Source organism: Ralstonia sp. 1138, from assembly GCF_040544795.1.
In the GTDB taxonomy this organism is placed as follows: Bacteria; Pseudomonadota; Gammaproteobacteria; order Burkholderiales; family Burkholderiaceae; genus Ralstonia; species Ralstonia flatus.
Genome location: NZ_JBEPKQ010000002.1, coordinates 783,659 through 1,010,610, shown reverse-complemented (window position 1 = coordinate 1,010,610; position 226,952 = coordinate 783,659). Strand labels below are relative to the sequence as shown.

The following is a 226,952-nucleotide window of genomic DNA, read 5'->3' as shown; positions in this document are numbered from 1 at the left end:
GCGGATACTCCAACATGGAATGCACACCCATTACCGCGGCAATGGAAAGCAGAAATGCCAACTCCGGCGTCATCCGGCGCTTTCGCAAACTCCACAGGAAACCAAGCATGGGCAGTGCAATGGCAAGCAGGCCGAGCAGACCCACCTTGGCGAGTTGATCCAGCACGATGTTGTGCGCATTCAGCGACATCGTGACGGGGCCCAGAACGTCGGTCTGTACAAACTGATTCCAAGCGTAATCACCCCAGCCACCACCCAGCCACGGATGCACGACGAACATATGCCACGCATGCAGCCACAACTGCGCCCGCCCCGTGCCTTCTCCCAATCGGTCCACCGTCGATGCGGACAACTCCAGATGCCAGAGCGCGTTGGCGTATTCGACCATCCAATTGCAAAGTTGGTAGGTCACGACCAGCAAAACAACCGGCAGGCACGCTCGCATCCAGCGATGTCCGCCGCACTGATCCGCAGTCCAGGCCATCCCCATCAGCCCGCCCACCGCGATGATGTGCAACCACGACATCCGGGAGAACGTCAGCGATATCCCGATCAGAAGGAGCACCGCGACCACCGCAAGCGGCCATCGCGCGCGGCGATAACGCAGAGCCAGGAATATGCTCGCAGCTAAACCGAACGCAAGATACGAGGCAAGATGGTTGGGCTGATTCAAGTTGCCCCACAGGCGCCGGCGAGGGGGTTCGGGAGGCGCGGCAATTAACACTGGCGACAAATCCGGCACGCGAAGTAGCTGCACAAACTCAATTGCCACCGTTGCAAGGCCGCCGACAATCAAGCCGATGGCCAACGCCTCCAGAACACCGGGCAGTTCCCGGCTGCGGGCGCCAAGACCACACGCGGCAGCAGCGGCCAACAGGAACACCGTTGCAGCGAGTGAGAAGAACGGGTTGAGCGGTGGCGCGAGCAGCAGCTGCGCGAACAAGGCTGCAATCAACCCGAGTGGCGCCAGCGCGATGCGCGGCAGGCCGGCCTCGCTTCTCCATGTCACCGCCAGTACGGCGATCACGAAGATTATCCAGCAGATGGCGGTGACATATTCCGCATAGAACGTCGGCATCGGCAGCGTATGCGGTGCGAACAGGAAGGGAACCGCGCCACAAATGGCCAGAGCAAACCAGAGCGGGATGTACTGAAGACGAGATCGAAGCATGCGCAAATCAGCGAGAGAACGGGAGTCGGGCGACGCAACCGAGGCGCCGCTTGCAACGTCCGCGAGTGTAGTCGAACAAACGGTAAGTTAAGCTTGATGGCTTTCCCACGTGCCACGCGCTCCGAGCACCCGCTCCGAGCACCCGCGCAAAGCAAAGGGCGCCCAGAGGCGCCCTTGCATTTGTTCATAGTAGACCAGCCGTTACACGCAACTGGCCTAACAAAACTATGACGATCAGTTTTGGCAAGCAGCCGGCAGGAACGGATACATGGCCGTTTGCGATGCAGCCGTCAGCGCACCAGAAGTCGCCGTACCGCATTGCCACGCAACCGTACCGTCAGTTTGGCCAATACCGAACATACCCAGATATTTGCCGTCGATGGCTGCAGCCCCCGTGCTGTTCAGCTGCAGGACCACGCTCACCTGAGAGCCCGAGGTTTTGTAGGCAACGGCTGCGATGTATTTCGTATTCGCCGGCACGGACGTGCTGATCGGAGCAGTGGCCGGGAACGAACCGGTCCCAAGGTTTGCATATGCCTCGGCAATCGCGGAGCGGTCAGCATCCAGCAGCGTCGTCGCTTCTGTCAGCTTCGACTTGACCATGTAGTTGTTGTAAGCCGGCAGCGCGATGGCAGCCAGAATACCGACGATCGCAACCACGATCATCAGTTCGATCAGCGTGAAACCCTTCTGGACACGCTTGTTCAGACGCAGCGACTTCATAAATTCCCCCGGATGTTTGGTTAAAGGTGAAGCGGTGGATGTAGAGCAGGGATCGTGCCAAGTCCAAACCTACGTTCTAGCCCTTAAAACGCGCCCACGATGGACAACTGTGGGCAATATCGAATGACAATTATTGACACTTCGTGACAGAAGTCGTTAGTTTTGTGATTTTCTATGCACAAAATTATCCGCGTCCTGATACGTTTCTAAACGGGGCTTCCGGTGGTGGGGTCGCGATGTTTTTCGACTCAAAAAGCGATACGGGCAACGAGTCACACACCCGTTGCCCGCTTCAACACATGTGAGCCCGTGCGGGCCTTCGTTCTCTCATGTCGTCAGTTCTGGCACGCCGCCGGCAAATATGGATACATGGATTGCACGGCGGCTCCCGAAGCAGAGTCATTCGCTGTTTGCGCGGTCGCGCAAGTCCAGGCCACCGTCCCATCAGCCTTGCCAGTACCGAACATCCCCAGGTAGTGACCATCGATTTGAGGGTTACCCGTGTTGCCAAGCGTCACGACGACGCCGACGCCGGACGTCGTTCCAGGGTTGTTGTACTTGATTCCGGTCACATACTGGGCGTTGCTCGCCACAGCCTGCGTAATGATGGGCGGCGAACTTGCACTCGGAAAGATGCCACTGTTGGACGAATACGCCTCATTGACTGCAACCCGTGCCGCGTCCAACGTCGTTGTTGCCTCGGTCAACTTCGACTTGATCATGTAGTTGTTGTAGGCCGGCAGTGCAATCGCCGCCAGAATCCCCACGATCGCCACCACAATCATCAGCTCGATCAGCGTAAAACCGCCCGCCCGACGCCTTGTTCCCTTGCTGTGCTTGAAGCCCATGACCTCTCCCCAAAAGGCATTTTGTTGTTGGGAGGGCACCGTGCACGGACTATGCCAAGGCACACACCATATTTCGGGGAAAAAACTGGCGCGCTTTGTCGAAATTTCTGGCGCGAATCTGACCGTTCTTGACAGAATTCCGGACAGAACCCGTCATCACCTACTTTCGAGGGGATTCGTTCGGACTAGGCCTGGCGCAAGGTTCGTCGGCTGAGCCAGCGGCCCACGCCCACCACCAGCAGCGCGCCAACGCACCCCACCACCACATCCGCATACGGCACGGCGCGCTCGAACCACGCCGCATCGATCGGATCGGTGACGAGCATGTCGCCGGCCAGATAGCCGAGCAGTGCCGCGCCGAGCGTGATGATGACAGGGAAGCGCGCCATGACGCCCACCAGCAGCGTGCTGCCGAACACGATCAGCGGTACCGACAATCCAAGCCCCAGCACCAGCAGCAGAAACGTCGTGCCTGGCGGCCCCTTCTCAGCGGCGGCGGCCACGGCGACGACGTTATCGAGCGACATCACAAAGTCGGCGATGAGGATAGTTTGGATGGCCGCCCATAGGCCGACACGCTGATGGCGGTCGGCGGCCTCCTCGTCGGCTTCCGTCAGCAGCTTCACGCCGATGTAGACCAGCAGCACCGCACCAATCGTTTTCAGGTATGGCAACGCAAGCAGCTTGACGGCCAGCACGGTCAACACCACGCGCAGCACAATGGCGCCGGCGCTGCCCCAGAAAATGGCCTGCTTCTGCTGACGCTTGGGCAGGTTGCGCGCGGCCAGCGCGATGACCACCGCGTTGTCGCCCGACAGCACGATGTTGGTCAGGATGATGGAGCCAAGTGCGAACCAGAATGCGCTGGAGGTGAGCGCCATAGTGTTCTCGAAGATGTCCTTGCGGGTTGGCGGGGAAATCGGTTTGCAGCGTCTTGTGTGCTTATACACATGTCGTGCCTGGATCGCATGCTGCATCGCGATCAAACAAAAACGGGAGCCGAAGCCCCCGTTCTCGCACAACCTCAAACCTTGCCGATTACAGCATCGCCTTGAGCAGACGCGCCATTTCCGACGGGTTCTTGGTGGTCTTGATGCCGCACTCTTCCATGATGTCGAGCTTGGCTTGCGCGGTGTCGGCACCGCCCGAGATCAGCGCGCCGGCGTGGCCCATGCGCTTGCCCGGAGGCGCGGTCACGCCAGCGATGAAGCCCACCACCGGCTTCTTCATGTTGTCCTTGATCCAATAAGCCGCGTTGGCTTCGTCCGGACCACCGATCTCACCGATCATGACCACGGCGTCCGTTTCCGGATCATCGTTGAACATCTTCATCACGTCGATGTGCTTCAGACCGTTGATCGGGTCGCCGCCGATACCGACTGCCGACGATTGGCCCAGGCCCAGCGCGGTCAGCTGGCCCACGGCTTCGTACGTCAGCGTGCCCGAGCGCGACACCACGCCGATGCGGCCCTTGCGGTGGATGTGACCCGGCATGATGCCGATCTTGATTTCGTCCGGCGTGATCAGGCCCGGGCAGTTCGGACCCAGCAGCAGCGTCTTGCTGCCGGCCTTACGCATCTTGTCCTTGACCATCATCATGTCGCGCACGGGGATGCCTTCGGTGATGCAAACCACCAGGTCCAGCTCGGCTTCGACAGCTTCCCAGATGGCGTCAGCGGCGCCTGCGGGCGGCACGTAGATCACCGACACGGTTGCGCCGGTCTGTGCCTTGGCGTCCTTGACGGTTGCGTAGATGGGAATGCCTTCGAAGTCTTCGCCGGCCTTCTTCGGGTTCACGCCGGCGACGAAGCAGTTCTTGCCGTTGGCGTAGTCGCGGCAGCCGCGGGTGTGGAACTGGCCGGTCTTGCCGGTGATCCCCTGGGTGATGACCTTGGTGTCTTTGTTGATCAGAATCGACATGCTGTAATCCTTTTATGCAGCGAGCCGCGCCGTCGTACGGTTGCGTACTTCGAGGCGCCGCCCGCGTTCGCGTATGGTTGGGTCAGCGGGCGGCTTACTTGCCGGCGGCTGCGGCCACGACCTTCTCGGCGGCCTCTGCCATCGTGTCTGCGGCGATGATGGGCAGGCCCGACTCGGCCAGCATCTTCTTGCCGAGGTCTTCGTTGGTACCCTTCATGCGCACGACCAGCGGCACCGACAGCGACACAGCCTTCGACGCAGCGATCACACCTTCGGCGATCACGTCGCAACGCATGATGCCGCCGAAGATGTTGACCAGAATGGCCTGCACGTTCGGGTTCTTCAGCATCAGCTTGAAGGCTTCGGTCACCTTCTCGGTGGTGGCACCGCCGCCCACGTCGAGGAAGTTGGCCGGCTCGCCGCCGAACAGCTTGATGGTGTCCATCGTGGCCATGGCCAGACCGGCGCCGTTCACCAGGCAGCCGATGTTGCCGTCGAGCGAGATGTAGGCCAGGTCGAACTTCGAGGCTTCGATTTCGTTGGCGTCTTCTTCATCCAGATCGCGGTAGGCGACGATTTCCGGGTGACGGAACAGCGCGTTCGAGTCGAAGTTGAACTTGGCGTCCAGTGCGATGACCTTGCCGTCGCCGGTCAGGATCAGCGGGTTGATTTCAGCTTGCGAAGCGTCGGTTTCCCAGAACGCCTTGTACAGGCCTTGCAGGGCTTGGCGAGCTTGTGCGATCGAAGCATCCGGTACACCGATCTTGCGGGCGATGTCGTCAGCCTGCGCGTCTTGCAGACCGGCTTGCGGATCGATCAGCAGCGTGTGGATCTTTTCCGGGTGCGATTCGGCGACTTCTTCGATGTCCATGCCGCCTTCGCTCGAGGCCATCAGGGCCACTTGCTGCGACACACGGTCCACCACCAGCGAAACGTACAGTTCCTTCTTGATGTCCGCGCCTTCTTCGATCAGCAGGCGGTTGACCTTCTTGCCTTCCGGACCGGTCTGGTGCGTCACCAGCGTCATGCCCAGGATGCTGCTGGCGTATTCCTTGACCTGCTCCATGCTCTTGGCAACCTTCACGCCGCCGCCCTTGCCACGGCCACCCGCATGAATCTGTGCCTTCACGACCCACACCGGGCCGCCCAGGGTTTCAGCAGCCTTGATGGCCTCGTCGACCGAGAAGGCCGGAATGCCGCGCGGAACCGGCACATTGTATTTGCGCAGGATTTCCTTGCCTTGGTACTCATGGATATTCATGCGTGTTTCCTTTGCTAGGCAGAGTGAGTGTGATGAGTATTGAAAACGCGAACGGCGCGGTGCCCTTCAGGACGAGGGCTCAGGCGCGAGTTCGGTGGGTGGCGGTTGGATCTTGGCTTCGGGCTGGTATGCAAACCAGCGCGGGTAATGCTTGCGGACCACCTCGCCCTCAAGATGCAGGGCATGGCAGCCATGGAGTTGGTAAGGCGGCTTTTCGCCGGGCTCGATCGGACGCAGGTCGTTGGAGTTATCGCGCACCGGAAAGACATCGCCGGCGAAGGCCTGGATGGCGGCAGTCGGCAGCACGCCACACAGCTCGGTCAGGTGCGTACAGCCCGCGACGCCGCCGAGTCTCTCACGCGAGGCCTTTCGAAAACCCTTCATCAGGTTCAGGCCGATGAGTTTGCGGTAGGCCGGGCCGATCGTGTCGCAATGTGTGGGGTACGGCACCCAGTCGGAACACGCTTCGGCATCCACGACGTTCATGCGGGTATCGATGGTCACGCGCAGCCACAGGTCATGCAGCGGCTGGCCTTCGGGACGCACGCCGCCGCTGGCCAGGGGGATATCGCGAGGCTTGGTGTCGGTCAAGCGCGCTTCAATGTCCCACAGGCCGTCTTCCCGCAAATAGGCCTCCACCGTGATGGCACGGCGGTGGCGCATGACGCGCGGGACGGGGGCAGACAGAGGCATGGACCAGACAGACCGATAGGACCGATGGAGGCGGCACACGCGGATCGCGCGCATCGCCTACGGGACGTATGCGACAGCGCATCAGCCGCCACACACGAACATACCGCCCTGCAACCAGAATTGAGGTTAGGGGCGGTATCAAAGACCGGTATTTTAACACGTCGTCACGACCAAGCCGGTCACCTGCTGCAATGCAGTGTGAAAGCGGTTGCAACAACCGCGTGAGGTGCAACCAACGCGATTCATGCGCAGCCGAATTGTCCGCGCGAATTGTTGGGAGATCGACGGCATTCAGGCCGACTCGTCACCATCTTCCAACAGTTCATCGGCCCCAGCGATGATGCGCGACACGACAGAACGGGAGAAACCGCGGGCCATCATGTAGCGCACCTGCTTGGCGCGTTCGGCCAGGTCGGCCGGCGGGCGGCCGAAGCGCTTTTCCCACAGGGCTCTCGCGCGGGCGGCTTCCGTGCTTTGCAGTTGCGCCTTGACCTCGCCCAGCGTCTCTGCGCCAAGCTGATGGGTTTTCAGCTCCTGCATCAGGCGAGCCGTACCGTAGCGGCCAGCCCGGCGGTGCACCATGCTCTCGGCAAAGCGCGTGTTGGAGAGCCAATTCTCGCCTTCCAGCCAATCCAGCAGCGCGTCGACCTCTTCGACAGACTCGGCGTGCGGCACCAACTTACGGCGCAATTCGACGCGACTGTGCTCGCGCCGAGACAGATAGCCCAGCGCACGAGCCTTCAGCGATAACGGTGGGCGCGGCAACGGCATACGATTTCAGGCTCAAAAAGAAAACGCCCGCCGTTGGGGGACGGCAGGCGTATGAAGCTCGATAGAGCCGTCGATCTGCGCCGACGGCCAACCCAATTACTCTTCTCCGATTTCCTCGGCCACTGCGACGGCGCCCATCGGCGTCACGCCCAGTGCTTCGCGGACCTTGTTCTCGATGTCACGGGCGAGGTCTGGGTTCTCGCGCAGGTATTCACGGCAGTTGTCGCGGCCTTGGCCGATGCGCTCGCCGCCGTAGCTGTACCAGGCGCCGGACTTTTCAACGATCTTGGCTTCCACACCGAGGTCGATGATTTCGCCTTCGCGCGACACACCCTGGCCATAGAGGATGTCGAAAATGGCTTCGCGGAACGGCGGCGCCACCTTGTTCTTGACGACCTTGACCTTGGTTTCGTTGCCGACCACGTCGTCGCCCTTCTTGATCGAGCCGATACGGCGGATGTCCAGACGCACCGAAGCGTAGAACTTCAGTGCGTTACCACCCGTGGTCGTTTCCGGCGAGCCGAACATCACACCGATCTTCATGCGGATCTGGTTGATGAAGATGACCATGCAATTGGTCTTCTTGATGGTGCCGGTCAGCTTGCGCAGCGCTTGGCTCATCAGACGGGCCTGCAGGCCGGGCAACGCGTCGCCCATTTCGCCTTCAATTTCAGCCTTCGGCACCAGCGCGGCCACCGAGTCGATGACGATCAGGTCAACCGAGCCCGAGCGCACCAGCGCGTCGGCAATTTCCAGAGCCTGCTCACCCGTGTCCGGCTGGGAGATCAGCAGGTCCGGCACGCTGACACCAATCTTGTCGGCATAAGTGACGTCAAGCGCATGTTCTGCGTCGATGAAGGCACACGTGCCGCCCAGCTTCTGCATCTCGGCAACCACTTGCAGTGTCAGCGTGGTCTTACCCGACGATTCCGGACCGTAGATTTCAATGACGCGGCCGCGCGGCAGACCGCCAACGCCCAGCGCCACGTCCAACCCGAGCGAACCCGTCGACACGACCTGGACCGGCTCGACCTCGGCGTCGCCCATCTTCATGATGGAGCCCTTGCCGAACTGCTTTTCGATCTGCGCGAGCGCGGCAGCCAGCGCCTTCTGCTTTTCTGCGCTCATCGCGGCTGCCTTCTTACCGTCTTCCATGGTCGTCCTTCGTGCAAATTGGTGTATAAATGGGCCGCAAGGGCTTGCGATTCCAGCGGTTGCCTGCAACAACGGGCCGCTGGCTGATTGCCCCGACGCGACCCATTCCATGACTTTAGCGCCGCCAAGACTACAGCACCGCGAATTCGGAGTACTGTATAAAAAACCAGTGGTTTTGACAAGTCTCCAGATCAGTTGTCGCGCGAAAACAATGTAGCGGGCGGGATGGGCAAGACATCTTGCCCGGCATCGCGGGGAGACACGCATGCGCATCCTGATTGCCGAAGACGACGCCACGCTGGCTGACGGGCTTACACGCTCGCTGCGCCAGGCGGGCTATGCCGTCGACCAAGCCTCCGACGGGGCGACTGCCGACGCGGCGCTGTCCGCGCAGACGGCGCAGACCTATGACCTGCTGATTCTTGATGTGGGCCTGCCCCGTATGTCGGGGCTGGAGGTCCTCAAGCGCCTGCGTTCGCGGGGGGCCATGCTGCCGGTGCTGATCCTGACCGCCGCCGACAGCGTGGAAGAACGCGTCAAGGGCCTGGACCTGGGCGCCGACGATTACATGGCCAAACCGTTCGCGCTGTCCGAGCTGGAAGCCCGCGTGCGTGCGCTGGTGCGGCGCGGCACAGGCGGAGGCGCCACGCTCGTGCGCCATGGGCCCTTGGCATTCGACCAGGTCGGGCGCATTGCCTATATCCATGACCAGGTGGTGGAACTCTCGGCGCGCGAGATCGGGCTGCTGGAGATTCTGCTGGCGCGCGTCGGCCGCCTTGTGTCGAAAGAGCAGTTGGTCGACCACCTCTGCGGCTGGGGCGAAGAGGTCAGCAACAACGCCATCGAGGTCTACATCCACCGGCTGCGCAAGAAGATCGAAGTGGAAGGCATCCGCATCGCGACCGTGCGCGGGCTGGGCTATTGCCTGGAACGCATGGCCACCCCAGCCACCACCACCGCAACCGCCGCCCATGGGTGATCGGCTGGCCTGGCCGTGGCGTCGGCATCGCGCATCGCTGCGCGAGCGTGCCGGCACGGCGCCAGCGCCAGACGGCAACGATGACGGAGGCGATGGCGACGGCAGCCTCACCGACACCCTCCCCCACCTCGAAGACGACGCCACGCGGCCCGTCGCCCGATCGCTCTTCGGCGAAATTCTCGACTGGATGCTCGCGCCGCTGCTGTTGCTGTGGCCGATGAGCATTGCGGTGACGTACCTGGTGGCCAAGTCGATTGCGAATGCGCCATACGACCGCGCGCTGGAATCGAGCGCGATCGTGCTCAGCCAGCAACTGCGCGAGGTGAATGGACGCGTGACGCTGCAGCTGCCGATCTCCGCGCGTGAGATTTTGCGTGCGGACGAAACCGACAATATCTACTACCAAGTGCTCGGCACCAACGGCGAGTTTGTCTCCGGGGACCGCGACCTCCCGCTGCCGCCGGAAGAAGACGCCAACGCGGGCGGCCTCGTGCAACTGCGCGACGACCACATCCACGGCACAGAGATCCGGGTCGCGTATACCTTCGTGCAGCGGCCGGGCTCCGGCGACAAGCCCGCGCTGGTGCAAGTGGCGGAGACGCTCGACAAGCGCGCGCAACTGGCCAACGAAATCATCAAGGGCGTGATCCTGCCGCAGTTCGTGATCCTGCCGTTGGCGGTGATCCTGGTGTGGTTTGGGCTCACGCGCGGGCTGGCGCCGCTCAACGCGATTCAGGAACGCATTCGCGCGCGCAACCCGGGCGACACCAGTCCCATCGACGAAGGTGCCGCGCCGCAGGAACTGACGCCGCTGGTAGCGTCGTTTAATGACCTGCTCGGGCGGCTGGAGCAATCGGTGCATACGCAGAAGCGTTTCATTGCCGATGCCGCGCATCAGATGAAGACGCCGCTGGCCGGTCTGCGCATGCAGGCCGAACTGGCGCAGCGCGAACAGTCGCCCGACGAACTGCGCCGCACGCTCGCGCACATCGCCGACAGTTCGGATCGCACCGCGCACCTCGTCAAGCAGCTGCTTTCGCTCGCGCGCATGGAAAACATGGGCACCACCGACGGTATGGTGCCGCTGGATATCTGCGCGCTGTCGCGCCAGGTGGTGGCCGACTGGCTGCCCAAGGCGTGGGCCAAGCAGATCGACCTCGGCTTCGAGGAGCCGGGGCCGCCCGTTACGATTTCCGGCAATGCGACGATGCTCGCCGAGATGCTCAACAACCTGCTCGACAACGCGATCCGCTACACGCCGGACGGCGGACATGTCACCGTGCGCGTGACCACCGCGCCGTTCGAGCCGTTCGTCTTCATCGACGTGGATGACACCGGCCCCGGCATCCCCGTGGCCGAGCGCGAACGGGTGATGCAGCGTTTCTATCGCATCCTCGGCACGCAGGCCGAAGGCAGTGGGCTGGGCCTGGCCATCGTGCGCGAAATCGTGCAGCAGCACGGCGGCGACATCGAAGTGCTCGACAACGTGTATCAGGCATCGCCGCGGCTGGCGGGGGCGCGCTTTCGCATCACGCTGCATCGCGCCTCGTCCGGCGAGGAGGCCACCGCATGAGCATCACGCCCGGAACGCCGGCGCGCCGCCGGTGGATTGCCAACATGCGCTGGATCGCGGCGCTGCTCGCGGTGTGGTTTGCGGTGACGTTCGTGATCGCGTTTTTTGCACGCGACCTATCGATGCACGTCTTCAACTCGGACTGGACCTTCGCGTACTGGGTCGGCGCGCAAGGTGCGCCCATCGTCTATGTGCTGATTACCGTGCTGTATGCATGGCGCACCAACCGCGCTGCAGATGCGGCCGCCGAACACGACGAAGCGGTGCAGCGCAACGCGTCGGAACCCGCCCAGCCGCCGTCCATCTGACACCGCGCGTTACGCTGCTCCCAGATGGCGCAGCTTCACAAAGGCCAACCCGGCCATTACCGCGTCGTTCAGCGCGTCGTGTGCGTCCCAGGTCGGTAAGTCCAGTTCCTTCATCACGGTGGCGAAGCGCAGGTCGAGATCGGGGTCGCCCTGCTGCCGATACGGGGGCAACTGCTGGAATTGATGGTCGTAATAGAGGGCAGAGACTTCGATCTTGGGCTGCGGCAGGCCGATGCCCAGCATGGGCACCACCACCCGATTGAGCATCGCCACATCGAACTCGAGGTAGTAGCCCACCAAAGGTCTGCTGCCGATGAAATGCAGCAGTGTGTGGACGGCCTGCTCGATCGACACACCGCTGTCCAGGTCGCGATTGCGCAGACGATGCACGCAGATGCTGTCGGCACGCATCTCCCCTTGCGGCCGGATCAGCAACTCCAGGCTTTCGCTCGTCAGAATGCGATTGCCGATGATGCGGACGGCCCCGATGGAGATGATCTCGTCGGTGCGCACGTTCAGGCCGGTGGTCTCGCAATCGAGCGCCACCCATTCGTCGGTGGGCGGCGCCTCGAGCAGGAATTGGAACGCCGGATCGCGCAACCTGCGCAACAGGCGGCGCCTTTGCAGTGCCTGCAGCCAGTCGGAGAGCCGTCCGCTCATGACTGCACGCTCATGATCACATCCACTCGGTCCGCCAGCGTTGCTGTAGCAGCGCCTTGAACCGCTTGACCGCGCCGAGCGTGTCCTTGAGCAGGTCACGCTCCAGCGACGACAGGCGCGCCAGATGCACGTCGCACGACAGCGGTTGACGCGCATCGACCTCCGCCAGCCCGGCCTTGAGCCGCAGCGACATCAGGAAGTGCAAGCTGTCGCTCAACTCGGCGGCCATGTGGGCATCGACCGCTTCGGCGCGCACCAGCGCATCCAGGCGCGGCACGGTGCCGGTTTCGTCGAGTATCTGGTGGGCGAGCGCAAGACTGCGCACCCCATGGACGATCGGGAAGATGCCCTCCTTCTTTACGTCGATGACCGGATCGGCATCGGCAAACGCGAGCAAACGATCGCGCCAGCCCGGCGCGGCACTGAAGGCTTCAACGGCAGCGGCAAATCGGCTCAGCACGGCGTCATTGTCGATCATGAGTTCCAGCAAGGTCCGCCGCAATTGTTTCAGCAAGGCGGCATCGCCGGACACCGCATGGGCGTCGAAGAAGATGGCCAGATGCATCAACCCTTCGGGGCTCGGCAGGATCAGCCATTCGCGAATGTGCCGCGCGAAGTCGCTTGCGGACATGCACCACTCCGGACGGCTCAGCATGATGCCGCCGGGGCAAGGCGGGTAGCCGAACGCGGCCAACGCATCGGAGAAGCGCGTGACGATGCACTGCAGATCTGCCGGAGGCACGTAGCCATCGCGCAGCACCAGCGCGTTGTCCTGATCGGTCTTGAGCAGTTGCTCGCCACGCCCCTCACTGCCCATGACGAAGAGGCAACTGTTTTCCACCAGCTCCGGTGGCGCGATCATCTGCCAGGCACGCTCAAACAGGCGCGCGTTGATTTCGCGTACGAGGCTGGCAACGTGGTCAATGCGCGAGCCGCCACGCGTGAGCAGCGCGACCATCCGCGTGATCTGCGCCGCTACTTGCGCGAGCGCGTCCAGATCTTCGGCCAGGTTGATCTGCACGGTCAGCAGATAGGAGTGATTAGCCAGGAAGCTGAACACATCCAGGGATTCGAGCAGCCCGAGAATCTCATCTCCGTGCGTGACGACCAGCCGGTGAACGCGATGGCGCAGCATCAGCGTCAGGGCGTCGCCGATCTGCGCGGAGGCCGGCACGGTGATGAGCGAGAACTGGCTCATCTGCCCCACCGGCAGACGATCCAGCGGTGTGCCCTGCAGGACGGCGCGCTGCAAGGAACTGCGCGTGAAGATGCCCACGCGCGGCGGGCTGCGGCCATCACGCACGAGCACGTTCGACGTGTTGTGAGCCTGGAACAGCTTGACGACGGAGACGACGTCCGTGTCGGCATCCACAAAATGGGCGGGCCGGATGAAGGCATCGCTCACGTGCGAGACGGCCAGCGACTGCATCGTCTCCATGTTTTGCCGCTGCGCAATGGCGCTGAGCTTGCTGCCCAGGTCGGAAAACAGCAGCGCACCAAAGGTTGTGTTGGCGGCAATGAGGTCGCGCACAGCTTGGCGCGCGATCTGATAGACAACGACTTCTTCAGCCGCGACGAAGCGACTGCTCGCCTTGCCGGCCACCAGCGCTCGGCCATCAAAGCAATCCTCGGGGCCATAGGTGGCGACCAATTCGTCGCCGTCGTACTGGGCGACGTGGCCCTTGATGATCAGGAACAGATGCAGCGGTGCGGCACCTGCATCGAGGAGGTTCTGCCCTTCCGGGTAGTAGCCGATGTCGACGGCTTCGCGCACCAGGCGCTGCTCGTCCTGGTTGAGGCAGTCGAACGGCCAGACGTTGAAGTTGAAAGCGCTGGGCATGGTTGCCTTGGAGGCGGGCGATGCAACGCGTCACCCGCCTCCGATCAGCGTGGCCAGTGGCCGATCAGTGACCCGATGCGCCAGCCGCACCGAGGCCGGTTTCCGAGCGAACCTGCTGCGCAGCAAACGACGCCTTCTCGTTCTTGGCGCGAACGCTGCTGTCCAGCACCGAGAACAGCCACACGCCCACGAAGCCGATCGTCATCGAGAACAGCGCGGGCGACGTGTACGGGAACCATGCCGAGCCCTTCGGATAACCGAGTGTGGCTTCCCACACCGACGGCGAAACGATCGTCAGACCCACCGACGAGATCAAGCCAAGGAACCCGCCAATGACGGCGCCACGCGTGGTGCAGCCCTTCCACAGCATCGAGAGGAACAGCACCGGGAAGTTGGCCGATGCCGCCACCGCAAACGCCAGCGACACCATGAACGCGATGTTCTGCTTCTCGAAGGCAATGCCCAGCAGCACGGCAATCACGCCCAGCACCAGCGTGGTGACGCGCGACACCTTGAGTTCGTCGGCGCTGTTGGCCTTGCCGTTCTTGAAGACCGTGGCGTAGAGATCGTGCGACACGGCCGACGCACCCGACAGCGTGAGCCCCGCCACCACCGCCAGAATCGTGGCAAACGCCACGGCCGAGATGAAGCCGTAGAACACATCACCGCCCACCGTCTTGGCCACCAGCACCGCAGCCATATTGGCCGTGCCCGCACCGCCCTTGATGACGCCCTTGGCCACGTCGGACAGTTCCGGGTTGGTCAGCACCAGCGTGATCGCACCAAAGCCGATGATGAAGATCAGGATGTAGAAGTAGCCGATCCAGGTAGTCGCCCAGAAGACCGATTTGCGCGCCTCCTTGGCATCGGGCACCGTGAAGAAACGCATCAGGATGTGCGGCAGCCCGGCGGTGCCGAACATCAGCGCCATGCCGAACGAGATGGCCGAGATCGGGTCCTTGATGAAGCCGCCCGGCGCCATCACGGACAGACCGATCTTGGCGGCCTCATCGGGCGATTTGCCGGCGTTGGCCGCAATGGCGGTCTTGACCTGCACAGCCTTGGCGAACAGCGCCTCCAGGCTGAAACCGTACTGCGCCAGCACCATGATGGCCATGAACGTCACGCCCGCAAGCAGCAGGCACGCCTTGATGATCTGCACCCAGGTGGTTGCGGTCATCCCGCCGAACAGCACGTAGACCATCATCAATGCACCGACGATGACCACCGCGATCCAGTAATCCAGCCCGAACAGCAGCTTGATGAGCTGGCCTGCACCCACCATCTGCGCGATCAGGTAGAACGCCACCACCACCAGCGTGCCGATGGCGGCAAAGCTGCGGATCGGGCCTTGCTCGAAGCGATAGCCCGCCACGTCTGCAAAGGTGAACTTGCCGAGATTGCGCAGCCGCTCGGCCATCAGGAACGTAATGATCGGCCAGCCGACCAGGAAGCCGATCGAGTAGATCAGGCCGTCGTAGCCGGAGGTCATCACGGCGGCGGAAATGCCCAGGAAGGACGCCGCCGACATGTAGTCGCCCGAGATCGCCAGGCCATTCTGGAAACCGGTGATGCCGCCGCCCGCCGTATAGAAATCTGCCGCGGAGCGCGTACGCTTGGCCGCCCACTTCGTGATCCACAGTGTGCCGGCCACAAAGAGTGCAAAGAGCACGATGGCCGTGGTGTTGGTTTCCTGCTTGGCGGTCTGCCCGACATCGCCGCCGGCAGCAAAGGCCGCTCCGCAGGCACCTGCGGCCAATAACGCCGCCAGCAGGATCGAAAGCATCTTCTTCATTTGGCGACGTCCTTCAGGATGTCCTGCGTCAGTTGATCGTATTCGCTGTTGGCCCGGCGCACATAGATGCCGGTGATGACGACGGTGAAAATGATGACCGCCATACCGACGGGCACGCCCACGCTCATCACGCCGGCGCCCACGGGCTTGGCGAGAAACGGCTTATCGAATGCGATCAGCGCGATGTAGCCGTAATACACGGCCAGCATCAGCACTGTCAGAACCAGGCCGAGCCTGTTGCGCCGCTGTTTGAGCTGCGCATATTTCGGATGCGCCTCGATTTTTCCTACCAATCCATCCTGCATCGCCTGTCTCCTGGTTTGCTCTTGGAATGTGTGCGGCGATTCTGGATAGTGAAACTGACTGAACTCTTACTCACGCTCTCAGGGGCGCTTTTACTGCGATAGTGGTTTTCCCTAGCGCAGCAAAACAACGTCAGGCACATGGGCGAGCTGCAGTGGCGAAGGAGAGCGAGGCAACGCCCGTCCCTTGACACCACGTTGGCAAACGTCGGCAACTTGTGCGTTTGCACATTCGCTGCAGGTACGCATACCGTTTGGCACGGCACGCTCCCAGCGGCTGTCGGATGATGCAGCGCACGCAGCCGGGCGACAGGGCAGATCGGTGCACCATTCCTCCACTCCGACAACCAAGTGCTTGATTTCTTTGGGATCTCGACGGCCGATCCGGTGCATCGACAGGCACATGCTTGTCAGAACGCCGTAAGTTTCGGCTCCCACAATCCTTGACACTTCCGCGGGCGAAAAGCGTTTGCGTTGTCATGTCAGTGCCCAGCGGGACGACCTACGAAAAGAACAGGAGACAACATGGCAACCGTGCAAAGTGCACCGAACGCGCCCGCCGGGCGTGTGCAGCCCGCGCCCATGACGAAGGAGGAGAAGAAGGTCATCTTCGCCTCGTCGCTGGGGACGGTGTTCGAGTGGTACGACTTTTATCTCTACGGCTCGTTGGCGGCCATCATCGCCAAGCAGTTCTTCTCGGGGCTGGACCCCACGGCGGGCTTCATCTTTGCGCTGCTGGCGTTTGCCGCCGGCTTCCTGGTGCGTCCGTTCGGCGCGCTGGTATTCGGCCGGCTGGGCGACATGATCGGGCGCAAGTACACGTTCCTGGTCACCATCGTCATCATGGGTACGTCGACGTTCATCGTCGGCCTGCTTCCGTCATACGGCACGATTGGCGTCACCGCGCCGATCATCCTGATCGCGCTGCGCATGCTGCAAGGCCTGGCGCTGGGCGGCGAGTACGGCGGCGCTGCCACGTATGTCGCCGAGCATGCCCCGCACGGCCGCCGCGGTGCCTACACATCGTGGATCCAGACGACGGCCACGCTGGGCCTGTTCCTTTCGCTGGTCGTTATCCTGGCGGTGCGCGAGCTGACCGGCAAGGCGTTCGATGACTGGGGCTGGCGCATCCCGTTCCTGGTCTCGATCCTGCTGCTCGCCACGTCGGTGTACATCCGCCTGTCGATGAGCGAATCGCCGGCATTCCAGAAGATGAAGGCCGAGGGCAAGACCTCCAAGGCCCCGCTGACGGAAGCGTTCGGCCAATGGCGCAACCTGAAGATCGTGATCCTGGCGCTGATCGGCCTGACCGCCGGCCAGGCTGTGGTCTGGTACACGGGCCAGTTCTACGCGCTGTTCTTCCTCACGCAGGTGCTGAAAGTCGACGCCTTCACGGCCAACGTGCTGATTGCCGTGGCGCTTGCCATCGGCACGCCGTTCTTCGTGTTCTTCGGGTCGCTGTCGGATCGCATCGGTCGCAAGAAGATCATCATGGCCGGCTGCCTGCTGGCAGTGCTGACCTACTTCCCGCTGTTCAAGGCGCTCACGCACTACGCCAACCCGGCGCTGGAGCGTGCCCAGCAGACCGCGCAGATCACCATCACGGTCGATCCGAAGGAGTGCTCGTTCCAGGGCAGCCCGATCGCCCGCGAGGTGGACTTCCGCTCGTCGTGCGACATCGCCAAGCGTACGCTGGCGCAGGCGTCGGCCAGCTACGAGACGGTCGAAGGCCCGGCCGGCACGGTGGCCTCGGTGTCGATCGCGGGTAAGCAGATCAGCTCGCTCAACGCTACGCGCACGGCAGACGGTCAGAGTTTCGACGCCGACAGCAAGACGAAGATCGCCGACTTCAAGAAGCAGGTGAGCGAGTCGCTCAAGGCGGCCAATTACCCCGCCAAGGCCGATCCCGCGCAGATGAACACGGTCATGGTGCTGGTGATCCTGGTGATCCTGGTGATCTACGTGACCATGGTCTACGGCCCGATCGCGGCAATGCTGGTGGAGATGTTCCCGACGCGCATCCGGTACTCGTCGATGTCGCTGCCGTATCACATCGGCAACGGCTGGTTCGGGGGCCTGCTGCCGACCATCTCGTTCGCCCTGGTGGCCCAGAACGGCAATATCTATCACGGTCTGTGGTACCCGATCTGGATCGCGGCCATCACCTTCGTGATCGGGGTGCTGTTCGTGCGCGAGACCAAGGATGTGGATATTTATCGCAACGACTGACGCAGGGGGTTGACATATTCGCCGAAGACGGTAGAATCCCGCTTCTTCGGCGAATTAGCTCAGTCGGTTAGAGCGACGGAATCATAATCCGCAGGTCCGGGGTTCGAGTCCCTGATTCGCCACCAAATACCAAAAAGCCCTGCTTCGGCAGGGCTTTTTGCTTTCTGCTGCATCCCCGGCGCCACCGCCAGGGCCATCACATTACGCAAGCGCCTCGGCTTGCGCAGGCGTCTCGGCAGCCACCGCCAACACCCAATCCGTCGTCAACGCCGGCTGCGTCACGGGCAGCATATGGCCGCCGTCGATGATGCGCAGGTTCACACGATCCAGCTTCTGCTTGAGCGCTTCGCCCTGGCGTTTGACGTTCAGGATGCGGTCCCCGCGACCGTACAGCACGTCAACCGGCACCGTCATCGAGGCATAGCGGCGCTCCATGTCGGGCAGATCTTCCGGGGCAGCGACCAGATCCGACGATGCCGCATAGAACACGTGCGGACGCAGCCCCAGCAAGCCACCGCCCTTGAACGGGAAATCCTTCGGCATGGTCTCAGGCGCGAACACTGCGGCAATGGCCTTGCGGGAGTTGATGATCGACAGCGGAATCGCAAGCGTCCATGACACCAGCCTGCGCACCAACGGCGACGGCAACACCAGGCCCCCGAACGCACCCGGAGGCGCGCTCTCTGCATGCGTGAGCGGCGCGATCAACGCGAGCCGGCGAATGACCTGCGGATGGTTCAGCCCCACCGCCAGTGAAATCGCCCCGCCAAGCGAATGCCCCACCAGCACCGGCTTGTCGAGCCCGAGCTTCTCGATGCACTGGGCGACCATGCGCGCTTGCGCGTAGATATTGGCCGGTGAATCCGCACCGCGCACCGATCGCCCTGCTCCCGGCCGGTCGATCACGATCACGCGGTGCGAGCGCGCCAGCCGTTCCATATCCAGGTAGGCAAAGTTGCGCAGATTCCCGCACAGGCCATGCACGAACACGATGGCCGGCCCCTTGCCCCGATCGGTGTAATGCACGCGATCGGCCCCGACATCAAGGAACTTGCCTTCGGGCGGAAACCCCTTGGTGACGCGGCGAGCGATGAAAAACGTGAACGCAACAGGCGCCAGGATGGCAAGCGCGATGACGCCAAGAACGATGCTGGTCATAGTGTCCCCAAAGCGGGAGGCGGTTAGGCGGGCTGTGCCGCGCCGATCGGCTGAGCGCGACGCTCGAACTGCATGGCGCTGTCGGCCAGTGTGCCGAACTTCAGCATCATCAGATCGCGCGCGTAGTTCTGATACGACTTCCACGGCTGCTTGTCACCCTGTTTGGGCAGGATGGCGGCCGCGCGCTGGATGTAGCCGGACGTCAGATCGACGGCGGGCTCGCGGCTCATGGCTTCGTCATCAAGACGCGGCACGCAGGTATCGAAACCGTTGGCTTGCATGTGGTTGAGCAGCCGGCAGACGTACTGCGCGATCAACTCGGCCTTCAACGTCCACGACGCATTCGTATAGCCGAACGACGACGCCAGGTTCGGCACGCCGCTGTACATCATGCCCTTGTACGACACCGTCTCGGCCAGATCCACAGCACGCCCGTCGACGGTGATGGCCGCGCCGCCCAGCACCTTCAGCTTGAGCCCCGTGGCCGTGACGATCACGTCGGCGTCGAGATGTTCACCGCTCTTGAGCTGCAGGCCCGTCGGCGTAAAGCGTGCGATTTCGTCCGTCGCAATCGAGGCCTTGCCCGCGCGGATCGTCTTGAACAGATCGCCATCCGGCACGAGGCACAGGCGCTGGTCCCACGGGTTGTAGCGCGGGGTCAGGTGTTTGCGCACGTCGAAGCCGGGGCCGATCTGCTTGCCGGCCATGCGGATGATGAAGTCTTTGAATGCCTTGGGCTTGCGACGCGCGAGGCTATAGAAGTACATCGTCAGCAGCACGTTCTTCGTGCGCACCAGCCGGTGAGCGAGGCCCGACGGCAACCAGCGGCGCAACGTGTTTGCGACGGCATCCTGCTCGGGCCGCGACACGATGTACGTGGGCGAGCGCTGCAGCATCGTCACGTGCTGCGCGGTGCCGGCCATCGCGGGCACCAGCGTGACGGCCGTGGCGCCGCTGCCGATCACCACCACGCGCTTGCCGGCGTACGACAGATCGTTCGGCCAGTGCTGCGGATGGACGATGCGGCCCTGGAACTGATCCATCTCGGGCCACGTCGGCGCGTGGCCCTCTTCGTAATCGTAGTAGCCGCTGCACATGTAGAGGAACTTGCAGGTGAACTGCACCGGTTCCTCGCGCGTGCCATCGCCGCGCAGCGCCTGCACGGTCCAGCGCGCGGCGGAGGAATCCCAACTCGCGCCCGTCACCTTGTGGCGGAAGCGGATCGACTTGTCGATGCCGAACACGCGCGCGGTGTCGCGGATGTAATCGAGGATCGTCTGGCCGTCAGAGATGGCCTTGTTGCTGTGCCACGGCCGGAAGCTGTAGCCGAGCGTGAACATGTCGGAGTCCGAGCGGATGCCCGGATAGCGGAACAAGTCCCATGTGCCGCCGATGGTTTCGCGCCCTTCGAGGATGGTGAAACGCGCCGACGGGCTGCGCTCGCGGAGGTGATACGCCGCGCCAATACCCGAAAGGCCCGCGCCGACGATGAGCACGTCGAGGTCGGTATCCGGCGCGGCTGCCCGGTTGCGGGGCGCGGCCCGGCTGGCGCTGTGCTCCATCGTGGTGTCCATGCGGTCTCCTGTTCGCGGCCCGGCTGCGGGCGTGGCAAAGTTCGCCTTAAATGTGGTGTGATTCGTCACCACTTTAATTTTCGGGCGTCCTGACGTCAAATAGCGAAATGGAGAAAACACTTGAAACAGCCGACGCACCCGTCAGGAAAGGCCGCCCGTATGGCGGTGTGGCGCCGGAAGCACGCGCAGCAGAGCGCCGCGATGCGTTGATCCGCGCTGGCACGCGCGTGTTCGGCACGGTGGGCTTTCGCAAGGCCACCGTGCGCGCGATCTGCCAGGAAGCGAAGCTCAATGACCGGTACTTTTACGCCGCGTTCGACAGCACCGAAGCCCTGCTGCGTGCGACCTACCAGCAACATGCCGAAGACTTGCGCACACGGGTGTCGGACGCCACCGCCGCTGTCAGCAACACGCTGGAAGCGCGCGTCGACGCTGGCCTGCACGCGTTTTTCGCGTTCTTGCGTGACCCGTGCGCGGCGCGCGTACTGCTGCTCGAAGTGATGGGCGTGAGCCCCGAAACGGATGCGACCTACCAGCGCAACCTGCTGGAGTTTGGCAGGCAGATCATGGCGAATGCCCAACTGCCTGTCGTCCACAATGACGACGACGCCGAGCTGCGCGCCGACCAACGCATCATCGGCCTGGCGCTGGTGGGCGCCCTGACCAACGTCGGTGCAGCGTGGCTTCTGACCGGCTATCGAGACCCCGAAGAGAAGATGGTGCGCAACTGCCGCCAGGTCGTGCTCGGCACGTTGCGCGCCATGCTCGACGCTTAAGCCCCGCCTTCCGGTTTGCCCAGCCGGACCACGGTCACGCCGGGCCCCAGGTGCCGTAGCGACGGCTGCAGCAGCACGCAGTTGTCATATGGCGTGACGATGTTCGATTCACCATCGGTGGCGATGACGGTGCCGGCGCGCGCGATGGTTTCCATGCCGCGATAGTCGTCCACAAAGCGGAACGCCGTGGAGTTGGCGACGACCGGATCGGTCACGCGAATGCAGCGCACGTCCAGCGCAGGCGCCACGCCCAGCCATTCCGATACCGCAGATGCATCGACGGTGCCCAGCGCCACCAGGAAGCGCGCGCACGCATCCAGCGCCACATCGCGGCTCACGCGCTCGAAGTGCTGACCGCATTCGATCAGCAACGCGTTCTTGGGACTGGCGGCATCGCCAAAGCCGCCGTAGTCGCGCAGGCGGCGGCCGGCAGCATGGCCGGCATCGATCATCAGATGCGAAGGCGCACCGACCTGGCGGCCCAATGCGACACCTTTCGGATGCGGACCGGTCAGCATCAGCGGCTCGGCCTTCTCATGCATCGAGTGGATATCGAGCAGGTAATCCACCGTGTCGATCACCGGGCGCAACTCGCGCGCGCGGCGCAGTTCCAGCGTGTTGCCCGGGCCATCCAGCTTGTCCGCAGACCACACGCGATTCAGGTCTTCGTCGATGAAGCGCGTGGCATCCGGGTCGTTGATATCGAAGCGCTCATACGCCTCGACGTTGGCGAATGACAGCGTGAGCATGCCATGTGCCGGACGCACGCCGGCAGCCAGCAGCGCATCCACCGCAATCGCGCCGCACAGCTCGTTGCCATGCGTGAGCGCGTTGATCATGACGTGCGGACCGGGCATTCCGCTGTCGAACGTATGGACGTAATCGATGCCGTGCGTGCCGGTTTTCCAACGGCGGATATCAGGCTTGTGCAACTCGATCGGGTAGACCGGCAGCGTGGCGCGCAGCGCCTCCAGGGTCATCATGCGAAATCCTTCGGTGTGACGAGAAGTCTGTTCAGTTGCGAGCCGCACGAACGCGCCCGCGCAGCATCCACAGCGAAGCCAGGCTGATCAGCGTGGTCGCAAACACATAGAAACTTGGCGACGTCTTGATGTGCGTGACACCGATCAGCCACGTGACGATCAGCGGCGAGAACCCGCCGAAGATCGTTACCGACAGGTTGTAGCTGAGCGCCAGACCCGTGCCGCGTGTACGCGTCGGGAAAATGTCGGCGAGCAACGCAGGCAGCGGCGCCAGGATGGCCGCGAGCAATACACCAACGATGGCCTGCATGACCAGCAGCGTCCAGAACGTCGGCTGTGCGACCAGCGTGGCAAACATCGGATACGTCGACAGCGCAATCACCACCATCGCAATCGACACCACGCGGATGCTGCCGAAACGATCTGCCAGAAGGCCGAACGCCGGTGCCATGATCATCAGCATCGCGCCCGTGATCATCGTGCAGACCAGCGATGCACTGGTCGCGATGTGGAGTTGATTGATGGCATAGGTCGGCATGTAGACCTTCTGCACGTAGTTGAATGCAGTGACGGCGACGACCACGCCCGCGCCCAGCAGAAGCCCCGGCAAACCCTGCGTGAGCGTGTCGCGCAGCGGCGAGCGCGCTTGCAGCGCGGCCGGCGCTTCCGCCTGCATGGCGACGAACTCCGGCGTTTCCGGCGTATGGCGGCGGATATAGACGCCGATCGGCCCGATCAGCAAACCGAACAGGAACGCCACGCGCCAACCCCATGACTCCACCTGTGCCGGGGTCAGCGCGTAGGTGATCCACGCGCTCAGGCCTGCCGCCAGCAAGGTGGCCAGACCCTGCGTGGCGGCCTGCCAGCTCGCGTTGTAGCCCATGCGCTTGCCGTTGGCGTGCTCGATCATGAACGCCGTGGCCGAGCCGAATTCACCGCCGGCCGAAAAGCCCTGCAGCAGTCGCGCCACGATCACGATGGCCGGCGACCACAGACCGATCGATGCGTATGTCGGTGCAAACGCGATCATCGCCGTGCCCAGCATCATCAGCAGGATCGACCAGGTCAGCGCGGCCTTGCGGCCCACGCGGTCGGCATAGCTGCCGAGCACCATCGAACCGAGCGGGCGCATGATGAACGACACGCCAAACGTGCCGACAGAGAGCATCAGCGAACTCCACGCATCGCCCGTCGGGAAGAACAGCTTGCCGATGGTGATGGCGAAATAGCCGTAGATCAGCAGATCGTAGTATTCGAGCGCGTTGCCGACGCTGGCAGCCAGAACGGCACGCCAGGGCGCGGGGTGTCGATGGGTGTCGGCGGCGCGTGCTGCTGCGCCGCTCGCGTTGAGGGTGTGGGCTGGCATGGTTGTCTCCCCGTGGTCTGTGCCGATCCGCCTGTTTTGCCGAACAGCGCTGGCGGGCGAAGGTTGCGGAGGAGTCTAGGTGCCGCGCCGCCGCGGCTTGTGCCGTTTCGGCACAAGGTTGGGCTTTTTTGCGATGCGCGTCAGGCGAGATCGGCGCGGACGTTGGCATTGGCGTTATCGACGGCCCGTTGCCACACCTCGTCGAGCAGCGCGCTCTGGTTGCTGCGCACGCGCATCATGCGGATGTTGACGTGGATGTGCCAGGCGTCGTCGCTGGCGGGGCGCAGTTCACCCGCATTCAGGTGCGGCTTGGCCAGGCGATACGGCAGCCACGCCATGCCGAATCCACGTAAGGCCATCTCTTCCACCGCTTCGTAAAAATCGGCTTGGAACACGGGTTGCAGATGCACTTTGCGATCGGCGGCGGCCAGATGGCTGTCGAGCATCTGCCGCAACGTCAGCCCCCGCGCAAAGGCCAGCCACGGCAGCGGTGCGGCGGCCGAACCCGGCAGCGTGAAGCGCGGGCGGCCGCGCTTGTCGGGGGCGCTCACCGGCACGAGCGTCTCGCTGCCCAGCAGGCAGTGGTCGTATTTGCGCGGATCGAGCAGCGCATCGGCCTGCGGGCTGGCGTAGGCGATCAGCAAATCGACGGTGCCGTCCGCAAGTGCCAACACGCCTTCCTGCGTGCCGCCCGTCGTCACGCTGAGCGGAAACACCCCGCGCTGGCGCGCCAGCGTCTCATACCACCCGGGGACGAACGTGCGCGCCAGCGTGCGTCCCGTGCCGATCTTGAGCGCCACGGGCAGTTGCGCCTCCCGCAGCAGCAGGCGCGCATCGTTCAGGCCGTCGACGGCATTGGCCGCTGCATCCAGAAACAGGCGCCCCGCCGCCGTGAGCGTGACCGGATGCTCGTTGCGCTCGACCAGCGCGGTGCCCACCCATTCTTCCAGCGCCCTGATCCGGCGGCCGAATGCGGGGTGCGTGACGTTGCGGTTTTCGGCGGCGCGGCTGAAGCTGCGCGTCTTGGCCAGTTCCTTGAAGTCTTCCAGCCATTTGATCTGCATGGCGCGTCCGGTTTTGTGGGGTGGGCGGGAGGTCTGCGCATTATCTCCGCAGCCTGCGCGAACAGCCTTAACGTGCGTGCCGTATCGTTATCATCTTGAGCAAACGATCCACCACGCCTCATGTCCGCACCCCGCCCGCTGTCCATCGGCATTGCCGGCGCCGGTAACGCCGGCCTCGCCGCCGCCATCGCGTTTGCCCGCCAGGGGCACGATGTGCACGTCTTCGAAAAGCACCCGCAGCTGACCGCCATGGGCGCGGGCCTGCTGATCCAGCCGCAGGGCATCCGCGCGCTGGAGGCGCTCGGTGTGGGCCGCGAGCTTGAGGGCATCGGCGCGCCGATCGACCGGCTGATCGGCCTGAGCCATCGCGGCTGGCGTCTGCTCGACATCGACTACGCCGAGACGCCCGGCCGCGCCGTCACGCGGCACGCGCTGTCGTCCATGCTGTACGACGCCGCCTTGCACGCGGGCGCAGTATTCCACTTTGGTTGCGCGATCCAGCAATTGCTGGGGGATGGCCCGCGCGCGCGGGTCGCGCACGCGCAGGGAGAATCCATCTTCGACCTGTTTGTGATTGCCGATGGCGCGGCCTCTGCGCTGCGTGAGCCCGCAGGCCTGGCCGGCCCGTCAAGCACGTACCGATGGGGCACGCTGTGGTTCCAAGGATGGGTGGATGGCTGGAACCCGCGTGTGCTGCAGCAGCGCTTTCGCGGCACGCGCGAGATGATGGGCCTGCTGCCCACCGACGTGGATGGCAGCCGCACACGCCTGTCGATGTTCTGGAGCCTGCCCAGCGATGCCGTCGACGCCTGGCGCCAGACCGACATCAAACAGTGGAAGGCGCATGTGCTCAGCCTGTGGCCGCAAGCCGCGCCCATGGTCGAGCAGATCGGCTCGCACGACGATATGCCTTTTGCCGTCTATCGCCACACGTGGCCACGCGCGTTGGCCAAACCGCCCTACTGCGTCATCGGCGATGCCGCGCATGCCATGAGCCCGCAACTCGGCCTGGGGACCACGCTGGCCGCGCAGGATGCGCTCGCACTGGCGGCCTGCGTGCAAGTCCATGGTGCCGCCGATGGCGCGCTCGCCTACCACGCCCGTCGTCTGCGCACCGTGCAGGCCTACCAGACGCTGAGCCGCGCGCTCACGCCATGCTTCCAGGCGCAATACGGCGGTTGGATGCGTGACGTGGTGTTTGCCACCGGCTTGCGCGTGCCCGGTGTCGCATGGCTGATGAAACGCAGCCTGGCAGAACCGCCTGCTCGCGATGCTGCATTCGCCCCGGCTGCGGCTTCCACGGCTGCGAGCGAAAAACCCCAGGCGTGACATCACGCCCTCCATCAGCATGAGCCTGTTGCACACCTTCCTTCCCGAACATCAATTCAGCGAGCAGCACCACATACGGGTCAATGCATCGCCGGCGCGCGTGCTCGACATGGCCTCGCAACTTGACGTCACGGATTTCCCGGTAGCCAGGCTGTTCCTGCATCTGCGTGCCATCCCGGCGCGCATCGCCGCCGCGCTCGGCAAGCCCAGTGCGCGACGGATCGACGCCGGATTCGGCCTGCACGATTTCACAATCCTTGGCAGAAATGGAGATCAGGAATTCGCGCTCGGCTTGGTCGGCCGCTTCTGGGAACCGGCCGGCGGGCTCATCCACGTTGAAGCCGGCGCATTTTGCACGTTCGCCGCACCCGATATCGCCAAGCTGGTCATGACGTTCGTCGCTCAGCCCGAGGGCGCCGGCACGTTGCTGACCACGCGCACGTGCGTGCATTGCTCCAGCACCACGGCGCGCCGCCGCTTCACGCCTTACTGGATACTGATCCGCGTGCCAAGCGGTCTGATCCGCCGGATGATGCTGCAGCGGATCAAGCAGCTCGCGGAGTCAGCCGACGCTCCGCTTAGACGTCCAGAATGACCAGCGTGCCGGCGCTGCCTGCGTCCACGCTGTGCGGCACGCCGGCAGGCACCACGTACAGCTCCCCGCGCGAGACCGTCACTGCTTCGTCGCGGATGCGCAACCGCAGCTGCCCATCGATGACCAGCAGCCCTTCGGCATAGTCGTGCACCTCGTTGGGATACGACGTGCCATCCATGCGCAGCACCTTGAAGTTACCGCCACCAAACCGCTCCAGCACGCGAGACGACCAGGCGCGCGGCAGCGCTTCGGCCTCTGCATTGAGATTGACAAGCGGCACACCAGCCTCGCCCAAAGATTGAGAAGCGTTGAGCATACCAGCCGATGATCCCAAAAAAAGAGCGCTCCCGCGTTCCTGCGGTAGCGCTCTTTCTGCACGCGGGTCAGTGCGTGTTTATAGGTCGTACGACGCGATTTCCATCTCGTACAGACTTCCCATGTCGTCCGCAGGCTTCAGGTGGTCCACCCGATAGCCGTGCTTGTACACCGCCACCAGGCGCACCTCGTTCTCCGGTTCGACATTCAGCTTCATGCGGATGCGCGATACGTGACTGTCGATCGTGCGGGTGTACTCCGACGAGTTTCGGCCCCACACCTGCCCAAAGATGTGGTCGCGCGACAGCGTGCGGCCCACATTCGAAAACAACAGCAGCGCCAATTGGAACTCGATACCCGTCAGCGTCACTGGCTCGCCGTGCAGGGTGACCTGCTGGCGCTGGGGATTGAAGTGATAAGGCCCGACCGCGAATGGCAGGCGTCCATACGGGATGGGATATGCACGGCGCAGCAGCGCGTCGACGCGCGCCCGCAGCTCGGCAATGCGGAACGGCTTGGCGATGTAGTCGTCGGCGCCGTGCGTGAGCGCGCGCACGAGGCTTTTCTCGCCCTCTTCGGCCGTGACGAACAGCACCGGCAGCACTTCCTTATGGCGGCTGCGCACGACGCTCAGCACGTCGATACCGAGCATGCCAGGCGTATGCCAGTCGAGGATCAGCATGTCGTACGACGATCGACCCAGCATGCGCAGCAAGGTGGCACCGTCGGTGTAGGTCACCACGTCGTGGCCGGACTGAGACAGGATCTGGACGATGACTTCGCTTTGGAAGGGATCGTCTTCAAGCAAGGCGATACGCATGTTCGGCTCCATGAAAATTCGCACATGCGTCGCGGGCGGGTGCCGGAATTGATGGCGCTTATTCAGGCGCGTTCAGCGCGTTCCGTTGCATGTGTTACGTGGCGGCAATTTTCATGGCGAGGTGTGCTACGGACCATGAGAAGAGTCCTAATTTGTGAAGGCCGTTGAAGCACGGATGCGACGCGCATTGGTCAAACGGGCAAAAAAAAAGCCCGGACAACGAGGTCCGGGCGGCGGTGCTTCCCACAACAGTGTGACGGGATCAGAAACACCCAAGGGTCGCATGTGCCAGACACATCGCAGCGCACCGGGGGGAAGCACTGCAACGCTTACGGGGTAACGTCATGGAGGGTCAGACGTACTGGTCCGGCACACGTGGAGCGCATGATGCCGTGCGATACGTGCACCGGGCGCAGTCGTGACAATATTTAACGTTGCCAGCGTCCGGGCGCGACCTTCAGGTGGGATCGGCGTTTTCCAGCTCTTGCCGAATCGACTCGGTCAGCATGTCGATCAGCAGGCGAACGCGTTTGGGAACGAACCGAGCGGACGGTGTGACGAGGTTGATCGGCTCTCCGCTGGTCGCATAGTCGGGCAGCACGCGCACCAAGCGCGGCAGCGGCGCGTTGGCGCGTGCCACGGCACTCGCATACAGCGGCAGCGGACCGATGCCGGCGCCCGACGCGATCAACGTTTCGAGGTAGATGAGGCTGTCGGCATTCAGCCGAGCGCGCACGGCCACGGTTTTCAGGCCATCGGGGCCGACGAGGCGCCATTGTGTTTCGCCTCGGCCCGTGCCGCGAAAATCGAGGCAGCAATGGTCGGCCAGCCCTTGCACGGTGTCGGGCGCGCCGCGGCGCTGCAGGTAATCGGGCGACGCGAACAGGCCGATGCGCAACACGCCCAGCGACCGCGCCACCAGCGAACTGTCAGCCAGGCGTCCGACGCGGACAGCAAGGTCAAACCCTTCCTGCACGAGATCGACGTTGCGCGGGGTCAGCACGACGTCCAGATCGATCTCCGGATACTGCTGCATGAAGCGCGCCGCCACCGGGGCTACCAACAGACGGCCGACGTCTTCCGAAGACGTGATCCGGACCTTGCCGCGCGGCAGGTCCTGGAGTTCCCCAGCGCAGGTCGTGGCGCGTTCAATGTCTTCCAGTGCATGCGACGCCACCTGGTACAGGCTCTGGCCCGCGTCAGTCAGATGGAGCGTGCGCGTGGTGCGCTGTAACAGTCGCACGTTCAAATCCTGTTCAAGTGCGGCAATGCCGCGGCTGACGGACGATTTCGGCAAATCGAGCCGCGTTGCCGCTGCCGTGAAGCTCCCCGCTTCGACCACGCGCACGAACAGCGCCAATTGATTCAGATCCATGGTTTCCTCGTCTTATCGTGATGCGCGCCGGCCGGTTATTGTTATTGTCTCGCCTGAAGCAACATTTTTTCCCACAATAACCGACTAGTGCAAACGAGGCAACTACCCTACATTCGGCGTATGACAAATGCCGAATTTCAGGAGAACAACATGGAAACCCTCGTGCAACCGCAAGTGCAGCTCGTGCAACGTGGCCGCCGCGTGGAACGCATCATCACCGGCCGTCCCACCTCGGACGGCGCGGGCGTGAAGCTCACTCGCGTGCTGACGAACAATCTGCAGCGCCGGCTCGATCCGTTCCTGATGCTGGACGCTTTCCGCAGTGACGACCCGAACGACTATCTGGCCGGTTTTCCCGACCATCCGCACCGCGGCTTTGAAACGGTGACGTACATGATCGCGGGCCGCATGCGCCACCGCGACAGCGCCGGCCACGAAGGCTTGCTGCAACACGGCGGCGTGCAATGGATGACGGCCGGTAGCGGCGTCGTGCACTCGGAAATGCCGGAACAGGAAGACGGTGTGATGGAAGGCTTCCAGCTGTGGCTGAACCTGCCTGCCCGCGACAAGATGACGACGCCGTGGTACCGCGACATTCCGTCGAACGAGATCCCCGAGTTCACGACGGAAGACGGCGTGGCCGTGCGCGTGATCGCCGGTGAATCGCACGGTGTGCAAGGCGCGATGACGCGCGAAGCGACACAGCCGCTGTACCTCGACATCACGCTGCCGGCGGGCGCGTCGTTTGCGCAGGCGCTGCCGGCCGGACACAACGCGTTCGTCTATGTGTTCCGTGGCAGTGCGCTGGTGGGCGACGCCGAAGCAGCCGGCAACGCCGGGCTGCAGCGCGTGGAAGACAAGCAGATGGCCATCCTCGCCAACACGGAGGGCAGCGACGGTGTGGTCATCCGTGCAGGCGATGCCGAGGCGCGCGTGCTGCTGGTGGCCGGCAAGCCGCTGAACGAGTCGATCGCGCAATACGGCCCGTTCGTGATGAACACGCAGGAAGAAATCTTCCAGGCCGTGCGTGACTTCCAGGCCGGCAAGTTCGCCTAAGCCCTAGCCTCAAAGAAAAACCGCCGCTCGGTGTCACCAGAGCGGCGGTTCGTCCAACAGCGCGATCTGCTCGCGCAATTCCAACACCCGGTCCTGCCAGTAGCGTTGCGTGTTGAACCACGGAAACGCGGCAGGAAACGCCGGATCATTCCACCGGCGCGCCAACCACGCGCTGTAGTGCAGCAAGCGCAGCGTGCGCAGCGCTTCCACCAGATACAGCTCGCGCGTGTCGAATTCGCAGAAGTCCTCATAGCCGGCCAGCAGGCTGGCGAGCTGCGATTGCATTGATGCGCGATCCCCCGAGAGCAGCATCCACAGGTCCTGCACAGCGGGGCCGGTACGGCTGTCGTCAAAATCGACGAAATGCGGGCCGGCGCTGCGCAGCGGATCACCCTGCTTGGCGTCGGCCTCTTCAATCCACAGCACGTTCGAGGCGTGGCAATCGCCGTGCAGGCGCAGCAGCGAAACGTCGCCCGCGCGGTCGTAGCAGCGGCGCACGCCGTCGAGTGCGGCGTCGGCCACGCTGCGCCACGCCGGCAACAAATCGGGCGGGATGAAATCGTGTTCGAGCAGCCAGTCGCGCGATTGCACGCCGAAGGTGTCGATGTCGAGCGCCGGGCGCGCCACGAACGGCCGCTGCGCGCCGATGGCGTGGATGCGGCCAAGGAAGCGGCCCATCCATTCGAGCGTGTCGTCCTGGTCGATGGCGGGCACGCGGCCCGCGCAGCGCGGGAAGACCGCAAAGTGCCAGCGTTCAAACGCATGCAGCGTGCGGCCATCGATTTCGAGCGGCGCAATCACGGGGATTTCCGCCGCTGCCAGTTCCGCCGTAAAGGTGTGCTCTTCGACGATCTGCGTGTCGGTCCAGCGGCCGGGGCGGTAGAACTTGGCCACCACCGGCGCGCTGTCTTCCACGCCAACCTGGTACACGCGGTTTTCGTAGCTGTTGAGCGCGAACATGCGGCCGTCCGGCATCAGCCCGACCTCCGCCAGCGCATCCAGGATGCTGTCTGGCGTCAGGCCGTCGTAGGGCGCGTCAGCTGATGCGGGTGGGCCGTCGTCGTGCATGAACGTCAGGCTTTACGACCGCCGAGCAACGCAGCCGCCTTGGCGAACAAACCATTGAACGGCTGCTTGGCCGGTTGTCCCTTGTGGGCCGGCTGCGCGGCTTGCGTGTTCGATGCACGGCGTTGTTGACCGCCCTGCCCGCCTTGTCCATTGCCCTTGCCTTGGCCCTGGCCTTGACCGTTGCCCTGGCGCTGGCCGCGCGCTTGCGATTGGCCGTTGCCGGCACCGTGGCCGTTGCGCGGCTTGGGCGCAGCTTGACCGTCGCGCTGGCCTTGCGCCTGGCGCTGGCGGCTGCCGCCACCATTTCGACCCTGGCCTTGGCCTTGATTCTGTGCCTGCCCCTGACCGTTGCCGCTCGACTCGCGACGCGGTTCGCGAGGCTCACGCGGAGCACGCGGCTCGCGCGGGGCAGCGTTGCCGCTGGCCTGGCGTGGCTGCTGGCTGCGGCCACCACCCGGACGGCCACCGCGCGCGTTACCACCACGGCCCGCCGAATTGCGCCCGTTCGGAATCGGCTCCGCCGCGATGGTCGGGTCCGGCTCGAAACCTTCCAGCACGGTACGCGGCAGTTCGCGCTTGATGAGGCGCTCAATGTCGCGCAGCAGGCCATGCTCGTCCACGCAGACCAGCGAGATCGCCTCGCCCTGCGCACCCGCGCGGCCCGTGCGGCCGATACGGTGCACGTAGTCTTCCGGCACGTTCGGCAGGTCGAAGTTCACCACGTGCGGCAGTTGGTCGATGTCGATGCCGCGCGCTGCAATATCGGTGGCGACCAGCACGCGCAGCGTCCCGGCCTTGAACTCCGTCAGCGCGCGCGTGCGCGCCGATTGGCTCTTGTTACCGTGAATGGCCAGCGCGGGGATGCCGTCGCGGGTGAGCTGCTCGGCCAAGCGGTTCGCGCCGTGCTTGGTGCGCGTGAAGACCAGCACCTGGTGCCAGTCGTTGTCGCGCACAAGCTTGGCGAGCAGTTCGCGCTTGCGCTCGCGGTCGACCGGATAGATGCGTTGCTCGACCGTCTCGGCCGTCGTGTTGCGGCGCGCGACTTCAATCAGCGCCGGCTTGTCGAGCAGACGGTCGGCCAGTTCGCGAATGTCGTCGGAGAACGTTGCCGAGAACAGCAGGTTCTGACGCTTCGGCGGCAGGATGTTGAGGATCTTGCGGATGTCGTGGATGAAGCCCATGTCCAGCATGCGATCGGCTTCGTCCAGCACCAGCAGTTCAATGTGCGACAGGTCGATGGTGCGCTGACCGACGTGGTCGAGAAGGCGGCCCGGCGTGGCGACGACGATATCGACACCACGCTTGAGCGCATCGATCTGCGGGTTGATGCCGACGCCGCCGAACATCACCATCGACTTCAGCGGCAGATATTTGCCATAGGCGCGCACGCTTTCTTCCACCTGCGCGGCAAGCTCCCGCGTGGGCGTCAGCACCAGCGCACGGATCGGGAAGCGCATGCCCTGCGGCGTCTGCACCTTATTGGGCTGCGATGCAGACAGGCGGTGCAGCAACGGCAGCGTGAAACCGGCGGTCTTGCCGGTGCCGGTCTGTGCACCGGCGAGCAGGTCACCGCCCTTGAGGATGGCGGGGATGGCCTGGCGTTGAATCGGAGTGGGTTCTGCGTAGCCGAGTTCGGCCACGGCACGTACCAGCTTGTCTGACAAGCCGAGTTCGGAAAACGACATGGAAAAGCGATTGGACCGGCGTGTCCCGCGCATTCGTTCGTGCGCCAATCGTGGACAAAGCCTGGGTAGGTGACGGGGCGACTGGACCCCGGGGACTGCAAGAAGGGCGCTAGTTTAACAGGTGATGGTGTTTACCCCACCGGTGCCCGCAATGCCGCCAAGGGCGCATTCACCACATCGCCCAACCGTTCCGCCAGCGAATACCGCGCCATATACCGCCGGAAATGCGCCAGGAACGCTTCTTCGGCCGGGGCCAGACGGCGCTCCCTGTGCCACATCAGGTACAGGTCGATGTCGGCAACGCCTTCTTCTGGCGGCAGCCGCCACAAGCGCTGCTGGGCCAGATCGTCCGCCACGATGTGCTCCGGCAGGCAGCCGATCCCATAGCCCGCAAACACGAGCCGCTTGATCTCGTCCAGGCTCGGCGACGTGGCGACGATGCGGCCGGTGAATCCCTGCTGATCGCGAAACACCGCAAGCGGCGACAGCGCATCGCCCAATTGGTCGCTCATGAACGAGACAAAGTTTTCACCGAGCAAGTCACTGATCGACAGGCCCGTCCGCCCGAACAACCGATGGTGCCGCCCGCAGAACACGGCGTAGCGCTGGCGCAGGAACAGTTGCCGCTCGAGCTTTTCGCTTGGCGTGCGGCACAGGCTAAGCCCAATGCCCGCGCGCTTTTGCGCGAGTGCATCGAGGATGTCCGTGCTGCGCATGACGTCCACCTGCAGATCCACGCGCGGGTGATGGCGGTGAAACGCCGCCAGGCATTCGTCGTACACGCCCGATTGGATGCGGCTGACGGTCAGCAGATGCAGCACGCCGCTCACATCGTCTTGCGGTTCGCCAAGCTCCGAGCCGAGCCGCGCGACATTGCCGTAGACGTCGGTGGCGATGCGCAATACGTCTTCGCCGACGCGCGTGAGGCGAAAGTGCGAGCCACGCCGCTCGATGAGTGTGTGGCCAAGCTGATCTTCGAGCCGCCGCAGCGCGAGGCTGACCGCCGGCTGCGTGATGTGCAGCCGCACCGCCGCACGGCTGATGCTGCGCTCGTGGACGATGGTGAGAAAGGTGCGCAGCAGATTCCAGTCGAGCCGGTCGCTGACGAGGGCGGGATCAAGAGCGGACGGGTCCATGGCGGGGAATATGAGTCCAACTTATACAAACAATAAGTATTCAGAATTTGACTAATACCCGTCAACCGGCAATAAACACGCATCGTCGCCATGAAGCGGCGGGCTAAAAAAAACCTGTGAGGAGCTACACCATGCAACCGTCTCAACCCGGCGGGCGTCAGCCTGCACGCGCGGCCACCGCCGCCTTTGTCGGCACCATGATCGAGTGGTACGACTTCTACATCTACGCTACCGCCGCTGCGCTCGTGTTCGGGCCACTCTTCTTTCCGGGTGGCGATCCGTTCCTCAGCACGCTCGCTTCGTTCGGCACGTTTGCCGTCGGCTTTTTCGCGCGGCCGCTGGGCGGCATCGTGTTCGGCCACTGGGGCGACCGCATCGGCCGCAAGAAGGCGCTGATGATCACGCTCACGATGATGGGCTTGGCGACGATCGGCATCGGCCTGCTGCCGACGTATGCCACCGCCGGTGCGCTTGCGCCGGTGCTGCTGGTGCTGCTGCGTGTGGTGCAAGGCGTTGCGGTCGGCGGCGAATGGGGCGGCGCGGTGCTGATGGCGGGCGAACACGCACCCAAGGGCCGTCGCACGTTCTTCGCGTCGTTCGCGCAACTCGGCAGCCCGGCTGGCTTGATTCTCTCGCTGCTGGCTTTCCGCCTCGTCACGTCAATGGAGAAAGACGCATTCATGGAGTGGGGCTGGCGTCTGCCGTTCCTTGCCAGCGCGGTGCTGCTGCTCGTGGGCGTGGCGATTCGCCTGGGTGTGAACGAGTCGCCCGAGTTTGCGCAGGTGCAGGCGCAGCGCAAGACGGCCAAGCTGCCGATCGCCGAAGTCTGGCGCACGGCGCGCGTGCCGGTGCTGCTGTGCATTGGCGCCAACACCATCGGCATTGCGGGCGTGTACTTCACCAACACGTTCATGATCGCGTACACGACGCAGTATCTGTCGCTGTCGAAAACGCTGATTCTCGATTGCCTCTTCGTGGTGGCGTTCATCCAGTTTCTCGCGCAGCCGCTGGCGGCATGGCTGGCGGAGAAGCTTGGCGGCGCGCGCTTCCTCAAGCTGATGGCGTTGATGGCGATGGCATCGCCCTACCCGATGTTCCTGCTGGTGCAGACGCGCCAGGCTCCGCTGATGGTGCTGGGCATTGCGCTGGCCGTGGTCTGCATGGCGAGCTTCTATTCGGTGATCGCGGGCTTCGTGTCGGGTGTGTTCGAGACGCGCGTGCGGTACTCGGCGATCTCGCTGTCATACCAGGTCTGCGGCGCGGTGGCGGGCGGGCTCACGCCGCTGGTCGGCACCATTCTCGCGCAGCGCTTCCATGGCGAATGGTGGCCGCTGGCGGTCTTCTACACGCTGCTCGCCGGTATCTCGCTGCTGTGTATCGCGGCCATCGATGGGCGCCAGCGCGGTCGCGCAACGGCCGGCGACACCGTCGGCGCATAACGGTTTTCCCCACCCTGTTTCACCCATGCTGACGTTCTTTCATCCTGAACAGCTTCTGCACCATCCGCAGAGCTACTACTCGCGCGGCAAGATGCGCACGCCGCAGGAAGTGCCCGAGCGCGCGCTGAATTTGCTGCAGGCGGCGCGCGATCTCGGCTTCACCATTGCGCGGCCCGAAGACCAGGGCATTGCGCCGCTCACCGCCGTGCACGGCGAGCCCTATCTGCGCTTCCTGCAGGACGCCCATGCCGAGTGGCAACGCCTGCCCGAAGACTGGGGCGACGAGGTCATGTCCAACATCTTCGTGCGCGAGCCGAATGCGCTGCGCGGCGTGCTGGCCCAGGCCGCCCGCTATCTGGCAGACGGCAGCTGCCCCGTCGGCGGGAACACGTGGCGATCGGCGTACTGGTCGGCGCAAAGCGCAGCGGCCGGCGCGCAAGCCCTCCTCAATGGCGAGCGCTTGGCCTACGCGCTGTGCCGCCCGCCCGGCCATCACGCGCGCCGCGAGGCAGCCGGCGGCTTCTGCTACCTGAACAACGCCGCCGTTGCCGCGCAGGCGCTGCGGGGCAAATTCAAGCGCGTCGCCATCCTCGACACCGACATGCACCACGGTCAGGGCATCCAGGAGATTTTCTACGACCGTGCCGACGTGCTGTACGTCTCCATTCATGGCGATCCGACCAACTTCTATCCAGTGGTTGCCGGCTTTGACGACGAGCGCGGCACGGGCGACGGCCTCGGGCTGAATGTGAACCTGCCGATGCCGCACCGCTCGCCCGAATCGGTGTTCTTCGACAAGCTCGGCGATGCGATTGCCGCACTCGAAAGGTTTCAGCCCGACGCGCTGGTGCTGTCGCTCGGCTTCGACATCTACCGCGAAGATCCGCAATCGCAGGTGGACGTTTCGACGCAGGGTTTCGGCCGCCTTGGACAGGCCGTCGGCGCGATTGGACTGCCGACGCTGGTCGTCCAGGAAGGCGGGTATCACCTGCCCACCCTTGCACAAAACGCAGCCGCATTCTTCGGCGGCTTGAAGACGCCCCATCAGCCGGCAGGCTGAGCCCGCACCACGGCGCAAACGCTCCTTTGGCTTTTGGATGTTTGCGCCCACTCACCTCCAGGCCCCGGCGTTTTATACGCTGCCGGGGCAACCTCCCCATCTCTAGAGTCCTTGCTCGAATTGGGCACTTGGCGTTTTCAAACGTCTGTTCCTAACATGCCCGGGCAACCCCATACACACGTTTGAATCGTACGTTCGAGCGCTGCACCGCAGCAATCGACCCCGATATCAGGCCTAAAAAAACGAGGTAGGAGACATGGGACGTCCTGGAGCAGGAGACACCAAGGGCCGCATTCTGGAAGCCACCGAACTGCTGTTCATCGAGTTCGGCTACGAGGCGATGTCGTTGCGGCAGATTACGGCGCGCGCCAAGGTCAATCTGGCAGCGGTCAACTATCACTTCGGCAGCAAGGAAGCGTTGATGCAGTCGGTGCTGGGCCGGCGGCTCGACCCGCTCAACACGCGCCGGCTGGCGTTGCTGACCGCGTGCGAAGAACGCTGGACGAAGGAACAGCTGACCTGCGATCACGTGCTCGGCGCGCTGTTTGTGCCGGCGCTGCAGATGGCGCGCAACCCCGACACCGGCGGCCCCGCGTTCCTGCGGTTGATGGGGCGCGTGTATTCCGACACCTCGCCGTTCGTGCAGAACTATCTGCTCGGCCACTACGCGCTGGTATTCGATCGCTTCTTCGAAGCCTTCTCGCGAGCGCTGCCGCACCTGCCGCGCGCTGAACTCGGCTGGCGCCTGCACTTTGCGCTGAAGGCACTGGCGGGCGTGTTGGCCGGCGACGACCTGAACAACCTGCTGCCGCTGTTCACGCAGGGCAAGACGATGAACGATGCCTCGCTGCTGGCGCGCCTGACGGCGCTGGTGGTGGCCACGCTCAATGCCCCGCTGCCCGGCGAGGCCGGCGCGCTCGACCAGGTGGTCGAACTGGCCGAAGCCCAGGTGCCCACACCCGTGGCCGTAGCGGACGACGCGCCCACCGGCAACGACAGCGGCCACGGCGGCTCGGGTCGCCACGCCGGGCACGGCAACGGCCGCAGCACCGAACGCAGCGCGACGCCCGCCACGGCCTCGCCCTTTGCCGGTGACTTGTTCGGCCGCACGCCGGGTTCTCGCGCCAGCGCAGACGATGCCGCGGACGACCACGACGACCTCAGCGCCGACGAGCACGACGATCACCACGATGCCGACAGCGATAGCGACGGCCCCGCGCCGTCTGCGCGCACCCGGGCATTGGCCATTCGCCGGAGCAACGCAGCACGCGCCATCTTCCCGGCCAACCCGATGCGCCCCTGGCGCAGCCCCAGCGCCTGACAACGCAGGCGCCGCGCGGCGCTCCCGTGTGCAGGCACGGGAGTCGCTCCGGCATTCGGCAGTTGCCGCCGCATGTTCGAGACATTCGGCACATCAACGCATCGAATGGAGACCCTCATGACGACGATCTGGATCGTCCTGCTTTGCATCGGCGGGCTCGCCCTCGCCAGCATGGAAGCCTCGGCATTCGCCTGGCTCGTCGCAACCGCTGTGTGGCTTGTGGCCGGTGCCTGGCTCGGCCTTGTTGGGCCGGTGATGACCACGGTGCTCGCCATCGTCTTTGTGCTGCCCGCGCTGGTGCTAGCGCTCAAGCCGCTGCGCCGGGCGATCATCACCCGCCCCGTGCTGGCGATGTTCCGCAAGATCATGCCGGAGATGTCGCAAACGGAGCGCGACGCCATCGAAGCGGGCACGGTCTGGTGGGATGCGGAGCTGTTCTCGGGGCGGCCGAACTGGTCGCGGCTGCTTTCATCGCCGCCGCCGCGGCTGTCGGCGGAAGAGCAATCCTTCCTCGACGTCGAGACCGAAAAACTCTGCGACCTTGCCAACGATTGGGAAAGCACGCAGATCTGGCAAGACCTGTCGCCCGAGGCTTGGGACTATGCGAAGCGCGCCGGCTTCCTCGGCATGATCATCCCGAAGGAATACGGCGGCAAAGGGTTCTCGGCATACGCGCATTCGCAGGTGATCATGAAGCTGTCGACGCGCTGCTCTGCGGCGGCCGTGTCGGTCATGGTGCCCAACTCGCTCGGGCCGGCCGAGCTGCTGCTGCACTACGGCACCGAAGCGCAGAAAAACCATTACCTGCCACGCCTCGCACGCGGTGAAGAAATCCCCTGCTTTGCGCTGACGAACGCGTATGCCGGCTCCGATGCCGCTGCCATCCCCGACGTGGGCGTGGTCTGCCGCGGCATGCACGAAGGCCGCGAGACGCTTGGCTTTCGCGTGACATGGAGCAAGCGCTACATCACGCTCGGCCCCATCGCCACGGTGCTGGGGCTGGCCTTCCGCGCAGTCGATCCGGACGGCTTGCTCGGCGGGGACAAGGAGCCCGGCATCACCTGCGCGCTCATCCCGACGAAGCATCCAGGCGTGAACATCGGCCGCCGCCATTGGCCGCTCAATGCGGTGTTCCAGAACGGCCCGAACTCCGGCAAGGACGTGTTCATCCCCATCGACTGGGTGATCGGCGGCCAGGCGCAGGTCGGCCGCGGCTGGCGCATGCTGATGGAATGTCTGGCAGCGGGGCGGGCGATTTCGCTGCCCTCGTCCAACGTGGGCATGGCCAAGCTGGCCGTGCGCAGCACCGGCGCCTATGCCGCCGTGCGACGCCAGTTCCGTACGCCCATCGGCAAGTTCGAAGGGATCCAGGAAGCGCTCGGTCGGATGGGCGGCAACCTGTACATGATGGATGCGGCGCGGCGTCTGTCTGCGCTGGCCGTGGACCTGGGCGAGAAACCTTCGGTCATCTCGGCCATCGCCAAGTACCACGTCACCGAACGTGCGCGCGATGTGGTCACCGACGCGATGGACATCGTCGGCGGCAAGGGCATCTGCATGGGCCCGAACAACTTCCTGGCGCGCGCGTATCAGCAGGTGCCGATCGCCATCACGGTGGAAGGCGCGAACATCATGACGCGCTGCCTGATCATCTTCGGGCAGGGCGTGATCCGCTGCCATCCGTATGTGCTGCGCGAGATGACGGCCGCGCAAGGCACCGATTCACCCGAGACGCTGCGCGCGTTCGACGCGGCGCTGTTCGGCCACGGCGCGTTCATCGCGGGCAACCTCGTGCGCGCCTTTTTGCATGCGGTCACGGGTGGCCGCATCGCCAGTGCACCGGGCAATGCCGCACCGGAAATGCAGCGCTATTACCGCGCCGTGAACCGCTTCTCGACGGCGCTCGCTCTGCTGTCGGATGTGTCGATGTTCACGCTGGGCGGCACGCTCAAGCGCCGCGAAAGCATCACCGGGCGGCTGGGCGACATCCTCTCGCAGATGTACTTGATCTCTTCCACGCTCAAACGATTTGAAGATGAAGGCCGCCCTGCAGAGGACGCGCCGCTCGTGCATTGGTCCGTGCAGGACGCGCTGGTGAAGGCACACGATGCGCTCGACGGCGTGCTGGCCAACTTCCCGAATGCGGGCATCGCGGCGCTGCTGCGTGCGCTGATCTTCCCGTTCGGCACACCGTATCGGAAGCCGTCCGATGCGCTGGCCGCGCAGGTGGCCGAGCTGATGCAGACACCGGGCGCCGTACGCGATCGCCTGCTGGCCGACTCGTACTGCCCGACGCCCGAGGTCGACCCGATCGCCTATGGCGAAGCGGCCTTCCGCCTGCAGCCGGCTGTGGATGCAATCGAGCAACGCTTGAAACCGGCCATCCGCGCAGGCAAGCTGCCGCCCGTGCCGCAAAGCCTGCCCGACTTCGAAGCCTGGACGGCGCAAGCGGTGGGACAAAACCTCATCGACGAAGGCGAACGCAAGCAGCTGTGCGACTACGCGCGCTACGGCGAACACGCGGTCGCCGTGGATGACTTCCCGCCCGACTTCAACCTCATGGCCGACCTGCAACGCCGCAAGGATGCGCTCGATGCCCTGCAGGCTGCCGAGCGCCGCGCAGCCTGAAGGTCCGGGCCTGACCAACGACAACAACAACGATGCAAGACAAGTACCTCGATTTCGTCGGCTCCGGTTTCGGCAAGTGGCTGTCGGCCAACCTCGGCCTGCCGCAGCCCGTGCCGTTGCGCCGTTATGTGCCCGGCGAACCGGAATTTGTCGGGCCGTTCCTGGTGGGCGCGGCGCCGGGCGGCTCCATGCGCGAGACGCTCGCCGCGCTGTTTGCCGAGACCGGCGTCCCCACGCGCTTTCATGAAAGCGATCCGGAATGGCTTGGCGCCGCCAACCGGCACGGGCAGATCACGGGCCGTTTTGTCGCCCCCACCGGTAAAGAAGGCGAAGCGTTTGATCGCATTGGCGGCATCGTCTTCGACGCCACGGGCATTGCGACGGTCGACGGCCTCGATGCGCTGTATCACGTATTCCACGATGGCGTCCGGGCCATCGGCCGTTGTGGGCGCGTGGTCGTGATCGGCCGTCCGCCGGAGGGCTGCAAGACGCCCGAGGCGGCAATCGCGCAGCGCGCGCTGGAGGGGCTGACGCGATCGCTCGGCAAGGAAGTCCGACGCGGCTGCACGGCGCAGCTCGTCTACGTGGCCGAGGGTGCGGAAAACGTAGCCGCATCGACGCTGCGCTTCCTGCTGTCGGCACGCTCGGCGTATGTCTCGGGGCAGGTGGTGCGCGTGCATCGGGCGCCAGCGGTTTCGGTGGACTGGCAGAAGCCGCTGGCCGGGCGCACCGCGCTGGTGACCGGCGCGTCGCGCGGCATCGGTGCGGCCATTGCGCACGTGCTGGCGCGTGACGGTGCGCGCGTGCTGTGCCTGGATGTGCCCGCCGCGCAGGAAGCACTGAACGCGGTCGCGCAGGAAATCGGCGGTGAGGCCATGGCCTACGACATTGCCGCGCCCGAGACGCCCGCTTTGCTCGCGCAGCAACTTGCGGCATTGGGCGGCATCGACATCCTCGTGCACAACGCCGGCATCACGCGCGACAAGACCATCGCCCGCATGACCGAACCCGCGTGGCGCAGCGTGCTCGATATCAACCTCGCCGCGCAGTTGCGCATCAACGACGCGCTGCTTGCCGCCAATGCGCTGCTTGCGGGAGGCGCCATCGTATGCGTGTCGTCCATCAGCGGCATTGCGGGCAACCTCGGGCAGACCAACTACGCGACGTCCAAGGCCGGCGTGATCGGGCTGGTGCAGGCAGGCGCGCCGCTGCTGGCCGAGCGCGGCATTACCCTCAACGCTGTTGCGCCGGGCTTTATCGAGACGCAGATGACCGCGGCCGTGCCGTTTGCCATCCGCGAAGCCGGCCGCCGCATGAATGCGATGAGCCAGGGCGGCCAGCCCGTCGACGTGGCCGAGACGATCGCCTGGTTCGCCAACCCCGCGTCGAATGGCGTGACGGGCAACATCGTGCGCGTGTGCGGGCAAAGCCTGCTCGGAGCCTGAGACGACCATGCGCACGTTGGCCCTGTCCTGTCCGATGACCGCGACGCAGACGCTGGTGACCGAGCCGCCATCGCCGGGGACGCTGGCCTGGCGCGCGCTGCTGTCGCAACGCAAAGGCAGGCGCGGCGGCCCGCTGCCGCGCCACACCCTGGTGCGGCAGGAAGTGCCGCTCGAAGCGGAACACATCGCCCAGTACGCGGCGGTGTGCGGATTCTCGCCCGCGCATGGCGTACCGATGACGTATCCGCACCTACTCGGCTTTCCGCTGCAGCTCATGCTGATGACGGAATCGGCGTTTCCCTATCCGGTGATCGGCCTGGTGCATCTGTGCAATACGATCCGCCAGCACCAACGCTTGCAGGCTGGCGAGCGCGTGCGCGTGGAAGTGCGCCCGCGCCGGCTGTTCCAGCACGCACGCGGGCAGGCGTTCGCCATCGAAACCGCGATCGTCAAGGCCGGCGCGGTGGTGTGGGAATCGCTGTCGACCTATCTGCGCGTGGGCGTGCCGTCTCCGCAAGGCGCACCGTTGATCGCGCTGCCCGGTGCGCACAACTTGTCGCCCGACGGCCAATGGGATGTGCCCGCCGATACCGGCCGGCGCTACGCCGGTGTGTCGGGCGACTGGAACCCCATCCACGTGTCCGGCATCGGCGCGAAGCTGTTCGGCTTTGAGCATCCCATCGCTCACGGCATGTGGACGAAGGCCCGTGCGCTGGCCGCGCTGCTGCCGGCCGCACCGCTCACGCAAGGCGAAGTGGTGGCCGAATTCAAGACGCCGCTGTCGCTGCCCGGGGCGGCGACGCTGTGGCAGGCCCACGAGGCCGCGCCCGGCCGCGCATTTGAAGTGCGCAACGCCGCGGGCGACAAACCCTATCTGCGCGGCATGCTGACGTTGCCGCAGGCACAACAACAAGCAAACACGGGAGACTGAATTCATGCTCGTCAACGCGCAGCTGCGCCGCGTCGCCATCCTCGGCGGTAACCGCATTCCGTTTGCCCGCTCGAACACGGCCTACGCCACGGCGTCGAACCAGCAGATGCTGACCGCCGCGCTGCAGGGCCTGATCGACCGCTTCAACCTGCACGGCCAGCGCCTGGACGAAGTCGTGGCCGGTGCGGTCATCAAGCATGCGCGCGATTTCAACCTGACGCGCGAAACGGTGCTCTCCACCACGCTGGCCAAGCAGACGCCCGCCTACGACATCCAGCAGGCATGCGGCACGGGGCTGGAAGCCGCCATCCTCGTCGCCAACAAGATCGCGCTGGGGCAGATCGACGTGGGCATTGCCGGCGGCACGGATACCACCTCCGATGCGCCCGTCGGCCTGAACGAGAAGATGCGCAAGATCCTGCTGGAGGCCAACCGCGCCAAATCCACCGGCGCGCGTGTCAAGGCGCTGGCCGGGCTGCGGCCGTCGATGTTCGTCCGCCCGCTGCTGCCGCGCAACAGCGAACCGCGCACCGGCCTGTCGATGGGCGAACACTGCGAACTGATGGCCAAGCGCTGGGGCATCCGCCGCGAAGATCAGGACGCGCTCGCCCTGCGCAGCCATCACAACCTCACGGCCGCCTACGAGCGCGGTTTCTTCACCGATCTGATGACCGCGCACCTGGGGCTCGATCGCGACAACAACCTGCGCAGCAACCTGACCCTCGAGCAACTGGCGAAGCTGCAGCCGGTCTTCGATCGCAGTGCGGCCGGCACCATGACGGCCGGCAACTCCACGCCGCTCACGGACGGCGCATCGTGCGTGCTGCTCGCGAGCGAGGACTGGGCCCGCGCGCACAACCTGCCCGTGCTCGCCTACATGACCAGCGCGGATACGGCTGCCGTCGATTTCTTCAGCGGCACGCCCGAGCAAAACGAAGGACTGCTGATGGCGCCGGCCTATGCCGTCTCGCGCATGCTGCAACGCGCGGGGCTCACGCTGCAGGACTTCGACTACTACGAGATCCACGAAGCCTTTGCCGCACAAGTGCTGTGCACGCTGGCGGCGTGGGAGTCGCCGGAATACTGCCGCGAGAAGCTCGGCCGCAGCGCCCCGATGGGCAGCATCGACCGCAGCAAGCTGAACGTGAATGGCAGCTCGCTGGGCACGGGCCATCCGTTTGCCGCCACGGGCGGGCGCATTGTCGCGACGCTGGCCAAGATGCTGGCGCAGCGCGGCAGCGGACGCGGTCTGGTGTCGATCTGCGCGGCAGGCGGCCAAGGTGTGGTCGCCATCCTGGAGCGCCCCGAAAACATGTCGCATTGAACCGACGGGCCTACGGGAACGGCCCGCTCATCCCACCCGCGCGGCACATAACAAAACCACGCCGCGTCTTTCATGGACGGAGACACCATGAACACCGTTGCCGACCGCAGCAATCTGACCGATCGCATCTGGCTGAAGTCATACCCCGAAGGCGTGCCCGCCGAAATCAACCCCGACCGCTATCACTCGCTGGTCGAGGTGTTTCGCGAATCGGTGGAGAAGTACCGCACCCGCGTCGCCTACGTGAGTGTCGGCACCGAAATGACGTACGGCGAGTGCGAGCGCCAAGCCAAGCAGTTTGCGGCGTGGCTGCAGTCGCGCGGCGTGAAGAAGGGCGACCGTGTGGCGATCATGCTGCCCAACAGCCTGCAGTACCCCGTGTGCCTGTTCGGCACGCTGCTGGCCGGTGCCATCGTCGTCAACGTCAACCCGCTGTATACGGTGCCGGAACTGGCGCACCAGCTGCGCGATTCCGGCGCACAAACGATCGTCGTGCTGGAAAACTTCGCGCGCACGCTGGAGCAGGCTTTGCCCGGCAGCCATGTGCGCAACATCGTCATCACCGGCATCGGCGACCTGATGGGCGGTGCGCTCAACCTCAAGGGCCGCGCGCTGAACTTCGTGATGCGCCACGTGCAGAAGCAGGTGCCGCCGTACAAGCTGCCCTCGCCGGTCTGGTTGCGCGATGCGCTGGCCGCTGGCGCCTCACGCGCGCTGCAACCGGTGCAGCTGGCGCCGGAAGACATCGCCTTCCTCCAATACACCGGCGGCACCACGGGCGTGGCCAAGGGCGCGATGCTCACGCACCGCAACATCATCGCCAACCTGCTGCAGGCGGAGGAGTGGTCCAAGAGCATGCTCAACGGCGGCGTGGAAACCAACGTCACGCTGCTGCCGCTGTATCACATCTTCTCGCTCACGGTGAACCTGCTGATGTTCATGACGCTGGGCGGGCGCAATATCCTGATCGCCAATCCGCGCGACACCAAGCGCGTGATCTTCATCCTGCGCAACGAGCGTTTCTCGGGCATTGCCGGCGTCAACACGCTGTTCAATGCGCTGCTGGAAGATCCGGACTTCGCCAAGCGCGATTTCTCGGCCATGAAGATCACCATTGGTGGCGGCATGGCGGTGCAGCGTGCGATTGCGCAGCGCTGGAAAGACGTCACGGGCCACACCATCGTTGAAGGCTACGGGCTGACGGAATGCTCGCCTGTCGTGTCGATGAACCCGCCGCACGTGACCGAATTCAGCGGCACGATCGGGCTGCCCGCGCCTTCCACGGAAGTGCGCTTCAAGCGCGACGACGGCACCATCGCGCCGCTGGGCGAACCCGGCGAACTGCAGGTGCGTGGGCCGCAAGTCATGCGCGGCTACTGGCAGCGGCCCGATGAAACCGCCAAATCCATCGACGCCGAAGGGTGGTTCTCCACCGGTGATATTGGCGTGATGGATGCCAACGGCTACATCCGCCTGATCGACCGCAAGAAAGACATGATCCTGGTCTCGGGCTTCAACGTGTACCCGAACGAGATCGAAGACGTGGTGGCACTCCACCCCGAAGTGCTGGAGGTCGCAGCCATTGGCGTGCCCGATCCGGTGGCCGGCGAGCGCGTGAAGATCATCGTGGTACCGCGCACCGGTGCGCTGACCGAGGCCGCGCTGCTCGAACACTGCCGTGCGCATCTGACCGGCTACAAGATGCCGCGCATCGTCGAGTTCCGCCACGAAGAGCTGCCCAAGTCGACGGTGGGCAAGATCCTGCGCCGCGAGTTGCGCGATGCCGACCCCGACATCAAGCGCGCCCGTGCGCAGGCGCAGCAATAACGCCAACACCGGAGACCCGTATGCAATTGCGTACCCTCGCCCTGGCCACGGTGCTGGCCGGCGCCGCGCACGCCTGGGCCCAGCCTGCAGCGCCCGAGGCTTCGGCGCCTGCCGCGGCCGCACCGACCACCGCACCGCAATCGGCGGCCATCGGCAGCTTTGCCGCCATGGACATCGCCAGGCAGACGGCGTGGCTCACCAGCCAGGTCAACGCCAACGCGTTTGCGGCCTGGTCCGACGAAGACGTCCTGGCCATGGCGCAGGCCATGAAGCCCGAAACGCTGGTGCGTTGGCTCAAGGCCGAAGTGGCCAAGCTGCCCGAGTATGAATACCGCATGCGCCGCCAGGAACGCGTGAAAGACCAGTGGCAAAGCCAACCGGCGCTCATGCTGATCTGCTATCGCAACGCACCGCGCCAGGTCTATGCACGCTGGCTCAAGGGCGGTGCGCACGCCGGCCAGGAAATCATCTACGACGAAACCGTGCGCAAAGACGAGATGTACGGCCACCTTGGCGGGCTCGTCGGTTTCGTCGCGATCTGGAGTGCGCTGGATGGCTCGCTGGCCAGATCGCAGTCGAACCACACGGCACGTGAGCTGGGGCTGCAGTTCATCGTCGACACCGTCGAGCGCGACGGACGCGCCCACGTGGCAGCCGGCGGCAGCGGCAAGTTCAACGAAGCCAAGATGGTGACCGAAGACGGCGAGCGCATGCTGCGGCTGACCTGGGATGCGCCAAGCGGTCCGCCCACGTTCTACGCCAAGCGCGTACGCCTGTATTTCGACCTGAAAAACCCGTGGGTGCGCATTGAAGAAGCGTGGGACGAATCGGGCAATCAGCTGGAGAAAATCGTCATTGAAAGCGTGACGCGCAAGACCTGGAACGACCAGACTTTCAACCCCAAGAATTCGGAATACAAATTTTAGAGTGCCGCCCGTAGACCGTTGTGGGCCAAGGCTCCGCCGACCGGTGGAGAGTATGAAACGAGACTAGGGGAAACCCCTTGTTGCGTGCGTACACGCTAGAGGAAAACTTCGGTCATCGCAGCGCAACCGAACAAAAGCGCTGCGTTATGCTGCCGAAACACAAATCGCCACACCAAGGCGTGATAACAATCCAATCCAGAGAGACAACCACATGAACCGCACTGCCCGCCGCTTTGCTGCAGCCCTTGCCTGCGCTGCTGCCAGTACCCTTGCTGCCCCCCTCGCCCAAGCCCAATCCACCGCAGAGGCCAACGTGGCCGCAAGCGCCAGCAGCGGCAGTAGCACCGGCGGCGGTGGCGGCTTCAGCGGCTTCATGGACAACTACGTCTGGGGCCGCAACGTCATGGCAGTGGGCTGGTTCTACATCCGCCCGATGGATTCCGCCACGCCGCTGACGACCACCACCAGCGCGCTCGGCCTTGGCACCTATCAGTCGCCAGGAACTGACGTGAAAGTCAGTAACGCGAATACGCTGTCGCTCACGTTCACGCACTTCTTTAACGACAACATCGCCGGCACGTTCGTGGGTGGTGTTCCGCCCAAATTCAACCTGTATGGCAGCGGTAATGTGATCGCCCCAGTGCCGGTGGTCGGGCCGCTGACGCTCATCAACCTGGGCCTGCCGCAAAACAACCCGGTTGCCACCGTGCGTGAATGGAGCCCGGCGATCGTCGCGCAGTACTACTTCGGCACCAAGGAAAGCAAGCTGCGCCCGTTCCTCGGCGCTGGCGTCAGCTACAACTTCTTCACCAATCTGCGCCTGAACTCGAACTTCGTGAACGCGCTGCAAAACCTCGGGCAGGTGCTGCAGCTCGGCATGGGGCAGGTGCCGACGGGCCCGGCCAAGGTGACGGCGGAAACGTCCAGCTCCTGGACGCCCGTCGCCAACGTGGGGGTGTCGTATGAGTTCGCCAAGAACTGGACCGCCATCGGCACGGTGTCGTACCTGCCGCTGAAGACGACCTCCACCATCACGATCCGCAGCCAGCAAGGCCAGGTGCTGGCAGTCAACAAGACCGACATCAAGGTCGACCCGATCGTGTTCGGGCTGGCAGTGGGTTACAAGTTCTAAGCCGCAGAATTGCTCCATCGCAAAACGCCACCTTCGGGTGGCGTTTTTCATTGGGGCGCGACCCGATATCATGGCGGACTGTTACCCGCCGGTCACCGCGCCGATTTCCGGATTCCTGCCCCGCACCCACGCCACATCCATGACCCAGCCTTCCATCGCCATCGTCGGAGCCGGCATTGCCGGTGTTGCCTGTGCCAACGCGCTTGCCGCCGAAGGCATCGCCACCACGGTCTATGAGCAGGCCGCAGGCGTGGGCGGCAGGCTGGCGACTACGGTATTGCCCGAGGCCGCGCCGGCGTATGCGTTCGATCATGGAGCGCAGTCGTTCAACGTGCGTAGCGAGGCCTTCCGCCGCGCGGTGGACGCCGCTGGCCGTCAGGGCTCGGTGTTGCCGTGGCCCGCGCGCTGGGGCCATCGCACGGCCGATGCGCTGGAAGCCGACTCGCGCGATGAAGCCCGCTATGTCGGCCTGCCCGGCATGGGCGCGCTGGTGCGCAGCCTGGCAGCACCGCTGGATGTGCGCTTCGGCCACGCCGTCACGCGTGTCGCGCACGACGGCCGGCGCTGGACGATCGAGCGCAGCGGCACGGACGCCGCCCACGCCGACATCCTCGCCCTGGCGCTGCCCGCGCCCGAACTGCCGGCGCTGTTTCATGGCACCACGCCGGCTTCGCTGCAGGAGACCATCGCCCCGGTGCGTTACGCCCCCTGCTGGGCATTGATGATGGGTTTTGCGCAACCGCTTAGCTTGCCGTATGACGGCATCCGCATCGACGACGACATGCTGGCGTGGGCCGCACGCGACAACACCAAGCCCGGCCGCGTCATGGTCGATGAATCGTGGGTCGTGCATGCATCGCCGGACTGGTCAACCGCCCATGCCCACGACACCCCCGAGCAGGCGCTCCATGCCATGCACGCCCGCTTTGCGGAGGCATTCCCGGGGACGCCGGAGCCCGACCTGATGGCCGCGCACCTGTGGCCGCATGCGCTGGTCGAGCAGTCTGCCGGCATGCCCTGCCACTGGGACGCGGCCGACCGCCTGGGCGCCTGCGGTGATTGGTGCGAAGGCCCGCGCGTGGAAGCCGCGTTCCTCAGCGGTGTTGCGCTGGCCGCCAAGATTGCCGAAGCGCTATAAGAGTTCGGCCCGGAACGTTACAATATCGGGTTGTCTCGTGTTTCGTGTGCCGGGTCGCTCACCCGGCGGTGGCTTTCTCCTGACGACGCCATGCGCACCCGACGCCAAGTCCTCGCCCTAGCCTTTGCTGCCGTTGCTGCGGCATCGGCGCCGTTGCTGTCTCATGCGCAAGTCCTGCGCAACATTCCGGCGACGGCCCCGGCGGCCCAATTGACCGTCAATTCGGCCAATACCGGCACGCTGAGTACCGGCAGCACCGGCATCGTCCGCATCCTGCTGCTGGGCTTCGGAAGCAGCAGCGCCGATATCCGCTTTGCCCCGGGCGTGCGGATCCTGTCGCTGGACGGGCGGCTGCTGCCGCCGGGTTCGGTGGTCGGCCAGACGTTCAAGGTGCGCTATCAGCTCGACCTGTATCAGCAGTTGTTGACAGCCTGGGTTGTCAGCGATGACGACTACAAGGCTGCGGTGGCCGCACAAAGTCAGGCGCAAGCGCAGTCCCAGTAGTCAGAACACCCCACGAAGCACGTGCCCCCAGGTCAACCACTGTGAACGGCACATGAAAAAAGTCTTCATCAAAACCTACGGCTGCCAGATGAACGAGTACGACTCGGACAAGATGTCCGACGTGCTCAATGCCGCCGAAGGTCTCGTCCCCACCGACACGCCCGAAGACGCGGACGTGATCCTCTTCAACACCTGCTCCGTGCGCGAGAAGGCGCAGGAGAAAGTGTTCTCCGAACTCGGCCGTGTGAAAGCGCTCAAGGCGCTCAAGCCTGACCTCGTGGTCGGCGTGGGCGGCTGCGTGGCCAGCCAGGAAGGCGCATCCATCGTGGCGCGCGCTCCTTACGTGGATGTCGTGTTCGGCCCGCAGACGCTGCACCGCCTGCCCGACCTAATCGCCGCGCGCCGCCGCACGGGCCGCTCGCAGGTCGACGTATCCTTCCCCGAGATCGAGAAGTTCGACCACCTGCCGCCCGCGCGCGTGGACGGTGCCAGCGCCTTCGTGTCGATCATGGAAGGCTGCTCGAAATACTGCAGCTACTGCGTGGTGCCCTACACCCGCGGCGAAGAAGTCTCGCGCCCGTTCGACGACGTGTTGGCCGAAGTGGCCGGTCTGGCCGAACAGGGCGTGCGCGAAGTCACGCTGCTCGGCCAGAACGTCAACGCGTACATCGGCAAGATGGGCGATACAAGCGAACGCGCAGATTTCGCACTGCTGCTCGAATACGTGGCCGAGATTCCGGGCATCGAGCGCATCCGCTACACGACCAGTCACCCGAAGGAATTCAGCTCGCGCCTGATCGAGGCCTATGCCACCAACCCGAAGCTCGTCGACCACCTGCACCTGCCCGTGCAGCACGGCTCCGACCGCATCCTGATGGCGATGAAGCGCGGCTACACGGTGCTCGAATACAAGAGCAGCATCCGCAAGCTGCGCGCGATCCGGCCGAACATCTCGATCGCCACCGACTTCATCGTCGGTTTCCCGGGCGAGACGGATGCCGACTTCGCCAAGACGATGGACCTGATCCACGAAATCGGCTACGACACGTCGTTCAGCTTCATCTACAGCCCGCGCCCCGGCACGCCGGCCGCCAACCTGCCCGACGACACGCCGCAGGCCGTCAAGCTCGAACGCCTGAAACATTTGCAGGCGACCATCGAAGAGAACGTGGCGCGCATCAGCCAAGGCATGGTCGGCAGCGTGCAGCGCATTCTGGTGGAAGGCCCGTCGCGCAAGGATCCGACGGAACTGCACGGCCGCACCGAGAACAACCGCGTCGTCAACTTCGCGCTGCCGGATCTGCCGCAGGCGCGCCGCGACCAGCTGATCGGCCAGATGCTGGACGTGCGCATCGTGCACGCCTTCCCGCATTCGCTGCGTGGCGAAGTGGCGGAACAGCGCACGGCCAGCGCGACTCACTGATCATCAACCCGACCCGATTTGATGAAACCCACCATCGCAGAATTCACGGCGCCCAAGAACGACAACACGCGCCTGCAGAACCTGTGCGGTCCGCTGGACGAAAACCTGCGCCAGATCGAGCAGGCGCTGGACGTGACCATCAACCGGCGCGGCAGCAAGTTCACCGTGCGCGGCGCGAACGCGCAGGGCGCGGCCAACGCATTGGAGACGTTCTATAACGCCGCGCGCGACCCGCTGTCGGTGGACGACATCCAGCTCGGCCTGGTGGAAACGCGCCAGGTGGCTGCACACGGCGCGTATCTGCCGGAATCGAGCGCGGACGTGCCGGACGGCAATGATCTGTCGCCCGTACTGCATACGCGGCGCACCGATCTGCATGGCCGCACACCGATGCAGCGCGCGTATCTGCGCAACATCCTGTCGCACGACCTGTCGTTCGGCATCGGCCCCGCGGGTACGGGCAAGACGTATCTGGCCGTGGCCTGCGCGGTGGACGCGCTGGAGCGCGATGCCATCAAGCGCATCGTGCTGACGCGCCCGGCCGTGGAAGCCGGCGAGCGCCTGGGCTTCCTGCCGGGCGACCTCGCCCAGAAAGTCGACCCGTACCTGCGTCCGCTGTACGACGCGCTGTACGACCTGCTCGGCTTCGACAAGACGCAGAAGATGTTCGAGCGCCAGATGATCGAGATCGCGCCGCTGGCCTACATGCGCGGACGCACGCTCAATCACGCGTTCATCATCCTGGACGAAGCGCAGAACACCACGCCGGAACAGATGAAGATGTTCCTTACGCGGATCGGCTTCGGCTCCAAGGCGGTGATCACCGGCGACACCACGCAGATCGATCTGCCGCGCGGCCAGAAGAGCGGCCTGATCGAAGCGCAGCACGTGCTGCGTGACGTGCGCGGCGTGGCGATGACGCGCTTCACCAGCGTCGACGTGGTGCGGCACCCGCTGGTGGCCCGCATCGTCGAGGCCTATGACGAATTCCATGCCCAGCATAAAGATGCATAAGGACGCCTGAACGTGGCTAAAGCAAAAACCCAAACCAAACCAAAAACCAAAAAGACCCAGGCCGCACCCGCCGAGTCATTCGGCCCGCGCGTTGACGTGTTCGACGCCCAGGGCAAACCCAAGACGGTGGATGCAAGCGCCCTGCGCATTGCCTTTGCCGATGGCCGCAGCCTGATCCTGGGCCTGCCGAATACCGTCGATGGCGCGATCACCCTGGTTGCCGAACACGCCGACGCCGACATGCACGCCATGCTCTCGCTGCGCCCCGAGCACCACGACAGCATCACGTTGCGCATCGAAACCCAGCCGGCTGAATTGGCCGACTCCACGGAAGAAGCCTTCGACGACGACACCGCCGGCGCCGAGATGCTCACGCTGGATCTCACGGTGCAGTACGGCGACGAACTGAAGGCTGCCGCTCGCAAGGCGCTGCCGAAAGAACGCGACATCGAAGCGTGGATCGCCCCCGCACTGTTTGCCGATGCGCAGCTCAACGTGCGCTTTGTCGGCGAAGAAGAAGGCCGCACGCTCAACCGCACCTACCGCGGCAAGGACTACGCCACCAACGTGCTGACCTTCTCTTACGCAGAGAACGCGGAAGACCCGGTCTCGGCCGACATCGTGCTGTGCTGCGCGGTGGTGGAAAAGGAAGCGAAGGAACAGAAGAAGCCGCTGCTCGCCCACTACGCGCATCTGATCGTGCACGGCGCGCTGCACGCCCAGGGCTACGACCACGAAGACCCGGCCGATGCGAAGGAAATGGAAGGCATCGAAACGGAGATCCTCGGCGACCTCGGTTTTGCCGATCCGTACGCAGATCGTTGAAGCGCAACGCACTTGCTGCTCAAACGCCGGCCTCGCGCCGGCGTTTTGCTTTTGCATGTTCCATTCGTGCAGCATGCTGTTTCAAGGATGAATCAACCCGCATTGACGCAAACCCAGTCCTGACAACGGTTTGCGGGTTTCCCTCCGCCATTCGGCGCAGGCTCGCGCTGTTCGAACCGCGCATGCACATCGCACAGGCCGTCCGCCATCCGGCACCCCCGCCGCTCTCCGTATGGCGCATGGGTTTTGCCGTAGCGATTTCTATCCTCCACGCATAAGCCGCCGCTCGAGCGCGCTTCACAACATCGGCGCAAACGAGCGCCATTGGCCAGCCCGCGCACAGACGGGCAAGGCCGCCGCGGGGAGGTCATCATGCGTCAACGCTTCATGGACAGCATTCCGTGGGCCACGCTGCTGGTTGGCGTGGGTGTCGGCACGGCGCTCGCGGTCACGCCGCGCATCGCGCACGCTGATCACAAGCAGTCATGCTATGCCGGCATCGTCGTCGTATTCGACGGCGCGTGGCATCCGGGCGCGGTGGTCGGCTGCCGGACCGTCAACATCTCCGACAGCAACAACGTGGTGGGCGCCGAGGTGAACCTGATGATCGCGCAAGGCACCATCCGGCCGCGCGTGCAGGCAGTCGTCGGCAGCACGAGCGTGCAGGCGCTCATTGGCGGCGGTTACGACTTTGCGAGCAGCAAGGCACTGGTGGGCGTCGGCGCCACAGGCGACCACTGGCTTGCCGGTGTCGATATGGAAATCGCCGGACGCTGGACGGCCTACGGCGGCGCGAGCACGCTGGGCCGGTATCACAGCAATTCGCGTCCCGCAGACCCGGCACCGGCGGCAACCACGCCGACCAGCAACAACGAGGTGCCGCCACCGAGCGGGAACAACACGCCGCCGTCCAAGCCCAGCCCGACGCCGGCACCTGCACCCGGTGCGTCGCCCAGCCCTGGCCCCACGCCGGCACCTACACCGAGCCCCGGGCCCAGCCCGTCTCCGACTCCATCGCCGAGCCCGACTCCAAGCCCAACGCCGACCCCCGCCCCGACGCCAACGCCGACGCCGAGCCCATCGCCCGTCCCGTCGCCGTGCGGAAGCTGCCACGGAGGCGGTCACCATCACGGGCACCACCATGATCACGACCACGATCATGACCACGGCGGACATCACGGTGGGAATCATGATCACGGCGGTGGCGGACACCACGGCGGCGATCACGATCACGGCGGCGGAAACCACGGTGGCGATCACGATCACGGCGGCGGAAACCACGGTGGCGATCACGACCACGGCGGTGACGGACACCACGGCGGCGATCACGACCACGGCGGTGACGGAAACCACGGTGGCGATCACGACCACGGCGGTGACGGACACCACGGTGGCGATCACGATCACGGCGGCGACGGACACCACGGCGGCGATCACGACCACGGCGGCGGCGGAAACCACGGTGGCGATCACGACCACGGCGGTGACGGAAACCACGGCGGCGATCACGACCCTGGCAAGCATCACGGCCACGGCGATCATGGCCACCACGGCGGCGATGACAACCACAGCAACAACGGCCATCACTACGGCGAGGGCCACGGTAGCGGCAACCCGGGAGCGGATCACGATCGCGGCGGCGAGGGTGAGGACTCGGGCGGGCATGGTCAGCATCATGATCAGGGCGACGCCAACCCGGGGCAGAACGACAATCACCCAGGCACCGAAGGCAGCAACGCGCACGGCAACGGCCAGCAACGCGGCGGCGAAGGCGGACACGACTGACCGCTTCCCCCTCGGCAGATCGTCCGTCTCAACGCGCCCGAACCCGGCCTCCAGATGTGAAATAGAAGCCACTTCTGGAGGCTGGGCGGCCACCCCACGTCATCGGGACGGCAGGGCTTTTGGTGTATGCTGGCCCGATGTTTAACGACGCGCGACCGCGCCATGAATGATCCGTATCCCAGTCCGAAGCCAGCCGACAAACCCCGCTCGCTGCTGGAACGCCTGACCGACCTCATCTCGCCCGAGCCCGAATCGCGGGCCGAGCTGCTCGAAATCCTCCAAGACGCCCATGCGCGCAGCCTGATCGACGCCGACTCCCTGTCGATGATCGAAGGCGTCTTCCAGGTCTCGGACCTGTGTGCGCGCGACATCATGATCCCGCGCGCGCAGATGGATGCGCTGAACATCGCCGACGCGCCGTCAGAATTCATCCCGTTTGTGCAGGAAGCCGCGCATTCGCGCTTCCCCGTCTACGAAGGCAGCCGCGACAACATCATCGGCATCCTGCTCGCCAAGGATCTGCTGCGCTTCTACACCGACGAAGGCTTCGACGTGCGCGACATGCTGCGCCCGGCCGTGTTCATCCCCGAATCCAAGCGACTGAACGTGCTGTTGCGCGACTTCCGCGTCAACCGCAACCACATCGCCATCGTCGTTGACGAATACGGCGGCGTGGCGGGCCTCATCACCATCGAAGACGTGCTGGAGCAGATCGTCGGCGACATCGAAGACGAATACGACTTCGATCAGGAAGAAGACAACATCCTGCCGACCGCCGATGGCCACATGCGCGTGCGCGGGCTGACCGAAATCAGCCAGTTCAACGAAGCCTTCGGCACGCATTTCTCCGACGAAGACGTCGATACCGTGGGCGGGCTGCTGTCCAACCACCTGGGCCGCGTGCCGCACCGCGGCGAGAAGATCGTCATGGGCACCCTGCAATTCGACGTGCTGCGCGCCGATGCGCGCCAGGTGCAGGTGCTGCTCGTGCGCCGCCTCACCGCGTCGGCTGGCGGCAATGCCACGGCCGACACCTCTGGTTCTCACCCCGCCTGATCCCTCCGTGCCCGCTCAGTTCTCTTCCCCTGCCGCACCGTCCCGTCGGCAGGATGCCCAAGCTGTGCCGCTCGCGCGGTTGCGTTTTGCGATGCCGCTGGCAGCACTGCTTGGCGTCATGCATACGCTGTCGTTCGCGCCGAACCACTGGTGGTGGCTGCAGATCCTCTCGCTGACGGGGCTGGCTGCGCTCGTACAGCGCGCGCCGCGCCTGCGTGATGCGGCGTACGTTGGCTACGCCTTCGGGCTCGGCTGGTTCCTGTCGGGCGTCTGGTGGCTCTATATCAGCATGCACGTCTACGGCGACATGCCGGCATGGATGGCCGCGCTGGCAGTGCTGCTGTTTGCGGGCTACCTGGCGCTGCATCCGGCGCTGGCGGTGTGGGCCTGGCAGTGGCTCACGAGACGCGGGCGGTGGTCCGGTACCGCATCCGCGCTCGTATTCGGCGCGGCATGGGCCGTTACGGAATGGCTGCGCGGCACGGTCTGGACGGGCTTCCCCTGGATCAACGGCGGCTACGCGCACACCGATGGCCCGCTGGCCGGCTACGCGCCGCTGGTGGGTGTCTACGGCATCGTGCTGATCGCCGCCGTGCTGGCCGGCCTGCTGTGCGTCGCAGCCGAGCGCCGACTGCATTGGCTGGCGGCCCTCGCCGGTGCGGTTGTGCTGGTGGCCGGCTGGCCGCTGCACGGCATTGCGTGGACGCAACCGACCGGCAAGCCGATTTCCGTGCGCCTTCTGCAGGGCAACGTGCCGCAGGACGTGAAGTTCCAGCAGACCGGCATCGAGCGCTCGCTGGAGCTGTACACGAAGATGGTCACCGAGAAGCCCGCGCAACTCGTGGTCACGCCCGAGACGGCCTTCCCGATCATGATTCAGGAGATGCCGCAAGAGATCGCGCTGGCCATCCGCACCTATGTGGATACCACCGGTTCCAGCGTGCTGTTTGGCGCCGCCAGCGAGGACTCCCGCGTCGACTACACCAACAGCGTGTTCGGCGTCGGCCCGCAATTCCAGGGCGTGTACCGCTACAACAAGCACCATCTCGTGCCCTTCGGCGAGTTCATCCCCTTCGGTTTCCACTGGTTCGTCAACATGATGAACATGCCGCTGGGCGACTTCCGACGCGGCCTGCCCGTGCAGCCGGCCATGGCGGTGGCCGACCAGCGTGTCGCCCCCAACATCTGCTACGAGGATTTGTTCGGCGAGGAAATTGCCGCCTCGCTGCGGCACGCAGACCAGCCCGCCACGATGCTCGCCAACGTGACGAACCTGGCGTGGTTTGGCGACACGATCGCGCTGGACCAGCACCTGCAGATCTCACGCATGCGCGCGCTCGAAACGGGCCGGCCAATGCTGCGTGCCACCAACACGGGCGCGACCGCCGTGGTGCGGCCGGACGGCAGCGTTCAGGCGCGCCTGCCGGTCTTCACGCTGGGCACGCTGCAGGCTGACGTGCAAGGCACGCAAGGCCTCACGCCCTTCGTGCGGGCCGGCAACGCGCCCGCGCTGGGCCTGGGCGCGCTGGTTCTGCTGGTGGCGTTTGTGCGCCGCCGTCGGGCTTCGGCGGACTGATCGATCTGCGCCCGGAGGGCTTTCGAGCCACTTTCCGGAGTCGCTGACAAAAAACGCTAAAATTCAACGTTTTACGGCGGGCAGGGAGCCAGGCGCTTCCCGTGCCCGCCGCTGCATTCCACCGTCGCGCGGCGCAGCGCATCGTTCCGTGCCGCCGCGGACCAACGGGTACCACCATGCTCACCTTCCAGCAACTCATCCTCAAGCTGCAGTCGTACTGGGACGCCCAGGGCTGCGCCCTGCTGCAACCGATCGACCTTGAAGTCGGCGCCGGCACGTCGCACGTGCACACCTTCCTGCGCGCGATCGGCCCCGAGCCGTGGCGTGCCGCCTACGTGCAACCGTCGCGCCGCCCCAAGGACGGCCGCTACGGCGAGAACCCGAACCGCCTGCAGCATTACTACCAATACCAGGTCGTGCTCAAGCCGGCGCCGGAGAACATCCTCGACCTGTACCTCGGTTCGCTGGAAGCGCTGGGCCTGGACCTGAAGCAGAACGACGTCCGCTTTGTGGAAGACGACTGGGAGAACCCCACGCTCGGCGCCTGGGGCCTGGGCTGGGAGGTCTGGCTCAACGGCATGGAAGTGACGCAATTCACGTACTTCCAGCAAGTCGGCGGCCTGGACTGCAAGCCCGTGACCGGTGAGATCACCTACGGCATCGAACGCCTGGCGATGTACCTGCAGCAGGTCGAAAACATCTACGACCTGGTCTGGACCGAGTGGGAAGAGCCGGGCCCGAACGGCCCCGTGAAGCGCCGCCTGACCTATGGCGACGTCTATCACCAGAACGAAGTCGAGCAATCGACCTACAACTTCGAGCAGGCCGACACGACCGTGCTGTTCCGCCGCTTTGCCGAGCACGAAGCCGAAGCGAAGCGCCTGATGGGCGTGCGCGCAGAAGGCGAAGCCGCGGCCGAGGGCGACGCACCTGTCGTGCAACTGGCCCTGCCCGCCTACGAGCAAGTGCTCAAGGCCGGCCACACCTTCAACCTGCTGGACGCGCGCGGCGCGATTTCGGTGACGGAGCGCGCAGCCTACATCGGCCGCATCCGCAACCTGTCGCGCCTCGTCGCGCAGGCTTACTACGATTCGCGCGAACGCCTCGGTTTCCCGATGTGCGGCACGAACGCGGCCGCCGCCAAGACCACGGAGGCCGCATGACGGCCAACCGAGCACGGCGTGGCCTGGCGCTGCTGACGGCAGCGTCCATCGCCGCGCTGGCGCTACCGGCGAGCGTTGCGCAAGCGGCACGGCATCGCACGTCCAAGGCCGCATCGACTGAGAAGGTTTTTGTCGTGCCCAACACTTTGACGCAGCTTTGCGTGGCCGATTCCAAGCCGCTGCAGCAAGCGCTGAGCACGGCCTGGACGCCGCCTCCGCCGTCGCTCGATCAATGGACGAGCCTGGTGCGCACGATGGCCTGCGACCTGTCCGGCGCGCGTGACCTCGGCTGGCATCGCGTGCCGCTGCGCACCTATGCGACGGCCCTGCGCTTCCCGCTCACGTGGGTGGAGTGGCAAGGCACCGGCGCCAAGGCACAGCGCCGTGCGCGCGTGTTCCGCTCGGCGGGGCAGCTGCCGAGCCGCTTGGAATTCAACGTGTCGGGCACGCTGCAAGAGGTGCGCTACGACGCGCGACGCGGCTTGTTGTCTGCGCGGTTCCTGCGCCGTGATGCGGCCACGCCGGGCACCACGCCTGCCCCGATTGCACCGCCTCCGCCGCCGGGCCAGTGCGCCGGCACGCAATTGCAGTTCCAGCAGCAGAACGGCGTGTGGCTGCTCTCGGGCGTGGAACCCGTGCCCGGCTCGCCCTGCTGATTGCTGACCACTGAACCGAACCACACAACGTACCGCCGCACCTGATCTGAATACCGCGCGGCGCAGAACAACGACGTCACCGATTCAAACGCTATGTCCACCCTCCTGATCGAACTGCTGACCGAAGAACTGCCGCCCAAGGCGCTGGCCCGCCTGGGCGAGGCGTTTGCGCGCGGCCTGTTTGACGGTCTGTCGGCGCAAGGCCTGCTCGAAGAGGGCGCCGCCGTGGAAGGCTTCGCCACGCCGCGCCGCCTGGCCGCATCGATCACCGGCGTACGCCGCACCGCGCCCGATCGCGAATTGCGCGAGAAGGTGCTGCCCGTGACCATCGCCTTCGATGCCGAGGGCAAGCCCGCCGCGCCGCTCGTCAAGAAGCTGGCCGCGCTGGCCAAGACCGTGGGCGTGGACACCATCGCCCCCGAATCGCTCGAACGCGCACCCGACGGCAAGGCCGAAGCGCTGTTCTATCGCTATACCGCGCGCGGCGCCGTGCTGGCCGACGGCCTGCAGACTGCACTGACGCAGACCATCGCCAATCTCCCGATTCCGAAGGTGATGACGTATCAGCGCCCGAACGGCGATAACGTGCAGTTCGTACGCCCGGCGCACAAGCTGATCGCGCTGCTCGACAGCGAAGTCATACCCGTCAGCGCATTCGGCCTGCAAGCGGGCAACGTGACGCTGGGCCACCGTTTCCTGTCGGCCGGCGAAATCGTCATCCAAGACGCTACGTCGTATGCCAGCACGCTGGAATCGCAGGGCAAGGTCATCGCGGGCTACGGCAAGCGCAAGGAAGCCATCCGCGCCGAGCTGCTGAAGACGGCCGGCGCCGATACGGTGGTCATGCCCGAAGCGCTGCTCGACGAGGTGAACGCGCTGGTGGAGTGGCCCGTCGTCTACCCCTGCCATTTCGAGGAAGCGTTCCTCGCCGTGCCGCAGGAGTGCCTGATCCTGACCATGCAGACGAACCAGAAGTACTTCGCGCTGACCGATGCACAGGGCCATCTGCGCAACCGCTTCCTGATCGTCTCGAACATCGCCACGAGCACGCCCGAGGCCATCATTCAAGGCAATGAGCGCGTGGTGCGTCCGCGCCTGGCCGACGCCCGCTTCTTCTTCGAGCAGGACAAGAAGAAGCCGCTGGCCGACCGCGTGCCGCTGCTCTCGCGCGTGGTGTATCACAACAAGATCGGCACGCAGCTTGAGCGTGTGTCGCGCCTGCAGGCCATCGCGGGCCAGCTGGCCGAGAAGCTCGGCGCGGATGTTGCCCACGCCTCGCGCGGCGCGCTGCTCGCCAAGGCCGATCTGCTGACCGACATGGTGGGCGAGTTCCCCGAGCTGCAAGGCACGATGGGCACGTACTACGCCCGCCACGACGGCGAACCCGACGACGTGGCGCTGGCCTGCTCCGAACACTACCAACCGCGCTTTGCCGGCGACGCGCTGCCCAGCACCGCCACCGGTACCGTGGTGGCGCTGGCCGACAAGCTGGAAACGCTGGTCGGTATCTGGGGCATCGGTCTGCAACCTACGGGCGAGAAAGATCCGTTCGCGCTGCGCCGCCACGCGTTGGGCATCCTGCGCATGCTGATCGAGAAGCCGCTCGCGCTCACGATTGACGATGCGCTGCAGATTGCCGCTGCCAGCTTCGATGGCATCGCCGCCGTCAAGCCGGACCTGGCTGCCATCACGGACTTCCTCTACGACCGCCTGCGCGGCTACCTGAAGGACAAGGGCTACAGCACCAACGAGGTGGAAGCCGTCGTCAGCCAGCGCCCGCAGCGCCTGGACGACATCGTCGCGCGCCTCGACGCCGTGCGTGCCTTCGCGGCCCTGCCGCAGGCCGAAGCGCTGGCTGCCGCCAACAAGCGCATCACCAACATCCTGAAGAAGACGGACGCAGCGATTGGCGCAGTGCAGCCGCAACTGCTCAAGGAAGACGCCGAGCGCGCGCTGCATCAGGCCGTGGCGTCGTCGGAGCCGCAGGTGCACGATGCCTTCGCACGGGGCGATTTCACCACCGCGCTGAAGACGCTGGCCAGCCTGCGCGAAGCGGTCGATACCTTCTTCGACGGCGTGATGGTGATGGCCGACGATACCGCGCTGCGCGACAACCGCCTGGCGCTGCTGGCTGAACTGCACGGACTGATGAACCGCGTGGCGGACATCTCCAAGCTGGCCGCTTGATCGGCACCCCAAGCACCGTTCGGAGCCCACCATGCCCCATGTTCCCAAACTGGTGATTCTCGACCGCGATGGCGTCATCAACCACGACAGCGATCAGTTCATCAAGTCGCCTGACGAGTGGATCGCCCTCGACGGCAGCCTGGAAGCCATTGCCGAGCTGAACCAGGCCGGCTACCAGGTGGTGGTGGCCACCAACCAGTCGGGGATCGGACGCGGTCTGTTCGAGGCTGCCGCGCTCAACGCCATGCACGAGAAGATGTACAAGGCGCTTGCCACCTACGGCGGACGCGTCGATGCCGTCTTCTTCTGCCCGCACACCGCCGCCGATGCCTGCGACTGCCGCAAACCCAAGTCCGGCATGCTGCGCGAGATCGCCCGCCGCTTCGACGTGGACCTCACCGGCGTGCCGGTCGTGGGAGACTCGCTGCGCGACTTGCAGGCCGGTGTGGAAGTCGGTGCCGTGCCGCACCTCGTATTGACCGGCAAGGGCGCCAAGACCCGCGATGCCGGCAACCTGCCCCCGGGCACCCAGATTCACGAGGACCTGCGTGCGTTCGCGCGTGCGCTGCTGTCCCCCGTGCCCCAGGGCACGCCCACGCGCGCCCCTTGAATTCGCCCCCAATGGCTTTTATCCGTTCGCTGCTGTACCTGGTTTTCCTGATCGTCTGGACGCCGATCTACGCGGTGGCCTGCTTCATCGTGTTTCCGTTCATGAATCCGGCCCGCCGGTTCTGGATGGTGTCGGGCTGGACCAAATCCGCCATCTGGATGGCGCGCTGGCTGCTGGGCATCCGCTGGCAATACCAGGGCTGGGAACACATCGAAGACGCCGTCGCGACCAACAAGCGCGTGGTGCTGCTCTCCAAGCATCAGTCGGCATGGGAAACCATGGCCTTTGTGGCGACCATGCCTAGGCCGCTGTGCTACGTGTTCAAGCGCGAGCTGCTGTATGTGCCCTTCTTCGGCTGGGCGCTGGGCATGCTGAAAATGGTGCACATCAACCGCAAGGACGGCGCCAACGCATTTGCCTCGGTCGCCCGCCAGGGCAAGGAACGCCTGGCTGAAGGCGCCTGGGTGATCATGTTTCCCGAAGGCACCCGCACGCGTTCGGGCGACCCGAAGCCGCGCTACAAGAGCGGCGGTGCGCGGTTCGCCGTGGACACCGGCGCATGGGTCATCCCCATCGCCCACAACTCCGGCCGCGTGTGGCCGCGTAACTCGTTCCTGAAGCATCCGGGCCTGATCACGCTGTCGGTCGGTCCGGCCATCTCGACGGCCGGCAAGACCAGCGACGAACTCAATCGCGAAGTCGAAGCGTGGATCGAAGCAGAAATGCGTAGAATCGACGCCGATAGCTACCGCGAGCACGCATGAAACTGCTGCGCCCACCGACTTCGCCCACCACCGCCGACAGCGTCCAGCTCGAGCTGCCGCTGCTCGCGCCCGAAGCCGCGTCGCCATCGCAGCCGCCTGACGCGTCCCTCCTCGCCCCGCCCGCACTCGATTTTTCCACCGCACCGCTCGGCCCCAACCAGCGCCGGCTGACGTTGGGCGAGCGCGCGCTGATCTATAACCTCAAGCGTTCGTCGCGGCGCACCATCGGCTTTGTCATCGATGACCGCGGCTTGTCGATCACGGCTCCGCGCTGGGTGACGCTCGCCGAGATCGAACACGCCATCGCCGAAAAGCAGAAGTGGATCTTCGCCAAGCTGGCCGAGTGGCGCACGAGCGCCGCACGCCGCATGCTGCCGCCGATGGAGTGGCAGGACGGCGCCGCGCTGCCGTTCCTCGGCAAGACGATCACGCTCAAGCTGGAATCGCCCATCGGCGCATTGATGTTCGATGCTGACACCAGCGTGCTCCACCTGGGCCTGCCGCCCACCACCACGGAGCAGCAGATCAAGGACCGCGTGCAAGGCTGGCTGCAGACGCAGGCTCGACGCCTTTTCGGCGAGCGCCTTGAGGTGTATGCCGAGCGCCTGGGCGTGCGGCATAGCGCGTATGCGCTGTCCTCCGCCGCCACGCGCTGGGGAAGCTGCACCGCCGACGGCAAGATCCGCCTGAACTGGCGCCTCGTGCATTTCCCGCTGAGCTTGATCGACTACGTGGTTGCGCACGAGCTGGCGCATCTCAAGGAGATGAACCACAGCCCGCGCTTCTGGGACACGGTGGAGTCGATCTTTCCCGAGTTTCGCGAGGCGCGCGAGCAGTTGCGCTCGCATCCGCCGGAATACTTGCCGGCGTTCTGATTCGCCCCGCCGACGCCGCTGCGACGGATGCGTCGGCGGCAGAACATGCCTGCCCTGCAGGCTCCGCCACACCCCCCTACAATATTGCCTTCCCGCAGTTCTCCAGGAAGGAAACCCCCATGCGAATGCTCCACACCATGCTGCGCGTTGGCGACTTGCAGCGCTCGATCGACTTCTACACGAACGTGCTGGGCATGCAGTTGCTGCGCACCAGCGACAACCCCGAATACAAGTACTCGCTGGCATTCGTCGGCTACGGCCCGGAAGCCGGCAACACGGTCATCGAACTGACCTACAACTACGGCGTGAGCGAGTACGAACTCGGCACGGCATTCGGGCACCTGGCCATCGAGGTCGACAATGCCGCGCAGGCTTGCGACCAGATCCGCAACGCCGGCGGCAAGGTCACGCGTGAGGCTGGCCCGGTCAAGGGCGGCAGCACCATCATCGCGTTTGTGGAAGATCCGGACGGCTACAAGATCGAGCTGATCCAGGCACGCTCGATGCCCGATGGCAACCGCCACTGACGCGGTCCGGCGGCCGCTGGACGGCACCGCCATCGGGCTGATGGTGGTGCTGTGCATGTGCTGGGGCTTTCAGCAGGTCGCCATCAAGGTGGCCGCCCATGACGTGGGCCCCGTCATGCAGGCCGGTGTGCGCTCGGCCATCGCGTCGGTCCTGGTGTTCGCGTTTGCGCTCTGGCGCGGCACGTGTCTCTCCTTGCGCGACGGCACGCTGACTGGTGGCCTGATGGCCGGCGTGCTGTTCGGCGTCGAGTTCCTGTGCATCTTCATCGGGCTGGGCTACACGACCGCCTCGCGCATGGCGGTGTTTCTCTACACCGCGCCGATCTTCACCGCGCTCGGCCTGCACTTCTTTGTGCCCGGCGAGCACCTGCGGCCGCGCCAGTGGGCCGGAATCGGCATTGCATTTGCGGGGATCGTGCTGGCATTCGCCGACGGCGTCCTGCACCCGGCGGCCGGGCCGTCGACGTCATTGGGCGACGCGCTGGGCGTGGTGGCCGGCGCGCTGTGGGGCGCGACGACCATCGTCGTGCGGGCAAGCAAGCTTTCCGAAGCACCGGCGGCGAAGACGTTGCTGTACCAACTGGCCGTCTCGGCCGTGCTGCTGCTGTTGATGGCCGCCGGCACTGGCCAGGCCTTTACCGCGAACCTCACACCGACCGCGCTGGCCAGCCTCGCTTACCAGTCCGTGCTGATTGCATTTGCCAGTTACCTGACGTGGTTCTGGCTGCTGCGCCGTTACCTGGCGTCGCGGTTGTCCGTGTTCTCGTTCCTGACGCCGCTGTTTGGCGTGGCGTTTGGCGTGCTGCTGTTGCACGAGCCGGTGGGCCTGCGGTTTGCGCTGGCGGCAACGCTCGTGCTGTCGGGCATCCTGCTCGTCAATCTTCGCTGAGGTCGGAAACGCTGCCGGCGATGCGGCTGGCCGGCAGCGCGTTCGCCACGGCCACGAAGTCTTCCACCGGCACTTCTTCTGCGCGGCGGCCCAGGTCAAAGCCAAGCGCCTCGAAATCAATCACATCGCGCAGTGCGCCGAGGGTGTTGCGCAGCACCTTGCGCCGCTGCGAAAACGCCATCGTCACCACCGTGCCCAGCGCGCGCATGTCGACCGGCGCATACGGCGACTTATCAGCCGGCCACGGAATCATCCGCACCACCGCCGAATCCACCTTGGGCGGCGGGTTGAACGAGCCCGGCGGCACATCCAGCACCAGCTCCATGTAATAGCGCACCTGCAGCATCACCGAGAGCCGGCTGAATGCCTTGCTGCCCGGCGCGGCCACCATGCGGTCGACCACTTCTTTCTGGAGCATGAAATGCTGATCGCGCACGCGGTCGGCAAACGTGGCCAGATGGAACAGCAGCGGGCTCGAGATGTTGTACGGCAGGTTGCCCACGATGCGCAGCGGCCGATCCGCCTCCAGCAGCGAACCGAAATCGAACGCCAGCGCATCGCCTGCATGCACGATCAGCCGATCGCCGAAACGCTTCTGCAAGCGTGCGACAAGGTCACGATCCAGCTCGACCACCTGCAACGTGCGCACGCGCTCCATCAGCGGCACCGTGAGCGCGCCCAGACCCGGGCCGATCTCGACGAGCACATCGTCGGGCTTGGGGTCGATGGCGGAAACGATGGCGTGGATCACGCCGTCATCGACCAGGAAGTTCTGGCCGAAGCGCTTGCGGGCCTGGTGCCCTTGGTGAACGCCCGTCGTGGATCGTGCCATTGCGAACTCGAAATCGAAAAGGTGAAGAAACTCAGGAACGCGCCGTGTGCCGCGCCATGGCGATGGCGGTATCGATCGCCTCGATCATGCTGCCGAACTCGGCGCGGCCCGTGCCCGCCAGGTCCAGCGCCGTACCGTGATCCACCGACGTGCGCACGAACGGCAAGCCCAGCGTGATGTTCACGCCATGGCCGAACGTGCCGTACTTGAGCGGCGCCAAACCCTGGTCGTGGTACATCGCCAGCACGCAGTCGGCATCGGCCAACAGGCGCGACTGGAACAGCGTATCGGCCGGATACGGACCGCGTGCATCGATCCCACGCGTGCGCGCACGCGCGATGGCAGGCTCGATCACTTCGATCTCTTCGCGGCCGAGGTGGCCGGATTCGCCCGCATGCGGATTCAAACCGGTCACGAGAATACGCGGTGCCTTCAGCCCAAAGCGTGCGCGCAAATCACGCTGCACGATGTCGAGCGTCTCGTCGAGCACCGTGGGCGTGATGGCGTCCGGCACCTCGCGCAGCGGCAAATGCGTCGTCGCCAGCGCCACGCGCAGCATGGCGTTGTCGTGCGCCGGTTGAGGGCCAGCCAGCATCATGACCACGCGCGGCGTGTGGCTGCGCTCGGCCAGATACTCGGTGTGGCCGGTAAACGGCACCCCGGCGTCGTTGATCGTGCTCTTCTGCACCGGCGCCGTGACCATCGCGTCGTAACGGATGCCGTCTGCCGTGCCGATCAGGCACCCGTCGATGGCCGCGTCGAGCAGGTCCAGCACATAGCGGCCGTTGGCGGCATCAAGCACGCCGGCGCGCACAGGCGCACCCAGCGGGCGTGCCACGACAGTCAGCGCCGTAGAGACAACGCGCCAGAAATCGCCCTGCCCGATCGCATCAGCGCGCGCCTGCAGCAATGCCGCATCGCCCATCACATGCCACTGCACATCGGCGTAACGCGGCGACGCCTGGCGCGCCAGATGCAGCAGCGCAGCCACGGTGATGTCGGGGCCGATACCGGCAGGTTCGCCGGTGGTGATGGCAATGTTCAGCATGCAGCGCTTTCCTGCGATGGTTTTCGAGGCGATCTAGAAACGCCACGGCCGCCCGCAGGCGGCCGTGAGCGATGCGGATGTCCGTAGCTTACTGCTGACGGTTCACGCGGTATTCCACGTGTGCCGAATCGCGCAGCTCACGCAGCCAGTCTTCATAGGCGGCCTGGACCTTCTGCTCGCGAATCACCGAGCGTGCGTAGTCGCGCTGGCGGTCGCCGGACACCTCGGCTTCGCGGCGGCCTTCCACCTGGATCAGGTGCACACCGAACTGGCTCTGCACCGGCTGCGACACATCGCCCAGCTTGAGCTGGTTCATCGCCTGCTCGAATTCCGGCACCAGTTGGCCCGGCGATACCCAGCCCAGCTCGCCACCCGCACCGGCCGAGCCGTCTTGCGAATACCGGCGTGCCGCATCGCCAAAGTCGTAGCCGTGAACGATGCGATCACGCAGGCCCGTCAACTGGCGGCGCGCGTCGTCAGCAGACATCGTCGGACCGGTCTTGATCAGGATGTGACGCACTTGCGTCTGCTGCACCTTGGCGGCAATCGCGGTGCCCGGTGCGCGCTTCTCCAGCAGCTTGATCACGTGATAACCGGCCGGGCTTTCCACCACTTGGCTCGCCACTTGGCCGGCCTTCATGTCGACCACGGCGTTGGCAAACACCGCCGGCAGGCGACCGATCGGACGCAGCCCAAGCTCGCCGCCTTGCGATGCATCCTGCGCGCCCGAATTGTCACGCGCCAGCTTGGCGAAATCGGCGCCGCCCTGCGCTTGCTTGAGGAGGCTTTCGGCCTTGCTGCGCGCTGCGGCCTTCTCGGCGTCCGAGGCACCTTCGGCCACCGGCACGAGAATCTGCGCGACGTTGTATTGCTGCTCGCCGGCCGGAGCCGCGCCGCCGCCCTGCTGCGCCAGATAGTTGTCGATCTCGCCGTCGTAGACCTGCACCTTGGAGTCGACCTCGCGCTCACGCAGGCGCGCCAGGAGGATTTCCTGACGCAGGTCGTCGCGGTACTTGTCGTACGTCATGCCGGCGTCCTTCAGCTTGCTCTTGAGCTGCGGCACCGACAGGTTGTTGCGCTGGGCCACGCTTTCCACCGCGCGGTCCACATCGGCGTCGGACACGCGGATGCCGCTCTCCTTGGCGGTCTGCGCCTGCACGCGCTCCAGGATCAGCTGCTCTAGCACTTCACCGAGCAGATCCGCACGCGGCGGCAGCGGACGGTTCTGCGCACGGAACGTGCGTTCGACCAGGTCCGCGCGATTGAGCAGTTCGCGGCGTGTGATGACGTCGGTGTTGACCACGGCCACCACCTCGTCGACGAGTTGGCTACGCGGTGCACCCGGCGCCGTCGGCTCCGGCAGCGTGCCCTGCAGCAACGGCTGGCTCGGCGACGAACCCGGGTTGGCGAAGATGCCGCGCACCGGTGCGGTCTTCTTTGCCGATGGCGCCTGCTGCGCGTGGACGGCGGTCGACAGCGTGGTCCCTGCCAGCAGCGCAACCAGCACGCCGGTGGCAACCCGCAAGCGGCCCAGAGGAGCCACACGCGTGGCGAAAGCGGTCGATTGGAAAGCCATGATGTCGTTATTCATATTGATCCAGCACGGACGGCGTGATCGGCTGCGCGGTCACCGGCTGATAGCCGGGCACGTTCAGACGAATCACGTCGATCGGATTGTTCCCCACCTTCGACAAACCCTTGAATTCGATCTGGGCAAAGATATGCGTCGTATAGCCCGAAACCGCATTGCTGTAGCGCTGCACCGCCAGTCGACCGACCCAGCAGTCCGCCACATATTCGAGGCCAAGCAGCATATCCGACGGCTTGCGCGCATCCAGGTCGTAACCAATGCGACCCAGGCCGTAGAGACGGCGCGTAATCGGCCACTGCGTGGAGATATCGGCCTGTTCCAGCGGCAGCTGACCGGTATTGGCATCTTGCCGGTAATAGCGGTAGCCGAGGTTGATCACCTTGTTGGCTTCGGGCTTCCAGCTGAACGCGACCGTCGAGCGCATGATGCGGTCGATGTCCTGATTGTACTGAAGGTTCGTATCGAAAAAGATGCCGCGGAACATCTGGATCGTGGTCGCGCCCAGAAGGTCCGAATAGCGGCGCACCGACGTCGGCGCCGCACCCGCCAGCGTCACGCGCTGGCCGTCGAGATCGATGCGCTGGGCGATCGTGGCACGCAGGCGCTCGATGCCCGATTCGGCCTCGATGAAACGCGTGGTCACACCTGCCGTCACCTTGTTGTTGTCGGCAATGCGGTCGTAACCGGTGTACGGGTTCTCGGTAAAGATCTGGCCGAGGTTGTAATCGGACTGACCGGTATCGAACAGCGGAATCTGCGACTGGTCGCGATACGGCGTGTACACGTAGAACACGCGCGGCTCCAGCGTCTGGATGTAGCTCACGCCGAACAATTTGGAGACCAGCGGCGCATCGCGCTCGAAGGTCATGCCTGAATCGAGCGAGAACGTCGGAAGCGTGCGATTGATCTGCGTGTCCTGCGTATCGCCCGCTGGGCGGTCCAGGCGGTATGCGGTGGTGTTCAGGATGAACTTCGGCGTGACGTACCAGCCGGGGCGGACGATCGGGTAGCTGATCGTCGGCTGCATGAACAGGCGCTCGCCTTGCACGGTATTGGCCGTCGGGATCGAGAATCGCGTGTAGTCGGTCAGGAAATTGACGTCAAAGCCACCAACGTCGTACCGGTTATACGTCAGGCTCAACTGCGGCAAACGCTCGTAGGGCGCTGCCAGGGGCGTAGTGGCGGTCGACAGCGTCTGGAACTTCTGCACGCGCGCCAGCGCAACCCAGTCGCCGATCGAGTATGTGACGCCGCCTTCCTGCGTGTACTGCCGCTGCGTCGCCGTGACGATGCTGCGGCCGAGGTCATCCGGGTAGGTGTTATCGGAGACCTTGTTGTAGTTGATGTAGCCGGTCAGGCCCGGCGCCAGGCGCTGTGTGTGTACTGCCGAAATCGACCAGCGGTTGCGGCCCGCCTCACGATCATCGGGCAGGAATTCGCCACGCAAAACGCCGCTGTACGACGTATCGAGATAGCGGTATTCGGCGCCGAGCTGCAAGCCGCGCTGGCTCAGCAGACGCGGATACAACGTCAGATCGCGGTTCGGTGCGATGTTGAAGTAGTACGGCAGCGTGACGTCCGCCCCGCTGCGGCTGTTATAGCCGAACACCGGCGCAAGGAAACCGCTGCGCCGATCGTCATTGAGCGGAAAATCCATGACCGGCGCGGCAAACACCGGCACGCCGAAGAAGTGCAGCACGCCGTTGCGGCCGGTGCCGACCTGGCGGTCGCTGTCGATGTCGATGCGGCTCGCGCTGAAGTACCAGTCGACGTTGTCGGGCGAGCACGTGGTGTACGTGCCGCGCGTGATGCGGCTGTTGTCCTTGTCGATGAAATCGATGCGCTCCGCGGTGCCATGGCCACCGGTCGAGTGGAACTCGTACGTGGGCGTGCTGATGGTGCCTTCGTTGGCGGTGACCTTCAGCTTGGCGTCCGGGCCGGTGACGAGCGTGCCGCCCTTGAACAGACGCACGTTGCCGGTGGCGGTGGCAACGTCGGTGTCCTGGTTGTAATCGAGCGTGTCGCCCTTCAGTACCGAGCCGTTGCGGCGCAGTTCGCCATTACCGCGCAGGTGGATGTCTTCGTTGGTGCGGCCGTCCATCTTATCGGCCGCGGTAAATGTAGGGACGGTATTGTCCGGGCGCTGGACGGGCTCGGCCATCTTGGGCACTAGCGGGCTGCCGCCGGGCGTGGTCGGGCCGGACGTCGCCAGCGCCGTCACCGACGAGGCCGGGGTGACAGCGGGCGCCGTCGCTTGTGCGGTGCCCGCGCTCTGCGCCGCGGACGTCGCCGTCCAGACACCGGCCACCGCAAATACCAGCGGGCGCAATGCCAGCGTGCCACGCCGGTTGGCGGGCCGCTGATCGGGCGCGGCAACAGCAGCGCGCTGCCGGTTTTTCCTGGCTCGGTTCGGTTCGGTCATGCAGATCGGGAACAGGGCCGCGCGCGCAACGGCACGCACAGGCACAAAATCAGTCAGTACTGCGGTCAATCCCGCCGCCGGACGCGGCCTGGACAAGGCCGGCGCTCGCTCGCGGCGAAACTCGGTCGGGTATTATACGGGGCTTCCTTCCAGCCTCATTCCAGCATTCTCTCAGCATGGCTTCGACCCCTGGCGCCGCAGCAGGCGCAACCGACGCACGCCTTGGCCAATTGCGCGACTGGCTCGGCACATTGCCCGCCGCCCACGGCCTGCGCATCGATACGCTGCAACCTGCCTCGGCCGATGCCAGCTTCCGCCGCTATTTCCGCCTCGACAGCTCCAACGGCACGCTGATCGTCATGGACGCCCCGCCGCCGCAGGAGGACTGCCGCCCGTTCGTCCATGTGGCTGGCCTGCTCAACGGTGCTGGCGTGCGTGCGCCGCAGGTGCTGGAGCAGGATCTCGCGCAGGGCTTCCTGCTGCTGACCGATCTGGGCCCGCAAACGTATCTGCAATCGCTGCGCGAGCGCAATTTCGACCTCGCCTACGCCAATACGCTGTTCCGCCCGGCCATCCATACCCTGGTGCGCTGGCAGTCGGCATCGCGCGAAGGCGAACTGCCACCGTATGACGAAGCGCTGTTGCGCCGCGAGCTGTCGCTGTTTCCCGACTGGTATGTCGACCGCCACCTGCAACGCCCGTTGGACGCCACGCAGCGCGAATCGCTCGACAAGGTGTTCAAGCTGCTGGTCGACAGCGCCTTGGCCCAGCCGCGCGTGTACGTCCACCGTGACTACATGCCGCGCAACCTGATGATCAATGCGGCCGACCCGTCGCAGCCGGGTGTGCTGGACTTCCAGGACGCCGTCTACGGGCCGATCACCTACGACGCCGCCTCGCTGCTGCGCGACGCCTTCCTGTCGTGGGACGAAGAGCAGGAGTTGGATTGGGCGGTGCGCTACTGGGAAGCCGCGCGCGCCGCCAAGCTGCCCGTCGATGAAGACTTCGGCGAGTTCTACCGCGCGCTCGAATGGATGGGCGCGCAACGCCATCTGAAGGTGGCCGGCATCTTCGCGCGCCTGTGTTACCGCGACAGCAAGACCGGCTACGTGGAAGACACCCCGCGCTTCATCGCCTACCTGCGCCGTGTGTGCAGCCGCTACAACGCGCTGGCGCCGCTGGCCCGTCTGCTCGATCAACTCGAAGATCGCGCACAGCAGATCGGCTACACGTTCTGATGGCCTCCCCCCGCGCCGTTGAGTTTCGCGCAGGCATGCTGGCGCTCGCGCCCATGCTGCTGGGCGTGGTGCCGTTCGGCATGATCTACGGCGTGCTCGCCACGTCGGCCGGCATGCCCGCGTGGCTTGCCGTGGCGATGAGCGCGATCGTTTTCGGTGGCGCCTCGCAGATGATCCTCGTGCAGTTGTGGGCCGGCGGCGCGCCCGCGCTGGTGATTGCGGCGACGGTCTCGATGGTGAATCTGCGGCACGCGCTGTATTCGGCCAGCATTGCGCCCGCGCTCGCACACCTGCCGCGCCGCTGGAAATGGCTGATCGCCTATCTGCTGACCGACGAGGCCTTCGCCGCCATGAACCGCCGCGTTGTCACCGCGCAGCCCGGCAGCGCGGAAGCCGCCTACCGCCATTGGTATTTCCTCGGCGCTGGCGTGGCGCTGTGGTCCAGCTGGCAGGCATCGACGATCGTCGGCGTGGTGCTGGGCGCGCAGGTGCCGACCTCGTGGCCGCTTGATTTCTTCCTGCCGCTGACGTTCATCGCCATCGTGGTGCCGGCGCTGCGCACGCGCGCCCAACTCGCTGCAGCCCTGACCGGCGCCGCGCTGGCCGTGGCCTGGACGGGCTGGCCGCACAAGCTCGGGCTGATGAGCGCGGCGTGCGTGGGCATTGCCGTCGGTGCGCTGGTTGAGCGCTTGCTTGCCCGACCGTCCGACAAGGGGGCTGCAGCATGAAAGCCCTGATCCTCTTCGGCGTGCTGCTGATTGCCGGCGCGGCGACCTACCTGATCCGCCTATCGTTCATCGCGCTGGAAGGGCGCATGAACCTGCCGATGTGGTTCCGCAACGCCCTGCCCTACGTGCCGGCCGCGATGCTGACCGCGCTCATTGCGCCCGACCTGCTGATGCGCGACGGCGCGCTCGCGGTGTCGGTCGACAACCCGCGCCTGCTTGCCGGCATCGTCGCCATCGTCATCGCACGGGTGACGAAGAGCGCGATGTGGACCATCGTCGGCGGCATGGCTGTGCTGCTGATTCTCATGAAGGTGATGGCTTGAATTCGACCACGCGCGCCATGATTTTCGCGGCGGGCCGCGGCGACCGCATGCGCCCGCTGACCGACCACACGCCCAAGCCGCTGCTCACCGTGGGCGGCAAACCGCTGATCGTCTGGCAGATCGAGCGCCTGGCTGCGGCCGGCGTGCGCGACATCGTCATCAACCATGCATGGCTGGGCGCGCAGATCGAAACCGCGCTCGGCGACGGCAGTGCGTGGGGCGTGCGCCTCGCGTATTCGCCGGAAGGGCAGGCGCTGGAAACGGCAGGCGGCGTCGCGCAGGCCATGCCGCTGCTGCATGCCGGTGGCGGCCACAGCGTATTCATCGCCGTCAGCGGCGATGTGTTCTGCGATTACGACTACGCCGTGCTGCGCGACCGGGCGCCCGCCATGGCTGCGCAGGCGACACCGAGCATGCACCTCGTGATGGTGCCGAACCCGCCGTACCACCTGCGCGGCGATTTCGCGCTGGATAACGAAGGCGTGCTCCATGCCGACGGCGCCGAGCGCCTCACGTTCGGCAACATCGGCTTGTACGACACGCGCCTGTTTGCCGGCATCACGCCCGGCACACGGCTGGCGATGACGCCGCTGTACCACCAAGCCATCGCCGAAGGCCGCGCTACGGGCGAGCGCTTCGACGGCCGCTGGGAAAACGTCGGCACGCCAGCGCAGCTGGCCGCACTCGACGCCGAAGTCGCGTCACGCTGAGCGCTTACGCCATCGCGGCGCTCAGCGATTCCGCCGTCATCGGGCGGCCCAGCAGGTAGCCCTGCAGCGAGTGACAGCCGAGCCGCGTCAGAAACGCCTGCTGCTCGGCCGTCTCCACACCTTCTGCAACGATGCGCAGGTTCAGCGTCTGACCCAGCGCCACGATGGCCGAGACGATGGCCGCGTCTTCCGTGTCGTGCGCCAGGTCGCGCACGAAACCGCGATCAATCTTCAGCTCGCTGGCAGGCAAACGCTTGAGATACAGCAGGCTCGAATAACCGGTGCCGAAATCGTCGATTGAAATCCGCACGCCCATCGCGTCGAGTTGCTGCAGGATCTGCAGGCTGGCATCGACGTCGCGCATGGCGGTCGATTCCGTGATCTCCAGCGTCAGGCTGCGCGGGTCCAGCGCGTGGCGCGCGAGCGTATCGCGCACGGTGTCGATGAGCGCGGCGTGGCTGAACTGCAGCGCGGAGAGATTCACGGCGACGGTCCAGCCGGCGTGCCCCTCGCGGTGCCATTGCGCCATCTGGCGGCAGGCTTCGTCCAGCACCCAGGCGCCGAGCGGCACGATGAGGCCGGTCTTTTCGGCCAGCGGGATGAATTCATCGGCGGGCACCAAGCCGCGTTGCGGATGCTGCCAGCGCACCAGCGCTTCGACGCCCATGATCGGCCCGTTGGGCGCGTTGAATTTCGGCTGGTAATGCAGCACGAGTTCGTGCCGCTCGACCGCGCGGCGCAAGTCCTGCACGAGCTGCAACTGCTGATGCACGTTGGCGTTCATCGAGGGCTCGAAGAAGCTGTAGGCATTCCGGCCCAGGCCCTTCGCGTGGTACATCGCCGCATCGGCATTGGTCAGCAGATCGTGCTGGTTGCCGCCGTCGCCGGGGTAGACCGCGATGCCGATGCTGGTCGAGACGCGCAACTCGTGACCGCCGGCCATGAACGGCTCGCGCACGACTTCCAGCAGCGCGTCGGCCAGGGTGCCGGCATCTTCCGGATCGTCCACATAGGCAAGCACGACGAATTCGTCGCCGCCGACACGCGCCACGGTGTCCTGCTGCCGCACCCGCGCGCCGATGCGCTGCGCGACATCGATCAGCAGCAGATCGCCTACGTGGTGGCCATAGACATCGTTGACGGCCTTGAAGCCATCGAGGTCCATGAACATGAGCGCGAAGCGGCGCTTCTCGCGGTCAGCCGTGCGGATGGCCTGCGCCAGGCGGTCTTCGAGCAGCACGCGGTTCGAAAGCTTGGTGAGGTTGTCGTGCAGCGCAAGGTAGGCCAGCTCCTTGTTGGCCGCGGCCAGCGAGTTGGCCAGCAAGGCGGTGCGGGCTTCCATGCGCAGGTCGAGCACCGAGATGATGAGCGCGATAGCCAGCACCGCCAGCGTGACGATGATGATGACCAGCGCCAGCCATTCGGCACTCGCGCCGGTGTGCGCAGCGCCACACACGCTGCCAAATGGAAACGCCGCTGCGGCCATCCCCGTGTAGTGCATGCCGACGATGGCCACGCCCATCACCACCGCCGAACCGGCACGCAACGCACGAACGCGTCGCGACTGCCGCCGCAGGCGAAACGCGATCCACAACGCCACGCCGGAGGCCAGCACGGCAATCAGGATCGACAGCGCAAACTTGGCGGGGTCGTATTGAATGCCCGGGTTCATGCGCAAAGCCGCCATGCCGGTGTAGTGCATACCCGCCACGCCCGCGCCCATCAGAAGGGCGCCGCCCACCAGGCGCGGCCAAGGCAATTCGCGCCGGCTGACGAGCCACAACGCAAACATCGACGCCCCGATGCCAATGGCGAGCGACGTCAACGTGATCCCGACGTCATATCCAACCGGGATCGGCAGGCTCAGCGCCAGCATGCCGACAAAGTGCATCGACCAGATGCCGAGCCCCATGGCCGAGGCGCCGCCGATGAGCCACCACAAGGCTGCGCGGCCTTGTGCGGTAACGACACGTCCTGCCATATCCAGCGCCGTATAGGACGCTAGGATGGCCACGAACAGGGAAAGCAGGACGAGAAGAGGGTTGTAACTGGTGGCGAGCATCGGTTCTCCTGGGCAGGCCGATCCAATGCGGCCAATCCACTGCAGGCGGAGGTCGCAACCGGGATGCAAACAGCTCCGTATTAACGGCGGCGGCCGCCCGAGACTTTAGGAGAGGCCGTTGACACCGCACAAGTCTCCTTTCGGGTGTGGCCATGCCCCTCCCCGAATCCCTGTCAGGCGCGGCGTTACAATCGACGCATCCTTTCTGCTGCTGGAAAACACGCCATGTCCGCCACCGAACTCGCTTTCCTCCAGACCTATCGCCAGCGCCGCGAGCGCGTCGCGCAGTGGCTGCGCACGGCATCGGGCGGTAGTGGCGGGGTCGCCATCGTGCCGACCGCACCCGAAGCGATGCGCAACCGCGACAGCGACTACCCCTACCGGCACGACAGCTACTTCTATTACCTGACCGGCTTTACCGAGCCCGAAGCAGTGCTGGCCATCGTGGTACCCGCGGGCAACGCGCCGGCGCGCAGCGTGCTGTTCTGCCGCCCCAAGCATGAAGAGCGCGAAATCTGGGACGGCTTCCGCTTCGGCCCGGAAGCCGCGAAGGACGCCTTCGGGCTGGACGAGGGGCACTCCGTGGAAGACATCGACGCGACGCTGCCCAAGCTGCTCGCCAACGCCGGTGCCGTGGCGTATCCGCTGGCCGAGAGCAGCGCGTTCGACCGCCGCATGCGCCGCTGGCTCGATGCGGTGCGCATGCAAGGCCGCGCGGGCGTGTCGTCGCCCCACCAGGCGTTGGACGTGCGCGCCATCCTTGACGAGATGCGGCTGTTCAAGGACCCGAGCGAACTCGACATCATGCGTCGCGCCGGCCGCATCTCCGCGGGGGCGCACGTGCGCGCCATGCAGGCCTCGCGTGCCGGCTTGCGTGAATACCATCTCGAAGCCGAACTGCTGTACGAATTCCGCCGCCATGGCGCGCAAAGCGTCGCCTACAACTCCATCGTCGCCACAGGCCCGAATGCGTGCGTGCTGCACTACCGCGCCGGCAACGCCGAACTGCGCGATGGCGATCTCTGCCTGATCGATGCCGGCTGCGAACTGGACGGCTACGCGTCGGACATCACGCGCACGTTCCCCGTGAACGGCCGCTTCACGGGCCCGCAACGCGAGCTGTATGAGCTTGTGGTTGCGGCGCAGGAAGCCGCCCTTGCCGAAACGCGCCCGGGCGTGCCGTACAACGTGCCGCACGATGCCGCCACGCGCGTGCTGGCGCAAGGCATGCTCGACACCGGCCTGCTTGACGCCAACAAGGTCGGCACGCTCGACGACGTGATCGCCGGCGGCCAATACCGTCAGTTCTACATGCACCGGACCGGCCACTGGCTCGGCATGGACGTGCACGACGTGGGCGAATACCGCACGCCCGGCACCGCCGCACCGGCCGAAGGGGAACGCCCGTGGCGCCCGCTGGAAGCCGGCATGGTGCTGACCGTCGAACCCGGCATCTACGTGCGCCCCGCGCCCGGCGTGCCGGAACAGTATTGGCACATCGGCATCCGCATCGAAGACGACGCCATCGTCACGCCGGAAGGCTGCGAGATCATCACGCGCGACGTGCCCGTGGCCCCGGACGAAATCGAACTGGTGATGCGGAGCCAGGCATGACCGACAGCATCACAGCGAACAGCGGCGCGCCGGATTTCGACGTCGCCATCGTCGGCGCGGGGCCTGTCGGGCTGGCGCTGGCGAACTGGCTGCTGCGCGACACCGACTGGCGCATCGCCCTGTTCGATGCGCGCGATAGCGAAGCCGCCGCGCGCGACCCGCGCGCGCTGGCCCTGTCGCACGGCTCGCGCGTGCTGCTGCAGGAGATTGGCGGCTGGCCCACGCGCGCCACGCCCATCACGCACATCCACGTCTCGCAGCGCGGCCACTTCGGGCAGGCGCATATCCGCCGCGAAGACTACGACGTCCCCGCGCTCGGCCACGTCGTGCAATACGGCGACCTGAGCGCCGCGCTCAACGCCGCACTCGCCACGCTGATGGTGCGCTACCCGAACCGCCTCACCCGCTACGACCACACGCCCGTGGAGCGCGTCGAACAACTGCCGCGCGCCGACGGTACGGTCGCCCCGGCACGGGTGCGCGCGCTACGCGAGGGTCGCCATCCGCTGGCCATCGAAACCGAAGTCGTCATCCAGGCCGAAGGCGGGTTGTTCGACGATGCCCGCAAGCAGCAACGCAGCATCGCCCAGGCGCGCCGGCGCGATTACGGCCAGACCGCCATCGTCGCGCACGTGCGCTGCAGCGCCCCGCTGGACGGCTGGGCATGGGAGCGCTTCACGCCCGAAGGCCCGCTCGCCTTGCTGCCGCAGGATGACGCGCAAGGTCCTGGCTATGCGCTCGTCTGGTGCTGTGCGCCCCCCGAAGCGCGCCGACGCGCGGCGTTGCCAGATGACGCGTTCCTCGCCGAACTGGGCGCTGCCTTTGGCGAGCGCATGGGCCGCTTCACGCACGCCAGCCCGCGCCACACGTTCGCGCTCGGGCTGCACGCACAGCGCATTCCGGTCGACCGCCGCGTCGCGGCCATCGGCAATGCCGCACAGACGATCCACCCCGTGGCGGGCCAGGGCTTCAACCTCGGTCTGCGCGATGCGTTCGAAATGGCCCGTGCGCTTCGGGATGGGGCAACGGCGGCGGCCCTCGCCCGTTTCGCCCGCGAACGCGCGTTTGACCGCGCCGTCACCATCGGCCTGACCGATTTGCTGCCACGTGCGTTTGCCGTGCCCGGCCGGCCGTTTGGCCACCTGCGCGGCGCCGCGCTCACGCTGCTGGAATGCCTGCCGCCGCTCAAGCACGGGCTGGCCCGACAGATGATGTTCGGGCAGCGAGGCTAACGGATGGCGCTTGCCGAAGTCAGCGCTGCAGGCGATCGCCAGCAGATCACCGTGGTGGGTGCCGGCATTGTCGGCACGGCCTGTGCGCTGCAGTTGCAGCGGGAGGGCCACCAGGTCACGCTGCTCGATCGGGCCGGCATTGGCGAAGGCTGCTCGTTCGGCAACGCCGGCTGCCTGAGCGTGGCGTCGGTCGTGCCGATGGCGCTGCCGGGCATGCTGAAGCAGGTGCCCAAATGGTTGGCCGATCCGATGGGCCCGCTGACGGTGCGCTGGCCCTATCTGCCGCGCGCGCTCCCGTGGCTGCTGCAATGGGTGCTTGCGGGCAACGAGGCGCAGGCCCGTGCGACGGCGCAACCGCTGGCGAGTCTCTTCAGCGCGACCTTTCCCGGTTATCGCAACCTGCTCGACGCCGCGCAATATGACGACCTGATCCGCCAGACGGGCCACCTGTATGTGTGGCGCACGCTGGCGCGTTCGTCGGGCGACGTGCTGGCGCAGTCCATTCGCGATGCGACGGGCGTGCGCTCGCAAGCCCTGAGCGCCGGCGAAGCGCGCGAACTGGAGCCCGCACTGGCCGCCGACATCCAATCCGGTTTGCTGCTGCCCGACAACGGCTTCACGATAAACCCGGAACGGCTCGTCAAAACGCTGGCAGCCAACTTCATGGCCGCGGGCGGCACCTTCCTGCGCCGCAAGGTGCTGGACGTGGAGTTCGGCCGCAGCGACTACGGCGGCCCGACGCGGCTGCACACCGATTGCGGCACGCTCCCGGTGTCGAAACTGGTGCTGTGCGCGGGCGCGTGGTCGATGCGGCTGGGCGCGAAACTCACCAGCATCCGCATTCCGCTCGACACCGAACGCGGGTATCACGCCACGCTGCGCGCCCCTACCGTGCAGCCCTCCCGGCCGATCATGGATTGCGAGCGCAAGTTCATCGCCACGCCCATGGAAGGCGGCTTGCGCATTGCCGGCACCGTGGAGATCGGCGGGTTGGACGCGCCGCCCGACTACCGCCGCGCCCGCGTCCTCATGCAACAGGGCCAGCAGCTCTTCCCGGGCCTCAGATTCTCGGATGACAGCCAATGGATGGGCCATCGCCCCTCCTTGCCCGACAGCTTGCCCGTCATCGACCGCTCGGAGCGCCACCGCAACGTGTTCTTCGCGTTCGGGCACGGCCATCTGGGCATGACGGGCGCGCCCGGCACCGCTCGACTCGTCGCCGATCTGCTCAGCGAGCGCACGCCTTTCATCGACGCCCGCCCTTACGGCCTGCAACGGTTCCGCTAGCGCCAGCCAGGGCAAGAACCCGGACGCTGACCGCACTGCCGCATAGTTTGTGCACAACATTTAGGCAATCCGGCGGTTTGGCGGTAAAATCCCGTCCTCGCATTTTTCACTCCCGTCGCTCCGCCCGATCGTCATCCGACGCTGGGCGGAAGGGGTGATTTTTCGTTTCTTTCAGCCGCTTCTTCCTCGCCAGCCTTGCAGATCGGACCGCATACCCTTCGCAACAACCTGTTCGTCGCCCCCATGGCGGGTGTGACGGACCGCCCGTTCCGCCAGCTCTGCAAGCGGCTGGGCGCGGGCTATGCGGTGTCCGAGATGGTCGCGTCCAACGCGCAGCTCTGGAAGAGCGAGAAGACCATGCGGCGCGCCAACCACACGGGCGAGGTCGAACCGATCGCCGTGCAGATTGCCGGCGCCGAGCCGATGATGATGGCCGAGGCCGCGCGCTACAACGTCGATCGTGGCGCGCAGATCATCGACATCAACATGGGCTGCCCCGCCAAGAAGGTGTGCAATGTGGCCGCCGGTTCAGCGCTGCTGCAGAACGAGCCGCTGGTCCAGCGCATTGTCGAGGCCGTGGTCGGCGCAGTTGGCGATCGCGTGCCGGTAACGCTGAAAATCCGCACCGGTTGGGACCGCGAACACCGCAACGCATTGAGCGTGGCGCGCATTGCACAGGACGCCGGCATCAGCATGCTGACCGTGCACGGCCGTACGCGCGCCGACCTGTATCACGGTGAAGCGGAATACGACACCATCGCCGCGGTCAAGGCGTCGGTGCGCATTCCGGTGGTGGCCAACGGCGACATCACCACGCCGGCCAAGGCCAAGCACGTGCTGGCCGTGACCGGCGCCGACGCCATCATGATCGGCCGCGCGGCGCAGGGGCGCCCGTGGTTGTTCCGCGAGATTTCCCACTTCCTGCAGACCGGCACGCTGCTGCCCGCGCCGGAAGTGGAAGAGATTCGCGGCATCATGAACGCGCATCTGGAAGAGCACTACGCGTTCTATGGCGAGTACACCGGCGTGCGCACCGCGCGCAAGCACATCGCCTGGTACACGCGCGGGTTGGCGGGGGCCAACCTGTTCCGCCACCGCATGAACACCATCGAGGACACCGCGGCCCAGCTGGCCGCGGTCAATGCGTTCTTCGACGAGCAGCGTGCGCTGTCCGACCGCTTGGTCTACGAAGACCAGGCGACCGGTGGCGACCACCCCACGACGGGCAACAACGACAACAACAAGGAACTGCTTGCCGCATGAGCCGCAACCCGATCGAACGTTGCATCCGCGACAGCCTGGATGCGTATTACCGTGACCTGGACGGCGAGAACCCGTCCAACGTCTACGACATGGTGCTGCAGGCCATTGAACGGCCGCTGCTGGAAACCGTGATGGAATGGGCTTCCAACAACCAGTCGCAGGCGGCCGACTACCTCGGCATCAACCGCAACACGCTGCGCAAGAAGTTGCAGCAGCACGGCCTCATCTGAGGTTGCGGGCCGGCCTTTGAACCGATTTCCTTTCTGACGGCGCCTCCTGCCAGTTCGGCAAACCCAGCGCCACACCCGCCCACCGGCGTTTCCACCATGATCCAGCAAGCCCTGCTTTCCGTTTCCGACAAGACCGGCATCGTCGACTTTGCCCGTGCCCTGCACGAGCGCGGCGTCAAGCTCCTCTCCACCGGCGGCACCGCCAAGCTGCTCGCCGAATCCGGCCTGCCCGTGACGGAAGTGGCGGACTACACCGGCTTTCCGGAAATGCTCGACGGCCGCGTGAAGACGCTGCACCCGAAGGTGCACGGCGGCATCCTGGCCCGCCGCGACCTGCCCGAGCACATGGCCGCGCTGTCCGAACACAGCATCCCGACCATCGACCTGCTGGTCGTGAACCTGTACCCGTTCCAGCAGACGGTCGCCAAGGACGAATGCACGCTGGCCGACGCGATCGAGAACATCGACATCGGCGGCCCGACCATGCTGCGCTCGGCGGCCAAGAACCATCGCGACGTGACGGTCATCGTCGACCCGGCCGACTACGCCACCGTGCTGGCCGAAATGCAGGCCAACAACACGGTCGGCTACGAAACCAACTTCATGCTGGCGAAGAAGGTGTTCGCGCACACCGCGCAGTACGATGGCGCCATCACGAATTACCTGACGAGCCTCGGCGCCGACAAGTCCCACAGCACGCGCAGCGCCTATCCGCAGACGCTGAACCTGGCCTTCGACAAGGTGCAGGAAATGCGTTACGGCGAGAACCCGCACCAGTCCGCCGCGTTCTACCGCGACCTGAAAGCCGTCGACGGCGCGCTTGCCAACTACACGCAACTGCAGGGCAAGGAGCTGTCGTACAACAACATCGCCGACGCCGATGCCGCGTGGGAATGCGTGAAGTCGTTCGACCCGGCCAAGGGCGCCGCGTGCGTCATCATCAAGCACGCCAACCCGTGCGGCGTGGCCATTGGCGGCACCGCGCAGGAAGCGTATGAGAAGGCCTTCAAGACCGATTCGACCTCGGCCTTCGGCGGCATCATCGCCTTCAACGTGCCGCTGGATGAAGCGGCCGCACAGGTGGTGGCCAAGCAGTTCGTGGAAGTGCTGATCGCCCCGGGCTTCTCGGAAGGCGCGCGTGCGGTGTTCGCAGGCAAGCAGAACGTGCGTGTGCTGGAAATTCCGCTGGGCAAGGGCGTGAACGCGTATGACTTCAAGCGCGTGGGCGGCGGCCTGCTGGTGCAGAGCCCGGACGCCAAGAACGTGCAGCCGAGCGAGCTGCGCGTGGTCACCAAGCGCCACCCGACGCCGAAGGAAATGGACGACCTGATGTTCGCCTGGCGCGTCGCCAAGTTCGTCAAGTCGAACGCCATCGTGTTCTGCGGCGGCGGCATGACGCTGGGCGTGGGCGCCGGCCAGATGAGCCGCGTGGATTCGGCGCGCATCGCGAGCATCAAGGCGCAGAACGCCGGCCTGACGCTGGCAGGTTCGGCCGTGGCATCGGATGCGTTCTTCCCGTTCCGCGATGGCCTGGACGTGGTGGTCGACGCTGGTGCCTCGTGCGTGATCCAGCCGGGCGGCTCGGTGCGCGACGATGAAGTCATCGCCGCCGCCGACGAGCGCAACGTGGCGATGATCTTCACGGGCACCCGCCACTTCCGCCACTAAACGGCGCGGTCGTTCGACCGATCAGCGGGGCAAGGCGTAGACTGGCGCCTGCCCCGTTTTTCTTTTCTGCTCCGCTCCATTTCATGCGCATCCTCGGCATCGATCCCGGCCTTCGCACCACGGGTTTCGGCGTGCTCGAACGGCACGGCCACAAGCTCGTCTACGTGGCCTCGGGCACGATCAAGAGCAACGGCAATGCCGACCTGCCCAGCCGTCTGAAGACGCTATATGACGGCGTCTCCGAACTGGTGAGCACCTACCGGCCGGACTGCGCTTCCATCGAAAAGGTGTTCGTCAACGTCAACCCGCAGTCGACGCTGCTGCTCGGCCAGGCCCGCGGCGCGGTGATCTGCGGCCTGATGAGCGGCAACCTGCCCGTGTTCGAATACACCGCGCTGCAACTGAAGCAGGCCGTGGTCGGCTACGGCCGCGCCAACAAGGATCAGGTGCAGGAAATGGTCGTGCGCCTGCTCAACCTCGAAGGCAGGCCGGGCGCCGATGCGTCCGATGCGCTGGGTGTGGCGATCTGCCATGCGCACGGCGGCGAAACGCTGGCCGCCATGGCCGGGCTGGCGCCGCAGCTTGCGCAAAAGGGGCTGCGCGTGCGGCGCGGGCGCCTCGTCGGCTGACAGCATTCTTAAAGCCGGCAGGTAGCTGCACCCACACACGGCGACTACCATGCGGGGTACCCGTCTTCAGGATTCAGGAGCCCCCCGATGCTGCGCCGTCTCATCCTGCTGAGCCCGTTCGTCTTGAGTGCCTCGCTGGTGTTGTCCGCCTGCCGGCTGGAATACCACCACGGTGGCGGCAACGGCGGTGGCAACACCGCGCCCATCGCGACCGTGCAGGTGATCGGCCATCGCGGTGCCTCCGCATTGCGGCCAGAGCACACGCTCGCCTCCTACCAGAAAGCCATCGACGACGGCGCCGACATCATCGAGCCGGATCTGGTCTCTACCAAAGACGGCGTGCTCGTTGCGCGCCACGAGAACGAAATCTCCGGCACGACGAACGTGGCCGACGTGGCAGCGTTTGCCGGCCGCAAGACCACCAAGACGATCGATGGCCAGAGCGTCACCGGCTGGTTCACCGAGGACTTCACGCTCGGTGAATTGAAAACGCTGCGCGCACGCGAACGCATCCCCAGCATCCGCCCCGACAACGTCGCCTACAACGACCAGTTCGACATCCCCACGCTCGACGAGATCATCGCGCTGGCCCGGGACCAATCCGCCAGGCTTGGCCGCAACATCGGCATCTATCCCGAGACGAAACATCCGACGTACTTCCAGTCGATCGGTCTGCCGCTCGAAGACAGGCTGATCGACGGCCTGCGCCGCGACGCCTTCACGGCCAGCCGCACGGCGGTCTACATCCAGTCGTTCGAGGTGGCCAATCTCAAGGCCATCCGCAACAAGATCGGCAACAGCCAGCCGAACTGGAAGCTCGTGCAGCTGATGGGCACATCCGGACGACAGCCCTACGATTTTGTTGTCGCCAAAGACCGCCGCACCTTCGGCGACATGATGACGAGCCAGGGCATGCGCGACATCGCCGCGTACGCCAACGGCGTCGGCCCGGACAAGAGCAGCATCATGGGCTTCGACGCGAACGGCAAGCTGACCGATCCGACCGACTTGATCCGCAACGCGCACAACGCTGGGCTGGTCGTTCATCCGTACACCTTCCGCCCGGAGAACACCTTCCTCCCGCCGTCGCTGCGCAGCGGTGCCGATAACACGCGCAACGTCAACGGCTCGATTGCCGAGATCCAGACATTCCTGCGCGCGGGCGTCGATGGCTTCTTTACCGATGATCCGGCGGTGGGACGGCAAGCCGTGTCGACCTTCAAGCGCTAGTTGTTGCGCATCGGAACCGTAGCGCGCGGCTGACCCTGGATCGGCCGCGCGGTAGGTTTCGGCTACACTGCGTCCCGTTTGGAGGAGGAACCCCACCCATGATCGGACGCATCGCCGGGACGCTGATCGAAAAGAACCCGCCGCACCTGCTGGTCGATTGCCACGGCGTCGGCTACGAGATCGACGTGCCGATGAGCACGTTCTACAACCTGCCCGCCACCGGCGAAAAGGTCGTGCTGCTGACGCAGCAGATCGTGCGTGAGGACGCCCATCTGCTCTACGGTTTCGGCACCGCCGCCGAACGTGAAACCTTCCGCCAGCTCATCAAGATTTCCGGCATCGGCGCGCGCATTGCGCTGGCGGTGCTATCGGGTATGTCGGTGGCCGAACTCGCGCAGGCCGTCACGCTGCAGGAAGCCGGGCGGCTGACGCGCATCCCGGGGATCGGCAAGAAGACGGCCGAGCGCCTGCTGCTCGAACTCAAGGGCAAGCTGGGCGCCGACCTCGGTGCGGTGCCCGGCGGCCCGGCCGTCTCGGACGACGCGGTCGACGTGCTGAACGCCTTGCTGGCGCTGGGGTACTCCGACAAGGAAGCGGCGCTCGCCATCAAGCAGGTGCCGGCCGGCACGGGCGTCTCCGAGGGGATCAAGCTGGCGCTCAAGGCGCTGTCCAAGGGCTGACGCCCCGGCGCGGCAAGACGGTAGAATGGCCTGCTCGCGCCTTCCCGGCGCCGTCTGCCCGTCATGATCGAAACCGACAAGCTCGCCGCCAAGGCTGTCTCTGCTGAGCGCATCATCTCAGCCTCCCCCGCCTCCCCCAACGAGGAGGCGTTCGAGCGCGCGCTGCGCCCCAAGCTGCTCGACGAATATGTCGGCCAGGAAAAGGTGCGCGGCCAGCTCGACATCTTCATGACCGCGGCCAAGAACCGCAGCGAAGCGCTGGACCATGTGCTGCTGTTCGGCCCCCCAGGCCTCGGCAAGACGACGCTGGCGCACATCATCGCGCGCGAAATGGGCGTCAACCTGCGCCAGACTTCCGGCCCCGTGCTGGAACGCCCCGGCGATCTGGCGGCGCTGCTCACGAACCTCGAAGCCAACGACGTCCTCTTCATCGACGAGATTCATCGGCTCTCGCCCGTGGTGGAGGAAATCCTGTACCCGGCGCTGGAGGACTACCAGATCGACATCATGATCGGCGAGGGCCCGGCGGCGCGCTCGGTCAAGCTCGATCTGCAGCCGTTCACGCTGGTGGGGGCCACCACGCGGGCCGGCATGCTGACCAACCCGTTGCGCGACCGCTTCGGGATCGTCGCGCGGCTGGAGTTCTATACGCCGGCCGAACTGGCGAAGATCGTCACGCGCTCGTCGGGCCTGCTGAACGCCCATATCGTCGACGAAGGCGCGCTGGAGATTGCCAAGCGCTCGCGCGGTACGCCGCGTATCGCCAACCGCCTGCTGCGCCGCGTGCGCGACTACGCCGAGGTCAAGGCCGACGGCGTCATCACGCGCGAAGTCGCCGATGCCGCGCTGGCGATGCTCGATGTGGATGCCGTCGGCTTCGACCTGATGGATCGCAAGCTGCTCGAAGCGATCCTGCACAAGTTCAACGGCGGGCCGGTCGGCATCGACAACCTGGCGGCAGCCATCGGCGAAGAGCGCGACACGATTGAAGACGTGCTTGAGCCCTACCTGATCCAGCAGGGCTACCTGCAGCGCACGCCGCGCGGGCGGGTGGCTACGGCGTCGGCGTACCAGCACTTCGGGCTGGGCGCACCCAAGAGCGGCCCGGTCCCAGACCTCTGGGACGACAACAACAACTGACGAGCCGCCGCCATGACCGTCCAAAGTCCGCCGCGCAACTTCCGCTACTACGACTTCGTCATGGCCGCCTTCGTCACGGTGCTGCTGTGCTCGAACCTGATCGGTGCGGCCAAGGCGGCGCAGGTCACGCTGCCGATCCTCGGGCCGGTCACATTTGGCGCTGGCGTGCTGTTCTTCCCGATCTCGTACATCTTTGGCGACATCCTCACCGAGGTGTACGGCTACGGACGCGACCGGCGCGTGGTGTGGGCGGGCTTCGCTGCGCTGATCTTCGCGTCCTTTATGTCGCTGGTGGTGTTGGCGCTGCCGGTGGCGCCGTTCATGGCCGGCTATCAGAAGAGCCTGAACGACGTGTTCGGCAACACGCCGCGCATCGTGGCGGGGTCGCTCATCGCATTCTGGTGCGGCAGCTTTGCCAACAGCTACACGCTGGCGAAGATGAAGATCGCGACGGAAGGGAAATGGCTGTGGACGCGCATCGTCGGGTCCACGGTGGTGGGCGAGGCAGTCGATTCGTCGCTGTTCTACGTGATCGCCTTCTACGGCATCTGGCCGCACGAACAGGTGCTGCGCGTGGCCATCGCGCAATACATCCTCAAGACCGGCTGGGAAATCGTCGCAACGCCGCTCACCTACCGCGTCGTCGCCTTCCTCAAGCGCGCCGAGAACGAGGATTACTACGACCGCGATACCAATTTCACGCCGTTCCGGCTGAAGGTGTAGCGCGTTCAGGGAACGCGGCGGTCCACCTCGTCAAGCACCAGCAAATCCAGGTGCGCGACATCGCCCCACTGCAGCACGGTCAACTGATGACCGTCGGATGAAAGCCGGTTGATGCTCGCGTTGCGTAGCTCATGCCGGCGTGGCTCCGTGAGCGTCATGGCGTTGGCGTGGCGATACAGGCAATCCAGCACGCCGCCGTGGCTGACCAGCGCGATGCGCTCACCGGGGTGACGGCGAATCAGGCGCAACGCAGTCTCGACAGCGCGTTCATGGAATGCAGTGAGTGTCTCGCCGCCGGGCGGCGCAAATTCCGGCACGCGGTTTTGCCAGGCATCAAACTCCGCCGGATGCTGGGCGGCAACTTCAGCGTACGTCAGGCCTTCGAATTCGCCGTAGCAGCGCTCGCGCAAGCCCGCGTCATCACGCACCGTCGCCCCCACTTCATCTGCCAGCGCCTGCGCCGTCTGCCGTGCGCGCGACAGATCGCTCGCATAGACCGCATCGAACCGCTCGCGCGCGAGTGCCTTGCCCAACTGCGCAGCCTGCTCCAGCCCCTGTGTGTTCAGCGGCACGTCGAGCTGGCCTTGCAGGCGGCGCTCACGGTTCCAGTCGGTCTCGCCGTGGCGGATGAGCACGATGTGCGTGATCTGCGGCATCGGCAGGGGGATGGCGGCGGCGCGTGGCATCTCAGGGTTCCTGGACGGATCAGACGGATTTGGCCGCTTCCGGCGTGGCAGTCTTGGCAACAGCTGCAGCGGCTTGCGGCGCAATCTGCAGCCAGAACGTGACCGGACCATCGTTGACGAGCGACACCTTCATGTCGGCGCCAAACTCGCCCGTCGCCACGATGGGATGCTGGGCACGCGCGCGCGCCACGAAGTGCTCGTACAGGCGGCGGCCATCTTCCGGCGCGGCGGCAGGCGTAAAACTCGGCCGCGTGCCGGACTTGGTATCGGCCGCCAGCGTGAACTGCGATACGACCAGCAAGCCGCCCGCCTGGCCGTTGCCGTCGATGTTGCGCACGGGCAGGTTCATCTTGCCCTGCGCGTCGGAGAACACGCGATAGTTCAGCAGCTTCTCGAGCAGACGATCGGCCTCGGCGGCGGTGTCCCCACGTTCGGCACAAACCAGTGCAAGCAAACCCGGGCCGATCTCGCCGACGACGCGGCCGTCCACACGGACCGCCGCCTCGGACACCCGCTGGATCAGTCCGATCACTTCAGCACCACACGCGCAAAGCGACGCTTGCCGACCTGCATCACGAACGTGCCGGCGTCGATCTTCAGGGCCTTGTCGCTGATGACAGTGCCGTCGATCTTCACGCCGCCTTGCTCGATGTTGCGGTTGGCGTCCGACGTGGACGGGCAGAGCCCAGCCTGCTTCAGCAGTTGTGCAATGCCCAGCGGCGCGCCCGACAGCTCGATCTGCGGAATGTCGTCCGGCACACCGCCGCGTGCTCGGTGGTTGAAATCTTCCAGCGCGCGCTCGGCATCGGCCTGGCTGTGGAAGCGGGCAACGATCTCCTGCGCCAGCATCACCTTGCAATCGCGCGGGTTGCGGCCCAGCGCGATCTCTTGCTTCATCAAGTCGATCTCGGCCAGCGGGCGGAACGACAGCAGCGTGTAGTACGTCCACATCAGGTCGTCGGAGATGCTCATCAGCTTGCCGAACATCTCGTTCGGTGCCTCGCTGATGCCGACGTAGTTGCCCTTGGACTTGGACATCTTCTCGACGCCGTCCAGGCCCACCAGCAGCGGCATCGTCAAGATGCACTGCGGCTCCTGACCGTATTCCTTCTGCAGCTCGCGGCCGACCAGCAAGTTGAACTTCTGGTCGGTGCCGCCCAACTCCAGATCCGATTTGAGCGCGACCGAGTCGTAGCCCTGCATCAGCGGGTAGAGGAATTCGTGCACCGAGATCGGCACGCCGGCCTTGTAGCGCTTGGTGAAGTCGTCGCGCTCCATCATGCGGGCGACGGTGTACTTGGCGGCGAGCTGGATGATGCCGCGCGCGCCCAGCGGGTCGCACCATTCGCTGTTGTAGCGGATTTCGGTCTTGCTCGGGTCCAGCACCATGCTGGCCTGACGGTAGTACGTCTGCGCGTTGGCCTCGATCTGCTCGCGCGTCAGCGGCGGGCGCGTGGCGTTGCGGCCGGACGGGTCGCCAATCGTCGAGGTGAAATCGCCGATCAAGAAAATCACCTGATGCCCCAGATCCTGCAGCTGGCGCATCTTGTTGAGCACCACGGTGTGGCCGATGTGGATATCGGGCGCCGTCGGGTCCAGGCCCAGCTTGATCCGCAGCGGTACGCCAGTGGCTGCGCTCTTGGCGAGCTTCTGCTCCCACTCGGCGGCGATCAGCAGTTCGTCGCAGCCGCGCAGCGACACTTCCATCGCGTGCGCCACCTCCGGGGTGACCGGATACTTGGGTTTGCCCGGCGTGGCGTTATCGGAAGCGGCGGAAGTGGCAGATGCAGTCATGGCAAAAGGAAAGGTCACCGCGCCGCACATGGAAAACGGCGCCAACGGATCAACAATCGGGGAAACGGTGCGTGCGCGATGACCGACATCGATTCAGGCGTGCCGGCCGCGCAATCCCGCGATTTTACCGTGATGTGTCCAGTTGGCCCGGCATTGCGCTGGTAAGCTGTCGCGCATGAGCCATCCCAACCACACCGCACGCGCCGCCGATCGCTACATCGGCCTGATGTCGGGCACCAGCCTGGACGGCGTCGACGGCGTGCTGGCGGACTTTTCCGGCGAACAACCGGCCGTCCTCGCCGACGCCTACGTGCCTTTCTCGCCCGAACTGCGCCAGCGCTTTCTGGACCTTCAACACGCCGGCCACGACGAAATCCATCGCGAAGCGCTGGCCGCCAACGCGCTGGCCGCGGTCTATGCCGAATGCGTTGCCAAGCTGCTTGCCGCCGTCGGCCTGGTCGCGCGCGACGTGCAGGCCATCGGCGCGCATGGACAGACGATCCGTCATCAGCCCGGCGCGCATGACGGCATCGGCTACACCCGCCAGAGCCAGCACCCTGCGGTGTTGGCCGAACGCACCGGCATCGATGTCGTCGCCGATTTCCGCAGCCGCGACATCGCCGCCGGGGGCCAAGGGGCGCCGCTCGTACCGGCGGTGCATCGCGCGCTGTTCGGTCTGCCGGATGCATGGCGCGTGGTGTGCAACATTGGCGGCATCGCCAATCTGACGGTCTTGCCGCCGCAGGCTTCGGACGCGCGCGACGCCGTGCTCGGCTTCGATTGCGGCCCGGGCAACGCGCTGATGGACTATTGGGTCCATACGCACCGCGACACCCGCTACGACGCCGACGGCGCCTGGGCCCGCACCGGGCGCATCGACGAAACCCTGCTCGCGGGCCTGAAGGCCGAGCCGTTCTTTGCGGCGCCGCCGCCCAAAAGCACCGGCCGCGACCTGTTCAACCCGGCGTGGCTGCAACAAACCCTCGGCGATGCGTTGAACGCCGCCCGCCCGGAAGATGTTCAAGCCACGCTGCTCGCACTCACCGCTGACACCATCACCGATGCGGTACGTGCCCATGCGCCACAGGCGGAATCGCTGTTGATCTGCGGCGGCGGTGCGCGCAATGGCGCGCTGATGGCACGTATCGCGCAGCAATTGCCGGGCGTGCGGGTCGCGCCGACCGATGACTTCGGCGTGCCCGCGCATCAGGTCGAGGCATTGGCCTTCGCATGGCTCGCGCGACAGTGCGTGCTGCGCGCCCACGGCAACCTGCACACCGCGACCGGCGCATCGGGTGGCCGCATCCTGGGCGCAATCTACGCGGCCTGAGCGCCCATCCATCTCCAGGCAACAAAAAAGCGCACCGAAGTGCGCTTTTTCTTTTACAGCGATGCGGCGTCAGACCGAGAACGACGAGCCGCAACCACACGTGGTCGAAGCATTCGGGTTCTTGATGACGAACTGTGCGCCGTTGATGTCTTCCTTGTAGTCGATCTCGGCGCCCACCAGGTACTGGTAGCTCATCGAGTCGATCAAGAGCGACACGCCATTCTTGGTCATGGTCGTATCGTCTTCGTTGGTCTCTTCGTCAAAGGTGAAGCCGTACTGGAAGCCCGAGCACCCGCCGCCTTGCACGAACACGCGCAGCTTCAACTCCGGGTTGCCTTCTTCTTCAATCAGTTGCTTGACCTTGTCCGCAGCGCTGTCGGTAAAGACCAGCGGAGCCGGAACCTCGTTCACATCGGGCGTGGCTGCCTGCGCGACTGCGTTCATGAAAATCTCCTGTGGGAACGTCTGAAACTTGCCTGTATTTTAAGCGCAAGCTGCAAATCGTGCCGAAGCCCCGCGTTTCAAGTGGGCATTGTGCGGTGCGCCAGCAACGGCCGGCGCGGGATGTGATCAATCCTGATTGGATGCCAGCTTCAGGTTGGGCAGCAACTTCACATCGCCAGGCGCCGCGTGCGTCAGCGTGCCCATGACGACGGCACCCTGGTGCATTTCCAGCGCCGCATATTGGACGTTGCCCTCGATGCGTGCCTTCGGCTGGAGCTCCAGCAACTCCGCAACATGCACGGGGCCGACCACCGTGCCGTTCAGGATCAGGTGCCCGACGTGCACTTCGCCTTCCACGCGGGCGCTGTCGGTAATCACCAACATGCTGGGCTTGTCCGGATCGCCGTAGATGTTGCCTTTGATCTCGCCGTCGATCCGCAGACCGCCCGAGAAGCGCAAATCCCCCTCCAGCTTGGTGCGGGCGCCAAGTAGCGTTTCGATCGCCAGCCCTTTCTTTTTGCCAAACAGCATCGTCGACTCCTCTGTGTACGGATCCTCGACAGGACAGCGCCCGTCAGATGGAAAAACTCTGGCTCGCTTTGATCTTGCCGTTCTGCAGCACTTTCACCATCACCGATTGCACCGTGGTACCGGGAGGCACGTCCACCCAGCCCTCGAGGCGCTGGTAGTGCGTGAGTTTGACGCGGGCGCTGGCGGCGGGCGATCCGCTGGCCGCTGAACCCGGGAAATCGATCGTAGCAGGTTTGCCACCCTGCACCACGTTCAGCGTGAGCGCCAATTGCCCCTCGAATTCTGAAACCGGTGCGAAGGCCTTGCCGCCGCCTTGCATCAGCAGAACCCGGAAGCGCATGCGCGTCGGTTGCGCCTCGTCCGGTGCGATGCGGAAGCTGCGCACGTAAATCCCGGCGGAATTGGTGGGCGCAGGCAAGAGGCTGTCAAAGAAGGCCAGATCCTCCTTCAACTGTGCGTTTTCAGTCTCCAGCGCCTTGAGTTGCTCGGCCATCTGCGCCTGGGCGCCTTCGGCGATACCCAGACGGGCATCGACCGTGCCGGCGGACGCAGCCAGCTTGTCCCGCTCGGCCTGCACGGCGGCCAACTTGGTGGTCAGCTCGCGGTTCATGGCGCGCAAATCGGCATCGTGCGGACCAGTCAGGCGGCGCCCTTCTTCAAAGGCCCACAGCGCTGCAGCCGCCGCGAGCCCAAATACCACCGCAATCAACAACACCGTGACGGGCCAAGGCAGGCGCGAACGTACGGTAACGTTCGGGGCAAGCACGGAAGCGCGACGCAACAAGCGACGCGCCTTCATGCGCCCGCCTCCTGACTCGCGTTGCGAATCAGAATCGGATTAGGAGAAACAGCGGATTGCATCATACGGGCCGAACGCTAACGAAATGTGAATTGTAGTCCCGCCGACATGTCGGAGCTGTTGCAAAGGGTAAGCAAGGCGCTGAAAACATCACACCGTTTGGTTCGAACGCTCCAAAACAAAAAACCACACCCGAGGGTGTGGTTCTTTGCTGAAGCAGCAGGAAGCAGATTAACGCTTCGAGAACTGCTTGGCGCGGCGGGCCTTGCGCAGACCAACCTTCTTACGCTCGACTTCACGTGCATCGCGCGTCACCAGACCGGCCTTCGACAGGGCGGGCTTGAGCGTTGCATCGTAGTCGATCAGGGCGCGGGTGATACCGTGACGCACGGCACCGGCTTGGCCGGTTTCACCGCCGCCAACCACGTTCACCTTGATGTCGAACGTAGCTGCGTGGTTGGTCAGTTCCAGCGGCTGACGCACGATCATCAGCGAGGTTTCACGAGCAAAGTACTCGTTGATGGCCTTGCCGTTGACGATGATGTCGCCCTTGCCGGACTTGATGAAGACACGTGCCACAGCGCTCTTGCGGCGGCCGGTGCCATAGTTCCAGTTTCCGATCATGGATTAGGCCCCTTAGATTTCCAGCGCTTTCGGCTGCTGAGCTTCGTGCGGATGCGAGCCTTCGGCGTAAACCTTCAGCTTCTTGATCATCGCGTAGCCCAGCGGACCCTTCGGCAGCATGCCCTTCACAGCCTTCTCCAGGGCGCGGCCCGGGAAACGCTGCTGCATCTTGCCAAACGTCGTTTCGTAGATACCGCCCGGGTAACCCGAGTGGCGATAGTACTTCTTGTCGGTCGTCTTGGCGCCCGTCACACGCAGCTTGGCTGCGTTGATAACGATGATGAAATCGCCGGTATCGACGTGCGGAGTGAATTCGGGCTTGTGCTTGCCGCGCAGTCGGTGTGCCACTTCGCTGGCGACACGCCCGAGGACCTTGTCCGTCGCGTCAATCACGTACCAATCGCGCTTCACCTCATGGGGCTTTGCGGAAAAGGTCTTCATGATTTTTCCAAATATTGAGTCAGTGCCCGAGTGGACCCGTATCGCGCTGAGAACTTGCGTTCAGACTGCTCACGAACGGATCGTCTTGCGGACGCCTGCGCAACCTCATGCGAGATCATCGCCGGCCCGCCTTCCCGCTTGTTGGTGCGGGCTCTCTGGATTTCTTTTCCGCGGGCAATCCGGAAAAGATTTCGATTGTACCCCGCAGAGACCCCTTGACACAAGAAAAATGGCGCACCGGAGGCCACGGGGCGAAAAAAAACCCAAGCCATGAAGCTTGGGTTTGAATCCACCAAAGGAGGAGGGTGGAGGAGACACCTGCTGATCGTTGACTTGGTGGGTTGCACCGCATCAGCCGATCCAATGGTGCAAATTATACCCAGTTCTGGGGCACGCGCAAGGAAATTTGCACTACGAAATCGCATTTCGTAATGCGGAATATGAATCGCATGATCCATAGTTCAACATTTCCGTTTTAAATCAACAGGTTACGAAAAATACGGATCCGCCGATCTGGTGCGCACTAGAGATATCCTTCGAATTCTGGCGCGATTTGGGTGCAGAAGAGGCGGGTTGCACCTTTTCACGCGGGTATCACTGTCAAGCCGCGTTCACCCTAGGCTGGCAACGCGGGCGCGGGCCGGTGGCTACAATGTGGCTTTTCGTCGGCGCTGGCCGACCCTCTGCACAAGGATTGGACATGGACTGCACAGTGAGCTGGACCGGCCCGGACGGCATGGCGTTTTTGGCGGAAACCGGCAGCGGCCATCTCGTCACGATGGATGGCGCGCCGGACGGCGGTGGCCGCAATCTGGCGCCGCGCCCGATGGAAATGGTTTTGCTGGGCACCGGCGGCTGCACCGCTTACGACGTGGTGCTGATCCTCAAACGCGGTCGCCAGGACGTGCAGGGCTGCAGCGTCAAGCTGCACGCCGACCGCGCCGACACCGACCCGAAGGTCTTCACGCGCATCCACTTCACCTTCACGGTGACGGGACGCAACCTGAAGCGGGAAACGGTGGAGCGTGCCGTGCAGCTGTCGCACGAGAAGTATTGCTCGGCGTCGATCATGCTGGCCAAGACGGCCGAGATCACACACTCATTGGAGCTGGTGGACCTGGCCAACCAGCCGACGGCATCGGAATAAGAAGCGAAGCGGACCGATAAGCCGGATTCTGTGCGCCGCGTGGCCGAAACCAGCGGCGTGACAACCATTCCTCTAGACCGGCTGTTGCCAGCCGGCTCAAGCTCCCTACCCGCAGACTCAGCGAGCCGCTTCATCGCCTGCTTACTTGGGATTGCTCCGGGTGGAGGTTACCGCGTTTCACCCTTCGCCCTGGCCGAAGCCTGGGCGAAGACTCGTCTCTGTGGCCCTATTCCGCACGTCACCGTGGATGGTCGTTAGCCATCACCCTGCTCTATGGAGTCCGGACTTTCCTCCCCTTCCGCTCGCACGAGGCGGCGGAAGCAGCGGTTGTCTGGTCCGCTTCGCGAGGCGCGAGTCTAGCACTGTTCAGGTAAGAATCGCCGTCGGCCCGGGCGAAAGACTGTCGTGTCCAGATAGAAGCCGGCGTCTTCGTTGGCATCGCACCACCCGGGGATCCCCATGACGGGCAACGGGCGGAAATGGCGGGGTGCGAGATCAGCGTGCAGCAGCGTCTCGGCCAGTGCAGCGTCGAGCGACGGGCGGTCCGCCGGCAACGCCGCCACGTGTACCGGCCACGCATGCGCAGTGATCGACTTGTAAGGCGCGACCAGCTTCTCCAAGACTGCATGGCCGAACGGCAGAACCGCGCACGTGGCGCCCCACGCAGCCCTGCCCTCGACGAACAAGCCGCGCCAGTCGAACGCGGTTAGAGACTGCTCGGGCGCATCTTCGGTGTGCAGGAAGATCAGGGCGTTTTCGTCGAACAGTGTGGCGGCATCGCGAACGGTGCCGCGCGCCGCGCCAATCCCATCCTGCGTAATCGCCCGCGCCTGACGCGCGTTGAGCGCTGCCTTCGCACGCGGCCAATGCAGCCAGATCAGGGCGTTGAAAAAGTCGTGGAGATTGTCCCGCGTCGGCACTTCGCCGGCGGCGGCGATGTGTGCTTCGTAAGCGGTGCCGGCCGGCAGCGCATCTTGCGGGACAAAACGCACGGCATGGCCGCCGCACGTGCGGATCGCTTGCGCGACCGGATGCGCATTCAGTGCGTCTCGAAGATCGGCGCCGCGCGCGATTGCCTCTGCAAGCGGCGCGCCGACTGCAGCGAGCGGTGCGAACGCCGGATGGCCCCAGTCGATCGCACCGAGATCAGCGGCCAGCAACTCAGACAGACTTCCAGCGCAGCATCTCGCCGCCGCGCAACGGCACCAGCGTCTGCTCGCCAAACGGGACTTCGGCGGGAAGCTGCCATTGCGACCGGGTGAGCGTCAGCGTGCCGGCGTTGCGCGGCAGGCCGTAGAAATCCGGCCCGTGCAGGCTCGCAAAACCTTCGAGCTTGTCGAGTGCGTTGGCGTCTTCAAAGGCCTCGGCGTACAGCTCCATGGCGTGCAGCGCGGTGTAGCACCCGGCGCAACCGCAGGCGTGTTCCTTGACGCCCTTGGCGTGCGGCGCGCTGTCGGTACCGAGGAAGAAGCGCGGGTGGCCCGAGGTGGCCGCGGCCACCAGCGCCAGGCGGTGTGTTTCGCGCTTGAGCACCGGCAGGCAGTAGTAATGCGGGCGGATGCCGCCGACAAACAGGGCGTTGCGGTTGTACAGCAGATGATGCGCGGTGATGGTCGCGCCGACGGGACCTTCCGCATCCCGCACGTATTCGGCGGCGTGCTTGGTGGTGATGTGCTCGAACACGACCTTCAACCCGGGGAAGTCGCGGCGCAGCGGCAGCATCACGGTGTCGATGAAGACGGCCTCGCGATCGAAGATGTCGACGGTCGGATCGGTCACCTCGCCGTGCACGAGCAGCGGCATGCCGACTTCCTGCATGGCTTCGAGCGTCTTGGCGCAGCGGCGCAGGTCCGTCACGCCGGCATCGCTGTTGGTGGTGGCGCCGGCCGGATACAGCTTCACGCCATGAATGAAACCGCTGGCGCGGGCCTCGCGGATGACTTCCGGCGACGTGTTGTCGGTCAGGTACAGCGTCATCAGCGGCTCAAACTGCGTGCCGGCCGGCAGCGCGGCGAGAATGCGCTCGCGGTAGGCGCGTGCCTGGGCGGTGGTGGCCACCGGCGGCTTGAGGTTGGGCATGATGATCGCCCGGCCGAACTGGCGCGCGGTGTCGCCCACCACATCGGCGAGCGCATCGCCATCGCGCAGGTGCAGGTGCCAGTCATCGGGGCGGACGATCGTAAGAGTGTCGGTCATGGTGCGTGCGGAAGCGGTCAGCAAAAACGTGAATCAGAGAATGAGGATGACGCGGTAGTCGTTGACGTTGGTGCGCGTCGGGCCGGTGACGATCAGGTCATCGGCGGCGGCAAAGAAACCGTAGGCGTCGTGTGCGTCGAGCGCGGCGCGGGCGCCGACACCGTTGGCGGCAGCGCGGGCGATGGATTCGGGGTCGAGCAGCGCACCCGCATTGTCCTCCGATCCGTCGATGCCGTCTGTATCGGCGGCGAGCGCATAGACGTTGTCCATGTCTTCGAGCGTGACGCCGAGCGAGAGCAGGAACTCCGCGCAGCGCCCGCCACGGCCGCCGGTCAGGCCTGGCGGAATCGTCACCGTGCATTCGCCGCCGGAGATGAGCGCCACCGGCGCCACAAACGGCGTGCCGTGCTGGCGCACCTGCCGCGCCAGCGCGCCGTAGACCTGGGCGACCTCGCGCGCCTCGCCGGTCACCGTGTCGCCGAGGATGGCCGTGTGGATGCCGCGCGTGGCAAATACCTGCGCGCCAGCCTGGAGGCTTTGTTGCGCAGTCGCAATGACGTGATTAGCCACACGCGCAAAACAGGCGTCGCCAGGTTTGGGCGTTTCGGCCATCTCGCCGCGTGCGCCGCGTTCCAGATGCGCGCGCACGGTATCGGGTATCTGGGCGCCCCAGCGCTTGAGGATGGCCAGCGCGTCGGCGTAGGTGCTCACATCCGGTACGGTCGGGCCGCTGGCAATAGCGCTTGGGTCGTCGCCCGCCACGTCCGAGACGATCAGCGTCGTGACCGGCGCGCGCGATGCGGCGGCAAGCCGCCCGCCCTGAATGCGCGACAGATGCTTACGCACGATGTTCATGTCGGTGATCGGCGCGCCGCAGCGCAGCAACTCGCGTGTCACGGCTTTCAGATCGGCCATCGGGATGCCCTCGGCGGGCAGGGACAGCAGGCTGGAGCCGCCGCCTGAAACGAGCACGATCAGGCGGTCGCTCTCGGTCAGCGCACAGACGCGATCCAGGATTTCCTGCGCGGCCTGCTCGCCCGCCTCGTCCGGCACCGGATGCCCGGCTTCGATAACGCGGATGTGCTCGGTCGGCAGGCCATGCGCATAGCGCGTAACGACCAAGCCTTCGATCTGTGCGCGGCCGGCATAGGCCTGTTCGACCGCCAGCGCCATCGACGCAGCCGCCTTGCCGGCACCGACCACGAGCGTCTTGCCCCCGGCATGCGGCGGGGGGAGGAAGTCAGCGACGATCTTCAGCGGGTCGGCCGCGCCCACGGCGGCGGCGTAGCTCTCCAGCAGGAGGGCACGGGCGGCGGTGCGATCAAGCTTCATGGGAAGGGCTTCCGGTTAAGGCAGTTGGGACGCGCCGCGACGGGCGGCGTGCAGCGTGTGCGCAACGGCTTGCAGGCGAGTGCGGCGCCGTGAAGACGAAGGCGCTTGGCACCCCCGGCGGCCGGCTGGATAATGTCTATTTTATTGCATCCGACTTTTCCCCCACCATGTGCCAGCTGCTGGGCATGAACTGCGCCGAACCGACCGATGTGACGTTCTCGTTCACCGGGTTCGCCGCGCGCGGTGGCGTAACCGACCACCATGCCGACGGCTTCGGCGTCGCCTTCTTCGAAGACAAGGCGTGCCGCCTGTTCATCGACAATCAGTCGGCCGGCACCTCGCCGGTGGCGGAGCTGGTCAAGCGCTACCCGATCAAGTCCAAGAACGTCATCTCGCACATCCGCAAGGCGACGCAAGGCACGGTGCGACTGGAAAACTGTCACCCCTTCATGCGGGAGCTGTGGGGCCGGCACTGGATCTTTGCCCACAACGGCGATTTGAAGAACTTCTCGCCGTTCCTTTCGGGCGTCTACCAGCCCGTGGGCGATACCGACAGCGAACTCGCCTTCTGCTTCATCATGCAGGCGCTGCGCAAGCGCTTTCCGGGTTCGCAGCCGCCGCTCAATGAGCTGTTCTACGCACTGTCCGATATCACGAAGGAAATCACCCGCTACGGCGTGTTCAATTTCCTGCTGTGCAACGGGCAGGCGCAGTTCGCGCATTGCTCCACGCGGCTGTATTACATCGTGCGGCAATGGCCGTTCTCGACGGCGCATTTGATCGACGCCGACATGACGATCGACTTCGCGAAATACACCACGCCCGCCGATCGCGTAGCCGTCATCGCCACCGCGCCGCTCACCGACAACGAAGTCTGGACGCAATTCGTGCCGGGCGAACTGCTGATGTTCGAATCGGGCCAGGCGACGATGGCGACCAAGGTGCCGATTCCGGAAGCCGTGCAGATCGCCAACGCAGCGAACACCGCCTGCACCTGAGGCCGCATCGCCCATAAAAAAAGCCGCTCCTGAGAGAGCGGCTTTTTGTTGCCTCCAACCCGGCGCTTAAATCGGTTCACGATCCGTAGCGAGCGGCCCGAGGTTGGTCCGAGAAGCGCAGCCGTACATGGGTACGGCGAGCATCGCAGGGGCAAGATCGGGTCGCGCAGTAGGATCGTGAAGCGATTTTCAGTGCGACAGTATCTTCGACAGAAACTGCTTGGCGCGATCGGAACGAGCGTCGATGTTGCCGAAGAACTCTTCCTTCTCGCAGTCTTCAACGATGCGACCTTGGTCCATGAAGATCACGCGGTTTGCGACCTTCCGAGCGAAGCCCATTTCGTGGGTCACGCACATCATGGTCATGCCTTCCTTGGCCAGTTCCACCATCACGTCGAGCACTTCGTTGACCATTTCCGGATCCAGCGCGGAGGTCGGCTCGTCGAACAGCATGCAGATCGGGTCCATCGACAGCGCGCGGGCAATCGCCACACGCTGCTGCTGACCACCCGACAGCTGACCCGGGTATTTGGCGGCGTGCGCCTTCAGGCCCACACGCTCCAGGTACTTCAAGCCCTTGGCGGTTGCCTCTTCCTTGGAGCGGCCCAGCACCTTTTGCTGTGCGATCGTCAGGTTCTCGGTGATCGACAGGTGCGGGAACAGCTCGAAGTTCTGGAACACCATGCCCACGCGCGAACGCAGCTTCGGCAGGTTAGTGCCCTTGCCGCCCACCGAGGTGCCGTCGACGAGGATCTCGCCCTTCTGGAACGGCTCGAGCGCGTTCACGGTCTTGATGAGCGTGGATTTGCCCGAACCCGACGGGCCGCACACCACGACCACCTCGCTCTTCTTCACGCTGGTGGTGCAGTCGGTCAGCACCTGGAAGCTGCCGTACCACTTGGAAACGTTCTTGATCTCGATCATTGGGTCACCTTCTTCTGAAGTCGCTTCACCAGCACGGAGGCGCCGAAGCAGATCACGAAATAGCACAGGCCGGCAAACAGCAGCAGCTCGACGATACGGCCGTCGCGCTCGCCAATGTTGTATGCCTGCGTAAAGAAGTCCGACAGCGCGCTCACATACACCAGCGACGTATCCTGGAACAGGACGATGGCCTGCGTGAGCAGCAGCGGAATCATGTTGCGGAATGCCTGCGGCAGGATCACCAGGCGCATGGCCTGGCCGTACGTCATCCCCATCGCGTAGGCCGCGAACATCTGCCCGCGCGACACGCTCTGGATACCGGCGCGGATGATCTCGGAGTAATACGCCGCTTCAAACAGCGCAAAGGCGACAAGCGCGGACGTCATGCGCATGTCGGTGGCCGGCGACAGGTTGAAGATTCTCTGCAGCACCTGCGGCACGATCAGGAAGAACCACAACAGCACCATCACCAGCGGGATGGAACGGAAGAGGTTCACGTACCCCTGCCCAAACCACTGCAGCGGTTTGATGCCCGACAGGCGCATCATCGCCAGCAGGGTGCCCCAGACGATGCCGACCAGAATGGCCGTGCCGGTGATCTCGAGCGAAAGGAGCATGCCCTCGCCGAGCACGCGCATGTTGTCGGCGTTGATGGACGAGAAATCGAAGTGATAAGCCATGAAGAGTCCTCGCCTCGATTACTTGCCACCGATGAAGCCAGGCAGCCGGGAACGTGCTTCCACCCAGCGCATCAGGCCCATCACAGTCAGGTTGATCAGCATGTACATCAGCGTCACGGCGATGAACGATTCGTACGGCTGGGCGGTGTAGTCCACCAGTTGGCGGCCTTGTGCGGCCAGCTCCAGCAAACCGATCGTCGACGCCACGGCCGAGTTCTTGAAGATGTTCAGAAACTCCGACGTGAGCGGCGGCACGATGATGCGGAACGACATCGGCAGCATCACATAGCGATACGTCTGCGCCAGCGTGAAGCCCATCGCCAGCCCGGCGTTGCGTTGACCGCGCGGCAGCGAGTTGATACCCGAACGCACCTGTTCGCACACACGCGCCGCGGTAAAGGTACCGAGACACAGCATGGCGCACAGGAACATCGACGTATTGGGGTTCATCTGCTTGATGTAGTCGCCGCCCGGCACGAGTTCAGGCACGACGAAATACCAGATGAACAGCTGCACGATCAGCGGAATGTTGCGGAACAGTTCCACATACGCTGCGGCAAGGCCCGACAGCCACTTGTTCGGCACCGTTCGCAGCACGCCGAGCACGGAGCCGATGACGAGCGCGATGATCCAGGACGAGAGGCCGAGCACGACCGTGGTCTTCAACCCCGCGAGCAGCCAGTCCAGGTAGGTCTGATTCTGGGCGGCTTCCGTAAAGAAGACGCCCCAGTTCCAGTGGTAATTCATGATGGTTCCCTCAAAAAGAAACGGAAGGGAGAAGACCTGTTAACCGGCCTTTGCCTTCCGTTTCGGTGACGCTTGTATCAGGCCCGTTGAGGGAGCCGATCAGTCAAGAGCCTTGTCGTTCGGGTTCTTGATCAGCGCCTTCATGTCGTCCGACAGCGGGAACTCCATGTTCACGCCCTTGGGCGGAACCGGCTGCTCGAACCACTTCTTGTATTCGGCGTTGATCGTGCCGTCCTTCATCATGCCGGCAATGGTCTTGTCAGCCAGTGCCTTGAACGGTGCATCATCCTTGCGGACCATGCAGCCGTAGGATTCACGCGATTGCGGCTTGGCAACGACCACCCAGTCGGCCGGGTTCTTGGCCTTGGCGCGCTCGCCGTACAGCAGGGCGTCGTCCATCATGAACGCGACAGCGCGGCCCGATTCCAGCGTCAGGAACGACTGGCCGTGGTCTTTCGTGCTGATGATGTTCATGCCGAGCTGCTTCTCGTCGTTCATCTTGCGCAGCAGGCGTTCCGACGTCGTACCGGCGGTGGTCACGACGTTCTTGCCCTTCAGGTCAGCCCAGTCCTTGATGCCCGAATCCTTCTTCACCATGATGCGGGTGCCGATGATGAAGATGGTGTTCGTGAACGATGCCTGCTTCTGGCGTTCCAGGTTGTTCGTGGTCGAGCCGCACTCCAGATCGATGGTGCCGTTCTGCAGCAGCGTGATGCGGTTCTGCGACGTGACCGGAATCTCGTTGATCTTCAGATCCTTCAGGCCGAGTTGCTTCTTCACGTCCTCGGCAATCTTGGTGGCGACGTCGTACGAATAGCCGATCGTGCGGACACCGCCGACGTTGTAGCTGAACGGAATCGACGAATCGCGCACGCCCAGCGTGATGGTGCCGGTGTCTTTGATCTTCTTGAGCGTACCAGTCAGCTCTTCTGCGTGGGCAGCGCTGCCGAACGTACCAACGGCGACACCAACGGCTGCAACCACGGTTGCCAGCTTGGCGAGGTTCATGAAAGTCTCCTTTTGACCATGAAAGAGAAAGACGGGACTGTACCAAAAAACGTTTGGCGACAGTATTGGTGTTGCCACTAAATCGTTGAATCCAACGGAGTTTTTCCTCTGGCGCGGACCCTGCCGCAATCGCATTTTCCGAGCAACCGGATACCTTACGTTGTGCTTTTCCGGAAAACCGGAAAAGACGCGCAGGACCAGACATGGCAACGCTCTGCAACATCGGTACGCAGGCGCGGTTGCTTGAGCGGGACGACCGCCAATTGCTAAGGAAAAACCAGGGGAAATAAAGCCCGCCCGATGTGCGCTCTCTGTCGCTTAACGAACCCGACTTGAGGATGGGAAGGACGACGATGCTGCCATCGCCCTTCTCATGGTGCGACGCTCCGGAACGTTATGGTTCGTCCCATGAGCACCGGCTTTCTTCAACCGTCGCGCATGGCCGCCTGATCGGCAGCAACGCGATAGACCGGTGCAGCGCCCTGTTGGAGCACCGCGCCGGTATTGACCAGCGCGTTGCCGATCAGGGGTACAGACCGCGCTCTTGGCGGGCCTGCAGAATCCGCGTACAGGCGATGATGAACGCCGCCGTACGCAGAGTAACCTTGTTGTCCTGCGCCACTTGCCAGACGCCACGGAAGGCATCTTGCATGATCCGTACCAGGCGCTGGTTGATCTCGTCTTCGGTCCAGAAGAAGCTCGAGAAATCCTGCACCCACTCGAAGTAGCTGACCGTCACGCCGCCGGCGTTGGCGATCACGTCCGGGCAGACCAGGATGCCTCGGTCGCGCAGGATGTCGTCCGCCTCGGGCGTCGTGGGGCCGTTTGCACCTTCCACGACAATTTTTGCCTTGATATGGGGCGCGTTCTTGGCGGTGAGCTGGCCTTCCAGCGCGGCCGGGATCAGGAATTCGCAGTCCAGCGCCCAGAAATCGTCTTGCGAGACGGTCTCTGCCGCAAAGCCGGCCACGCTGCCGTTGTGGTCAACGTGCTGGATCAGCGCGTCGACATCCAGGCCGTTGCCGTTGAACACGATGCCCTTGTGGTCTTGCACGGCAATGACCTTGGCGCCAGCGTCGTGGAACAGCTTGGCAGCCACGCTGCCGACGTTGCCGAAGCCCTGCACCACCACGCGCGCGCCCTTGACGTCGATGCCAAGGTTGCGCGCGGCTTCGCTGCCGACCACGAACACGCCGCGGCCCGTGGCTTCGCGACGGCCCAGGCTGCCGCCCAGCGCGATCGGCTTGCCGGTCACCACGCCGGTGGCGGTGGAGCCTTCGTTCATGGAGTACGTGTCCATCATCCACGCCATGATCTGCGCGTTGGTGTTCACGTCCGGAGCCGGAATGTCCTTGTTCGGGCCGATGATGATGCCGATCTCGCTGGTGTAGCGGCGGGTCAGGCGCTCAAGTTCACCGGAAGACAGCTTGCGCGGGTCGACGCGGATACCGCCCTTGGCACCGCCGTACGGCACGTTCACGGCCGCGTTCTTCACCGACATCCACGCCGACAGCGCCATCACTTCCGACAGCGTCACGTCCTGGTGGAAACGCACGCCGCCCTTGCCCGGACCGCGCGACGTGTTGTGCTGCACGCGATAGCCCTCGAAGTGGGCGATGCGGCCGTCGTCCATCTGGATGGGCACGTCGACGATCAGCGCGCGCTTGGGACGCTTGAGCGTTTCAACCCAACGTGCGAGCGAGCCGAGGTAGGGGGTGACCCGATCGACCTGCTGCAGATAGATGCCCCACGGGCCGAGGTTGTCGGCCGGCAGATAGGACGGGATGGCGTGCTGGAGTGTCGACGGAGATGCGACATTGGACATGGCTGTCTTCCTTTTTTGGACCTCGGTAAGGTCCTTCAAGTCCCACAAAATGCCCGCCAGCTTAGGGACCGGCCAGAACGAAATCCAATGCCGTTTTTACATCGGGTTATGCATCTGGCGCATAACCCTCTACTCGAATCCGGTAGTCCGTTCAGTCCGCCAGCGCGCTCCATAACGTGTCGATCAACTCGCGTTTGCGCTTGGACTGGGGGTGCCGACGGTCGTGGGCGCCGCTCTGCGGGTGCTCGCGGTAAAGCCGGATTTCCATCTCGATCGACAACGTGCCGCCGCCCTTGCCTTCCGCGCGCACGAGGCGCCCGGCCGCCACGTCCTCGCGCACGGCACTCTCGGGCAGGAAGGCCACGCCATGGCCCGCCAGCGCCATCACCTTGAGCGCTTCGGCCATGTCGGTTTCGTAGCACTTGTCGAGCAGCGGCGCCACCGGCGAGTTTTCCAGCAGCACATCCACCATGCGCCCGAGAAAGGCGTTGGGCGTATAGCTCAGGTAGGCGATGGGCCTGCGCGCGGTGGGAACGAGCCGATAAATCGGCCGGCCGCTGGCGTCGGGCTTGGAAAACGGCGAGAGTCGCTCGGTGCCCAGCACCAGCATGTCGTAGCGCGTGGGGTCGAGCTGGATCATCTGCCGCGCGTGGTGATACACCATCACGAGGTCGCAGCCGCCCTCCACCAGCGTCATCACCGCATCGTGCACGTTCAGCGCGCGCAGCCGGCATTGCAGCTTGCCGATCTTCTCTTCCACCTGCGCGAGCCACCCCGGGAAGAACGTCAGCGATAGCGTGTGCGGCACGGCAAAGTCGATCGTCGATGCGCTGGCAGGACGCTGGCCGCGCATCAGGGCGCGCGTCTCACTCACTTGGGCGAGCATCGCCAACGCCTGTTCGTAGAACACTTCGCCGGCGGGCGTGAGGCGTGTGGGATAGCTTGATCGGTCGATCAGCTCGTTGCCGAGCCACGCCTCAAGGGATTGAATGCGCCGCGAAAACGCCGGCTGCGTCACGTGCCGCAATTCGGCCGAGCGCGAGAAGCTGCGCGTTTCGGCCAGGCTGATGAAGTCTTCCAGCCATTTCAGTTCCATCGCGTTGTCTCCCCCCTCAACCTGCCCGGGCGTCTTCTTCTGTTTCTTCGGCCACGCGTTCGGGCTCGCGCGCCTGCATGCGCCACATCTGCGCGTAACGGCCTTCCGCGCGCAACAACGATTCGTGCGTGCCGCGCTCGATGATGCGACCGTGCTCCATCACCAGAATCTGGTGCGCACGCACGATGGTCGACAAGCGGTGTGCGATGACCAGCGTGGTGTGGTTCTGCGCCAGGCGCATCAGTTCTTCCTGGATGGCGTGCTCGGTGCGCGAGTCCAGCGCAGATGTCGCTTCATCGAAGACGAGAATCGGCGGACGCTTGAGCAGCGTGCGCGCAATCGCCACGCGCTGCTTTTCGCCGCCCGAGAGTTTGAGGCCGCGCTCGCCGACTTGCGTCTCGTAACCGTCGGGCAGCGACTCGACAAAATGGTGGATCTGCGCTGCGCGGGCGGCTTCGATCACCTCTTCGCGGCTTGCATCGGGGCGGCCGTAGGCGATGTTGTAGTAGATGCTGTCGTTGAAGAGCACCGTGTCCTGCGGAACGATGCCGATGGCGGCGCGCACGCTGGATTGCGTGACATCGCGCAAGTCCTGTCCGTCGATCTGGATGGCGCCGGACTTCACGTCATAAAAGCGGAACAGCAGGCGCGCGAGCGTCGACTTGCCCGAGCCGCTCTGCCCCACCACCGCCGTGGTCGTGCCGGCCGGAATCGTGAAATCCACATCGAACAGAATCTGGCGATTGGCCTCGTAGCTGAAGTCGACATGCGCGAAGCGCACTTCGCCCGCGTGCACCGCCAGCGGTTTGGCGTCGGGCTTGTCGGCCACTTCGCGGTTGGTCTGCAGCAGGTTGAACATGCGGTCCATGTCGGTCACCGCCTGCTTCAGCTCACGGTAGATCACGCCCAGGAAATTGAGCGGAATGTAGATCTGCAGCATCAGCGTGTTGACTAGCACGAGGTCGCCCAGCGTCATGTGCCCCGCCGCGACACCCTGCGTGGCGCGATACAGAATCAGGATGAGCGCCGTGGCGACAATGAACTGCTGGCCGAAGTTCAGCACCGACAACGAGTTCTGCGAGCGGATGGCCGCGGCGCGGTAGTGCTTCAGGTTCTCGTCGTAGCGACGCGCTTCGTAGTCTTCGTTGCCGAAGTACTTGACCGTTTCGAAGTTGAGCAGCGAATCGATCGCCTTCTGGTTCGCGCGCGAATCCAACTCGTTCATCTTCCGACGGAAGTGCGTGCGCCAGTTCGTCACCGTCACCGTAAAGACGATGTAGCTGACCAGCGCGCAGAACGTGATGAGCGCGAACCACACGTCGTACTTCACGAAGAAATACGTGATGACAAGGCCGACTTCCACCAGCGTCGGCAGGATGCTGTACAGCGAATAGGAGATGAGCGACTGGATGCCGCGCGTGCCGCGTTCGATATCGCGGCTCATGCCGCCGGTCTGGCGCTCAAGGTGAAAACGCAGTGACAGCGCATGCAGATGGCGAAACACCTGCAGTGCGAGCGTGCGCACCGAACTCTCCGTGACCTTCGCGAACAGGATTTCGCGCAGCTCCGAAAACAGCGATGTCGACAGCCGCAGCAGCCCGTAGCCGATGATGATGCCCACCGGCACCACCAGCAGCGCGCGGGGGTCGGACGGCGACACGTTCATGGAATCGATCAGCCGCTTCATGACCATCGGCACACCGAGGTTTGCCACCTTGGCTGCGATCAGGAATGACAGCGCCAGCGCCACACGCCACTTGTAGGCCATCAGATACGGCAGCAGGCTCTTGATGGTGCGCCAGTCGCCGCGGGCAGCCCCCGGCGGAGGCGGTTCGGAAGAGGCGGGAAAGCGGCGCATGTGCGGTGCAATAAAATGGCGGATTGTGTATTCTCCCACCGATCACCTGCGCGCGCCCTGGCCCCGCTGGTGGGCCCTCCCTCCGCTTCAATGCTGCCCTGCATCATCATGTCCGATACCCAAGCCACCACTGAAACCGTCACGCTGCCCGCCGACAAGCAGCCCGCCGTGCGTGTGATGCCGATGCCGTCCGACGCCAACGTCCACGGCGATGTGTTTGGCGGCTGGATCATGTCGCAGGTGGACATCGCCGGGTCGATCCCTGCGGTGGTGCGTGCCAACGGCCGCGTAGCCACGATCGCCGTCAACTCGTTCGTCTTCAAGCAACCGGTGTACGTGGGCGATCTGGTGAGCTTCTACGCCAACGTGGTCAAGACGGGCCGTACGTCGATCACCGTGGACGTGGAGGTCTATGCGCAACGCATGCACGCCAACGGCCGACACGCCACCGTCAAGGTGACGGAAGCCACCCTCACCTACGTGGCGACCGACGAGACCCGCAAGCCGCGCGTGCTGCCGCCGCTCTGAACGGCCACGCCCAACAAAAAACCCGGCTTCGCGCCGGGTTTTCTTTTGCAGGGGAACGATTGGCTCAGTTGAACTTGGAGAAATCCGGGCGGCGCTTTTCGAAGAACGCCGTGAACGCTTCGCGCGCTTCCGGAGCACGCAGCATTTCGCCGAATTGCTTGCCTTCCACCGACATGCGCTCGGCGATCTGCGGCGTAGCGCCCTCCTTCATCAGGCGCTTGGTGGCGCGCAGCGACGCGGGCGGCAGCAGCGTCAGCTTGCGCGCCTGCGTACGCACGAAAGCCTCCAGCTCCCCGGCGGGCAGCACGCGATTGACCAGGCCCAGCTCGCGCGCTTCGTTCGCGTCGAACGGCTCGCCGAAGAGCAGCTTGTCCGCCGCACGGTGATAGCCGGCCAGCTGCGGCAGCAACAGGCTCGATGCGGCTTCCGGACAGAGCCCCAGCTGCGCGAACGGCATCGACAGCTTGGCCGTGTCGGACGCATAGACGAGGTCGCAATGCAGCAGCATCGTCGTGCCCACACCCACCGCCGCGCCGCTCACCGAGGCGATCAGCGGCTTGGTCGCCGTGCTGATCGCCCTCAGGAACTGGTGCACGGGGGCGCTTTCGTCCTTGGGCGGATTCTTCATGAAGTCTTCGAGATCGTTGCCCGCCGTGAATACGCTCTCGTGGCCGGCGAGCACGATCACGCGGACGGCAGGATCGGTCTCGGCGGCCACCAGGGCATCGGCCAACGCTTGATACATCGCGGCCGTGATGGCGTTCTTGCGGTCCAGGCGGTCAAACGTGAGCGTCAGGACGCCGTCTGCGGTCTCGGTACGAATCGACATGAAAACTCCAGGTGAAGCCTGCGCACCTAAATCGGCACAGGCGAATCAGATAGATAACCGACGGAGAACGCGTTGGCCCCCACGTTCAACGCCACGGTCAGGCTCATCGGCGCGAGCAGCACTTCCACGCCGTGGTCCTGTGCGGTTCGCATCAACGCCTGCACCGGCTCCATGCGGCGCACGGTGTCGAGCGAACCGGAATACGTGATCGCCACCACGGGCGTGGCCAGACGCTCCTCGGCGATCATGGTTTCGGTATGCGCAAGCAGGCGGCGAATGCCTTCCTCGGAGCCCCGCACCTTGGCGATGGCTTCCGTCTCGCCACGATGCATATGGATGAGCGGACGCACGTTGAAGGCCGTGCCCATCATGTAGCGGCTCCAGGTGATGCTCTTCTCGCCCTTCTGCTTGGCGCGCGTGTACATGTACAGCAACTCGTCGGGGACGAGGTAGACGTGCGAGGCATCGCGCAGGCGGTTTTCGATCACGTGCACCACGTCGCGCACCTCCGCGCCCTCGCGCAGCATGCGGGCGGCCTCGTGCACCATCAGCGCCTGGCCGGGCCCAATGGCGCCGGTGTCCACCACCGTCAATTCGAACAGGCCTGAACGGCCGGCATCCTTGCGTGGCTTGAAGCTCTTGGCCGTGGTGCCCACCACTGCGCCGGTGGCGTGGCTGTAAAAATGGCTGCGCGAGCTGGCAATCGTCAGGAGCAAGGCACGGTCGTGCTGCGTGACAACGTGCTTGAGCAGGAAATCTTCGATCTCGCGTTCGAGCAGCGGAATCGATTCGGCATAGTGATCCTGTTTGTCGACGAGGTACTTGCGATAGAGCTGCGGCAGCGCAGCCTCGTCGCGGCGGTCTTCAACAAACAATTCGCCCGCACGAATGCGGAACGGCACCACGCCCAACCCCAGCTGATCGATCATCGAGCGTGGCATGTCGCATGCCGCGTCGGTCAATACGATTGTGTCGCCGATAGCGTTGCCCATCGCGCGCCCTCCTCTTGGTGCACCGCCGGTGACCCGGTGGTGTGTCTCCTCTGTCGCGGAATCATGGTTCCGCTTCTGTCGCGATACCGGCCAGGTGCCGGCTGCGTTCTTCGGCGCGCTTGTTGATGTAGTACTGCGCGCGCCTGCGCAATCATGCGTGTTGAGACGGGCGATTTACAAGCAGGGGGAAGAACTTAATCCTTCCCCCTGACGTGGGGTCACATGCGTTCGAAAATGCCCGCGGCGCCCATGCCGGTGCCGACGCACATCGTCACCATGCCGTACTTCTGGTTGCGACGGCGCAGGCCGTGCACCACCGTGGCCGCACGAATGGCACCCGTGGCGCCCAGCGGGTGGCCCAGCGCGATCGCGCCGCCCAGCGGGTTGATCTTGCTGGTGTCCAGGCCCAGGTCCTGGATCACGGCGAGCGACTGCGCGGCAAACGCCTCGTTCAGTTCGATCCAGTCGATCTGATCCTGCGTCAGGCCGCCGGCCTTCAGCGCGGCAGGAATCGCTTCCTTCGGACCAATCCCCATGATTTCCGGCGGCACACCGCGCACCGCAAACGACACGAAGCGCGCCAGCGGCACCAGGTTGAACTGCTTGAGGATCTTTTCCGACACCAGGATCAACGCGCCCGAGCCGTCAGACGTCTGCGAGCTGTTGCCGGCCGTCACGCTGCCCTTGTTGGCGAACACGGCGCGCAGCTTGCCCAGGCCTTCGACCGACGTGTCGGCACGCGGGCCTTCATCCAGCGACATGGTGCGCGTCTTGATGTCGACGGCGCCGGTGCCCAGGTTCGGGAACTTCTCGATGATCTCGATCGGGGTGATCTCGTCCTTGAATTCGCCGGCTTGCTGCGCCGCGAGCGCCTTCTGATGCGACGCGAGCGAGAAAGCATCCTGCGCCTCGCGCGAGATCTTCCACTGCTGGGCGACCTTCTCGGCGGTCAGGCCCATGCCGTAGGCGATACCGACATTCTCGTCACGCGTGAAGATATCCGGCGACATCGACGGCGAGTTGCCCATCATCGGCACCATGCTCATCGATTCGACACCGGCGGCGATCATCACGTCGGATTCGCCCACGCGGATGCGGTCAGCAGCCATTGCCACGGCCGTCAGGCCCGAGGCGCAGAAGCGGTTGACGGTGACGCCGCCCACGGTGTTCGGCAGGCCAGCCAGCAGCGCACCGATACGCGCCACGTTCAGGCCCTGCTGCGCTTCGGGAATCGCGCAGCCGACGATGGCGTCTTCGATCAGCGCCGGATCCAGGTTCGGCACCTGGGCGACAGCGCTCTTGAGGATGGTCGCCAGCAGGTCGTCCGGACGCAGGTTCTTGAGCGTGCCCTTCGGTGCCTTGCCGATCGGGGAACGCGTCGCGGCGACGATGTAGGCGTCTTGCAGTTGCTTGGTCATGATGAAACTCCTGTCTCTCTGTCGTCGCGGCAATTAGTTGCGCACCGGCTTGCCGGTTTGCAGCATGCCCATGATGCGTTCCTGCGTCTTGGAGCTGCCGAGCAGATCCACGAAGGCCTTGCGCTCCAGCGCCAGCAGCCATTCTTCGTCCACCAGCGCACCGGCTTCGACATCACCGCCGCACACGGCTTCGGCAATGCGCGCGGCGATCGTGAAGTCGTGCTGCGAGATGAACCCGCCGTCGCGCATGTTCACCAGCGACGCCTTGATCGTGGCGATGCCCGAACGGCCTGCCACCGGAATGCCCACCGGACGCAGCGGTGCGCGGTAGCCCGAATCGGACAGCGCACGCACTTCGTTGCGTGCAACGTGCAGCAGCTCATGCACGTTGAAGACGATGGTATCGGTCGGCTGCAGGTAGCCGATCTTCTGCGCGTCCAGTGCGGAAGACGACACCTTGGCCATGGCCGCCGCCTGGAAACGGTTGGTCAGGAACTGCAGGATGTTCGTGCTGCCGGCTGCCTGCGCAGCCTTGGCTGCCGCCAGAGCCGCCTCCTTCAGGCCACCACCTGCCGGCACGAGGCCCACGCCCACTTCCACCAGGCCGATGTACGTTTCCAGCGCAGCCACACGCTTGGCCGAGTGCAGCAGCAGCTCGCAGCCGCCGCCCAGTGCGATGCCCGATGCGGCCGACACGACGGGCACACCAGCGTACTTCACGCGCATCATGCCGTCCTGGAACTTCTTGACGAACGGCTCGATGCCCTTGGCGCCGCCCATCATGAAGGCCGGCATGGCTTCTTCCAGGTTTGCACCGGCCGAGAACGGACCACCCGGCGCGCCCAGCTTGAGCGACGTCGGCTGCCACACCACCAGACCCTTGTAGCCAGCTTCCGCCAGATCCACCGCGCGCGTCAGACCGTCGATGACGCTCGGTCCGATCGTGTTCATCTTGCTCTTGAACGAGACGATCAGCACGTCGTCCTGGCCGGCCGCGTCGTCCACCCAGATGCGCACGGCATCGGTCTCTTCGATCGTCTTGCCGTACGTGAGCGGATTGACCGTGGTCGCGCCCTTGATCGGTGCACGGAACACCTGGCGACCGTACACCGGTAGCGTGCTGCGTTGCAGGAACGTGCCCTGCTTGGCCGACCACGAACCCTGTGCCGAATGCACACCGCCGTTGTCTGCGACCGGACCGGAGAACACCCACTGCGGCAGAGCTGCATTCGACAGCGCCTTGCCGGCCTCGATGTCTTCCTTCACCCACTCGGCCACCTGCTTCCAGCCGGCTTCTTGCCAATCTTCGAACGGGCCGCTGTTCCAGCCGAAGCCCCAGCGGATCGCCAGATCGACTTCCGCAGCCGAATCGGCAATCTGCTCCAGGTACACCGCGATGTAATGGAACACGTCACGGAACACAGCCCACAAGAATTGCGCCTGCGGGTTGGTGGATTCGCGCAGCAGCTTCAGACGCTCGGCCGGCTCCTTCTTCAGGATGCGCACAACGATGTCGTCGGCCTTCTTGCCGCTCGGGCCGTACTGGCCGCTTTGCGGATCCAGCACCTTGATTTCCTTGCCTTCCTTCTTGTAGAAACCGGCGCCGGTCTTCTGGCCCAGGGCGCCCGCCTCCACCAGCTTGGCCAGCACGGGCGGCGTGGCGTAGACCGGCGCGAACGGATCGTCCTTCAGGTTGTCCTGCATCGTCTTGATGACGTGCGCCATCGTGTCCAGGCCCACCACGTCCGCCGTGCGGAACGTCGCCGACTTGGCACGGCCCAGCTTCGAGCCCGTCAGGTCGTCCACCACGTCAAACGGAATGCCGTACTTGGCCGACTCCGCAAACACCGCCAGGATCGAGAAGATGCCGACGCGGTTGGCGATGAAGTTGGGCGTGTCCTTCGCGCGCACCACGCCCTTACCGAGCGCGGAGGTGAGGAACGTTTCCAGCTTGTCGAGAATGTCGCCGCGCGTGTGGGCAGTCGGGATCAGCTCGACCAGGTGCATGTAGCGCGGCGGGTTGAAGAAGTGCACGCCGCAGAAGCGCGACTTCAGCTCGGCGTCAAAACCATCCGACAGTTCGGTGATCGACAGACCCGACGTGTTCGACGCGAAGATTGCGTGCGCAGCAATGTGCGGCGCGACCTTCTTGTACAGGTCGTGCTTCCAGTCCATGCGCTCGGCAATCGCTTCGATGACGAGGTCGCAGTCGCGCAGCTTCTCGATGTCGTCTTCGTAGTTCGCAGCCTGGATGAGGTTAGCGTCATCCTTGATGCCGAGCGGTGCCGGCGACAGCTTCTTCAGGTTTTCGATGGCCTTGAGCGCGATGCCGCTCTTCGGGCCTTCCTTGGCCGGCAGGTCGAATAGCGTGACAGGAACCTTGGCGTTGATCAGGTGCGCGGCAATCTGCGCACCCATCACGCCGGCGCCTAGCACGGCAACGCGCCGGACGAGGAAGTTGGATCGCTGGCCGGCCTGCGGCTGCGCGCTGGTGGGGAGTTCAGTGCGGGTCATGGTGTCCTCGCGGAAAGAAGAGGAGTCGTCACCCCCGCACAAGCGGGAGCAACAAAAAGAGGCGTTGAAACCTGCTCGCGATCCGTAGCGAGCGGTTCGAGGTTGGCGGGAGAAGCGCAGCCGTACATGGGTACGGCGAGCATCGCAGTGCCAAGATCGGACCGCGCAGTAGGATCGTGGGCAGGTTTCCTTAGAACAGGTCGGCTTCGAGTGCCATCAACGTCGCACCGCCGGCACGTGCCATGCGGATCTGCGAAGCCGTCTCAGGCAGCAGCTTGGCGAAGTAGAAGCGCGCCGTTGCGAGCTTGACCTTGTAGAAGGAGTCGCCGCTGTCTTGCTTTTCCAGGGCGATCTTGGCCATGCGGGCCCAGAAGTACGAGAACACCAGGTGGCCGACCACGCGCAGGTACGGCACAGCGGCGGCGCCGACTTCGTCCGGGTTGGCCATGGCCTTCATGCCGATTTCCATGGTCAGCTTCTGGACCTTGTCGCCAATGTCGGCCAGCGGGTTGATGAATTCCTGCATGGCTTCGTTGGTGCCTTCGGCTTCCACAAAGTCCTGGACCAGCTTGCCGAACTTCTTCATCTTGGCGCCCATGTCGCCCAGGATCTTGCGGCCCAGCAGGTCCAGCGACTGCACGGTGTTCGTGCCTTCGTAGATCATGTTGATGCGGGCGTCGCGCACGTATTGCTCCATGCCCCACTCGGCGATGTAGCCGTGGCCACCGAACACCTGCATGCCTTCGTTGGTGGCGATGAATGCGTTGTCGCTCAGGAAGGCCTTGGCGATCGGGGTGAGCAGCGCGACCAGATCCGCCGCGTCCTTGCGCACGGACTCGTCTTCGTGCGACAGCTCGCGGTCAATCTGCAGGGCGATCCAATAGCTGAATGCGCGGCCACCTTCGGCAAACGCACGCTGGGTCAACAGCATGCGACGCACGTCCGGGTGAACGATGATCGGGTCAGCCGGCTTGTCCGGTGCCTTCGGGCCAGAGAGGCTGCGCATCTGCAGGCGTTCCTTGGCGTAGGCAGCGGAGTTTTGGTAAGCGACTTCGGTCAGGCCCAGGCTCTGCATGCCGACGCCCAGACGCGCCGCGTTCATCATCACGAACATGGCGTTCAGGCCCTTGTTCGGCTCGCCGACCATCCAGCCCTTTGCGCCATCCAGGTTGATCACGCAGGTGGCGTTGCCGTGGATGCCCATCTTGTGTTCGATGGAGCCGCACTTCACGCCGTTGCGCTCGCCCGGGTTGCCGTTGGCATCGGGAATGAACTTCGGCACCACGAACAGCGAGATGCCCTTCGTGCCGCCCGGAGCGTCCGGCAGACGTGCCAGCACGAGGTGAATGATGTTCTCGGCTAGGTCGTGCTCGCCCGCCGAGATGAAGATCTTCGTGCCGGTGATGGCATACGAGCCATCGGCCAGCGGTTCAGCCTTGGTGCGCAGGATGCCCAGGTCGGTGCCGCAATGCGGCTCGGTCAGACACATCGTGCCGGTCCACACGCCAGACACCAGCTTCGGCAGGTAACGCTGCTTGAGTTCATCGGTACCGTGTGCGTGCAGGGCTTCGTACGCGCCATGCGACAGGCCCGGATACATCGTCCAGGCCTGGTTGGCCGAGTTCAGCATCTCGTACAGCGCGTTGTTGATCAGGATGGGCAGGCCCTGACCGCCGTACTCCGGATCGCAGCCCAGCGAAGGCCAGCCGGCCTCGACATACTGTTGATACGCTTCCTTGAAGCCCTTCGGAGCGGTCACCACGCCGTCGCCGTGGTACGTGCAACCTTCGCGATCGCCGGACTGGTTGAGCGGGAAGATAACTTCGGAGCAGAACTTGCCGGCTTCCTCGATCACCTGGTTGATGGTGTCGGCATCGATCTCCGCGTGCTGCGGCATTTGCTTCAGGTGGTCCTCCACGCCGAGAAGCTCGTGGAGAACAAACTGCATGTCACGCAGCGGTGCGGTGTATTGACCCATCTTGCAACTCCTTGGTGTGTACTGCGCGACCGCTAGGTGTGCGATGCCGCGTCAGGTTCGGTAAGACTGAATGAGTTTGTTGAGCGCCACCATGGCCAGTTCGGCACTGTTCGGCAACCGCAGGAAACGCGCATCGTGATGCAGACCCAGCTCCAGGCTGTACATCTCGAAGAGCATCAATTGCGGGTCCGCTTCTGCACGCAGATGGCCTTCTTCCTTCGCCTGTGCAATCGCGCGGGCCAAAGCTGCACGCCAGATCGTCACGCTCTTGACAAGTTCGTCGCGCACCGGGCTTTCGGCACGATCGTCGTACTCCACCGCGCCGCTGATGTAGATGCAGCCCGTGGTCACCTCCTGAATGCGGCGCTCCATCCAGCGTCGCACCATGCTCCACAGGCGCGGCAGACCGCGCGGTTCCGTCAAGCTCGGGTAGAAGACTTCCTGCTCGAACCGTTTGTGATACTCGCGGACCACTTCCACCTGCAGATCCTCACGCGAGCCGAAGTGTGCGAACACCCCGCTCTTGCTCATCTGCATGCGCTCCGCGAGCACACCGATCGTCAATCCTTCCAGTCCGTCGCGCGAGGCCAGTTCCAGCGCGGCATCGAGAATCGCTGCACGTGTCAGCTCGCCCTTGCGCATCGGCGTAGCTGCTGCGTGATTCGATTCGAGACGAGCGGTCGGGTGACGCATGATGATTTCTCTCCGTTCTTTTCTGGGGCGTGACACGCGAGAAAATTGGCTTGCTGCAGGGCGCCTTTTGCGTGCCGGGCAGGACTGTAAACCAGCCTGCGCAAACACTCTAGCCCAAAATCGAACGGTCGTTCAATTATTTACAGAGGACCTTTGAGCGGCAAGTGTTTTATTAGAAAGCGCCATCTAAAAGGCGACATTGAATCGTCACCTTGCGCGACGCAGCGCGAATCCTGCAAACCCTTTAAAGCAAAGGCTTTGCGGGGTGTGCGCCGCACCCATAAGACGGGCTTGGCGCAGCATATCCGACGGATTTTCTAGTGCTACCCGTCAGTAAATAAACAGCCGGAAAATCAGGCTTGCGTGATGCCGGCATGCATGGCGCCGCGGCGGAAGATGCGCGCGTCCATTTCACGCAGGTCGGCTGCCACGGCAACGTCCGCGGCGCATTTATCCAAGACGTCCCGCTGCAGATCGATACCGGGCGCGATTTCCGTGAGCGTGAGGCGCCGGCCGCCGCGGCCATCGTCGCGCATCTCGAAAACGGCGCGCTCGGTCACATAGCGCACCGGAATGCCCGATCGCGCCGCATATTCACCGTTGAAGGTGAGGTGCGACACAGCCGGCACGATCTTCTTGAGCCGTCCTTCGCGCACGATGCGCAGCTTGCCGCCTTCGGCTTCGACCTGCAGGCCGCCGGCGGTGAGCGTGCCCATGAACACAACCGAACGCGCGCTCTGCGTGATGTTGATGAAGCCGCCGACGCCGGCGACGATCGTATCGCCGCCCTCGCCGAACAGGCTGACATTGACGTTGCCGGCGCCGTCCAGTTCTGCCAGGCCGAGGATGGCGAGATCGATGCCGCCACCTTCATAGAAGTCAAACTGCGCGGGTTGATCGACGACCGCTTCGGGATAGGCCGACGCGCCAAAGCTGAGGCCATCTGCCGGGGTGCCGCCAATCGGGCCTGCCTCCACGGTAAGCGTGAAGCCGCGCGCGCCCTCCTGTTCAGCGAGGGCGCCGACGGCCGCGGGCATGCCCACGCCGAGGTTCACGACGCGTGGTTGCTGCGCGATCAGTTCCAGCACGGCGCGGCGTTGCACCAGCGTGCGGGCGTCGAGCGCGCCGTGCTGATTGGCCTCCAGCGCCTTGCTCGCTTCGATGACGTCTTGCTTGAGCTGGATCGCCTCGCCTTGCCAGGGGCGGATGTAGGTCGGGTTAAACGCTTCCCCGAAGGTCATCTGGTGTTCGGCTTCATCGTCGGCAACGACCACGTAATCGACGAGGATGCCCGGCACGTGGATCGCCTGCAGGTTGTCATGCCGATCAACGAGCCGGCGCACCTGGGCGATGACGATGCCGCCCGAGTTGCGGGCGGCCTGCGCCATGGCCAGCAGCTCGTGATGAAAGGCTTCTTCGTGCGTGCTGATGTTGCCGCGCGGGTCGGCAGCGGTGCCGCGCAGGAAGACGCAGTGCAGCGGGAAGCTCGGGTAAAAGAGATAGTCTTCGCCGCGAAAGCGCTCGTACTCAACCCACGACGCCTGACCGGCCGCACGCGCTGCCTTGGCGCGCTGATTGATCGCCCCACCGTGGTAGCGCGGGTCAAGCTCCGTGCGTGGGTCGACGAAGGTGTGCAGGCCCATCTTCGTCAACACGCCGGGCTTGCCGCCTGCGATGGCGCGGTACAGATGCGTGAGCACGCCCTGCGGCAAATTGAATGCATCGCACTGCTCGGCGAGCGCCATGTCCGCGAGCCGCGTGGCGGAGCGCCAATGCCCACCGACAACACAGCGCGTCATCCCAGGATTGCCGAAGTGGTTGACGCCGCGCGTGGCGCGATCGCCCTGTCCGGCCGAGTAGACAAGCGTCAGATCGCGCGGCTCGCCTGTGGTCAGAAACCGGCGCTCCAGCGCGTGCGTGACGGCCTCTGCATGGCCTGCGCCGACAAACCCTGCACATGCCACCGTCCACCCTGGCTGCACCAAGCGTGCGGCTTCATCCGCTGTGATGACTTGCATGTCTCCTCCGTCTTGTTGTGTCTTGTAGGTCTGTAACGCTACCGCTAGTACTGTGCTGCACGCCCGCTGATGACCACGCCAAGGCGCACAAGGCGATAGGCACACCAATCCGCCAAGCGCCACCACCAGCGGCGTGCGGCGTGCGCGTCGGCCAGCACGCGGCGTGCGTGATGGGCGATGGCATCTTCCAACGCGCCACGCAGTTCGCTGGCCACGGTTGCGTCCCACACCACCACGTTCGCTTCACGTGCAAGCAGCAGGCTGAATGGGTCGATGTTGCTGGAGCCCACCGTCGCCCAGCGGTCATCCACCACGGCCACCTTGGCGTGCAGGAAGCTGGCGGTGTATTCGTGGATCTCGACGTTGTCACGCAGCAGCATGTGATACAGCGAACGCGTCGCGTAGTGCTGCAGCCGGTATTCGACCTGCCCCTGCAGCAACAGGCGCACGCGCACACCGCGCCGTCTGCATGCGGCCAGTGCGCGCATGAAACGCACGCCCGGCAAGAAGTACGCGTTGGCGATGATCACCTCGTGTCGTGCGGCGCCCAGCGCGCGCAGATATTCGCGTTCGATCGCACGCCGGTTGCGGACGTTGTCGCGCAGCACCAGCGAGGCCAACACGGTGCCCGGCGCACGCTCACTTTCTCGCCCCGACGCTCCGCGATGTCGGGGCCGCGGCGTGTCCGTCATCACCGGAAACTCGGCGGCGACGCCCGTGACACCTACCTCCCGCATGCCGGCGCGCACGCCCATCTGCCACCAGAGCCGGTCGACGGTCAGCGCAATCTGCGCGACCAGCGGCCCGCGCACCCGCACGGCAAAGTCGTAGCGCGGCCCCAGCGCGGTGTCGTTAAACGGCGCGTGGTTCAGGTCGTCGATGATGTTGATGCCGCCCACGAACGCCACATCGTCATCAATGACGGCGATCTTGCGATGCAGCCGTCGCAAATGGCGGCGTTGCAGGCGGAAACCCCGCAACGGACGATAGATGCGCAGACGCACACCCGCCGCTTCCAGCATCGCGGCGATGTTGGCGGGCAGCACGCCGGTGCCGAAGCCGTCGATGGTCAGGTGGACATCCACGCCGCGCTGTGCAGCGCGGGCAAGCGCTTCCGTCACGCTGTGGGCGGTGGCGTCGTCGGTGTAGATGTAGGTTTCGAGTGCGACGCGGCGTTGCGCGGCGTCGATGGCTTCGATCAGGGCGGGGAAGAACTCGGCGCCGCCGCACAGCAGATCGACGTCGTTGCCCGGCAGGGGCTTACCCCGCCGCCACTCGGAGCGCAGCGGACCCGCATCGCGCGCGACCTTCATGGATGTGCCAGTTCAGCCAGCAGGGGCACATGGTCGGAGCGCTGTGCCCACTCGCGACCGGTCAGCGCGTGCGCACGTTCGATATCGAAACCGCGCACATAGATGCGGTCCAGCCGCAGCCACGGCATATGGCTGGGGAAGGTGCGGACCGGGCGCGCATCGGCAGCCTTGTCGGCCACTTCGGTCGCACCCAGCGCCTGGCAAATCATGCGATCGAGGCGATTGTTCCAATCGTTGAAATCGCCCGCCACCACGAGGGGCGCATCCGGTGGTACGACGGAACGCACGCGATCGACGAGTGCCTCCGCCTGCCGCTGCCGGCTGCGTGCAAACAAGCCGAAGTGTGCGCACAGCAAATGCACCTCGCCAAAACCGAGGTCGGTCACGGCGTGGAGCAGGCCGCGCTGCTCGAAACGGTGGTCGGAGATATCGAGATTTTCCGACAGCAGGATCGGAAACCGCGACAGGATGGCATTGCCGTGATGCCCATGCTCGTACACGGCGTTGCGGCCATAGACCGTGTGCGGATAGACGTCCGTCGCGAGATAGCGCAGCTGCGTGTAATTCGGGTCGAACAGTTCTGCGGCGACGAGGCGGTCGTTGCGGTCCTGCACCTCCTGCAGGAAGACGATGTCGGCGTCCATGGTGTGCAGACCCTGCCGCACGTCATGCACGCGCACACGCCGCGCAATGCCGGTCACGCCCTTGTGGATGTTGTAGGTGGCAACGCGCAAACGCAGCATGTCAGGCCTGGTCCTTTGTCAGCGCCGCTTGACGCGCGTGATAGGCAGCAAGGCGTTCGGGCAACTGCAGAATGGCCTCGGCGTTGCTGCGCGAGAAGCACCGCGCGGCGGCCTCTTGGTAAGGCAGCCATTCGGCCTGCACATGCTCGCGCGGGGACATCCGCACCGGTACCTTGCCGCTCACCAGCAGGCCGAACCAGTGCTCCGTGTTGCGCGTCACGCCCGGCGCGTAGCGATGGCGCCAGCGCGGGTAGATTTCGTATTCGATGTGGTGGCCCCAGTCGATCAGATGATGCTGGGCCGCGTCGATACCGGTTTCTTCCAGCGCCTCGCGGCGGGCCGTATCGGCCAGGGGCTCGTCGAGTGTGTCGCAACTGCCCGTCACGGATTGCCAAAAGCCCGGATGATCGGCCCGCTCCATCACCAACACATGCAAATCGGGCGTGTGAATGACGACGAGAACGGAGACGGGAATCTTGTGCGGCATGGGTGCGTCTTCAATGGGCGGCGCGATCGCGCTGCAAGGCAATAGCTTACCGCAGCCAGAAGCGTGCCACCGTGAGGCTCGCTGCGCTGCCGTGACAGCAATCATGCCGCGCGCAGCGGCCCTTGTCCGGCGCGGGTGCGGGCGAGCCACAGTGCCGTCTCGTCGGTCGCCGTTTCGTGACCCAGCTCTCGGCGAGCCACCGCCAGCAGCGGATCGAGCATCGCAGCATAGTCGTCGGCCGCGCGCTGCGATTGCGCCCACAACGCTTCCGTACGCTCGGCCAGTTGTTGGCGCAGCGCAGCGAGTTGCGCGGTCAACTCGCGTTCGCGATTGCCAAGGGTGTTGAATTTCTGGATGAGAAAGCGCTGCACATCGGTCTGCTCCGATTGCGCGTTGGCCTGGTCGAAGCGCTCGACTATGGCCGAAGTCTCACGCTCGATACGATGCAGTTCGCTGGTGCCCTCACGCTCGGCAGTTTCCAGCGCTTGGAGGGCGCGGCGTTCCGCCTGCAGAACACGCGCGTGATCGGCAAAGCGGCGTTCTGCCGCCAAGTGGGCTTCGGCCAGCGGACGCGACGTGTCATAGACGAGCGGATGTACCGGCATGCCCGGTGCGGCTGGCGGGAGTGCCGCCTCGGGCAAACGCAGGTTGGCGACCGCATGCAGCCATTGCATCCGCTCCGCCGCGAGGTGGCCCAGTGCGCGCATCGCCTCAGCCAAACCGGCAGACACCGCCGATGCGGGTGCACCGGGATGTGCGCTCTGCGCCGCCGCGGCAATTTCGGGCACGCACGCTGCCACCGTGGTGGCCACGGCCTCGGTCATCGCCATGGCGGCGCGCCGGGTGGCGCGGCGGATTTCGATCCACGCCAGCAGTATCACCACCAGCGCGGCGATCAACCACGTCAGCAGAAACTCCGCGTGGGCGACGACCCATGTGCGCGCAAAGTCGATGTAGTCCATCTAAACACTCCTCCTTCGTTGTCACACGACGTGACAGAAACGAAAGATTCGGTTTAGCACGCAATGTTCCCAATGGAAGGCGCTCAAAAAAAAACCGCGCCGCCCTAAATCAGGCGGCGCGGTTTGTTGCGGAGCGTCAGCGCGGGCGCTTAGGCGGTCGTTGCAGCCGTCGGTGCGGCAACCTTTGCCTCGGCAGCGCGCAGGCGGATGTGCAGCTCGCGCAATTGCTTTTCGTCGACCGGGCTCGGTGCCTGCGTCAGCAGATCCTGCGCACGCTGCGTCTTCGGGAAGGCGATCACGTCGCGGATCGAATCGGCACCGGCCATCATCGTGACAACGCGGTCCAGGCCGAACGCGATACCGCCGTGCGGGGGCGCGCCGTACTGCAGTGCATCGAGCAGGAAGCCGAACTTGGCACGCGCTTCCTCATCGTTGATCTTCAGCGCACGGAACACCTTGCTCTGCACTTCTTCGCGGTAGATCCGCACCGAGCCGCCGCCGATTTCCCAGCCGTTGAGCACCATGTCGTAAGCCTTGGCGATGCACTTGCCCGGGTCGGTTTCCAGGTATTCCAGGTGCTCGTCCTTCGGGCTCGTGAACGGGTGGTGCATGGCCACCCAGCGCGCGTCTTCCTCGTCGTACTCGAACATCGGGAAGTCGATCACCCACAGCGGCTTCCAGGCGTCTTCGAACAGACCGGTGCTCTTGGCGAAGTCCGAATGGCCGACCTTCAGGCGCAGCGCGCCCATCGCGTCGTTGACGACCTTGGCGCGGTCGGCACCGAAGAACAGGATGTCGCCGTCCTGTGCGCCGCTGCGCTTCAGAATCTCGGCGATCGCCGCGTCGTGCAGGTTCTTCACGATCGGCGATTGCAGGCCGTCGCGGCCCTTGGCGACTTCGTTGACCTTGATCCAGGCCAAGCCCTTGGCACCGTAGATTTCGACGAACTTGGTGTACGCGTCGATATCGCCACGCGACAGCGAAGCACCGCCCGGCACGCGCAGTGCGACCACGCGGCCGCCTTCAGCGTTGGCCGGGCCCGAGAACACCTTGAAGTCGACGTCCTTCATGGCGTCGGTCAGTTCGGTGAATTCCAGCTTGACGCGCAGGTCGGGCTTGTCCGAACCGAAGCGGGCCATCGCCTCGCGGAACTCCATCACCGGGAACTTGGCGTCCAGCTCGACCGACATGGTGTTCTTGAACACCGTGCGGATCATTTCTTCAAACAGGTCGCGAATCTCCTGCTCCGTCAGGAACGACGTTTCGCAGTCGATCTGGGTGAATTCGGGCTGGCGGTCGGCACGCAGGTCTTCGTCGCGGAAGCACTTGGTGATCTGGTAGTAACGGTCGAAGCCCGACACCATCAGCATCTGCTTGAAGAGCTGCGGCGACTGCGGCAGCGCGAAGAACTGGCCGGCGTTCACGCGCGACGGCACCAGGTAGTCGCGCGCGCCTTCGGGCGTGCTCTTGGTCAGCATCGGCGTTTCGATGTCGATGAAGCCCTTGTCGTCCAGGTACTTGCGCACTTCCATCGCGACCTTGTAGCGCAGGCGCAGGTTGTACTGCATCTGCGGGCGGCGCAGGTCCAGCACGCGGTGCGTCAGGCGCGTGGTTTCCGACAGGTTGTCGTCGTCCAGCTGGAACGGCGGCGTGACGGAGGCGTTGAGCACCGTCAGCTCGTGGCACAGCACTTCGACCTTGCCGCTGGTCAGGTTGGCGTTGGTGGTGCCTTCCGGACGGGCGCGCACAACGCCCTTCACCTGGAGGCAGAACTCGTTGCGCACGCCTTCGGCCACCTTGAACATCTCCGGGCGGTCCGGGTCGCAGACGACCTGCACCAGGCCTTCACGGTCGCGCAGATCGATGAAGATCACGCCACCGTGGTCACGACGACGATGGGCCCAGCCCGACAGCGTAACGCTCTGGCCGAGCAGTTGTTCGGTGACCTGACCGCAGTATTGAGTACGCATTTGCATGTTGTGGTTTTCCGCGAAGCGCGCCGCCACTACAGCGTCGCGCGTGAAAGTTGATTGAGGAGCCGGCGTCGGTTCGACTTGGTTCGGTCGCCGGCTAGGGTGCCGCGATGGCGCCGCCCTCTGCAGGCAGCGCGGTCGGATTCGAAGGGTCGCGCGGCCCTTGAGCCGGCGACCGGTCCTCCGTCTGTTGAGAGGCATCGGGCGGGTCCATGCGGCGCGGCAGCGTTTCCGGCGCCACCACACCCATCGACACGATGTACTTGAGCGCCGCGTCCACCGTCATGTCCAGCTCGATGGTGTCGGCCTTGGGCATCATCAGGAAGAAACCCGACGTCGGGTTCGGCGTGGTCGGCACGTACACGCTGACGTACTCGCCTTGCAGGTGGTTCTCGACATCACCGCCAGGGCGGCCGGTGAGGAAGGCGATCGTCCAGGAGCCTTCACGCGGATACTGCACCAACAGCGCCTTGCGGAACGCATTGCCGTTGGACGACAGCAGCGTGTCCGACACCTGCTTCACGCTCGAATAGATTGGGCCGACCACGGGAATGCGGCCAACGAGCGCTTCCCACCACAGCACCAGTTTCTGGCCGATGAAGTTGTGCGCCAGAACGCCGACGATCAGGATGAACGCCAGCGTGAGAATCGCGCCGACGCCAGGAATGCGCCGGCCGAACAGCTGATCCGGCTGCCATGCCGACGGCAGCAGCGCCAGGCTCTGATCCATCGTGCCGATGATGAGCGACAGCACCCACAGCGTGATCGCAAGCGGGACAAGCACCAGAAGACCGGTCAGGAACCATGTCTTGAGTGCGCTGGTTTTCTGTTTCATGAGGCGATGGACCGAAAGGTGAGCGATGCGATCAGTGGCAAGCGCACGACGTGCCGCAACCACCGGACGCCGCCGGGGTGCTGGCACTGGACGACGCACTATCCGACGACGCGGCCGGTGCAGCAGCGGCTGGTGCTGCGGCATCTGCCTTGGCCGCCGTACCGGTGCCGGCCGCGGCAGCCGATGCGCCACCCGAGCCGCCACGGAAGTCCGTCACGTACCAGCCCGAACCCTTGAGCTGGAAGCCGGCAGCAGTGAGCTGCTTCTTGAACGCCGGCGCGCCGCATGCGGGGCAATCCGTCAGCGGGGCGTCGCTCATCTTCTGCAGCACATCTTTGGCGTGGCCGCAGGCGTCGCATCGATAAGCATAGATCGGCATGGTGTCCTCACCCTGGAACAAACAAATGACAAGAAAGCGATGGATTGCCCGCGCAGGCCGCGAACGCGGTGCGAGAAACGCACACGACAGGCTCGCGGAAGATTGGGGCAACTGCGCGCCGTACAAGTGCTGGCGCGCAAAGCCTTGAATTATAAACCCTTTTGAGGGAATTCCCGACCGCAGATTCGGGGCGGCCGATGGCGATGCGCGACAAAGTGGCACACCGCGCACGCCCTCACAAGAGGCTCAGGCTTGCGTAGCCGCCTTCGTGGTCGGCGCGCGGTTCTCGATCCACTGCGGGCCGAGCGAGCCCAGGACCATGGCGCCAAAGCTGGCCAGGAGACCAACCAATTGTGGCGGAAGCATCGCACCCGACAGGAAGACCTCGCACCAGATCCACGCCGCCAGACCGAAGATGATGGCCAGCAGACCGCCCTGCTTCGTCGCGCGCTTCCAGAACAGGCCGAAGGCCAGCGGCACAAACGCCGCCACCAGCGTCACCTTGTAGGCGCTTTCGACCATGTGGAAGATCGACAGATGCGAGTTCAGCGCAAACAGCGTCACCAAGACCGTGAACGTCAGCACCACCGCCTGCATCACGCGCAGGAAACGCTTGTCGTCCATGTTGGGCAGCAGCGGACGCAGCACATTTTCGGCGAACGTCACGGAGGGCGCGAGCAGCGTTGCGCTCGCACAGCTCTTGATGGCCGAAAGCAGCGCGCCGAAGAACATCACCTGCGCGAAGATCGGCGCATGCTGCAGTACCAGGTTCGGCAAAATCATCTGCGAATCGGTATCGATGTACTTGGCCACCATCTGCGGGTCGATCAGGGTGGCGGAATACGCCAGGAACATCGGCACGAACGCGAACATGAAGTACAGCACGCCGCCCAGCACCGAAGCCGTGCCGGCGATGCGCTCGGTGCGCGACGACGTCACCCGCTGGAATACGTCCTGCTGCGGAATCGAGCCGAGCATCATCGTGATCCACGCCGTCACGAAGCCAATGATTTCGATCGGATTGAACGCCGGCCAGAACGAGAACTTGCCCGAAGCCGCCGCGTGCGCCACCACCGTGCCGACGCCGCCGGCCTGCCCCGACACTTCCCAGCCGATGTACAGCATGCCGATCACGATGATGATCATCTGGATGAAGTCCGTCACCGCCACCGACCACATGCCGCCGAACAGCGTGTAGACGAGCACGCTGCCCGCGCCGATCATCATCCCGAGATCCTGAGAAACCGCGCCGTCAGAGACGGTGTAGAACACCAGCCCCAGCGCCTTGATCTGCGCGGCCACCCAGCCCAGGTACGACACGACGATGCACAGGGTGGTCAGCGTTTCGGCCACGCGGCCAAAGCGGTTGCGATAGAAGTCGCCAATGGTGAGCAGGTTCATCCGGTACAGCGGCTTGGCGAAGAACAGACCCACCAACACCAGGCACAGCGACGAACCGAACGGATCGGCCACCACACCGTGCAGGCCGTCCTTGAGAAATTCTGCGGGAATCCCGAGCACCGCCTCGGAGCCGAACCAGGTGGCGAACACCGTGGCAGTCACGACGTAGAACGGCAGGCTGCGGCCAGCCACGGCGAAATCGGCGGTATTGCGCACGCGCAGTGCAGCCCAGAGGCCGATCCCGACCGAAATCACCCAGTAAACAATGACAAACCAGATCAGCATGGCAGCGCGGAGAGAAGCGGGAAGACCCCATGGCGGCCCGGCTTGCGGCCGCGGGGCGCCGGGCAAAGTGGCCGGATTATAGCGATGGGACCGCGCGCCGGGGCATCGGTGCGACCACGAATGCCGCCCCGTTTGCCAGATTTTTGCGCAGCGGCCCGCAACGGGCGTCGGCAGGCTTTTCGTTGACCAGGGCCCATGTTGCTTCGCACCAACACTGGCCCGGACGACAGATCAATCGGCGCGGCGGCGCCAGACTTGCCAGCGTTCGCGCCCGGCGAACACCGGAATGGAATCCGCCTCGGCAATGGGGATATCGCTGAGGCGCTCGAATGCCGGCAACAGCAGCGCATCCAGTTCGGGCTGCGTGGTTTCGAACGGCGGCCCCTTGGGCACCGCCTCACGGCCTTCCACCACGGCAAAGAAGCCCGCCAGCAACCCGCCCGGCGGAAGCAGCCTCGCCACTTGCGCGGCGTAGTCCGGCCAAAGGCGGCGCGGCATCGCGCACAGGAAAGCGCGCTCGTAGATCCATTGCACCGGCCGGGGTGGCGCAAAGCGGAAGAAATCCGCCAGCTGCACCACGTCGGCGTGCGGGCCCAGCACGGCCTTGGCCGAGGCGACGGCGCTCGGCGCAAAGTCGATGGCCGTGACGGGCCAGCCGCGCTCGGCCAGCCAGCCGGCTTCGTAAGCGTTTCCGCAACCGGGAATCAGCGTGGAAAGCGGCGCAGGCTGCGCTTCGCAAAAATGCCGGAAAGCGGCGGGCACCCCGGCCGCGTCCCAGGGGGTGTGCTCACGGCTGAAGCGCTCGTCCCAGAAGGCAGGATCGGCGGCGTCGCGGGATTGGAAGACGGGCGGTTCGGCCATGGCGCTCAGAACGTAAACAGAAATCAGTAGCGAGCCATCCAGGTCAGCACATGCGTCGCGACGATGCCGACCGCGAAGCCGCCGACGAACAGCAAAGCGGCAGACAGCAGCCGGTTCGTGCGCTTCTGCTCGGCAAGCAGTGCGGTGAGCGCCGCGGTCTGCGCATTGCCATCCTCACGGGAGTGGCGATCCAGAATCTGGTGCATCAGGCGCGGGAAGTCCGGCAGCTTGTTGGCCCATTGCGGCGCCTCGACCTTCAGGCGCTCGACAAAACCGCGCCAGCCGATCTGCTCGTGCATCCAGCGTTCGAGGAACGGCTTGGCCGTCTTCCACAAGTCCAGATCCGGATCGAGCTGCCGGCCAAGACCTTCCACGTTGAGCAACGTCTTCTGCAGCAGCACCAGCTGCGGCTGCACTTCCACGTTGAAGCGGCGCGAGGTCTGGAACAGCCGCATCAGCACGAGGCCGAGCGAGATTTCACCGAGCGGCCGATCGAAATAAGGCTCGCAGCACGCGCGGATGGCGCCTTCCAGCTCTTCGACGCGCGTCTCTTCGGGCGCCCAGCCGGACTCGATGTGCAGCACCGCCACGCGGTGGTAGTCGCGCTGGAAGAACGCCAGGAAGTTTTGCGCCAGGTAATTCTTGTCGAACTCCGACAGCGCCCCGACGATGCCGAAATCCAGCGCGATATAGCGGCCCAGCGTTTCGGGCGCCACGCTCACGAGGATGTTGCCGGGGTGCATGTCGGCATGGAAAAAGCCGTCGCGAAAGACCTGCGTGAAGAAGATCTCCACACCGTCGCGCGCGAGTTTATGCATGTCGACGCCGGCAGCGCGCAGCTCTTCGGTGTGCGAGATCCGCATGCCGTGCATGCGCTCCATCACGAACACTTCAGACGTGCACCAATCCCAGAACACTTCGGGCACCAGCAGCAGGTCGGACTTGGCAAAATTGCGGCGCAGCTGGCTGGCATTGGCCGCCTCGCGCATCAGGTCCAGCTCGTCGTGCAGGTACTTATCGAACTCGGCGACGACCTCCCGCGGCTTCAGGCGCTTGGCGTCGGCCCACAGCTTTTCCATCCACGTCGCGAGGTCCCGCATGAGCGCGAGGTCGCTGTCGATCACGGGCAGCATGCCCGGGCGCAAGACCTTGACGGCCACCTCGCGACCATCGTAGGGGCCGCCGCGCAACGTGGCGAAATGCACCTGGGCAATCGACGCGCTCGCCACGGGGTGATGATCGAAACGATGAAACAGCGCCGAGAGCGGCTTGCCGAGCGATTTCTCCACGATGGCCGCCGCCACCTTCGGGTCGAACGGCGGCACGCGGTCCTGCAGCTTGGCGAGTTCGTCGGCCACATCGGGCGGCAGCAGATCGCGGCGCGTCGACAGCACCTGCCCGAACTTCACGAAGATGGGTCCAAGCTGCTCCAACGCCAGGCGCAGGCGCACCCCGCGGGGCAGCTTAGGCTTGCGGCCCAGCGTCAGCAGCCAGACCAGCGCGCGAATGCGGCGGCTCTTGAAGCCCGACAACGCGAGCTGATCCAGCCCGTAATAGAGGATGACGAAAACGATCTTGCCCAGCCGGAAGAAGCGCGTCATGCCGATTCACCCTGACGTGCGCTCCGGATCGCCGGCTGCGGGCGTTTTTCGAGCCGCTCCAGCCGCTTGATCAGACGCGCTTCGGCATCTCGCAGCGCCGCCACGTCGGCGGCGAACTGCGCAAGGCGCGCGTGGCGCACGAGCGTCGGTTGCTCATCGGTCAGGTAAGACGCCACCGATTCCGCCAGCGAACGGCCCACGCGCGTGGCTTCGGTGCGGGCAGCCAGCGCACCGCTCACCATGCGCTGCGCGATCACATCGCCAAACACGCGCGAGAGGTCTTCCGCGGCATCCCAGCGCAGGTTGCGCAGCAGCGTCGACAGCACGTTGGCAAACTCGGCCTCGCCCTCGATGCGCACGTGCTTGAGCACGGCGGCCTGCCCGCCTGCGGCGTAATCGGCAGCGGCGGCCGCAAGCGGCACGACAACGGTCACGGCCGGTTCAACGTCAGAGTCGGGAGCGGTCACCAGGCCGGCGGCGTCCACCTGCAACGTCAACGACATGGGCGCTAGGTCAAAGCGCGCCACGCGGCCCGCAAACGGGCGCAGCGTCTCTTGCGCCCAGGGCTCCTGACGCAGCAGATGGTTGAGCGCGAGCAGCAGCGGCTGCATCAGCACAAGCGGAAATGGAGACGAAGTGGCTGTCGAAGACATGCGGTGATGGTGCGCAAAAACAGCAGGAAAGCAGCAAGAAGCGGGCTAGCCGCGGGCAACAAAAAGGGCCCGCACCAGACGGTCGGGCCCTATTTTACGGGGAATGTTGAAACGGCCGTTCTGCGCCGCTTCAAGTTGTTACGACATCACTGCAACTGCTGAATACCCGCCAACACCCAGCCGCCAGCCCCCTGCGTCGGCTTGGTCAGGTTCCAGACCTCGGCAAACGGCTGGGCGGGCGCGTTGGCTTCTTCGCGGATCATGCCCGAGAAGCGCACGCTGGCAAGGTACTCGGCGGCCTGCGTTTCGATACCCAGCATTTCGGCTTCGACCGAGACCACGTCGGTCTTGTTGGGCGAAGTGCCGCGGTCAGCCAGGTCCATCTTGATCTCGGCGAACATCTCGGGCGTGGTGAACTCGCGGATGTCGTTGAGATTGCCGGCATCCCAGGCGGCCTGCAGGCGGATGAAGTAGACCTTGGCGTTGCGCAGGAACGCTTGCGTGTCGAAATCTGCCGGCACGCCCCACGGTTGCTGCGGCGCGGCCGCGGCCGGTTGCGCGTTGACAGCCTGCGCGGTCGAGGCGGCCGGACCACCCAGGTTCCACGACTGTGCAGCGGTTGCAGCGCCTGCACCCAACCCCGACGTGTTGCCGGTGTTGAGCGATGCGGCCGCCGGCGCAGAAGCCTGAGGAGCCGGTGCGGCAGGTTGCGGCACGTATGGCTCACGGTCGCCGCCCAGCGACGGGCCACCCGTGGCGTAGGCCGGACCTTGCGGACGGCTACCGCGCACCTTGCGGATGATCCACATCACCACGAAGGCGACGAGCGCGATCAGGATCAGGTTGGACAGCAACGAGGCCAGGCCCGCGCCAAGGCCGAATTTCGACAGCAGATAACCGATGCCCAGACCGGCAGCGAGGCCGCCGAGCATGCCACCCCAGTTACGGCCTGGCTTTGCGGCAGGCGCGGCAGGCGCCGGAGCAGCTGGCGAAGGTTGTGCGGCAGGCGCGGCCTGCTGCGTCGGCGACGGCGTCGTGGCCGGCGGCGTCTGTTGGCGTTGCGTCACGGCGGACGACTGCTTGCCGATGCTGCGGCTGCCACCCATGCGCTTGGCGTTGGCGTCGATTGCCGTGCCCAGTGCGAGCGTCGCGACCAGCGCGCCCGCCATCAATTTTCCACCCCAATGCAAACTCATCGCTGTCTTCTCTCCAGTGGCAGTGACGCCATTAGATGAAGACGTCAATGCCGAAATTCAATGTGAAGGATCGTGGCATATCGCCGCAGCGCGCTACATCGCCCATCTGGTGGAACGACGGAAACACTTAAAGGCGACGGCCGACGTGCAGAGCCACGACACCCGCTGTCAGATTGAAGTATTCGACCGAGTCCAATCCGGCCTGTTCCATCATCTGCTTGAGCGTTTCCTGATCCGGGTGCATGCGGATGGACTCGGCCAGGTAGCGGTAGCTCTCGGGGTCGCCCGCCACTTTGCTGCCCAACCACGGCAGCACCTTGAACGAGTACAGGTCGTAGGCCTTCTCCAGCGGCTGCCACACCTTGGAGAACTCCAGCACCATGACCTTGCCGCCTGGCTTCACCACGCGACGCATTTCAGCAAGCGCGCGATCCTTGTGCGTCATGTTGCGCAAGCCGAATGCCACTGTCACCACGTCGAAGTAAGCATTCGGAAAGGGAATGTGCTCGGCGTCGCACAGCGCGGTGGGGGTCAGCACGCCGGCATCGAGCAGGCGATCACGGCCGACACGCAGCATGGACTCGTTGATGTCGGTCAGCCACACCTCGCCGGTGGGGCCGGCCTGGCGGGCGAAGGCCTTGGCCAGGTCACCCGTGCCGCCGGCGATATCGAGCACCTTGTAGCCAGGGCGCACCGCTGCCTGGGCGATGGTGAACATCTTCCACACGCGGTGCAGGCCGCCGGACATCAGGTCGTTCATCACGTCGTACTTGCTCGCGACGGAATGGAAAACGCCGGCGACCTTGCCGGCCTTCTCCTGCTCATCGACCTGCTGGAATCCGAAGTGGGTTTGGCTCATGACAGAAAAGGATGCGGATGCAGCGCACAGGCGCCGCAAAGTGAATCGGGAATCAGTGGCTGTGGCCGCAGGCGTGGCCAGCGTTCTCTGCCATCGGGGCGTCGCGGTCGACGCCGGCAGCGGCCAGGCGATCGAGATAGGCCTGCCAGAGCGTGGCCTGCTCAACGCCGAGGCGGTACAGATAGGCCCAGTCGAAGATGCCGGAATCGTGGCCGTCGGAGAACAGCGGCCGGATCGCGTAATTACCCACCGGCTCGACGCCGACGATGCCGACCTCGCGCTTGCCGGTCTGCAGCACTTCCTGGCCGGGCCCGTGCCCCTGCACTTCAGCCGACGGCGACAGCACGCGCAGATATTCGAACGGCAGGCTGAACTGTTTGCCATCGGCAAAGGCAATCTCCAGCACGCGCGATTGCGTGTGGACGGTGATGCCGGTCGGGTGCGGCGTGTCGGCGGAAAGTCCGGCCATGAAAACGTCTCGTCGAGTCAGGAAAACGGTGTTTCAGGAAGCTGCCAGCGCAACGTGCGCGGGCTCTTCCACCACCCGATAGCTTACCGCAGTCAACGGGTCGCCTTCGGGGACGTAGCGCAGGCGGCGATGGTGGAATCGTGCCACGGTGCTGCGGTGCGCCACGCTGACGATGGTCACATCGGGCATCGATTCGAGCATCAGGCTGTACATGAACGCCTCGGTGTCTTCGTCGAGTGCGCTGGTGGCCTCGTCGAGGAAGAGGTAATCGGGGCGCTGCAGCAAAGCCCGGGCAAAAGCCAGGCGCTGCTGCTCGCCGGGCGACAGGCGCAGGCTCCAGTTGCTCGCCTCGTCCAAGAGGCCGGCCAGCGCCGGCAAGCGACAGGCGATCAGCACCTGGGTCAGACGCTCCGCGGTGTATTGGGTCGCCAAATCCGGATACGAAAGCGCGTCAGCCAGCGTGCCGGAGGGCAGATAGCTGCGCTGCGGCAGGAACAGCACGCGGGCGTCCTCCGGGACTTCGATGCGGCCGCTGCCATAGGGCCAGATACCGGCCACGGCACGCACCAGCGTGCTTTTGCCGCAGCCCGACGGACCGTTGACAAGCACCCGCTCACCGCGTGCGAGCGTCATGTCGAAGGGCTCGACCAGCACGTCTTCGGGCTTGCGGTTCGGCAGGTTCAGCGCGAGACCGCGCGCTTCGATGGCGGGTACGGCGGCCGTTTCCACCTCGACATCACGCACGCCAGCGCGGTGCTCTTCTTGGCGCTCGGCGGCGCGGATGGCGCGCTGGAATTCGATCAGACGGTTGGTGGAGGCTTTCCACGTGACCAGCGTGCGGTAGTTCGTGACAAACCACGACATCGCATCCTGCACCTGTCCGAACGCGGTGGCGACCTGCATCATTCCCCCCAGCGTGAGCGTGCCGCCAAAGTAGCGCGGCGCCGACACCAGAAACGGGAAGATGATGGCGAACTGTCCATAGCCGGAACTGGCAAAGGTCAGGCGCCGCGTGTAGTCCATCAACTGGTTCCAGTTGGTGCGGATGCGCTCGAAGCGGCCGCGCAGGATGGCTTTCTCGGTCGGCTCGCCGCGGTACAGGGCAATGCTCTCGCTGTTCTCGCGCACACGCACGAGCAGGAAACGGAAATACGCCTCGTAACGCTCCTGCTGGAACGACAGCCCGATCAGCGGCCGCCCCACGAAGTGGATGATGACCGAGCCCACGATCGAATACAGCAGCGCAAACCAAACCATGTAGCCCGGAATGACGAAATCGTGACCGCCCAGGCTGAACGCCAGCGGCCCCGACACCGCCCACAGAATCCCGAAGAACGACACCAGCGTCACAGCCGAATTCAGGAAGCCCAGCGCCAAGGTGAGCGTTGCATCGGTAAACGTGCGCAGGTCGTCGGCAATCCGTTGGTCGGGGTTGTCGGCGCTGTGCGTTTGCTCCAGGCGGTAGAACGCCTGCTTGCCGAGCCAGTCATCGAGGAAGCTGCCGGTGATCCACGTCCGCCAGCGCATCTGCAGCATCATCGAGTAGTACAGCCGCAGGATCGAGCCAATGATCAGCAGTGCGGCAATCCAAGAGAAACGCAGCAACTGCGCCCAGAATTCGCCGTAGTTTTTCTGCTCGAGCGCGTTGTAGAAGAGCCGGTTCCAATCGGTGAACAGCACGTTCATGAACACCAGGAACAGGTTCAGCCCAATCACCAGCGCAAGCAGCCCCCAGGCCTTGCGGCGATCTTCCGAAAACCAGTACGGGCGAATCAGTTGCCAGGTTTCCGAGAGATTCAACCGCCCATGGTGGACGGTCAGTTCGGAGATGGAATCCTTGTGGGAATCGGGCGTAGCGGCGGTGCGCGGTGTCGTCATGGCGAGGGCTTGGTCACGACAGAAATGAGAATCAGACGGCCTATGCGCCACGTGGGTTCCGCACAGGCCGTGGGGACGCGTTACCGGTGGTTACCGGTTAGACATCCGCGAGCGCGGCCTGCAGCGCGTACGACAGCGCCGGCAACTTGGCCGTGATCTCGGCCATGCGCGCGGTATCGGGCGCCCGTTGCTCAGGGCCCCACACGGCTTCCGGGAAATGCGTGTCCCACCGATAGCGCGGGATGACGTGCCAGTGCATATGCGGCACGAAATTGCCGAAGCTGGCGAGATTGACCTTGTCCGGCGCCAGTTCGGTGCGCAGCACCCGCTCAACACGGGCGACGACCTCCATCAGCCAATGGCGATCTGCGTCGGACAAGTCGGTCTGCTCGGCCACGTGGTCATTCCAGATGACGCGGCAGAAGCCCGGAAAACGCGCGTGCTCGACCAGCACCACGCGCGCGCGGCCATTGCGCCAGACGGGCTCGCCGCCGTCCGTCTCGCACAGCGTGCAGCTGGGCGCCCGCTCGCCGGTCGTCGCAGTCGTCACACCAGAACCCGCTCGATGCCGCCGGCGTTGGCCTGCGCGACGTAGTCCTGCAGCCAGGTTTCGCCGAGCACGTGACGCGCCATCTCGACCACGATGTAGTCGGCCTGCACCGAAACATCTTCGGTGTAGCGCGACAGGCCCTGCAGACATGCCGGGCAGCTCGTGAGGATCTTCACGTCGCCGTTGAACGCCTCGCCGCCCTGGCCTGCGGTCTGGCCGAGACTGCGAAGCTTGTCAGCGCCCTTCTGCATCTCTTCTTCCTTACGGAAGCGGACCTGCGTGGAAATGTCGGGGCGCGAGATCGCCAGCGTGCCCGACTCGCCGCAGCAGCGGTCGTTCTTCTCGATCGCGCGGGTCTGGCCATCGGCGCCGATGTTGCCGCCCATCAGCTGGTTGACCAGCTTGGTCGGGTCCATCGTCTTGATCGGGGTGTGGCAGGGGTCGTGGTACATGTACCGCGTGCCTTGCACACCGTCGATCTTCACGCCCTTCTCGAGCAGGTATTCGTGAATGTCGATGATCCGGCAGCCCGGGAAGATCTTGTCGAATTCATACCCCGCGAGCTGGTCGTAGCAGGTGCCACAGCTCACCACCACCGTCTTGATGTCGAGGTAGTTGAGCGTATTGGCCACGCGGTGGAACAGCACACGGTTGTCGGTGACGATCTTCTCGGCCTTGTCGAACTGGCCAGTGCCGCGCTGCGGATAACCGCAGCACAGGTAGCCCGGCGGCAGCACGGTCTGCACGCCGGCATGCCACAGCATCGCCTGCGTGGCCAGGCCCACCTGCGAGAACAGGCGCTCCGAGCCGCAACCCGGGAAGTAGAAGACCGCCTCGCTATCCGGCGTGGTGACCTTCGGGTTGCGGATGATCGGGACGATCTCGTTGTCCTCGATGTCCAGCAACGCGCGCGCCGTCTTCTTGGGCAGGTTGCCCGGCATCTTCTTGTTGATGAAGTGGATCACCTGCTCGCGCACCGGCGGCCTGCCCACCGTGGCGGGCGGATGCGCGGTCTGCTTCTTGGCGAACTTCTTCAGGATGTCGTTGCCCAGACGCTGCGCCTTGTAGCCCCAGTCGAACATCACCTTGCGGGTGAGGTTGATCGTCTCGGGGTTGGTCGCGTTCAGGTAGAACATCGCCGCTGCGGTGCCGGGGTTGAACTTCTTCTGCCCCATCTTGCGCAGCAGGTTGCGCATGTTCATCGACACATCGCCGAAGTCGATCTTGACCGGGCACGGCGTCACGCACTTGTGGCAGACCGTGCAGTGGTCGCCCACGTCGGCAAATTCTTCCCAGTGCTTGATCGACACGCCGCGGCGCGTCTGCTCTTCGTACAGGAAGGCCTCGATGAGCAGCGACGTGGCGAGGATCTTGTTGCGCGGGCTGTACAGCAGGTTGGCGCGCGGCACGTGCGTGGCGCACACCGGCTTGCACTTGCCGCAGCGCAGGCAGTCCTTGATCGACTCCGAGATGGCGCCGATGTCGCTCTGCTGCATGATGATCGACTCGTGCCCCATCAGGCCGAACGACGGCGTATAGGCGTTGCGCAGATCAGCGGCCAGGCCTTGCGGGTCGTTGATATCGCGCAGCAGCTTGCCCTTGTTGAAGCGGCCGTTCGGATCGACGCGGCGCTTGTATGCAGCGAAGTCGGCGATCTCTTCGTCGGTCAGGAATTCCAGCTTGGTGATGCCGATGCCGTGCTCGCCCGAAATCACGCCGTCCAGCGAACGCGCCAGCGTCATGATGCGGGCCACCGCCTTGTGGGCGTCCTGCAGCATGTCGTAGTCATCCGAGTTGACGGGGATGTTGGTGTGCACGTTGCCGTCACCGGCGTGCATGTGCAGCGCCACGAACACGCGGCCGCGCAGCACTTTCTTGTGGATCGCCTGGGCCTCGTCGAGGATCGGCTTGAACTCGCCGCCGTTGAAGATCTTGCGCAGCTCGGCGCGAATCTCCGCCTTCCACGACACACGGATCGTCCGATCCTGCAGCAGGTGGAACAGGTTGGCGTCAGGCTGATTCACCAGGCGATCGTCGATGGTCTGCGCGAGGTAGCCCAGGCCCAGGCCGATGAGGCTCGCGCGCGCCGTGGTGACCGGCGTGTCGAGATGGTCCAGCAGATATTGCCAACGTGCGCGCGTGGCACGCAGCAGTTGCTGCGCCTGTTGCACGCGGTCTTCCAGCAGTTCAGCGCTGGGGATTTCGTTGGCGTCGTCGGTGCGGCCCAGCGGCAGGTTGCTGCCAGCAAAGAAATCGAGCAGCGCGTCGGTCAGCTTGAGCTTGCTCTTGATCGACAGCTCGATGTTGATGCGCTCGATGCCGTCGGTGTACTCGCCCATGCGATTGAGCGGGATCACCACGTCTTCGTTGATCTTGAAGGCGTTGGTGTGCTTGGCAATCGCGGCCGTGCGCGAGCGGTCAAGCCAGAACTTCTTGCGGGCCTCGGGGCTCACGGCCACGAAGCCTTCGCCGCTCTTGCCATTGGCCAGGCGGATCACTTCCGAGGTGGCGCGCGCCACGGCGTCATCGTCGTCGCCGACGATGTCACCGATGAGCACCATCTTCGGGAACGCGTTGCGCTTGCTCTTGGTGGCGTAGCCGACCGCGCGCAGGTAGCGCTCGTCCAGGTGTTCCAGGCCCGCGAGGATGGCGCCGCCGGGCTTCTTCGTCTCGGCGTCGAGGTAATCCTTGATCTCGACGATGCTCGGGATCGCGTCACGCGCCTGGCCGAAGAACTCCAGGCACACAGTGCGGATCGACTTCGGCATGCGGTGCAGGATCCAGCGCGCGCTGGTGATGATGCCGTCGCAGCCTTCCTTCTGCACGCCGGGCAGACCGGCCAGGAACTTGTCGGTGACGTCCTTGCCGAGGCCTTCCTTGCGGAACTTGCGGCCTTCGATCGTGAGCGTCTCGGTGCGCAGCAGCTTGGCGCCGACCGGCGCGTTGCCGTCGAACCACTTCAGCTCGAAGGTGACGACCGGCGCATCGTGAATCTTGCCGAGGTTGTGATTCAGGCGCTGGACTTCGAGCCAGTTGCCGTCCGGGTCAACCATGCGCCACCAGGCGAGGTTGTCCAGCGCGGTGCCCCACAGCACGGCCTTCTTGCCGCCCGCGTTCATGGCGACGTTGCCGCCGATGCACGACGCGTCGATCGAAGTCGGGTCCACGGCGAAGACGAGGCCGGCCTTGTCCGCCGCATCCGCCACGCGACGCGTCACCACGCCGGCGCCCGAATAGATGGTCGCCACGGGGTGATCGACGCCCGGCAGGTCGGTCATCTCGACCGCGTCCAGACGCTCCAGCTTTTCCGTGTTGATGACGGCCGAGAACGGCGTGAGCGGCACGGCGCCGCCGGTGTAGCCGGTGCCGCCTCCGCGCGGGATGATGGTCAGACCCAGCTCGAAGCAGCCCTTGACGATGCCGGCAATCTCTTCTTCCGTATCGGGCGTGAGCACGACGAATGGATATTCGACACGCCAGTCGGTGGCGTCGGTCACGTGCGACACGCGCGACAGGCCGTCAAACTTGATGTTGTCCTTCGCGGTGACACGGCCGAGCACCTTCTGGGCGCGGCGGCGCAGGTCATACACCTGGGCGAACTCTTCCTGGAATGCCTTGACGGCGCGGCGGGCATGCACAACCAGCTGCTCGACCTTGCTGGCGCGCTCGTCGCCCACGGGGTCGTGATGCGAATCGTGGTCGGCCACACGGCGCTTCTCGATCTCCGCCAGGCGGTGATTGAGTGCGTCGATCAGCATCTGCCGGCGCTTCGGGTTGTCGAGCAGGTCGTCCTGCAGATACGGGTTGCGACGCACCACCCAGATGTCGCCCAGCACTTCGTACAGCATCCGTGCCGATCGGCCGGTGCGACGCTCGGCGCGCAGTTCGTCCAGGATCTGCCACGCAGACTCGCCCAGCAGACGGATGACGATTTCCCGATCCGAGAACGAGGTGTAGTTGTAGGGAATCTCGCGCAGCCGGGGCGCAGCGTCCTGCGCCGTGAGTTTGGCGTCGATCAGAAGTGGGGCATTCATGGCGTGCCGCTGGGGAGGAGGTCGCGGCAAGGAGGACAAGAGCCGCGCGGTCTTTAAAGGGCGATTGTACTGCAACGCGCGCCGTTGATGCGTTGCAGCAACGGTATCCCTGCGGCCGATATGGGCGGGAAAAGCGTCGCGTTTTCAATGGCTTGCGAAAAGCGCGGAGGCCTGCGAGTGCGCCCCACGCCACGCAAACGTCAGATCATTACAGCCTTGATCCAGCCAAAGATGCCGTGCCAGAAGCCGTCGGGCAAGGTCATGAGCGCCGCGGTCATCGCCAGATAGCGCAGGAATTTGCCGATGGCCATGTACATGACGCTGGGCCAGAACTTCAGGCGCAGCCAACCGGCCAGCGTGCAGAGCGGGTCGCCGATGCCGGGCAGCCACGACACCAGCAGCGACACCGGGCCGATGCGGCGCATCCAGCGGAAGTATTTCTTGTCGAGCGGGGGCTCGCGGTGGCGCTTGGGGTGCGGCACGTGCTGGGCGTGCTCGGCGTTGTGCTGGCGGCGGCGGCGCGCCAGGTGGTAGCGCACCAGCGCCAGCTTGGCCGCGTAGCCCATCCACCAGTCGACCATGCCGCCCAGCGTGTTGCCGAGCGTGGCCACCACGATGGCCGGCCAGAACATGTCCGGATTGAGCTTGATGTACGCAAACACCGCCGGCTCGGAGCCCAGCGGCAGCAGTGTCGCCGAAATGAAACTGACGACGAAGATGGCAGGCAGCCCGACCTTGGGCAGGGCGAGCGTGGCAAAAAGCGTGTCGATCCACTGTTCCATGCGATCGATTGTAGAGGGCGGGCGGCCGCGGCGTCGCTTGGGGGCCGCCCTAGCCGGTCAGGCGAAGAACAGGTAGGCGACAAGCACGGCACCGATGAGCCCGATCAGGTCGGCCCACAGCCCGCAGGCCAGCGCGTACCGCGTGTCCTTGATGCCGACACTGCCGAAATACACGGCCAGCACGTAAAACGTCGTCTCGGTCGAGCCCTGGATGATGGCGGCCAGCTTGCCCTGGAAGGAATCGACGCCGTAAGTGGTCATCACGTCGACCATCAGGCCGCGCGCGCCGGCGCCGGACAACGTCTTCATCAGCCCCACGGGTAGCGCCGGCACAAAGCGCGTGTCGATGCCCAGGTGCGTGAATAGCGCAGAAAGCCCCTGCATCAGAAAATCCATGCACCCCGCCGCACGAAACACGGCAATGCCCACCAGCACCGCGACGAGGTATGGGACGATGCCGATGGCAACCTGGAAGCCATCCTTGGCGCCATCGACGAAGGTTTCGTACACGTTGATGCGACGAATTGCCCCACAGACCAGGAACGCCACGACGATGGTGAGGATGGCGCCCGCGCCGATCAGGCCGATCCACGCCGCCATCTGCTGGGGCGGAAACTGGCGCAGCCACGCAAACAGCAGCCCCATCGCCGCGACAAAGCCGCCGAAATACGCCAGCAGCGCCGGCTTGAACAGGTTGATGCGCTGATACCACGCTACCGCCGCAATACCCGCGCAGAAGCCGATGAAGGTGGACAGCAAGGTCGGCAGGAAAATGTCCGCCGCGTTGAAACCCACCAGCCCCTGCTTGACAGCCATGGCCTGGCGGATGGCGATGACGGAGGTCGGTACCAGCGTCACCCCCGCCGTGTTGAGCACCACGAACATCAGTTGCGCATCGCTGGCGCGCTGCGGCTGCGGGTTGATCTGCTGCAGCTCGCGCATGGCTTGCAAGCCGAGCGGCGTGGCGGCGTTGTCCAGACCGAGCACGTTGGCCGACACGTTCATCATCATCGCGCCGTTGGCGGGGTGGCCGGCCGGCACGGAGGGAAACAAGTGCCGCATCACCGGGTTCACGAGCCGCGCAAACAGATCGACCACGCCGGCGCGCTCGCCCACGCGCATGATGCCGAGCCACAGCGCCATCATGCCGGTCAGGCCGATGGCGATCTCGAAGCCGGTGCGGGCAGCATCGAACATGCCGGTCAACATGCGCGAGAAGACTTCCATGTCGCCCTGCACCACCTGCACGCAGGCGGTGACGAAGGCGACGAGAAAGAAGGCGAGCCAGACGAGGTTCAGGGCCACGGGGGTTGCGCGTTGGAATCGGACAAGCCGCTCATTGTGCCTGCGGGGGCGTCTCGATCGGGTGGATCAGGTGGAAGTTGTCGTAGTCGACCGACGTGACGCCGCCCTCGTCGCGGATGAGGTCGGCATAGCGATAGTTCCAGCGGATCTCGTCGTGCCGCCAGGAATAGCGCGCCTGCACGGTCTGCGCGGCGGTCTCGTCTGCGCCCTCGATGGTGAGCAGCAGCAAGGCGTCACCCGCGGCGAGCGACTCCGCGGTGGCGCCATACAGCGGGCTGTTTTCATCGATGACGTGCATCATCACCCAGCCCAGCAGGAAGATCGGGTGCTCGCTGCGCTCCAGCTTCAGGTCGTGAATCTTGTAGATCGAGTAGCCCTCGGGCGAGACCTCGTCCTGCATCAGGCGCAGCCGGGCGGTGGCCTCGGCGATGACATTCTGGCGCGCATTGGCGGCGCGCAGCATCAGCGTGGACTTGCCGTTGAGCGGCCGCACGACAACGTTGCGGGCAAACATGATCTTGGCGCGCGGGCGTGAGAACCGCGCAAACACCAGCCCCGTCGCCATGGCGATGCCCGACATGCCGATGAAGATCTCCAGCGTGGCGATGACGTGGGCGTAGAACGTTTGCGGGTGCATGTCGCCGTAGCCGACCGTGGCCAGCGTCTCGACGCTGAAGAAGAAGGCGCCGACGAAGCCGGGCGGCGACTGGTTCGCGATCGCGCCGTCGCCGAGCGAATACAGCCCCGCGAATACCGCGTTCAGCGCCAGGAACATCGTCGCCAGCAACGCGAAGAAGGTCGGCCAGTTGACCTCCAGCGCATGGTGATAGACGTCGCGCCAGCCCAGCGGCGGCATGCCGTAGGCGATGACGTGCTGCGTTCCGGACCAGACTTTGCGGCCCCGGCGCGCGCGTCCGGCACGCTCGGAGGAAGACGACGGGGTGTTCATGGAGGCCTCTCGCCGATGATGCGCCGCGCCCGCCCGGACGCGGCCGGGGCAGTGTACCGACCGGCACGCCAGTCCGGCAAGGCGGGCCAGGCGCCGCGTGATAGGCTTACGGGCTCTGTTCACGTCCAACCCCGGTCCGCACCATGGCCATCGATTACCTCAAGAAAATCCTGACTGCGAAGGTCTATGACGTCGCGGTGGAAACCGAGCTGAAGTTCGCGCCGAATCTGTCGGCGCGCACCGGCAACCGCGTCTACCTCAAGCGCGAGGATGACCAGCCGGTGTTCTCGTTCAAGCTGCGCGGCGCCTACAACAAGATGGCGTCGCTCGCGCCGGCCGAGCGCAAGCGCGGGGTGATTACGGCATCGGCGGGCAACCACGCGCAGGGCGTGGCTTTCAGTGCGGCGCGCATGGAATGCAAGGCCGTGATCTGCATGCCGGTGACCACACCGCAGTTGAAGATTGACGGCGTGCGCTCGCGCGGCGGCGATTGGGTCGAGGTCGTGCTGCATGGTGAAAGCTACTCCGACGCCTACAACCACGCCGCCAAGCTGCAAGAGAAGCACGGCTACACCTTCGTCCACCCGTTCGATGATCCGGAAGTGATTGCCGGCCAGGGCACGATCGCCATGGAAATCCTGCGCCAGCATCCGCAGCCGATCCATGCGATCTTCTGCTCGATCGGCGGCGGCGGGCTGATCTCAGGCATTGCGGCCTACGTGAAGGCCGTGCGGCCTGACGTCAAGGTCATCGGCGTGCAAAGCGTGGACTCCGACGCGATGGCGCGCTCGGTGGCCGCCGGCAAGCGCGTCGAGCTGAAGGAAGTTGGCCTGTTTGCGGACGGCACGGCGGTCAAGCTGGTCGGCAAGGAAACCTTCCGGCTCACGCGCGAGCTGGTCGACGAGATCATCACCGTGGATACGGACGCCATCTGCGCGGCGCTCAAGGATGTGTTCCAGGACACGCGCAGCCTGCTGGAGCCGTCGGGCGCACTGGCGCTGGCCGGCCTCAAGCAGTATGCCGAGACGCACAAGCTGAAGAACGAATCGCTCGTGGCCGTGGCCAGCGGCGCGAACATGAACTTCGACCGCCTGCGCTTCGTGGCCGAGCGCGCCGAAGTGGGCGAGGCCCGCGAAGCCGTGTTTGCCGTGACGATTCCCGAAGAGCGCGGCAGCTTCAAGCGCTTCTGCGAACTGGTCGGCTGGTCGCGCAACGTGACGGAGTTCAACTACCGCATTGCCAGCAAGGACGCCGCGCATATCTTCGTGGGCGTGCAAATTGCGTCGCGCGCAGAGGGCGACAAGATTGCCGAGAACTTCCGCAAGCACGGTTTCCCGACGCTCGACCTGTCGAACGACGAACTGGCCAAGCAGCACATCCGCTACATGGTCGGCGGCCGTTCGCCGCTGGCGGAAAACGAGCACCTCTACCGCTTCGAGTTTCCCGAGCGGCCGGGCGCGCTGATGAAGTTCCTCTCGAGCATGAGCCCGAACTGGAACATCAGCCTGTTCCACTACCGGAATCAGGGCGCGGATTCGAGCAACATCCTCGTCGGCATCCAGGTACCGAAGAACGAGAAGCGCGAGTTCAAGGCGTTCCTCGCCACGCTGGGCTATACCTATTGGGACGAAAGCGAGAACCCCGTCTACAGCCTGTTTTTGTGATGAGCAACCAACCCGAACATTCGCCGCTCGGTAAGACCTCCGCCTACAAGACGGAATACGACCCGAGCCTGCTGTTTCCGATTCCGCGCCAGGGCAAGCGCGACGAGATCGGCCTGGCCGCCGGCACGGCCCTGCCCTTCTTCGGCGTGGATCTCTGGAACCTGTACGAGCTGTCGTGGCTGAACCTGCGCGGCAAGCCGCAGGTGGCGCTGGGCACCGTGATCGTGCCGGCCGATTCGCCCAACATCGTTGAATCGAAGTCGTTCAAGCTGTATCTGAATTCGTTCAACCAGACGAAGGTGGCGTCGCACGAAGCGCTGCAGCAGTTGATCCACCACGATCTGTCGGAAGCGTGCGGCGCGCCGGTGCAGGTCCGCATCGTCACGCACGAGGAGTTTGCCCGGCAACGCATGGGCGAACTCGACGGCCTGCTGCTCGATCGACTGGACATCGAAACGGATGTCTACCAGCCCACGCCCGAGCTGCTGCATGCCGACGAGGAAGAAAGCCCGGTCGAAGAAACGCTGGTGTCGCACCTGCTGAAGTCCAACTGCCTTGTGACGGGTCAGCCTGACTGGGGCAGCGTGCAGATCCGCTACGTGGGTGCGCCGATCAACCAGGAGGCGCTGCTCAAGTACCTGATCTCGTTCCGCGAGCACAACGAGTTCCACGAGCAATGCGTGGAGCGGATCTTTACCGACATCCTGCGCCAGTGCCGGCCGGTCAAACTGGCCGTCTATGCGCGCTATACGCGGCGTGGCGGGCTGGACATCAACCCGTTCCGCACCAACTACAACACGCCGTGGCCGGATAACCTGCGCAATGCACGTCAGTAAGCGCTGACGCTGCGTAAGACACACGAGGCGCCTTCGGGCGCCTTTTTTGTTGCCTGGGCGATCCGCCAAACGGGCATGCGCCCCTCGTCCATTTTGTGGACGCCAACGCCCTGTCGTTTCACGTTCGCTCGCCTATAGTGGTATCCGCAGTACGCCACCCGGGGGAAATCGTGAAGGGCCCATCCGCTTTTCGTGGACAGGGCGCTCTCGACGGGGGACATGCCATGACGAAAACGCCATGGAAGCCGCAAGGTGGGTCAACCCACGCGGTTACGTGCGCATGCCTGCTGCTCTGCGGCGGGCCGGTCCTTGCACAGACCAACGAGCCGGTGGACGACAAGCCACCCAGCCTGGAAACGCTGCAGCGCGAGCTTGCCGATACGCAGGCGCGCCTGCAGGAACTCAAGCGCTCGATCCAACAACAGGAAGCGCATCTTCGGCGCATGCGGCGTGCGCTCGGCATGAGCGAGGGCCGACTCGATACCGTGCGCGGTGCCGGTGCTCCCGGCGCGGCGGGCGATGCATCGCAAATTGCGCAGAACGACGAGCCCGGCACCACGCCAGTCGGCAAACCGCCGGAGCCGCCTGACCGGCCGCCACGCATCGCGCAGATCTTCGACGAGCCCAGCGCGCTCACACCGCCGGGCAAGGTGGTCGTCGAGCCGTCATTGCAGATGGCGTATTCGTCGTCGGACCGCGTGGCGCTGGTGGGCTACACCATCATCCCCGCGCTGCTGATCGGGCTGATCGACGTGCGGCAGGTGAAGACCACCACGCTGACCGGCACAGTGGCGGTGCGCTACGGCCTGGCACGGCGCTGGGAACTGGAAGCGCGCGTGCCTTACGTCTACAGCGCGAGCGACACCGTCAGCCGCGAGCTGTTCACCGGCACGGCGACGGACAACGCCTTCAGCTCGCACGGCCGCGGCATCGGCGATGTGGAGCTGACCGCGCGGTACCAGATCAATTCAGGGGGCGTCGACAAGCCGTTCTACATCGGCTGGCTGCGCTTCAAGACGCGCACCGGCAAGGATCCGTTTGAAGTCACGACCGATTGCGTGACGCGCTGCGTGAGCAATACCACGGGCACTGGCCTGCCGCTGCAGCAGCCGACAGGCTCGGGCTTCTTCGCCGTGCAGCCGGGGCTGACGTGGCTGTTCCCGACGGACCCCGCCGTGTTCTTCGGCAGCATCAGCTACCTGCACAACTTCGAGCGCAAGGATGTCAGCCTGAACCTGGTGGACGGCTCGAAGCAGTTCCTGGGCGATGTGAAGGCCGGCGACATCATTGGCCTGAACTTCGGCATGGGGCTGGCGCTGAACGAGAAGGCGTCGTTCTCCATCGGCTACGACCAGAGCATCATCGCGCCGACCAAGCAGAACGGCCAGCGCGTGCCGGGCTCGGTGCGAACCATTCTCGGCACGTTGCTGGTCGGCTATTCGTACCGGCTCTCGCCCAAGATGACGCTGAACCTGTCGGTGGGTGCAGGCCTCACGCGCGACACACCGGACCTGACCGTCACGCTGCGCCTGCCGATCCAGTTCTAGCTCAGTGCAGCAGGGTGACGACGTTGGCCAGGGCGCCCTGCAGCACGTTGGAAAGATTCAACTGACGGAACTGCGGCAGGCTGTTGACCGCTGCGTTGATGGTCGTCACGGCTTGCAGCGTCTGGTTGTTCAGACTGTTCTGGATGACCGTGGCCGCTGCAGCCGCACCGGCCGCCACATCGGGCGGCGCGACATTGTTCGGGCCGTTCTGCACAAGGTTGACCGTGTTGACCACCGAGGCCAGTTGCTGCGCCTGCGCGGCCGTCATGCGCGCTACATCGGGGATGTTCACCGATGCGCTCGCCACCAGATCGCCGTTGACGTAGACCGCGCGGTCGATGCCGAACGAAATGTGCAGCCCTGCAAGCGCGGGCACATCGAAGCCGCCGCGCATGTCGTCGAGCTTGTCTTCGGACACGGCGTGCCAGGCATGGACCGGATTGTCGTCCATGCTGTCCATGCCGGCCGCATACGCATGGCCAGCCGCAGCCAGCGCGAGCCATCCCGCAGCCCGCGCCACCTTGCCAAACCGCTTCATGATGCCCTCCTGCCCGACCAGCGAATGGCCACCCGCAAACGACGCTCAAAAGTCGGACGGACCGTGCTTGGGAACGACGATGTTGCCCAGGCCGCTGCGGTCCATGCCTTCCTCCAGCGGCGCACGCGGTGCCACGCGCCAGTCCGATGAAGCGTTGAACGTCGCCCCCGCCTCGCGGTTGTGGACGACGAACAGCACATGGTTGTCCCACATGCTCTCGAAGCTCGCACGCGGAATCGCACGTGTGCCCATGGCCGGATCGCCCACGAGCACGCGCCCTTCCTGCACGCCCTTGACCACCACGAAGTGGTGATAGCCGTTCTCGGTCAACAGCACGATGGCCGGCAAGTGGGCGTCCTTCAATGCATCCAGCGGCTGCTCGAAACCATCGGCGTCAAAGCCCAGAGAGGCCAGATAGCGTTTGATGTCGAGCAGCGAAAAGCCTTCTCGCCGGATCTTCTCCTGGTTGCCATGCTCGTACATGGCCTGGAACACGGTCTGCTCGCTCACCGGGTAACCGTACTGATACGTGAGCAGCGTCGCCACCGCGGCCGACCCGCAACTGAAGTCGAAACGCTGATGCACGGTGCGCAGATAGCGCGCGGCCTTCATGCTCGTCACCGGCACGGCATAGGTGCCGCCGCCCGTGCCGAGCATGTCGATCGCGCCCGCCCACGCAGGCCCGCACGCCAGCGCCATCAGCACTGCACCCAACGTCTTGCGCATCATTCCGTCCTTCACAAGCTCAAGGCCGGAACTGCACGTTGACGATGGTGGCGTTCTGGATCAGCACGTTCGCTCCGCTGTTCTGGATAACCGTGGGGATCCCGCTGGCGTTGGCAAACGAGCCGTCGCGCACGATGTTCGACCCCGTCGCCACGTTCACGGCGGCGTTGTCGCTCACGGTGCCCGACAGGCGCGCGTCATTGACGGTCTGGTAGAGATCCTGCGTGCCGCCGCGATAGCTGTCGAGCCGATCTGCTCCCACCGCATGACCGAACCCAGGCACCGACACGGCCGCGGCGACCGGGGGACGCACCGCTTCCGTGTTGGCGACCTGCGCACCGTCTGCGATCGGCACATCGTCTGACGCCATCGTTGCTGCCGCTGGCCACACTGCCAGGCCGCATGCCAGCCACCATGCCGCCCATCCTGCTGTGGTTCTTCTGTCGGATCGCATCGAATGTCTCCTCTACGCTCCAACTGCGGGCCGGCCCGCCGATGCAGTCCGGCCCCATCCACCGTCATGCGCGAAGCTTAATCGCCGCGCGCCGCGGCACTTCCCCGCTCATGCCCGAGACCGGGCTACTTGCCCACATTCAGGTTGGCCTGCACGTTGATGCTTTGCTGGATGAGGGAAGCGAAGCCGCTGTTCTGGTTCGCCACCATCACGCCTGCCGCAGACTGCCCGACGCTGGTCATGGCGTTGGACATGTTGAACGTGCCCGCATCCACCACGACCGTGCCGCCGGCACCGCCCGTGCCACCCACCGCGCCATTGCCGACACCGCCATTGCCAACGCCGCCTGCGCCGCCGGCCGCACCGACTGCACCCACAGCGCCATTGCCGGCCGTGGACGACGCCGCGCCGTTGGTCGCACTGCCGTTGGTGGCACTACCGCCTGCACCGCCGGTACCTGCAACGTTGGTCGCCGCGCCGCCAGCAGCTCCGGCCCCGCCCGTGCTCGTGCCCGTGGCAGCGCTCGTGCCCGTGCCTGCACCGGCCGATGCCGTCGACGTGCCGCTGGTGGTGGAGCCTCCGGCGCCGCCTGCCCCGCCTGCCGAGGCACTGCCGCCGCCGGTGGCCGAGCCACTGCCGCGATGGCGGTTCGCATCGCCGCCGCTGGCGCTGGACGTGCCGCCAGCCCCGCCGCCACCGCCGCCCGCTGCGCTCGTGCTGCCCGCTGCGCCGCCAAGGCCCGCGCCCAGGCTCGCGGACAGCGTGCCGGAGCTGCCGCCGTTACCGCCACCGCCCGCATCGCCGCCGGCGGCTCCGCCGCTGCCGCCGTTACCGGCCACGGCCCCGCCGTTGGTTGCGCTGCCATGCGTCACGCTGCCCGAACTTCCACCAGCGCCGCCGCTGCCGCCCGCACCGCCCGCGCCGCCGTTACCGCCAGAGCCTGTGCCGCCGTAGCCGTATCCGCCACGCCCGCCGCTGCCGCCATTCGCCGTGCCGCCGTTGTTGGTGGCGACATTGCCGATGCCCGACACGCTGATGTTGGTGACGGTGCCGTCCAGCTTGGAGACCGCAATCGCCTTGCTTGTGTTGAAGGAGTTGGTGAACGTTGCCGTTGCCGTGCCGCCGTTGTTGGCTGCAGCGGTGCCATAGCCATCGGCATTGGCCCACCCGCTGTTGTCGCGGTTGCTGCCCTGGCTTTGGTTGTTGTGCTGATTCGAGTTGTCGGTTGCCGTGGTGGTTGTGGTCGTTGCCGTGCTCGTTGTCGTGTCTGTGCTCGTATTGGTTCTGGTGATGGTCGACGTGTTGGTCTGGGTCTTGTCACCCGCGCCGGACGCCGTATTCCCGATATCGGCCAATGCAACGCCAGAGACCCCCAATCCCATGGCGATCGCGGTGGCCAGTAAGGTCTTCTTCATAACGCACTCCATAAAGGTGAGAGGGACGGCTGGAAACGCAGCCAGTCAGGCCGGCGCGCTCTGCCTGTGGGAACAACATGACCCACCCCGGGGCGGCTCGTTTGCATAATCGGTGCCACCTTCCCCGCACGCTTCACACGGCTGTTCTAAGCGTTTGAAAACGCAAAAGATTCACCGGCACGCCCGTACACAAGCGCACGTCTAACCACGCAATCGTGTCGGGACATGCAACTTTTGGAGGCCGGTTTGCGCGCCTTCGGTTGCGGCGCTGATACATCGCCCTGGCACGCATGGCAGCCACGGCATGCATGACCTTCGCGGCAAGACGCAAAGCCCGCACGCGCATGCGCACGGCGGCGCTGTTTGAGACGAGCGATTGGTTGGATGTTTCAGCCGTGATACATCGGCGCCTCGGCGCTCACATTGCGTGAGCGGTGGGGCGCGGCGGGTGAGCATCCCGTGGCGCACGTCGCGTTGCGCGACGCGCCTCGATGTCGTGCGCACCGCAGGCATGGCGCCTTGCGCGGCCGCTTGACTGCGAGCGCCCCCTATCGGCAAGACGCATGCGGGAAACGTGTCTCGGTTTTCACCGCGCGGTTTGCCCAGGCAGGCAAACAAAATTGCGCGCGGCAAGCATCGTCATGGCAACGAAAAGCCGCGCGCAACCGGTTCGCATTTCAACTGCGAAACTGCAAGCTCCGTTCAGGCCGTGGCGGCCACCGTCAGCTTGAGTTCTTCGATCATGCGATCGCGCATGACGAACTTCTGCACCTTGCCCGTGACCGTCATCGGCATCTCGGTGACGAAGCGGATGTAGCGCGGAATTTTGTAGTGCGCGATCTGGCCCTGGCAGAACGTACGGATTTCGTCTTCCGTGGCCTGCTGGCCGGGCTTGAGCACGATCCACGCGCAGACCTCTTCGCCGTACTTCGGGTCGGGCACGCCAAACACGTTGACGGCCTGCACCTTCGGATGGCGGAAGAGGAATTCTTCGATTTCGCGCGGGTAGACGTTCTCGCCACCGCGGATCAGCATGTCCTTCACGCGGCCGACGATGTTGCAGTAGCCCTCGGCATCGAACGTGGCCAGATCGCCCGTGCGCATCCAGCCGTCGTGAATGGAGTCGGCAGTCTTGGCTTCGTCGTCCCAATAGCCGAGCATGACCGAGTAGCCCTTGGTGCACAGCTCGCCCTTCTCGCCCACCGGCACCACCTCGCCCGCACCGTCCACGAGCTTGACCTGCAGATGCGGCTGGATGCGGCCGACCGTGGTCACGCGCTTGTCGAGCGGATCGGTCACGGCGCTCTGGAAGGACACGGGGCTCGTCTCCGTCATGCCGTACGCGATGGTAACCTCGCGCAGGTTCAGCTCCGACACCACGCGCTTCATCACCTCGATGGGGCACGGCGATCCGGCCATGATGCCGCCGCGCAGGGTCGATACATCGAAGCGCTTGAAGTCCGGATGATCGAGCTGCGCGATGAACATGGTCGGCACGCCGTGCAGCTGCGTGCAGCGCTCTTCCGCCACCGTGCGCAGCGTAGCCAGCGGATCGAACGCCTCGCCCGGAAACACCATGCAAGCGCCCGTGGCCGTGCAGGTGAGCACCGACATGACCATGCCGAAGCAGTGATACAGCGGCACAGGAATGCACAGCCGATCGCCGCCCCGCAGGTTCATCGCCATGGCAACGAAGCGTGCGTTGTTGACGACGTTGACGTGCGTCAGCGTGGCGCCCTTCGGCGCGCCGGTCGTGCCGCTGGTGAACTGGATGTTGATGGCGTCGTCAGGCGACAGCGTGGCCGTGATGGCATCCAGCGCATCAACGGGTACGCTTTTTCCGCGCGCAATCACCTCGGCAAAGTTGAGCATGCCGGGCGTATTGGCTTCGCCCATCCGGATGACCCAGCGCAGCGCCGGCAGCTTGGCGGCATTCAATGCGCCGGGCTGCGCGGTCGCCAGCTCGGGCGCGAGCGTCTGCAGCATTTCCAGGTAGCGCGAAGTCTTGAACGCTTCGGCCGCCACGACGGCCTTGCAGCCGACCTTGTTGAGCGCGTATTCCAGCTCCGAGAGCCGATACGCAGGGTTGATGTTGACGAGGATGAGCCCCAGGCGCGCCGTCGCGAACTGCGTGAGCACCCATTCGACGCGGTTGGGCGACCAGATGCCGATGCGATCTCCCCGCTCCAGTCCCAGCGCGTGCAAGCCGGCGGCCAGCGCGTCGACCTGTTCGGCAAAGGCGCGCCACGTCCAGCGCACGTTCTGCTCGCGGAACACGACCGCCTCGTCGTCGGGGCAGCGGCCCACGGTCTCCGCCAGCAACGCCGAGACCGTGACATGTGCGAGCGGTACCGACGTATCGCCCACCACATACGACACACCGTTGCGCGGTCGCGCGTCGAAAACCTCACCAGCCATGGATGTCTCCTCCAATCAACGTTGGCCGTTTTGGGGCCTTGTTCTGAATGATTTGTAACCACTGCATCGATCGCAATTTGACGCAGCTTGACGCATTTGGCAATCCGTTCTCGGACGAACAATGACGCGGAACAATTGCTGCGCTGCAGCAGCAAAAATCGGCGGCCGCCCTCGCCAACGCGCTAACATGCCGGCCTGATGTTTTGGGCTTTCTTGCACGTAGGGATCGACGATGATCGTAGTAGTGATGGGTGTTTCGGGTTGCGGCAAATCCACGGTGGGCCAGAAGATCGCCGAGCGGCTGGGCTGCGCTTTCCGTGACGGCGACGAGTTCCACTCCGAGGCCAACCGCGCCAAGATGCACGCCGGCATTCCCCTGAACGACGACGACCGCAAACCCTGGCTCGAATCGATCCGCGCCTACATGGACGAGAAGACAAGCAACGGGCAATCCCTGGTGGTGGCGTGCTCGGCGCTGAAGCAGCGCTACCGCGACGTGCTGCGCGGTCCCGCCGGCAACGCTGAATTCGTCTACCTGAAGGGCGATTTCGATCTGCTGCAAGGCCGCCTTGCCGCGCGCAAAGACCACTTCTTCAACCCGAGCCTCCTGCGCAGCCAGTTCGACGCGCTGGAAGAGCCGACCGACGCCGTCATCGTCGACATCGCGCTGCCGCCTGACGCCATCGTCGACGAAGCCGTCGCGCAACTGCAGGCCCGCGCCGCGCACCGCCCGGCCGCCTGAACTCGCGGTTGTTCACGCGCTAGCTGCGCGTAAGTTGCTGCAATACGGCCTGCACCTCGCCGTTGCACACGCGGCTCATGCGCTCCTGCTCGCGCGGCGTATCGATCTGCTCGTGCGCCTGCAAGCCGAGTTCGATCAGCGATTGCGCCCGCGGCAGCCAATGGCGCGTCAGCGCCACCTGTAAATCCGCGGCAATGCGGTCAGGGTCTCCAAAGTAAAGCCGCCCGCCGTATTCGCTCTCGATTTCCTTGCGGATGACCTCCGCGGCGTGCGGCAGCACCGCGCGGTTCACGGCGACGTGCCGCAATTCGTGCTCGCGGATGGCGTTGTACGCGCAAGTGCCCGGCGCAAATTCGCGCGCGACGGTCACCCGAAAATTGTTCAGCACCAGCTCCACCGAAATGGACGGCCGCAGGCAGGTGGTGGCCGGCTGCGTGGCGATGGCCATGTAGCGGCTGTTCACGTCGAAGCGCGCCACCAGCGTCGCATACGTCTTGCCGAGCACGCGCGCTGAGCGGTCGTACGGCGGTGCCTCGGCGGTGAGCTGCTCGACCGAGCGGTCGTTGGAAAACGAGAGCGGCGTTTCGGTGGCGCGCACCTCCACGCGCATCGGGCCCAGCGCCTGGTCGCACGCCTTGAGCCAGTGCGATTTGTTGGCATTGAGCACAGGAGCGCCCGCGCCGCCCGTTGCAGCAGCAACGTTCTCGATTGGCGCAAAGCGCACATCGGCCAGCCTCAGCCGATGCAGCCGGCTCCACTGCCAGGCACCGGCCGCCACGGCCAGCACCACACCCAATACCACCACCCGACGCATGCTGGGCTCCCCGTTTGCGCATCCCGAAGCGGCTGCGCAGGGGCGCCGGTCGGGTCATGCCGGCGTCAGTGCCACCGGTTCTCGGTTCTCGTGTCGGGCGGCAACGAGTCGTCTGATCTGCTCGCCCGATCGTTTGAGCGCTACACGCGCCTCTGGAAGGAAAGGATAGAAGATCGGCCACACGTGCGGAAGCCGCCGCCCCATTTCTACCGAAACGGATACCCCGGCCGCCCGCGCGCGCTCGGCCATTCGGAGGGTGTCGTCGCGCAGCACTTCGCTGGTGCTGACGTAGCAGTGCAGCGTGGGCAAGCCCGTGAAATCGGCATACAGCGGCGAGGCGAGCGGATGATCCGTCGGTGCACCCGAGTCACCGAGGTACAACGCGGCACCGTGCGCCATCCACGCGCCGCGAAACATCACGTCGGATTCATCGTTGTCGATCAGGCTTTGGCCGGTGGCGGCAAGATCCGTCCACGGCGAATACAGCACCGCGCCCGCCGGCAGCGGGTCCGCCGCATCGCGCAAGGCCACGAGCAACGCCAACGCCAGTCCGCCGCCTGCGGAATCGCCCGCCACGACAATGCGCGATGGCGCCACGCCTTGCGCCAGCAGCGCGCGATACGTCAACAGCGCATCTTCAACCGGCGCTGGAAACGGATGCTCGGGTGCCAACCGGTAGTCCGGCACGCATACACGCGCCCGCGCATGCGTGGCGAGGCCAATGGTGATCGGGCGATGGGTGCGCGGGCTGCAGAAAAAGTAGCCGCCGCCATGCAGGTAAAGCACGACGGGCGCGTCGTCATGCAGGTCCGGATCGGCAGGTTCGATCCATTCGCCGGTGAGGCCATCGCCGTGGGCCCCAAGCGTCGGCACGATGCGCCAATCCGGCGGCAGCTCCACCGGCAAAGGCATCTTGCGCTTCTCGGCATGCAGGCGCGTGGCGATGGGGTCGAACGGCTCCCGCTCGGTCGGCTTCTTGACCTGGTTGCGCACCATCCTCGAGACAACCCAGTTCTGCCAACTCATCGCGCAGCCCTCCGCCGCAAAGTCCCAGCCTAGCGAGGATGCGCTGCCCAGACAATCGGTTCGCACCCTGCCTTCGCGCGAGTGTTCCCATCAGGCAACGCCGCCTCCAAATAGCGCCGCATCAAGCCGCATTCGGCCTCGCACCCAGGGCGCGCAGGCACAACTGTTCCATCTCGGCGATCCACACCTCAGTCGGCAGCGGCGCGTCCTGCAGCAACAGGCGATAGCGACGTGCGCCCCAGATGGCCTGTAGCAGCGTTTGTACCAGTGCGTCACTTGGCCTGCCAGGCAGATCGGGGCAGGCGTCCAGCGCCCGGCACCAGGCGGCGCCCAACTCATCGAAGAAGCGCGCATGGTGTTTGGGTTCGGCGATGCGGTCTTCGCGCATCAGCATGGCGTGATCAAAGTACGGCGGATCGAGCGCCGGATCGCCGCAACTGAGCCTCACGAGATGACGCACGCGGTCTGCCCACGGGGTGTCGACACGGTTGGTCACCTCGTTCTGGATGCGCGCCAGCAAGACCTCGATGGTGTGCCGCACGTAACCCGAAAGCAGCGCCTCCTTGTTCGGGAAATACTCGTACAGCGCGCCGACCGAGCAGCCGGCTTCCAGCGCCACCGCGCGCGTGGTCGCCGCCTCTCCGCCGCCGCGCTGCCAAATCCGAACAAATGCCTCGTAGATGGCCTGCACGGTGAACTTGGCGCGGCGCTGCGACGGCCGCTTCAGCGGTTTGGCGCGGGCGCTTTCGGCCTGCCCGTTTCCGAACCCGGCGCCCGCCGGCCGACGATAGAGTGAAGCCATCCGCCCATCAATCCCGAGAATGGAGAAGACACCATGAACGCCCCGTACCAGCGGCTCTTGACGCGCAAGGATGCCCTAAACGAAAGCCGGCTGGAAACCGCCGACACCGCGCCGGCCGCGGCGCCCGGCGAAGTCGTGCTGCGCCTGGACCGCTTTGCCCTCACCACGAACAACATCACCTACGCGGCCTTTGGCGATGCCATGCAGTACTGGTCGTTTTTCCCCACCGGCCAGGACGGCTGGGGCCACATGCCCGTGTGGGGCTTTGCCGATGTGGTCAGCTCCACCGTAGAAGGCGTCGACGTCGGCGAGCGTTTCTACGGCTACTTCCCGATCGCCACGCATCTGCGCATGCAGCCCGAACGCGTCACGCCGCGCGGCTTCTACGATGGCGCCGCACATCGACAGGCGCTTGTCTCCGCCTACAACCAATACACGCGCGCGTCGCAAGACGCCGCTTACGACGCTGCGCTGGAGAACTACCAGATTCTCTATCGTCCGCTGTTCATCACGTCGTTCATGCTGGCGGATTTTTTGGCGGACAACGCATTCTTCGGTGCCCGGCGCCTGGTGTTCTCCAGCGCATCGAGCAAAACGGCATACGGCACCGCGTTCTGCCTGCAGGACACGCCGGGGCTGACGCTCACCGCCCTCACGTCGGGCGGCAATCGGGCCTTTGTCGATAGCCTGGGCTGCTACCACGACAGCGTCACGTACGACACACTCGACACGCTCTCCACCAACGTTCCCACGCTCTACGTCGACTTCTCCGGCGATGCGGACTTGCGCAGGCGCGTGCACGAACACTTTGGCGACGCGCTGGTCTACGACTGCTTTGCAGGATCGGCGCAAAACACCGATTTCATCGAGGCCGCGGACTTGCCCGGCCCGGCGCCGCAGTTCTATTTCGCGCCCGTGCAAATCCGCAAGCGCAACGCAGACTGGGGCCCCGCGGTCGTCACCGAAAAATTCAACGCCGCGCAGCGACGCTTCATCGACCACGTACGCGAACCCCGGCACGGCTGGCTCACGCTGATCGAAGAGCGCGGCATGCCGGCCGCCCAGGCGCGCATTGCGGCCCTGCATGCGGGCCGCACACATCCGCGCGAGGGATACATCATCCGGCTTTGAGGCGCTCCCTTCATCGCGCCAAGGTCAGCCTTGGCGTTTGCCTGTCTCGGCACATGACAAACAATCTATAAATTTATATATTATTGGAATCTAGATTGTTCTCTGCCCCTCTCCCGTTTTTCATGTCGATTGACTTCGCACACTTCACTCCAGGCGCGGCGCTCGCTGGCGGCCTTGTCATTGGGCTAGCGGCGGCCGTGCTGGTGTTGGGCAGCGGCCGCATTGCCGGCATCAGCGGCATCGTTGGCGGCCTGCTGCAGCCCCCGCAGGGGGATATGGGTTGGCGCGTCGCGTTTCTGATCGGCCTGGTGGGGGCACCGCTCATTGCGGCATGGCTTGGCCACCCCGTGGTACCGGACATCGCCGCCGGCTGGGGCGAGGTGCTGGCGGCAGGTTTCCTGGTCGGCATCGGCACACGCTACGCAGGCGGCTGCACGAGCGGCCACGGCGTCTGCGGGTTGTCGCGCGGCTCGGTTCGCTCGCTGGTGGCAACGCTGACGTTCATGGCGTCGGGCATCGTCACCGTGTTCATCGTGCGCCACGTGGTGGGAGGCTGACATGGCCCTCGTGATCGCACTCGTTGCAGGCCTGCTGTTTGGCGCCGGGCTCATCATGTCGGGCATGGCCAATCCGGCCAAGGTGCTCGGCTTTCTCGATCTGTTCGGTCAATGGGACCCATCACTGGCGTTCGTGATGGCGGGGGCGATTGCAGTCGGCGTGGTCGCCTTCTTTGTGGCGCGGCGGCGCGGCCGCTCGTGGCTGGGCACGCTGATCCAATTGCCGTCGGCCACGGGCGTGACCGCGCGGCTCGTGCTGGGCAGCGCCGTGTTCGGCATCGGCTGGGGACTGGCCGGTTTCTGCCCCGGGCCGGCATTGGTGGCGCTGGGCGCGGGCGTGCCCAAGGCTGTCGGCTTTGTCGCCGCCATGCTGGCGGGCATGGCCCTCTTTAGCGTGCTGGAACGCAAGCGCTAGCCAGTCGCTTCCGCATATAAACCGATAACCAACCCCACGAGAGACAACATGACGCTGTGCAAACTCGGTGCCGCATTGGCGCTGGCCATCGGCACATCCGCATTCGCACAAACAACGCCGGCAACGCTGCCGGTGCCAGACGAAGCCACCATCCCCGCCGGGCCTGTGGGCGACGCCATCAAGCGCGGCAAGCTGATCCTCACCGACACCAAGCGCCAGCTGCCGCACAACGTCGGCAACGGCCTGAACTGCACGAGCTGCCACCTCAATGGCGGCACGACGCCCTACGCATCACCATGGGTGGGGCTGACTGCCGCGTTTCCGGAGTACCGCTCTCGCAGCGGTGCGGTCATCTCGCTGCAACAACGCGTGAATGATTGCTTCCAGCGGTCGATGAACGGCAAGCCCATCGCCTTCGACGGCGAAGACATGAACGCCATCCTCGCCTACATGAAATGGCTCTCCAGCGGTGTCCCTGTAGGCACCAACGTGACGGGGCGCGGCTTTGAAAAAATCGACACCGCGCTCGCCCCGAACCGCGACAACGGCAAAGCCGTCTACGCCCAGCGCTGCGCCGCCTGCCATGGCGCCGAGGGCCAGGGGCTGCCCAACCCGCAAGGCGGTTACCTGATGCCGCCGCTGTGGGGCAAGGATTCGTTCAATGTGGGCGCAGGCATGGCGCGCATGTACACCGCCGCGGCCTTCGTGAAGCACAACATGCCGCTGGGTCAGGGCGGCACGCTGACCGCGCAGGAGGCCGTGGACGTGGCAGCGTTCTTTACCCAGCAGCCGCGCCCTGACTATGCCGCGCGCACCAAGGACTGGCCCAAGGGCGACAAGCCGAAAGACGCGCGCTGAGCGCCGCCCGATTCAAAAACAAAAAGCCTGCGACGCAACCGCCGCAGGCTTTCTTGCTTTCGCACTTCGGGGCGCTGAACGCCCTCGCAGTGCTTTCCTCGTTCAATCCTGATCAGTTGACCTTGAGCTGACCGCCGCGGCCCAGGCCGCCCTTGACGTCTTGCGCCTTGTAGCTGCGCAGCGCGACGACCATCTTGTTCCATGCGTCGATGAAGGCGACGACCGTAGCCTTGCCTTCCGGCGTCGCCGAGAAGCCTGCCAGGCCACCGCCCACGCCACCGCCAAAACCGGCCAGCACGGCGCCGTAGTTCGTCGCGGTCGAGCTGCCTTCGGCGGCCGCAATCTGCACGGCCGAGCGCACGTCGAACAGGGTCAGCGTCACGACCGAAGCCTTCGACTTCACGCTGCCGGCCAGCGCGGCAATGGCGCTGTTGCCCAGCAGGCCGCCCACGGCACCCGCCACACCGCCGATCGGCGAGTCGTTGATGATGATCTGCGGCTCCATGTAGTAATCGGCCGCCACGCGCTGGCCCTTCTGCTGCTTGGAGCCGGCGCGGTATTCGCCGGAGTTGCGCTGCAGATCGGTGATGCGCGACAGGCGTGCATCCGTCTTCTGGTTGCCGATCGACGTGATCACGAAGCAGTTCGATTGCTGCACGGCCATGCGCAGCAGCGGATCGATCGTCGTCACCTTGGTGGCGCTGCCGAACTGGCCGTACCAGTCGGCGTTGCGGCCGTCGTCCATGGCGATGGTGCCCAGCGGCGAGGCGCAGCGCTCGAGCGTCGGATCTGCGCCTACGCTGGAGCCGCCGGCCGCAGCGCCGCTCACGCCGGCGTTTTGTCCGCCCGGGGTCACGACGCCGCCGCCAGCGCAGGCGGCCAGGGAAGCGGTGATGAGTGCCACGCCTGCGGCCTTGGCAGTGCGGCTGAGAAGATTGGTGTTCATATTGTTGTGTGGCTCACATTGAGTCGATGTTCGGCTTATGCGTCCTGCGACTCAATAAGCCCCCCTGGATCAGGCGTGCGAGGTGTGCAACAGGCTTTCCCCCCTCCCCGAACTGCCTTGAAACGCTTTGAAACGGATGACTGCGGTGCCTGCTCAATACCAGTACCAGCTCGTCTGGCGCCAGACGCCCAGGTACGGATAGCCCGAATACCAATAGCCGTAGTAGGTGCTGCGCCATTGCGCGCGCCACTTGTAGTCGTCTTCGTCGGATTTCTTGGCGGCGCGGGCTTGCTCGAGCAGCTTCTTCGATTCCTTGTCGCCGCGGCTCACGGCAATCGAGAGCCATTTTTCAGCTTCGCGCGGGTCAGAGCCCATCTCTTCCAGCCCGAACAGGTAGAACGCGCCGAGGGCCTTCTGCGCCTGCAGGTTGCCGTGCTCGGCCGCCTCGCGCATCCAGTTCAGTGCCTGGTAGCTGTCCTGACGGACGCCGTCGCCGCGGAAATAGCGCAGACCCAGGTCGTAGGCAGCCTTGGGTTCTCGCTTGGCAACTTCCTTGAGGGCGACGATGCGTGGATCTTCGTCGGGGATATTCGCCTGATCGAACGCCACCTGGGCCTTCGGCCGATCGGCACAGCCGCGGTCGTCGCACACCCGCACTACATCGCTGGGCGGCTGCGGCTGGGCACACGCGGCCAGCAGCGACACGACCCCCAACATCAGCAAACGATTCCGCATTCGCCTGACCCCTTTTTTATTGTTGCTGTTGATCGAGAGAAACTCCGTTGACAGCCTGGCAGGTGCCGGTCGTTTTTTGCGATCCCGTTCGCAAAACCGGCGCCGCCGCATCGGCTGTACAACGCTTTCTCTTCCCCGCTCCGACAGGATGTGCGGGCTGATGATATAGATCGGTCTACTTTAGCCGGAACCGTGTGCAGTTGTGTTACCAAAGCGTAAAGCTGACGCGGCAACAACACTCTGCAGCGCACGGCCCGCGGGCCACATCCACAGGCCGCAAAAAGAGGCCGGTGCTAAGATGCGGCACAGCAAACAGGAGAGGTAGCAATGCGCGCAAGCAAGCGCCAACAGGTGGTGGACAAGGCCGGCGAGTTGTTTTCCCAGCACGGCTTCCATCCCGTAGGCGTCGATTGGATCATCGACGAGTCCGGCGTCGCCCGTATGACGCTGTACCGCCACTTTTCCGGTAAGGACGATCTGATCAAGGAAGTGCTGGAGCAGCGCTATACGTACGTCATGGGCAGCATCGCCGAAAAGCTCAGCCCCATGCCCGACGCAACCGCCCGCCTGAAGGGCATCTTCGACTGGTACGGCGCGTGGTTCCGCACCCCGGAGTTTGCGGGTTGCCTGTTCGAACGCGCGCTGGCGGAGTTCGGCTCCACCTGCCCCAAGGTGACCGGCGTGGCGGTGCGCTACCGCGACGACCTGCTCGCCATGATGGAAACGCTGCTCAAGGACGTGGTGCCCGCCAATACGGCACGGCAACTTGCGGGGGTCTACGTGATGCTGCTGTCGGGCGCCACGGCCGATGCCCGCGCCATCGGCGATCCATCCGTCGCGTCGCAAGCGTGGCACGCCGCCGAAACCCTGCTGAACCAGGCCAAGGCCACCGCGGAAGCGGTCTGAACGTGCCCGCCGCGGGCTACCAACCGCGCTGCACCCGCCGCGCAATCATCGACGGCAACCGCAGCATGCCCTCCGCCGTCAGGCGCAGATGCATCCCGAACAGCAGGATGTTGTCGCGCAGATACCGGAAATGCGAGACACCGCCCTCGTGCGCGCGGAAGTAGCGCACCGGCGCCGCCAGCCGGATCGGGCGCACGCCCGCCCAACATAGGCGCACCGCCGCTTCCGGATCGAAATCGAAACCGCGCATCCATGCCTGCCGGCGCATGATCTCGGCCAGCGGTGCAATCGGATAGACGCGAAAGCCGAACAACGTATCGCCAATGCCGGCCCACAGCGTTTCGATGTCTGCGCAGCCGTTGGACAGGCGCCGACCCTGCACGCGCACCTGCGGCGCCGACGCGTCGAACACCGGTTGGCCGAGGATCATCGCGTCGGGCGCAGCCTGCGAGGCGGCCATGAATTCGGGGATGAGGTCTGCGGGATGCTGGCCATCGGCGTCCATGGTCAGCACGTAGGAAAAGCCTGCCGCGGCAGCAGCTTCCAGCCCGGCCAGCACGGCCACGCCTTTGCCGCGATTGCGGGGCAGCACGATCACGCGCAGCCCCGGGTCTTGCGCGGCCATGGCCTGCAGCCGTTCGGTGCTGCCGTCGGTGCTGCCGTCTGCCACCACCCAGACCGGGTTCCACTGCGCACGCGCGCTGCGTACGGTGTCGTCAACCTTGGGGCCCGGGTTGTAGCTCGGAATCAGAACGAGATGCGTGGTGGAAGCGCCGGTCATCGGCATGGCGTCGGTCCGGCGATACGTTGAAAGCGGAATGCGTCGGGCGCGGGCGCGAGCCTATCGCGTGCGGTGCTCTGCCACGTAGGCTGCGAGTGAGCCCAGCGAGGCGAAGATCTTCTGGTTGTCGGGATTGCCCGAGCGCAGCTCAAAGCCGTATTTCTTGGAGATCAGCAGCGCAACTTCGAGGATATCGATGGAGTCGAGCCCAAAGCCCTCGCCATACAGCGGTGTGTCCGCCGTCAGGGCATCGAGTTGAATGTCTTCGAGATTCAGTTCGCCGATCATGAGCGCGGCGAGCTCTTTTTCCAGGTCGTTCATCGGTCTTGCAACCACAGGCGGCATGTAGCGGGGATTGCGGCCAGAGCCAACGACGTTTCCTTGCGCGAAGCCCCTGCCTTGTCCAGCCCAGCCTGTGAAGGGGGTCGTTTAAGCTACGCGGATTCTAGACGAAGGGTTACACCCCGTATAGCGCGAAACCGTGACAAAGACTGCATATCGCGGCGTGTGCAGAAGTGACGCAAACGATTCAACGGCTGGTGTGGCGCCGTAAACCGGCAAGGCTTGGCACAGCGACACCAGCCGGGCGCGTACATCCGGTTACAAACACGCGGCGACCGGCGCGGGCAAGACCCGCCTGGAGCCCTAGAATGTGCTCGCCCTATGATGAAACTGCCCGCCCCGACGACCACAATGCACCGCGGCCTCTTCCAACGCCTTCTGCCATGCACCGATTGACCGCCTTTGCGCGCGGCGCTGCGGGCGTGGGCGCCGTGGTGGCGTATCAGGTCGGGGCGCATTACGCAGCGGCCACGCCGGGTGCGCATGGCTTGGGCCTGGCGATGGCGCTGGTGCCGCCCTTGGCAATTGCGCTGGTGGCGGCCATGCGTTCCACGCATCGTGCAAAGCTGTTGCCGCTGTGGCTGCTCGTGTGCGGCGCACTGTGGATGGCGCGCGCACCGCTGGCCGCGCATTTTGAGTGGGGGCTGTATCTCGAACACGCAAGCTTCAACCTGATGATGGCCTACGTGTTCGGCCGGACGCTGGCGGCGGGGCGCGAGCCGCTGTGCACACGCTTTGCCCACATGGTGCACGGCACGCTGACGCCGCGCATTGCGCGTTACTCGCGGCGCATCACTCTGGCGTGGACCCTGTTTTTCCTGGCGACCGCCGCCGTATCCACGCTGCTGTTTGCCACGGCATCGACCGTCACGTGGTCGACGTTTGCGAACTACCTTTCGCTGCCGTTGGTGGGCGTGATGTTCGTGGCGGAATACCTCTGCCGCCGCATCGTGCTGCGCGGCGAGCCGCGCTCCAGCCTGTTCGATGCGGTGCGCGCGTATCGACAATCAGAACAATCCGGGCACGCAGCGCCCATCGCCACAGAGCACCCCCGCTGAACCCACTCGCTCAAGATTCGCTTCATGCCGACTTACCCGCTGGTCTCCCATTCAACACTCGACCGCACGCTCGCCTGGCGTGACGGCGCGCCCGTCTCTGCACGTGCGTTCCTGGCCGATGTGATGGCGCTGGCCCCAATGCTGCCGCCCGGCGCCCACGTATTCAATGCCTGCGCAGACCGCTACCGCTTTGCCGTCGGCCTGTGCGCGACGCTGGTGGCCGGCAAGATCAGCCTGCTGCCGCCCATGCAGACGCAGCAGATGGTGCGTCAGCTTTCGGCATTTGCGCCCGATGTGTTCTGCCTGCATGACGCGGCGGCCTGCCCGGTCGACCTGCCGGGCTTTCGTTATCCCGATGCGTTGGATGCCGACACCGCGCCCATCGACGTGCCGCAGATCGACGCCTCGCAAATCATGGCGGTGCTGTTCACGTCCGGCTCGACCGGCACGCCAGTGCCGCATCGCAAGACGTGGGGCGCGCTGGTGCGCTGCATGCGCACGGCCGTCGACCATCTCGGCCTGGGCGACGGGCGCCCCTTTACGTTGGTCGGCACCGTGCCGGCGCAGCACATGTACGGCTTTGAGGTGACGGTGCTGCTGGCGCTGCAAGGCGGCCTGGCGTTCAGCAACCGGCAGCCGTTCTATCCGGCGGACATTCGGGAGGCGCTGGACGCCGTACCGCAGCCGCGCGTGCTGGTGACCTCGCCGGTGCATCTGCGGGCGCTGCTGGCATCGGAGCCCGCGTTGCCGAGCGCATCGCTCGTGCTGTCGGCGACTGCACCGCTGTCGGAAGCGCTGGCGCGGGAGGCCGAGGCACGCCTGTCCGCGCCGCTCCTGGAGATTTACGGCAGCACCGAAACCGGCCAGGTTGCGACGCGCCGCACCGCGCACGAAACCGCGTGGCACCTGTATCCCAACGTCCGCATGGAGTTGCGCCCCGGCATTCCGGAAGACGAGGGCCCGACGGTGTGGGTCTACGGCGGACACGTCGAAGCCGCGGTGCCGATGGGAGATGTGATCGAGCTGATCGACGAGACACATTTTCTGCTGCACGGGCGCAAGGCTGACCTGATCAACATTGCCGGCAAGCGGTCGTCGCTGGGGTATCTGAACCATCAGCTCAATGCGATTGCGGGCGTGGAGGACGGCGTGTTCTACATGCCGGACGATGCGCCCGCGGCCCCGCACACGCACGGCAGCGCGGCGGTCACGCGCCTGATGGCGCTGGTTGTGGCGCCGGGCCTGAGCGCGGCGGACGTGCTGCGTGCGCTGCACGACCGCATCGACGCAGCATTTCTGCCGCGCCCGCTGCTGCTCGTGGACGCACTGCCACGCAACGAGACCGGCAAACTGCCCCGCGATGTGCTGGCCGCGCTCGTTGCACAACACCCGCATCGCAACGCGGACAAGCCCGCCATGCGTTTCACCATCGCTGCCGATCACCCGGCGCTGCCGGGGCATTTTCCCGGTCACCCGATCGTGCCGGGGGTGGTGCTGCTCGACCATGCGCTCCACACGATCGGTGCGGCACTGGGCCGCTCGTTGGATGCCTGCAAAATCAGCTCGGCCAAGTTTCTCAGTCCTGCGGCACCCGGGGAATGGCTCGACCTCGCGTTCGAAACGACGGCCAGCAACGCCGTGCGCTTCACCATCCGCGCGGGCGCGCGTGAAGTGGCCAGCGGCGTGCTGTCCGCATCCGCACCGGAGGGCGTTGCCGCATGAAGCGCCCCGACTGGGCCGAGCGTCCGGAGCGCAGCAACCTCACGCTGCTGCGCGTGATGACGTGGCTGTCCCTGCGGCTGGGGCGGCCGTTCGGCCGTGTTCTGTTGCGGCTGATTGCGCTGTATTTCGTCGCGGCGTCGCCTGCGGCGCGGCGTGCTTCGCGTGACTATCTGCAACGCGCGCTCGGCCGGCCCGCAACGCTGCGTGAGGTGTTCGGCCACATGTTCACCTTCGCCACGACCATCCATGACCGCATCTACCTGATCAGCGGTCGCTTCGATCTGTTCGACATCCAGTTGCAGGGCCAGCACCACGTGCACGACGTGCTGGCGCAGGGGCGCGGTGCGTTCCTGCTGGGCGCGCACCTGGGCAGCTTCGAGGTGGTGCGCGCGCTCGGCCGCACGGTGCCGCACCTGCGCGTGTCCGTCGCCATGTACGAAGAGAACGCACGCAACATCAACGCTGCGGTTGCCGCCATCAACCCGGCGGCAGCGCCGGAGGTCATCCCGCTGGGCCGCGTAGACGCCATGCTGCAAGTGCGCGAAGCGCTGGACGACAACCGCCTCGTCGGCATGCTGGCCGATCGCACGCTGTTGCGCGATGCGGGGCCGTCCGTTCAGCAGATGGATTTTCTGGGCAGCCCTGCAGCGTTTCCGCTGGGGCCGTTGCACATGGCGGCCATGCTGAAGCGCCCCGTGCTGTTCATGACGGGGCTGCACCTCGGCGGCAATCGCTACGCCATACATTTCGATCCGTTGGCGGACTTCACCGATGTGCGCCGCGAAGATCGCGCCGCCGCCGTGCAAACCGCCCTCGCCCGCTATGTGGAACGCGTTGAGCACTACTGCCGCGTCGCGCCCTACAACTGGTTCAACTACTTCGACTTCTGGCAGGATGCCGACGCGGCCGACACAGCCGATGCGCAGGATCACGCCCCCGTCGAGCGCCAGACCACCCCAACGCCATGACTGCAATGCGCCTATTCCTCCGCGCCTTCCTGGCCATGCTTGCCGCCAGCCTGTTGGCTGCAACCGCCCACGCCGCAGATACCGCCTGGACGCTCGACCGCCTGATGTCGACCCTCGCACGCAACAAGTCGGGACGCGCGACGTTCACGGAAACCAAGACGCTCTCGATCGCGGCGCAGCCCATCGAATCCTCTGGCGAGCTGGTGTTCGTCGCGCCCGATCATCTGGAAAAGCGCACCCTGGCGCCGAAGCCCGAACATCTCGTGATTGACGGCGACAAGCTGACCGTGGAGCGCAATCAGCGCAAGTTCACGATGCCGCTGTCGCAGTACCCCGAGCTGGGCGCCTTTATCGAAAGCATTCGCGCGACGCTGGCCGGTAACCGCTACGCGCTCGAGGCGATCTACAAGGTCGCCATCGCGGGCCACGGCGATGACTGGACGCTCACGCTTTCGCCGCTCGACGCACGCATGCAGAAGGTCGTCAGCACCATCACGCTGGAAGGCACGCGCGATGTGCTGCGCAGCGTCGCCATCCGGCAGGCCGACGGCGATCATTCGCTGATGCGCCTGCAACGCGTGCCCGGCAACTGAGGACGGCGCGCACATGAAACGCTTGCACGCCCTGCGTCGGCCTGCGGTGCTGGTCTGGTTGACCGGCCTGCTGCTGTGCGCGGTCGTGATCGGGCGTACCAGCTTTACGGCGGACTTGTCGGCGTTTCTGCCGCGATCGCCGAGTGCGGAGCAGCGTGTGCTGGTCGACCAATTGCGCGAGGGGCTGGTGTCGCGGCTCATCCTCGTCGGCATCGAGGGCGGCGACGCGGCCACCCGCGCAACGCTGTCAAAGCAGCTGGCCGCCACGCTGCGTGCCGACGCACGGTTCAGTGCCGTCAATAACGGCGAGCCCGTGAGCGAGGCCCGCGACCGGCAGTTCGTCTTCGACCACCGCTACGTGCTCAGCCCGGCTGTTACGCCGCAGCGCTTTTCCACCGAAGGGCTGCACGCGGCGCTGGGCGAAAGTCTGGATCTGCTGAGTTCATCGGCCGGGCTCGTCGCCAAGAACATGCTGCCGCGCGATCCGACGGGCGAGGTGGCGGCGCTCGTCGGCCAGCTCGACAACACGGTGCTGCCGTCGTCGATGCATGGCGTGTGGGCGTCGCGCGATGGCCAGCGCGCCGTCCTGGTCGTGCAGACAGCTGCAGCCGGCTCCGACACCGATGCACAGGCGCAGGCCATCGATACCGTGCGCCGCGCATTCGAGGCGGCCGCCCGCACCGTGCCGAACGCGGCGTCAACGCGCATCGTGATGACGGGCCCGGGCGTGTTCTCCGTCGATTCGCGCGACACCATCAAGCACGACGTCGAGCGGCTTTCCACCGTCAGCCTCGTGCTGGTGGTGGCACTGCTGCTGACGGTGTACCGCTCGCCGCGTACCGTGGTGCTGGGGTTGCTGCCGGTGCTGTCGGGCGTCGCGGCAGGCGTGGCGGCCGTCAGCCTGACGTTCGGCGCGGTGCACGGGCTCACGCTCGGGTTCGGGACCACGCTCATCGGCGAGGCGGTCGACTATTCGATCTACCTGTTTGTGCAATCCGCCCGCTTGCGCGGCGCCACCGCCAACGACAGCCTGCGCGCATGGATTGCCACGTACTGGCCGACCATTCGCCTGGGTGTGCTGACCTCGGTGTGCGGCTTTGCGTCGATGCTGTTCTCGGGCTTTCCGGGGCTCGTGCAGTTGGGGCTGTATTCGATCGTCGGATTGGTGACAGCTGCGCTGGTGACGCGTTACGTGCTGCCGCATCTGCGGGGTGCAGAGGTGGCGACGCGCGACGTGTCACGCGTGGGCGCGTGGCTGGCACGGGCAACGTCTGCCGCACCGCGCCTGCGCTGGCTGTTGGCGGCGGTGCTCATCGGTGCATGTGCGGCGCTTGCGCTGCATCGCGATGGCGTGTGGAGCCGCGAACTCGCCGCGCTGAGCCCCGTCCCCGCGAAGAGCCAGGCGCTCGACGCCAGCCTGCGCGCAGACGTAGGTGCACCCGATGTGCGCTATCTGGTGGTGGTTCCGGCTGCAACGGAACAGGCGGCGCTGGAAGGCGCCGAGAAGATCGCCGCGCAACTTCAGCCGCTGGTAGACAACGGCGTGCTCGCCGGCTTCGAAAATCCCGCGCGTTATCTGCCGAGCGATGCCACGCAGCAAGCGCGCCTTGCAAGCCTGCCGCCCGGCGATGCGCTGGCCGCCCGCATGCGCAGCGCCGTTGAAGATCAGTCGATCCGCGTGAAGCCCGACCTCTTCGCCCCGTTCATCGCCGATGTGGAGGCGGCACGCACGCAGCCCCTTTTGCGGCGCGCAGACCTGAAAGGCACGTCGATGGCATTGGCGGTGGACGCGCTACTGACCGGGCGCGCCGGACAATGGAGCGCCATGCTGCCACTGCGTGCACCAGCGGCCGCGCCGGCCACCGCAAATAACGCCACAAATCGTCCCAGCCTGGACGCCGCCCCGATTCGCTCCGCCGTCGCACAAGCGAACGTGCCCGGCGCGCTCTTCGTCGACATGAAGGCCGAAGCCGATCGGCTATACGTGGATTACGTGCGGGAAGACCTGCGCCTGTCGCTCGCGGGTTTTGCGGCAATCGCGTTGCTGCTGCTCGTGGCGCTGCGCTCACCGCAGCGAACCCTCCGCGCGTTGGCGCCCCTGGTGGCGGCGGTGCTGGTGGTGACGGCCGGCTTTGCGGTGGCACGCGTGCCGCTGACCATCCTGCATTTGGTCGGCATGCTGCTGATCGTGGCCGTGGGCTCGAACTACGCGCTGTTCTTCAATCAACGCACGCAGGCCATTGCGCCGCAGACGCTGGTATCACTGCTGGTGGCCAATCTGGCGACGGTGGCCGGCTTCGGCCTCCTGGCGTTTTCCCGCGTGCCGATGCTCGAAACGTTCGGGCTGACCGTCGGCCCGGGCGCCATGCTTGCGCTGGTGTTTGCCGCCATCCTGGCGCCACGCGCCCATCACGATCAGCACGCCGCCGCATGAACGCACCGCCCCCCTCACCGCTGGGCACAGCCCGCCGCTGGAAGCCGAGCCCGCTGATCAACGGCGCGCTGGCACTGCATGCTGGCGCGGCCGTTGCCGTCGCGGCCGATCCATCGACGTGGCCGTGGGCAGGCGGTGGCGTCGTCGCCTCGCATCTCGTTCTGATGGCGGGGGGTCTGTGGCCGCGCAGCAGCTGGCTCGGCCCGAACTGGACGCATCTGCCCGCCACGGCCGGCCAGCAGATCGCGTTGACCATCGACGACGGCCCTGACCCCGATGTCACGCCGCGCGTGCTGGACATGCTTGACCAATACGACGCCAAGGCCACCTTCTTCTGCATCGGCGAATTGGCGCAGCGGCACTCGCGCTGCGTCGAGGCCATCGTCGCGCGCGGGCATGCGGTGGAAAACCACAGTCAGCGTCATCGGCATACGTTCTCGCTGCAGGGGCCGGGCGCGTTGCGGCGCGAGATTGCTGCCGCGCAGGACACGCTCACGCAGATCACCGGCACGCGCCCGCTGTTCTTCCGCGCGCCGGCCGGCCTGCGCAATCCGTTTCTGGAGCCTGTGCTGTGTCAGCTTGGCTTGCAACTGGCGAGCTGGACGCGCCGCGGCTTCGACACCCGCTCGCGCAACGCCGAAGCCATTGCCCATCGCCTGCTGCACGGTCTCGCGCCGCGGGACATCCTGCTGCTGCACGACGGCCACGCGGCGCGCGATGCACACGGGGCGCCTGTGCTGCTGGCCGTGTTGCCGAAGGTGCTGACAGCCGCCGCGCGCGCGCAATTGCAGTGGACGACGTTGCGCGCCGCCCTTCCCGCCCAGCCGGCGCAGAGCACGCGTCCGCAAATGGCCATTTGATAAAATTTGTTAAGAATCGGCGCGCCAGTCTGCCGAACCAGCCCACCCCACCATCGCCGCGACATCCTGCCCGTGAAGCCCGTCCTGCTCACGCATTTCACCGCCACGAGCTGCCTCGGACGTGGCCTTGACGCCACGCTCGACGCGTTGCGCGGGCAACGTGGCGGCCTCTCGCCGTGCACCTTCCCGCGCGCTGATCTCGACACCTGGATCGGCGAAGTGCCCGGGGCCGATGCAGCGCCCGTGCGTGCAGACCTGGCCGATTTCGATTGCCGCAACAACAGGCTCGCCCAGATCGGCCTCACACAGGACGGTTTTGCCGAAGGCGTTGAAGCCGCCAAGGCGCGCCATGGCGCCACGCGCGTCGGCGTATTCATCGGCACCAGCACGTCGGGCATTCTCGAAACCGAACGCGCCTATCAGCACCGCGATCCGCAAACAGGCGCACTGCCGGCGAGTTTTCACTACGCGCAGACGCACAACATCTATTCGCCCGCCGCGTTTGTGCGTGCGTACTTTGGGCTGAGCGGGCCGGCCATGGTGATTTCGTCGGCGTGCTCGTCGGGGGCCAAGGTGTTTGCCTCGGCGCGGCGCATGCTGGCGGCGGGCCTCATCGATGCGGCGGTGGTCGGCGGCGTCGATTCGCTGTGCCTGACCGCGCTGTACGGTTTCAACTCGCTGGAGCTGCTGTCAGGCCAACCGTGCCGGCCGTACGACGCGGCGCGCGACGGCATCTCCATCGGCGAGGCAGCGGCCTTTGCACTGCTGGAGCGCGCCCCCGACGCCAACGACGCGCTGGACGACGACGCCATCCTGCTGCTCGGCATTGGCGAATCGAGCGATGCGCATCACATGTCGTCGCCGCATCCCGAAGGATTGGGCGCCCGCGCGGCCATGGCGCAAGCGCTCGCCACCAGCGGCCTGAGCGCAACGGACATCGACTACATCAACCTGCACGGCACCGGCACGCCCAGCAATGACGCTGCGGAAGCGCGGGCCATCCAGGCGCTGTTCGACGGCACGGCGTGCAGTTCGACCAAGGGCGCGACCGGCCACACGCTGGGCGCGGCGGGAGCGTTGGAAGCCGTGATTACGGCGCTGGCGCTACGCCATCAACTTCTGCCCGCCGGCATCAACACCACGCAGCCCGACCCGGCCTTGAACGTCAACTACCTGACAACAAGCCGCGACGCGCCTGTTCGCGCGGCACTGAGCAACGCGTTTGGCTTTGGCGGCACGAATTGCAGCCTGGTGTTTGCCCGCGCAGGCGATGTGGGGGTGTCGTCATGACCGGCCTGAGCGTCTTCATCGAAAGCATCGGCGTGCTGGGCCCCGGCCTGCAGGATTGGCCGCACACGGCTGACGTGCTCGCAGGCCGCGCACCCTACGCACACGCGCCGACGGAATTGCCGCCGCCCGCCGGCCTGCCGTCGGTCGAACGTCGTCGGACGGGGCCAGTGGTCAAACTCGCACTGGCAGTCGGCCACGAAGCCGTTGCTGCGAGCGGACGCGATGCCGCCACGCTGGCCACGGTCTTCAGCTCGTCCGGCGGCGACGGCCATAACTGCAACGCCATCTGCGAGACCCTGGCAGGCGACGACCGCAAACTGTCGCCCACGCGCTTCCACAACTCCGTGCACAACGCGCCGGCCGGCTACTGGAGCATCGCCACGCACGCGATGGCGCCGTCCAACGTGCTGTGCGCGTATGACGGCAGCTTTGCCGCCGGCCTGCTGGACAGCCTCTGCCAGGTCGCAATTGATGCCACGCCCACGCTGCTGATCGCCTATGACGGCGACTACCCGGAACCGCTACATGCGGTGCGGCCCGTGCCCGATACGTTTGCGGTGGCGCTGGTACTCGCGCCCGAAGCCGGCCCGCGCACGCTCGCGCGCATTGACGTCGCGCTGACCGACGCGCCGCCGACGGCGTTGGCACATACCGGCCTGGAAACCCTGTGGCACGGCAACGCCGCAGCCCGCGCGCTGCCATTGCTGGAAGCGTTCGCCGCACGGCGAGCAGGCCGCGTGGTACTCGAGTATTTGCCCGAGACCCGCGTGCAGGTCGACCTCACCTTCAGCACGCCATGACGTCCACGGCGCAGCCGGCTCCGCCGCTTGACCGCAACTGGATCGCGGCACACATTCCGCACAGCGGCGCGATGTGCCTGCTCGACGCTGTCGTCGCCTGGGACGAAGCACACATCCATTGCAGCGCCACGAGCCATCGTGACGCTGCCAACCCGCTGCGTTCGCACGGTCAACTGGCTGCCGTTTGCGGCATCGAATACGCCGCTCAGGCGATGGCCGTGCATGGCGCCCTGTGCGATGCTGCGCAAGCGCGCCCGCGCGCCGGCTTTCTTGCCAGCGTGCGCAACGTTGAAGCTCATGTCCCGCGCATCGACACCATCGACGCACCGCTCGATGTCGAAGCTGAACGCATCGGCGGCGACGGCAACAACGTCCTGTACCGATTCACCGTGCGCAGTGGCACGCGTATCCTGTTGACCGGCCGCGCCGCCGTGGTGCTCGACGCGTCCGTTGCATGAACCTGTTTGTGAGGATTCCGCTGTGAAAGGCCCTCTGCTTTTGATCCCTGCGCTGCTGCTGGCGCTGCTCAGCCCCCTGGCCCACGCCGACTTGTCCGAGACCAAGGAAAACATCAAGCAGGGCACGAAGGATGCGGCCCGAAAAACCGGTCATGCCGCGAAGGAAGCCGGGCATGCGACGGCCAACGCCGCGCGCACGGTTGGGCATGGCGTGAAGAATGCAGCGCATGCGACCAAATGCGGCGTGAAGCATCTCTTCAAGAAGCCATGCGAGAGCGACTAGAACGCTGCAACCCTGCAGACTGAGGGCCAACAAAAAACCCGGCGTCCTTGGTGGACTGCCGGGTTTTTTGTTGTGTGCCGAGAGGGACTTAGAACGGAATATCGTCGTCCATATCCTCAAAGCCATTCGACGGTGCCGGCTGACGACGTGCACCGCCGCCCTGACCGCCGCCTTCGCCGCCGCGGGAGTAGCCACCGCCTTGGCCTTGACCTTGGCTGCGGCCACCGCCGTAACCACCGCCACCGCCGCCTTCACCGCCACGCGAATAGCCGCCACCGGCACCACCGCTGCCGCCGCCCTCACCGCCGCGGCCGCCGAGCATCTGCATCTGGTCTGCGACGATCTCGGTGCTGTATTGCTTCTGGCCGTCCTTTTCCCATTGACGGGTCTTGAGGCGACCTTCGATGTAGACCGACGAGCCCTTCTTCAGGTATTCGCCCGCAATTTCGGCCAGACGGCCGAAAAAGGCGATGCGGTGCCACTCGGTGGCTTCCTTCATTTCGCCGCTGGCCTTGTCCTTGTAGCGGTCGGTGGTGGCCACGCGGATGTTGGTGACCGCGTCGCCGCTGGGCATGTAACGCGTTTCCGGATCGGCACCGAGATTGCCGACGATGATGACTTTGTTGACGGACGCCATGATGAGTTTCCGAAGGTAATTGAAGGGATGCCGCCGTAAAGGGCTAACGAAAAAAGCCGACTGAAAGTGTAGCGCTGAATGCCGACCCTAGTGCCGACGCAACGCCGGCATCTGCATGGGGCTGGCGATTATAAGCCACGCCAAAGCCAGCGCCGCGCAGGTCAAAAATACTGCATGCTGCCCCGCGTGCAGCAGAATCCAGCCACCGCCCGCACCGCCCGCAAACAGGCCCAGCGCCTGCGTGGTGTTGTACACGCCCATGGCCGCACCCTTGCGTACGCCCGGCGCGTACTTCGACACCAGCGACGGTTGCGACGCCTCCAGCACGTTGAAACCGAGGAAGTAGACCAGCAGCGCAATCGCCAGCGCGGCGAGCGTCGGATTCACTTCGCCCAGTGCCAGCTGCGCCACCATCACCAGCGCCACGGCCGACAGCAGCACCGCTTTCATCTTGCCGCGTTTTTCTGCCGCAATGATGGCCGGCACCATCAGCACGAACGACACGCCCATCACCGGCAGGTAGATTTTCCAATGGGAATCGACGGGCAGGCCGGCGGCTTCCAGCATGTGCGGCAGCACGACGAACAACGCCGTCTGCGTGGCGTGCAGGGCGAACACGCCAAAGTTCAAGCGCAGCAGTTCAGGGTTGCGCAGGACTTCTCGGAACGGCGCTTTCACATGCTCCGGCGGACGCGGCGGGTTAGGCACCACCCACAGCACCACGCCGATGGCGACGATGGCCAGCACGCCAATCGCCGTGAACATGCCCGGCATGCCGACCCAGCGGAAGATGACCGGCGCACTCACGATGGCCACGGCAAACGACAGGCCGATGCTGCCGCCGATCATGGCCATGGCCTTGGTGCGATGCTCCTCGCGCGTGAGGTCGGCCACGAAGGCGATCACCGCCGACGAGATCGCCCCTGCGCCCTGGATGGCCCGTCCCACGGCGATGCCCGCGACGCTGTGCGAAAACGCCGCCACCAGGCTGCCCACCGCAAAGATCACCAGCCCCGTCACGATGACGGGCTTACGCCCGAAGCGATCCGACAGCCAGCCGTAGGGGATATAGAGCACCGCCTGCGTGAGGCCGTACACGCCGATGGCGAAGGCGACGAGCTGCGTGTTGTTGCCGTCGGGCAGCGTTTTCGCGAACACCGCGAAGACCGGCATGATCATGAACAGACCCAACATGCGCAGCGCGAAGATGCCGGCCAGCGAGGCGGCCGCACGCAGCTCAAGGCCGTTCATACGGCCGGAGGCGGAAGTCATGGATGGGGAAGCGGAGGACATGGTGCGGAAACCGCCGCGAAAGTCAGGAAGAAAAAGCGGCGACAAGAACACTTGAACGGCTCTGCAGATTGCCCCATCTGGGGGCAGATACCAGCAAAACCGAAGTTCGGTATATTAGCAGGCTTACCCTTTTCCACCCCTCCGCCGATTGCCGCAGGCGGTCCGCACCCCGACGCCGCATTCAGCTGCACTCAGCCGCACATGGACGAAATCAAGATTCGTGGGGCCCGTACCCACAACCTGAAGAACATCAACCTCGATCTGCCGCGCAACCAGCTGATCGTGATCACCGGGCTTTCGGGGTCGGGCAAGTCGTCGCTCGCGTTCGACACGCTGTATGCGGAGGGGCAGCGGCGCTACGTGGAATCGCTGTCGGCGTATGCCCGGCAGTTTCTGCAACTGATGGAAAAGCCCGACGTCGACCTGATCGAAGGTCTGTCGCCGGCCATTTCCATCGAGCAGAAGGCCACCAGCCACAACCCGCGCTCGACGGTCGGCACCGTCACCGAAATCCACGACTACCTGCGCCTGCTGTATGCGCGCGCCGGTACGCCCTACTGCCCCGATCACGGCCAGCCGCTGGAAGCGCAAAGCGTGTCGCAAATGGTCGATGCCGTGCTGGCGCTGCCGGCCGACACCAAGCTGATGATCCTGGCGCCCGTGGTGGCCAACCGCAAGGGCGAGCACGTCGACCTGTTTGAGGCGATGCAGGCGCAGGGTTTCGTGCGCTTTCGCATCCGCTCGGGCGGCGGCACGGCGCACGAGGCCGAGGCCAAGGTCTACGAAGTCGACAACCTGCCCAAGCTCAAGAAGAATGACAAGCATTCGATCGAGGTCGTGGTCGACCGCGTGAAGGTCAACCCGGAACTCAAGCAGCGCTTGGCCGAATCGTTCGAAACGGCGCTGCGCCTGGCCGATGGCCGCGCCATCGCGCTAGAAATGGATACCGGCCGCGAGCACGGCTTCAGCTCCAAGTTTGCGTGCCCGATCTGCTCGTATTCGCTGCAGGAGCTGGAGCCGCGGCTGTTCTCGTTCAACAACCCGATGGGCGCCTGCCCGCACTGCGACGGCCTGGGCCAGATCACGTTCTTCGATCCGAAGCGCGTGGTGGCCTTTCCGAATCTGTCGCTGGCGTCGGGCGCCATCAAGGGGTGGGACCGCCGCAATCAGTTCTATTTCCAGATGCTGCAGAGCCTGGCGGCGTTCTACGACGTCGACATCGATGTCGCGTTTGAAGACCTGCCGGCCGAAATCCAGCAGATCGTGCTGCACGGTTCGGGCAAGCAGCAGATTCCGTTCACGTACATCAACGAACGCGGCAAGACCACGGTGCGCGAGCATGCGTTCGAGGGGATCATCCCGAACCTGGAGCGGCGCTACAAGGAGACCGACTCCATCGCCGTGCGCGAGGAACTGGCCAAGTACCAGAACAACCAGCCGTGCCCCGAGTGCCACGGCACCCGCCTGCGCCGCGAGGCCCGCTTCGTCAAGATCGGCGAGGCCGACCAGGCACGCGGCATCTACGAAATCAACGGCTGGCCGCTGCGCGATGCGCTCACGTATTTCCTGACGCTGAACATGCACGGCGCCAAGCGCGAGATCGCCGACAAGATCGTCAAGGAGATCACCGCGCGGCTGAACTTCCTGAACAACGTCGGGCTCGATTACCTGTCGCTCGAGCGCAGCGCCGATACGCTGTCGGGCGGCGAGGCGCAGCGCATCAGGCTGGCCTCGCAGATCGGCTCGGGACTGACCGGCGTGATGTATGTGCTGGACGAGCCGTCCATCGGCCTGCACCAGCGCGACAACGATCGGCTGATCGGCACGCTCAAGCACCTGCGCGATCTCGGCAATTCGGTGCTGGTGGTGGAGCACGATGAAGACATGATCCGCGCGTCGGACTATGTGGTCGACATCGGGCCCGGTGCCGGCGTGCACGGCGGCCAGATCATCGCCGAGGGCACGCCCCAGCAGGTCGAGCAATCGCCGGCGTCGCTGACGGGCGACTACTTGTCGGGCAAGCGCCGCATCGAGGTGCCCAAGCAGCGCACGGCGCCCGATGAAGAGCGCTGGCTGCGCATCATCAACGCCAGCGGCAATAACCTGAAGAACGTGTCGGCCGATATTCCGATCGGGCTGCTGACGTGCATCACGGGCGTGTCCGGCTCGGGCAAGTCGACGCTCATCAACGACACGCTGTACCACGCGGTGGCGCGCCATCTGTATGGCTCGACACCGGAGCCGGCAGCGCACGATCGCATCGACGGGCTCGAGCATTTCGACAAGGTCATCAACGTCGACCAATCGCCGATTGGCCGCACGCCGCGCTCGAACCCGGCCACCTACACGGGCCTGTTCACGCCGATCCGCGAGCTGTTTGCCGGCGTGCCGTCGGCCAAGGAGCGCGGGTATGACCCGGGCCGCTTCTCGTTCAACGTCAAGGGTGGACGCTGCGAGGCCTGCCAGGGCGACGGCGTGCTGAAGGTCGAGATGCACTTCCTGCCCGACGTGTATGTGCCGTGCGACGTGTGCCACGGCAAGCGCTACAACCGCGAAACGCTCGAAGTGCTCTACAAGGGCAAGAACATCACCGAAGTGCTGGAGATGACGGTGGAGCAGGCGCACGAGTTCTTTGCACCGGTGCCGGTGGTGCGCCGCAAGCTGCAGACGCTGCTGGATGTGGGCCTTGGCTACATCCGCCTGGGGCAATCCGCGACGACGCTGTCGGGCGGTGAAGCGCAGCGCGTGAAGCTGTCGCTCGAGCTGTCGAAACGCGACACGGGCCGCACGCTCTACATCCTGGACGAGCCGACCACCGGCCTGCACTTCCACGATATCGAGCTGCTGCTGAAGGTCATCTACAAGCTGCGCGACCACGGCAATACGATCGTGATCATCGAGCACAACCTCGACGTGATCAAAACGGCGGACTGGCTGCTCGACCTGGGCCCCGAAGGCGGCGCCGGCGGTGGGCAGATCATTGCCAAAGGCACCCCTGAGGATGTGGCCAAGAGCAAGGCGAGCTTTACCGGCAAGTACCTCGCGCCGCTGCTGAAGCGGAAGTAAGCGACCTCCTTTTCGGCAACAAAAAAGCGCAGCTTCGGCTGCGCTTTCTGTTGGGGCGACGCTGCCCCTCAGTGGCCGGCAGGCGCCGCCTCGGTGCTCACCTCGTCCGCATCCTTCATGCGACTGCGGTTCAACGCGCCGGCCTCATCCAGGACCGGATACGCGGCTGCGCAGAACAACGAATTCAATCGCTTGAAATCGCTGATGATGTCCAGATGCAGCGAACTGGTCTCGATGCTCTCGGCCGTCTGCGCAGAGATCCGCGTCAGGTGACTGCGCGCGTAGCGTTTCTCCAGATCGCGGAAGTGCGCCTTTTCCAGCATCAGCTTCTGCGCGCTGCGCAGGTCGCCCGTGAGGAACACCGACAGCGCCAGCTTGAGGTTCGTGACCAGGCGCCCGTGCATGTCTTCCAGCTCTTCCATGCCGGCCTCGGAAAAGGCCAGCTTGTGTGCGATCTTCTTCTCGCGCACGTCCTGCAGCATGCGGTCGAGAATGTCGCCGGCGTGCTCCAGGTTGATGGTCAGCGAAATGATGTCTGCCCAGCGCTTGCCCTCGCGCGCGTCCAGCGCTTCGTGGCTCAGCTGCGTGAGATAGAGCTTGATGGCGGTGTAGAGCGCATCGACCTCGTCGTCGATCGCGCGGGTGGTCTGCAGCAGGCGCACATCGTTGGTCTTGAGCACGCGCAGGGTGTTGTCGAGCATGTGTTCAACGCGATCGCCGATGCGCAGCACCTCGCGCGCCGCGTTGCCCAGCGCCAACGTTGGCGTAGCCAGCGCAGAGGGATCGAGATAGCGCGGCGCAACCAGATCGTCGATATGCGCACCGCCCGGCAGGATGCGGGCGCACAGTCGCGCCATCGCTTCGGTAAAGCCGATCAGCAGCACCGCCAGCGCGACGTTGAACACAACATGAAACGCCACGACCACGTGCTGCGGCGCCACGCCCGCGTGCGGCGCCCACGCTGCCAGTGTGTCCAGGAACGGCAGCGCCAGCGCCGCGCCAAGCATGCGCGACAGCAAGTTGCCCAGTGTTGCGCGGCGCGCGGCCTGGCTGGATGACGGTGTGGTCGCCAACGCGGCCACGGCACTGCCGATGTTTGCGCCCAGCACAATCGCAAAGGCCACCTTGACGGACACCGCGGCCGATGCCGCCAGCGTCGCGCAGAACAGCACGACAGCCAGACTCGAATAGCACAGCAGCGTGAGCACCGCGCCAATCAGCATGTTCAGACCGGTGTCTGACGAGATGGAACCCAGCAGCACGCGCAGCGCATTGGCTTCCACCATCGGGCTCGACGCGATCGAGATCAGCTCCAGCGCCATCATGATCAGCCCCAGGCCGATCAGCACCCGCCCAAAGTGCCCCACCGCGCTGCCCTTGCGCGACAGATGCAGGATCACGCCAAAGAAGATCAGCAACGGCGACAGCCACGACAGGTCCAGCGCAAACACCTGCGCCATGATGGCCGTGCCCACGTTGGCACCCAGCAAAATCGCCAGCGCCGACGACACGCCCATCAGCCCCTGCGCAACAAACGCCCCGACGATGGTGGCCGTCGCATTACTGCTCTGCACAAGGCACGTCACGCCGATGCCGGCCAGCAGCGCGGAGAACCGATTTGAGACGCTGCGCGACAGCAGGCGACGCAAGTCCGCGCCATAGAGGCGCAACATGCCGACCTTGACGGTCTGCGTGCCCCACACCAACAGGGCGACGCCGGAAAGCAGCTTAAGCAGGGTGATCATCGATGCCGTTCTGTCTTGCTTATTTGGTCAGGGCCACGCGCAGGCCCAGCCCGATGAAAATACAGCCGCTCACCCGGTCGAGCCACAGCGATGCGCGCGGCGTACGGCGCATCCAACCGCCCAGCGCGGCCGCGCACCAGCCGTAGACGCTGAACACCACGATGGTCTGCGCCATGAACACGCCGCCCAGCAGCAGCATCTGCAGCGCTGCGTGGCCCGCCTGCGCATCGACGAACTGCGGCAGGAACACCACGAAGAACAACGTCACCTTCGGGTTGAGCAGATTGGCGAAGACACTCTGGCGATACACGCGCCACAGGTCGGGCGCCGCCTGCGGTCCAGCAGGATTCAGGCCGACGCCGCCCTTGCTGCGCAATGCCTGGACGCCCAGCCAGATCAGGTACGCGGCGCCCAGCCAACGAATCGCCTGGAACGCCACTGGGGACGACTGCAGCACGGCGGCCAGCCCGAGCGCCGCCAGCGTCGTATGAAAGAGGCACCCTGACGCAAACCCAGCCGCCGCCGACAGCCCGGCCTTGCGGCCCTGGCTGGCGCCGCGGGCGATGACCTGCAGGTTGTCGGGCCCCGGCATCACGGTGATCGCGATCGAGGTCAGCAGAAACAGCACTACGTGTGGCATCGACGTCTCCCGGTGTGCGCCGAAAATGGAAAGGCTCATGCTACTGCGCGCGGCAGCAGAACGTCATATTTTTGTCACATGAATGTATGCGGCGAGCGCATCACGCCACGCCGTCGCGGGCCGGTCAGTGTCCGTCGAAGCGGCAGACCGTGAAGAGCGGCAGACCGCCTTCGATCAGCAATTGCGAGCCGCCGAGTTCGGGCAGATCGACAATCGCCGCGCCCTCCACCACCGTCGCGCCCAGCCGCTCCAGCAGGCGCTTGCCGGCCATCATGGTGCCGCCGGTGGCGATGAGATCGTCGATCAACAAGACGCGGTCGCCGGGCTTGCAGGCATCGGCATGGATTTCCACTGTCGCGCTGCCGTATTCGAGCATGTACTCCTCGGCCACCGTGTTGAACGGCAGCTTGCCTTTCTTGCGGATCGGCACGAAGCCCAGGTTCAGCTCGTACGCCACGATCGAGCCGAGGATGAACCCGCGCGCATCGATGCCCGCCACCAGGTTCAGCCCCTGCCCCATGTAGCGATGGACGAACACGTCCACCAGCACGCGCAGGCTCTTCGGGTCCTGCAGCAGCGGCGTGATGTCGCGAAACATCACCCCGGCCTGCGGCCAATCCGGCACCGTGCGGATCCGGTCACGGAGGTAGCGCGACACATCGCCCAGTTCGGTGGACGCGGGAACGGACGACGGCGTCAGCAGCGCCGCCTGGTGATGAGGGACTTGGCTCATGGCAAAAACCGGAAAGCAGGAAACGTGGTCTGTGGTAATGGGCTACCACCCGGGCCGATTGGCGCCGAACCACAATGGGGAAACCGCAACCATACAGGAGACACGGCGATGGCAAAGAAAATTCTGATGCTGGTTGGCGACTACGTCGAGGACTACGAGGTCATGGTTCCTTTCCAGGCGCTGCAGATGGTCGGCCACACGGTGCACGCTGTCTGCCCGGACAAGCGCGCCGGCGATTCCGTCGCGACCGCCGTCCACGATTTCGAAGGCGCACAGACGTACTCCGAAAAACCGGGCCATCGCTTCACCGTCAACGCCACGTTTGCCGACGTCGACCCGGCAGCGTACGACGCACTCGTCGTGCCCGGCGGCCGGGCGCCCGAATACCTGAGACTGAATGCCCGCGTGCTGGAAGTCGTGCGTCACTTCTTCCAGGCGGACAAACCCGTCGCCGCGATCTGCCACGGTGCCCAGTTGCTGTCGGCGGCGGGCGTGCTGGAGGGCAAGACGTGTTCCGCCTATCCGGCATGTGGCCCGGAAGTCACGGCCGCAGGCGGCACGTTCAAGGACATCCCCGTCGACCAGGCGCACACCGACGGCAAGCTCGTCACGGCGCCCGCGTGGCCGGCACATCCAGCCTGGTTGGCGCAGTTTCTTGAAGTCCTGGGCACGCGGGTTCTACACTGACTCGGTTGCCCGCACGCCGGGCACTCCAGGAGCCCGGCCATGTGCGAAATCTTCATCCGCGCCAATCCCCATTCGTACGACAGCCTCGCGCGCTCGCTCCGCCTGCACGGCGTGGCGACCAGCGTGCGGCTGGAATGCCTGTTCTGGGAGGTGCTGGAAGAGATCGGCCAGCGCGACGGCCTGACGGTCAACCAGCTCATCAGCAAACTCTATGACGAGTTGTTGGAGCGACGCGGCGAGGTGGCGAATTTCGCGTCGTTCCTGCGCGTCTGCTGCCTGCGCTATCTGATGCTGCAGCAGGACGGGCGCATTCCCGCCGATACCCGGGTGTCGATCAGTTCGCTCGACGCCGCAACGGTGCTCGATGGCCTGCCGCCCAACTTGGCCGATACCCCGCCGCCCCGTCGCTCGCGGGGGCCGCTGCTCGAAGCGCTCGTCAAGTAAGCCCGCGCATCAACGCGGCGAGAGCCGCTCCTCCGCCATCTGCAGCCCCTCGGGCGTGCCACGCAGCACGACGATATCGCCCAGTTCCAGCACGGTGTCCGGATCGGGATCGAGCGCACGAATACCCTGGCGCCGGATCGCGGTGACCGACGTCTTGAAGGTCTCCAGCCCCATCGTCCCGAGCTTGTGGCCGATGGCGGGCGAGCCCTTGGCCAGCGGCACCGAATGCAGCCGCACGGCGTCGCGCTCGAGCATGTCTTCCTCGTCATCCTGGCCGTGGAAATAGCCACGCAGCAGGCTGTAGCGTGCGTCGCGCATCTCCTGCGCACGGCGCACCACGCGGCGCAAGGGCACGCCCAGCAGCACCAGCGCGTGCGAGGCCAGCATCAGGCTCCCTTCGATGATCTCGGGGACGACCTCCGTGGCGCCGGCTTGCTGCAGGCGGTCGAGGTCCGCATCGTCGATGGTGCGCACGATCACGGGCAGGGTCGGCTCCAGGGCCTGCACGTGGTGCAGCACCTTCAATGCAGACGCCGTGTCGGCGTAGGTAATGGCGACCGCCGCTGCACGGTGGATACCGGCGGCCACCAGCGACTCGCGCCGCGCCGCATCGCCATAGACGACGTGCTCGCCGGCGGCGGCGGCCTCGCGCACGCGGTCGGGGTCCAGATCCAGCGCGACGTAGCCGATGCCTTCCTGTTCCACCATGTGCGCCAGGTTCTGGCCGCTGCGCCCGTAGCCGCAGATGATGACGTGGCGCTCGGTGGCGATGCTCTGCGCGGCGATCTTGGTCATGGCCAGCGACTGCATCAGCCAGTCCGTGCGCGACAGCCGCATGGCAATCACATCGCTGTACTGGATCAGGAACGGCGCCAGCAGCATCGACAGCAGCATCGCCGCCAGGATCGCCTGGCCGAGCAGCGGGTCGATGAGCTTCATGCCGTCGATCTGGTTGAGCAGCACGAAGCCGAACTCACCGGCCTGCGCCAGCCCGAGGGCCGTGCGGATCGCCGCACCGCCGCCGGAGCCGAAGGCCCGCGCCAGCAGCGCAATCAGCACGAACTTGAACAGCACGGGCGCCGCCACCAGCCCCAGCACCAGGGCCCAATGCTCGAAGACCACGCGTGGGTCCAGCAGCATGCCGACCGTCACGAAGAACAGCCCCAGCAGCACGTCGCGGAAGGGCTTGATGTCTTCTTCCACCTGCAGCTTGTACGGTGTTTCCGACACCAGCATGCCGGCCAGGAACGCGCCCAGCGCCATCGACAAGCCCAGCCGCTCCGTCAACGCGGCCATGCCAAGCGTGACCAGCAGCAGGTTCAGCATGAAAAGTTCTTGCGAGCGCCGCGCCGCGACCAGGTGGAACCAGCGCGACAAGAGCTTCTGCCCCAGGAACAGGATCAGCACCAGCGCAACGGTGATCTTAAGGGCTGCCACCGAAAGCGCCAGCGCCAAGTCGGTCGGGTTCTTGCCCAGCGACGGGATGACGATCAGCAGCAGCACCACCGCCAGATCCTGGAACAACAGCACGCTGATGATGTTGCGGCCGTGCTCGGTTTCCAGCTGCAAGCGCTCGGCCAGCATCTTCGAGACGATGGCCGTGGACGACATCGCCAGCGCGCCGCCCAGCGCCAGCCCGGCCTGCCACGACAGCGGATACCAGTGCGACAGCAGCATCGACACAGGAATCGTCAGCAGCATGGTCAGCACCACCTGTGACGCCCCGAGCCCCAGCACCAGCCGTCGCATCGAACGCAGCTTGGAGAGGTTGAACTCCAGCCCGATCGAAAACATCAGGAACACCACCCCGAACTCGGCCAGATAGCGCGTCTGGGCAGAATCGGACTCCAGCCCCGTCGCCTTCGGCCCGATCAGCACGCCCACCACGAGGTAGGCCAGCATCGGCGGCAATTGCAGCATGCGGAACAGCACCACGCCGATGACGGCAGCGGCCAACAACACAAGGGTGAGTTCCAGCGGCGAATGCATGCGACGCGAAAAACCGATCGAAAGGGGTTGGACAGGAGGGGCAGCACCCGCGCATCAGGACGGTGCGTGCACAAACGAGCACGCAGGCGCTGCAAGACCGATGCCAGGGTATAAACGAAGAACGCGATACGCGAGACGCCGCACAGCAAAAAATGACGGCGTGGCGACGGGAAGAAAAGTGATTTGAAAGCCGATTGCCGCGGCGCAGCAAAACGGAGCGCCCGCACGCTCCGCCACTCCCCGCAAGTCAAGCCCCGACGCGCCACCTGCGGCCGAGAACAGTGTCAATCGTTGTTATACTTCGCCGCCATGATAGCGAATTTCAATCCGGATCGAGCACTTGCGCTGGCGCAGCAAACCTTCGACATCGAAGCGCAAGCCGTCCTCGGTCTCAAAACCCAGGTGTCCGCCGACTTTGCGCGTGCGGTCGAAATGGTGCTCGGCTGCACCGGGCGCGTCGTTGTGTCCGGCATGGGCAAATCGGGCCATGTGGCGCGCAAGATTGCCGCCACGCTGGCCTCGACCGGCACGCCGGCGTTCTTCGTGCACCCCGCCGAAGCCAGCCATGGCGACCTCGGCATGGTCACGCGCGACGACGTTTTCATCGGCTTTTCCAATTCCGGCGAAGTCTCGGAGCTGAACGTCATCCTGCCGCTCGTCAAGCGGCTCGGCGCCAAGCTGATCGCCGTCACGGGCAACCCGGAGTCCTCGCTCGGCAAGCACGCCGACGTGGTGCTGAACTCCCACGTCGATGTCGAAGCCTGCCCGCTGAACCTGGCTCCCACCGCCAGCACCACCGCGCAGATTGCGCTGGGCGATGCGCTGGCCGTGGCCGTGCTCGACGCGCGTGGCTTCGGTGCCGAAGATTTCGCCCGCTCGCATCCGGGTGGATCGCTCGGCCGTAAGCTGCTGACGCACGTGCGTGACGTCATGCGCGCCGGCGACGCCATCCCGCGCGTGAATGAAGACACGCCGCTGTCGCAAGCGCTGATGGAAATCACCCGCAAGGGCATGGCGATGACCGCCGTGGTCGATGCCGATGGCCGCGCCGTGGGCGTGTTCACCGACGGCGACCTGCGCCGCCTGCTCGAAACCCCGCGCGACTGGCGCACCGTGCCCATCCACGAGGTCATGCACCGCAACCCGCGTTCGGTCGGCCCCGAGCAGCTCGCCGTTGAAGCCGTCGAAGTCATGGAAACGCACCGGATCAACCAGTTGCTGGTGGTCGATGCCGGCGGCCTGCTGGTGGGCGCGCTGCACATCCACGACCTGACGCGGGCCAAGGTCATCTGACCCGCCCACGCCGCTGATGATCACTCCGGCCCCGTTTCCCGCCGACAGCGTCCACAGCAACATCGACGCACGCTTTCCGCAGGCAATGGAACGCGCCGCGCGCGTGCGCCTGATGGTGTTCGACGTCGATGGCGTGCTGACCGACGGCCGCCTGCTCGTGGGGCCCGAGGGAGAAATCAGCAAGGCATTCGACACGCTCGACGGCCACGGCATCAAGCTGCTGGCACAGGCCGGTGTCACGTCGGCCATCATTACCGGGCGGCAATCCGAAATCGTCGCCTGGCGCGCCGGGGAACTCGGCATCGAACATCTGTACCAAGGCGTAGCCGACAAGCGCGAGGCGTTTGCCCACCTGCTGGCCGCCACGCAACTTCAAGCGGCCGACGCCGGCTACATGGGCGACGACTGGCCCGACCTGCCGGTGATGACGATGGTGGGCTTTACCGCCTGCCCTGCTCAGGCCCATGTCGAACTGCGCAGCCGCGCCCACTATGTCGCGCAAGCCACGGGCGGACGCGGCGCCGTGCGCGAAGTGGCCGACCTGATCCTCAAGGCACAAGGCGCCTACGACGCCCTGCTCGCGCAACTGCTGCACGCCCCGCAACCCTCCTGACTCCATGGCCAGCGAACGCTCCCAACGCCTCGTCTCCTCCGTGCTGCAGATCATGCTGCGCGGGCTGCCGATCCTGCTGATGGCGATCGTCTGCGGCGTCACGTTCCTGCTCGTGCAGGTCAACACGCCGCAAACCGACGAAGACGCCACGCAGCCCAAGCGCCACATCCCCGACTACACCATGGACGGCATCTCGGCCACGGCGCTCGACGAGACCGGCACGACCAAATACCGCTTTACCGGCGTCCACATGAATCACTATGAGGACGACCTGACCTACGACGTCACCTATCCGGCGCTGCGCGTCTATGCGCCCGATCGGCCGCAGGTCACCGCCCGCGCGGATCTCGGCAAGATGAACGGCGACGGCACCATCATCGATCTGTACAACAACGCCAAGGTCATCCGCGCACAAGGGCCCGACGCTCGCCAGGACCCGCTGATGACGGCCGACTCGACCTACTTCCAGGTGCTGCTCAACGACGACATCGTGCGCACCGACAAGCCGGTCGAGCTGCATCGCGGGCCGTCGATCATGAACGCCAACGGCCTCATCTTCAACAACGTGACGCGCCAAGTACAATTGCTGGGCAATGTGCGCGGGCGAATCGAAGGGCTGGGAGCGCCGAAGCAGTAAACTCTGCCCCCGACACCTGACAACGCCCACCGACCGCGCCCTTCTCCGACGTGATCCCCATGACTGATTCCCTCCGTGCTGCCGGCCTCGCCATCGCCGCTGCGCTGCTGCTTCCGGCCCTGCCCGCGCACGCCGAGCGCGCCGATCGCGACAAGCCGCTCGTGCTCGAAGCCGACAACGCCAGCTACGACGATCTGAAGCAGGTCTATCACTTGACCGGCAACGTGGTGCTGACCAAGGGCACCATGGTGCTGCGCTCCGACCAGGCCGATCTGCGGACCGACCCCGAGGGCTACAACTACGCCGTCGCAACCTCCAAGCCCGGCAATCTCGCTTTCATTCGCCAGAAGCGCGACAACGTCGACGAGTACATTCAGGGTTGGGGCGAGCGCATCGAATACGACGGCAAGCAAGAGATTTCCAAGCTGATCACCCGCGCCCGCATGGAGCGCCTGCAAGGCGCGACGCAGCTCGACGAGATCCGCGGCGCGGTGATCACGTACGACGGCCAGAAGGAGTTCTACACGGCCTCGGGCGGCGCTGAAAACGCCACCGCCGCCAACCCGTCGGGCCGCGTGCGCGCCGTTCTCGCGCCGCGCACGAGCACGCCCGCCGCGCCGGCACCTGCCCCAGCCGCCAAGCCCTGATCCGTATCGCCTGTCTTTTCCGCTTCGCTTATGTCCGCCACCACTCTCGCCCCGAAAACTGCAGCGCCGCAGGCCACGACTTCCAGCACGCTGGTCGTCCGCCATCTGAAGAAGCGCTACGGCACGCGCACAGTGGTCAAGGACGTGTCGCTCGATGTAAAAAGCGGCGAAGTGGTGGGTCTGCTTGGCCCCAACGGCGCGGGTAAGACGACCTCGTTCTACATGATCGTCGGCTTGGTGGCGCTGGACGCCGGCGACATCGTGCTCGACGGCGAGCACATCAGCCGCCTGCCGATCCATCAGCGGGCGCGCATGGGCCTGTCGTATTTGCCGCAGGAAGCGTCGGTGTTCCGCAAGCTCAACGTGCAGGAAAACATCCGCGCGGTGCTCGAGCTGCAGGAGCAGAACGGCAAGAAGCTGTCGCAAGACGAAGTCAATCGCCGCCTCGACGGCTTGCTCGACGACTTGCAAATCGCTCACCTGCGCGACAACCCGGCGCTGTCGCTCTCGGGCGGTGAACGTCGCCGCGTGGAAATCGCGCGCGCACTCGCCTCGTCGCCGCGCTTCATCCTGCTCGATGAACCGTTTGCCGGCGTCGACCCGATCGCGGTCGGTGAAATCCAACGCATCGTCAGCTTCCTGAAAGACCGCAACATCGGCGTGCTGATCACCGATCACAACGTGCGCGAAACGCTGGGCATCTGCGATCACGCCTACATCATCAGCGAAGGCACTGTGCTCGCCGCGGGCATGCCGGAGCAGATCATCGAAAACGAGGATGTACGCAAGGTCTATCTGGGCGATAACTTCCGGATGTAAGCCGCGCTGCACGCTTACGCCTTAAGGACGTGGCAAAGCCGCACCTTAAAGCAAAATCCGTTCCATCGACCGAGTGTTGGGCATAGAATAGCCCGCATGAAACAGTCGCTCCAGCTCCGTCTCTCTCAGCACCTCGCGCTCACGCCGCAGTTGCAGCAATCGATTCGACTGCTGCAGTTGTCGACCATCGAACTGCAGCAGGAAGTTGAGCAAGCCCTGACCGAAAACCCGCTGCTGGAGCGGGAAAACGAGTGGCTCGACACCTCCGCCCGCATTGGCGCAGACGGCTCCGTGAGTGCGCTGCAAAGCAACAGCGCCACACCCCTGCCCACAGAATCGCCTCCGCCCGCACCCAACGGCGGCGACAGCAGCGACAGCGCCGACAACAGTTACGAGAACGGCCACGACAGCGGCGCCGATTTCGACAGCGATTACGGCTCCGACCGCTCGGACTGGAGCCTCGACGACTTCGCCCGCAAGCCGCAATCCGACGAAGACGATCGCGCGCCACTGCAGTTGCGCGAAGCCGAGCAAAGCCTGCGCGAATTCCTCATGGAACAACTCGCGCCGCTCAAGCTCTCGATGCGCGACAAGGGTCTCGTCATCTTCCTGATCGAGTCACTCGACGACGAAGGCTATCTGTCGGGCACGCTCGACGAGATCCTCGCAGATCTGCCGGCCGAACTCGAAGTCGAACTCGACGAACTGCAAGCCGCGCTGCGCATGCTGCAGAGCTTTGATCCGCCCGGCATTGGCGCACGCTCGGCGGCCGAATGCCTGTCATTGCAACTGCATCGGCTCGATTCGCCCGCGAAAGCGCTGGCACTCATCATCGTCAATCAACATCTTGAACTGCTTGCCGCGCGCGACTACACGCGCCTGAAGAAGGCACTCTCCGTCGATGAGCCTGCACTCAAAGCCGCACATGAGCTGATTCGTTCACTGGCGCCGTTCCCCGGTCATGCATTCGGCCGCGCCGAAGCGGACTTCGTGGTGCCCGACGTGGTCGTGCGCAAGACAAGCGCAGGCTGGATGGCGCAGCTGAACCCCGACGTCATGCCGCGCCTGCGCATCAACGACATGTACGCGCAAATCCTGCGCAGCAGTCGCGGTGAATCAGGCGCCGCCAATCTGCAGCAGAAGCTGCAGGAAGCACGTTGGCTGATCAAGAACATTCAGCAGCGCTTCGATACGATCCTGCGTGTCTCGCAAGCGATTGTCGAGCGTCAAAAGAGCTTCTTCACGCACGGCGAAATCGCCATGCGCCCCTTGGTTTTGCGGGAAATAGCCGATACACTGGGTCTACACGAGTCCACGATCTCCCGTGTGACAACGAACAAATACATGGCGACCCCGATGGGGACGTTCGAGTTGAAGTACTTCTTCGGCAGCCATGTATCGACGGAAACCGGCGGGGCCGCGTCATCCACCGCGATACGCGCGCTCATCAAGCAACTTGTAGGAGCCGAAGACCCGAAGAATCCTCTGTCCGATAGCAGAATTGCCGAACTGTTAGGCGAACAAGGATTCGTGGTGGCCCGTCGGACGGTGGCCAAATACCGCGAAGCCCTCAAGATCCCTGCAGTGAATTTGCGCAAGTCTTTATAGCCGCATCGCGGGCAGTTCCGGTGCGGCTCATCTTGAGAAGGAGAACCGCTATGAACTTCAAACTCAGTGGACACCACCTGGACATCACGCCTGCTTTGCGTGAGTACGTGGAAACGAAACTGGAGCGTGTGATCAGGCACTTCGATCAGGTGATTGGCGTCAGCGTGTTGCTATCGGTCGATAACCACAAGGAGAAGGATCGGCGTCAGTACGCGGAAATCAACCTGCACCTCAAAGGTAAGGACGTCTTCGTCGAATCACACCATGAAGATCTTTATGCGGCCATTGACCTACTCGTCGACAAACTGGACAGGCAAGTGATCAAGTACAAGGACCGCGTGCAAGGGCACGATCGCGACAGCATGAAGCACCAAGCCTTCCAAGCCGTGCAGATGCAGCAATAGCAGGACGGCACCGCAAAAACCGCGCCCCGAGTTGGCGCGGTTTTTTTATGCCGTGGTGCATTCGTGACGAATCCGATTGCAACGAATTTAAGTCGGGCTAAAATCTGACGAAAGTATGAATGCTGGCGTGGCGCGGCTTTTGGCGCGATGCTGGCAAAAACAGGGTCGATGCCGGGCGCACAGTGCCGGCACCGGCTGATCGCAGCCCTGGGGGATTCGCTTCTCTGCCCTGCGCGGTGCACCGCTGGTGCGCCGCACAAAGCCGCGCGGCACGTGGTCTATAATGACCCCATTGTCCGCGCGCCATCTTGGTGCAGAAGGACGCCGCTCATTTCACGCATTGCACATGAATCGCTTGGCCAAACTGCTGCCGCCCGGGAACATTGCCCTCGACGTCAGCGTAACCAGCAAAAAGCGGGTATTTGAACAGGCCGGCCTGCTGTTCGAGAACAACCACGGCGTGACGCGCGCAGTCGTCACCGACAACCTGTTCGCGCGCGAGTCGCTGGGCTCTACAGGCCTGGGCGCCGGCGTGGCGATCCCGCACGGGCGCATCAAGGGGCTCAAGCAACCGCTGGCCGCTTTCATGCGCCTGTCCGAGCCGGTGCCCTTTGAGTCGCCGGACGGCAAACCTGTCTCGCTGCTGATCTTTCTGCTGGTGCCTGAACAGGCCACCCAGCAGCATCTGGAAATCCTGTCTGAAATCGCCCAGCTGCTGTCCGACCGTGACATGCGCGAAGGCCTCGCCACCCTGCCGTCGCCCGAGGCGATTCACCAGCTACTGACCGACTGGCGGCCCTGATCGCAGCGCAATCGGGGGCAAGCGCAACCGATTGCGAACGCGCTATGCCCCGTCGGCACCACCGTGCCCTGCTATGGAACTGACCGGCGTCATCGCCCAATCGATCTTTGACGACAACGCAGCCGATCTGAAGCTGTCGTGGGTCGCCGGCCTGGAGGGCGCGGATCGCGCGTTCGACGTGGACTTCGCCAAGGAAGCGACCTCCGCAGCGGACCTGGTCGGGCACTTGAACCTCATCCATCCGAATCGCATCCAGGTGCTCGGGAAGCCCGAGATCACCTATTACCAGCGCCTGTCGGAAGAAAACCGCAAGCGACAGATGGGCGAGCTGATCTTGCTGGAGCCGCCCTTCCTGGTGGTGGCCGATGGTGTGGATCCGCCCCCGGACCTGGAGCTGCGCTGCACGCGTTCGTCCACGCCGCTGTTCACGTCGCCGATTTCCTCGGCTGCCGTCATCGATCACCTGCGCTTGTACCTGTCGCGCATCTCCGCACCGCGCGTGACGATGCACGGGGTGTTTCTCGACATCCTTGGCATGGGCGTGCTGATCATGGGCGATTCGGGTCTGGGCAAGAGCGAGTTGGGCCTCGAACTGATCTCGCGCGGCCACGGCCTCGTTGCCGACGACGCAGTCGACTTCGTGCGGCTGGGTCCGGACTTCATTGAAGGTCGCTGCCCGCCGCTGCTGCAGAACCTGCTGGAAGTGCGCGGCCTGGGCCTGCTCGACATCAAGACGATCTTCGGTGAAACGGCGGTGCGCCGGAAGATGAAGATCAAGCTGATCGTCCAGCTCGTGCGCCGCAACGATGGCGAGTTCGAACGCCTGCCGCTCGATTCGCAATACCTCGATGTGCTCGGGTTGCCGATCCACATGGTGAAGATCCAGGTGGCCGCCGGCCGCAACTTGGCCGTGCTGGTCGAAGCCGCCGTGCGCAATACCATCCTGCGTCTGCGCGGCATTGATACGTTGCGCGACTTCATGGACCGCCAGCGCGCCGCCATGCAGGCAGAAGCCGCATCCCACTCGCCCCAGGGCCGCCTGCTTTAACAAAGCCGCCACAAAGTTTCGTATTCAGACCGGTTTACCCTAGTTTTCGCTGCGAAACGTCAACCCGACGTGCGGCCGCCCCGTTGTGGGAGGGAATGCGCCGAGCACACAACGCGGCGGCGTTCATCGCGAGCGCGGCGGCTTGTTTTCGCCCGCTCTTCTGACGGTACCAAGGAGAATACGACGATGAAACAACTGATTGCCGCTTGCGCCCTGGCGCTCCCGTTCCTGGCCGGCCAGGCATTCGCCCAAGCCAGCGCACCCGCAGCCGCGCCGGCCGCACCTGCTGCCGCCCCGGCAGCCAAGAATTCGCAGCAAGACAAGATGAAGCAATGCAACATGGACGCCGCCGGCAAGAAGGGCGACGAGCGCAAGGCCTTCATGAAAGGCTGCCTGTCGGACAAACCGGCTGCTGCCGCCAAGCCGATGACGCAGCAGCAAAAGATGGCGGCCTGCTCCAAGGCCAACAAGGGCAAGAAGGGCGACGAGTACAAGAACGCCCAGAAAGAGTGCCTCTCGAAGGGTTGAGCGTTCCCTTAGCCACGCTTGAAAAAAGGCGGCCGGATCGGTCGCCTTTTTCGTTGGTCGCTGCTTTGCAACACAGGGATGCTATCCTCGCGGCATGCGGATCATTCTCATCACCGGTATGTCGGGTTCAGGGAAATCGGTCGCCCTGAACGTGCTCGAAGACGCAGGCTACTACTGCGTCGACAACCTGCCCGCGCAGTTCATCCCCGAACTGGCGCGCTATCTGGCGGACCAGGGTTATACGCATCTGGGCGTGGCCACTGACATCCGCAGCCGTGAATCGCTGCGCAAGGTGCCGGAGACGGTCACCGTGCTGCGCAAGGAACACGACGTGCGCATGCTGTTTTTGACGGCGAGCACGAATGCGCTGGTGCAGCGCTACTCCGAAACGCGCCGCCGGCATCCACTGTCGATCCGTAACGGCCGCCCCGATACCGCCGCCAACGTGCAGGCCGCCGCCAAGGGCCTCGACACCTCGCTCATCGAAGCGATCGAGATGGAGCGCGAGCTGCTCAGCCCGCTTGCCGATCCGGCACATCGCATCGACACCAGCACGCTGCGCACCAACGCTTTGCGCGCGTACATCAAAGAATTCATCAGCGACGAGCCGCACGACATCACGTTGATGTTTGAATCGTTTGGCTTCAAGCATGGCGTGCCGACCGACGCCGATCTCGTCTTCGACGTGCGTTCGCTGCCCAACCCGTACTACGACACGCAATTGCGTCCGCTCACGGGCCGCGATCAACCCGTCATCGATTTCCTGCAAAGCCAGCCGATGGTGCTTGCGATGGCGGAAGACATTCGCGCCTACGTGGAAAAGTGGCTGCCGAGTTTCATCGCCGACAACCGCAGCTACCTGACCGTCGCGATCGGCTGCACGGGTGGCCAGCATCGTTCCGTATACATCGCGGAACGGCTCGCCACGTACTTCCGCGCGCATGGTAATGTGTTGGTCCGCCACCGCGAATTGGCCGTAGACGGTTGACCGCGCCGGATATCTCCCGCGCGCGACTCCGTTCCATCTGGATGCGGCTTCTTGCGCGGCGCCACGCGAAGGTCTTGCCGCCTGCCGAAAGCCCGTCCATGCAAGAAGACATCGCTCTCTCACCGTTCTCGCCGCTGCCGCCGCTGCCCACTGAGTTGCCGCTGTTTCCGTTGCACACGGTGCTGTTTCCGGGCGGCCTTCTTCCGCTGCGCATTTTCGAAGCCCGCTACATGGACATGGTGCGCACTTGCCTGCGCGACAAGACGCCGTTCGGCGTCTGCCTGATCGAGCGCGGCAACGAAGTCGGCACCACCGACAACCCGACCGTGCCGGTCGACGTGGGCTGCATTGCCCACATCACCGAATGCGATATGGAGCAGTTGGGCCTGCTGATGATCAAGGTGCGTGGTACGCAGCGCTTCAAGGTGCTGTCGTTCGAGACAACGCCCAACGGGTTGATGCACGGCACGGTCGAGCCCATCGGGGCCGACGTGGAAGACTGCAAGGGCGAGCTTTTCGACGATTGCGTGGGCGCCCTGCGCCGCATCATCACGACGCTCGGCTCACGCGAAGACGGCAACGTCCCGATGGTCGAACCCTACGAGTGGAACAGCCCGAGCTGGGTCGCGAATCGGCTGTGCGAGCTGCTGCCGGTGCCGCTCAAGGCCAAGCAGAAATTGATGGAACTTATGGACGCCGGCATGCGCATCGAGATCGTCCATCGCTACATGAAGCAGCATCACATTCTGTGAGGCAGGCCCGCTAGATTAGGCTCGGCTGCACCAACGTCTCCAGTGCCAACTTCACCGGCGCAGGCAACCCGACTGAACTGAGCTGCGCAAGCGGTACCCAGCGCCAGTCGTCGTCGAGCGCGGCGGGTGTGGCGATCTCCGCGCGCAGCAGATGCATGTGCAAGCGAAAGTGCGTGAAGGTGTGCGTGAGCGCGCCGGCCATCTCCACGGTGGAGACGTCGCCATAGGCCTGCGCGGCACGACGCACGGTGCCCACATCCAACGGATGCGCATCGAGCGCGTCGTCCATCTCGCCCACCAGCGGCAACGACCACAAGCCGCCCCAGATACCGCGTTGCGGGCGACGCTGCAGCAACACCGCGTCGGCGTGCAGCGCGATGACAAGGGTGGCGGCGCGCTCGGGGATCGCCTTGCGCGGGCGCGGCACGGGCAGCTCCATCACGCGACCGCTACTGCGCGCTTCGCATAGCGATTCGAGCGGACAAGGCCGCTCGCCGCTCAGGCATGCGGGCTTGCCGCGCGTGCACACCGTGGCCCCGAGATCCATCAAACCCTGCGTGTACGGTTGAATGCCCTCGGCCGGCGGCAGTACGGCTTCGGCGATGCGCCACATGGTGTCTTCGACGCGCTTGTCACCAGGAAAGCCATCGATGCCGAACACACGCGCGAAGACGCGCTTGACGTTGCCATCGAGAATGGCTGCGCGCACGCCATACGAAAACGCAGCGATGGCCGCCGCGGTCGACCGGCCGATGCCCGGCAGCGTCGCCAATACGTCGGGATCACGCGGGAAGATGCCGCCGTGCTCCGCTACCACGATCTGCGCGCAGCGATGCAGATTGCGTGCGCGCGTGTAATAGCCGAGGCCCGCCCACGCAGCCATCACGTCGTCTGCCGGCGCAGCGGCCAAAGCCTGCACGGTCGGGAAGCGTTCGATGAAGCGTGCGTAGTAGCCCAGCACCGCGCTCACTTGCGTTTGCTGCAGCATGATCTCGGAGAGCCATGTGCGATACGCGTCGCCGGTGTTCTGCCACGGCAGATGGTGACGGCCATGACGCTGCTGCCAGGCGACCACGCGCGTGGCGAAATCGTCAGGAAGCGGCGGCAATACGGGAACGGTCTGAGCAACGCGGCGCGTGCGGCGGGGGCTGGCGGTCATGCGTGTGATGGAAAAGCGGTGGACGGAACGTGCGCGCTGGCGGCGATCCTACCAGAACGAAAAAAGCGCCCGCAGGCGCCTTCTCCGTAACGAACGATGCGCGTCAGGCCGCGAACGACTGCCGCTCCAGAATCGTCCCGGCCGCGAGAATGCGATCGGTGTACTGCGCGATCGTGCCGCTGCGCTCATCGAGCGTGTTGAGCAGCGCTTCGAGTTCGGTGATGCGTGCTTCCAGCGTATCGGTGGCCTCGTGAATGCGCTCGATCGAATCGACACGCTTGCGCAGTTGCTTCTGGTGATCGCGCACCTGCGCTTCGAGCGGCGTCATGACCGACTTCAGCCAGATCTCGATGTCGCGGTTCATGTCCTGGAACGTGTCCAGCACGCGGCTGGCCACCGTCGAGAAGGCACCGTGCACGAGTTGCGGCTTCGGACGCGTCAGGAAGCTGAACGCGCCAAAGTGGTTGTGCGCGAGCATCAGCGTCTCTTTCAGATCGGCGTCGTAGCGCGTACCCAGAAAGCGCAGCGGCGGCGACAGCGTGAAGCCGTGTTCGGCGTTGAACTTCTTGTACATGCCGTCAACCATCTGGTGCAGTTGATCGATGCGGTTGGCCGCGTCGCGCACCAGGCCGGTGAGGTGACCGAACAGCTTGTCCATGTCGTCGCGCAGGCCGCGCGAGAACACGCGCTCCTTCATCTTCTCGCGCGCTTCGCGCATGGTCGAGCGGATCTGCTTGAGCTGCACGCTCTTGATAATCTCCGCGCTGTGGCGGCCGAACACCGTGCGCAGCGCCTGGAATTTGGCAATGCTCTGCTCGAACTCTTCCTTCTCGCCCTGCACGCGCATCAGCATGTGCTTGACCATCGTGTGGTTCTTGCCGCGCAGCCCGCGCAGTTCGAACAGCTGCTCGACGATGTCGCGGCGGCGCATCTGCAGCAGTTGCTGCGCACCGGCGGCCATGTCCTTCACCGCCAGCTGAACCTGCTCGGTAACGATCTCGCGACGCTGCGGAATCAGCTGATCCGACAGCACCGACTCCAGCTCCGGCAGCCGGCTCTTGGCCAGCAGTTCGTGATCGTGGCTGACCTTCGCCAGCAAGCCCTTCTGCGCCGACACCGGATACACGCGCTCAACATCGATATCGAGCACCTGCGCCGTGGTCATGATCTGGCGGCTGACTTCGCTCTCGACTTCTTCTTCAGACTTGAGCGGATCCCACAGGCCATCGACCTTGTTGAGCACCGCGATGCAGCCCTTGCGCTGACCGCCGCCCACATGCGAGCGCCACAGTTCCAGGTCGCTCTTGGTCACGCCGGCGTCCGCTGCCAGCACGAACACGACGACATGCGCATCCGGAATCAGGCGCAGCGTCAGTTCCGGCTCGGTACCGATGGCGTTCAGGCCCGGCGTATCCAGTATCACCAGCCCCTGCTTGAGCATCGGATGCGGGAAATTGATGATGGCGTGCCGCCACTTCGACACCTCGACCGTGCCCGCGGCATCCACCGAAAACGCGGCGTCGGGATCGGCGTCGTTATAGAGGCCCAGCTGCTCGGCTTCTTCCTTGGGCACGCGCACGGTTTCCACCACGTGGCGGAACGCTTCGAGCATGCCCTCGGGCGACGACGGATCGAGCGGCACCGACAGCCAATGGCTTTCGGCATCGCGAAAGTCAGCGGTCGACGCATCGTGCAGGCGCGTCTCGATCGGCAGCAGACGGATCGACGGCGGATAGCTTTCGTCGTACATCAGCTCGGTCGGACACATCGTGGTCCGGCCCGCCGACGACGGCAGGATGCGGCGGCCGAAGTCCGCAAAGAAGATGGCGTTGATCAGCTCGCTCTTGCCACGAGAGAACTCGGCAATGAAAGCGACCTTGAGCTTGTCGCTGCGCAGCACGCCCCGGATGCGCTGCGCGCGCATGTCGGCCTGGGCGTCGTACAGCTCCTGCGCTTGCAGCCAGTCCTGGAATTCCCCCACCGACTGCAGTACCGAAGCGCGCCAGGCGCTGTACTGCTCGAACTGTGTGCTCAGTGTGTTGTTCATCGTTCTGTCTTATTTTGTGTGCGCGACCCGACCGCCAAAAAAATGCGCGCGCCCCTCGACATCGCTGTTACCGCCCAATTACGGCACAGAAATGCACAAATTTAGGTGGAACGATACAGCGAACCGCCGGCTTCCGGGCGAACTTTCCGCAAGGTTCTCCAGCCCGGGCAGACAAGTGTTGCGGGATGCCATCGAAGGCCCCGCACCCCACTTCAAAAACCTTGCGAAATGGCGTCTAGATCGCTCCAGCACGGCCTTTTCCAGCGGCTTCGGGGGGCGTGAAGCGGTCGATCAGTGCTGACAGGTCGGACAGTAAAACGTCGAGCGCTGACCCTGCACGATCTGGCGGATCGGCGTGCCGCACACCCGGCACGGCAGACCGGCGCGGTCGTACACGAAGGCATCGAGCTGGAAGTAGCCGCTTTGTCCGTCCGAGCCGACAAAGTCACGCAGCGTGCTGCCGCCCCGTGCGATGGCATCTGCGAGCGTGGCGCGAATGGCCTCGGCCAGCGCCGCATAGCGGGGCCGGCTGATGCGACCCGCCGCCGTGGTCGGCCGGATTCCGGCGCGAAACAGGCTTTCCGAACAGTAGATATTGCCCACGCCGACCACGATGTCGCCTGCCAAGAGCGCCGACTTGATGGCCACCTTGCGCCCCCGCGTGCGGGCAAACATCCAGTCACCATCGAATCGCGCATCGAACGGCTCGATACCGAGATTGCGCAGCAACGGATGCTCGGCCAGGCCGGCTTCGTCGCCCGCATGCCAAAGCACGGCACCAAAGCGGCGCGGATCCCGATAGCGCAGTGTGATGGGTACGCCAGTTGCGTCGGCGAGCTCGATATCGACATGATCGTGCGGGCCGGGCGGCACGGGCGTTTCCAGCACGCGCAAGGTGCCCGTCATCCCAAGATGGATGAGCAGCCAGCCGCCTGCGGTATCGGCGGGGCGGCCGGATTGGCCCACTGCGGGCACGCATTCGATGAGCAGATATTTGCCCCGGCGCAGCAGGCGCGTAACGGTCAGGCCAGCGAGCAGTTCCGGCAGCGCCGGATCGATCGGCCAGCGCAAGCCGTGGTGGCGTACCACGACGCGCACGATACGTCGCTCCGTAACATGCGGTAGCAAACCCAGGCGAGTGACCTCGACCTCCGGCAACTCAGGCATCGAACCTCCATCCCATGTGCTGCTCCAACCTTTTTTACGATGCGGGCGATTGTAGCGGTCAGGCTACAATGCCCCGAACCCCTATCCGGAGCTTCGAGACCATGCCTCACGCCCTCTCCCATTCGCCCGCGACGCAACGCCCGCGGCGATTCCCGCGCAGCAGAACGGCCCTGCTGGCCGCGCTGGTGGCGGGAGGGCTGACGAGCCTGCTGGCATGGTCGTCGCAGTCGACGGCCACCACTCCGCTGATCGCCCAAGCTGCACAGGAAGGCGGCACGGGTGGTCGCGCAGCCGTCCAGATTGAACGCTCGCGCCCGCGCACTGGCCTGTTGAGTTCGGAGCGCACCGATCTGCCACGTGTCGCGCTCAATGAAGACATCATGTACCGCGTGCTGGCATCGGAAGTGTCGCTGCAGCGCGGGCTGGTTGAACCGGCGTACCGCACCTACCTCGCGCTCGCGCAAGACACCCGCGACCCCCGCTTTGCCCAGCGCGCCACCGAGATCGCGTTCCTGACGCGCTCCCCGGCGCAGGCGCTGACTGCCGCCCGCCTGTGGGTGGAACTGTCGCCGACGTCCATGCCCGCTCGCCAGGTGCAGCAGCTCCTGCTGGTGGCCACGGGCCAGTGGTCGGAAGTCGAACCGATGCTGCAGGCGCAGCTGAACAAGGTCTCACCCGGCCAGCGTGCCGATGCCCTGCTGCAATTGCAGCAGCAGATGTCCAAGAGCAGCGATCCGGTGGGCGCCGTAGACGCGCTGCAGCGCATCGCCTCGCATGACATGCAACGCCCCGAAACGCATCTGGCCCTGGCCCGCGCGAAGGTCGCCGCCAAGGACACCACCGGCGCGTTGACGGAACTGGACACGGCGCTCAAGCTGCGTCCCGGGTATGAAGATGCCGCCATCCTCGCCGCCGAACTGCGTGCCGATGGCGACCCCGATGCCGCCATCGCCGGCCTGCGCAGCTTCCTGAAAGCCGCACCTGCGTCCATCGATGGCCACCTGGCGCTCGCCCGCATGTACCTCGTGCGCAATCAGCAGGACAAGGCGCGCGCCGAATTCGAAACGCTCAAGAAGATCGCGCCCAACGATGCGCGCATCACGCTTGCCCTGGGGCTGTTGAACCTGCAGCAGCGCCAGTACGAAGACGCCGAGCGTTACCTGAAGGAATACGTGGCCGCCACCGCCAAGTCGCCCACGCTGAGCCCCGAGCCTGGCTATCAGGGCCTCGCCCAGCTGGCCGAAGAGAAGCGCGACTACGCCGGCGCGCTCGGCTGGGTCGACAAGATCACCGGTTCCGCCAACGGCGACGCCGACGGCCAGACCGCGCTGGCAGCCGGCATCAAGCGTGGCCAGTTGCTCGGCAAGCTGCGCCGCATCGACGAGGCACAGCAGACGTTCGACGAACTCGTTGCCGACTCTGAAGACGTGCCCGACGGCCCGCGCCGCCAGGCGCTGATGGACGGTATCCGCCAGGCCGAAATCGGCATGCTGATGGACGCCAAGGCTTACGGTCGCGCCCGCGCCCGCGTCAACGAACTGCTCCAGAGCGACCCGGACAACGTCGAATATTCGTACCAACTGGCGATGCTCGAAGAGCACGACGGCCATTACGACAACATGGAAACGCTGCTGCGCAAGGTGATCGACCTGCGCCCGGCCCAGGCCATCGGCTACAACGCGCTCGGCTACTCGCTGGCCGACCGCAACGTGCGCCTGCAGGAAGCGCAGGAGCTGCTGGAGAAAGCCGTGTCGCTGGCACCGGATGACCCCTACATCGCCGACAGCCTCGGCTGGGTCAAATACCGTCGCGGCGATCTGCCCGCCGCCACCGACATCCTGCGCAAGGCGTGGTCAGCCGCGCCGCAAGCCGAAATCGGCGCGCACCTGGGCGAGGTGCTGTGGCAATCGGGCAAGCAGGACGACGCGCGCCAGATCTGGACCGAAGCGTCCAAGCTCGACGTAAACGACACCACCTTGCGCGACACGCTGCGCCGCTTCGGCCAGCCGGTGCCCAATGTTCCCGTGAGCGCGAATTGATGGCGATACGGTTCACGCGCGCGCTCGGCGCGCTGATGCTCGGCGCCGGCTGCGTGCTGTTCAGCGGGTGCACAAGCCTGCGGCCAACCAACGATCTCTTCGCCGGCACGCAAGACGCCGATGCCACCATCACGCGTTATCAAGGGCGCTTCTCGGCCCGCTACACGCAGAACAACACCGAGCAAAGCGCCGTCGGCAGCTTCCTCTGGCGTGAACGCGGCGCCGACGTGCAGCTTGAATTGATGTCGCCGCTGGGCCAGACGCTGGCCATCGTCAGCCAGAGCAACCAGGGCGCCACGCTCGAACTGCCGAACCAGCCACCGCGCCGCGCACCCGAAGTCGACACGCTGATGCAGGATGCGCTCGGCTTTTCGCTGCCGGTTTCCGGCCTGCGCGACTGGCTGCGCGCGCGCCCCGCTCCGGGCACACCTGCACGCGTGGCACGCGACGCGCAATCGCGCCCACAAACCATCGAGCAGAACGGCTGGACGGTCCACTACGTCGCGTGGGCCGACGACGGCAACAACGCTGACGGCGCCAAGGCGACCATCCGACGGCTCGATCTCGATCGTCAGCACGGCGCCAACGGGCCGCTCTCGGTGCGACTCGTGCTCGACCAGTAACGCCTTCGCTTCGCCATGTCCTCCGCCCCCGTCGAGCTGCGTGACTGCCCCGCGCCCGCCAAGCTCAACCTCTTCCTGCACGTGGTCGGCCGCCGGCCTGACGGCTACCACCTGCTGCAAACCGTCTTCCAGTTGATCGACTGGAGCGACACGCTGCATTTCACGCGCCGCTCCGACGGCCGCCTCGTACGCACCACGGATATCCCGGGCGTGCCTGCCGATGACGACCTCATCATCCGCGCCGCGCGCCTGCTGCAAGCAGAAACGGGCTGCACCTACGGCGTCGACATCGCCGTCGAGAAACGCCTGCCGATGGGCGGTGGCATTGGTGGCGGCTCATCCGATGCCGCCACCACGCTGCTTGCGCTCAATCGTCTCTGGGGCCTTGATCTGCCGCGCACGCAACTGATGGCGATCGGCCTGAAGCTCGGTGCCGACGTGCCCTTCTTCGTGTTCGGCCAGAACGCCTTCGCCGAGGGAATCGGCGAAGAACTGACGCCCGTCGCGCTGCCGCCGGCGGCCTTCGTGGTGATCCACCCACGCGTACATGTGCCCACCCCTGCAATTTTTTCCGATGAAGGGTTGACACGCGATACGCCACTCACCATAATTACGGACTTTCCTGACCAACAAATTGTTTTCGCTTACGGTCGCAACGACCTGCAAGCGGTGGCGGAAAGGAAATACGGCGAAATCGCCCGAGCACTTGCCTGGCTGCGTCAGTTCAGCCCTCTGGCAAGAATGACCGGATCCGGCGCCTGCGTATTTGCTCCGTTCGACAACGTTGAGCAGGCGCAAGCGGTAGCGGATCAGGTGCCTTCCGAATGGGAGGGTCGGTGTGCGGCAGGTCTGTCGCATCACCCGCTCGCAAGATTTGCTGTGTAAGGTTTGCAGTTATTGCTTCTGCAATGGAAGCAGTAACCGATCGGTTGTGTAGGGGCGTCGCCAAGCTGGTTAAGGCACCGGATTTTGATTCCGGCATGCGTAGGTTCGAATCCTTCCGCCCCTGCCATTTTCTTCCTTATGTTCCCAGCAATAGCCCGGTTGGCTTCAGCCAGCCGGCGCGTCTGAAGTCAACACAGGTGCCCCGATGAGCAGCGAAGGCTTGATGGTTTTTACCGGCAATGCCAATCCCAAACTCGCAGAAGCTGTCGTCAAGCATCTAGGCATTCCGCTAGGCAAGGCCCTCGTCGGCCGATTCTCCGATGGGGAAGTCCAGGTCGAGATCCAGGAAAACGTGCGCGGCAAGCACGTGTTCATCCTGCAATCCACCTGCGCCCCGACGAACGACAACCTGATGGAATTGATGGTGATGGTCGATGCGCTCAAGCGCGCGTCTGCCCGCCGCATCACGGCCGCCATCCCCTACTTCGGCTACGCCCGCCAGGATCGCCGCCCGCGTTCGGCGCGTGTGGCCATCACGGCCAAGGTCGTGGCCAACATGCTGGAAGTCGCCGGCGTCGAGCGCGTGCTGACGATGGACCTCCACGCTGACCAAATCCAAGGCTTCTTCGATATCCCGGTCGACAACATCTACGCGTCGCCGATCCTGCTCGAAGACCTGCGCAAGAAGAACTACGAAGACCTGCTGGTGGTATCGCCCGACGTCGGCGGCGTGGTGCGCGCACGTGCGCTCGCCAAGCAGCTCGGCGTGGACCTGGCGATCATCGACAAGCGTCGCCCGAAGGCCAATGTGGCCGAGGTGATGAACATCATCGGTGAAGTCGACGGCCGCAACTGCGTGATCATGGACGACATGATCGACACCGGCGGCACACTGTGCAAAGCCGCGCAGGTGCTCAAGGAGCGCGGCGCCAAGCAAGTGTTCTCGTATTGCACGCACCCGGTGCTGTCGGGCGGCGCCGCTGCTCGCATTGCAGACTCGGCGCTCGACGAAGTCGTCGTGACCGACACCATCCCGCTACGCGAAGACGCGATCAAGTGCGGCAAGATCCGCCAGCTCTCGACCGCGCCGCTGCTGGCCGAGACCTTCACCCGCATCGTGCGCGGTGACTCGATCATGTCGCTGTTTGCTGAATAATTCGGCACCTGAGCGGCTTACTGTTATAATTCAAGGCTTTATCGCAGAAAACGTCGACTAGACGGCACTTCTGCGATGTCTGCGGGGCGCAATATGGCGCCCCGTTCACCAGACGGCTTGGTCGCGAGTCGTCTTTTTCGTTTGGAGCAATCATGAAAGTTGTCGCTTTCGAGCGTAGCGTTCAGGGCACTGGTGCGAGCCGCCGCCTGCGCAACGCCGGCAAGACCCCGGGCATCATCTACGGCGGCGAAGCCACCCCGAAGTTGATCGAACTCGATCACAACGCGCTGTACCACGCGCTGAAGAAGGAAGCCTTCCACTCGTCGATCCTCGACATCGAAGTGGCAGGCAAGGTGGAAAAGGCGCTGCTGCGTGACTTCCAACTGCACCCGTTCAAGCAACTGGTTCTGCACGTCGACTTCCAACGCGTGTCGGCCAAGGAAAAGATCCACGTCAAGGTGCCGCTGCACTTCCTGAACCAGGAAACTGCGCCGGGCGTGAAGCTGGGCCACGGCATCGTGAACCACATCCTGAACGACGTTGAAGTGTCGTGCCTGCCGGCCGACCTGCCGGAGTTCATCGAAGTGGACCTGGGTTCGCTGGAAATCGGCCAGACCCTGCACATCGCTGACCTCAAGCTGCCGAAGGGCGTGACCATCCTCACCCACGGTGGCGATGAGAACCCGGCTGTTGCCAACATCAGTGTGCCGGCTGGCGAGAAGTCCGCTGCCGCCGAAGAAGGCGCTGCTGCTGCAGGCGAAGACAAGCCGGCAGCCTAAGTTGCCGCCCCTCGCACTTCGGTGCGAGCGAAAAAAGCCCGCCGAGCCTGTCTCGCCGGGCTTTTTTTCCGCCTGAGCGGCGCGGACCGCACCGCCTCCAGGCTACGGAAAGCAGCTATGCTTGTACGATCAAGGGGCGCCTCCTGCACCTCAACCTGATACCAATCGCATGATCAAACTCATCGTCGGCCTCGGCAATCCGGGCGCCGAATATGCGGCGACACGACATAACGCCGGCTTCTGGCTGGTCGACCAGCTCGCTCGCATGGACAACGTAACGCTGCGCAACGAGACGCGCTTTCACGGCTATGCAGCGCGCGCCAACCTCTGGGGCAACGAGGTGTGGCTGCTGGAGCCGCAAACCTTCATGAACCGCTCCGGCCTGGCTACCGTCGCACTGGCCCGCTTCTACAAGGTGATGCCCGATGAAATCCTGGTCGTGCACGACGAATTGGATTTGCCGCCCGGTACGGTCAAGCTCAAGCTCGGTGGCGGATCCGGTGGCCACAACGGCCTGAAGGACATTGCAGCGCATCTGACCACACAACAGTTCTGGAGGCTGCGGCTGGGCATCGGCCACCCGCGCAACCTGCTGCCGCCGGGGTCGCCTGCGTCCGGCCAGCATGACGTCGCGAACTTCGTGCTCAAAGCGCCTCGCAAGGAAGAACAGGACCTCATCGACCGCGCCATCGATCAGAGTCTCGATGCGCTGCCGGAGCTGATTGCCGGCAACGCCGAAAAAGCCATGATGCGCCTGCATACCGCACGCTGAACCGCCAAGACAGAGGACACCGCCATGACACCGATCGCCATACTGACCTCACGCGCCGCCGTGCTGGCGGGTCTGGCGCTCGGCTTGGCAGCCCTCAGCCTGCCGGCGCACGCGCAGGTGTACCGCTGCAGCGAGAACGGCCAGACGACCTATTCGGACCATCCCTGCGGTACGCGTGCGAAGCCCGTGCCGATGATCGACAACACGCCCACGGCCGCCGACCAGAAGGCCGCCCGCGAGCGCGCCACCGCCGAGGCTGCCGAAGTCCAGCAGATGGAAACGGCGCGCCGCAAAGCGCAGGCGGCGGAAGACGCCCGCCAGGCCCAGATCGCAGCGCAGGCGGCCGAACAGGCGCGCCGCGAGCAACGGCAAAAAGTGGTGATTGCGCAGGAAGGCGTTCGCTACTGCCATCGCGTCTACGTGGGGCCGGTGCCCTACCCGCAGCCCTATCCGACGCCGATGCCGGTGATCAGCCAGCCTCCCGCGCCGGCAGCGGGCGCGCTGCGCCAACCTGGCAACGGCGCGAAGCCGTTCGCGCAAGCGCCCGCGGCGCCCACACCCATTGGGCCACGCCCCCCGCGTCCGCATTACCCGCACTACCGCATCGTCTGCGAGCCCGGCTATGCGTACGAAGGGCCGGAAGACTTGTTGCCGATCCAGTAAGCGCACTGCGAGCGAAACGGTAGGCACCAATGCAAAGAGACGGCCGAAGCCGTCTCTTTTTTGTGCTCACGCCGCGCGTGGTGGTGCGGAGGTGAGTTGAATGTACTTGTGCATCAACTGCTCTTGCGTTTCCTCATGGGCCGGGTCCTTGGGGATGCAGTCCACCGGACAGACCTGTTGGCACTGAGGCTCGTCAAAGTGGCCGACGCATTCGGTACATTTGCCCGGATCGATCACGTAGATCTCCGGGCCCATCGAAATCGCGCCGTTGGGGCACTCAGGCTCGCATACGTCGCAATTGATGCACTCATCGGTGATTATGAGCGCCATGATGCCTTCCTTGAAATGGCCGGCGAGCCAGCGCCCGCCAAAGCGTCATTTTATTCCGATTTGCCCGACCCTTCCGACTTGCCGGTCTTTTCCTTGAGCCATTTTTCGACCGACGGGAACACGAACTTGCTGACGTCACCGCCGAGCACAGCGATTTCGCGCACGAACGTGCCGGAGATGAACTGGTATTGATCCGAGGGCGTCAGGAACATGGTTTCCACGTCCGGCAGCAGATAGCGGTTCATGCCGGCCATCTGGAATTCGTACTCGAAGTCCGACACCGCACGCAGGCCCCGGACGATGACGCGCGCGCCGTTCTTGCGTACGAAATCCTTCAAGAGACCGGAAAACCCCTCGACCCGCACGTTGGGGTAATGGCCGAGCACTTCACGCGCGATTTCGATGCGCTCTTCCAGCGCAAAAAAGGGCCGCTTGTTCGGGCTCTGCGCCACCCCGACGATCAGCTCATCGAAGATGTTGGATGCGCGTCGCACGAGGTCTTCGTGGCCGCGCGTGAACGGATCGAAAGTGCCGGGATAAACCGCGATCACCATGGTTCCTCCACCAAGGGGAAAAGAGCATCCGCAAGCGTCGGCGTGGGACATGGCCGCGCCGGTACTGCATTCGGACGCCGTTGCGTTATCGACCGCGGCAGGTCCCGAGCCTGCCGCCTGTGCCACCGATATCGACCGGGCGCACCTGCCTTGCAGGTGCCGCCCGATGCTCATGCACCGGTTGCGAGCGGCGTAGTTTAACCGTTTTTGCGCAGCAGCAAATGCGCATGCACCGCACCGGCGCGCAGGTGTTTGTGAAGCACCAGATCGGCGGGCAACGCGAGGCCGGCAGCCGGCTCGGTGTCATGTGAATCAGCACTCACATCCACCAGCGGCTGCGCTGCTTCAACGTAGATCACGCCTCCGGGCTTGACCACCCGCGTCGCGGCTTCCAGCGCGCGCAACGTCCAGTCCTGCGCAAACGGCGGGTCGATGAACACCGCATCGAGCGCAGCATCGGGCTGCCGAGCGAGCCAGGCAAAGGCGTCGCCGGAGACGATGTCGACCATGCGCGCGCCCAGCTTGTCGCGGATGGCGTGCAACGCGCGCACGGCCGGGGCGTGGTTTTCGATGAGCGTCACGTGGGCGGCGCCGCGCGAAGCGGCCTCAAAGCCGAGCGCGCCGGTGCCGGCAAAGATGTCCGCGCAGCGCCAGCCGGTCAGGTCCTGCCCGAGCCAGTTGAAGACGGTTTCACGGACGCGGTCGCTGGTCGGGCGAAGGCCGTCTGCATCGACCACCGGAAGCGGCGTGCGCTTGTATTGCCCGCCGATGATGCGCACCTGCTGCGGTGCGCGCGCGTGCGACGTGGCGGTCTTGGCCTTGGGGCCTTTGGAGCTGGAGGTACGAGGTGCCATGGGCGCGATTTTAGGGGCTGTTGCCTCATAAAACGAGCGCAAACAAAAACCGGCGGGAAATGCCGCCGGTTTTTTCGGATCAAGACGCGGTACGTCAGTTCGCGGCGGCTTTTTCCGGACCGCCTACCACGATCGTCGCCATGGCCTGCGGTTGCAGCACGCGCTGGAATGCCGTGCGCACCTGCTCACGCGTGACAGCCGCGATGCGCTGCGTCCACGTATCCAGGTAGTCGAGCGGCAGGTTGTACCAGCCGATGTTGGCCACGTTGTCCAGCAGCTTGCGATTGCTGTCCAGGCGCAGGGGGAAGCCGTTGACGAGGTTGTCCTTGGCCGCCTTCAGCTCCGCGTCGGTCGGGCCATCGGCGACGAACTTGGCGACGGTCTCACGCACCACGCCCAGCGCTTCCTCGGTCTGGTCCTTGCGCGTCTGCAGCGCCAGTTCGAACGGACCGGGCTGTGCAGCAGGCGCGAAGTAGCTGCCGATGCTGTACGTCAGGCCGCGCTTCTCGCGCACTTCGTTGGTCAGACGCGCGCTGAAGCCGCCCCCGCCCAGCACGTAGTTGCCGACCAGCAGCGGGAAGTAATCCTTGTCGCCACGCGCGATGCCCGGTTGCCCCAGGATGATCGTCGCCTGCTGCGCGGGGTGCGGAATGCGGATCGTCTCCGCCTTCGCCAGCGGCATCTTCACATCGGGCAGCGCCGGCGGCGTGGCGCCGTCAGCGGGCAAGCCGCGCGTGATCTGCTCGGCGATGGCCTCGGCTTCCTGGCGGCTGATCGCACCGATCAGCGTCACCACCGCGCGCTTGGCCGTGTAGTTGGCCTGGTAGTAGCGCACGATGTCGTCGCGCGTGATGCTTTCCACCGTTTCCGGCGAAGCGGTCTGCCCGTACGGATGCGTGCCGTAGATGGCCTTGCCGAATGCGCGCTCGGCGAGCACCGACGGCTTGGTCAACGATTCGCGGATCGCAGCCACCAGGCGCTGCTTGTCGCGCGCGAGCACGGCATCGGGAAAGGTCGGCGCCGAGACGATCTGCGTCATCAGCGCGATGGCCGGGCCGCGCTCAACGGGGTCGGACAGCGTGCGCAGGCGCAGGCTCGTGCGGTCACCGCCGGCGCCGCCGCCAAAGCTCGCGCCCACATCGGCAAACGCATCGGCAATCGCTGCTTCATCGCGCGCGGGAGCATTTCCCTGCGCCGCGACGCCCTTGTCGAGCATGCCGGCTGTGAGCGAGGCCAGGCCCACCTTGGCAGCCGGCTCATAACGCGAACCCGCATCCACGTCGAGATTGATGTCCAGCATCGGAATCGACGGGCTCGGCACGAAGAACACGCGTGCGCCGGTCGGGGCCGTCCAGTGTTCGATGGGCAGCGCGGCCAGAGCGCTCTGCGCCGCCGCTGCAACAATGGCGACCAGCGCCGTCTTCAGGGTCAGAGACATGGCGCGCATCAACGCAGCCCTCCTTCATCGCGCATGCCGGGAACAGGCTTGCGCGCCGGTTTGTTGGGATCGATCGGTTGCGGCAGCAGCGTGGCGACGACGAGGTTGTCTTCGCTGAAGTAGGTCTGCGCCACGTGCTGGATCTGCGCCGACGTTACGGCCTTGATCTTCTCGAGCTGGCGATCGATGGAGCGCCACGACAGGCCGCTCATCTCGTTCATGCCGATCTCCATGCCCTGGCCGAACACCGAGTCCCGCTTGTAGATCTGCGCGGCCACAACCTGTGCCTTCACGCGCTTCAGTTCTGCATCGGTCACGCCTTCCTTGGCGATGCGCTCGATCTGCGCGCGCAGCGCCTGTTCGATCTCGGCGGTGGTGTGGCCGTCGGCAGGCGTGCCGTCCATCAGGAAGATCGACGGGCCGCGGTTCAGGCCGTCGTAGCCGGCATTGACGTCGTCGGCGATGCGCTTTTCGCCCTTGACGAGCTGGCTGGACAGGCGCGCGTTGTCATAGCCATCGAGCACGGCGGACAAGACCTCCAGCGCATACGGATCGACGTCTTTCTCCACATCGCCCAGGCGCGGCACCTTGTAGGCCAGCACAACGTACGGGTTCTCGGCCGGCGCCTTCACCCAGATGCGTTTGACGCCGATCTGCTTGGGCTCTTCCTGCGCATAGCGACGCGGCAGCGCATGCGGCTTGAGCTTGCCGTAGGTGCGCTGCGCAAGGCGAAAGACTTCGTCGGGTTTCACATCGCCCGCGACGATCACGGTGACGTTGTTGGGCGTGTACCAGGCGTGGTACCAGTTCTGCGCGTCCTGCACCGTCATCGTGTCGAGATCGCCCGGCCAGCCGATGGTTGGGTTGCGATACGGCGCGGCATTGAACAGCGTGGCGAGCATCTGCTCATACACGGTGGAACGGGCGGAGTCGTCGATGCGCATGCGGCGCTCTTCCTTCACCACATTCATCTCCGGCTTGAACTCCTTGTCGGTGAGCTGGAGATTGGCCATGCGATCGGCTTCGAGCCCCATCACATCGGCCAGGTGCGATTTCTCGATCTGCTGGAAGTACATCGTGAAGTCGCGCGTGGTCATGGCGTTTTCACGGCCGCCCAGGGCCGCCACGCGCCGGGAGAACTCGCCCGGGCCAACTGCCTTGGTGCCCTTGAACATCATGTGTTCGAGCATGTGGGCGACACCCGTGGTGCCGTTGTGCTCGTCGATGCTGCCGGCGCGATACCACACCATGTGCGCCACGGTGGGGGCGCGGTGGTCTTCCTTGACGATCAACCGCAGCCCGTTGGGCAGTTTGTATTCGTGCGTGTCGGACTGGCTGGCGCCCACCTTGCCACCGGCGATGGCGGCGGTCGGATGCCCCAGTGCAGCGGCCAGCTCCTGCGCGCCAACATGACTGGCCAGCAGGCCGGCCGCCAGGGCCGTCGCGGCCAATTGCCAGACTCGCGACCGAGCCCGGTTTGAAACGATTCGCATGGAAGAGCGCATAAGGGCTGTCTGATAAAATTCGACGCTTGATTCTAACGGCGAAATAGACTGCCTTTTACGATGTTTAGTTTCTGGAAGAAGCGCAAGGCAGAGCCCCAACCGGCCGCCGAACCCACGCCCGCAGCGGCACCCGAAGCCGCGCAGGCGCCTGCCCCGGCTGCCATCCCTGGCGCCGCTCCCGCCCCCATACCCGCACCGGTTCCAGCCCCCCAGCCCGTCGCTGCACCGGCTCCCGCGCCCGCACCTGTCGCGGCGCCGGCCCACGTGGCCGTGCCGGACGCACCTGCTGCGCGGCCTGCGCTCGACGTGCAAGCCGACGACGTCGAAACCGTCCCCACGCCCGCCGTCATCGAACAGGCCCGCAAGGGCTGGATGTCACGCCTGCGCTCTGGACTGTCGAAGACGAGCAAAGGCCTGACCACGCTCTTCGTCGGCGTGAAGGTGGACGAAGCGCTGTTCGAAGAGTTGGAAACCGCGCTGCTCATGGCCGATGCCGGTGTCGACGCCACCGAATACCTGCTCGGCGAACTGCGCCGCCGCGTCAAGGCACAGCGCATCGAAACCGCCGAAGGCGTGAAGACCGCCCTGCGCGATCTGCTGGTCGAGCTGCTGCACCCCTTGGAAAAAACCATGGTGCTCGGCCGCGAGCAACCGATGGTGATCATGATCGCGGGCGTGAATGGCGCCGGTAAAACGACCAGCATCGGCAAGCTGTGCAAGCACTTCCAGACCTACGGTCAATCGGTGCTGCTGGCAGCGGGCGACACGTTCCGCGCCGCCGCGCGCGAGCAACTGGTGATCTGGGGTCAGCGCAACAACGTCACGGTCGTGGCGCAGGAATCGGGCGACCCGGCCGCCGTGATCTTCGATGCAGTGAACGCCGCGCGGGCACGCGGCATCGATATCGTCATGGCGGACACCGCCGGCCGCCTGCCGACGCAGCTGCACCTGATGGAAGAACTCAAGAAAGTGCGCCGCGTGACCGCCAAGGCGATGGCCACGGCGCCGCACGAAACGCTGCTGGTGATCGACGGCAACACGGGGCAGAACGCCCTCGCGCAAGTCAAAGCCTTTGACGAAGCGCTGGGCCTCACGGGCCTGATCGTCACCAAGCTGGACGGCACGGCCAAGGGCGGCATCCTAGCCGCCATCGCGCGGCAGCGTCCGGTGCCGGTGTACTTCATCGGCGTGGGCGAGCAGGTGGAGGATCTGCAGCCGTTTTCCGCGCGCGAATTCGCGGATGCGTTGTTGGGGTGACCCCCTCGAGCACGACGCTTCAACGTAAAAACGCCCTGATTTGATCAGGGCGTTTTGTTTTGCACAGTAACGCTGCAGATTACGCGGAAGCCGCATCCGGCTGCGCCGCAGGCGCCGCCCGCTGAAACGCCTCCTGCGCCATACAGTGCTCAAAGATGCGCGCAAGCGTGGGGTAATCCTCCACCGCCACATCAAACCGCTTGCCGTTGAACACCTGCGGCACGAGGCACACGTCGGCCAGCGTCGGCGTGTCGCCAACACAGTAGGCGCCGGTCAGCGGCGACTGTGACAGCCGCGTTTCCAACGCCGCAAACCCCAGCTTCACCCAGTGGCGATACCAGTCGTTGCGCGCCTCTTCTTCCACGTTGAACGTGTTCTTCAGATACTTCAGCACGCGCGGATTGTTCAGCGGATGGATCTCGCAGGCAATCGCCAATGCAATCGCGCGGATGTGCGCGCGATTGCTGGGCGAGCCCGGCAGCAGCGTGGGCTCGGGATGCGTCTCTTCCAGGTATTCGACGATCGCCAACGACTGGTTCAGCACGTCGTTGCCATCGCACAGCACGGGCACCAGCGCATCGGGGTTCAGCTTGACGAAGTCGGGCGCCAGTTGCTCGCCCTTGAGCAGGTGCACCGGCGCGTAGTCGTACGGCAGGCCCTTGATCTCCAGGGCGATGCGCACACGGAACGACGCCGAACTGCGGAAGTAGTTGTACAGCTTGATCGACATGGCTTCTGACTCTTCTGTCGCGTCTATCAAATGACCTTGACGTGCAGTTCGCCCACGCCGTCGATCTTGCCGACCATCAGGTCGCCGACGACGACCGGGCCCACGCCTTCGGGCGTACCGGTGTAGATCAGGTCGCCAGGGCGCAGCTCGAACAGGCGCGACAGATACGCAATGGTTTCCGGCACCGACCAGATCAGGTCCGACAGGTCACCGCGCTGGTGTTCGCGGCCGTTGACCGACAACGTGATGGCGCCTTTGTCCGGATGCGCCACATCCTTGGCCGGCACGATCGGGCCGATGGGCGCCGAGCCGTCGAAAGCCTTGCCGGTCTCCCAGGGGCGGCCGCCCTTCTTTGCCGCGTTCTGCAGGTCGCGGCGCGTCATGTCCAGGCCGATGGCGTAACCGTAGATATGGTTGGCTGCCGTTTCCACGGCGATGTCGCGCCCGCCCGTGCCGATGGCGACCACGAGTTCGATCTCGTAGTGGCAATCCTTCGTTTCAGTCGGGTAGACGAACTGGCCGGTCTCGCCGTCCGGGATGTGGCGCACGGCGTCGGCCGGCTTGCAGAAGAAGAACGGCGGTTCGCGGTCGGGGTCGGAACCCATCTCGCGTGCATGGGCGGCGTAATTGCGGCCGACGCAATACACACGGCGCACCGGAAACTGGCCTTGCCCGCCACGCACGGGAATGCCATTGACGGCGGGCGGGGTGACGACGAAATCGGTCATGCGGGTCTCCTCGAACTCAGCTGGATTGGAACAGGTGGGAAACTGCGGCCACCGCCCCCCGGCGACCGACGAGTTTGCGAGGATACACCCGCACCGGGTCGGCGCGGTTCTTGCATGAGTGCCGTGCACCCTGCCCCACTTTGCGCCATGCAAACAAAGCCGCCCATTCCGAACCCCCCACCCGCCGCTGCGCCCATGCGCGTGCTGCTGGTGCGTGATCCGCTCGACGCTGAACAGATCAATCTGGAGCTGATCCGCGCTGGGCTGGCGGAGGCCGGCTTTGTGGACGTCGGCCTGGCGGACGCCGACCTGACGCTGCCCGAGCGCATTGCCGAGACACAGCCCGACATGGTGATCGTTGCGTCCGAATCGGCCGCGCGGGACACCATCGAGCACGTTTGCGTGGCCACTCAGCATGCACCCCGCCCGATCGTGCTCTTCACCGACAACGACGACGCCACGCGCATCAAGACGGCGTTTGCCGCCGGCATCACCGCCTACATCGTCGACGGCATCAAGCCCACGCGTGTGAAGGCCGTGCTGGACGTTGCCTATGCCCGCTTTGAACACGAGCGTGAATTGCGGGCCGAGCTGGATACCGCCAAGACGCAACTGGCCGAGCGCAAGGTGCTTGAGCGCGCCAAGGGCCTGCTCATGAAACAGATGAACCTGTCGGAAGACGACGCCTTCAAGCGCCTGCGCAAGATGGCGATGGATCGCAACATCAAGCTGGTGGAAGCCGCTCAACGCGTGATCGATGTGATGGCCGGCTGAGCGGTCAGACCATCGCCCAGTTTTGGTGCGTCGCACAACTCCGGCGCTGGAAACGCACCACGCGCGCGCGGCGTTCCGGACCTCACACGTGGCGTTCCAAACCTCAATTGCCGAGTTAAAAGCCTCGCGCTCCGAGTTCCGAACCTCAACCGCCGAGCTAAAAGCCTCGCACGCCGAGTTCCGAACCTCAACGGCCGAGCTAAAAGCCTCGCGCGCCGAGTTCCGAGCCTCAACGGCCGAGCTAAAAGCCTCGCGCGCCGAGTTCCGAGCCTCAACGGCCGAGCTAAAAGCCTCGCACGCCGAGTTCCGAACCTCAACGGCCGAGCTAAAAGCCTCGCACGCCGAGTTCCGAACCTCAACGGCCGAGCTAAAAGCCTCGCGCGCCGAGTTCTGAACGCGGAACGCCGAGAAAAAAGCTCGGCGCGCGGCGCTCAGAACTCGGATAGCCGAGACCCATCGCGCAACGTTGGCATACCCCTTGCAAGTGTCGCTGCGAAGCCGGTGCCAACGTGGGTATCGGCACGGGACAACGGCGTCCCGATGCACGGCAGCGCGCCCCTCTTTCGGATGGGCGGCGGTCGCGCATCGGGACGCTTTTTCTTTGGAGCCATGGATGGCCGCGCCAGACAAGACCGATGCTCTCGTCAACCCGATCAACCCGAAGCGCCGCAGCATCATGAAAGCCGCGGCGACGATTGCAGGAGGCAGTGCCGTGGCATTGATCGATCCGCTGGTGCGTGCCGGCGCCTGGGCCGCTGGCTCTGATGCGCCCGAGAAGACAGAGCTGAAGGTGGGCTTCATCCCCCTCACGGACTGCGCCTCGGTAGTGATGGCGTCCACGCTCGGCATCGACAAGAAGTACGGCATCAAGATCACGCCGTCGAAAGAAGCCTCGTGGGCGGGCGTGCGCGACAAGCTGGTATCGGGCGACCTGGATGCGGCGCACGTGCTGTACGGCCTGATCTATGGCGTGCAGCTCGGCATTGGCGGCCCCAAGAAAGACATGGCCGTGCTGATGACGCTCAACAACAACGGCCAGGCGATCACGCTGTCGTCCAAGCTCAAGGAAGCGGGCGTCAAGGATGGCGCGTCGTTGAAGGCCGTCATGGCGAAAGACAAGCGCGAATATGTGTTCGCGCAGACCTTCCCGACCGGCACGCATGCAATGTGGCTGTATTACTGGCTGGCCGCGCACGGCATCCACCCGCTGCAGGAAGCGAAGGCGATCACCGTGCCGCCGCCGCAGATGGTCGCGAACATGCGCGTGGGCAACATGGATGGCTACTGCGTGGGCGAGCCGTGGGGTGCCCGCGCAATTGCAGACAACATCGGCTTTACCGCCGAGACAACACAGGCCATCTGGAAAGACCACCCCGAGAAGGTGCTCGGCACCACGGCGGAGTTCGTGCAGAAGTATCCGAACACGGCGCGTGCGCTCACCGCGGCAGTGCTGGAGGCGAGCAAGTTCATCGATGCGTCGGCGTCGAACCGCCGCAAGACGGCCGAGACCGTCGCCGCCAAGTCCTACGTCAACACCGACATGGACATCATTCTCGACCGCATGCTCGGCCGCTACACCAATGGCCTGGGCAAGACGTGGGACGACCCGGACCCGATGCGCTTCTACCACGACGGCGCGGTCAACTTCCCGTACCTGTCGGACGGCATGTGGTTCCTCACGCAGCACAAGCGCTGGGGTCTGCTGAAGGCGCATCCGGATTACCTGGCTGTCGCCAAGCAGGTCAACCGCATCGACATCTTCAAGCAGGCGGCCACCGCCACGGGCACGCCGCTGCCCAAGAGCGACATGCGCACGGCCAAGTTGATCGACGGCGTGGTGTGGGATGCAAAGAACCCCGCCGCGTATGCGGACGGCTTCAAGCTGAAAGCCTGACGCCGCTCTCATCCTGAACCTCTGAATTTCTGATTGCGGTCCCTCACATCGATGGAGCCCGACATGAACACGCTCGTCAAAACGTTGTCCGGCGTGCAGTCCGACGCCGCCCCTGAACGTCGCCGGTTTGTTGCGCGCGACTGGTTTGTCGCTGCCGTGGTGCGCGGCTTTCCGCCCGTGCTGGGCCTGGTGCTGTTCGTGCTGGCGTGGCAGGGCATCGCCACGGCCATCCCTGCATTGCCGACGCCGGCGGTGACGTGGAAAGCGGCCGTTGCGCTGTTCGCCGATCCGTTCTATCGCAATGGCCCGAATGACCAGGGCGTAGGCTGGAACGTGCTGGCATCGCTGGCGCGCGTGGGGGCGGGCTTCGGCATGGCGGCCGTCATCGGCATTCCGGCGGGCTTCCTCATCGGGCGCTTTGCGTTTCTCAATGCGATGGCCTCGCCCATCATCAGCCTGCTGCGGCCGGTGTCGCCGCTGGCGTGGCTGCCGATCGGGCTGCTGCTGTTCAAGTCGGCCAACCCGGCGGCCATCTGGGCGATCTTCATCTGCTCGATCTGGCCGATGGTGATCAACACCGCAGTGGGCGTGACGCGCGTGCCGCAGGATTACCTGAACGTGGCCCGTGTGCTGAACCTGTCGGAGTGGAAGGTGTTCACGCGCGTGCTGTTTCCCGCGGTGCTGCCGTACATGCTGACCGGCGTGCGGCTGTCCATCGGCACGGCGTGGCTGGTGATCGTGGCGGCGGAAATGCTCACCGGCGGCGTCGGCATCGGCTTCTGGCTGTGGGATGAGTGGAACAACCTGAAGGTCGAGCACATCGTCATCGCCATCTTCGTGATTGGTGTGGTCGGGCTGCTGCTGGAGCACGCGCTGCTGGCGATTGCGCGGCGCTTCTCGTACGACGCGGTTTGAGGACATTTGGGGGAGCGCCATGACAGACAAATTCCTGCGCATTGAAAACGTCGGGCAGACGTTCAAGACCAAGCGCGGCCCGTTCGTCGCCCTGCGCGACATCGACCTGACGGTGGCGCGCGGCGAGTGCATCGCGCTCATCGGGCACTCGGGCTGCGGCAAATCAACGTTGCTCAATCTCATTGCCGGCCTCACGCGGCCGACCACGGGTGGGTTGATCCTCGCCGAGCGCGAGATTGCCGGGCCGGGCCCGGATCGCGCGGTGGTGTTTCAGAACCACTCGCTGCTGCCGTGGCTTACGTGCTTTGACAACGTGTATCTGGCCGTCGAGCGGGTCTTCGGCAAGACCGAGACCAAGGCGCAACTGCGTGAGCGCACGCATGCGGCGCTGTCGCTGGTGGGCTTGTCGCATGCCGAGCAGAAGCATCCGCATGAGATCTCGGGCGGGATGAAGCAGCGCGTGGGCATTGCGCGGGCGTTGTCCATGGAGCCGAAGGTGCTGCTGATGGATGAGCCGTTTGGGGCGTTGGACGCGCTCACGCGGGCGCATCTGCAGGATGAGCTGCTGAAGATCGTGGCGGCGACCGGCAGCACGGTGGTGATGGTGACCCACGATGTGGATGAAGCCGTGCTGCTGGCGGATCGCATCGTGATGATGACGAATGGGCCGGCTGCGACGATTGGCGAAGTGTTGACGGTGGATTTGCCGCGGCCGCGGGATCGGATGGCGTTGGCGGAGGATGCGACTTATCACGCTTGTCGGACGGCGGTGTTGGATTTTCTTTATCGGAAGCAGAGGCATCCGGTGGCGGAGGCTGCCTGATTTGCTTGGGGGATGGCTTTGTTGTTTTAACTTGGTGTCCATCCCTTGTTTCATCCCCTGCCGGGGCTGACTCACTTTCTTTGTCTTGCCAAAGAAAGTAAGCAAAGAAAGGCGCGCCCGAGATGGCGAAAGACTCCTTGAATTTCTGTAACCGTGCGGAGAAGGAGGCAAACTCGCTTCGCTCAGACAGGCCTCCTTCTTTTTTCCGCCCGCTTACAGAAATTCAAGGCGCCATCTAGGGCAGGAACTTCAACGGCCAAACCGGCGTGGTTTGGGCGTTTACGTGCGCTCCAGCGTTGGTGGTGGGCGGGCGGTTCGCTTCGCTCCCTGCTTGGTGGCTCGGTTGCTGGACGCTTGATCTTGGTGTTGCGTTCTCTTGCTGGGTGGGGGGAGGACCCTTCTGGTACAAATGCGGGGCGAGCTTTGGCCCTGCTGCGTTTCTCTCCAGGGCGGTTCGCTTTGCCAAGCCAGGAGAGTGATCGAGTGGATACCGAAGCGTTCTTCAGGAAGGTCCGGACCTATGCGGAAATCTCAGAGGAGGCCGAGCGGGCGTGGGCTGCTCTGCTTCAACCGCGGCAGTACCGGAAGGACGAGTCGCTTGTCGTGGCGGGGGACGTGCCGACGCGGTTCGCCTTTGTTCAGGAGGGTCTGTTCTTCCAGCACTATGTCGGCCCGGAGGGGGACATGGTCATCAAGTACTTCTTTCCGGAGGGCCGGATTGCCGGCTCGGTCAGTGCGACGCTGCTTGGCAAACCGAGCCAATTTACGATCACCGCTATCGAAGACTGCAGTGTCCTGGAGTACGAATTCGCGGCGTTTCGGGCGTTGATGACGCGCTTCCCGGATATCGCGGCGTTCTACATCCATTACATGGAGCGCCACTGGATCATCGAAAAAGAGCCGGTGGAAATCGCCTTCCGCCACGACAGTGCGATGAAGCGCTATCGCAACTTCATCAGGAGCGAGCCCGATCTGCACAGGCGCCTGAAGCAGCACCACATCGCCGCCTGGCTGGGCATCACCCCGGAAAGCCTGAGCCGCCTGCGCAAAGCGATTGCCTTGGGTGTGGGATGAGCTGGATGGCGTCTTACCAATAGTCAATGCGCCAGGGGTGTCCGCGCCCGTATCGTTCGGTCAGGCAAGCGCGGTGCTCGCCCTCAACCAAGGAGACGTGTCATGACCAAGTCGATCTTCATCAACCTGCCGGTCGCAGACCTGCCGAAATCCAAAGCTTTCTACGAAGCCCTGGGCTTCACGAACAACCCGCAATTTACCGACGACACGGCCGCCTGCATGGTCTGGAGCGAGTCGATCTTCGTGATGCTGCTCACGCACGCAAAGTGGCACACGTTCACCAGCCGCCCGCTCCCGCAAAGCGGATCGAGCGAAGTGATGCTCGCCCTGACCTGCGACAGCAAAGACGCCGTCGACCACATGAACGATGCCGCCGTGAAGTGCGGCGGCACAGCCGACATCAATCCCAAGCAGGACCTCGGGTTCATGTACGGCCGCGCCCTGGCCGACCTGGACGGCCACATCTGGGAAGCCATCTGGATGGATCCCGCCGCCATCGGTTCGTGACGCCCGGCGCCAACGCAACGACAGACACATCGCCACGCCCGGCCCACCGCCGGTGTGGCCGTTGAAGTTCCTGCCCTAGATGGCGCCTTGAATTTCTGTTGCAGGGAGGAGAAAGAAGGGAGGCTTGTCTGAGCGCAGCGAGTTTGCCTCCCTTCCCTCCCTGCGACATAAATTCAAGGAATCTTTCGCCATCTCGGGCGCGCCTTTCTTTGGTTACTTTCTTTGGCAAGACAAAGAAAGTGACTCAGCCCCGGCAGGGGATGAAACAAGAGATGCACCACCAACAAAGAACATCCCACGCCCCACGCTAGCGCCAGCGCAAACCCCAGCGCTATGATCAAACCCACACAAAAACCCCGCCCAGCTTCCTGATGCCCGCTCCTCCCATCCTCCCCGCCACCGCCACTGAAGACGCCTTCGCTAACGGCCCCTTCCCCGCCGCCCGGTTCATCAAGGAAATCGGCCGCGGCGCAGACGGCGCCCGCGCCCTGGTCAAGCACGACGCCCGTGCGCTCTTCACCGCCATGCTGGAAGGCCGCATCTCCGACGTGCAGCTCGGCGCCATCCTCATGGCCTATCGCATCAAGGGCGAGACGCCGGAAGAACTCGACGGCATGCTGGAGGCCACGCATGCGCATTGCCGGCCGCTGCCGGCGCCGGACACGCCCGAGCATGCGCTGCCGGTCGTCATCCCGAGCTACAACGGCGCCCGCCGCCAGCCGAACCTCGTGCCGCTGCTGGCCAAGCTGCTGGCGCGCGAAGGGGTGCCCGTGCTGGTGCATGGCGTCCGCCGCTTCGACGGCCGCATCACCACGGCGGCGTTGTTCGAAGCGCTCGGCTGGCCGGTCTGCGAACACATGGACGACGCACGTCAGCGCCTGGAACGCGATCGACTGGCATTCGTGCCGATCGACGTGCTCTCTCCCCAGCTGACATCGCTGCTGGACAAGCGCGAGATCGTCGGCCTGCGCAATTCCGCCCACACGGTGGTGAAGATGCTGCAGCCCATTGGCGGGCACGCGCCGCACGAGGCGCTACGGCTGGTCAGCTACACGCACCCGGAATACCGCGACACGCTCACCGATTACTTCCTGCGCCATCCGGCCAACGTGCTGCTGGCACGCGGCACCGAAGGCGAAGCCGTGGCCGACGCGCGGCGCGGCAGCGCGGTGGAGTGGCTGCACGACGGCGCGCACGAAACGGTGATCGAAGCGGTGGAAGGTTCGAGCGACGCACCGCCTGAGCTGCCCGCGGGAACGGACGTGGCGGCAACGGCGCGCTGGATTGAAGCGGTGCTCGACGGCAAGCAGCCCGTGCCGGAGCCGATCGCCAAGCAGGTCCGCGCGATCGTGCGGTGTGCACGCCCGGCGCAGGCTGCCTGAGCGATCGCCGGTCTTACTTGGACGGCAGCGGAATGCGCTCCGTTTCGCCGGGCACGTGGGCGAAGGCGTCGGCCTCCCAGCGCTGCTTGGCGTCTTCAATGTCGGCCTTGTCGCTGGCGACGAAGTTCCAGTAGATGTGGCGGTGGCCGTCGGTCGGGTCACCGCCCAGCAGCATCACGCGGGACGACACCTGGGCGGTGAGCGTCACGTCGCCGCCGGGTTCCAGCACAGCCAGGTGGTGCGGGTCGAGCGCCTCGCCATCGATCGTGACGGCGCCCTCGACCAAATACAGGCCGCGGTCTGCATGCTCGGGCGGAATCACCAGCGATGCGCCGGCCGCCAGCTCCAGCGCCACATACAGCGTGCGCGAACTCACTTTCACCGGCGACGTCAGCCCAAACGCATCCCCCGCAATGACAACGCCCTGCACGCCGGGGCATTCCAGCTTGGGCAGCGTGTCGGCCGCGTGATGGGCGAAGCTGGCGTCCACCTTTTCCTGATCCTTCGGCAGCGCCACCCAGGTCTGGATGCCATGCACGCGCGCGCCCTTTTCGCGCCCTTCCGGCGACGAACGCTCGGAGTGGACGATGCCGTTGCCGGCCGTCATCCAGTTCACGTCGCCGGGCGTGATGGTCTGCACGCTGCCGAGGCTGTCGCGATGGACCATGCTGCCGTCAAACAGGTACGTGACGGTGGCCAGCCCGATGTGCGGGTGCGGGCGCACGTCGATGCCCTCGCCCGGCGCGAAATCCACGGGGCCCATGTGGTCGAAGAAGATGAACGGTCCGACCGTCTGGCGGGCCGCCGAGGGCAGCACGCGCTTGACCGAGAAACCGCCGAGATCCCGCACGTGCGGGCCAATGATGTGCTGAATGGACGTCATGGTGAAAAGCTCCTCAGGCGCGCTCGGCCAGCTCGGTGTCGACGCTGATCTCGACTTCGGTCATCAGCTTGTGAATGGGGCACTTGCCGGCCACGCGCAGCAGGTCGGCGCGTTGCTCGTCGCTGAGGTCGCCGTGCAAGGTCAGCACCGTGCGCAGCTTGTAGCGGCCCTGGCGCTCCTGGGTGCCGTCGTGCTCGACGGCCACGTCGATGGAATCGAGCGGGTACTTGCGCTGGCGCGCATACAGCGTGACGGTCAGCGCCTTGCAGCTCGCCAGGGCCGCGTCAAAGTAGGCGTGGGGGTCGGGCGCGCTGCCTTCGCCCGTCGGTTTGGGCACATCGGTATAAGTGACGCCTTCGGGAAACGTCACCTTGTGGCGGAAAAGGCCTTCGGTGTCCTTGCTGACGACGATCGTCATGACGGCTCCTGTAACGGTTTCTGCAATGTCTGGGCAGTGTAGCCAACTTGCGTGACGCCACGGGAGCCGACACAAAGTGCCGCCCGCATCGCATTGGTCAGCGCCGCGATCACCCGACATTGCAGACATGACGATTCTGCCCACCCATTTAGGTGGAAACGCTCAAGCGACGCGGTTTTCCGCCGATCTTCCGGTTAGAAGACATCCGCCCAGAAACCGCCCCGCTGACGCATTACCTGCATGGTTCCTCGCCGGCCGCTTGTCGCCATCGCCGGCGGCATCGGCTTTCTCCTCGTCCTTGTCGGGCTGACCGTGATGGTCGGCTGGCTGCGGCATTGGCCGTGGGCTGTGAAGGTCGGCACCGATCGGCTGCTGATCGTGTTCGCTACCGGCATCAACCTGACCCTGCTTGGCGCGGGGCTGACGGCGCTGCTGGTCGGGACGGTGCGGCCGAATGTGCGCTGGGCGGATCCGGTGGCCCGGGGGCTCGGCGGCGTGGTGGCCGTGCTCTCCACGCTGCGGATGGCCGAGATGATCACGGGTTGGCCGATCGGGCTGGATTTTCCCGCCGTACACACATGGCTTGACCGCCAATGGGTGACCGGATGGATCGGCGGCATGCACCCCAGCCACGCGCTGGCGATGGCCGCATCGGCAACGGGCCTGGGCCTTGTGCCGACGTTGCGCAACCCGCAGCGCGCGCGCTGGTTCTGGGGCCTCGTCGGCCTGGCGATGCTGCTCTGCGCCGGCGACCTGCTTGGCCGCGCCATGGCGCTCGAATATCTGTACCCGACGTGGTTGGTGTGGCGTGCCTCGGACGTGGCCGCCATCTGCACGCTGCTGGTGATCACGGGCGTCCTGTGCGTTGCGGTGATCCGGCAGCCGGGCCTGTTGCGCCTGCGCTTGTCGCCGGAAGACACCATCGTGTGGATCAGCGGCGGCTGCGTGGTGCTGGCCGGCCTGGGCGCCACCATCACGGCGTTCATCATCCAGGTGGACAGCGTCAGCCAGACATTCGGCATCACGCGGGCGCAAGCGCTCTCCAGCTACGCAGAGGAGTTCGATCAGCTGCTGGCCATGCGCGCGGAAAGCCCGCGCCTGGTGGCGGCCGCCACGCACATCCAGGAAGTGCTGCGCCATCCGGCCGACAACGCCGCGCGCCTGCGCAGCGAGAGCGCGCTGCAGGCGTATCGCGAACAGGGCTACTCGTACCTGCAACTGCGCACGCTGGCGGGCGAGGGCATCGTCAGTCTCGGCACGCAAACGCTTAAGCCGGAGCTGTCGATTCCGCTGCACGCCGGCCTCGCGCCCGAGCGCGTCACGCTGCAATGGGTACACGGATTTGCCATGCGCACCGAAACGCCGGTCATGGCAGACGGCATGCAGATCGGCTGGCTGGTCGCCGAGCAACCGCTCGCCCACATGACTGCACGCTACGCCAACGAACGCAGCATCGGAAAAACCGAAACGCTGGCGATGTCGGGCTTCGATGCGCGCGGCCGCGCCATGTCGTTTCCGCAGCGCTTCGATGCCTACGTCTTCGAACTGCCGCCGCTGACGCGCGACCGCCGGCCGCTGCCATCGCGCCTGGCGCTGGCGGGCGAAGCAGGCTACGGCCAGTGGCAGGACATCCACGGCATGCCGACGTCGTTCAGCTACACGCCGATCGGCCACACGGGCCTGGCGCTGATCAGCAAAATCGCCTGCGCCGAGTTGTACGCCCCGATGCGCGTGCAGTTCGAGCGACTCGCCGCCTTCATGCTGTGCCTGATGATCGGCAGCGTGCTGGTCATCCGCCTGACGGTGCGTCCGTTTGCCAATCGGCTGGCGGCGTCCGAGCGCGCGCTGCGCACCGCCAACGAGAGCCTCGAGCGCCGCCGGGACGCCCTGCGCGCCAGCCGCGAACAACTGCGTCTGGTGGCCGACAACGTGCCGGCGCAACTCAGCTATGTCGACCCCGACGGCATCGTCCGCTTTGCCAGCCGCACCCTGCTCGAAGCCTTCGGCCGCCGCGAAGACGAGATGCTCGATCGCCACGTGCGCGACATCTATGCCCCCGAGGACTATCGCGCGCTGCTGCCCTACATGACGGAGGTGCTGGCCGGGTACCCGGTGCAGTTCGAGATTCAGTCCATGCGCACGGGCGTGCCCCGCTACCTGAGCGGCCATTACTTTCCTGACTACGACGATCGCGGCACGCTGCGGGGCTATTTCTCGGTGCTGCAGGATCTGACGGCGCGCACTGCCGCCGAGCTGGCCCTGGCGCGCAGTGAACGCGCGCTCAAGCTGGTGCTCGACAACGCGCCGCTGCTGGTCTCGCACATCAACCCAGACGGCGTCTTCACCTTCTGCAACGTCACGCACGCACGTTGGCTGCAGCGCACCCCGGAGGACGTCTGCGGCCAGACGCCGGAACGCGTCTTCACGCCCGGCACGTATGCCCTGCTCGCGCCGTATCTCGCGCGTGCCCAGCGCGGGGAATCGGTCCAATTCGAGATCACCGCCCCGTGGTACGAGAAGCCGTCTGCCAGCGGTCTGCGCAGCCGCACACGACACTTCCGGGGCCAGCTCGTCCCCGATGCCGGCGAAGCGCAGGACGGCCGCTGTGGTTTCTATGCCTTCGTGCAGGACGTAACCGAAGCCAAGCGCAGCGAGATGGAGCTTTCGCGCATGGCGCGCTTTGACGCCCTCACCGGCCTGCCCAACCGCTACGAACTCTACGAGCGCCTGCGCGGCGCGCTGGAGCGCCGTCAGCGTCTGCCCGCCCCGCTGGGCGTGCTGTACCTGGACGTCGACCACTTCAAACACATCAACGACACCTACGGCCACGCCGCGGGCGATGCGGTGCTGGTGGAGGTCGCGCACCGCCTCCAGCGCGCCGTGCGTCGCACCGACACTGTCGCGCGCCTCGCAGGTGACGAATTCATCATCCTGCTGGACCCCATCGACGCCCCGGATGATGCGCTGCACACCGCCCAGAAGATCGTCGGCGCAATTCGCCCGCCCATCATCCTGCCCGGCGACACGATCCTGCATGTCACCACGAGCATCGGCGTGGCGTGCCCCGGTCCCGAGGTCCGTGAGCCCGACGCCGCTCTACGGGAAGCCGATCGCGCACTTTATTGGGCCAAGTCTCGCGGCCGTAACACTGCGGCCTAGCCGAGAACCGATGCCGTCAGCCACGGTCTATGACTGGGTGCGCCGCCCATATTGCTGCGGCGCAAACATCACACTATCAAGGCAAATTCTCTGATTTACGGGAACTATCAAGCAGGCAAAAATGTCCTATTAGCACTCTTCCGGTCGGAGTGCTAAGATGCCTTTCCAAACCTCCACTGGATTTCGACAGGAGTCCTGAGTGAACGCAGTCATCCCCGTGAATACCGTTTCCGCAATCGCCACCCAGCCGTCCGGCAACGCCGGTAATGGATGGGCGCTGGCGTTCCCCGGCAACCTGGGCAACATCGACGCCTATATCCAGAGCGTCAACCGTGTGCCTATGCTGTCGGCTGAAGAAGAACAACGCCTGGCCCGCGAATACCGCGACAACGACAATCTCGATGCCGCCCGCCGCCTGGTGCTCTCGCACCTGCGCCTGGTCGTGTCGATTGCACGTGGCTACCTGGGCTACGGCCTGCCGCACGCCGACCTGATCCAGGAAGGCAACATCGGCCTGATGAAGGCCGTCAAGCGCTTCGACCCGGATCAGGGCGTGCGTCTCGTCTCGTACGCGATGCACTGGATCAAGGCCGAGATGCACGAGTACATCCTGAAGAACTGGCGCATGGTCAAGGTGGCCACCACCAAGGCCCAGCGCAAGCTGTTCTTCAACCTGCGCAGCCACAAGCAGGATGCGCAGGCGACCTTCACGTCGGACGAAATCGACGCCGTGGCGGCCGAACTCAACGTCAAGGGCACGGAAGTGCGCGAGATGGAAACGCGCCTGTCCGGCGGCGACATTGCGCTGGAAGGCCAGATGGACGACGGCGAGGAGTCGTTCGCCCCGATCGCCTACCTGGCCGATACGCACAACGAGCCGACCCGCGTGATCGAAGCGCGCAGCAACGACCGCATGCAAAGCGAGGGCATCGAAGCCGCCCTGGCCAAGCTGGATGACCGCAGCCGCCGCATCATCGAGGCCCGCTGGCTGAACGTGAACGATGACGGATCGGGCGGCTCGACGCTGCACGAACTGGCAGACGAGTTTGGCGTGTCCGCCGAGCGCATTCGCCAGATCGAATCGGCCGCGATGAAGAAGATGAAGGGCGCGCTGCAGGCTTTCGCCTAAGCTGCGTTCCTTGCAATGAAAAGCCCGCCAGGATCGGCGGGCTTTTTCTTTTGGGGCTGGCGGAAGATCAGTCGGCCAGCAGTTGCTTGATGTCGTGCGCGATCGGCTCGGGGCCCTGGCCGTGCTTGATGAACAGGCGCAGGTTGCCCTTCGGATCGAACATGTAGCTGCCGGCGGTGTGATCCATGGTGTAGTTGTCGGGCGAGCTGCCCGGCACCTTGCTGTAGAACACCTTGAAGTCGGACGCGACCTTCTTCAGCTCAGTCTCGTTGGCCGGACGCAGGCCGATGAAGCGCGGATCGAACGCGGGCACGTACTTGGCCAGCAGGTCTTGCGTGTCGCGCTCCGGGTCGACGGTGACGAACAGGACCTGGACGCGGTCGGCGTCTTTGCCGAGGGTATCCATCACGGCGCGCAGCTCGGCCAGCGTGGTCGGGCAGACATCGGGGCAATGCGTGTAGCCGAAGAACATGACGACGACCTTGCCGCGGAAATCTTCGAGCGTGCGGCGCTTGCCGGTGTGATCGGTCAGCGAGAAATCGGTGCCGAAGCTCTTGGATCCGGTGATGTCGAGGTTCTTGAAGGCGGGCTTATCGCTGCACGCCGCGAGCGCCAGCACGGCGACCGCCAGCATAGCGAACAGCGCGGCGCGGAGGTGTCGGAAAGAG

General features: G+C 65.0%; 210 protein-coding genes, 2 tRNA genes and 1 other RNA gene (2 of these 213 running past the window's edge). 107 read left to right on the top strand and 106 right to left on the bottom strand.

All coding sequences use genetic code 11. The annotated features are described in order from the left end of the window. The 9 genes from ABIC76_RS12465 to recA all read right to left on the bottom strand — a co-directional run. Positions 1-1,171 carry the 5' portion of a PglL family O-oligosaccharyltransferase gene (locus ABIC76_RS12465; RefSeq protein WP_354534143.1) on the bottom strand. Its footprint begins 596 nt before the window's first position, so 1,171 of the gene's 1,767 nt are visible here — the first part of the coding sequence; the start codon lies at positions 1,169-1,171; its stop codon lies off the left edge, out of view. A 234-nt stretch (positions 1,172-1,405) separates the two neighbouring features. Next, on the bottom strand, positions 1,406-1,894 hold the full coding sequence (locus ABIC76_RS12460; protein WP_354534142.1) for a pilin: 489 nt from the start codon (positions 1,892-1,894) through the stop codon (positions 1,406-1,408). Positions 1,895-2,229: 335 nt separating this feature from the next. Further along, positions 2,230-2,742, bottom strand: a complete 513-nt coding sequence (locus tag ABIC76_RS12455; protein WP_354534141.1) for a pilin — start codon at positions 2,740-2,742, stop codon at positions 2,230-2,232. A 185-nt stretch (positions 2,743-2,927) separates the two neighbouring features. Beyond that, positions 2,928-3,623 (bottom strand): TerC family protein, encoded by a 696-nt coding sequence (locus ABIC76_RS12450; RefSeq protein ID WP_354534140.1) that lies wholly within the window; start codon positions 3,621-3,623, stop codon positions 2,928-2,930. 157 nt (positions 3,624-3,780) lie between these two features. Beyond that, a complete protein-coding gene (sucD, locus tag ABIC76_RS12445) occupies positions 3,781-4,662 on the bottom strand; it encodes a succinate--CoA ligase subunit alpha (protein WP_009239052.1) in 882 nt (293 codons plus the stop codon). Positions 4,663-4,756: 94 nt separating this feature from the next. Beyond that, complete coding sequence (sucC, locus tag ABIC76_RS12440; protein WP_027678134.1) at positions 4,757-5,923, bottom strand: ADP-forming succinate--CoA ligase subunit beta; 1,167 nt, start codon at positions 5,921-5,923, stop codon at positions 4,757-4,759. A gap of 66 nt (positions 5,924-5,989) precedes the next feature. Beyond that, a complete protein-coding gene (locus tag ABIC76_RS12435) occupies positions 5,990-6,616 on the bottom strand; it encodes a DUF2889 domain-containing protein (protein ID WP_316888500.1) in 627 nt (208 codons plus the stop codon). A gap of 291 nt (positions 6,617-6,907) precedes the next feature. After that, complete coding sequence (gene recX, locus ABIC76_RS12430) at positions 6,908-7,387, bottom strand: recombination regulator RecX (protein WP_354534139.1); 480 nt, start codon at positions 7,385-7,387, stop codon at positions 6,908-6,910. A 96-nt stretch (positions 7,388-7,483) separates the two neighbouring features. Further along, the gene (gene recA / locus ABIC76_RS12425; protein ID WP_027678137.1) at positions 7,484-8,542 is read right to left on the bottom strand and encodes a recombinase RecA; all 1,059 of its coding nucleotides are present in this window, start codon (positions 8,540-8,542) and stop codon (positions 7,484-7,486) included. A gap of 265 nt (positions 8,543-8,807) precedes the next feature. Between recA and ABIC76_RS12420 the strand changes: the two genes are divergently transcribed. From ABIC76_RS12420 to ABIC76_RS12410, 3 genes are read left to right on the top strand one after another with little or no spacing between them, the layout of a single operon-like run. Continuing rightward, complete coding sequence (locus tag ABIC76_RS12420; RefSeq protein ID WP_354534138.1) at positions 8,808-9,521, top strand: response regulator; 714 nt, start codon at positions 8,808-8,810, stop codon at positions 9,519-9,521. Further along, positions 9,514-11,094 (top strand): sensor histidine kinase, encoded by a 1,581-nt coding sequence (locus tag ABIC76_RS12415; protein WP_354534137.1) that lies wholly within the window; start codon positions 9,514-9,516, stop codon positions 11,092-11,094. The genes ABIC76_RS12420 and ABIC76_RS12415 overlap by 8 nt, the downstream gene beginning before the upstream one ends. Then, positions 11,091-11,402 (top strand): DUF4212 domain-containing protein, encoded by a 312-nt coding sequence (locus ABIC76_RS12410; protein ID WP_354534136.1) that lies wholly within the window; start codon positions 11,091-11,093, stop codon positions 11,400-11,402. The genes ABIC76_RS12415 and ABIC76_RS12410 overlap by 4 nt, the downstream gene beginning before the upstream one ends. Positions 11,403-11,411: 9 nt before the next feature. Here ABIC76_RS12410 and ABIC76_RS12405 read toward each other — a convergent pair whose 3' ends face one another. The 4 genes from ABIC76_RS12405 to ABIC76_RS12390 all read right to left on the bottom strand — a co-directional run bounded on the left by ABIC76_RS12405 (position 11,412) and on the right by ABIC76_RS12390 (position 16,002). Next, entirely contained in the window at positions 11,412-12,062 is a 651-nt protein-coding gene (locus ABIC76_RS12405; RefSeq protein WP_354534135.1) for a 3'-5' exonuclease, read from the bottom strand. Positions 12,063-12,078: 16 nt separating this feature from the next. Beyond that, positions 12,079-13,902, bottom strand: a complete 1,824-nt coding sequence (locus ABIC76_RS12400) for a DUF294 nucleotidyltransferase-like domain-containing protein (RefSeq protein WP_354534134.1) — start codon at positions 13,900-13,902, stop codon at positions 12,079-12,081. Positions 13,903-13,966: 64 nt separating this feature from the next. After that, positions 13,967-15,697, bottom strand: coding sequence for a cation acetate symporter (locus ABIC76_RS12395; protein ID WP_354534133.1), 1,731 nt, complete (start codon positions 15,695-15,697; stop codon positions 13,967-13,969). Then, complete coding sequence (locus tag ABIC76_RS12390; RefSeq protein WP_027678144.1) at positions 15,694-16,002, bottom strand: DUF485 domain-containing protein; 309 nt, start codon at positions 16,000-16,002, stop codon at positions 15,694-15,696. Before ABIC76_RS12390 ends, ABIC76_RS12395 begins: the two co-directional genes overlap by 4 nt. A 522-nt stretch (positions 16,003-16,524) precedes the next feature. Here ABIC76_RS12390 and ABIC76_RS12385 point away from each other — a divergent pair. Further along, positions 16,525-18,228 carry an MFS transporter gene (locus tag ABIC76_RS12385; protein WP_027678145.1) on the top strand — a complete coding sequence of 568 codons (1,704 nt, stop codon included), beginning with the start codon at positions 16,525-16,527 and terminating at the stop codon, positions 18,226-18,228. Positions 18,229-18,276: 48 nt separating this feature from the next. Then, positions 18,277-18,353: transfer RNA gene (locus ABIC76_RS12380), tRNA-Met, on the top strand. A 76-nt stretch (positions 18,354-18,429) separates the two neighbouring features. Here ABIC76_RS12380 and ABIC76_RS12375 read toward each other — a convergent pair. Together ABIC76_RS12375 and ABIC76_RS12370 are read right to left on the bottom strand one after the other, a co-directional pair. Continuing rightward, positions 18,430-19,386, bottom strand: a complete 957-nt coding sequence (locus ABIC76_RS12375; RefSeq protein WP_354534131.1) for an alpha/beta fold hydrolase — start codon at positions 19,384-19,386, stop codon at positions 18,430-18,432. Positions 19,387-19,409: 23 nt separating this feature from the next. Beyond that, positions 19,410-20,960 (bottom strand): flavin-containing monooxygenase, encoded by a 1,551-nt coding sequence (locus ABIC76_RS12370; protein WP_354534130.1) that lies wholly within the window; start codon positions 20,958-20,960, stop codon positions 19,410-19,412. Between the two features lie 107 nt (positions 20,961-21,067). On the opposite strand from ABIC76_RS12370, the gene ABIC76_RS12365 reads away from it, so the two are divergent. Beyond that, entirely contained in the window at positions 21,068-21,736 is a 669-nt protein-coding gene (locus ABIC76_RS12365; protein ID WP_354534129.1) for a TetR/AcrR family transcriptional regulator, read from the top strand. Here the strand turns inward: ABIC76_RS12365 and ABIC76_RS12360 are convergent. From ABIC76_RS12360 to ABIC76_RS12350, 3 genes are all read right to left on the bottom strand, one after another. Beyond that, positions 21,733-22,719 carry a M14 family metallopeptidase gene (locus tag ABIC76_RS12360; RefSeq protein WP_354534128.1) on the bottom strand — a complete coding sequence of 329 codons (987 nt, stop codon included), beginning with the start codon at positions 22,717-22,719 and terminating at the stop codon, positions 21,733-21,735. The genes ABIC76_RS12365 and ABIC76_RS12360 overlap by 4 nt on opposite strands. 31 nt (positions 22,720-22,750) lie before the next feature. Continuing rightward, a complete protein-coding gene (locus ABIC76_RS12355; RefSeq protein WP_354534127.1) occupies positions 22,751-24,085 on the bottom strand; it encodes an MFS transporter in 1,335 nt (444 codons plus the stop codon). A gap of 140 nt (positions 24,086-24,225) precedes the next feature. Continuing rightward, complete coding sequence (locus ABIC76_RS12350; RefSeq protein ID WP_354534126.1) at positions 24,226-25,149, bottom strand: LysR family transcriptional regulator; 924 nt, start codon at positions 25,147-25,149, stop codon at positions 24,226-24,228. 120 nt (positions 25,150-25,269) lie between these two features. On the opposite strand from ABIC76_RS12350, the gene ABIC76_RS12345 reads away from it, so the two are divergent. Further along, positions 25,270-26,478, top strand: a complete 1,209-nt coding sequence (locus tag ABIC76_RS12345; RefSeq protein WP_354534125.1) for an FAD-dependent oxidoreductase — start codon at positions 25,270-25,272, stop codon at positions 26,476-26,478. Positions 26,479-26,497: 19 nt separating this feature from the next. Next, a complete protein-coding gene (locus tag ABIC76_RS12340; protein ID WP_354534124.1) occupies positions 26,498-27,073 on the top strand; it encodes a hypothetical protein in 576 nt (191 codons plus the stop codon). On the opposite strand, the gene ABIC76_RS12335 is transcribed toward ABIC76_RS12340, so the two are convergent. From ABIC76_RS12335 to ABIC76_RS12325, 3 genes are all read right to left on the bottom strand, one after another. Next, positions 27,057-27,389 carry a cupin domain-containing protein gene (locus ABIC76_RS12335; protein ID WP_354534123.1) on the bottom strand — a complete coding sequence of 111 codons (333 nt, stop codon included), beginning with the start codon at positions 27,387-27,389 and terminating at the stop codon, positions 27,057-27,059. The genes ABIC76_RS12340 and ABIC76_RS12335 overlap by 17 nt on opposite strands. Before the next feature lie 78 nt (positions 27,390-27,467). Further along, positions 27,468-28,208: a response regulator transcription factor gene (locus ABIC76_RS12330; protein ID WP_102064554.1), complete on the bottom strand. Its 741-nt coding sequence runs from the start codon at positions 28,206-28,208 to the stop codon at positions 27,468-27,470. 457 nt (positions 28,209-28,665) lie between these two features. Continuing rightward, a complete protein-coding gene (locus ABIC76_RS12325; protein ID WP_102064553.1) occupies positions 28,666-29,583 on the bottom strand; it encodes a LysR family transcriptional regulator in 918 nt (305 codons plus the stop codon). A gap of 150 nt (positions 29,584-29,733) precedes the next feature. On the opposite strand from ABIC76_RS12325, the gene ABIC76_RS12320 reads away from it, so the two are divergent. Further along, positions 29,734-30,639 (top strand): pirin family protein, encoded by a 906-nt coding sequence (locus tag ABIC76_RS12320; protein ID WP_147214396.1) that lies wholly within the window; start codon positions 29,734-29,736, stop codon positions 30,637-30,639. 33 nt (positions 30,640-30,672) lie between these two features. Here the strand turns inward: ABIC76_RS12320 and ABIC76_RS12315 are convergent, their stop codons facing one another. The 3 genes from ABIC76_RS12315 to ABIC76_RS12305 all read right to left on the bottom strand — a co-directional run bounded on the left by ABIC76_RS12315 (position 30,673) and on the right by ABIC76_RS12305 (position 34,528). Next, positions 30,673-31,707: a serine/threonine protein kinase gene (locus tag ABIC76_RS12315; RefSeq protein WP_354534122.1), complete on the bottom strand. Its 1,035-nt coding sequence runs from the start codon at positions 31,705-31,707 to the stop codon at positions 30,673-30,675. A 5-nt stretch (positions 31,708-31,712) separates the two neighbouring features. Continuing rightward, on the bottom strand, positions 31,713-33,392 hold the full coding sequence (locus ABIC76_RS12310) for a DEAD/DEAH box helicase (protein ID WP_343547342.1): 1,680 nt from the start codon (positions 33,390-33,392) through the stop codon (positions 31,713-31,715). 131 nt (positions 33,393-33,523) lie between these two features. Then, positions 33,524-34,528: a LysR family transcriptional regulator gene (locus ABIC76_RS12305; protein WP_354534121.1), complete on the bottom strand. Its 1,005-nt coding sequence runs from the start codon at positions 34,526-34,528 to the stop codon at positions 33,524-33,526. Between the two features lie 131 nt (positions 34,529-34,659). On the opposite strand from ABIC76_RS12305, the gene ABIC76_RS12300 reads away from it, so the two are divergent. The 26 genes from ABIC76_RS12300 to ABIC76_RS12175 all read left to right on the top strand — a co-directional run bounded on the left by ABIC76_RS12300 (position 34,660) and on the right by ABIC76_RS12175 (position 65,553). Beyond that, positions 34,660-35,967: an MFS transporter gene (locus ABIC76_RS12300; protein ID WP_027678161.1), complete on the top strand. Its 1,308-nt coding sequence runs from the start codon at positions 34,660-34,662 to the stop codon at positions 35,965-35,967. A gap of 25 nt (positions 35,968-35,992) precedes the next feature. Continuing rightward, entirely contained in the window at positions 35,993-37,027 is a 1,035-nt protein-coding gene (locus ABIC76_RS12295; RefSeq protein ID WP_354534120.1) for a histone deacetylase family protein, read from the top strand. A 256-nt stretch (positions 37,028-37,283) separates the two neighbouring features. Then, the gene (locus ABIC76_RS12290) at positions 37,284-38,348 is read left to right on the top strand and encodes a TetR/AcrR family transcriptional regulator (RefSeq protein WP_354534119.1); all 1,065 of its coding nucleotides are present in this window, start codon (positions 37,284-37,286) and stop codon (positions 38,346-38,348) included. 117 nt (positions 38,349-38,465) lie between these two features. After that, on the top strand, positions 38,466-40,976 hold the full coding sequence (locus ABIC76_RS12285) for an acyl-CoA dehydrogenase (RefSeq protein WP_354534118.1): 2,511 nt from the start codon (positions 38,466-38,468) through the stop codon (positions 40,974-40,976). Between the two features lie 32 nt (positions 40,977-41,008). Beyond that, complete coding sequence (locus ABIC76_RS12280; protein WP_027678165.1) at positions 41,009-42,421, top strand: 3-oxoacyl-ACP reductase; 1,413 nt, start codon at positions 41,009-41,011, stop codon at positions 42,419-42,421. Between the two features lie 7 nt (positions 42,422-42,428). After that, positions 42,429-43,352 (top strand): MaoC/PaaZ C-terminal domain-containing protein, encoded by a 924-nt coding sequence (locus ABIC76_RS12275; RefSeq protein WP_354534117.1) that lies wholly within the window; start codon positions 42,429-42,431, stop codon positions 43,350-43,352. 4 nt (positions 43,353-43,356) lie between these two features. Further along, the gene (locus tag ABIC76_RS12270; protein WP_354534116.1) at positions 43,357-44,676 is read left to right on the top strand and encodes an acetyl-CoA C-acetyltransferase; all 1,320 of its coding nucleotides are present in this window, start codon (positions 43,357-43,359) and stop codon (positions 44,674-44,676) included. 87 nt (positions 44,677-44,763) lie between these two features. Then, positions 44,764-46,503 carry an AMP-binding protein gene (locus ABIC76_RS12265; protein ID WP_354534115.1) on the top strand — a complete coding sequence of 580 codons (1,740 nt, stop codon included), beginning with the start codon at positions 44,764-44,766 and terminating at the stop codon, positions 46,501-46,503. A gap of 20 nt (positions 46,504-46,523) precedes the next feature. Then, complete coding sequence (locus ABIC76_RS12260) at positions 46,524-47,429, top strand: DUF1571 domain-containing protein (RefSeq protein ID WP_354534114.1); 906 nt, start codon at positions 46,524-46,526, stop codon at positions 47,427-47,429. A 211-nt stretch (positions 47,430-47,640) separates the two neighbouring features. Next, a complete protein-coding gene (locus ABIC76_RS12255) occupies positions 47,641-48,561 on the top strand; it encodes an OmpW/AlkL family protein (RefSeq protein ID WP_316883708.1) in 921 nt (306 codons plus the stop codon). Between the two features lie 139 nt (positions 48,562-48,700). Continuing rightward, the gene (locus tag ABIC76_RS12250) at positions 48,701-49,699 is read left to right on the top strand and encodes an NAD(P)/FAD-dependent oxidoreductase (protein WP_354534113.1); all 999 of its coding nucleotides are present in this window, start codon (positions 48,701-48,703) and stop codon (positions 49,697-49,699) included. Between the two features lie 90 nt (positions 49,700-49,789). Beyond that, positions 49,790-50,203, top strand: coding sequence for a hypothetical protein (locus tag ABIC76_RS12245; protein ID WP_012761215.1), 414 nt, complete (start codon positions 49,790-49,792; stop codon positions 50,201-50,203). Between the two features lie 52 nt (positions 50,204-50,255). After that, complete coding sequence (gene miaB, locus ABIC76_RS12240) at positions 50,256-51,626, top strand: tRNA (N6-isopentenyl adenosine(37)-C2)-methylthiotransferase MiaB (RefSeq protein WP_012761214.1); 1,371 nt, start codon at positions 50,256-50,258, stop codon at positions 51,624-51,626. A gap of 21 nt (positions 51,627-51,647) precedes the next feature. Further along, positions 51,648-52,640 (top strand): PhoH family protein, encoded by a 993-nt coding sequence (locus ABIC76_RS12235; protein WP_027678173.1) that lies wholly within the window; start codon positions 51,648-51,650, stop codon positions 52,638-52,640. A gap of 12 nt (positions 52,641-52,652) precedes the next feature. Then, entirely contained in the window at positions 52,653-53,465 is an 813-nt protein-coding gene (gene ybeY / locus ABIC76_RS12230) for an rRNA maturation RNase YbeY (protein WP_354534112.1), read from the top strand. A 372-nt stretch (positions 53,466-53,837) separates the two neighbouring features. Continuing rightward, positions 53,838-55,250 (top strand): hypothetical protein, encoded by a 1,413-nt coding sequence (locus ABIC76_RS12225; protein WP_354534111.1) that lies wholly within the window; start codon positions 53,838-53,840, stop codon positions 55,248-55,250. Between the two features lie 162 nt (positions 55,251-55,412). Then, entirely contained in the window at positions 55,413-56,306 is an 894-nt protein-coding gene (locus tag ABIC76_RS12220) for a CorC family transporter (RefSeq protein ID WP_147214602.1), read from the top strand. A 64-nt stretch (positions 56,307-56,370) separates the two neighbouring features. Next, entirely contained in the window at positions 56,371-57,882 is a 1,512-nt protein-coding gene (gene lnt, locus ABIC76_RS12215; RefSeq protein ID WP_354534219.1) for an apolipoprotein N-acyltransferase, read from the top strand. Positions 57,883-58,058: 176 nt separating this feature from the next. Beyond that, a complete protein-coding gene (glyQ, locus tag ABIC76_RS12210; RefSeq protein ID WP_206272932.1) occupies positions 58,059-59,045 on the top strand; it encodes a glycine--tRNA ligase subunit alpha in 987 nt (328 codons plus the stop codon). After that, positions 59,042-59,701 (top strand): hypothetical protein, encoded by a 660-nt coding sequence (locus tag ABIC76_RS12205; RefSeq protein ID WP_102064535.1) that lies wholly within the window; start codon positions 59,042-59,044, stop codon positions 59,699-59,701. The genes glyQ and ABIC76_RS12205 overlap by 4 nt, the downstream gene beginning before the upstream one ends. A 93-nt stretch (positions 59,702-59,794) precedes the next feature. After that, positions 59,795-61,888: a glycine--tRNA ligase subunit beta gene (gene glyS, locus ABIC76_RS12200; protein ID WP_354534110.1), complete on the top strand. Its 2,094-nt coding sequence runs from the start codon at positions 59,795-59,797 to the stop codon at positions 61,886-61,888. A 31-nt stretch (positions 61,889-61,919) separates the two neighbouring features. Further along, entirely contained in the window at positions 61,920-62,498 is a 579-nt protein-coding gene (gene gmhB / locus ABIC76_RS12195; protein WP_102064533.1) for a D-glycero-beta-D-manno-heptose 1,7-bisphosphate 7-phosphatase, read from the top strand. An 11-nt stretch (positions 62,499-62,509) separates the two neighbouring features. After that, entirely contained in the window at positions 62,510-63,262 is a 753-nt protein-coding gene (locus ABIC76_RS12190) for a lysophospholipid acyltransferase family protein (protein WP_354534109.1), read from the top strand. Further along, positions 63,259-64,137, top strand: coding sequence for a M48 family metallopeptidase (locus ABIC76_RS12185; protein WP_027678184.1), 879 nt, complete (start codon positions 63,259-63,261; stop codon positions 64,135-64,137). The genes ABIC76_RS12190 and ABIC76_RS12185 overlap by 4 nt, the downstream gene beginning before the upstream one ends. A gap of 119 nt (positions 64,138-64,256) precedes the next feature. After that, on the top strand, positions 64,257-64,664 hold the full coding sequence (gloA, locus tag ABIC76_RS12180; protein ID WP_027678185.1) for a lactoylglutathione lyase: 408 nt from the start codon (positions 64,257-64,259) through the stop codon (positions 64,662-64,664). Beyond that, positions 64,648-65,553, top strand: a complete 906-nt coding sequence (locus tag ABIC76_RS12175) for a DMT family transporter (RefSeq protein ID WP_354534108.1) — start codon at positions 64,648-64,650, stop codon at positions 65,551-65,553. The genes gloA and ABIC76_RS12175 overlap by 17 nt, the downstream gene beginning before the upstream one ends. On the opposite strand, the gene rsmA is transcribed toward ABIC76_RS12175, so the two are convergent. The 4 genes from rsmA to ABIC76_RS12155 all read right to left on the bottom strand — a co-directional run bounded on the left by rsmA (position 65,540) and on the right by ABIC76_RS12155 (position 71,446). Continuing rightward, positions 65,540-66,385, bottom strand: coding sequence for a 16S rRNA (adenine(1518)-N(6)/adenine(1519)-N(6))-dimethyltransferase RsmA (gene rsmA / locus ABIC76_RS12170; protein ID WP_102064530.1), 846 nt, complete (start codon positions 66,383-66,385; stop codon positions 65,540-65,542). The two genes, ABIC76_RS12175 and rsmA, sit on opposite strands and share 14 nt — an antisense overlap. 31 nt (positions 66,386-66,416) lie before the next feature. After that, the gene (gene pdxA / locus ABIC76_RS12165) at positions 66,417-67,433 is read right to left on the bottom strand and encodes a 4-hydroxythreonine-4-phosphate dehydrogenase PdxA (protein ID WP_354534107.1); all 1,017 of its coding nucleotides are present in this window, start codon (positions 67,431-67,433) and stop codon (positions 66,417-66,419) included. An 88-nt stretch (positions 67,434-67,521) separates the two neighbouring features. Then, positions 67,522-69,024 carry a peptidylprolyl isomerase gene (locus ABIC76_RS12160; protein WP_354534106.1) on the bottom strand — a complete coding sequence of 501 codons (1,503 nt, stop codon included), beginning with the start codon at positions 69,022-69,024 and terminating at the stop codon, positions 67,522-67,524. Then, positions 69,017-71,446, bottom strand: a complete 2,430-nt coding sequence (locus ABIC76_RS12155) for an LPS-assembly protein LptD (protein ID WP_354534105.1) — start codon at positions 71,444-71,446, stop codon at positions 69,017-69,019. Before ABIC76_RS12155 ends, ABIC76_RS12160 begins: the two co-directional genes overlap by 8 nt. 176 nt (positions 71,447-71,622) lie before the next feature. Between ABIC76_RS12155 and ABIC76_RS12150 the strand changes: the two genes are divergently transcribed. Genes ABIC76_RS12150 through murU form a run of 4 tightly spaced genes read left to right on the top strand, consistent with a single transcriptional unit; the run spans position 71,623 to position 74,445 of the window. After that, a complete protein-coding gene (locus tag ABIC76_RS12150) occupies positions 71,623-72,684 on the top strand; it encodes an aminoglycoside phosphotransferase family protein (protein WP_354534104.1) in 1,062 nt (353 codons plus the stop codon). Beyond that, positions 72,684-73,412, top strand: a complete 729-nt coding sequence (locus ABIC76_RS12145; RefSeq protein WP_354534103.1) for an AzlC family ABC transporter permease — start codon at positions 72,684-72,686, stop codon at positions 73,410-73,412. The genes ABIC76_RS12150 and ABIC76_RS12145 overlap by 1 nt, the downstream gene beginning before the upstream one ends. Next, a complete protein-coding gene (locus ABIC76_RS12140; protein ID WP_147217315.1) occupies positions 73,409-73,735 on the top strand; it encodes an AzlD domain-containing protein in 327 nt (108 codons plus the stop codon). The genes ABIC76_RS12145 and ABIC76_RS12140 overlap by 4 nt, the downstream gene beginning before the upstream one ends. Before the next feature lie 17 nt (positions 73,736-73,752). Beyond that, on the top strand, positions 73,753-74,445 hold the full coding sequence (murU, locus tag ABIC76_RS12135; protein WP_354534218.1) for an N-acetylmuramate alpha-1-phosphate uridylyltransferase MurU: 693 nt from the start codon (positions 73,753-73,755) through the stop codon (positions 74,443-74,445). Positions 74,446-74,449: 4 nt separating this feature from the next. Here the strand turns inward: murU and ABIC76_RS12130 are convergent, their stop codons facing one another. Beyond that, positions 74,450-76,507 (bottom strand): putative bifunctional diguanylate cyclase/phosphodiesterase, encoded by a 2,058-nt coding sequence (locus ABIC76_RS12130; RefSeq protein WP_354534102.1) that lies wholly within the window; start codon positions 76,505-76,507, stop codon positions 74,450-74,452. Positions 76,508-76,732: 225 nt separating this feature from the next. On the opposite strand from ABIC76_RS12130, the gene ABIC76_RS12125 reads away from it, so the two are divergent. The 11 genes from ABIC76_RS12125 (at position 76,733) to ABIC76_RS12075 (ending at position 88,203) form a co-directional block, all read left to right on the top strand. Next, positions 76,733-78,121 carry an aminopeptidase P N-terminal domain-containing protein gene (locus ABIC76_RS12125; RefSeq protein ID WP_354534101.1) on the top strand — a complete coding sequence of 463 codons (1,389 nt, stop codon included), beginning with the start codon at positions 76,733-76,735 and terminating at the stop codon, positions 78,119-78,121. Further along, positions 78,118-79,353 carry a UbiH/UbiF/VisC/COQ6 family ubiquinone biosynthesis hydroxylase gene (locus ABIC76_RS12120; protein ID WP_354534100.1) on the top strand — a complete coding sequence of 412 codons (1,236 nt, stop codon included), beginning with the start codon at positions 78,118-78,120 and terminating at the stop codon, positions 79,351-79,353. The genes ABIC76_RS12125 and ABIC76_RS12120 overlap by 4 nt, the downstream gene beginning before the upstream one ends. A 3-nt stretch (positions 79,354-79,356) precedes the next feature. Further along, positions 79,357-80,640, top strand: a complete 1,284-nt coding sequence (locus tag ABIC76_RS12115) for an NAD(P)/FAD-dependent oxidoreductase (RefSeq protein ID WP_354534099.1) — start codon at positions 79,357-79,359, stop codon at positions 80,638-80,640. Between the two features lie 195 nt (positions 80,641-80,835). Continuing rightward, the gene (dusB, locus tag ABIC76_RS12110) at positions 80,836-81,903 is read left to right on the top strand and encodes a tRNA dihydrouridine synthase DusB (protein WP_027678199.1); all 1,068 of its coding nucleotides are present in this window, start codon (positions 80,836-80,838) and stop codon (positions 81,901-81,903) included. Next, positions 81,900-82,133 carry a Fis family transcriptional regulator gene (locus ABIC76_RS12105; RefSeq protein ID WP_004635563.1) on the top strand — a complete coding sequence of 78 codons (234 nt, stop codon included), beginning with the start codon at positions 81,900-81,902 and terminating at the stop codon, positions 82,131-82,133. Before dusB ends, ABIC76_RS12105 begins: the two co-directional genes overlap by 4 nt. 96 nt (positions 82,134-82,229) lie before the next feature. After that, positions 82,230-83,801, top strand: a complete 1,572-nt coding sequence (purH, locus tag ABIC76_RS12100) for a bifunctional phosphoribosylaminoimidazolecarboxamide formyltransferase/IMP cyclohydrolase (protein ID WP_354534098.1) — start codon at positions 82,230-82,232, stop codon at positions 83,799-83,801. 83 nt (positions 83,802-83,884) lie between these two features. Beyond that, positions 83,885-84,430 (top strand): crossover junction endodeoxyribonuclease RuvC, encoded by a 546-nt coding sequence (gene ruvC, locus ABIC76_RS12095; RefSeq protein WP_045785821.1) that lies wholly within the window; start codon positions 83,885-83,887, stop codon positions 84,428-84,430. Positions 84,431-84,517: 87 nt separating this feature from the next. Next, entirely contained in the window at positions 84,518-85,660 is a 1,143-nt protein-coding gene (locus ABIC76_RS12090) for a glycerophosphodiester phosphodiesterase (RefSeq protein WP_354534097.1), read from the top strand. Positions 85,661-85,758: 98 nt separating this feature from the next. Then, complete coding sequence (gene ruvA / locus ABIC76_RS12085; RefSeq protein ID WP_012761185.1) at positions 85,759-86,340, top strand: Holliday junction branch migration protein RuvA; 582 nt, start codon at positions 85,759-85,761, stop codon at positions 86,338-86,340. 63 nt (positions 86,341-86,403) lie between these two features. After that, on the top strand, positions 86,404-87,480 hold the full coding sequence (ruvB, locus tag ABIC76_RS12080; protein ID WP_027678204.1) for a Holliday junction branch migration DNA helicase RuvB: 1,077 nt from the start codon (positions 86,404-86,406) through the stop codon (positions 87,478-87,480). Between the two features lie 12 nt (positions 87,481-87,492). After that, on the top strand, positions 87,493-88,203 hold the full coding sequence (locus tag ABIC76_RS12075) for a queuosine precursor transporter (RefSeq protein ID WP_102064517.1): 711 nt from the start codon (positions 87,493-87,495) through the stop codon (positions 88,201-88,203). 5 nt (positions 88,204-88,208) lie between these two features. Here the strand turns inward: ABIC76_RS12075 and ABIC76_RS12070 are convergent, their stop codons facing one another. Genes ABIC76_RS12070 through tyrS form a run of 3 tightly spaced genes read right to left on the bottom strand, consistent with a single transcriptional unit; the run spans position 88,209 to position 90,683 of the window. Beyond that, on the bottom strand, positions 88,209-88,889 hold the full coding sequence (locus tag ABIC76_RS12070; protein ID WP_102064516.1) for a histidine phosphatase family protein: 681 nt from the start codon (positions 88,887-88,889) through the stop codon (positions 88,209-88,211). A 19-nt stretch (positions 88,890-88,908) separates the two neighbouring features. After that, the gene (gene dtd, locus ABIC76_RS12065; protein ID WP_027678207.1) at positions 88,909-89,421 is read right to left on the bottom strand and encodes a D-aminoacyl-tRNA deacylase; all 513 of its coding nucleotides are present in this window, start codon (positions 89,419-89,421) and stop codon (positions 88,909-88,911) included. Next, positions 89,418-90,683 (bottom strand): tyrosine--tRNA ligase, encoded by a 1,266-nt coding sequence (tyrS, locus tag ABIC76_RS12060; RefSeq protein WP_354534096.1) that lies wholly within the window; start codon positions 90,681-90,683, stop codon positions 89,418-89,420. Before tyrS ends, dtd begins: the two co-directional genes overlap by 4 nt. A gap of 175 nt (positions 90,684-90,858) precedes the next feature. On the opposite strand from tyrS, the gene ABIC76_RS12055 reads away from it, so the two are divergent. After that, positions 90,859-92,013, top strand: coding sequence for an anhydro-N-acetylmuramic acid kinase (locus ABIC76_RS12055; RefSeq protein WP_354534094.1), 1,155 nt, complete (start codon positions 90,859-90,861; stop codon positions 92,011-92,013). A 69-nt stretch (positions 92,014-92,082) separates the two neighbouring features. On the opposite strand, the gene erpA is transcribed toward ABIC76_RS12055, so the two are convergent. The 5 genes from erpA to rplM form a co-directional block, all read right to left on the bottom strand. Further along, entirely contained in the window at positions 92,083-92,457 is a 375-nt protein-coding gene (erpA, locus tag ABIC76_RS12050) for an iron-sulfur cluster insertion protein ErpA (RefSeq protein ID WP_004633183.1), read from the bottom strand. Positions 92,458-92,583: 126 nt separating this feature from the next. Continuing rightward, entirely contained in the window at positions 92,584-92,988 is a 405-nt protein-coding gene (locus ABIC76_RS12045; protein WP_012761179.1) for a bactofilin family protein, read from the bottom strand. 43 nt (positions 92,989-93,031) lie between these two features. Next, entirely contained in the window at positions 93,032-93,787 is a 756-nt protein-coding gene (locus tag ABIC76_RS12040) for a DUF6776 family protein (RefSeq protein WP_354534092.1), read from the bottom strand. A gap of 231 nt (positions 93,788-94,018) precedes the next feature. Then, positions 94,019-94,411 carry a 30S ribosomal protein S9 gene (gene rpsI / locus ABIC76_RS12035; RefSeq protein WP_004633190.1) on the bottom strand — a complete coding sequence of 131 codons (393 nt, stop codon included), beginning with the start codon at positions 94,409-94,411 and terminating at the stop codon, positions 94,019-94,021. Positions 94,412-94,423: 12 nt separating this feature from the next. Then, complete coding sequence (gene rplM, locus ABIC76_RS12030; protein WP_009239122.1) at positions 94,424-94,852, bottom strand: 50S ribosomal protein L13; 429 nt, start codon at positions 94,850-94,852, stop codon at positions 94,424-94,426. Positions 94,853-95,552: 700 nt separating this feature from the next. Between rplM and ABIC76_RS12025 the strand changes: the two genes are divergently transcribed. Next, the gene (locus ABIC76_RS12025) at positions 95,553-95,999 is read left to right on the top strand and encodes an OsmC family protein (protein WP_027678211.1); all 447 of its coding nucleotides are present in this window, start codon (positions 95,553-95,555) and stop codon (positions 95,997-95,999) included. Between the two features lies 1 nt (position 96,000). Here ABIC76_RS12025 and rnpB read toward each other — a convergent pair. The 4 genes from rnpB to ABIC76_RS12005 form a co-directional block, all read right to left on the bottom strand. After that, an RNA gene (gene rnpB / locus ABIC76_RS12020) (RNase P RNA component class A) lies at positions 96,001-96,342 on the bottom strand. Positions 96,343-96,355: 13 nt separating this feature from the next. Further along, on the bottom strand, positions 96,356-97,156 hold the full coding sequence (locus ABIC76_RS12015) for a DUF3025 domain-containing protein (protein ID WP_354534217.1): 801 nt from the start codon (positions 97,154-97,156) through the stop codon (positions 96,356-96,358). 4 nt (positions 97,157-97,160) lie between these two features. Further along, positions 97,161-98,195: a dihydroorotase gene (gene pyrC, locus ABIC76_RS12010; protein WP_354534091.1), complete on the bottom strand. Its 1,035-nt coding sequence runs from the start codon at positions 98,193-98,195 to the stop codon at positions 97,161-97,163. 33 nt (positions 98,196-98,228) lie between these two features. Further along, positions 98,229-99,527, bottom strand: coding sequence for a glycerate kinase type-2 family protein (locus ABIC76_RS12005; RefSeq protein WP_354534090.1), 1,299 nt, complete (start codon positions 99,525-99,527; stop codon positions 98,229-98,231). A gap of 167 nt (positions 99,528-99,694) precedes the next feature. On the opposite strand from ABIC76_RS12005, the gene ABIC76_RS12000 reads away from it, so the two are divergent. Further along, complete coding sequence (locus ABIC76_RS12000; protein WP_024976643.1) at positions 99,695-100,525, top strand: class II glutamine amidotransferase; 831 nt, start codon at positions 99,695-99,697, stop codon at positions 100,523-100,525. Between the two features lie 189 nt (positions 100,526-100,714). Here the strand turns inward: ABIC76_RS12000 and ABIC76_RS11995 are convergent, their stop codons facing one another. The 7 genes from ABIC76_RS11995 to ABIC76_RS11965 form a co-directional block, all read right to left on the bottom strand. Beyond that, positions 100,715-101,449 (bottom strand): amino acid ABC transporter ATP-binding protein, encoded by a 735-nt coding sequence (locus tag ABIC76_RS11995; protein ID WP_027678214.1) that lies wholly within the window; start codon positions 101,447-101,449, stop codon positions 100,715-100,717. Continuing rightward, positions 101,446-102,129, bottom strand: a complete 684-nt coding sequence (gene gltK, locus ABIC76_RS11990; RefSeq protein ID WP_027678215.1) for a glutamate/aspartate ABC transporter permease GltK — start codon at positions 102,127-102,129, stop codon at positions 101,446-101,448. Before gltK ends, ABIC76_RS11995 begins: the two co-directional genes overlap by 4 nt. An 18-nt stretch (positions 102,130-102,147) precedes the next feature. Further along, complete coding sequence (locus ABIC76_RS11985) at positions 102,148-102,876, bottom strand: amino acid ABC transporter permease (RefSeq protein ID WP_027678216.1); 729 nt, start codon at positions 102,874-102,876, stop codon at positions 102,148-102,150. Between the two features lie 99 nt (positions 102,877-102,975). Then, the gene (locus ABIC76_RS11980; protein WP_027678217.1) at positions 102,976-103,884 is read right to left on the bottom strand and encodes a glutamate/aspartate ABC transporter substrate-binding protein; all 909 of its coding nucleotides are present in this window, start codon (positions 103,882-103,884) and stop codon (positions 102,976-102,978) included. 523 nt (positions 103,885-104,407) lie between these two features. Next, on the bottom strand, positions 104,408-105,709 hold the full coding sequence (locus ABIC76_RS11975) for a Glu/Leu/Phe/Val family dehydrogenase (protein WP_102064511.1): 1,302 nt from the start codon (positions 105,707-105,709) through the stop codon (positions 104,408-104,410). A 151-nt stretch (positions 105,710-105,860) separates the two neighbouring features. Further along, on the bottom strand, positions 105,861-106,805 hold the full coding sequence (locus ABIC76_RS11970; RefSeq protein ID WP_354534089.1) for a LysR substrate-binding domain-containing protein: 945 nt from the start codon (positions 106,803-106,805) through the stop codon (positions 105,861-105,863). A gap of 16 nt (positions 106,806-106,821) precedes the next feature. Next, complete coding sequence (locus ABIC76_RS11965; protein WP_102064510.1) at positions 106,822-108,663, bottom strand: ABCB family ABC transporter ATP-binding protein/permease; 1,842 nt, start codon at positions 108,661-108,663, stop codon at positions 106,822-106,824. A gap of 90 nt (positions 108,664-108,753) precedes the next feature. Between ABIC76_RS11965 and ABIC76_RS11960 the strand changes: the two genes are divergently transcribed. Continuing rightward, positions 108,754-109,191, top strand: a complete 438-nt coding sequence (locus ABIC76_RS11960) for an acyl-CoA thioesterase (RefSeq protein WP_037026264.1) — start codon at positions 108,754-108,756, stop codon at positions 109,189-109,191. Positions 109,192-109,255: 64 nt separating this feature from the next. On the opposite strand, the gene ABIC76_RS11955 is transcribed toward ABIC76_RS11960, so the two are convergent. The 27 genes from ABIC76_RS11955 to ABIC76_RS11825 all read right to left on the bottom strand — a co-directional run bounded on the left by ABIC76_RS11955 (position 109,256) and on the right by ABIC76_RS11825 (position 143,148). Beyond that, complete coding sequence (locus ABIC76_RS11955; protein ID WP_354534087.1) at positions 109,256-110,020, bottom strand: enoyl-CoA hydratase; 765 nt, start codon at positions 110,018-110,020, stop codon at positions 109,256-109,258. Between the two features lie 26 nt (positions 110,021-110,046). Beyond that, positions 110,047-111,012, bottom strand: a complete 966-nt coding sequence (locus tag ABIC76_RS11950) for a DegV family protein (protein WP_102064507.1) — start codon at positions 111,010-111,012, stop codon at positions 110,047-110,049. A 218-nt stretch (positions 111,013-111,230) separates the two neighbouring features. Further along, positions 111,231-112,430, bottom strand: coding sequence for an acetyl-CoA C-acyltransferase (locus ABIC76_RS11945; protein ID WP_354534086.1), 1,200 nt, complete (start codon positions 112,428-112,430; stop codon positions 111,231-111,233). A 33-nt stretch (positions 112,431-112,463) separates the two neighbouring features. Further along, complete coding sequence (locus ABIC76_RS11940; RefSeq protein WP_354534085.1) at positions 112,464-114,944, bottom strand: 3-hydroxyacyl-CoA dehydrogenase/enoyl-CoA hydratase family protein; 2,481 nt, start codon at positions 114,942-114,944, stop codon at positions 112,464-112,466. Between the two features lie 190 nt (positions 114,945-115,134). Beyond that, positions 115,135-116,922 (bottom strand): acyl-CoA dehydrogenase C-terminal domain-containing protein, encoded by a 1,788-nt coding sequence (locus tag ABIC76_RS11935; RefSeq protein WP_316888578.1) that lies wholly within the window; start codon positions 116,920-116,922, stop codon positions 115,135-115,137. A gap of 51 nt (positions 116,923-116,973) precedes the next feature. Beyond that, complete coding sequence (locus ABIC76_RS11930) at positions 116,974-117,564, bottom strand: TetR/AcrR family transcriptional regulator (protein WP_021196492.1); 591 nt, start codon at positions 117,562-117,564, stop codon at positions 116,974-116,976. A gap of 404 nt (positions 117,565-117,968) precedes the next feature. After that, positions 117,969-119,633 (bottom strand): acyl CoA:acetate/3-ketoacid CoA transferase, encoded by a 1,665-nt coding sequence (locus tag ABIC76_RS11925; protein WP_354534084.1) that lies wholly within the window; start codon positions 119,631-119,633, stop codon positions 117,969-117,971. 44 nt (positions 119,634-119,677) lie between these two features. Next, the gene (gene clsB, locus ABIC76_RS11920) at positions 119,678-120,946 is read right to left on the bottom strand and encodes a cardiolipin synthase ClsB (RefSeq protein WP_354534083.1); all 1,269 of its coding nucleotides are present in this window, start codon (positions 120,944-120,946) and stop codon (positions 119,678-119,680) included. Continuing rightward, on the bottom strand, positions 120,943-121,689 hold the full coding sequence (locus tag ABIC76_RS11915; protein ID WP_027678228.1) for an endonuclease/exonuclease/phosphatase family protein: 747 nt from the start codon (positions 121,687-121,689) through the stop codon (positions 120,943-120,945). The genes clsB and ABIC76_RS11915 overlap by 4 nt, the downstream gene beginning before the upstream one ends. A 1-nt stretch (position 121,690) precedes the next feature. Beyond that, positions 121,691-122,176, bottom strand: coding sequence for a dihydroneopterin triphosphate diphosphatase (gene nudB, locus ABIC76_RS11910; protein WP_027678229.1), 486 nt, complete (start codon positions 122,174-122,176; stop codon positions 121,691-121,693). Positions 122,177-122,277: 101 nt separating this feature from the next. After that, entirely contained in the window at positions 122,278-123,138 is an 861-nt protein-coding gene (locus ABIC76_RS11905) for a hypothetical protein (protein WP_354534082.1), read from the bottom strand. Between the two features lie 149 nt (positions 123,139-123,287). Beyond that, on the bottom strand, positions 123,288-125,114 hold the full coding sequence (aspS, locus tag ABIC76_RS11900) for an aspartate--tRNA ligase (RefSeq protein ID WP_354534081.1): 1,827 nt from the start codon (positions 125,112-125,114) through the stop codon (positions 123,288-123,290). A gap of 94 nt (positions 125,115-125,208) precedes the next feature. Then, positions 125,209-125,946: a DUF502 domain-containing protein gene (locus ABIC76_RS11895; protein WP_102064501.1), complete on the bottom strand. Its 738-nt coding sequence runs from the start codon at positions 125,944-125,946 to the stop codon at positions 125,209-125,211. 31 nt (positions 125,947-125,977) lie between these two features. Then, positions 125,978-126,325 carry an FmdB family zinc ribbon protein gene (locus ABIC76_RS11890; RefSeq protein WP_102064500.1) on the bottom strand — a complete coding sequence of 116 codons (348 nt, stop codon included), beginning with the start codon at positions 126,323-126,325 and terminating at the stop codon, positions 125,978-125,980. 246 nt (positions 126,326-126,571) lie between these two features. Next, the gene (locus ABIC76_RS11885; protein ID WP_027678234.1) at positions 126,572-128,011 is read right to left on the bottom strand and encodes a high affinity choline transporter 1; all 1,440 of its coding nucleotides are present in this window, start codon (positions 128,009-128,011) and stop codon (positions 126,572-126,574) included. 231 nt (positions 128,012-128,242) lie between these two features. Continuing rightward, positions 128,243-128,872, bottom strand: coding sequence for a methyltransferase domain-containing protein (locus ABIC76_RS11880; RefSeq protein WP_354534080.1), 630 nt, complete (start codon positions 128,870-128,872; stop codon positions 128,243-128,245). A gap of 23 nt (positions 128,873-128,895) precedes the next feature. After that, positions 128,896-130,473, bottom strand: a complete 1,578-nt coding sequence (gene ubiB / locus ABIC76_RS11875; RefSeq protein WP_102064497.1) for a ubiquinone biosynthesis regulatory protein kinase UbiB — start codon at positions 130,471-130,473, stop codon at positions 128,896-128,898. After that, on the bottom strand, positions 130,470-131,126 hold the full coding sequence (locus ABIC76_RS11870; protein ID WP_354534079.1) for a ubiquinone biosynthesis accessory factor UbiJ: 657 nt from the start codon (positions 131,124-131,126) through the stop codon (positions 130,470-130,472). Before ABIC76_RS11870 ends, ubiB begins: the two co-directional genes overlap by 4 nt. 146 nt (positions 131,127-131,272) lie before the next feature. Continuing rightward, positions 131,273-132,322 (bottom strand): Tim44 domain-containing protein, encoded by a 1,050-nt coding sequence (locus ABIC76_RS11865; RefSeq protein ID WP_354534078.1) that lies wholly within the window; start codon positions 132,320-132,322, stop codon positions 131,273-131,275. A gap of 127 nt (positions 132,323-132,449) precedes the next feature. Next, complete coding sequence (gene ubiE / locus ABIC76_RS11860) at positions 132,450-133,181, bottom strand: bifunctional demethylmenaquinone methyltransferase/2-methoxy-6-polyprenyl-1,4-benzoquinol methylase UbiE (RefSeq protein WP_012761151.1); 732 nt, start codon at positions 133,179-133,181, stop codon at positions 132,450-132,452. A gap of 52 nt (positions 133,182-133,233) precedes the next feature. Then, positions 133,234-133,650 carry a gamma-butyrobetaine hydroxylase family protein gene (locus tag ABIC76_RS11855; protein ID WP_092973318.1) on the bottom strand — a complete coding sequence of 139 codons (417 nt, stop codon included), beginning with the start codon at positions 133,648-133,650 and terminating at the stop codon, positions 133,234-133,236. A gap of 33 nt (positions 133,651-133,683) precedes the next feature. Continuing rightward, positions 133,684-135,528, bottom strand: a complete 1,845-nt coding sequence (locus tag ABIC76_RS11850) for an ABC transporter ATP-binding protein/permease (RefSeq protein ID WP_354534077.1) — start codon at positions 135,526-135,528, stop codon at positions 133,684-133,686. Between the two features lie 97 nt (positions 135,529-135,625). Continuing rightward, complete coding sequence (locus ABIC76_RS11845) at positions 135,626-136,078, bottom strand: HIT family protein (protein WP_354534076.1); 453 nt, start codon at positions 136,076-136,078, stop codon at positions 135,626-135,628. Further along, a complete protein-coding gene (locus tag ABIC76_RS11840; protein WP_354534075.1) occupies positions 136,075-140,112 on the bottom strand; it encodes a DUF3683 domain-containing protein in 4,038 nt (1,345 codons plus the stop codon). The genes ABIC76_RS11845 and ABIC76_RS11840 overlap by 4 nt, the downstream gene beginning before the upstream one ends. Positions 140,113-140,312: 200 nt before the next feature. After that, positions 140,313-140,894 (bottom strand): YqaA family protein, encoded by a 582-nt coding sequence (locus ABIC76_RS11835; RefSeq protein WP_027678243.1) that lies wholly within the window; start codon positions 140,892-140,894, stop codon positions 140,313-140,315. Between the two features lie 57 nt (positions 140,895-140,951). Further along, positions 140,952-142,199: a spore maturation protein gene (locus tag ABIC76_RS11830; protein WP_354534074.1), complete on the bottom strand. Its 1,248-nt coding sequence runs from the start codon at positions 142,197-142,199 to the stop codon at positions 140,952-140,954. 31 nt (positions 142,200-142,230) lie between these two features. Further along, positions 142,231-143,148, bottom strand: coding sequence for an ion channel (locus tag ABIC76_RS11825; protein WP_354534073.1), 918 nt, complete (start codon positions 143,146-143,148; stop codon positions 142,231-142,233). 143 nt (positions 143,149-143,291) lie between these two features. Here ABIC76_RS11825 and ilvA point away from each other — a divergent pair, with 143 nt between their 5' ends. The 3 genes from ilvA to ABIC76_RS11810 all read left to right on the top strand — a co-directional run bounded on the left by ilvA (position 143,292) and on the right by ABIC76_RS11810 (position 147,195). After that, entirely contained in the window at positions 143,292-144,812 is a 1,521-nt protein-coding gene (gene ilvA, locus ABIC76_RS11820; RefSeq protein ID WP_354534072.1) for a threonine ammonia-lyase, biosynthetic, read from the top strand. Then, positions 144,812-145,648: an NADPH-dependent 7-cyano-7-deazaguanine reductase QueF gene (queF, locus tag ABIC76_RS11815; protein ID WP_027678247.1), complete on the top strand. Its 837-nt coding sequence runs from the start codon at positions 144,812-144,814 to the stop codon at positions 145,646-145,648. Before ilvA ends, queF begins: the two co-directional genes overlap by 1 nt. 224 nt (positions 145,649-145,872) lie before the next feature. Further along, positions 145,873-147,195, top strand: coding sequence for a transporter (locus ABIC76_RS11810; protein WP_354534071.1), 1,323 nt, complete (start codon positions 145,873-145,875; stop codon positions 147,193-147,195). A gap of 1 nt (position 147,196) precedes the next feature. On the opposite strand, the gene ABIC76_RS11805 is transcribed toward ABIC76_RS11810, so the two are convergent. From ABIC76_RS11805 to ABIC76_RS11785, 5 genes are all read right to left on the bottom strand, one after another. After that, positions 147,197-147,733, bottom strand: a complete 537-nt coding sequence (locus ABIC76_RS11805; RefSeq protein ID WP_354534070.1) for a hypothetical protein — start codon at positions 147,731-147,733, stop codon at positions 147,197-147,199. A 45-nt stretch (positions 147,734-147,778) separates the two neighbouring features. Beyond that, positions 147,779-148,462 carry a C39 family peptidase gene (locus ABIC76_RS11800; protein ID WP_354534069.1) on the bottom strand — a complete coding sequence of 228 codons (684 nt, stop codon included), beginning with the start codon at positions 148,460-148,462 and terminating at the stop codon, positions 147,779-147,781. 16 nt (positions 148,463-148,478) lie between these two features. After that, positions 148,479-148,913 (bottom strand): hypothetical protein, encoded by a 435-nt coding sequence (locus ABIC76_RS11795; protein WP_147214034.1) that lies wholly within the window; start codon positions 148,911-148,913, stop codon positions 148,479-148,481. Positions 148,914-149,038: 125 nt separating this feature from the next. Continuing rightward, the gene (locus ABIC76_RS11790; RefSeq protein WP_354534068.1) at positions 149,039-150,328 is read right to left on the bottom strand and encodes a hypothetical protein; all 1,290 of its coding nucleotides are present in this window, start codon (positions 150,326-150,328) and stop codon (positions 149,039-149,041) included. 702 nt (positions 150,329-151,030) lie between these two features. Beyond that, positions 151,031-152,746 carry an AMP-binding protein gene (locus ABIC76_RS11785; RefSeq protein WP_354534067.1) on the bottom strand — a complete coding sequence of 572 codons (1,716 nt, stop codon included), beginning with the start codon at positions 152,744-152,746 and terminating at the stop codon, positions 151,031-151,033. Positions 152,747-152,978: 232 nt separating this feature from the next. Here ABIC76_RS11785 and ABIC76_RS11780 point away from each other — a divergent pair, with 232 nt between their 5' ends. Continuing rightward, positions 152,979-153,488, top strand: a complete 510-nt coding sequence (locus ABIC76_RS11780; protein WP_102064483.1) for a gluconokinase — start codon at positions 152,979-152,981, stop codon at positions 153,486-153,488. A gap of 19 nt (positions 153,489-153,507) precedes the next feature. Here the strand turns inward: ABIC76_RS11780 and ABIC76_RS11775 are convergent, their stop codons facing one another. From ABIC76_RS11775 to ABIC76_RS11765, 3 genes are all read right to left on the bottom strand, one after another. Beyond that, a complete protein-coding gene (locus tag ABIC76_RS11775) occupies positions 153,508-154,302 on the bottom strand; it encodes a hypothetical protein (protein WP_354534066.1) in 795 nt (264 codons plus the stop codon). A 54-nt stretch (positions 154,303-154,356) separates the two neighbouring features. After that, positions 154,357-155,328: an alpha/beta hydrolase gene (locus ABIC76_RS11770; RefSeq protein WP_354534065.1), complete on the bottom strand. Its 972-nt coding sequence runs from the start codon at positions 155,326-155,328 to the stop codon at positions 154,357-154,359. Positions 155,329-155,449: 121 nt separating this feature from the next. Continuing rightward, on the bottom strand, positions 155,450-156,130 hold the full coding sequence (locus tag ABIC76_RS11765; RefSeq protein ID WP_354534064.1) for a TetR/AcrR family transcriptional regulator: 681 nt from the start codon (positions 156,128-156,130) through the stop codon (positions 155,450-155,452). Positions 156,131-156,163: 33 nt separating this feature from the next. On the opposite strand from ABIC76_RS11765, the gene ABIC76_RS11760 reads away from it, so the two are divergent. From ABIC76_RS11760 to ABIC76_RS11745, 4 genes are all read left to right on the top strand, one after another. After that, on the top strand, positions 156,164-157,261 hold the full coding sequence (locus ABIC76_RS11760; protein ID WP_354534063.1) for a DUF2855 family protein: 1,098 nt from the start codon (positions 156,164-156,166) through the stop codon (positions 157,259-157,261). 122 nt (positions 157,262-157,383) lie between these two features. After that, positions 157,384-157,818 carry a YeeE/YedE family protein gene (locus tag ABIC76_RS11755; protein ID WP_354534062.1) on the top strand — a complete coding sequence of 145 codons (435 nt, stop codon included), beginning with the start codon at positions 157,384-157,386 and terminating at the stop codon, positions 157,816-157,818. Position 157,819: 1 nt separating this feature from the next. After that, positions 157,820-158,233: a DUF6691 family protein gene (locus ABIC76_RS11750; RefSeq protein ID WP_354534061.1), complete on the top strand. Its 414-nt coding sequence runs from the start codon at positions 157,820-157,822 to the stop codon at positions 158,231-158,233. Positions 158,234-158,281: 48 nt separating this feature from the next. Next, positions 158,282-159,091 (top strand): c-type cytochrome, encoded by an 810-nt coding sequence (locus ABIC76_RS11745; protein WP_354534060.1) that lies wholly within the window; start codon positions 158,282-158,284, stop codon positions 159,089-159,091. 112 nt (positions 159,092-159,203) lie between these two features. Here ABIC76_RS11745 and ABIC76_RS11740 read toward each other — a convergent pair whose 3' ends face one another. Together ABIC76_RS11740 and ABIC76_RS11735 are read right to left on the bottom strand one after the other, a co-directional pair. After that, positions 159,204-160,037, bottom strand: coding sequence for a hypothetical protein (locus tag ABIC76_RS11740; RefSeq protein ID WP_027678262.1), 834 nt, complete (start codon positions 160,035-160,037; stop codon positions 159,204-159,206). Positions 160,038-160,190: 153 nt separating this feature from the next. Continuing rightward, a complete protein-coding gene (locus ABIC76_RS11735) occupies positions 160,191-160,772 on the bottom strand; it encodes a tetratricopeptide repeat protein (protein WP_316883644.1) in 582 nt (193 codons plus the stop codon). 327 nt (positions 160,773-161,099) lie between these two features. Here ABIC76_RS11735 and ABIC76_RS11730 point away from each other — a divergent pair, with 327 nt between their 5' ends. After that, entirely contained in the window at positions 161,100-161,678 is a 579-nt protein-coding gene (locus ABIC76_RS11730) for a TetR/AcrR family transcriptional regulator (protein ID WP_102064474.1), read from the top strand. Between the two features lie 16 nt (positions 161,679-161,694). Here ABIC76_RS11730 and ABIC76_RS11725 read toward each other — a convergent pair whose 3' ends face one another. Together ABIC76_RS11725 and ABIC76_RS11720 are read right to left on the bottom strand one after the other, a co-directional pair. Next, positions 161,695-162,465 carry a glycosyltransferase family 2 protein gene (locus ABIC76_RS11725; RefSeq protein WP_102064473.1) on the bottom strand — a complete coding sequence of 257 codons (771 nt, stop codon included), beginning with the start codon at positions 162,463-162,465 and terminating at the stop codon, positions 161,695-161,697. Positions 162,466-162,519: 54 nt separating this feature from the next. After that, a complete protein-coding gene (locus ABIC76_RS11720) occupies positions 162,520-162,780 on the bottom strand; it encodes a phosphopantetheine-binding protein (protein WP_027678266.1) in 261 nt (86 codons plus the stop codon). 404 nt (positions 162,781-163,184) lie between these two features. On the opposite strand from ABIC76_RS11720, the gene ABIC76_RS11715 reads away from it, so the two are divergent. The 10 genes from ABIC76_RS11715 (at position 163,185) to ABIC76_RS11670 (ending at position 173,267) form a co-directional block, all read left to right on the top strand. Next, positions 163,185-163,859 (top strand): COG4648 family protein, encoded by a 675-nt coding sequence (locus tag ABIC76_RS11715; RefSeq protein ID WP_354534059.1) that lies wholly within the window; start codon positions 163,185-163,187, stop codon positions 163,857-163,859. A gap of 24 nt (positions 163,860-163,883) precedes the next feature. Then, the gene (locus tag ABIC76_RS11710) at positions 163,884-165,581 is read left to right on the top strand and encodes an AMP-binding protein (protein WP_354534058.1); all 1,698 of its coding nucleotides are present in this window, start codon (positions 163,884-163,886) and stop codon (positions 165,579-165,581) included. Beyond that, the gene (locus ABIC76_RS11705) at positions 165,578-166,549 is read left to right on the top strand and encodes a lysophospholipid acyltransferase family protein (RefSeq protein WP_354534057.1); all 972 of its coding nucleotides are present in this window, start codon (positions 165,578-165,580) and stop codon (positions 166,547-166,549) included. Before ABIC76_RS11710 ends, ABIC76_RS11705 begins: the two co-directional genes overlap by 4 nt. Next, positions 166,546-167,142, top strand: coding sequence for a LolA-related protein (locus ABIC76_RS11700; protein WP_502947854.1), 597 nt, complete (start codon positions 166,546-166,548; stop codon positions 167,140-167,142). The genes ABIC76_RS11705 and ABIC76_RS11700 overlap by 4 nt, the downstream gene beginning before the upstream one ends. A 13-nt stretch (positions 167,143-167,155) precedes the next feature. After that, positions 167,156-169,576, top strand: a complete 2,421-nt coding sequence (locus ABIC76_RS11695) for an MMPL family transporter (RefSeq protein ID WP_354534056.1) — start codon at positions 167,156-167,158, stop codon at positions 169,574-169,576. Then, complete coding sequence (locus tag ABIC76_RS11690) at positions 169,573-170,436, top strand: polysaccharide deacetylase family protein (protein ID WP_354534055.1); 864 nt, start codon at positions 169,573-169,575, stop codon at positions 170,434-170,436. Before ABIC76_RS11695 ends, ABIC76_RS11690 begins: the two co-directional genes overlap by 4 nt. A 72-nt stretch (positions 170,437-170,508) precedes the next feature. Beyond that, positions 170,509-171,726, top strand: a complete 1,218-nt coding sequence (locus tag ABIC76_RS11685; RefSeq protein ID WP_354534054.1) for a beta-ketoacyl-[acyl-carrier-protein] synthase family protein — start codon at positions 170,509-170,511, stop codon at positions 171,724-171,726. Continuing rightward, positions 171,723-172,526: a beta-ketoacyl synthase chain length factor gene (locus tag ABIC76_RS11680; RefSeq protein WP_354534053.1), complete on the top strand. Its 804-nt coding sequence runs from the start codon at positions 171,723-171,725 to the stop codon at positions 172,524-172,526. Before ABIC76_RS11685 ends, ABIC76_RS11680 begins: the two co-directional genes overlap by 4 nt. Beyond that, positions 172,523-172,984: a hotdog family protein gene (locus tag ABIC76_RS11675; protein WP_354534052.1), complete on the top strand. Its 462-nt coding sequence runs from the start codon at positions 172,523-172,525 to the stop codon at positions 172,982-172,984. Before ABIC76_RS11680 ends, ABIC76_RS11675 begins: the two co-directional genes overlap by 4 nt. A gap of 22 nt (positions 172,985-173,006) precedes the next feature. Next, a complete protein-coding gene (locus tag ABIC76_RS11670) occupies positions 173,007-173,267 on the top strand; it encodes a hypothetical protein (RefSeq protein WP_354534051.1) in 261 nt (86 codons plus the stop codon). A gap of 88 nt (positions 173,268-173,355) precedes the next feature. On the opposite strand, the gene ABIC76_RS11665 is transcribed toward ABIC76_RS11670, so the two are convergent. Together ABIC76_RS11665 and ABIC76_RS11660 are read right to left on the bottom strand one after the other, a co-directional pair. Further along, positions 173,356-173,904: a single-stranded DNA-binding protein gene (locus ABIC76_RS11665; RefSeq protein WP_102064463.1), complete on the bottom strand. Its 549-nt coding sequence runs from the start codon at positions 173,902-173,904 to the stop codon at positions 173,356-173,358. 87 nt (positions 173,905-173,991) lie between these two features. Next, positions 173,992-175,155, bottom strand: a complete 1,164-nt coding sequence (locus ABIC76_RS11660) for an MFS transporter (RefSeq protein ID WP_206272396.1) — start codon at positions 175,153-175,155, stop codon at positions 173,992-173,994. A 243-nt stretch (positions 175,156-175,398) separates the two neighbouring features. On the opposite strand from ABIC76_RS11660, the gene uvrA reads away from it, so the two are divergent. Next, positions 175,399-178,263: an excinuclease ABC subunit UvrA gene (gene uvrA, locus ABIC76_RS11655; protein ID WP_102064461.1), complete on the top strand. Its 2,865-nt coding sequence runs from the start codon at positions 175,399-175,401 to the stop codon at positions 178,261-178,263. A 68-nt stretch (positions 178,264-178,331) separates the two neighbouring features. Here the strand turns inward: uvrA and ABIC76_RS11650 are convergent, their stop codons facing one another. From ABIC76_RS11650 to ABIC76_RS11640, 3 genes are all read right to left on the bottom strand, one after another. Then, the gene (locus tag ABIC76_RS11650) at positions 178,332-180,008 is read right to left on the bottom strand and encodes a Na/Pi cotransporter family protein (RefSeq protein ID WP_102064460.1); all 1,677 of its coding nucleotides are present in this window, start codon (positions 180,006-180,008) and stop codon (positions 178,332-178,334) included. 19 nt (positions 180,009-180,027) lie between these two features. Beyond that, positions 180,028-180,648 carry a LysE family translocator gene (locus ABIC76_RS11645; protein WP_354534050.1) on the bottom strand — a complete coding sequence of 207 codons (621 nt, stop codon included), beginning with the start codon at positions 180,646-180,648 and terminating at the stop codon, positions 180,028-180,030. A gap of 124 nt (positions 180,649-180,772) precedes the next feature. After that, entirely contained in the window at positions 180,773-181,381 is a 609-nt protein-coding gene (locus ABIC76_RS11640; protein ID WP_051530827.1) for an adenine phosphoribosyltransferase, read from the bottom strand. 108 nt (positions 181,382-181,489) lie between these two features. Between ABIC76_RS11640 and ABIC76_RS11635 the strand changes: the two genes are divergently transcribed. After that, positions 181,490-182,068 (top strand): DJ-1/PfpI family protein, encoded by a 579-nt coding sequence (locus ABIC76_RS11635; protein WP_354534049.1) that lies wholly within the window; start codon positions 181,490-181,492, stop codon positions 182,066-182,068. Positions 182,069-182,107: 39 nt separating this feature from the next. Continuing rightward, entirely contained in the window at positions 182,108-182,512 is a 405-nt protein-coding gene (locus ABIC76_RS11630; RefSeq protein WP_354534047.1) for a ribbon-helix-helix domain-containing protein, read from the top strand. A gap of 9 nt (positions 182,513-182,521) precedes the next feature. Here ABIC76_RS11630 and ABIC76_RS11625 read toward each other — a convergent pair whose 3' ends face one another. Continuing rightward, positions 182,522-184,501: a monovalent cation:proton antiporter family protein gene (locus ABIC76_RS11625; protein WP_102064458.1), complete on the bottom strand. Its 1,980-nt coding sequence runs from the start codon at positions 184,499-184,501 to the stop codon at positions 182,522-182,524. Positions 184,502-184,810: 309 nt separating this feature from the next. On the opposite strand from ABIC76_RS11625, the gene ABIC76_RS11620 reads away from it, so the two are divergent. The 12 genes from ABIC76_RS11620 (at position 184,811) to ABIC76_RS11565 (ending at position 194,640) form a co-directional block, all read left to right on the top strand. After that, complete coding sequence (locus tag ABIC76_RS11620) at positions 184,811-185,794, top strand: KpsF/GutQ family sugar-phosphate isomerase (RefSeq protein WP_354534046.1); 984 nt, start codon at positions 184,811-184,813, stop codon at positions 185,792-185,794. A 16-nt stretch (positions 185,795-185,810) separates the two neighbouring features. Beyond that, positions 185,811-186,407, top strand: a complete 597-nt coding sequence (locus tag ABIC76_RS11615) for a KdsC family phosphatase (RefSeq protein WP_102064457.1) — start codon at positions 185,811-185,813, stop codon at positions 186,405-186,407. 4 nt (positions 186,408-186,411) lie between these two features. After that, on the top strand, positions 186,412-187,044 hold the full coding sequence (lptC, locus tag ABIC76_RS11610; RefSeq protein WP_354534045.1) for an LPS export ABC transporter periplasmic protein LptC: 633 nt from the start codon (positions 186,412-186,414) through the stop codon (positions 187,042-187,044). A gap of 59 nt (positions 187,045-187,103) precedes the next feature. Next, positions 187,104-187,691 carry a lipopolysaccharide transport periplasmic protein LptA gene (gene lptA, locus ABIC76_RS11605; protein WP_027678301.1) on the top strand — a complete coding sequence of 196 codons (588 nt, stop codon included), beginning with the start codon at positions 187,104-187,106 and terminating at the stop codon, positions 187,689-187,691. Between the two features lie 30 nt (positions 187,692-187,721). Beyond that, positions 187,722-188,510, top strand: coding sequence for an LPS export ABC transporter ATP-binding protein (gene lptB, locus ABIC76_RS11600; protein ID WP_004633384.1), 789 nt, complete (start codon positions 187,722-187,724; stop codon positions 188,508-188,510). A gap of 96 nt (positions 188,511-188,606) precedes the next feature. Then, entirely contained in the window at positions 188,607-190,118 is a 1,512-nt protein-coding gene (locus ABIC76_RS11595; RefSeq protein WP_102064455.1) for an RNA polymerase factor sigma-54, read from the top strand. A gap of 50 nt (positions 190,119-190,168) precedes the next feature. Continuing rightward, complete coding sequence (hpf, locus tag ABIC76_RS11590) at positions 190,169-190,522, top strand: ribosome hibernation-promoting factor, HPF/YfiA family (protein ID WP_004633388.1); 354 nt, start codon at positions 190,169-190,171, stop codon at positions 190,520-190,522. 346 nt (positions 190,523-190,868) lie between these two features. Continuing rightward, entirely contained in the window at positions 190,869-191,324 is a 456-nt protein-coding gene (ptsN, locus tag ABIC76_RS11585) for a PTS IIA-like nitrogen regulatory protein PtsN (protein WP_012761097.1), read from the top strand. Between the two features lie 73 nt (positions 191,325-191,397). Then, positions 191,398-192,372, top strand: a complete 975-nt coding sequence (hprK, locus tag ABIC76_RS11580) for an HPr(Ser) kinase/phosphatase (RefSeq protein WP_004633393.1) — start codon at positions 191,398-191,400, stop codon at positions 192,370-192,372. Positions 192,373-192,558: 186 nt separating this feature from the next. Then, on the top strand, positions 192,559-192,900 hold the full coding sequence (locus ABIC76_RS11575; protein WP_354534044.1) for a PsiF family protein: 342 nt from the start codon (positions 192,559-192,561) through the stop codon (positions 192,898-192,900). Between the two features lie 94 nt (positions 192,901-192,994). Next, complete coding sequence (gene rapZ, locus ABIC76_RS11570; RefSeq protein ID WP_027678304.1) at positions 192,995-193,888, top strand: RNase adapter RapZ; 894 nt, start codon at positions 192,995-192,997, stop codon at positions 193,886-193,888. A gap of 98 nt (positions 193,889-193,986) precedes the next feature. After that, a complete protein-coding gene (locus ABIC76_RS11565) occupies positions 193,987-194,640 on the top strand; it encodes an LON peptidase substrate-binding domain-containing protein (protein ID WP_354534042.1) in 654 nt (217 codons plus the stop codon). Between the two features lie 10 nt (positions 194,641-194,650). Here the strand turns inward: ABIC76_RS11565 and mutY are convergent, their stop codons facing one another. The 3 genes from mutY to mutM form a co-directional block, all read right to left on the bottom strand. Continuing rightward, a complete protein-coding gene (gene mutY / locus ABIC76_RS11560; protein ID WP_354534041.1) occupies positions 194,651-195,799 on the bottom strand; it encodes an A/G-specific adenine glycosylase in 1,149 nt (382 codons plus the stop codon). A 103-nt stretch (positions 195,800-195,902) separates the two neighbouring features. Next, positions 195,903-197,846 (bottom strand): dynamin family protein, encoded by a 1,944-nt coding sequence (locus ABIC76_RS11555; RefSeq protein WP_027678307.1) that lies wholly within the window; start codon positions 197,844-197,846, stop codon positions 195,903-195,905. A gap of 291 nt (positions 197,847-198,137) precedes the next feature. After that, positions 198,138-199,013: a bifunctional DNA-formamidopyrimidine glycosylase/DNA-(apurinic or apyrimidinic site) lyase gene (gene mutM / locus ABIC76_RS11550; protein WP_354534040.1), complete on the bottom strand. Its 876-nt coding sequence runs from the start codon at positions 199,011-199,013 to the stop codon at positions 198,138-198,140. A gap of 101 nt (positions 199,014-199,114) precedes the next feature. Between mutM and ABIC76_RS11545 the strand changes: the two genes are divergently transcribed. The 8 genes from ABIC76_RS11545 to ABIC76_RS11510 all read left to right on the top strand — a co-directional run bounded on the left by ABIC76_RS11545 (position 199,115) and on the right by ABIC76_RS11510 (position 205,930). Next, positions 199,115-201,052 carry a tetratricopeptide repeat protein gene (locus ABIC76_RS11545; RefSeq protein WP_354534039.1) on the top strand — a complete coding sequence of 646 codons (1,938 nt, stop codon included), beginning with the start codon at positions 199,115-199,117 and terminating at the stop codon, positions 201,050-201,052. Further along, positions 201,052-201,675, top strand: a complete 624-nt coding sequence (gene lolB / locus ABIC76_RS11540; RefSeq protein WP_354534038.1) for a lipoprotein insertase outer membrane protein LolB — start codon at positions 201,052-201,054, stop codon at positions 201,673-201,675. Before ABIC76_RS11545 ends, lolB begins: the two co-directional genes overlap by 1 nt. A gap of 15 nt (positions 201,676-201,690) precedes the next feature. Then, positions 201,691-202,560 (top strand): 4-(cytidine 5'-diphospho)-2-C-methyl-D-erythritol kinase, encoded by an 870-nt coding sequence (gene ispE / locus ABIC76_RS11535; RefSeq protein WP_354534037.1) that lies wholly within the window; start codon positions 201,691-201,693, stop codon positions 202,558-202,560. A gap of 50 nt (positions 202,561-202,610) precedes the next feature. Further along, positions 202,611-202,687: transfer RNA gene (locus ABIC76_RS11530), tRNA-Gln, on the top strand. A gap of 78 nt (positions 202,688-202,765) precedes the next feature. Next, a complete protein-coding gene (locus ABIC76_RS11525; protein WP_004633415.1) occupies positions 202,766-203,716 on the top strand; it encodes a ribose-phosphate pyrophosphokinase in 951 nt (316 codons plus the stop codon). A 152-nt stretch (positions 203,717-203,868) separates the two neighbouring features. Then, positions 203,869-204,495 (top strand): 50S ribosomal protein L25/general stress protein Ctc, encoded by a 627-nt coding sequence (locus ABIC76_RS11520; protein WP_027678312.1) that lies wholly within the window; start codon positions 203,869-203,871, stop codon positions 204,493-204,495. A gap of 169 nt (positions 204,496-204,664) precedes the next feature. Beyond that, positions 204,665-205,267, top strand: coding sequence for an aminoacyl-tRNA hydrolase (gene pth / locus ABIC76_RS11515; protein ID WP_354534036.1), 603 nt, complete (start codon positions 204,665-204,667; stop codon positions 205,265-205,267). A 24-nt stretch (positions 205,268-205,291) separates the two neighbouring features. After that, a complete protein-coding gene (locus ABIC76_RS11510) occupies positions 205,292-205,930 on the top strand; it encodes a DUF4124 domain-containing protein (protein ID WP_354534035.1) in 639 nt (212 codons plus the stop codon). A gap of 66 nt (positions 205,931-205,996) precedes the next feature. Here the strand turns inward: ABIC76_RS11510 and ABIC76_RS11505 are convergent, their stop codons facing one another. From ABIC76_RS11505 to ABIC76_RS11485, 5 genes are all read right to left on the bottom strand, one after another. Beyond that, positions 205,997-206,260: a YfhL family 4Fe-4S dicluster ferredoxin gene (locus ABIC76_RS11505; RefSeq protein WP_102064446.1), complete on the bottom strand. Its 264-nt coding sequence runs from the start codon at positions 206,258-206,260 to the stop codon at positions 205,997-205,999. A 50-nt stretch (positions 206,261-206,310) separates the two neighbouring features. Continuing rightward, positions 206,311-206,814: a pantetheine-phosphate adenylyltransferase gene (gene coaD / locus ABIC76_RS11500; RefSeq protein WP_027678316.1), complete on the bottom strand. Its 504-nt coding sequence runs from the start codon at positions 206,812-206,814 to the stop codon at positions 206,311-206,313. Between the two features lie 197 nt (positions 206,815-207,011). Beyond that, complete coding sequence (gene rsmD / locus ABIC76_RS11495) at positions 207,012-207,668, bottom strand: 16S rRNA (guanine(966)-N(2))-methyltransferase RsmD (protein ID WP_354534033.1); 657 nt, start codon at positions 207,666-207,668, stop codon at positions 207,012-207,014. Between the two features lie 94 nt (positions 207,669-207,762). Continuing rightward, positions 207,763-209,115 carry a M16 family metallopeptidase gene (locus ABIC76_RS11490; protein ID WP_102064444.1) on the bottom strand — a complete coding sequence of 451 codons (1,353 nt, stop codon included), beginning with the start codon at positions 209,113-209,115 and terminating at the stop codon, positions 207,763-207,765. Beyond that, positions 209,115-210,611: a M16 family metallopeptidase gene (locus ABIC76_RS11485; protein ID WP_354534032.1), complete on the bottom strand. Its 1,497-nt coding sequence runs from the start codon at positions 210,609-210,611 to the stop codon at positions 209,115-209,117. Before ABIC76_RS11485 ends, ABIC76_RS11490 begins: the two co-directional genes overlap by 1 nt. A 60-nt stretch (positions 210,612-210,671) precedes the next feature. Between ABIC76_RS11485 and ftsY the strand changes: the two genes are divergently transcribed. Then, complete coding sequence (gene ftsY, locus ABIC76_RS11480) at positions 210,672-211,868, top strand: signal recognition particle-docking protein FtsY (protein ID WP_354534031.1); 1,197 nt, start codon at positions 210,672-210,674, stop codon at positions 211,866-211,868. A gap of 79 nt (positions 211,869-211,947) precedes the next feature. On the opposite strand, the gene maiA is transcribed toward ftsY, so the two are convergent. Together maiA and ABIC76_RS11470 are read right to left on the bottom strand one after the other, a co-directional pair. Then, the gene (maiA, locus tag ABIC76_RS11475; RefSeq protein ID WP_102064441.1) at positions 211,948-212,598 is read right to left on the bottom strand and encodes a maleylacetoacetate isomerase; all 651 of its coding nucleotides are present in this window, start codon (positions 212,596-212,598) and stop codon (positions 211,948-211,950) included. A 26-nt stretch (positions 212,599-212,624) separates the two neighbouring features. After that, positions 212,625-213,326, bottom strand: coding sequence for a fumarylacetoacetate hydrolase family protein (locus ABIC76_RS11470; RefSeq protein ID WP_354534030.1), 702 nt, complete (start codon positions 213,324-213,326; stop codon positions 212,625-212,627). 147 nt (positions 213,327-213,473) lie between these two features. On the opposite strand from ABIC76_RS11470, the gene ABIC76_RS11465 reads away from it, so the two are divergent. From ABIC76_RS11465 to ybiB, 8 genes are all read left to right on the top strand, one after another. Continuing rightward, positions 213,474-214,100, top strand: coding sequence for an ANTAR domain-containing response regulator (locus ABIC76_RS11465; RefSeq protein WP_354534029.1), 627 nt, complete (start codon positions 213,474-213,476; stop codon positions 214,098-214,100). A gap of 88 nt (positions 214,101-214,188) precedes the next feature. Beyond that, positions 214,189-214,494: a hypothetical protein gene (locus ABIC76_RS11460; RefSeq protein WP_354534028.1), complete on the top strand. Its 306-nt coding sequence runs from the start codon at positions 214,189-214,191 to the stop codon at positions 214,492-214,494. Between the two features lie 219 nt (positions 214,495-214,713). Beyond that, positions 214,714-215,994 carry a CmpA/NrtA family ABC transporter substrate-binding protein gene (locus tag ABIC76_RS11455; RefSeq protein WP_354534027.1) on the top strand — a complete coding sequence of 427 codons (1,281 nt, stop codon included), beginning with the start codon at positions 214,714-214,716 and terminating at the stop codon, positions 215,992-215,994. A 63-nt stretch (positions 215,995-216,057) separates the two neighbouring features. Continuing rightward, on the top strand, positions 216,058-216,909 hold the full coding sequence (ntrB, locus tag ABIC76_RS11450) for a nitrate ABC transporter permease (protein ID WP_092973447.1): 852 nt from the start codon (positions 216,058-216,060) through the stop codon (positions 216,907-216,909). Between the two features lie 19 nt (positions 216,910-216,928). Then, positions 216,929-217,732 carry an ABC transporter ATP-binding protein gene (locus tag ABIC76_RS11445; protein WP_354534026.1) on the top strand — a complete coding sequence of 268 codons (804 nt, stop codon included), beginning with the start codon at positions 216,929-216,931 and terminating at the stop codon, positions 217,730-217,732. Positions 217,733-218,215: 483 nt separating this feature from the next. Beyond that, positions 218,216-218,806, top strand: coding sequence for a Crp/Fnr family transcriptional regulator (locus tag ABIC76_RS11440; protein ID WP_354534025.1), 591 nt, complete (start codon positions 218,216-218,218; stop codon positions 218,804-218,806). A 102-nt stretch (positions 218,807-218,908) separates the two neighbouring features. Next, positions 218,909-219,313 (top strand): VOC family protein, encoded by a 405-nt coding sequence (locus ABIC76_RS11435; protein ID WP_354534024.1) that lies wholly within the window; start codon positions 218,909-218,911, stop codon positions 219,311-219,313. Between the two features lie 371 nt (positions 219,314-219,684). Beyond that, entirely contained in the window at positions 219,685-220,695 is a 1,011-nt protein-coding gene (ybiB, locus tag ABIC76_RS11430) for a DNA-binding protein YbiB (RefSeq protein WP_354534023.1), read from the top strand. A 13-nt stretch (positions 220,696-220,708) separates the two neighbouring features. Here the strand turns inward: ybiB and ABIC76_RS11425 are convergent, their stop codons facing one another. Beyond that, positions 220,709-221,578 carry a pirin family protein gene (locus ABIC76_RS11425; protein WP_102064433.1) on the bottom strand — a complete coding sequence of 290 codons (870 nt, stop codon included), beginning with the start codon at positions 221,576-221,578 and terminating at the stop codon, positions 220,709-220,711. A gap of 13 nt (positions 221,579-221,591) precedes the next feature. Beyond that, positions 221,592-221,996: an OsmC family protein gene (locus ABIC76_RS11420; protein ID WP_027678335.1), complete on the bottom strand. Its 405-nt coding sequence runs from the start codon at positions 221,994-221,996 to the stop codon at positions 221,592-221,594. A 240-nt stretch (positions 221,997-222,236) separates the two neighbouring features. On the opposite strand from ABIC76_RS11420, the gene ABIC76_RS11415 reads away from it, so the two are divergent. Together ABIC76_RS11415 and rpoH are read left to right on the top strand one after the other, a co-directional pair. Continuing rightward, positions 222,237-225,155: a diguanylate cyclase domain-containing protein gene (locus ABIC76_RS11415; protein ID WP_354534022.1), complete on the top strand. Its 2,919-nt coding sequence runs from the start codon at positions 222,237-222,239 to the stop codon at positions 225,153-225,155. Between the two features lie 235 nt (positions 225,156-225,390). After that, entirely contained in the window at positions 225,391-226,284 is an 894-nt protein-coding gene (gene rpoH, locus ABIC76_RS11410) for an RNA polymerase sigma factor RpoH (protein ID WP_374220491.1), read from the top strand. 67 nt (positions 226,285-226,351) lie between these two features. On the opposite strand, the gene ABIC76_RS11405 is transcribed toward rpoH, so the two are convergent. After that, positions 226,352-226,952 carry the 3' portion of an SCO family protein gene (locus tag ABIC76_RS11405; protein ID WP_354534021.1) on the bottom strand. Its footprint extends 5 nt past the window's final position, so 601 of the gene's 606 nt are visible here — the last part of the coding sequence; the start codon falls outside the window, past its right edge; it ends in the stop codon at positions 226,352-226,354.

What these genes read in the sequence shown, in the direction of transcription:
- ABIC76_RS11985 (WP_027678216.1), bottom strand. Translation starts at nt 102,876, where the DNA reads ATGAATTACCACTGGAACTGGGGCGTCTTCTTTACGGAAGCCGCCCAG.
- ptsN (WP_012761097.1), top strand. Translation starts at nt 190,869, where the DNA reads ATGAATCGCTTGGCCAAACTGCTGCCGCCCGGGAACATTGCCCTCGAC.
- ABIC76_RS11465 (WP_354534029.1), top strand. Translation starts at nt 213,474, where the DNA reads ATGCAAACAAAGCCGCCCATTCCGAACCCCCCACCCGCCGCTGCGCCC.
- ABIC76_RS12000 (WP_024976643.1), top strand. Translation starts at nt 99,695, where the DNA reads ATGTGCCAGCTGCTGGGCATGAACTGCGCCGAACCGACCGATGTGACG.
- ABIC76_RS11805 (WP_354534070.1), bottom strand. Translation starts at nt 147,733, where the DNA reads ATGAAGCGGTTTGGCAAGGTGGCGCGGGCTGCGGGATGGCTCGCGCTG.
- ABIC76_RS11970 (WP_354534089.1), bottom strand. Translation starts at nt 106,805, where the DNA reads ATGGAACTGAAATGGCTGGAAGACTTCATCAGCCTGGCCGAAACGCGC.
- ABIC76_RS11740 (WP_027678262.1), bottom strand. Translation starts at nt 160,037, where the DNA reads ATGAACACCAATCTTCTCAGCCGCACTGCCAAGGCCGCAGGCGTGGCA.
- ABIC76_RS12190 (WP_354534109.1), top strand. Translation starts at nt 62,510, where the DNA reads ATGGCTTTTATCCGTTCGCTGCTGTACCTGGTTTTCCTGATCGTCTGG.
- ABIC76_RS11705 (WP_354534057.1), top strand. Translation starts at nt 165,578, where the DNA reads ATGAAGCGCCCCGACTGGGCCGAGCGTCCGGAGCGCAGCAACCTCACG.
- ABIC76_RS12005 (WP_354534090.1), bottom strand. Translation starts at nt 99,527, where the DNA reads ATGAAGCTTGATCGCACCGCCGCCCGTGCCCTCCTGCTGGAGAGCTAC.
- ABIC76_RS12410 (WP_354534136.1), top strand. Translation starts at nt 11,091, where the DNA reads ATGAGCATCACGCCCGGAACGCCGGCGCGCCGCCGGTGGATTGCCAAC.
- ABIC76_RS12055 (WP_354534094.1), top strand. Translation starts at nt 90,859, where the DNA reads ATGAGCCATCCCAACCACACCGCACGCGCCGCCGATCGCTACATCGGC.
- ABIC76_RS11680 (WP_354534053.1), top strand. Translation starts at nt 171,723, where the DNA reads ATGACCGGCCTGAGCGTCTTCATCGAAAGCATCGGCGTGCTGGGCCCC.
- ABIC76_RS12205 (WP_102064535.1), top strand. Translation starts at nt 59,042, where the DNA reads ATGACGGCCAACCGAGCACGGCGTGGCCTGGCGCTGCTGACGGCAGCG.
- ABIC76_RS12455 (WP_354534141.1), bottom strand. Translation starts at nt 2,742, where the DNA reads ATGGGCTTCAAGCACAGCAAGGGAACAAGGCGTCGGGCGGGCGGTTTT.
- ABIC76_RS11935 (WP_316888578.1), bottom strand. Translation starts at nt 116,922, where the DNA reads ATGGGTCAATACACCGCACCGCTGCGTGACATGCAGTTTGTTCTCCAC.
- ABIC76_RS11810 (WP_354534071.1), top strand. Translation starts at nt 145,873, where the DNA reads ATGACGAAAACGCCATGGAAGCCGCAAGGTGGGTCAACCCACGCGGTT.
- ABIC76_RS11955 (WP_354534087.1), bottom strand. Translation starts at nt 110,020, where the DNA reads ATGTCGATTCGTACCGAGACCGCAGACGGCGTCCTGACGCTCACGTTT.
- ABIC76_RS12355 (WP_354534127.1), bottom strand. Translation starts at nt 24,085, where the DNA reads ATGCCAGCCCACACCCTCAACGCGAGCGGCGCAGCAGCACGCGCCGCC.
- maiA (WP_102064441.1), bottom strand. Translation starts at nt 212,598, where the DNA reads ATGTCGATCAAGCTGTACAACTACTTCCGCAGTTCGGCGTCGTTCCGT.
- ABIC76_RS11505 (WP_102064446.1), bottom strand. Translation starts at nt 206,260, where the DNA reads ATGGCGCTCATAATCACCGATGAGTGCATCAATTGCGACGTATGCGAG.
- ABIC76_RS12305 (WP_354534121.1), bottom strand. Translation starts at nt 34,528, where the DNA reads ATGGACCCGTCCGCTCTTGATCCCGCCCTCGTCAGCGACCGGCTCGAC.
- ruvC (WP_045785821.1), top strand. Translation starts at nt 83,885, where the DNA reads ATGCGCATCCTCGGCATCGATCCCGGCCTTCGCACCACGGGTTTCGGC.
- ABIC76_RS12330 (WP_102064554.1), bottom strand. Translation starts at nt 28,208, where the DNA reads ATGCGTATCGCCTTGCTTGAAGACGATCCCTTCCAAAGCGAAGTCATC.
- ABIC76_RS12345 (WP_354534125.1), top strand. Translation starts at nt 25,270, where the DNA reads ATGTCCGCACCCCGCCCGCTGTCCATCGGCATTGCCGGCGCCGGTAAC.
- gloA (WP_027678185.1), top strand. Translation starts at nt 64,257, where the DNA reads ATGCGAATGCTCCACACCATGCTGCGCGTTGGCGACTTGCAGCGCTCG.
- rpsI (WP_004633190.1), bottom strand. Translation starts at nt 94,411, where the DNA reads ATGATCGGAAACTGGAACTATGGCACCGGCCGCCGCAAGAGCGCTGTG.
- ABIC76_RS12300 (WP_027678161.1), top strand. Translation starts at nt 34,660, where the DNA reads ATGCAACCGTCTCAACCCGGCGGGCGTCAGCCTGCACGCGCGGCCACC.
- ABIC76_RS12025 (WP_027678211.1), top strand. Translation starts at nt 95,553, where the DNA reads ATGGACTGCACAGTGAGCTGGACCGGCCCGGACGGCATGGCGTTTTTG.
- ABIC76_RS11975 (WP_102064511.1), bottom strand. Translation starts at nt 105,709, where the DNA reads ATGTCCAATGTCGCATCTCCGTCGACACTCCAGCACGCCATCCCGTCC.
- ABIC76_RS12270 (WP_354534116.1), top strand. Translation starts at nt 43,357, where the DNA reads ATGCTCGTCAACGCGCAGCTGCGCCGCGTCGCCATCCTCGGCGGTAAC.
- ABIC76_RS11735 (WP_316883644.1), bottom strand. Translation starts at nt 160,772, where the DNA reads ATGCGGAATCGTTTGCTGATGTTGGGGGTCGTGTCGCTGCTGGCCGCG.
- glyQ (WP_206272932.1), top strand. Translation starts at nt 58,059, where the DNA reads ATGCTCACCTTCCAGCAACTCATCCTCAAGCTGCAGTCGTACTGGGAC.
- ABIC76_RS11415 (WP_354534022.1), top strand. Translation starts at nt 222,237, where the DNA reads ATGGTTCCTCGCCGGCCGCTTGTCGCCATCGCCGGCGGCATCGGCTTT.
- uvrA (WP_102064461.1), top strand. Translation starts at nt 175,399, where the DNA reads ATGGACGAAATCAAGATTCGTGGGGCCCGTACCCACAACCTGAAGAAC.
- ABIC76_RS12145 (WP_354534103.1), top strand. Translation starts at nt 72,684, where the DNA reads ATGGCCTCCCCCCGCGCCGTTGAGTTTCGCGCAGGCATGCTGGCGCTC.
- ABIC76_RS11960 (WP_037026264.1), top strand. Translation starts at nt 108,754, where the DNA reads ATGCTGCCCTGCATCATCATGTCCGATACCCAAGCCACCACTGAAACC.
- ABIC76_RS12290 (WP_354534119.1), top strand. Translation starts at nt 37,284, where the DNA reads ATGGGACGTCCTGGAGCAGGAGACACCAAGGGCCGCATTCTGGAAGCC.
- ABIC76_RS12435 (WP_316888500.1), bottom strand. Translation starts at nt 6,616, where the DNA reads ATGCCTCTGTCTGCCCCCGTCCCGCGCGTCATGCGCCACCGCCGTGCC.
- ABIC76_RS12320 (WP_147214396.1), top strand. Translation starts at nt 29,734, where the DNA reads ATGGAAACCCTCGTGCAACCGCAAGTGCAGCTCGTGCAACGTGGCCGC.
- ABIC76_RS12220 (WP_147214602.1), top strand. Translation starts at nt 55,413, where the DNA reads ATGAATGATCCGTATCCCAGTCCGAAGCCAGCCGACAAACCCCGCTCG.
- ABIC76_RS12390 (WP_027678144.1), bottom strand. Translation starts at nt 16,002, where the DNA reads ATGCAGGATGGATTGGTAGGAAAAATCGAGGCGCATCCGAAATATGCG.
- ABIC76_RS12150 (WP_354534104.1), top strand. Translation starts at nt 71,623, where the DNA reads ATGGCTTCGACCCCTGGCGCCGCAGCAGGCGCAACCGACGCACGCCTT.
- ABIC76_RS11885 (WP_027678234.1), bottom strand. Translation starts at nt 128,011, where the DNA reads ATGCTGATCTGGTTTGTCATTGTTTACTGGGTGATTTCGGTCGGGATC.
- ABIC76_RS12335 (WP_354534123.1), bottom strand. Translation starts at nt 27,389, where the DNA reads ATGCTCAACGCTTCTCAATCTTTGGGCGAGGCTGGTGTGCCGCTTGTC.
- queF (WP_027678247.1), top strand. Translation starts at nt 144,812, where the DNA reads ATGAGCAACCAACCCGAACATTCGCCGCTCGGTAAGACCTCCGCCTAC.
- rsmA (WP_102064530.1), bottom strand. Translation starts at nt 66,385, where the DNA reads ATGGCACGATCCACGACGGGCGTTCACCAAGGGCACCAGGCCCGCAAG.
- ABIC76_RS11785 (WP_354534067.1), bottom strand. Translation starts at nt 152,746, where the DNA reads ATGGCTGGTGAGGTTTTCGACGCGCGACCGCGCAACGGTGTGTCGTAT.
- ftsY (WP_354534031.1), top strand. Translation starts at nt 210,672, where the DNA reads ATGTTTAGTTTCTGGAAGAAGCGCAAGGCAGAGCCCCAACCGGCCGCC.
- ABIC76_RS12075 (WP_102064517.1), top strand. Translation starts at nt 87,493, where the DNA reads ATGACCGTCCAAAGTCCGCCGCGCAACTTCCGCTACTACGACTTCGTC.
- ABIC76_RS12295 (WP_354534120.1), top strand. Translation starts at nt 35,993, where the DNA reads ATGCTGACGTTCTTTCATCCTGAACAGCTTCTGCACCATCCGCAGAGC.
- ABIC76_RS12260 (WP_354534114.1), top strand. Translation starts at nt 46,524, where the DNA reads ATGCAATTGCGTACCCTCGCCCTGGCCACGGTGCTGGCCGGCGCCGCG.
- ABIC76_RS11695 (WP_354534056.1), top strand. Translation starts at nt 167,156, where the DNA reads ATGAAACGCTTGCACGCCCTGCGTCGGCCTGCGGTGCTGGTCTGGTTG.
- ABIC76_RS11510 (WP_354534035.1), top strand. Translation starts at nt 205,292, where the DNA reads ATGACACCGATCGCCATACTGACCTCACGCGCCGCCGTGCTGGCGGGT.
- ABIC76_RS11755 (WP_354534062.1), top strand. Translation starts at nt 157,384, where the DNA reads ATGTCGATTGACTTCGCACACTTCACTCCAGGCGCGGCGCTCGCTGGC.
- ABIC76_RS11455 (WP_354534027.1), top strand. Translation starts at nt 214,714, where the DNA reads ATGGCCGCGCCAGACAAGACCGATGCTCTCGTCAACCCGATCAACCCG.
- ABIC76_RS11720 (WP_027678266.1), bottom strand. Translation starts at nt 162,780, where the DNA reads ATGAACGACCTGGAAAAAGAGCTCGCCGCGCTCATGATCGGCGAACTG.
- ABIC76_RS11575 (WP_354534044.1), top strand. Translation starts at nt 192,559, where the DNA reads ATGAAACAACTGATTGCCGCTTGCGCCCTGGCGCTCCCGTTCCTGGCC.
- tyrS (WP_354534096.1), bottom strand. Translation starts at nt 90,683, where the DNA reads ATGACTGCATCTGCCACTTCCGCCGCTTCCGATAACGCCACGCCGGGC.
- ABIC76_RS12460 (WP_354534142.1), bottom strand. Translation starts at nt 1,894, where the DNA reads ATGAAGTCGCTGCGTCTGAACAAGCGTGTCCAGAAGGGTTTCACGCTG.
- ABIC76_RS11715 (WP_354534059.1), top strand. Translation starts at nt 163,185, where the DNA reads ATGCACCGATTGACCGCCTTTGCGCGCGGCGCTGCGGGCGTGGGCGCC.
- aspS (WP_354534081.1), bottom strand. Translation starts at nt 125,114, where the DNA reads ATGCAAATGCGTACTCAATACTGCGGTCAGGTCACCGAACAACTGCTC.
- ABIC76_RS12420 (WP_354534138.1), top strand. Translation starts at nt 8,808, where the DNA reads ATGCGCATCCTGATTGCCGAAGACGACGCCACGCTGGCTGACGGGCTT.
- ABIC76_RS11555 (WP_027678307.1), bottom strand. Translation starts at nt 197,846, where the DNA reads ATGAACAACACACTGAGCACACAGTTCGAGCAGTACAGCGCCTGGCGC.
- ABIC76_RS11780 (WP_102064483.1), top strand. Translation starts at nt 152,979, where the DNA reads ATGATCGTAGTAGTGATGGGTGTTTCGGGTTGCGGCAAATCCACGGTG.
- glyS (WP_354534110.1), top strand. Translation starts at nt 59,795, where the DNA reads ATGTCCACCCTCCTGATCGAACTGCTGACCGAAGAACTGCCGCCCAAG.
- ABIC76_RS12350 (WP_354534126.1), bottom strand. Translation starts at nt 25,149, where the DNA reads ATGCAGATCAAATGGCTGGAAGACTTCAAGGAACTGGCCAAGACGCGC.
- ubiB (WP_102064497.1), bottom strand. Translation starts at nt 130,473, where the DNA reads ATGACGCGCTTCTTCCGGCTGGGCAAGATCGTTTTCGTCATCCTCTAT.
- ABIC76_RS12090 (WP_354534097.1), top strand. Translation starts at nt 84,518, where the DNA reads ATGCTGCGCCGTCTCATCCTGCTGAGCCCGTTCGTCTTGAGTGCCTCG.
- gmhB (WP_102064533.1), top strand. Translation starts at nt 61,920, where the DNA reads ATGCCCCATGTTCCCAAACTGGTGATTCTCGACCGCGATGGCGTCATC.
- ABIC76_RS11710 (WP_354534058.1), top strand. Translation starts at nt 163,884, where the DNA reads ATGCCGACTTACCCGCTGGTCTCCCATTCAACACTCGACCGCACGCTC.
- clsB (WP_354534083.1), bottom strand. Translation starts at nt 120,946, where the DNA reads ATGAAGGTCGCGCGCGATGCGGGTCCGCTGCGCTCCGAGTGGCGGCGG.
- ABIC76_RS12395 (WP_354534133.1), bottom strand. Translation starts at nt 15,697, where the DNA reads ATGAAGAAGATGCTTTCGATCCTGCTGGCGGCGTTATTGGCCGCAGGT.
- ABIC76_RS11925 (WP_354534084.1), bottom strand. Translation starts at nt 119,633, where the DNA reads ATGCAAGTCATCACAGCGGATGAAGCCGCACGCTTGGTGCAGCCAGGG.
- ABIC76_RS12185 (WP_027678184.1), top strand. Translation starts at nt 63,259, where the DNA reads ATGAAACTGCTGCGCCCACCGACTTCGCCCACCACCGCCGACAGCGTC.
- ABIC76_RS11470 (WP_354534030.1), bottom strand. Translation starts at nt 213,326, where the DNA reads ATGACCGATTTCGTCGTCACCCCGCCCGCCGTCAATGGCATTCCCGTG.
- ABIC76_RS11660 (WP_206272396.1), bottom strand. Translation starts at nt 175,155, where the DNA reads ATGAACGGCCTTGAGCTGCGTGCGGCCGCCTCGCTGGCCGGCATCTTC.
- hprK (WP_004633393.1), top strand. Translation starts at nt 191,398, where the DNA reads ATGGAACTGACCGGCGTCATCGCCCAATCGATCTTTGACGACAACGCA.
- ABIC76_RS11425 (WP_102064433.1), bottom strand. Translation starts at nt 221,578, where the DNA reads ATGACGTCCATTCAGCACATCATTGGCCCGCACGTGCGGGATCTCGGC.
- ABIC76_RS12315 (WP_354534122.1), bottom strand. Translation starts at nt 31,707, where the DNA reads ATGCACGACGACGGCCCACCCGCATCAGCTGACGCGCCCTACGACGGC.
- ABIC76_RS11675 (WP_354534052.1), top strand. Translation starts at nt 172,523, where the DNA reads ATGACGTCCACGGCGCAGCCGGCTCCGCCGCTTGACCGCAACTGGATC.
- ABIC76_RS12245 (WP_012761215.1), top strand. Translation starts at nt 49,790, where the DNA reads ATGCGCACCCGACGCCAAGTCCTCGCCCTAGCCTTTGCTGCCGTTGCT.
- ABIC76_RS11915 (WP_027678228.1), bottom strand. Translation starts at nt 121,689, where the DNA reads ATGCTGCGTTTGCGCGTTGCCACCTACAACATCCACAAGGGCGTGACC.
- ABIC76_RS11665 (WP_102064463.1), bottom strand. Translation starts at nt 173,904, where the DNA reads ATGGCGTCCGTCAACAAAGTCATCATCGTCGGCAATCTCGGTGCCGAT.
- ABIC76_RS12155 (WP_354534105.1), bottom strand. Translation starts at nt 71,446, where the DNA reads ATGACCGAACCGAACCGAGCCAGGAAAAACCGGCAGCGCGCTGCTGTT.
- rapZ (WP_027678304.1), top strand. Translation starts at nt 192,995, where the DNA reads ATGCGGATCATTCTCATCACCGGTATGTCGGGTTCAGGGAAATCGGTC.
- ABIC76_RS11645 (WP_354534050.1), bottom strand. Translation starts at nt 180,648, where the DNA reads ATGCCACACGTAGTGCTGTTTCTGCTGACCTCGATCGCGATCACCGTG.
- ABIC76_RS11905 (WP_354534082.1), bottom strand. Translation starts at nt 123,138, where the DNA reads ATGGACTACATCGACTTTGCGCGCACATGGGTCGTCGCCCACGCGGAG.
- ABIC76_RS12115 (WP_354534099.1), top strand. Translation starts at nt 79,357, where the DNA reads ATGGCGCTTGCCGAAGTCAGCGCTGCAGGCGATCGCCAGCAGATCACC.
- ABIC76_RS12415 (WP_354534137.1), top strand. Translation starts at nt 9,514, where the DNA reads ATGGGTGATCGGCTGGCCTGGCCGTGGCGTCGGCATCGCGCATCGCTG.
- mutY (WP_354534041.1), bottom strand. Translation starts at nt 195,799, where the DNA reads ATGACCGCCAGCCCCCGCCGCACGCGCCGCGTTGCTCAGACCGTTCCC.
- ABIC76_RS11775 (WP_354534066.1), bottom strand. Translation starts at nt 154,302, where the DNA reads ATGCGTCGGGTGGTGGTATTGGGTGTGGTGCTGGCCGTGGCGGCCGGT.
- ABIC76_RS11745 (WP_354534060.1), top strand. Translation starts at nt 158,282, where the DNA reads ATGACGCTGTGCAAACTCGGTGCCGCATTGGCGCTGGCCATCGGCACA.
- ABIC76_RS11640 (WP_051530827.1), bottom strand. Translation starts at nt 181,381, where the DNA reads ATGAGCCAAGTCCCTCATCACCAGGCGGCGCTGCTGACGCCGTCGTCC.
- ABIC76_RS11945 (WP_354534086.1), bottom strand. Translation starts at nt 112,430, where the DNA reads ATGACCAAGCAACTGCAAGACGCCTACATCGTCGCCGCGACGCGTTCC.
- ABIC76_RS11525 (WP_004633415.1), top strand. Translation starts at nt 202,766, where the DNA reads ATGAGCAGCGAAGGCTTGATGGTTTTTACCGGCAATGCCAATCCCAAA.
- pyrC (WP_354534091.1), bottom strand. Translation starts at nt 98,195, where the DNA reads ATGACCGACACTCTTACGATCGTCCGCCCCGATGACTGGCACCTGCAC.
- ABIC76_RS11940 (WP_354534085.1), bottom strand. Translation starts at nt 114,944, where the DNA reads ATGACCCGCACTGAACTCCCCACCAGCGCGCAGCCGCAGGCCGGCCAG.
- ABIC76_RS12120 (WP_354534100.1), top strand. Translation starts at nt 78,118, where the DNA reads ATGACCGACAGCATCACAGCGAACAGCGGCGCGCCGGATTTCGACGTC.
- ABIC76_RS11435 (WP_354534024.1), top strand. Translation starts at nt 218,909, where the DNA reads ATGACCAAGTCGATCTTCATCAACCTGCCGGTCGCAGACCTGCCGAAA.
- lptC (WP_354534045.1), top strand. Translation starts at nt 186,412, where the DNA reads ATGGCCAGCGAACGCTCCCAACGCCTCGTCTCCTCCGTGCTGCAGATC.
- mutM (WP_354534040.1), bottom strand. Translation starts at nt 199,013, where the DNA reads ATGCCTGAGTTGCCGGAGGTCGAGGTCACTCGCCTGGGTTTGCTACCG.
- ABIC76_RS11800 (WP_354534069.1), bottom strand. Translation starts at nt 148,462, where the DNA reads ATGATGCGCAAGACGTTGGGTGCAGTGCTGATGGCGCTGGCGTGCGGG.
- pth (WP_354534036.1), top strand. Translation starts at nt 204,665, where the DNA reads ATGATCAAACTCATCGTCGGCCTCGGCAATCCGGGCGCCGAATATGCG.
- sucD (WP_009239052.1), bottom strand. Translation starts at nt 4,662, where the DNA reads ATGTCGATTCTGATCAACAAAGACACCAAGGTCATCACCCAGGGGATC.
- ABIC76_RS12160 (WP_354534106.1), bottom strand. Translation starts at nt 69,024, where the DNA reads ATGAATAACGACATCATGGCTTTCCAATCGACCGCTTTCGCCACGCGT.
- ABIC76_RS11520 (WP_027678312.1), top strand. Translation starts at nt 203,869, where the DNA reads ATGAAAGTTGTCGCTTTCGAGCGTAGCGTTCAGGGCACTGGTGCGAGC.
- recA (WP_027678137.1), bottom strand. Translation starts at nt 8,542, where the DNA reads ATGGAAGACGGTAAGAAGGCAGCCGCGATGAGCGCAGAAAAGCAGAAG.
- ABIC76_RS11595 (WP_102064455.1), top strand. Translation starts at nt 188,607, where the DNA reads ATGAAACAGTCGCTCCAGCTCCGTCTCTCTCAGCACCTCGCGCTCACG.
- ABIC76_RS11725 (WP_102064473.1), bottom strand. Translation starts at nt 162,465, where the DNA reads ATGCCGATGACCGGCGCTTCCACCACGCATCTCGTTCTGATTCCGAGC.
- ABIC76_RS12225 (WP_354534111.1), top strand. Translation starts at nt 53,838, where the DNA reads ATGCGTCAACGCTTCATGGACAGCATTCCGTGGGCCACGCTGCTGGTT.
- ABIC76_RS12280 (WP_027678165.1), top strand. Translation starts at nt 41,009, where the DNA reads ATGCAAGACAAGTACCTCGATTTCGTCGGCTCCGGTTTCGGCAAGTGG.
- purH (WP_354534098.1), top strand. Translation starts at nt 82,230, where the DNA reads ATGATCCAGCAAGCCCTGCTTTCCGTTTCCGACAAGACCGGCATCGTC.
- ABIC76_RS11890 (WP_102064500.1), bottom strand. Translation starts at nt 126,325, where the DNA reads ATGCCGATCTATGCTTATCGATGCGACGCCTGCGGCCACGCCAAAGAT.
- ABIC76_RS12310 (WP_343547342.1), bottom strand. Translation starts at nt 33,392, where the DNA reads ATGTCGTTTTCCGAACTCGGCTTGTCAGACAAGCTGGTACGTGCCGTG.
- ABIC76_RS12105 (WP_004635563.1), top strand. Translation starts at nt 81,900, where the DNA reads ATGAGCCGCAACCCGATCGAACGTTGCATCCGCGACAGCCTGGATGCG.
- miaB (WP_012761214.1), top strand. Translation starts at nt 50,256, where the DNA reads ATGAAAAAAGTCTTCATCAAAACCTACGGCTGCCAGATGAACGAGTAC.
- coaD (WP_027678316.1), bottom strand. Translation starts at nt 206,814, where the DNA reads ATGGTGATCGCGGTTTATCCCGGCACTTTCGATCCGTTCACGCGCGGC.
- nudB (WP_027678229.1), bottom strand. Translation starts at nt 122,176, where the DNA reads ATGCCGCACAAGATTCCCGTCTCCGTTCTCGTCGTCATTCACACGCCC.
- ABIC76_RS12450 (WP_354534140.1), bottom strand. Translation starts at nt 3,623, where the DNA reads ATGGCGCTCACCTCCAGCGCATTCTGGTTCGCACTTGGCTCCATCATC.
- ABIC76_RS11825 (WP_354534073.1), bottom strand. Translation starts at nt 143,148, where the DNA reads ATGAACACCCCGTCGTCTTCCTCCGAGCGTGCCGGACGCGCGCGCCGG.
- ABIC76_RS12070 (WP_102064516.1), bottom strand. Translation starts at nt 88,889, where the DNA reads ATGCCACGCGCCGCCGCCATCCCCCTGCCGATGCCGCAGATCACGCAC.
- ABIC76_RS11840 (WP_354534075.1), bottom strand. Translation starts at nt 140,112, where the DNA reads ATGAATGCCCCACTTCTGATCGACGCCAAACTCACGGCGCAGGACGCT.
- recX (WP_354534139.1), bottom strand. Translation starts at nt 7,387, where the DNA reads ATGCCGTTGCCGCGCCCACCGTTATCGCTGAAGGCTCGTGCGCTGGGC.
- ABIC76_RS12265 (WP_354534115.1), top strand. Translation starts at nt 44,764, where the DNA reads ATGAACACCGTTGCCGACCGCAGCAATCTGACCGATCGCATCTGGCTG.
- ABIC76_RS11650 (WP_102064460.1), bottom strand. Translation starts at nt 180,008, where the DNA reads ATGATCACCCTGCTTAAGCTGCTTTCCGGCGTCGCCCTGTTGGTGTGG.
- rsmD (WP_354534033.1), bottom strand. Translation starts at nt 207,668, where the DNA reads ATGGCACCTCGTACCTCCAGCTCCAAAGGCCCCAAGGCCAAGACCGCC.
- lolB (WP_354534038.1), top strand. Translation starts at nt 201,052, where the DNA reads ATGGCGATACGGTTCACGCGCGCGCTCGGCGCGCTGATGCTCGGCGCC.
- ABIC76_RS11895 (WP_102064501.1), bottom strand. Translation starts at nt 125,946, where the DNA reads ATGAAACAGAAAACCAGCGCACTCAAGACATGGTTCCTGACCGGTCTT.
- ABIC76_RS12040 (WP_354534092.1), bottom strand. Translation starts at nt 93,787, where the DNA reads ATGAAGGCGCGTCGCTTGTTGCGTCGCGCTTCCGTGCTTGCCCCGAAC.
- ABIC76_RS11950 (WP_102064507.1), bottom strand. Translation starts at nt 111,012, where the DNA reads ATGGGCAACGCTATCGGCGACACAATCGTATTGACCGACGCGGCATGC.
- erpA (WP_004633183.1), bottom strand. Translation starts at nt 92,457, where the DNA reads ATGAACGCAGTCGCGCAGGCAGCCACGCCCGATGTGAACGAGGTTCCG.
- ABIC76_RS12360 (WP_354534128.1), bottom strand. Translation starts at nt 22,719, where the DNA reads ATGATGACCCTGGAGGCGCTGCGCGCCACGCTGCCGGTCTACCCGATC.
- ABIC76_RS11795 (WP_147214034.1), bottom strand. Translation starts at nt 148,913, where the DNA reads ATGCGATCCGACAGAAGAACCACAGCAGGATGGGCGGCATGGTGGCTG.
- ABIC76_RS11765 (WP_354534064.1), bottom strand. Translation starts at nt 156,130, where the DNA reads ATGGCTTCACTCTATCGTCGGCCGGCGGGCGCCGGGTTCGGAAACGGG.
- pdxA (WP_354534107.1), bottom strand. Translation starts at nt 67,433, where the DNA reads ATGCTGAACATTGCCATCACCACCGGCGAACCTGCCGGTATCGGCCCC.
- ABIC76_RS12125 (WP_354534101.1), top strand. Translation starts at nt 76,733, where the DNA reads ATGTCCGCCACCGAACTCGCTTTCCTCCAGACCTATCGCCAGCGCCGC.
- ABIC76_RS12235 (WP_027678173.1), top strand. Translation starts at nt 51,648, where the DNA reads ATGAAACCCACCATCGCAGAATTCACGGCGCCCAAGAACGACAACACG.
- ABIC76_RS12365 (WP_354534129.1), top strand. Translation starts at nt 21,068, where the DNA reads ATGGAGAAAACACTTGAAACAGCCGACGCACCCGTCAGGAAAGGCCGC.
- ABIC76_RS11930 (WP_021196492.1), bottom strand. Translation starts at nt 117,564, where the DNA reads ATGCGCAAGGGCGAGCTGACACGTGCAGCGATTCTCGATGCCGCGCTG.
- ABIC76_RS11545 (WP_354534039.1), top strand. Translation starts at nt 199,115, where the DNA reads ATGCCTCACGCCCTCTCCCATTCGCCCGCGACGCAACGCCCGCGGCGA.
- ABIC76_RS11445 (WP_354534026.1), top strand. Translation starts at nt 216,929, where the DNA reads ATGACAGACAAATTCCTGCGCATTGAAAACGTCGGGCAGACGTTCAAG.
- ABIC76_RS11965 (WP_102064510.1), bottom strand. Translation starts at nt 108,663, where the DNA reads ATGCGCCGCTTTCCCGCCTCTTCCGAACCGCCTCCGCCGGGGGCTGCC.
- ABIC76_RS12275 (WP_354534117.1), top strand. Translation starts at nt 42,429, where the DNA reads ATGCGCACGTTGGCCCTGTCCTGTCCGATGACCGCGACGCAGACGCTG.
- sucC (WP_027678134.1), bottom strand. Translation starts at nt 5,923, where the DNA reads ATGAATATCCATGAGTACCAAGGCAAGGAAATCCTGCGCAAATACAAT.
- ABIC76_RS11635 (WP_354534049.1), top strand. Translation starts at nt 181,490, where the DNA reads ATGGCAAAGAAAATTCTGATGCTGGTTGGCGACTACGTCGAGGACTAC.
- ABIC76_RS12325 (WP_102064553.1), bottom strand. Translation starts at nt 29,583, where the DNA reads ATGGATCTGAATCAATTGGCGCTGTTCGTGCGCGTGGTCGAAGCGGGG.
- ABIC76_RS11700 (WP_502947854.1), top strand. Translation starts at nt 166,546, where the DNA reads ATGACTGCAATGCGCCTATTCCTCCGCGCCTTCCTGGCCATGCTTGCC.
- ilvA (WP_354534072.1), top strand. Translation starts at nt 143,292, where the DNA reads ATGGCCATCGATTACCTCAAGAAAATCCTGACTGCGAAGGTCTATGAC.
- ABIC76_RS12385 (WP_027678145.1), top strand. Translation starts at nt 16,525, where the DNA reads ATGGCAACCGTGCAAAGTGCACCGAACGCGCCCGCCGGGCGTGTGCAG.
- ABIC76_RS11420 (WP_027678335.1), bottom strand. Translation starts at nt 221,996, where the DNA reads ATGACGATCGTCGTCAGCAAGGACACCGAAGGCCTTTTCCGCCACAAG.
- ABIC76_RS11790 (WP_354534068.1), bottom strand. Translation starts at nt 150,328, where the DNA reads ATGAAGAAGACCTTACTGGCCACCGCGATCGCCATGGGATTGGGGGTC.
- ABIC76_RS11690 (WP_354534055.1), top strand. Translation starts at nt 169,573, where the DNA reads ATGAACGCACCGCCCCCCTCACCGCTGGGCACAGCCCGCCGCTGGAAG.
- ABIC76_RS12255 (WP_316883708.1), top strand. Translation starts at nt 47,641, where the DNA reads ATGAACCGCACTGCCCGCCGCTTTGCTGCAGCCCTTGCCTGCGCTGCT.
- lptA (WP_027678301.1), top strand. Translation starts at nt 187,104, where the DNA reads ATGACTGATTCCCTCCGTGCTGCCGGCCTCGCCATCGCCGCTGCGCTG.
- rplM (WP_009239122.1), bottom strand. Translation starts at nt 94,852, where the DNA reads ATGAAGACCTTTTCCGCAAAGCCCCATGAGGTGAAGCGCGATTGGTAC.
- lptB (WP_004633384.1), top strand. Translation starts at nt 187,722, where the DNA reads ATGTCCGCCACCACTCTCGCCCCGAAAACTGCAGCGCCGCAGGCCACG.
- ubiE (WP_012761151.1), bottom strand. Translation starts at nt 133,181, where the DNA reads ATGAGCCAAACCCACTTCGGATTCCAGCAGGTCGATGAGCAGGAGAAG.
- ABIC76_RS11750 (WP_354534061.1), top strand. Translation starts at nt 157,820, where the DNA reads ATGGCCCTCGTGATCGCACTCGTTGCAGGCCTGCTGTTTGGCGCCGGG.
- ABIC76_RS12285 (WP_354534118.1), top strand. Translation starts at nt 38,466, where the DNA reads ATGACGACGATCTGGATCGTCCTGCTTTGCATCGGCGGGCTCGCCCTC.
- ABIC76_RS11770 (WP_354534065.1), bottom strand. Translation starts at nt 155,328, where the DNA reads ATGAGTTGGCAGAACTGGGTTGTCTCGAGGATGGTGCGCAACCAGGTC.
- ABIC76_RS12045 (WP_012761179.1), bottom strand. Translation starts at nt 92,988, where the DNA reads ATGCTGTTTGGCAAAAAGAAAGGGCTGGCGATCGAAACGCTACTTGGC.
- ybiB (WP_354534023.1), top strand. Translation starts at nt 219,685, where the DNA reads ATGCCCGCTCCTCCCATCCTCCCCGCCACCGCCACTGAAGACGCCTTC.
- ABIC76_RS11625 (WP_102064458.1), bottom strand. Translation starts at nt 184,501, where the DNA reads ATGCATTCGCCGCTGGAACTCACCCTTGTGTTGTTGGCCGCTGCCGTC.
- ruvB (WP_027678204.1), top strand. Translation starts at nt 86,404, where the DNA reads ATGATCGAAACCGACAAGCTCGCCGCCAAGGCTGTCTCTGCTGAGCGC.
- murU (WP_354534218.1), top strand. Translation starts at nt 73,753, where the DNA reads ATGATTTTCGCGGCGGGCCGCGGCGACCGCATGCGCCCGCTGACCGAC.
- ABIC76_RS11850 (WP_354534077.1), bottom strand. Translation starts at nt 135,528, where the DNA reads ATGACGACACCGCGCACCGCCGCTACGCCCGATTCCCACAAGGATTCC.
- ABIC76_RS11730 (WP_102064474.1), top strand. Translation starts at nt 161,100, where the DNA reads ATGCGCGCAAGCAAGCGCCAACAGGTGGTGGACAAGGCCGGCGAGTTG.
- ABIC76_RS11565 (WP_354534042.1), top strand. Translation starts at nt 193,987, where the DNA reads ATGCAAGAAGACATCGCTCTCTCACCGTTCTCGCCGCTGCCGCCGCTG.
- ABIC76_RS11760 (WP_354534063.1), top strand. Translation starts at nt 156,164, where the DNA reads ATGAACGCCCCGTACCAGCGGCTCTTGACGCGCAAGGATGCCCTAAAC.
- ruvA (WP_012761185.1), top strand. Translation starts at nt 85,759, where the DNA reads ATGATCGGACGCATCGCCGGGACGCTGATCGAAAAGAACCCGCCGCAC.
- ABIC76_RS12140 (WP_147217315.1), top strand. Translation starts at nt 73,409, where the DNA reads ATGAAAGCCCTGATCCTCTTCGGCGTGCTGCTGATTGCCGGCGCGGCG.
- ABIC76_RS11855 (WP_092973318.1), bottom strand. Translation starts at nt 133,650, where the DNA reads ATGGCCGGACTTTCCGCCGACACGCCGCACCCGACCGGCATCACCGTC.
- ABIC76_RS12405 (WP_354534135.1), bottom strand. Translation starts at nt 12,062, where the DNA reads ATGAGCGGACGGCTCTCCGACTGGCTGCAGGCACTGCAAAGGCGCCGC.
- ABIC76_RS11865 (WP_354534078.1), bottom strand. Translation starts at nt 132,322, where the DNA reads ATGAGTTTGCATTGGGGTGGAAAATTGATGGCGGGCGCGCTGGTCGCG.
- ABIC76_RS11490 (WP_102064444.1), bottom strand. Translation starts at nt 209,115, where the DNA reads ATGCGCGCCATGTCTCTGACCCTGAAGACGGCGCTGGTCGCCATTGTT.
- ABIC76_RS11615 (WP_102064457.1), top strand. Translation starts at nt 185,811, where the DNA reads ATGATCACTCCGGCCCCGTTTCCCGCCGACAGCGTCCACAGCAACATC.
- ABIC76_RS11870 (WP_354534079.1), bottom strand. Translation starts at nt 131,126, where the DNA reads ATGTCTTCGACAGCCACTTCGTCTCCATTTCCGCTTGTGCTGATGCAG.
- ntrB (WP_092973447.1), top strand. Translation starts at nt 216,058, where the DNA reads ATGAACACGCTCGTCAAAACGTTGTCCGGCGTGCAGTCCGACGCCGCC.
- hpf (WP_004633388.1), top strand. Translation starts at nt 190,169, where the DNA reads ATGAACTTCAAACTCAGTGGACACCACCTGGACATCACGCCTGCTTTG.
- ABIC76_RS12130 (WP_354534102.1), bottom strand. Translation starts at nt 76,507, where the DNA reads ATGCTCGCCACCAGTTACAACCCTCTTCTCGTCCTGCTTTCCCTGTTC.
- ABIC76_RS12250 (WP_354534113.1), top strand. Translation starts at nt 48,701, where the DNA reads ATGACCCAGCCTTCCATCGCCATCGTCGGAGCCGGCATTGCCGGTGTT.
- ABIC76_RS11995 (WP_027678214.1), bottom strand. Translation starts at nt 101,449, where the DNA reads ATGATCGAGATCAAGAACGTTTCCAAGTGGTACGGCAGCTTCCAGGTG.
- ABIC76_RS11980 (WP_027678217.1), bottom strand. Translation starts at nt 103,884, where the DNA reads ATGAACCTCGCCAAGCTGGCAACCGTGGTTGCAGCCGTTGGTGTCGCC.
- gltK (WP_027678215.1), bottom strand. Translation starts at nt 102,129, where the DNA reads ATGGCTTATCACTTCGATTTCTCGTCCATCAACGCCGACAACATGCGC.
- ABIC76_RS11880 (WP_354534080.1), bottom strand. Translation starts at nt 128,872, where the DNA reads ATGGCCGAACCGCCCGTCTTCCAATCCCGCGACGCCGCCGATCCTGCC.
- ABIC76_RS11835 (WP_027678243.1), bottom strand. Translation starts at nt 140,894, where the DNA reads ATGGAACAGTGGATCGACACGCTTTTTGCCACGCTCGCCCTGCCCAAG.
- ABIC76_RS11620 (WP_354534046.1), top strand. Translation starts at nt 184,811, where the DNA reads ATGATAGCGAATTTCAATCCGGATCGAGCACTTGCGCTGGCGCAGCAA.
- ABIC76_RS12175 (WP_354534108.1), top strand. Translation starts at nt 64,648, where the DNA reads ATGGCAACCGCCACTGACGCGGTCCGGCGGCCGCTGGACGGCACCGCC.
- ABIC76_RS12375 (WP_354534131.1), bottom strand. Translation starts at nt 19,386, where the DNA reads ATGACCAGCATCGTTCTTGGCGTCATCGCGCTTGCCATCCTGGCGCCT.
- ABIC76_RS12370 (WP_354534130.1), bottom strand. Translation starts at nt 20,960, where the DNA reads ATGGACACCACGATGGAGCACAGCGCCAGCCGGGCCGCGCCCCGCAAC.
- ABIC76_RS11630 (WP_354534047.1), top strand. Translation starts at nt 182,108, where the DNA reads ATGTGCGAAATCTTCATCCGCGCCAATCCCCATTCGTACGACAGCCTC.
- ABIC76_RS11485 (WP_354534032.1), bottom strand. Translation starts at nt 210,611, where the DNA reads ATGCGCTCTTCCATGCGAATCGTTTCAAACCGGGCTCGGTCGCGAGTC.
- ABIC76_RS12400 (WP_354534134.1), bottom strand. Translation starts at nt 13,902, where the DNA reads ATGCCCAGCGCTTTCAACTTCAACGTCTGGCCGTTCGACTGCCTCAAC.
- ispE (WP_354534037.1), top strand. Translation starts at nt 201,691, where the DNA reads ATGTCCTCCGCCCCCGTCGAGCTGCGTGACTGCCCCGCGCCCGCCAAG.
- ABIC76_RS12340 (WP_354534124.1), top strand. Translation starts at nt 26,498, where the DNA reads ATGAGCCTGTTGCACACCTTCCTTCCCGAACATCAATTCAGCGAGCAG.